Annotated in this window: 200 protein-coding genes, 3 pseudogenes and 2 riboswitches (2 of these 205 only partly in view); of the genes and pseudogenes, 129 read left to right on the forward strand and 74 right to left on the reverse strand. The window is 73.8% G+C overall.

The features are described from left to right. Positions 1-348: the end of an AAA family ATPase gene (locus JOF36_RS05750; RefSeq protein WP_210025376.1), read on the forward strand. 1,887 nt of this gene lie to the left of the window's left edge; only the last 348 of its 2,235 coding nucleotides appear in the window; its start codon lies beyond the left edge, outside the window; it ends in the stop codon at positions 346-348. 132 nt (positions 349-480) lie between these two features. Here the strand turns inward: JOF36_RS05750 and JOF36_RS05755 are convergent, their stop codons facing one another. Beyond that, the gene (locus JOF36_RS05755) at positions 481-1,242 is read right to left on the reverse strand and encodes a LytR C-terminal domain-containing protein (protein ID WP_210025377.1); all 762 of its coding nucleotides are present in this window, start codon (positions 1,240-1,242) and stop codon (positions 481-483) included. 48 nt (positions 1,243-1,290) lie between these two features. Continuing rightward, positions 1,291-1,608, reverse strand: a complete 318-nt coding sequence (locus JOF36_RS05760) for a DUF3263 domain-containing protein (protein ID WP_210025378.1) — start codon at positions 1,606-1,608, stop codon at positions 1,291-1,293. 126 nt (positions 1,609-1,734) lie between these two features. On the opposite strand from JOF36_RS05760, the gene JOF36_RS05765 reads away from it, so the two are divergent. Together JOF36_RS05765 and JOF36_RS05770 are read left to right on the forward strand one after the other, a co-directional pair. Beyond that, positions 1,735-2,316 (forward strand): peptide deformylase, encoded by a 582-nt coding sequence (locus JOF36_RS05765; protein ID WP_210025379.1) that lies wholly within the window; start codon positions 1,735-1,737, stop codon positions 2,314-2,316. A gap of 140 nt (positions 2,317-2,456) precedes the next feature. Beyond that, on the forward strand, positions 2,457-2,720 hold the full coding sequence (locus JOF36_RS05770; RefSeq protein ID WP_210025380.1) for a hypothetical protein: 264 nt from the start codon (positions 2,457-2,459) through the stop codon (positions 2,718-2,720). Positions 2,721-2,820: 100 nt separating this feature from the next. On the opposite strand, the gene JOF36_RS05775 is transcribed toward JOF36_RS05770, so the two are convergent. Beyond that, positions 2,821-3,462, reverse strand: coding sequence for a response regulator (locus tag JOF36_RS05775; RefSeq protein ID WP_210025381.1), 642 nt, complete (start codon positions 3,460-3,462; stop codon positions 2,821-2,823). Continuing rightward, a complete protein-coding gene (locus tag JOF36_RS05780) occupies positions 3,459-4,673 on the reverse strand; it encodes a sensor histidine kinase (RefSeq protein ID WP_210025382.1) in 1,215 nt (404 codons plus the stop codon). Before JOF36_RS05780 ends, JOF36_RS05775 begins: the two co-directional genes overlap by 4 nt. Positions 4,674-4,904: 231 nt before the next feature. Here JOF36_RS05780 and JOF36_RS05785 point away from each other — a divergent pair, with 231 nt between their 5' ends. Next, positions 4,905-5,708 (forward strand): ABC transporter ATP-binding protein, encoded by an 804-nt coding sequence (locus tag JOF36_RS05785; protein WP_210025383.1) that lies wholly within the window; start codon positions 4,905-4,907, stop codon positions 5,706-5,708. Then, complete coding sequence (locus tag JOF36_RS05790) at positions 5,705-7,837, forward strand: ABC transporter permease (RefSeq protein ID WP_210025384.1); 2,133 nt, start codon at positions 5,705-5,707, stop codon at positions 7,835-7,837. The genes JOF36_RS05785 and JOF36_RS05790 overlap by 4 nt, the downstream gene beginning before the upstream one ends. Before the next feature lie 53 nt (positions 7,838-7,890). Here the strand turns inward: JOF36_RS05790 and JOF36_RS05795 are convergent, their stop codons facing one another. Then, a complete protein-coding gene (locus JOF36_RS05795; RefSeq protein ID WP_281071096.1) occupies positions 7,891-8,355 on the reverse strand; it encodes a nitroreductase family deazaflavin-dependent oxidoreductase in 465 nt (154 codons plus the stop codon). A 167-nt stretch (positions 8,356-8,522) separates the two neighbouring features. Between JOF36_RS05795 and thiD the strand changes: the two genes are divergently transcribed. The 4 genes from thiD to JOF36_RS05815 all read left to right on the forward strand — a co-directional run bounded on the left by thiD (position 8,523) and on the right by JOF36_RS05815 (position 13,089). Beyond that, complete coding sequence (gene thiD / locus JOF36_RS05800) at positions 8,523-9,383, forward strand: bifunctional hydroxymethylpyrimidine kinase/phosphomethylpyrimidine kinase (RefSeq protein WP_210025385.1); 861 nt, start codon at positions 8,523-8,525, stop codon at positions 9,381-9,383. Between the two features lie 75 nt (positions 9,384-9,458). Further along, a complete protein-coding gene (locus JOF36_RS05805) occupies positions 9,459-11,729 on the forward strand; it encodes a xanthine dehydrogenase family protein molybdopterin-binding subunit (protein ID WP_210025386.1) in 2,271 nt (756 codons plus the stop codon). Continuing rightward, entirely contained in the window at positions 11,726-12,274 is a 549-nt protein-coding gene (locus JOF36_RS05810) for a (2Fe-2S)-binding protein (protein ID WP_210025387.1), read from the forward strand. Before JOF36_RS05805 ends, JOF36_RS05810 begins: the two co-directional genes overlap by 4 nt. After that, positions 12,271-13,089, forward strand: a complete 819-nt coding sequence (locus tag JOF36_RS05815) for an FAD binding domain-containing protein (RefSeq protein WP_210025388.1) — start codon at positions 12,271-12,273, stop codon at positions 13,087-13,089. The genes JOF36_RS05810 and JOF36_RS05815 overlap by 4 nt, the downstream gene beginning before the upstream one ends. Before the next feature lie 31 nt (positions 13,090-13,120). Here the strand turns inward: JOF36_RS05815 and JOF36_RS05820 are convergent, their stop codons facing one another. From JOF36_RS05820 to JOF36_RS40740, 3 genes are all read right to left on the reverse strand, one after another. Then, the gene (locus JOF36_RS05820; RefSeq protein WP_307862230.1) at positions 13,121-13,762 is read right to left on the reverse strand and encodes a response regulator; all 642 of its coding nucleotides are present in this window, start codon (positions 13,760-13,762) and stop codon (positions 13,121-13,123) included. A 63-nt stretch (positions 13,763-13,825) separates the two neighbouring features. Beyond that, positions 13,826-14,854 (reverse strand): ABC transporter substrate-binding protein, encoded by a 1,029-nt coding sequence (locus JOF36_RS05825; RefSeq protein WP_210025390.1) that lies wholly within the window; start codon positions 14,852-14,854, stop codon positions 13,826-13,828. A 59-nt stretch (positions 14,855-14,913) separates the two neighbouring features. Continuing rightward, positions 14,914-16,155, reverse strand: coding sequence for a sensor histidine kinase (locus JOF36_RS40740; protein ID WP_210025391.1), 1,242 nt, complete (start codon positions 16,153-16,155; stop codon positions 14,914-14,916). A gap of 110 nt (positions 16,156-16,265) precedes the next feature. Between JOF36_RS40740 and JOF36_RS05835 the strand changes: the two genes are divergently transcribed. Together JOF36_RS05835 and JOF36_RS05840 are read left to right on the forward strand one after the other, a co-directional pair. Further along, on the forward strand, positions 16,266-16,871 hold the full coding sequence (locus JOF36_RS05835) for a hypothetical protein (RefSeq protein ID WP_210025392.1): 606 nt from the start codon (positions 16,266-16,268) through the stop codon (positions 16,869-16,871). Positions 16,872-16,885: 14 nt separating this feature from the next. Beyond that, entirely contained in the window at positions 16,886-18,004 is a 1,119-nt protein-coding gene (locus JOF36_RS05840; protein WP_307862231.1) for a DUF418 domain-containing protein, read from the forward strand. A 21-nt stretch (positions 18,005-18,025) separates the two neighbouring features. Here JOF36_RS05840 and mftM read toward each other — a convergent pair whose 3' ends face one another. The 3 genes from mftM to JOF36_RS05855 all read right to left on the reverse strand — a co-directional run bounded on the left by mftM (position 18,026) and on the right by JOF36_RS05855 (position 20,766). Next, the gene (gene mftM, locus JOF36_RS40000) at positions 18,026-18,736 is read right to left on the reverse strand and encodes a mycofactocin oligosaccharide methyltransferase MftM (protein ID WP_210025394.1); all 711 of its coding nucleotides are present in this window, start codon (positions 18,734-18,736) and stop codon (positions 18,026-18,028) included. 129 nt (positions 18,737-18,865) lie between these two features. After that, on the reverse strand, positions 18,866-19,498 hold the full coding sequence (locus JOF36_RS05850; RefSeq protein WP_210025395.1) for a response regulator: 633 nt from the start codon (positions 19,496-19,498) through the stop codon (positions 18,866-18,868). Then, a complete protein-coding gene (locus tag JOF36_RS05855; protein WP_210025396.1) occupies positions 19,495-20,766 on the reverse strand; it encodes a sensor histidine kinase in 1,272 nt (423 codons plus the stop codon). The genes JOF36_RS05850 and JOF36_RS05855 overlap by 4 nt, the downstream gene beginning before the upstream one ends. Positions 20,767-20,876: 110 nt before the next feature. Between JOF36_RS05855 and JOF36_RS05860 the strand changes: the two genes are divergently transcribed. Then, complete coding sequence (locus JOF36_RS05860) at positions 20,877-21,074, forward strand: hypothetical protein (RefSeq protein ID WP_210025397.1); 198 nt, start codon at positions 20,877-20,879, stop codon at positions 21,072-21,074. Positions 21,075-21,096: 22 nt separating this feature from the next. On the opposite strand, the gene JOF36_RS05865 is transcribed toward JOF36_RS05860, so the two are convergent. From JOF36_RS05865 to JOF36_RS05880, 4 genes are all read right to left on the reverse strand, one after another. Beyond that, the gene (locus tag JOF36_RS05865; protein WP_210025398.1) at positions 21,097-22,635 is read right to left on the reverse strand and encodes a VWA domain-containing protein; all 1,539 of its coding nucleotides are present in this window, start codon (positions 22,633-22,635) and stop codon (positions 21,097-21,099) included. Positions 22,636-22,660: 25 nt separating this feature from the next. Continuing rightward, a complete protein-coding gene (locus tag JOF36_RS05870; RefSeq protein ID WP_210025399.1) occupies positions 22,661-23,899 on the reverse strand; it encodes an AAA family ATPase in 1,239 nt (412 codons plus the stop codon). 131 nt (positions 23,900-24,030) lie between these two features. Next, positions 24,031-25,323, reverse strand: a complete 1,293-nt coding sequence (mdo, locus tag JOF36_RS05875; RefSeq protein WP_210035177.1) for an NDMA-dependent methanol dehydrogenase — start codon at positions 25,321-25,323, stop codon at positions 24,031-24,033. Between the two features lie 514 nt (positions 25,324-25,837). Next, positions 25,838-26,932, reverse strand: a complete 1,095-nt coding sequence (locus JOF36_RS05880; protein WP_307862211.1) for an IS110 family RNA-guided transposase — start codon at positions 26,930-26,932, stop codon at positions 25,838-25,840. 99 nt (positions 26,933-27,031) lie between these two features. Then, positions 27,032-27,244: riboswitch (cobalamin riboswitch) on the forward strand. A gap of 125 nt (positions 27,245-27,369) precedes the next feature. Between JOF36_RS05880 and metE the strand changes: the two genes are divergently transcribed. From metE to JOF36_RS05905, 5 genes are all read left to right on the forward strand, one after another. Beyond that, the gene (metE, locus tag JOF36_RS05885; RefSeq protein ID WP_210025400.1) at positions 27,370-29,670 is read left to right on the forward strand and encodes a 5-methyltetrahydropteroyltriglutamate--homocysteine S-methyltransferase; all 2,301 of its coding nucleotides are present in this window, start codon (positions 27,370-27,372) and stop codon (positions 29,668-29,670) included. A gap of 105 nt (positions 29,671-29,775) precedes the next feature. Beyond that, positions 29,776-31,305: an ABC transporter substrate-binding protein gene (locus JOF36_RS05890; protein WP_210025401.1), complete on the forward strand. Its 1,530-nt coding sequence runs from the start codon at positions 29,776-29,778 to the stop codon at positions 31,303-31,305. Continuing rightward, positions 31,302-32,249, forward strand: a complete 948-nt coding sequence (locus JOF36_RS05895; RefSeq protein WP_210025402.1) for an ABC transporter permease — start codon at positions 31,302-31,304, stop codon at positions 32,247-32,249. Before JOF36_RS05890 ends, JOF36_RS05895 begins: the two co-directional genes overlap by 4 nt. 215 nt (positions 32,250-32,464) lie before the next feature. Continuing rightward, the gene (locus JOF36_RS05900; RefSeq protein WP_210025403.1) at positions 32,465-33,361 is read left to right on the forward strand and encodes an ABC transporter permease; all 897 of its coding nucleotides are present in this window, start codon (positions 32,465-32,467) and stop codon (positions 33,359-33,361) included. A gap of 85 nt (positions 33,362-33,446) precedes the next feature. Beyond that, the gene (locus tag JOF36_RS05905; RefSeq protein ID WP_210025404.1) at positions 33,447-34,520 is read left to right on the forward strand and encodes a DUF6925 family protein; all 1,074 of its coding nucleotides are present in this window, start codon (positions 33,447-33,449) and stop codon (positions 34,518-34,520) included. Positions 34,521-34,567: 47 nt separating this feature from the next. Here the strand turns inward: JOF36_RS05905 and JOF36_RS05910 are convergent, their stop codons facing one another. Then, the gene (locus tag JOF36_RS05910) at positions 34,568-35,242 is read right to left on the reverse strand and encodes a TetR/AcrR family transcriptional regulator (RefSeq protein ID WP_210025405.1); all 675 of its coding nucleotides are present in this window, start codon (positions 35,240-35,242) and stop codon (positions 34,568-34,570) included. A 102-nt stretch (positions 35,243-35,344) separates the two neighbouring features. Here JOF36_RS05910 and JOF36_RS05915 point away from each other — a divergent pair, with 102 nt between their 5' ends. The 10 genes and pseudogenes from JOF36_RS05915 (at position 35,345) to JOF36_RS05960 (ending at position 53,509) form a co-directional block, all read left to right on the forward strand. Beyond that, a complete protein-coding gene (locus tag JOF36_RS05915; protein ID WP_307862232.1) occupies positions 35,345-36,268 on the forward strand; it encodes a siderophore-interacting protein in 924 nt (307 codons plus the stop codon). A gap of 132 nt (positions 36,269-36,400) precedes the next feature. After that, a complete protein-coding gene (locus JOF36_RS05920; protein ID WP_307862233.1) occupies positions 36,401-37,375 on the forward strand; it encodes an ABC transporter substrate-binding protein in 975 nt (324 codons plus the stop codon). After that, the gene (locus tag JOF36_RS05925) at positions 37,372-38,148 is read left to right on the forward strand and encodes an SDR family oxidoreductase (RefSeq protein ID WP_210025407.1); all 777 of its coding nucleotides are present in this window, start codon (positions 37,372-37,374) and stop codon (positions 38,146-38,148) included. Before JOF36_RS05920 ends, JOF36_RS05925 begins: the two co-directional genes overlap by 4 nt. Positions 38,149-38,205: 57 nt before the next feature. Continuing rightward, the gene (locus tag JOF36_RS05930) at positions 38,206-39,411 is read left to right on the forward strand and encodes an isochorismate synthase (RefSeq protein WP_210025408.1); all 1,206 of its coding nucleotides are present in this window, start codon (positions 38,206-38,208) and stop codon (positions 39,409-39,411) included. Further along, a pseudogene (locus tag JOF36_RS05935) lies at positions 39,408-41,098 on the forward strand ((2,3-dihydroxybenzoyl)adenylate synthase). The gene JOF36_RS05930 and the pseudogene JOF36_RS05935 overlap by 4 nt, the downstream one beginning before the upstream one ends. Positions 41,099-41,103: 5 nt before the next feature. Continuing rightward, positions 41,104-41,769: an isochorismatase family protein gene (locus JOF36_RS05940; RefSeq protein ID WP_210025409.1), complete on the forward strand. Its 666-nt coding sequence runs from the start codon at positions 41,104-41,106 to the stop codon at positions 41,767-41,769. Beyond that, complete coding sequence (locus JOF36_RS05945) at positions 41,766-42,002, forward strand: phosphopantetheine-binding protein (RefSeq protein WP_210025410.1); 237 nt, start codon at positions 41,766-41,768, stop codon at positions 42,000-42,002. Before JOF36_RS05940 ends, JOF36_RS05945 begins: the two co-directional genes overlap by 4 nt. Further along, entirely contained in the window at positions 41,999-42,877 is an 879-nt protein-coding gene (locus tag JOF36_RS05950) for a siderophore-interacting protein (RefSeq protein WP_210025411.1), read from the forward strand. The genes JOF36_RS05945 and JOF36_RS05950 overlap by 4 nt, the downstream gene beginning before the upstream one ends. A 46-nt stretch (positions 42,878-42,923) precedes the next feature. Beyond that, positions 42,924-52,082, forward strand: coding sequence for a non-ribosomal peptide synthetase (locus tag JOF36_RS05955; RefSeq protein ID WP_307862234.1), 9,159 nt, complete (start codon positions 42,924-42,926; stop codon positions 52,080-52,082). After that, entirely contained in the window at positions 52,079-53,509 is a 1,431-nt protein-coding gene (locus JOF36_RS05960; protein WP_210025412.1) for a DHA2 family efflux MFS transporter permease subunit, read from the forward strand. The genes JOF36_RS05955 and JOF36_RS05960 overlap by 4 nt, the downstream gene beginning before the upstream one ends. A 31-nt stretch (positions 53,510-53,540) precedes the next feature. Here the strand turns inward: JOF36_RS05960 and JOF36_RS05965 are convergent, their stop codons facing one another. After that, a complete protein-coding gene (locus JOF36_RS05965) occupies positions 53,541-54,116 on the reverse strand; it encodes a histidine phosphatase family protein (protein WP_307862235.1) in 576 nt (191 codons plus the stop codon). 80 nt (positions 54,117-54,196) lie between these two features. Here JOF36_RS05965 and JOF36_RS05970 point away from each other — a divergent pair, with 80 nt between their 5' ends. From JOF36_RS05970 to JOF36_RS06010, 9 genes are all read left to right on the forward strand, one after another. Next, the gene (locus tag JOF36_RS05970) at positions 54,197-54,421 is read left to right on the forward strand and encodes a CbtB domain-containing protein (RefSeq protein WP_210025413.1); all 225 of its coding nucleotides are present in this window, start codon (positions 54,197-54,199) and stop codon (positions 54,419-54,421) included. Between the two features lie 58 nt (positions 54,422-54,479). Continuing rightward, on the forward strand, positions 54,480-55,223 hold the full coding sequence (locus tag JOF36_RS05975) for a CbtA family protein (RefSeq protein ID WP_245350700.1): 744 nt from the start codon (positions 54,480-54,482) through the stop codon (positions 55,221-55,223). A 110-nt stretch (positions 55,224-55,333) separates the two neighbouring features. Further along, positions 55,334-56,374, forward strand: coding sequence for an ABC transporter substrate-binding protein (locus JOF36_RS05980; RefSeq protein ID WP_210025414.1), 1,041 nt, complete (start codon positions 55,334-55,336; stop codon positions 56,372-56,374). A gap of 14 nt (positions 56,375-56,388) precedes the next feature. Then, complete coding sequence (locus tag JOF36_RS05985; RefSeq protein ID WP_307862236.1) at positions 56,389-57,390, forward strand: FecCD family ABC transporter permease; 1,002 nt, start codon at positions 56,389-56,391, stop codon at positions 57,388-57,390. Next, entirely contained in the window at positions 57,387-58,424 is a 1,038-nt protein-coding gene (locus JOF36_RS05990; RefSeq protein ID WP_210025416.1) for a FecCD family ABC transporter permease, read from the forward strand. Before JOF36_RS05985 ends, JOF36_RS05990 begins: the two co-directional genes overlap by 4 nt. Then, entirely contained in the window at positions 58,421-59,245 is an 825-nt protein-coding gene (locus tag JOF36_RS05995) for an ABC transporter ATP-binding protein (protein WP_210025417.1), read from the forward strand. The genes JOF36_RS05990 and JOF36_RS05995 overlap by 4 nt, the downstream gene beginning before the upstream one ends. Next, complete coding sequence (locus tag JOF36_RS06000) at positions 59,238-59,927, forward strand: (2Fe-2S) ferredoxin domain-containing protein (RefSeq protein WP_210025418.1); 690 nt, start codon at positions 59,238-59,240, stop codon at positions 59,925-59,927. Before JOF36_RS05995 ends, JOF36_RS06000 begins: the two co-directional genes overlap by 8 nt. A 115-nt stretch (positions 59,928-60,042) precedes the next feature. Beyond that, entirely contained in the window at positions 60,043-60,582 is a 540-nt protein-coding gene (locus JOF36_RS06005; protein ID WP_210025419.1) for a dihydrofolate reductase family protein, read from the forward strand. A gap of 204 nt (positions 60,583-60,786) precedes the next feature. Further along, the gene (locus JOF36_RS06010) at positions 60,787-61,629 is read left to right on the forward strand and encodes an SDR family NAD(P)-dependent oxidoreductase (protein ID WP_210025420.1); all 843 of its coding nucleotides are present in this window, start codon (positions 60,787-60,789) and stop codon (positions 61,627-61,629) included. A 110-nt stretch (positions 61,630-61,739) separates the two neighbouring features. On the opposite strand, the gene JOF36_RS06015 is transcribed toward JOF36_RS06010, so the two are convergent. From JOF36_RS06015 to bioB, 6 genes are all read right to left on the reverse strand, one after another. Then, the gene (locus JOF36_RS06015) at positions 61,740-62,816 is read right to left on the reverse strand and encodes a ribonucleotide-diphosphate reductase subunit beta (protein WP_210025421.1); all 1,077 of its coding nucleotides are present in this window, start codon (positions 62,814-62,816) and stop codon (positions 61,740-61,742) included. Further along, the gene (locus JOF36_RS06020) at positions 62,813-65,365 is read right to left on the reverse strand and encodes a ribonucleoside-diphosphate reductase subunit alpha (protein ID WP_307862237.1); all 2,553 of its coding nucleotides are present in this window, start codon (positions 65,363-65,365) and stop codon (positions 62,813-62,815) included. The genes JOF36_RS06015 and JOF36_RS06020 overlap by 4 nt, the downstream gene beginning before the upstream one ends. Positions 65,366-65,490: 125 nt before the next feature. Then, positions 65,491-65,706, reverse strand: a riboswitch (cobalamin riboswitch). A 61-nt stretch (positions 65,707-65,767) separates the two neighbouring features. Continuing rightward, on the reverse strand, positions 65,768-66,463 hold the full coding sequence (gene bioD, locus JOF36_RS06025; protein ID WP_210025422.1) for a dethiobiotin synthase: 696 nt from the start codon (positions 66,461-66,463) through the stop codon (positions 65,768-65,770). 11 nt (positions 66,464-66,474) lie between these two features. Further along, positions 66,475-67,602: an 8-amino-7-oxononanoate synthase gene (locus JOF36_RS06030; RefSeq protein WP_245351451.1), complete on the reverse strand. Its 1,128-nt coding sequence runs from the start codon at positions 67,600-67,602 to the stop codon at positions 66,475-66,477. 5 nt (positions 67,603-67,607) lie between these two features. Beyond that, positions 67,608-68,921 (reverse strand): adenosylmethionine--8-amino-7-oxononanoate transaminase, encoded by a 1,314-nt coding sequence (gene bioA, locus JOF36_RS06035; protein WP_210025424.1) that lies wholly within the window; start codon positions 68,919-68,921, stop codon positions 67,608-67,610. Next, positions 68,918-69,988, reverse strand: coding sequence for a biotin synthase BioB (bioB, locus tag JOF36_RS06040; RefSeq protein WP_210025425.1), 1,071 nt, complete (start codon positions 69,986-69,988; stop codon positions 68,918-68,920). Before bioB ends, bioA begins: the two co-directional genes overlap by 4 nt. Before the next feature lie 58 nt (positions 69,989-70,046). Between bioB and JOF36_RS06045 the strand changes: the two genes are divergently transcribed. The 3 genes from JOF36_RS06045 (at position 70,047) to JOF36_RS06055 (ending at position 72,019) form a co-directional block, all read left to right on the forward strand. Next, positions 70,047-70,580, forward strand: a complete 534-nt coding sequence (locus JOF36_RS06045; RefSeq protein WP_210025426.1) for a TetR family transcriptional regulator — start codon at positions 70,047-70,049, stop codon at positions 70,578-70,580. A gap of 73 nt (positions 70,581-70,653) precedes the next feature. After that, complete coding sequence (locus JOF36_RS06050; protein ID WP_210025427.1) at positions 70,654-71,013, forward strand: four-helix bundle copper-binding protein; 360 nt, start codon at positions 70,654-70,656, stop codon at positions 71,011-71,013. A 115-nt stretch (positions 71,014-71,128) separates the two neighbouring features. After that, positions 71,129-72,019: a universal stress protein gene (locus JOF36_RS06055; protein WP_210025428.1), complete on the forward strand. Its 891-nt coding sequence runs from the start codon at positions 71,129-71,131 to the stop codon at positions 72,017-72,019. Between the two features lie 63 nt (positions 72,020-72,082). On the opposite strand, the gene JOF36_RS06060 is transcribed toward JOF36_RS06055, so the two are convergent. Beyond that, the gene (locus tag JOF36_RS06060; protein WP_210025429.1) at positions 72,083-73,600 is read right to left on the reverse strand and encodes an ABC transporter substrate-binding protein; all 1,518 of its coding nucleotides are present in this window, start codon (positions 73,598-73,600) and stop codon (positions 72,083-72,085) included. Between the two features lie 66 nt (positions 73,601-73,666). Between JOF36_RS06060 and JOF36_RS06065 the strand changes: the two genes are divergently transcribed. Beyond that, positions 73,667-74,254 carry an NADPH-dependent FMN reductase gene (locus tag JOF36_RS06065; protein WP_210025430.1) on the forward strand — a complete coding sequence of 196 codons (588 nt, stop codon included), beginning with the start codon at positions 73,667-73,669 and terminating at the stop codon, positions 74,252-74,254. A gap of 83 nt (positions 74,255-74,337) precedes the next feature. Here the strand turns inward: JOF36_RS06065 and JOF36_RS06070 are convergent, their stop codons facing one another. From JOF36_RS06070 to JOF36_RS41340, 5 genes are all read right to left on the reverse strand, one after another. Then, positions 74,338-74,562, reverse strand: a complete 225-nt coding sequence (locus JOF36_RS06070; protein ID WP_210025431.1) for a formate dehydrogenase subunit delta — start codon at positions 74,560-74,562, stop codon at positions 74,338-74,340. A 2-nt stretch (positions 74,563-74,564) separates the two neighbouring features. Further along, complete coding sequence (gene fdhF / locus JOF36_RS06075) at positions 74,565-77,378, reverse strand: formate dehydrogenase subunit alpha (RefSeq protein WP_210025432.1); 2,814 nt, start codon at positions 77,376-77,378, stop codon at positions 74,565-74,567. Then, a complete protein-coding gene (locus JOF36_RS06080) occupies positions 77,375-79,009 on the reverse strand; it encodes a formate dehydrogenase beta subunit (RefSeq protein WP_307862238.1) in 1,635 nt (544 codons plus the stop codon). The genes fdhF and JOF36_RS06080 overlap by 4 nt, the downstream gene beginning before the upstream one ends. Then, a complete protein-coding gene (locus tag JOF36_RS06085; RefSeq protein WP_210025433.1) occupies positions 79,006-79,563 on the reverse strand; it encodes an NADH-quinone oxidoreductase subunit NuoE family protein in 558 nt (185 codons plus the stop codon). The genes JOF36_RS06080 and JOF36_RS06085 overlap by 4 nt, the downstream gene beginning before the upstream one ends. Before the next feature lie 155 nt (positions 79,564-79,718). Further along, a complete protein-coding gene (locus JOF36_RS41340; protein ID WP_210025434.1) occupies positions 79,719-80,846 on the reverse strand; it encodes a GNAT family N-acetyltransferase in 1,128 nt (375 codons plus the stop codon). A 156-nt stretch (positions 80,847-81,002) separates the two neighbouring features. Between JOF36_RS41340 and mftA the strand changes: the two genes are divergently transcribed. Genes mftA through mftE form a run of 6 tightly spaced genes read left to right on the forward strand, consistent with a single transcriptional unit; the run spans position 81,003 to position 89,627 of the window. Continuing rightward, positions 81,003-81,089, forward strand: a complete 87-nt coding sequence (mftA, locus tag JOF36_RS06095; protein WP_210035193.1) for a mycofactocin precursor MftA — start codon at positions 81,003-81,005, stop codon at positions 81,087-81,089. Then, on the forward strand, positions 81,079-81,402 hold the full coding sequence (gene mftB, locus JOF36_RS06100; protein WP_210025435.1) for a mycofactocin biosynthesis chaperone MftB: 324 nt from the start codon (positions 81,079-81,081) through the stop codon (positions 81,400-81,402). The genes mftA and mftB overlap by 11 nt, the downstream gene beginning before the upstream one ends. Before the next feature lie 34 nt (positions 81,403-81,436). Further along, positions 81,437-82,687 (forward strand): mycofactocin radical SAM maturase, encoded by a 1,251-nt coding sequence (mftC, locus tag JOF36_RS06105; protein ID WP_210025436.1) that lies wholly within the window; start codon positions 81,437-81,439, stop codon positions 82,685-82,687. Positions 82,688-82,742: 55 nt separating this feature from the next. Then, the gene (locus JOF36_RS38675) at positions 82,743-87,338 is read left to right on the forward strand and encodes an oxidoreductase (protein ID WP_307862239.1); all 4,596 of its coding nucleotides are present in this window, start codon (positions 82,743-82,745) and stop codon (positions 87,336-87,338) included. 29 nt (positions 87,339-87,367) lie between these two features. After that, the gene (locus JOF36_RS06125; RefSeq protein ID WP_210025437.1) at positions 87,368-88,885 is read left to right on the forward strand and encodes an MFS transporter; all 1,518 of its coding nucleotides are present in this window, start codon (positions 87,368-87,370) and stop codon (positions 88,883-88,885) included. A gap of 16 nt (positions 88,886-88,901) precedes the next feature. Continuing rightward, positions 88,902-89,627, forward strand: a complete 726-nt coding sequence (gene mftE, locus JOF36_RS06130; RefSeq protein WP_307862240.1) for a mycofactocin biosynthesis peptidyl-dipeptidase MftE — start codon at positions 88,902-88,904, stop codon at positions 89,625-89,627. Positions 89,628-89,692: 65 nt separating this feature from the next. Here the strand turns inward: mftE and JOF36_RS06135 are convergent, their stop codons facing one another. After that, a complete protein-coding gene (locus JOF36_RS06135) occupies positions 89,693-90,820 on the reverse strand; it encodes an alkaline phosphatase family protein (RefSeq protein WP_210025438.1) in 1,128 nt (375 codons plus the stop codon). Here JOF36_RS06135 and JOF36_RS06140 point away from each other — a divergent pair. From JOF36_RS06140 to JOF36_RS06195, 12 genes are all read left to right on the forward strand, one after another. Continuing rightward, entirely contained in the window at positions 90,819-90,983 is a 165-nt protein-coding gene (locus JOF36_RS06140; protein WP_210025439.1) for a hypothetical protein, read from the forward strand. The genes JOF36_RS06135 and JOF36_RS06140 overlap by 2 nt on opposite strands. A 227-nt stretch (positions 90,984-91,210) precedes the next feature. Continuing rightward, the gene (gene mftF, locus JOF36_RS40755) at positions 91,211-92,953 is read left to right on the forward strand and encodes a mycofactocin biosynthesis glycosyltransferase MftF (protein ID WP_307862241.1); all 1,743 of its coding nucleotides are present in this window, start codon (positions 91,211-91,213) and stop codon (positions 92,951-92,953) included. 367 nt (positions 92,954-93,320) lie between these two features. Then, positions 93,321-93,839, forward strand: a complete 519-nt coding sequence (locus tag JOF36_RS06150) for a (2Fe-2S)-binding protein (protein WP_210025440.1) — start codon at positions 93,321-93,323, stop codon at positions 93,837-93,839. A gap of 1 nt (position 93,840) precedes the next feature. Further along, a complete protein-coding gene (locus JOF36_RS06155) occupies positions 93,841-96,318 on the forward strand; it encodes a xanthine dehydrogenase family protein molybdopterin-binding subunit (protein ID WP_210025441.1) in 2,478 nt (825 codons plus the stop codon). Next, a complete protein-coding gene (locus JOF36_RS06160; RefSeq protein WP_210025442.1) occupies positions 96,315-97,166 on the forward strand; it encodes an FAD binding domain-containing protein in 852 nt (283 codons plus the stop codon). Before JOF36_RS06155 ends, JOF36_RS06160 begins: the two co-directional genes overlap by 4 nt. Before the next feature lie 92 nt (positions 97,167-97,258). Further along, the gene (locus JOF36_RS06165; protein ID WP_210025443.1) at positions 97,259-97,999 is read left to right on the forward strand and encodes an SRPBCC family protein; all 741 of its coding nucleotides are present in this window, start codon (positions 97,259-97,261) and stop codon (positions 97,997-97,999) included. 100 nt (positions 98,000-98,099) lie between these two features. Then, positions 98,100-99,089, forward strand: coding sequence for a P1 family peptidase (locus tag JOF36_RS06170; protein ID WP_210025444.1), 990 nt, complete (start codon positions 98,100-98,102; stop codon positions 99,087-99,089). 32 nt (positions 99,090-99,121) lie between these two features. Continuing rightward, on the forward strand, positions 99,122-100,561 hold the full coding sequence (locus tag JOF36_RS06175; protein ID WP_307862242.1) for a hypothetical protein: 1,440 nt from the start codon (positions 99,122-99,124) through the stop codon (positions 100,559-100,561). 38 nt (positions 100,562-100,599) lie between these two features. After that, positions 100,600-101,430: a hypothetical protein gene (locus JOF36_RS06180; RefSeq protein ID WP_245351464.1), complete on the forward strand. Its 831-nt coding sequence runs from the start codon at positions 100,600-100,602 to the stop codon at positions 101,428-101,430. Next, the gene (locus tag JOF36_RS06185; protein ID WP_210025445.1) at positions 101,423-106,048 is read left to right on the forward strand and encodes a coiled-coil domain-containing protein; all 4,626 of its coding nucleotides are present in this window, start codon (positions 101,423-101,425) and stop codon (positions 106,046-106,048) included. Before JOF36_RS06180 ends, JOF36_RS06185 begins: the two co-directional genes overlap by 8 nt. Then, positions 106,045-107,028 carry a DUF2399 domain-containing protein gene (locus tag JOF36_RS06190; protein ID WP_210025446.1) on the forward strand — a complete coding sequence of 328 codons (984 nt, stop codon included), beginning with the start codon at positions 106,045-106,047 and terminating at the stop codon, positions 107,026-107,028. The genes JOF36_RS06185 and JOF36_RS06190 overlap by 4 nt, the downstream gene beginning before the upstream one ends. Positions 107,029-107,269: 241 nt before the next feature. Continuing rightward, positions 107,270-108,361, forward strand: a complete 1,092-nt coding sequence (locus JOF36_RS06195; RefSeq protein ID WP_210035210.1) for an IS110 family RNA-guided transposase — start codon at positions 107,270-107,272, stop codon at positions 108,359-108,361. A gap of 97 nt (positions 108,362-108,458) precedes the next feature. Here JOF36_RS06195 and JOF36_RS06200 read toward each other — a convergent pair whose 3' ends face one another. Beyond that, positions 108,459-108,890 (reverse strand): PepSY domain-containing protein, encoded by a 432-nt coding sequence (locus tag JOF36_RS06200; RefSeq protein ID WP_210025447.1) that lies wholly within the window; start codon positions 108,888-108,890, stop codon positions 108,459-108,461. A 151-nt stretch (positions 108,891-109,041) separates the two neighbouring features. Further along, positions 109,042-109,521, reverse strand: a complete 480-nt coding sequence (locus tag JOF36_RS06205) for a MarR family winged helix-turn-helix transcriptional regulator (RefSeq protein ID WP_210025448.1) — start codon at positions 109,519-109,521, stop codon at positions 109,042-109,044. A gap of 103 nt (positions 109,522-109,624) precedes the next feature. On the opposite strand from JOF36_RS06205, the gene JOF36_RS06210 reads away from it, so the two are divergent. Continuing rightward, positions 109,625-111,082 (forward strand): MFS transporter, encoded by a 1,458-nt coding sequence (locus JOF36_RS06210; protein ID WP_210025449.1) that lies wholly within the window; start codon positions 109,625-109,627, stop codon positions 111,080-111,082. A gap of 39 nt (positions 111,083-111,121) precedes the next feature. Then, on the forward strand, positions 111,122-111,553 hold the full coding sequence (locus tag JOF36_RS06215; RefSeq protein ID WP_210025450.1) for a VOC family protein: 432 nt from the start codon (positions 111,122-111,124) through the stop codon (positions 111,551-111,553). 57 nt (positions 111,554-111,610) lie between these two features. Here the strand turns inward: JOF36_RS06215 and JOF36_RS06220 are convergent, their stop codons facing one another. From JOF36_RS06220 to JOF36_RS06230, 3 genes are read right to left on the reverse strand one after another with little or no spacing between them, the layout of a single operon-like run. Then, positions 111,611-112,882, reverse strand: a complete 1,272-nt coding sequence (locus JOF36_RS06220; RefSeq protein WP_210025451.1) for an ATP-binding protein — start codon at positions 112,880-112,882, stop codon at positions 111,611-111,613. After that, positions 112,882-113,595: a response regulator transcription factor gene (locus JOF36_RS06225; RefSeq protein ID WP_210025452.1), complete on the reverse strand. Its 714-nt coding sequence runs from the start codon at positions 113,593-113,595 to the stop codon at positions 112,882-112,884. Before JOF36_RS06225 ends, JOF36_RS06220 begins: the two co-directional genes overlap by 1 nt. Position 113,596: 1 nt before the next feature. After that, the gene (locus JOF36_RS06230; protein WP_210025453.1) at positions 113,597-115,138 is read right to left on the reverse strand and encodes an ATP-binding protein; all 1,542 of its coding nucleotides are present in this window, start codon (positions 115,136-115,138) and stop codon (positions 113,597-113,599) included. Between the two features lie 132 nt (positions 115,139-115,270). On the opposite strand from JOF36_RS06230, the gene JOF36_RS06235 reads away from it, so the two are divergent. Continuing rightward, positions 115,271-115,777, forward strand: a complete 507-nt coding sequence (locus tag JOF36_RS06235; RefSeq protein ID WP_210025454.1) for a hypothetical protein — start codon at positions 115,271-115,273, stop codon at positions 115,775-115,777. A gap of 5 nt (positions 115,778-115,782) precedes the next feature. Here JOF36_RS06235 and sbnB read toward each other — a convergent pair whose 3' ends face one another. From sbnB to JOF36_RS06255, 4 genes are read right to left on the reverse strand one after another with little or no spacing between them, the layout of a single operon-like run. Beyond that, complete coding sequence (gene sbnB / locus JOF36_RS06240) at positions 115,783-116,850, reverse strand: 2,3-diaminopropionate biosynthesis protein SbnB (RefSeq protein ID WP_210025455.1); 1,068 nt, start codon at positions 116,848-116,850, stop codon at positions 115,783-115,785. Then, a complete protein-coding gene (locus tag JOF36_RS06245) occupies positions 116,847-117,824 on the reverse strand; it encodes a TauD/TfdA family dioxygenase (RefSeq protein ID WP_210025456.1) in 978 nt (325 codons plus the stop codon). The genes sbnB and JOF36_RS06245 overlap by 4 nt, the downstream gene beginning before the upstream one ends. 39 nt (positions 117,825-117,863) lie before the next feature. Next, entirely contained in the window at positions 117,864-120,284 is a 2,421-nt protein-coding gene (locus JOF36_RS06250) for a non-ribosomal peptide synthetase (protein WP_245350702.1), read from the reverse strand. A 50-nt stretch (positions 120,285-120,334) separates the two neighbouring features. Further along, a complete protein-coding gene (locus tag JOF36_RS06255) occupies positions 120,335-124,606 on the reverse strand; it encodes a Pls/PosA family non-ribosomal peptide synthetase (protein WP_210025458.1) in 4,272 nt (1,423 codons plus the stop codon). A 425-nt stretch (positions 124,607-125,031) separates the two neighbouring features. Between JOF36_RS06255 and sbnA the strand changes: the two genes are divergently transcribed. Further along, positions 125,032-126,009 carry a 2,3-diaminopropionate biosynthesis protein SbnA gene (gene sbnA, locus JOF36_RS06260; protein ID WP_210025459.1) on the forward strand — a complete coding sequence of 326 codons (978 nt, stop codon included), beginning with the start codon at positions 125,032-125,034 and terminating at the stop codon, positions 126,007-126,009. On the opposite strand, the gene JOF36_RS40760 is transcribed toward sbnA, so the two are convergent. From JOF36_RS40760 to JOF36_RS06280, 4 genes are all read right to left on the reverse strand, one after another. Next, entirely contained in the window at positions 125,996-128,623 is a 2,628-nt protein-coding gene (locus tag JOF36_RS40760; protein ID WP_210025460.1) for a sensor histidine kinase, read from the reverse strand. The two genes, sbnA and JOF36_RS40760, sit on opposite strands and share 14 nt — an antisense overlap. Continuing rightward, a complete protein-coding gene (locus tag JOF36_RS06270) occupies positions 128,620-129,975 on the reverse strand; it encodes a sensor histidine kinase (RefSeq protein ID WP_210025461.1) in 1,356 nt (451 codons plus the stop codon). Before JOF36_RS06270 ends, JOF36_RS40760 begins: the two co-directional genes overlap by 4 nt. 67 nt (positions 129,976-130,042) lie before the next feature. Beyond that, positions 130,043-130,705 carry a response regulator transcription factor gene (locus tag JOF36_RS06275; protein ID WP_210025462.1) on the reverse strand — a complete coding sequence of 221 codons (663 nt, stop codon included), beginning with the start codon at positions 130,703-130,705 and terminating at the stop codon, positions 130,043-130,045. After that, a complete protein-coding gene (locus tag JOF36_RS06280; RefSeq protein WP_210025463.1) occupies positions 130,696-131,295 on the reverse strand; it encodes a sensor histidine kinase in 600 nt (199 codons plus the stop codon). Before JOF36_RS06280 ends, JOF36_RS06275 begins: the two co-directional genes overlap by 10 nt. Before the next feature lie 205 nt (positions 131,296-131,500). Here JOF36_RS06280 and JOF36_RS06285 point away from each other — a divergent pair, with 205 nt between their 5' ends. Next, complete coding sequence (locus JOF36_RS06285) at positions 131,501-134,701, forward strand: Hsp70 family protein (protein WP_210025464.1); 3,201 nt, start codon at positions 131,501-131,503, stop codon at positions 134,699-134,701. A gap of 428 nt (positions 134,702-135,129) precedes the next feature. Here JOF36_RS06285 and JOF36_RS06290 read toward each other — a convergent pair whose 3' ends face one another. The 3 genes from JOF36_RS06290 to JOF36_RS06300 form a co-directional block, all read right to left on the reverse strand. Continuing rightward, positions 135,130-135,411 carry a MoaD/ThiS family protein gene (locus JOF36_RS06290; protein ID WP_210025465.1) on the reverse strand — a complete coding sequence of 94 codons (282 nt, stop codon included), beginning with the start codon at positions 135,409-135,411 and terminating at the stop codon, positions 135,130-135,132. Between the two features lie 8 nt (positions 135,412-135,419). Then, positions 135,420-136,478, reverse strand: coding sequence for a GTP 3',8-cyclase MoaA (gene moaA, locus JOF36_RS06295; protein ID WP_210025466.1), 1,059 nt, complete (start codon positions 136,476-136,478; stop codon positions 135,420-135,422). A 154-nt stretch (positions 136,479-136,632) separates the two neighbouring features. Continuing rightward, positions 136,633-137,838, reverse strand: a complete 1,206-nt coding sequence (locus tag JOF36_RS06300) for an acyl-CoA dehydrogenase family protein (protein WP_210025467.1) — start codon at positions 137,836-137,838, stop codon at positions 136,633-136,635. Between the two features lie 107 nt (positions 137,839-137,945). On the opposite strand from JOF36_RS06300, the gene JOF36_RS06305 reads away from it, so the two are divergent. The 8 genes from JOF36_RS06305 (at position 137,946) to JOF36_RS06340 (ending at position 146,575) form a co-directional block, all read left to right on the forward strand. Beyond that, positions 137,946-138,350: a TOBE domain-containing protein gene (locus tag JOF36_RS06305; RefSeq protein WP_210025468.1), complete on the forward strand. Its 405-nt coding sequence runs from the start codon at positions 137,946-137,948 to the stop codon at positions 138,348-138,350. An 80-nt stretch (positions 138,351-138,430) separates the two neighbouring features. Further along, positions 138,431-139,204: an ABC transporter permease gene (locus tag JOF36_RS06310; RefSeq protein ID WP_210035211.1), complete on the forward strand. Its 774-nt coding sequence runs from the start codon at positions 138,431-138,433 to the stop codon at positions 139,202-139,204. Beyond that, a complete protein-coding gene (locus JOF36_RS06315) occupies positions 139,201-140,307 on the forward strand; it encodes a sulfate/molybdate ABC transporter ATP-binding protein (RefSeq protein WP_210025469.1) in 1,107 nt (368 codons plus the stop codon). The genes JOF36_RS06310 and JOF36_RS06315 overlap by 4 nt, the downstream gene beginning before the upstream one ends. 126 nt (positions 140,308-140,433) lie before the next feature. After that, on the forward strand, positions 140,434-141,621 hold the full coding sequence (locus JOF36_RS06320; protein WP_210025470.1) for a S8 family peptidase: 1,188 nt from the start codon (positions 140,434-140,436) through the stop codon (positions 141,619-141,621). Positions 141,622-141,683: 62 nt separating this feature from the next. Then, positions 141,684-143,315, forward strand: a complete 1,632-nt coding sequence (locus tag JOF36_RS06325) for a phospholipase D-like domain-containing protein (RefSeq protein ID WP_210025471.1) — start codon at positions 141,684-141,686, stop codon at positions 143,313-143,315. A 93-nt stretch (positions 143,316-143,408) separates the two neighbouring features. Then, positions 143,409-145,079, forward strand: a complete 1,671-nt coding sequence (locus JOF36_RS06330; protein WP_210035212.1) for an AMP-binding protein — start codon at positions 143,409-143,411, stop codon at positions 145,077-145,079. A gap of 128 nt (positions 145,080-145,207) precedes the next feature. Continuing rightward, on the forward strand, positions 145,208-145,594 hold the full coding sequence (locus JOF36_RS06335) for a cold-shock protein (protein WP_210025472.1): 387 nt from the start codon (positions 145,208-145,210) through the stop codon (positions 145,592-145,594). A 42-nt stretch (positions 145,595-145,636) separates the two neighbouring features. Beyond that, positions 145,637-146,575, forward strand: a complete 939-nt coding sequence (locus JOF36_RS06340; protein WP_210025473.1) for an MsnO8 family LLM class oxidoreductase — start codon at positions 145,637-145,639, stop codon at positions 146,573-146,575. Positions 146,576-146,761: 186 nt separating this feature from the next. Here the strand turns inward: JOF36_RS06340 and JOF36_RS06345 are convergent, their stop codons facing one another. The 3 genes from JOF36_RS06345 to JOF36_RS06355 form a co-directional block, all read right to left on the reverse strand. Beyond that, positions 146,762-147,265 (reverse strand): DUF2771 family protein, encoded by a 504-nt coding sequence (locus JOF36_RS06345; protein ID WP_210025474.1) that lies wholly within the window; start codon positions 147,263-147,265, stop codon positions 146,762-146,764. A 51-nt stretch (positions 147,266-147,316) separates the two neighbouring features. Then, a complete protein-coding gene (locus tag JOF36_RS06350; RefSeq protein ID WP_307862244.1) occupies positions 147,317-148,906 on the reverse strand; it encodes an MFS transporter in 1,590 nt (529 codons plus the stop codon). 85 nt (positions 148,907-148,991) lie between these two features. Next, positions 148,992-149,804, reverse strand: coding sequence for a glutaminyl-peptide cyclotransferase (locus tag JOF36_RS06355; RefSeq protein WP_307862245.1), 813 nt, complete (start codon positions 149,802-149,804; stop codon positions 148,992-148,994). Positions 149,805-149,843: 39 nt separating this feature from the next. Here JOF36_RS06355 and JOF36_RS06360 point away from each other — a divergent pair, with 39 nt between their 5' ends. The 5 genes from JOF36_RS06360 to JOF36_RS06380 all read left to right on the forward strand — a co-directional run bounded on the left by JOF36_RS06360 (position 149,844) and on the right by JOF36_RS06380 (position 156,977). Further along, on the forward strand, positions 149,844-150,704 hold the full coding sequence (locus JOF36_RS06360; protein ID WP_307862246.1) for a DUF3027 domain-containing protein: 861 nt from the start codon (positions 149,844-149,846) through the stop codon (positions 150,702-150,704). Between the two features lie 50 nt (positions 150,705-150,754). After that, a complete protein-coding gene (locus tag JOF36_RS06365) occupies positions 150,755-153,517 on the forward strand; it encodes a sacsin N-terminal ATP-binding-like domain-containing protein (RefSeq protein ID WP_307862247.1) in 2,763 nt (920 codons plus the stop codon). A 14-nt stretch (positions 153,518-153,531) separates the two neighbouring features. Beyond that, on the forward strand, positions 153,532-154,794 hold the full coding sequence (mshA, locus tag JOF36_RS06370; protein ID WP_210035215.1) for a D-inositol-3-phosphate glycosyltransferase: 1,263 nt from the start codon (positions 153,532-153,534) through the stop codon (positions 154,792-154,794). 2 nt (positions 154,795-154,796) lie between these two features. Further along, on the forward strand, positions 154,797-155,276 hold the full coding sequence (locus tag JOF36_RS06375) for a type III secretion system chaperone family protein (protein ID WP_210025477.1): 480 nt from the start codon (positions 154,797-154,799) through the stop codon (positions 155,274-155,276). Positions 155,277-155,405: 129 nt separating this feature from the next. Further along, positions 155,406-156,977 (forward strand): AMP-binding protein, encoded by a 1,572-nt coding sequence (locus JOF36_RS06380; protein WP_210035216.1) that lies wholly within the window; start codon positions 155,406-155,408, stop codon positions 156,975-156,977. Positions 156,978-157,086: 109 nt separating this feature from the next. Here JOF36_RS06380 and JOF36_RS06385 read toward each other — a convergent pair whose 3' ends face one another. From JOF36_RS06385 to JOF36_RS38685, 3 genes and pseudogenes are all read right to left on the reverse strand, one after another. Continuing rightward, the gene (locus tag JOF36_RS06385; protein ID WP_307862248.1) at positions 157,087-157,431 is read right to left on the reverse strand and encodes a winged helix-turn-helix domain-containing protein; all 345 of its coding nucleotides are present in this window, start codon (positions 157,429-157,431) and stop codon (positions 157,087-157,089) included. Continuing rightward, a complete protein-coding gene (locus JOF36_RS06390; protein WP_210025478.1) occupies positions 157,428-157,889 on the reverse strand; it encodes a hypothetical protein in 462 nt (153 codons plus the stop codon). Before JOF36_RS06390 ends, JOF36_RS06385 begins: the two co-directional genes overlap by 4 nt. Before the next feature lie 375 nt (positions 157,890-158,264). Then, a pseudogene (locus JOF36_RS38685) lies at positions 158,265-158,495 on the reverse strand (prolyl aminopeptidase); the annotation flags it as partial. A 237-nt stretch (positions 158,496-158,732) separates the two neighbouring features. Between JOF36_RS38685 and JOF36_RS06400 the strand changes: the two are divergent. The 5 genes from JOF36_RS06400 to JOF36_RS06420 all read left to right on the forward strand — a co-directional run bounded on the left by JOF36_RS06400 (position 158,733) and on the right by JOF36_RS06420 (position 161,748). Next, the gene (locus tag JOF36_RS06400; protein ID WP_210025480.1) at positions 158,733-158,966 is read left to right on the forward strand and encodes a helix-turn-helix domain-containing protein; all 234 of its coding nucleotides are present in this window, start codon (positions 158,733-158,735) and stop codon (positions 158,964-158,966) included. 25 nt (positions 158,967-158,991) lie between these two features. After that, the gene (locus JOF36_RS06405; RefSeq protein ID WP_210025481.1) at positions 158,992-159,525 is read left to right on the forward strand and encodes a GNAT family N-acetyltransferase; all 534 of its coding nucleotides are present in this window, start codon (positions 158,992-158,994) and stop codon (positions 159,523-159,525) included. 102 nt (positions 159,526-159,627) lie between these two features. Further along, complete coding sequence (locus JOF36_RS06410) at positions 159,628-159,798, forward strand: hypothetical protein (protein ID WP_210025482.1); 171 nt, start codon at positions 159,628-159,630, stop codon at positions 159,796-159,798. A gap of 45 nt (positions 159,799-159,843) precedes the next feature. Beyond that, a complete protein-coding gene (istA, locus tag JOF36_RS06415; RefSeq protein WP_210025483.1) occupies positions 159,844-161,145 on the forward strand; it encodes an IS21 family transposase in 1,302 nt (433 codons plus the stop codon). A 177-nt stretch (positions 161,146-161,322) separates the two neighbouring features. Next, positions 161,323-161,748, forward strand: a complete 426-nt coding sequence (locus JOF36_RS06420; protein ID WP_281072198.1) for an ATP-binding protein — start codon at positions 161,323-161,325, stop codon at positions 161,746-161,748. An 87-nt stretch (positions 161,749-161,835) separates the two neighbouring features. Here JOF36_RS06420 and rraA read toward each other — a convergent pair whose 3' ends face one another. The 4 genes from rraA to JOF36_RS06440 form a co-directional block, all read right to left on the reverse strand. Beyond that, positions 161,836-162,321 (reverse strand): ribonuclease E activity regulator RraA, encoded by a 486-nt coding sequence (gene rraA, locus JOF36_RS06425; protein WP_210025484.1) that lies wholly within the window; start codon positions 162,319-162,321, stop codon positions 161,836-161,838. Between the two features lie 61 nt (positions 162,322-162,382). Further along, entirely contained in the window at positions 162,383-163,588 is a 1,206-nt protein-coding gene (locus JOF36_RS06430) for a CaiB/BaiF CoA transferase family protein (protein ID WP_210025485.1), read from the reverse strand. Next, positions 163,588-164,253 carry a GntR family transcriptional regulator gene (locus tag JOF36_RS06435; RefSeq protein ID WP_210025486.1) on the reverse strand — a complete coding sequence of 222 codons (666 nt, stop codon included), beginning with the start codon at positions 164,251-164,253 and terminating at the stop codon, positions 163,588-163,590. Before JOF36_RS06435 ends, JOF36_RS06430 begins: the two co-directional genes overlap by 1 nt. A gap of 128 nt (positions 164,254-164,381) precedes the next feature. Continuing rightward, entirely contained in the window at positions 164,382-164,819 is a 438-nt protein-coding gene (locus JOF36_RS06440; RefSeq protein WP_210025487.1) for a GlcG/HbpS family heme-binding protein, read from the reverse strand. Between the two features lie 406 nt (positions 164,820-165,225). Between JOF36_RS06440 and JOF36_RS06445 the strand changes: the two genes are divergently transcribed. The 13 genes and pseudogenes from JOF36_RS06445 to JOF36_RS06505 all read left to right on the forward strand — a co-directional run bounded on the left by JOF36_RS06445 (position 165,226) and on the right by JOF36_RS06505 (position 176,684). Further along, positions 165,226-165,984: an SDR family NAD(P)-dependent oxidoreductase gene (locus tag JOF36_RS06445; protein ID WP_073577344.1), complete on the forward strand. Its 759-nt coding sequence runs from the start codon at positions 165,226-165,228 to the stop codon at positions 165,982-165,984. Continuing rightward, positions 165,984-166,496, forward strand: coding sequence for a flavin reductase family protein (locus tag JOF36_RS06450; RefSeq protein ID WP_210025488.1), 513 nt, complete (start codon positions 165,984-165,986; stop codon positions 166,494-166,496). Before JOF36_RS06445 ends, JOF36_RS06450 begins: the two co-directional genes overlap by 1 nt. A 64-nt stretch (positions 166,497-166,560) precedes the next feature. After that, positions 166,561-167,736: an LLM class flavin-dependent oxidoreductase gene (locus JOF36_RS06455; RefSeq protein WP_210025489.1), complete on the forward strand. Its 1,176-nt coding sequence runs from the start codon at positions 166,561-166,563 to the stop codon at positions 167,734-167,736. 35 nt (positions 167,737-167,771) lie between these two features. Next, on the forward strand, positions 167,772-168,659 hold the full coding sequence (locus JOF36_RS06460) for a hydroxymethylglutaryl-CoA lyase (protein ID WP_210025490.1): 888 nt from the start codon (positions 167,772-167,774) through the stop codon (positions 168,657-168,659). 268 nt (positions 168,660-168,927) lie between these two features. Beyond that, positions 168,928-169,527, forward strand: a complete 600-nt coding sequence (locus tag JOF36_RS06465) for a recombinase family protein (protein ID WP_210025491.1) — start codon at positions 168,928-168,930, stop codon at positions 169,525-169,527. Between the two features lie 107 nt (positions 169,528-169,634). Beyond that, positions 169,635-169,886: a hypothetical protein gene (locus tag JOF36_RS06470; protein ID WP_210025492.1), complete on the forward strand. Its 252-nt coding sequence runs from the start codon at positions 169,635-169,637 to the stop codon at positions 169,884-169,886. After that, a complete protein-coding gene (locus tag JOF36_RS06475) occupies positions 169,883-171,505 on the forward strand; it encodes a TnsB C-terminal domain-containing protein (protein WP_210025493.1) in 1,623 nt (540 codons plus the stop codon). Before JOF36_RS06470 ends, JOF36_RS06475 begins: the two co-directional genes overlap by 4 nt. Beyond that, the gene (locus JOF36_RS06480) at positions 171,502-172,293 is read left to right on the forward strand and encodes an AAA family ATPase (RefSeq protein ID WP_210025494.1); all 792 of its coding nucleotides are present in this window, start codon (positions 171,502-171,504) and stop codon (positions 172,291-172,293) included. The genes JOF36_RS06475 and JOF36_RS06480 overlap by 4 nt, the downstream gene beginning before the upstream one ends. Then, positions 172,290-173,648: a site-specific integrase gene (locus JOF36_RS06485; protein ID WP_210025495.1), complete on the forward strand. Its 1,359-nt coding sequence runs from the start codon at positions 172,290-172,292 to the stop codon at positions 173,646-173,648. The genes JOF36_RS06480 and JOF36_RS06485 overlap by 4 nt, the downstream gene beginning before the upstream one ends. After that, complete coding sequence (locus tag JOF36_RS06490) at positions 173,645-174,427, forward strand: helix-turn-helix domain-containing protein (protein ID WP_210025496.1); 783 nt, start codon at positions 173,645-173,647, stop codon at positions 174,425-174,427. The genes JOF36_RS06485 and JOF36_RS06490 overlap by 4 nt, the downstream gene beginning before the upstream one ends. A gap of 72 nt (positions 174,428-174,499) precedes the next feature. Beyond that, positions 174,500-174,739 (forward strand): annotated as a pseudogene (locus JOF36_RS06495) (ATP-binding protein); the annotation flags it as partial. A 325-nt stretch (positions 174,740-175,064) separates the two neighbouring features. Continuing rightward, complete coding sequence (locus JOF36_RS06500; protein WP_307862249.1) at positions 175,065-175,457, forward strand: pyridoxamine 5'-phosphate oxidase family protein; 393 nt, start codon at positions 175,065-175,067, stop codon at positions 175,455-175,457. A 201-nt stretch (positions 175,458-175,658) separates the two neighbouring features. Next, positions 175,659-176,684, forward strand: coding sequence for a fatty acid desaturase family protein (locus JOF36_RS06505; RefSeq protein ID WP_210025497.1), 1,026 nt, complete (start codon positions 175,659-175,661; stop codon positions 176,682-176,684). Positions 176,685-176,708: 24 nt separating this feature from the next. On the opposite strand, the gene cutA is transcribed toward JOF36_RS06505, so the two are convergent. The 5 genes from cutA to JOF36_RS06530 are packed head-to-tail and all read right to left on the reverse strand — an operon-like array spanning position 176,709 to position 182,403. Beyond that, positions 176,709-177,026 (reverse strand): divalent-cation tolerance protein CutA, encoded by a 318-nt coding sequence (gene cutA, locus JOF36_RS06510; RefSeq protein ID WP_210025498.1) that lies wholly within the window; start codon positions 177,024-177,026, stop codon positions 176,709-176,711. Then, positions 177,023-178,705: an AMP-binding protein gene (locus JOF36_RS06515; RefSeq protein WP_210025499.1), complete on the reverse strand. Its 1,683-nt coding sequence runs from the start codon at positions 178,703-178,705 to the stop codon at positions 177,023-177,025. The genes cutA and JOF36_RS06515 overlap by 4 nt, the downstream gene beginning before the upstream one ends. Before the next feature lie 46 nt (positions 178,706-178,751). Further along, positions 178,752-181,061 (reverse strand): bifunctional salicylyl-CoA 5-hydroxylase/oxidoreductase, encoded by a 2,310-nt coding sequence (locus tag JOF36_RS06520; protein ID WP_210025500.1) that lies wholly within the window; start codon positions 181,059-181,061, stop codon positions 178,752-178,754. Further along, on the reverse strand, positions 181,058-181,951 hold the full coding sequence (locus JOF36_RS06525; protein WP_210025501.1) for an acyl-CoA thioesterase: 894 nt from the start codon (positions 181,949-181,951) through the stop codon (positions 181,058-181,060). The genes JOF36_RS06520 and JOF36_RS06525 overlap by 4 nt, the downstream gene beginning before the upstream one ends. Further along, positions 181,948-182,403 (reverse strand): cupin domain-containing protein, encoded by a 456-nt coding sequence (locus tag JOF36_RS06530; protein ID WP_210025502.1) that lies wholly within the window; start codon positions 182,401-182,403, stop codon positions 181,948-181,950. The genes JOF36_RS06525 and JOF36_RS06530 overlap by 4 nt, the downstream gene beginning before the upstream one ends. Positions 182,404-182,638: 235 nt before the next feature. Between JOF36_RS06530 and JOF36_RS06535 the strand changes: the two genes are divergently transcribed. The 3 genes from JOF36_RS06535 to JOF36_RS06545 are packed head-to-tail and all read left to right on the forward strand — an operon-like array spanning position 182,639 to position 184,703. Next, positions 182,639-183,967 (forward strand): phenylacetate--CoA ligase family protein, encoded by a 1,329-nt coding sequence (locus JOF36_RS06535; protein ID WP_210025503.1) that lies wholly within the window; start codon positions 182,639-182,641, stop codon positions 183,965-183,967. Positions 183,968-183,993: 26 nt separating this feature from the next. Beyond that, positions 183,994-184,245 (forward strand): hypothetical protein, encoded by a 252-nt coding sequence (locus JOF36_RS06540; protein WP_210025504.1) that lies wholly within the window; start codon positions 183,994-183,996, stop codon positions 184,243-184,245. A 47-nt stretch (positions 184,246-184,292) separates the two neighbouring features. Continuing rightward, the gene (locus JOF36_RS06545) at positions 184,293-184,703 is read left to right on the forward strand and encodes a RidA family protein (protein WP_210025505.1); all 411 of its coding nucleotides are present in this window, start codon (positions 184,293-184,295) and stop codon (positions 184,701-184,703) included. A 12-nt stretch (positions 184,704-184,715) separates the two neighbouring features. Here JOF36_RS06545 and JOF36_RS06550 read toward each other — a convergent pair whose 3' ends face one another. Then, entirely contained in the window at positions 184,716-185,675 is a 960-nt protein-coding gene (locus JOF36_RS06550) for an FAD-dependent oxidoreductase (protein WP_210025506.1), read from the reverse strand. Positions 185,676-185,679: 4 nt separating this feature from the next. Beyond that, complete coding sequence (locus tag JOF36_RS06555; protein WP_210025507.1) at positions 185,680-186,312, reverse strand: TenA family protein; 633 nt, start codon at positions 186,310-186,312, stop codon at positions 185,680-185,682. Positions 186,313-186,384: 72 nt separating this feature from the next. On the opposite strand from JOF36_RS06555, the gene JOF36_RS06560 reads away from it, so the two are divergent. Then, entirely contained in the window at positions 186,385-187,146 is a 762-nt protein-coding gene (locus JOF36_RS06560; protein ID WP_210025508.1) for a GntR family transcriptional regulator, read from the forward strand. Between the two features lie 23 nt (positions 187,147-187,169). Here JOF36_RS06560 and JOF36_RS06565 read toward each other — a convergent pair whose 3' ends face one another. Together JOF36_RS06565 and JOF36_RS06570 are read right to left on the reverse strand one after the other, a co-directional pair. Next, complete coding sequence (locus JOF36_RS06565; RefSeq protein ID WP_210025509.1) at positions 187,170-187,676, reverse strand: VOC family protein; 507 nt, start codon at positions 187,674-187,676, stop codon at positions 187,170-187,172. A 67-nt stretch (positions 187,677-187,743) separates the two neighbouring features. After that, entirely contained in the window at positions 187,744-188,184 is a 441-nt protein-coding gene (locus JOF36_RS06570; protein ID WP_210025510.1) for an Lrp/AsnC family transcriptional regulator, read from the reverse strand. 109 nt (positions 188,185-188,293) lie between these two features. Between JOF36_RS06570 and ddaH the strand changes: the two genes are divergently transcribed. The 14 genes from ddaH to JOF36_RS06640 all read left to right on the forward strand — a co-directional run bounded on the left by ddaH (position 188,294) and on the right by JOF36_RS06640 (position 201,102). After that, a complete protein-coding gene (ddaH, locus tag JOF36_RS06575; protein ID WP_210035219.1) occupies positions 188,294-189,157 on the forward strand; it encodes a dimethylargininase in 864 nt (287 codons plus the stop codon). Beyond that, positions 189,154-190,377, forward strand: coding sequence for an ornithine--oxo-acid transaminase (gene rocD, locus JOF36_RS06580; protein WP_210025511.1), 1,224 nt, complete (start codon positions 189,154-189,156; stop codon positions 190,375-190,377). The genes ddaH and rocD overlap by 4 nt, the downstream gene beginning before the upstream one ends. A gap of 17 nt (positions 190,378-190,394) precedes the next feature. Continuing rightward, entirely contained in the window at positions 190,395-191,129 is a 735-nt protein-coding gene (locus JOF36_RS06585) for a phosphoglyceromutase (RefSeq protein WP_210025512.1), read from the forward strand. A 144-nt stretch (positions 191,130-191,273) separates the two neighbouring features. Continuing rightward, complete coding sequence (locus tag JOF36_RS06590; RefSeq protein WP_210025513.1) at positions 191,274-192,509, forward strand: sensor histidine kinase; 1,236 nt, start codon at positions 191,274-191,276, stop codon at positions 192,507-192,509. Between the two features lies 1 nt (position 192,510). Continuing rightward, entirely contained in the window at positions 192,511-193,200 is a 690-nt protein-coding gene (locus JOF36_RS06595; protein WP_210025514.1) for a response regulator, read from the forward strand. A 46-nt stretch (positions 193,201-193,246) separates the two neighbouring features. Continuing rightward, on the forward strand, positions 193,247-194,254 hold the full coding sequence (locus tag JOF36_RS06600; protein WP_210025515.1) for a Ppx/GppA phosphatase family protein: 1,008 nt from the start codon (positions 193,247-193,249) through the stop codon (positions 194,252-194,254). After that, positions 194,254-195,540, forward strand: a complete 1,287-nt coding sequence (locus JOF36_RS06605) for a Yip1 family protein (RefSeq protein WP_210025516.1) — start codon at positions 194,254-194,256, stop codon at positions 195,538-195,540. The genes JOF36_RS06600 and JOF36_RS06605 overlap by 1 nt, the downstream gene beginning before the upstream one ends. Positions 195,541-195,590: 50 nt before the next feature. Further along, positions 195,591-196,433: a sugar phosphate isomerase/epimerase family protein gene (locus tag JOF36_RS06610; protein WP_372447365.1), complete on the forward strand. Its 843-nt coding sequence runs from the start codon at positions 195,591-195,593 to the stop codon at positions 196,431-196,433. 44 nt (positions 196,434-196,477) lie between these two features. After that, positions 196,478-197,305 (forward strand): thioesterase family protein, encoded by an 828-nt coding sequence (locus JOF36_RS06615; protein WP_210025518.1) that lies wholly within the window; start codon positions 196,478-196,480, stop codon positions 197,303-197,305. A gap of 21 nt (positions 197,306-197,326) precedes the next feature. Next, on the forward strand, positions 197,327-198,127 hold the full coding sequence (proC, locus tag JOF36_RS06620; RefSeq protein WP_210025519.1) for a pyrroline-5-carboxylate reductase: 801 nt from the start codon (positions 197,327-197,329) through the stop codon (positions 198,125-198,127). Between the two features lie 190 nt (positions 198,128-198,317). After that, positions 198,318-198,530: a helix-turn-helix domain-containing protein gene (locus tag JOF36_RS06625; protein WP_210025520.1), complete on the forward strand. Its 213-nt coding sequence runs from the start codon at positions 198,318-198,320 to the stop codon at positions 198,528-198,530. Positions 198,531-198,748: 218 nt separating this feature from the next. Continuing rightward, entirely contained in the window at positions 198,749-198,850 is a 102-nt protein-coding gene (locus tag JOF36_RS06630) for a 30S ribosomal protein bS22 (RefSeq protein WP_010241351.1), read from the forward strand. Positions 198,851-199,027: 177 nt separating this feature from the next. Beyond that, positions 199,028-200,074: an NAD-dependent epimerase/dehydratase family protein gene (locus JOF36_RS06635; protein ID WP_210025521.1), complete on the forward strand. Its 1,047-nt coding sequence runs from the start codon at positions 199,028-199,030 to the stop codon at positions 200,072-200,074. A gap of 8 nt (positions 200,075-200,082) precedes the next feature. After that, on the forward strand, positions 200,083-201,102 hold the full coding sequence (locus tag JOF36_RS06640; RefSeq protein ID WP_372447366.1) for a lysophospholipid acyltransferase family protein: 1,020 nt from the start codon (positions 200,083-200,085) through the stop codon (positions 201,100-201,102). A gap of 34 nt (positions 201,103-201,136) precedes the next feature. Here JOF36_RS06640 and JOF36_RS06645 read toward each other — a convergent pair whose 3' ends face one another. From JOF36_RS06645 to JOF36_RS06655, 3 genes are all read right to left on the reverse strand, one after another. Beyond that, positions 201,137-202,057: an HAD family hydrolase gene (locus JOF36_RS06645; protein ID WP_372447446.1), complete on the reverse strand. Its 921-nt coding sequence runs from the start codon at positions 202,055-202,057 to the stop codon at positions 201,137-201,139. 198 nt (positions 202,058-202,255) lie between these two features. Continuing rightward, a complete protein-coding gene (locus JOF36_RS06650) occupies positions 202,256-203,713 on the reverse strand; it encodes a DUF5667 domain-containing protein (protein ID WP_210025522.1) in 1,458 nt (485 codons plus the stop codon). Positions 203,714-203,894: 181 nt separating this feature from the next. Then, positions 203,895-204,536 carry a sigma-70 family RNA polymerase sigma factor gene (locus JOF36_RS06655; RefSeq protein ID WP_210025523.1) on the reverse strand — a complete coding sequence of 214 codons (642 nt, stop codon included), beginning with the start codon at positions 204,534-204,536 and terminating at the stop codon, positions 203,895-203,897. A gap of 699 nt (positions 204,537-205,235) precedes the next feature. On the opposite strand from JOF36_RS06655, the gene JOF36_RS06660 reads away from it, so the two are divergent. From JOF36_RS06660 to JOF36_RS06735, 16 genes are all read left to right on the forward strand, one after another. After that, a complete protein-coding gene (locus JOF36_RS06660; RefSeq protein WP_210025524.1) occupies positions 205,236-206,816 on the forward strand; it encodes an AMP-binding protein in 1,581 nt (526 codons plus the stop codon). Positions 206,817-206,818: 2 nt separating this feature from the next. Further along, positions 206,819-207,052: a glutaredoxin family protein gene (locus JOF36_RS06665; RefSeq protein ID WP_210025525.1), complete on the forward strand. Its 234-nt coding sequence runs from the start codon at positions 206,819-206,821 to the stop codon at positions 207,050-207,052. Positions 207,053-207,059: 7 nt separating this feature from the next. Next, the gene (locus JOF36_RS38690) at positions 207,060-208,664 is read left to right on the forward strand and encodes a molybdopterin-dependent oxidoreductase (RefSeq protein WP_210025526.1); all 1,605 of its coding nucleotides are present in this window, start codon (positions 207,060-207,062) and stop codon (positions 208,662-208,664) included. A gap of 479 nt (positions 208,665-209,143) precedes the next feature. Continuing rightward, complete coding sequence (locus JOF36_RS06675) at positions 209,144-209,911, forward strand: redox-sensing transcriptional repressor Rex (protein ID WP_210025527.1); 768 nt, start codon at positions 209,144-209,146, stop codon at positions 209,909-209,911. After that, the gene (locus JOF36_RS06680) at positions 209,908-211,344 is read left to right on the forward strand and encodes a glutamyl-tRNA reductase (RefSeq protein ID WP_210025528.1); all 1,437 of its coding nucleotides are present in this window, start codon (positions 209,908-209,910) and stop codon (positions 211,342-211,344) included. The genes JOF36_RS06675 and JOF36_RS06680 overlap by 4 nt, the downstream gene beginning before the upstream one ends. Beyond that, positions 211,341-212,309, forward strand: coding sequence for a hydroxymethylbilane synthase (gene hemC / locus JOF36_RS06685; protein WP_210025529.1), 969 nt, complete (start codon positions 211,341-211,343; stop codon positions 212,307-212,309). The genes JOF36_RS06680 and hemC overlap by 4 nt, the downstream gene beginning before the upstream one ends. Beyond that, on the forward strand, positions 212,310-213,851 hold the full coding sequence (locus JOF36_RS06690) for a bifunctional uroporphyrinogen-III C-methyltransferase/uroporphyrinogen-III synthase (protein ID WP_210025530.1): 1,542 nt from the start codon (positions 212,310-212,312) through the stop codon (positions 213,849-213,851). It abuts the gene before it with no gap. 516 nt (positions 213,852-214,367) lie between these two features. After that, positions 214,368-215,342 (forward strand): porphobilinogen synthase, encoded by a 975-nt coding sequence (gene hemB / locus JOF36_RS06695; RefSeq protein WP_210025531.1) that lies wholly within the window; start codon positions 214,368-214,370, stop codon positions 215,340-215,342. A gap of 65 nt (positions 215,343-215,407) precedes the next feature. Next, positions 215,408-216,139 (forward strand): hypothetical protein, encoded by a 732-nt coding sequence (locus JOF36_RS06700; RefSeq protein ID WP_210025532.1) that lies wholly within the window; start codon positions 215,408-215,410, stop codon positions 216,137-216,139. A 19-nt stretch (positions 216,140-216,158) separates the two neighbouring features. Continuing rightward, entirely contained in the window at positions 216,159-217,481 is a 1,323-nt protein-coding gene (hemL, locus tag JOF36_RS06705; protein WP_372447367.1) for a glutamate-1-semialdehyde 2,1-aminomutase, read from the forward strand. Positions 217,482-217,483: 2 nt separating this feature from the next. Further along, on the forward strand, positions 217,484-218,143 hold the full coding sequence (locus tag JOF36_RS06710) for a histidine phosphatase family protein (RefSeq protein WP_210025534.1): 660 nt from the start codon (positions 217,484-217,486) through the stop codon (positions 218,141-218,143). After that, positions 218,140-218,766, forward strand: a complete 627-nt coding sequence (locus JOF36_RS06715) for a TlpA family protein disulfide reductase (protein WP_210025535.1) — start codon at positions 218,140-218,142, stop codon at positions 218,764-218,766. Before JOF36_RS06710 ends, JOF36_RS06715 begins: the two co-directional genes overlap by 4 nt. An 81-nt stretch (positions 218,767-218,847) precedes the next feature. Continuing rightward, positions 218,848-219,741 carry a cytochrome c biogenesis CcdA family protein gene (locus tag JOF36_RS06720; protein WP_210025536.1) on the forward strand — a complete coding sequence of 298 codons (894 nt, stop codon included), beginning with the start codon at positions 218,848-218,850 and terminating at the stop codon, positions 219,739-219,741. Beyond that, positions 219,742-221,379 (forward strand): cytochrome c biogenesis protein ResB, encoded by a 1,638-nt coding sequence (resB, locus tag JOF36_RS06725; protein WP_210025537.1) that lies wholly within the window; start codon positions 219,742-219,744, stop codon positions 221,377-221,379. 5 nt (positions 221,380-221,384) lie between these two features. After that, positions 221,385-222,338 (forward strand): c-type cytochrome biogenesis protein CcsB, encoded by a 954-nt coding sequence (ccsB, locus tag JOF36_RS06730; protein WP_210025538.1) that lies wholly within the window; start codon positions 221,385-221,387, stop codon positions 222,336-222,338. A gap of 1,192 nt (positions 222,339-223,530) precedes the next feature. Further along, positions 223,531-224,907 (forward strand): MinD/ParA family ATP-binding protein, encoded by a 1,377-nt coding sequence (locus JOF36_RS06735; protein WP_443706278.1) that lies wholly within the window; start codon positions 223,531-223,533, stop codon positions 224,905-224,907. A 25-nt stretch (positions 224,908-224,932) separates the two neighbouring features. Here the strand turns inward: JOF36_RS06735 and JOF36_RS06740 are convergent, their stop codons facing one another. The 3 genes from JOF36_RS06740 to JOF36_RS06750 form a co-directional block, all read right to left on the reverse strand. Beyond that, positions 224,933-226,204 (reverse strand): DUF1996 domain-containing protein, encoded by a 1,272-nt coding sequence (locus JOF36_RS06740; RefSeq protein ID WP_210025539.1) that lies wholly within the window; start codon positions 226,202-226,204, stop codon positions 224,933-224,935. A gap of 441 nt (positions 226,205-226,645) precedes the next feature. After that, positions 226,646-226,876 carry a hypothetical protein gene (locus JOF36_RS06745; RefSeq protein ID WP_210025540.1) on the reverse strand — a complete coding sequence of 77 codons (231 nt, stop codon included), beginning with the start codon at positions 226,874-226,876 and terminating at the stop codon, positions 226,646-226,648. 81 nt (positions 226,877-226,957) lie between these two features. Further along, a complete protein-coding gene (locus JOF36_RS06750; RefSeq protein ID WP_210025541.1) occupies positions 226,958-227,170 on the reverse strand; it encodes a BldC family transcriptional regulator in 213 nt (70 codons plus the stop codon). 224 nt (positions 227,171-227,394) lie between these two features. Here JOF36_RS06750 and JOF36_RS06755 point away from each other — a divergent pair, with 224 nt between their 5' ends. Then, on the forward strand, positions 227,395-227,778 hold the full coding sequence (locus JOF36_RS06755; protein WP_210025542.1) for a DUF4229 domain-containing protein: 384 nt from the start codon (positions 227,395-227,397) through the stop codon (positions 227,776-227,778). Positions 227,779-227,812: 34 nt separating this feature from the next. Here JOF36_RS06755 and JOF36_RS06760 read toward each other — a convergent pair whose 3' ends face one another. The 3 genes from JOF36_RS06760 to menE form a co-directional block, all read right to left on the reverse strand. Continuing rightward, positions 227,813-228,685, reverse strand: coding sequence for a 1,4-dihydroxy-2-naphthoate polyprenyltransferase (locus JOF36_RS06760; RefSeq protein WP_210025543.1), 873 nt, complete (start codon positions 228,683-228,685; stop codon positions 227,813-227,815). 86 nt (positions 228,686-228,771) lie between these two features. Then, positions 228,772-230,391 (reverse strand): DUF8814 domain-containing protein, encoded by a 1,620-nt coding sequence (locus JOF36_RS06765; protein WP_210025544.1) that lies wholly within the window; start codon positions 230,389-230,391, stop codon positions 228,772-228,774. Positions 230,392-230,668: 277 nt separating this feature from the next. Continuing rightward, positions 230,669-230,686, reverse strand: the 3' end of a protein-coding gene (menE, locus tag JOF36_RS06770; RefSeq protein WP_245350706.1) for an o-succinylbenzoate--CoA ligase. The gene runs 1,155 nt beyond the window's last position; the window shows 18 of its 1,173 coding nt (coding positions 1,156-1,173); its start codon lies beyond the right edge, outside the window; the stop codon is at positions 230,669-230,671.

Consider the following 230,686-nt stretch of genomic DNA (forward strand, 5'->3'; position numbering starts at 1 on the left):
GAGCTGATCGACCCGGCACTGCTGCGGCCGGGCAGGCTGGAGCGGCTGGTGTTCGTCCCGCCGCCGGACGCCGAGGCCCGCGCGGACATCCTGCGCGCGGCAGGCCGCGACGTCCCGCTGGCCGGCGACGTCGACCTCGACGCCCTCGGGTCCGAACTGGACGGTTACTCGGCCGCCGACTGTGCGGCGCTGCTGCGGGAGGCCGCACTGACCGCGATGCGGGAGTCGCTCGAGGCGGGGGAGGTGACGGCCGCCCACGTCGCGACAGCGCGACAGGCGGTACGGCCGTCGCTGGACCCGGCCCAGGTGGCCGACCTGGAGGCCTACGCCCGGCGCCGCAGCGGCTGAACGTCCACCCCGGACGCACGACGCCCCCGGACGCACGACGCCCCCGGACGCACGACGACCCCGGACGCACGACGACCCCGGACGGAGGATGTCCGTCCGGGGTCGTCCGCGCGCCGGGGAGCGGAACTCGGGTCAGGCCTTCGAGAAGTCCTTGGTGACGATCACGATCACGCCGGGCGTCGCGTCCTGGATGCCGTCGAAGCGGGGCTCGACACGCATGCCGAACTTCTTCCCGATCTCCTCCGCGGCGGCCTTCTCCCCGGTGGCGTCGCGGTAGTAGACGGTCGTCGTCGGGACGACGCCGGCGGAGTAGTTCTGCACCTGGGAGACGTCCCAGCCGTTGGTCCGGAACTGGCCGGCGGCCTTCTCGGCCAGCCCGCCGATCGTCGAGTTGTTGTAGATCCGGACGGCCGGGCGGGCGGCCGTGCTGGAGCCCTCGCCCGCCGCGACCGGCCCGGATCCCGCGGGCGGGGGCGGCGGCGGGACGGCCGGGCCGACGCCGTCGTAACCGGGGGAACCCGGGGTCCCGGGCGCACCCGGGGTGAACGGTGAGGCGCCCGCATCGGGCGCGCCAGGGGTGCCGGGCGCGCCGGGGGTCCCCGGGGCACCCGGAGTGCCGGGAGCACCCGGCGTACCGGGGGCGCCGGGCTGCGCGCCGTCCGGGCCCGGAGCGGGTGCGGCGCCGTCCGCGCCGGGTGCCGGCGGGGCACCGTCCTCGCCGGGCGCCGGTTCGGCCGGGGCCGAGGACGCCGGTGGTGGCGGTGCTGCCTGCGGGCTCTCGTCGCCACCGCCGAGGCCGACGAGGCCGACCACACCGGCGACCACACCGACGCCGAGCAGCGCGATGCCGGCGATCTTCAGCGGCGACTGTCCGCCGGACGCGGGTGCGGTCATCGTGACCTCCGTTGGATGCGGCTCAGGGGTGTCGTCCGCCTCGCCGACTCAGGGCTCGAGGCCGAGACGGCGGGCGGCGCGGGTGCGCTGCCGGCTGGAGCGCAGCCGGCGCAGGCGCTTGACCAGCAGCGGGTCGAAAGCCATCGCCTCGGGCTTGTCGACCAGCGCGTTCAACACCTGGTAGTAGCGGGTGGCGGACATGTCGAACAGCTCGCGGATCGCCTGCTCCTTGGCGCCCGCGTACTTCCACCACTGGGCCTCGAACGCGAGGATCTCGCGCTCCCGGCGGTCGAGCTCGTGCGAGGAGGGGGTGGTGGAGCGCCGGTGCGCTCCACGGCGTTCCGAGAGGGACCCAGCGGACTCCATCACGCTCCTCGAGCGGCCGACGAACTCGGAATGACACGTCTGTCATTCGCGGTTCGGATTGAACCACAGAGGGCCGACAGGAACCGGGCGCGACGCGCCTCACGGAGCGAAACGTACCCTTCGAGGGTGACGGTTCTGCGCATCCGCATGGTCGGGGATCCCGTCCTGCACCGCCCCACCCGCCCCGTCGAGCGGGTGGATCCCGAGCTCCGGACGCTCGTCGAGGACATGTTCGAGACCATGGCCGCCGCGAACGGGGTCGGCCTCGCGGCGAACCAGGTCGGCGTCGACCTGCGGCTGTTCGTCTTCGACTGCCCGGACGAGGAGTCCCGCACGATGCGCCGCGGGCACGTGCTCAACCCGGTGCTGGAGACCAGCGAGCGGCCCGAGATCATGCCGGACGAGGACGACGACCAGGAGGGCTGCCTCTCGGTCCCCGGCGAGAGCTTCGCGACCGGTCGCGCCGAGTGGGCCCGGGTCACCGGCACCGACCTCGACGGCGAACCGGTGGACGTCGAGGGCAAGGGGTTCTTCGCCCGCTGCCTGCAGCACGAGACCGACCACCTCGACGGCCACCTCTACCTCGACCGGCTGATGGGCCGGAACCAGCGTGCGGCGAAGAAGACCCTCAAGCGCAACGGCTGGGGCGGCCCGGACGACTCGTGGGACCCGTCGTCCACCGAGGCCGAGGACGTGCCGCGGGGCTGACGTACCGCGGGGCCGACGTCACGCGGGCCGACCTACCGCGGGGCTGAAGATCCACTCATACCCGGGTACGAGTGGGCGGTCCCGGGAACGGTCCCTGCGGCCGATGTGGCGGACCGGGCCCGGCGGGCAGCGTGGACGCCATGGTGCTCACGATCCTCGCCGTCGTCCCCGTCCTGGCCCTGCTGCTGGTCATGGCCGCGCAGCCGCTGCTCGAGCAGTGGGACGCCCGCGCGTCCGAGCGCGACCGTGCCGTCGGTGCCGCCCGGTCCGGTGGCACCGACGGCCACGAGGTGCCGGTGTCGGCCGCGCCGACCGCGTTCCCGGAGTCGCTCGGCGACGCCGCCGCGGCCCTGCGCGTCCCGCCGCAGCGCCACCCGCTCTCCGGGGCGCACGCGGCCCGGTGACGGGTGCGGCTCAGCCCGAATCCAGGCTCAGCCCGAAGCCAGGCTCGGCCCGGATCCAGGCTCGGTCCGGATCCAGGCTCGGTCCGGATCGACCGGTCCCTCAGTCGACGAGCCGATTCTCCCACGCCCAGGCCGCGATCTCCACCCGGTTCCGGGCGTCCAGCTTGGACCCGATGTTCCCGATGTGGGTCTTCACTGTGGACAGTGAGACGAACAGGTCCCCGGAGATCTCCTGGTTGGTCCGGCCGCGGGCGACGGCACGCACCACCTCCAGCTCCCGCGGCGAGAGCGCCTCGCGCGCCGCCGGGCGCGGCGGCTCGGGTGCGGTGAGCCGCTCCAGCAGCCGCACCGTGACCGACGGCGACACCATCGCGTCCCCGGCGGCCGCCGCGCGCACCGCCTCGACCAGCAGCCGCGGGCCGGCGTCCTTGAGCAGGAACCCGCAGGCGCCGGAGCGCAGCGCGCCGTAGACGTACTCGTCGAGGTCGAACGTGGTCACCACGACGATCCGCGGCGGCGCCGGCCCCGCCGCCAGCGTCCGGGTGGCCTCGATGCCGTCCATCCCCGGCATCCGGATGTCCATCAACACCACGTCCGGGCGCAGCTCGCGGGAGCGCGCGACCGCCTCCTCGCCGGTGCCGGCCTCGCCGAGCACCTCGATCCCCTCCTCCGCGGACAGGATCAGCCGGAAGCCGGTCCGGACCATCTCCTGGTCGTCGGCCAGCACCACGCTGATGCTCACCGGCCCGCCACCGGGAGCTCGGCCAGCACCAGCCAGGCGCCCGGGCCGTCCGGGCCGACCCGCAGCGTCCCGCCGAGCGCACCGACCCGCTCCGCCATCCCCGCCAGCCCGAACCCGCCCCGGTCGCGGGCCAGCGGTCGCCGGTCGTGGGCGCCGCCCTCGTTGCGCACGGTCACCTCGAGGTTCCCGTCCCGCAGGTGCAGCCCGACGTGCACCGACGTCGCGTCGGGCGCGTGCCGGTGCACGTTGGTGAGCGCCTCCTGCACGACCCGGTGCACGGTGACGCCGACGCCCGGCGGCAGGTCCGCCGTCTCGAGCGCCGGGTCGCGCTCCAGCACCGCCCGGACGCCCTCCGGATCGAACCGGGCGACCAGACCATCCACGTCGGACGGTCCGTGCTGGACGGCGCGACCGCCTCCGGTGCCCTCGCCACCCTCACCACCACCACCGCGCAGCACCCCGACCATCCGGCGCATCCCGGCCAGCGCCTCGGCACCGGCCCGCTCGATCGACTCCAGCGCCGGACCGGCCTCCTCGGGCCGGGTCCGGGCCACGGTGACGGCGGCCTGCGCGGCCACCACGATGCCGGTCACGTGGTGCGCCACGACGTCGTGCAGCTCCCGGGCGAGCTCCAGCCGCTCGGTCGAGCGGGCTTCGGCCAGCCGGGCCTCGCGCCGCACCCGGATCTCGCGCAGCACCGCCGCGACGGCGACGGTGCTCGCCCAGCCCAGCCCCGCGAGCGCGATCGCGGTGTTCCGGTCCACGTCGGAGAGCCGCAACGCCGGCATCGCGACGATCGGCACGAACGCCGCCGCGGCGGCGGCCACCGCGAGCCCGCCGAAGGCACCGCGGACGGTCGCCACGGTGACCACCGCCAGCGCGAACAGCTCGGTCAGCGACACCTCGGGCGCGCCGAGCAGGACCGACGCGACCGACAGTGCCGCGGACAGCGGGACCGCGACGATCATCGCGTGTCCGGCCGGGACCCGGTACCGGGTGAGCACGACCGCGGCGACCAGCGCGCCCGCGACCGGCCCGGTGAACCAGGGGTCGCGGCCGTCCGACAGTCCCGGTCCGGCCAGCACGTCGACCAGCAGCCAGAACAGGTAGGCGAACGCCTCACAGGTGAACAGCAACGTCCGGGACCGGGCCGGGGGGCCGCTCCCCGGCGGTGCCGGTTCCCGGGACAGGACGACGGTCGGGCCGGTCATGAGATCACCGTAGGTCCCGCCCGTGCCGACCGGCCTCGGCCGGAAGTACGAGACACCCGTACGGGAAGACCGTCCCGTGGTCCGAGGCGCCGGACCACTTCGGACCGGCACCGTCAACACCATGATCGATGTCCTGGTGAACGGGGCCGCCGTCGTCGGCGGTGTCGTGCTGTTGCTGATGATGCTGACCGTCGCGGTGCTGCCGCTGCTGCAGGAGTGGGTGGAGTCCCGGTGACCGGGCGCGCTCCGGTGGCCGCGGCGACCGTCGGCGTGGTGCGCGCCTACGGCACGGGGAGCTCGGCGGTCCGCGCCCTGGACGGGGTCACCCTGTGGATCCCGGCCGGCCGGTTCACCGCCGTGATGGGCCCGTCGGGTTCCGGCAAGTCGACGCTGCTGCACTGCCTGGCCGGACTGGACCGGCCGACCTCCGGCCAGGTGGTGCTCGGCGACACCGACCTGGGCACGCTGACCGACGCCGAGCTGACCACCGTGCGCCGGGACCGGATCGGGTTCGTGTTCCAGGACGGCAACCTGCTGCCGCACCTGAGCGCGGGCGAGAACATCGACCTCGCCGCGTCGCTGGCCGGACGCCGGCCGGACCGGGTGTGGCGGGCCGAGCTCGTCGACCGGCTCGGGATCGGGAACCGGCTGCGGCACCTCCCGGCGGAGCTCTCCGGCGGGCAGCGGCAGCGGGTGGCCGTGGCCCGGGCGCTGCTCGGCCGGCCGGAGATCGTGGTCGCGGACGAGCCGACCGGGTCGCTGGACACCGCGTCCGGCGGTGAGCTGCTCGGCCTGCTCCGCGGCTGCGTCGACGACTACGGCCAGACGGTCGTCATGGTCACGCACGACCCGCGCGCCGCGTCGGTCTCCGACCAGGTACTGATGCTGCGCGACGGCGTCGCCGCGGGCCGGTTGACCGCGCCCACCCCCGACCGGGTGCTGTCGGCGATGGGCGCGCTGACCGGCGCCGGGGATCCCGCGCATCCGGACGCCGCACACTCGGACGTCACGGACACCGGGCCGGTGCTCCGGTGAACCCGGCCACCCGCGCCGCCGTCGCCGGCGCCCGGCGCAGCCCGCGCCGGCTGCTGCTCACCGGACTCGCCGTGCTGGTGGCCACGGTGTTCGCCGCCGGCGCGGTGCTGCTGACCGCGACCCTGCGCGAGGACCTCACCGACGGCGCGTCCTCGCTGCCCGACGGCGCGACGTTCGCCGTCGAGGCCGGCGGCAGCCACGGCGGCTCCACCGCCGCCGCTGCCGCCACCACCGCCGTCGTGGACCGGCTGGGCGCCGTGCCCGGGGTGAGTGCGGTGTCGGCGTCCCGCTCGGGGCCCGTGCCGGTCGTGGCGGGCGGTGCGAGCGGCAGCTGGATGCTGACCACCGACCCGATGACCGGACCGCTGCACGACCTGGCGCCGGTGACGGCGGGCAGTCTCCCGGCGGATCCGGGCGAGGCGCTGCTCGGGGCGGGCACCGCGGAGCGGACCGGACTCGGCCCCGGGGACACCGTCGGCATCGGCGATCGCACGCTGACCGTCGCCGGGGTGGTACCGGCCCGGTCCGAGTACGGCGACCTGCTGGTCGTGCCCGACGGTGACCCGGCCGCCGCCGGGTTGTACGGCACCCGGATCGCCGTCGCCGGCAGCCCGGATCCGGCCGCGCTCACGGCGACCCCGGGTGTCACGCAGGTCCGGACCGCCGACGAGCAGCGGGCCGCGGATCTCGCGTCGGCGTCGGCGTCGGCGAACGCGCTGCTGGCGGGCTTGTCGGTGTTCGTCGCGCTGGCCCTGGTCGCGGCCGCCGTGGTGGTCGCCTCGACGTTCCGGATCGTGCTGGCGCGCCGCGCCCGCGAGCTGGCGCTGCTGCGCTGCGTCGGCGCGAGCCGCGGGCAGGTGACGCGCTCGGTGCTCGCCGAGGCGGCGCTCACCGGTCTCGTCGCCGGCCTCGCCGGCGCCCTCGTCGCCGTCGCCGGCGGGTGGGCCGCGCTCGCTGCGGCGGGCGCCGCCGGTGCGGACGTCCCGGCACTCTCGGTGCCGTGGGGGCGGCTCGCGGGGTGCGTGCTGCTCGCCGTCGTCGTGACCGTGCTGGCCGCGCTCGCCCCGGCGCGCGCCGCCGGGCGGACCCCGCCGGTGGTGGCGCTGGGCGCCGCGGACGCGACCGGCGCGCGTGCACCGCGGGCCTGGGTGCGGCTGCCGCTCGCGGGGGCCGCACTCGTCCTGGCCGTGGTCACCGCGGCGGCCGGGATCGACGCGGGCGAGCCGCTGCTGGGGACGGCGGCGGCCGCGCTGTCCGGGATGCTCGTGTTCGCCGCGCTCGTGGTCACCGGCCCGTTCGTGGTGTCCGGGGCCGCGGCGCTGGTCGCCCCGGCCGTCGCGCGCCGGGCGCCGGGACGGATCGCGGTGGCGAACGCGCGGCGGATGTCGCGGCGGACCGCGGCCATGACGACGGTGCTGTCGCTCGGGGTGGGGCTGACGGCGGCACTGCTGGTGGGCGTGGCCGGGGCATCGGCCGACGCCCGCGCGTCGATCGAGCGGAACTACCCCGCCGACATCGTGGTGTTCCCCGGCCCCGGCGAGCAGGACGTCCCGGCCCTGGCGGCCCGGCTCGACGCCGCCCCGGAGCTGACCGCGCGGGCGGAGCGCGGCACCGTGCTCGTCGATCCGGTCCCGGGCGCCGACCCGGTCGCGGTGCGTACCGTCGTGGTGCGCGAGGCGGGCGACGCGTCGGTCACGTTCACCGCGGAACTGCGGGAGCAGACCGAGTCCGCGGTCGGCACCGTCCGGGGGATCGGCCTGGGGCTGGTCGGGGTGACCCTGTTCGTCGCCGTCGTGGGGGTCGGGGTGACGCTGGCGCTGTCGGTGAGCGAGCGCACCCGCGAGATCGCCCTGCTGCGCACGGTGGGGCTGTCCCGGGCCGGCGCGCGGCGTGCGGTGGCGGCCGAGGCGGCGCTGGCCGGTGCGGTCGCGGCCGTGCTCGGTGTGGTCCTGGGTGGGGTCTACGGCGTGCTCGCGCTGCAGGCGACCGGCATCGGGTCGGTGACCGGGCTGCCGGTGGGGCAGCTCGCGGGGGTCGCCGCGGGTGTCGTCGCCGTGGCGGTGGTCTCCTCGGTGGGACCGATGCGGCGGGCCGGGCGGATCGAGCTTGCGCACGGCGTCGTCGCCTGAGCCGCCTCCTCGCGCGCCCGCACGAGGGGTCGGGCGCGCGAGGAGGGAACAGGTCAGTCCTTCGGCTCCAGGAGGAAGACCGGGATGAGCCGGGAGGTCTTCTCCTGGTAGTCGGCGTAGGGCGGGAAGGCGGCGACCGAGCGCTCCCACCACTCCCGACGCTCGTCGCCGGCGATCTCGCGCGCGACGTAGGTCCCGGTCCGCGTGCCGTCCTGCACGGTGACCTCGGGATTCGCCTTGACGTTGTGGTACCAGGCCGGGTGGTCCGGGGTGCCGCCCTTGGAGGCGATCATCGCGTAGGAGCCGTCGTGCTCGACCCGCATCACCGGCACGTAGCGCTGCTTGCCGGACTTCGCGCCGGTCGTGGTGACCAGGACGATCGGGCGATCCAGCACCGTCACGCCCTCGGTCGTCCCGGCCTCGAGGATCTTCTCGGTCTGCTCGCGTACCCAGTCGGTCGGGCTCAGCTCGGCGTTCGTCGTCATGTCGGTGCTCAACTCCAGATCTCCGGTGGTCATTCCGCTCGAGTATCCGGTTCGGGTTACGGTCGGCGGACACGCAGGACGCGGGAGCTCGCGGGGCGAGCGGGCTGAGAGGGCGGCTGGGACCTCCCGGGACATCCGGGGGCCGGCGCCGCCGACCGCGGAACCGGCCGGGTAATGCCGGCCAGGGAGGACACGCCCCCATGCCCGAACCCACCGTCGGCACCACTCCGCCGCGGGTCATGACCATTGCCGGAACCGACTCGGGCGGCGGTGCCGGGATCGCCGCCGACCTGCGTACCTTCGCCGCCTGCGGGGTGCACGGGTGCCTCGCCGTCTGTGCGGTGACCGTGCAGAACTCGGTCGGTGTCACCGGCGTCCACACGATCCCGGTCGACACGATCGCCGGCCAGATCGGGACCGTCGCGTCCGACATCGGACTGCAGGCCGCGAAGACGGGGATGCTCGCGAACGCCGGGATCATCGAGGCGGTCGCGGCGGCGTTCGACGCGCACGGCATCGGTGCGGACCACGCGACGCCGCTCGTCGTCGACCCGGTCGCGGCGTCCATGCACGGCGACCCGCTGCTCGCGGCCGAGGCCCTCGACGCCTACCGGCACACCCTGTTCCCCCGGGCGACCGTCGCCACCCCGAACCTGGACGAGATCCGGCTGCTGGTCGAGCACGACGTCCACGACCGGGAGGGTCAGTACGCGGCGGCGAAGGCGCTGCACGCGCTGGGGCCGCGCGCCGTGCTGGTCAAGGGCGGGCACCTCGCCGAGGACTCCGACGGCTGCCTGGACCTGCTCTACGACGGCGAGACCTTCGTCGAGCTGCCCGGACCGCGCTTCGACACCGGCCACACCCACGGCGGCGGGGACTCGCTCGCCGCGGCGATCGCGTCCGGCCTGGCCCGCGGGATGCCGGTGGAGGAGGCCGTCCGGTTCGGCAAACGCTACATCGTCGAGGCGGTCCGGCACTCCTACCCGCTGGGTGCCGGGCACGGCCCGGTCTCACCCCTCTGGGCGCTCCGGGCGTGGTGGGACGAGCCGGTATCCGAGTAAGGGTCCCCTGACCTGCGGTTCGGTGCGGGTTGCGGGCCTCGCAGCTGTCGGGGCCCGCGTATACGCTCGCGCTCGATGAGCATCTTGGGTACCCGCGTCGTCCGCACCGAGGATCCGGTCTTCCTCACGCGCGGCGCGACCTACACCGACGACCTGACCGACGAGCGGCTGACCGGGGCGTTGCATCTGACGCTCGTCCGCTCTCCACTGGCCCACGCCGAGATCACCTCCGTCGACGCGTCGGCGGCACTGGAGTCGCCCGGCGTCGTCGCGGTGGTCACCGGTGCCGACCTCGACATCGCGCCGGCGCTGCTGTTCCCCGGCGCGAACAGGGCGATGACCCGCCGGTTCCTGGCCACCGACCGGGTCCGCTTCGTCGGCGAGCCGGTGGCCGCGGTCCTGACCGACGAGTTCTACCAGGGTGAGGACGCCGCCGAGCTGGTCGACGTCGAGTACGAGCCGCTGCCCGTGGTGATCGACCCGCTGGTCGCCGCGCGCGACGAGACCCTGCTGTTCCCCGAGGCCGGCACCAACACCGCCGCCGTCTACGGGTACGAGGAGGAGCAGGACCCGGACTGGTTCGCCGGCTGCGAGGTCGTCGTCACCCAGGACCTGGTGAACCAGCGCCTCGCCGCGGCGCCGCTGGAGACCCGCGCCGCGAGCGCGTTCTGGGAGGGCGACCGGGTCACGATCTACCTGTCCAACCAGAACGCCCAGGGCGGCCGCGACGAGATCGCCGGCTGGCTGGGGATGGACAAGGAGAAGGTCCGGGTGATCCTGCCGGACGTCGGTGGCGGCTTCGGCGCCAAGATCGGCTCGGACCCGGAGTTCGCGCTGGTCGCCTGGCTGGCGCGGCAGCAGGGCCGTCCGGTCCGCTGGAACGAGTCCCGCTCGGAGAACATGACCGGGATGGTGCAGGGCCGGGCCCAGCGCCAGACCGTCACGATCGGCGGCACCCGCGAGGGCCGGGTCACCCACTACCGGCTCGACGTCGTGCAGGATCTGGGCGCCTACCCGCGCCTGGGCACGTTCCTGCCGATGTTCACCCGGATGATGGCGCCGGGCACCTACGACATCGAGAACGTCGAGTCCCGGGCGCGCACCGTCGTCACCAACACCACCTCGGTCGCCGCCTACCGCGGCGCAGGCCGCCCCGAGGCGACCGCCGCGATCGAGCGCGCGATGGACCTGTTCGCCGCCGAGATCGGGAAGGACCCGGCCGAGGTGCGCAAGCTCAACGTCGTCGCCCCGGAGAAGTTCCCGTTCCAGACCAAGGGCGGCGTCGAGTACGACTCCGGTGAGTTCGCCAAGGCGATCGACAAGGCACTGGCCGAGTCCGGCTACGAGGGCCTGCGCGCCGAGCAGAAGGCACGCCGCGAGCGCGGCGACGCCCGCCAGCTCGGCATCGGCGTCTCGTCCTACGTGGAGATCACCGGCGGCGGCGCGTACGCCGAGGACGCCTCGGTCGAGGTGCACGCCGACGGCTCGGTGACCGTGCTGACCGGTACCTCGCCGCACGGGCAGGGCCACGCCACGGCGTGGGCGATGCTCGCCTCCGAGCAGCTCGGCGTGCCGATGGAGAAGATCACCGTCAAGCACGGCGACACCGATCTCGTGCCGCGCGGGGGCGGGACGATGGGTTCACGGAGCCTGCAGACCGGTGGTATCGCGGTGCACCAGGCCTCGGGCGAGCTGATCGACCTGGCCAAGCAGCGCGCCGCGGACCTGCTCGAGGCGTCGGTCGACGACCTGGAGCTCGACCCGGCGAACGCCGCGATCACGGTCAAGGGCGTCCCCGGCGCGAAGTCGGTGACCCTCGCCGAGCTGGCCGCGACCGAGCAGCTCAAGGTCGACACCACCTGGGACGGCGAGAAGCCGACCTTCCCGTTCGGCTCGCACGTGTGCGTCGTCGAGGTCGACACCGAGTCCGGCAAGGTCACCGTCGAGCGGATCGTCGCGGTCGACGACGCGGGCCCGATCCTGAACCCGCTGCTCTGCGACGGGCAGCGGCACGGCGGCATCGCCCAGGGCATCGCGCAGGCGCTGCTGGAGGAGGTGCTGTACGACGAGGAGGGCCAGCCGCTCACCGGCACCTTCGCCGACTACGGCATCCCGTCGGCGGCCGAGCTCCCGAGCTTCGACCTGATCGAGATGACCACCCCGTCCCCGGTGAACCCGATGGGCTACAAGGGCATCGGCGAGGCCGGGACGATCGGCTCCACCCCCGCCACCCAGAGCGCGGTCATCGACGCCCTGTCCCACCTGGGTGTCAAGCACATCGACATGCCCCTGACCCCGCTGCGGGTCTGGGAGGCCATCCACTCCGCTTCGGAGGGAAGCAAGTGAAGGTAGAGATCACCGTCAACGGCGAGGCGACCACCGCCGACGTCGAGCCCCGCCAGCTGCTCGCGCACTACGTGCGCGACACCGTGGGGCTGAAGGCCACCAACATCGGCTGCGACACCACGTCCTGCGGCGCGTGCACCGTGCTGCTCGACGGCGAGGCCGTGAAGTCCTGCACCGTGCTGTCGGTGCAGGCCGACCAGCAGTCGGTCACCACGATGGAGGGCCTCGACGGGGCGGCCGACGGCCGCCCGGAGCACCCCGTCACCGCCGCGTTCCACGCCGAGCACGGCCTGCAGTGCGGGTTCTGCACCCCGGGCATGGTCATGTCGGCGGTGTCGCTGATCAGCCACGACGACGACCTGGACGAGCGGAAGGTCCGCGAGGGCCTGGAGGGCAACCTCTGCCGCTGCACCGGCTACCACAACATCGTGCGTGCGGTGCTCGTCGCGGCGGGCAAGGACCCGGACGCCGAGCAGAAGGCCGAGTCCGAGTCCGACGCGCTGCGCACCGCGCCCGCCTTCTCCCGTGGGGAGGCCGGAGCATGATCCCCCTCGCGTTCGACTACGCCCGCCCGGACACCCTGGACGCAGCCATCGCGCTGCTCGCCGAGAAGGGCGAGGACGCCAGCGTCCTGGCCGGCGGGCACTCGCTGATCCCGGTCATGAAGGTCCGCCTCGGCGCGCCCGAGTTCGTGATCGACATCGGCCGGCTGCCGGAGCTGGACTACATCCGGATCGACGGCGACGAGGTCGCCATCGGCGCCGGCACCAAGCACCGCGATCTCGTGAGCTCCGACGTGCTCGCGGCCGAGGTCCCGCTGCTGCCCGCCGTCGCCCGCACGGTCGGCGACCCGCAGATCCGGGCCCGCGGCACGCTCGGTGGCACCCTCGCGCACGCCGACCCGGCCGCGGACCTGCCCGCCGCGGTGCTCGCGCTGGACGGCACGATCGTCCTGCAGGGGCCGCGCGGTCGCCGGAACGTCCCGATCGGCGAGTTCTTCACCGGGGTGTTCACCACCGTCCGGGAGCCGGACGAGCTGGTCGTCGAGATCCGCATCCCGCGCTGCGGCGACCAGGGCTGGGCCTACGAGAAGTTCACCCGGCGCTCCAACGACTGGGCGATCGTCGCGGTCGCGGTGTCCGGCGACCGGATCGGCCTGGTCAACATGGGGTCCACCTCGCTGCGGGCGAGCGCCACCGAGCAGGCGCTCAGGGACGGGCGCTCGATCGCCGAGGCGGCCGCCCTGGCCGCCGAGGGCACCGAGCCGCCGTCCGACTCGCAGGGCACCCCGGCCTACCGCACCCACCTGGTGCAGGTCATCACCCGCCGCGCCCTCGAGACGGCCCGCGGCGACCGCTGACCCCGAGTGGCCGCTGACCCGGGGGCCGGGCTCACACGAGCCCGGCCTCCTGGGCGGCGATCGCGGCCTGGGTGCGTGAGCGCAGGCCGAGCTTCGCGAGTACCCGCGAGACGTGCGTCTTCGTCGTCGCCTCGGAGATCACCAGCTCGCTCGACAGGTCCGCGTTGGACAGCCCGCGGCCCAGCCCGGCGAGCACGTCGCGCTCCCGCGCGGTGAGCTGGTCCAGCCCGGGCACCGACGACGGCCGGGGCGCCCCGGCGTAGCGGGAGATCACCCGGCGGGTCACCTCGGGGGCGAGCACGCCCTCGCCCCGGGCGACCGCACGCACCCCGTCCTGCAGCCGCGTCGCGTCGACCGACTTCAGCAGGAACCCGCCGGCGCCCGCCGCGAGCGCACCGTCGACCAGCTCGTCCAGGTCGAACGTCGTCAGCACCAGGACCTGCGCCGATCCCTCGGCGAGGATCCGGCGGGTCGCCTCGATGCCGTCGATCCCGGGCATCCGGATGTCCATCAGCACGACGTCCGGGCGGTGCTCGGTGGCCGCACGCACGGCGGCGAGCCCGTCCCGGGCCTCGGCGACCACCTCGATGTCCGGAACCGAGCCGAGGATGAGCACCAGCCCGGTCCGTACCGCCTCCTGGTCGTCGGCGACCACCACCCGCACACGTTCCACACCGCACATCCCAGCACGTGGCCACGGCACCCGCGTCCCTCGAAGGATGCAGGCGCCGCGGGGTCAGCTCGCGGCCGGAACCGGGGTCGCCGGGTCGCCGTCGAACGCGGCGACGATCCGGGGCACGGCCTCGTCGAGCGCCTTCGGCAGGCTCAGCACCGAACCGAACGACAGCGTCCCGTTCAGCGTGCTCAGCTCCGGCATCAGGACGGCGCGGCCCTCGCGGGTGGCTCGCAGGTTCTGCACGACCGGGTCGGTGGCGAAGCGCTGCTGAGCCTGCGCGCCGTACAGCCCGACCAGCAGCACGTCGGCGTCCAGCAGGTCGAGACGTTCGCGGCTGATCACCTGGGGGGCACGCTCCGGGCCGGTGAAGATCGCCTCGGTGGCCGGCGGGAGCACGAAGCCCAGGTCGATCAGGAAGCGCGGGGCGGGGCCCTCGGCGTAGGCGTAGTAGGAGCCGTCCTCCAGCACGGTGGCCAGCAGCGCGGTCCGCCCGGCGAACTCGGGGTGCTCGGCCCGGGTGGCGGCGAACCGGTCCTCGATCTCGCGGGTCAGCTGCGCGGCGCGCTCCGGCCGGCCGAGCGCGACCCCGGTCATCTCCATGATCTTCTGCCAGGGCGCGCCGTAGTCGGCGAACTCGGCAGGCTGCGCGACGGTCGGGGCGATCCGGGACAGCTGGTCGTAGTCGGCCTGGGTAATGCCGCCGCTGGGCCCCAGCACGACGTCCGGCGCCAGCCGCGCGATCTGCTCGAAGTCGAGCTCCGCCACCGGCAGCACCTCGGGGACCGTGCCGCCGGCCTGCTCCCGGGCCCACGGCCACAGGGCGCCGGGCTGGTTCCCGAACCACTCCCGGACACCGACCGGCACGGTGCCGAGCGCGATCGCGTAGTCCTGGTCGGTGAGACCGATGGTGACGACCCGGGCGGGGGTACCGGAGATCTCGGTGCTGCCGAACTTGTGGGCGATCGTGCGGGCGTCCGGGTTCGAAGCGGTGCCGCCGCCGTCCTCGCCCGCGCAACCCGCCAGCAGGGCGGCGAGCCCGAGGCCTCCGGCGGCGCGCAACAGGGTGCGCCGATCGACGGTCAGCGACACGGGAACCTCCGGGATACGTGACTGGGACGCCCAGAAGTTAGCTAAGCCTCAGCTGTTCTTCAACGACTGTGATCATCCCCTCCGGCCGTCTCGTGGAGCGACCCGTCGAACGGGAGTTCCGCGCGGACCGTCCAGCCGTCGCCGTCGGGGCCGGCGGTGATCGATCCCCCGACCGCGGCGGCCCGTTCGGCCAGCCCGGCCAGCCCGGTCCCGGCCCGCGCGCCCGGTGCCTGGCCGAGCGGCCGGGTCGCGGCGTCGTTGCGGACGGTGATCCGCAGCGGGCCGCCCGGACCGTCGGTCGCCAGCCCGACCCGGACCGCCGCTCCCGGTGCGTGCTTGATCGCGTTGGTCAGCGACTCCTGGACGATCCGGTAGCCGGTCAGCTCCACCGCCGCCGGCGCCTCGGCGGCGGGCGCGCGCTCGTCGTCCAGCCGCACGGTGAGCCCGGCCCGACGGGCGTCGTCGACCAGTTCGTCCAGTTCGGACAACCGGGCGGGTGCCGTCGGCGGGTCCACCGCGTCGCCGTCGCGCAGCAGCCCGATCATCGTGCGCATCTCGCCGAGCGCCGCCACCCCCGACGCGCGGACCGTGCCGAGCACCCGGCGCACCATCTCCGGGTCGGCACCGGGCTGCAGGGCCGCCTCGGACTGCAACGCGATCGCCGACAGCCGGCCCGCGACCACGTCGTGCAGGTCGCGGGCCATCCGGGCGCGCTCGGCCGCGATGGCGGCGTCGCGGTCCCGGGCCGCCGCGCGGGCGGCCTCCTCGGCGCGGGCCCGCTCGGCGATCGCGAGGTCGCGGTGCCGGCGCACCTCGGTGCCCCACAGCAGCGGGACCCCGATGACCAGCACCAGGTTGAGCAGGCTCAGCGCGGCGAGGCGGGAACCCTCCATGACGAGGGAGAGCAGTGCGACCCCGGCGATGGCCAGCGCGAACGTGGCGGCGATGGCCCGGGCGGCGCGCCGCGAGGGGTACACCATCGCGCAGTAGAGCAGGTCGGTGAACACCACGAGCGTGCCGAGGTCGGTCCGGCCGAGCCAGAACGGCCCGGCGAGCAGCGTGACGGTCCCGATCAGCAGCCCGACCGGGGCGAGTATCCGCCGGAGGACGACGGCGGCGCAGCCGACGGCCAGCACGAGTACCGAGGTCACGGTCGCCGGCGCATCCGGCGAGCCCCACCAGGTGATCCGCAGCTCGGGCAGCCCCCAGAGCAGCAGCAGCCCGAGCGCGAACCAGGCCATGGCCACACCCGCGTCCCGCCACGGCGACCCCTCGTCGCGGTTGGCCAGGAAGGAGATCACCGGCCCATCCCAGCACGACGGCGGTGGCGCTGCGTCCGACGAAGGAGGTACGACGGGATCGGTCGTGTGCCGGACGACCGGCGTCCCGCGCCCGGGCAGGCTCTGCCGGCATGGGGGATTCACTGCTCGCCGACCCACTGTTGTGGCTGATCGGCGCATCCGAGATCGGGTTCTGGGTGTTCCTGGCGGCCGGGCTGGCCGCGCGGTACCTGCTGCGCCGGGCGCGGCTCGGCGCCGCGCTGTTGCTGGGCGTGCCGCTGATGGACGTCGTGTTGATCGTCGCCTCGACCGCGGACCTGGCCGCCGGTGGCGAACCGTCCCGGGTGCACGGCCTCGCCGCCGTCTACCTGGGACTCACCATCGCGTTCGGACACTCGATGGTGCGGTGGGCGGACGCCCGGTTCGCGCACCGGTTCGCGGGTGGTCCGCGGCCGGTGAAGCCGCCGCGCGGCGGTCCGGCGCGCACACGCTACGAGTGGCGCGAGTTCGGCAAGGTCGCCGTCGCGTGGGGGATCGCGGCGGCCGTGCTGGCGCTGCTCACGGTGGTCGGCGGGCGGTCGTTCCCGGCTCTCGCGCAGTGGCCGGCCGACCCGATGTGGTCCTGGCTGGTCACGCTGTCGGTGGTCGCCGGGATCTGGTTCGCCGTCGGCCCGCTGTGGGCCACGGTGTTCCCGGGCTCGGACGAGCGGAGCGTGCGTAGCGAGCAGCGATGCTGACCGGGAGCCCACCCGTGTCCGAGCGCCGGCTGAGTGCACCGGACGTCCTGCGCGGCATCGCGATCGCCGGCACGTTCGCGGCGAACGTCTGGGTGTTCGCCGATCCCCGCGGGCCGGCCGCGGTCCTCGCCGGGTTCACCGACGGCTGGTGGGTGGACACCGTGCTGCGCTCGGCGGCGAACGGGAAGTTCCTCGCCCTGCTCACGCTGCTGTTCGGGATCGGGATGGAGCTGCAGTACCGCTCCGCGGTGCGGCGCGGGATGGCGCGGCCGGCGCGCTACCTGGCGCGGGCCGCGATCCTGTTCACCGAGGGACTGCTGCACTACGTGCTGGTGTTCGAGTTCGACGTGCTGATGGGGTACGCGATCGCGTCGGTGCTGGTGGCGTGGCTGGTCGGGCGTTCGCGCGGCATGCGGATCGCGGCCGGGGCGGTCGCGGGCGGGTTCGTGGTCCTGGTCGTCGGCGCGCTCACCGTCGCCGGGGGCGCGGGGGATGCCGGGGCGCTACCGCCGTACCCGCCGACCTGGACCGGGCAGTGGTGGGTCCGGCTCGCCGAGGCGGGCCTGTACCGGGCCGAGCTCGTGCTGATCGTGCCGTCGGCCGTGATGCTGTTCCTGGTCGGCTCGGCCCTGCTGCGTGCCGGGGTGCTGGACGAGGGCGGCGCCCGGCTGCGGCGCAACCTCATGGCCGTCGGCGCGGCCGGTGTCGTGCTGAACGCGATGACGGTGCTCGGCGGGCCGGACTGGATCCTCGTCGAGCGCTACCTGGTGGCGCCGGTGGTCGCCCTCGGGTTGCTGGCGCTGGTCCCGGCAGTGCTGCTGCGGATGCGCGGGACCGCCGGGCCGGTGCGGCGCGGCTTCACCGCGATCGGCCGGACCGCGTTGACCTGCTACGTCGGGCAGAACGTCGTCGCGGCGGTGCTGTTCCACCCCTGGGGGTTCGGGCTGGCCGAGGCGTTCGCCGGCCTCGCGCCACCGGTGCGCACGGTCGCCGTCGTCGGGGTGTGGATCGGTGTCATGGTGCTGTCGGCCCTCGCGGCGTCCGGCTGGCTGCGCCGGCACGACCGCGGGCCGGTCGAGATGGTCACCCAGCGGCTGCTCGCCCGCCGCGCCCCCGAACCGGTGCGTACGTAGTGCGCACCTGCGTCCGCACCGTCAGCGGTCGATCACGAGCCAGCCGCCGTGGTGCTCGGACACCTCGAACCGATGTCCCGTGCGCTCACCGATCCGCCGCAGGACCCCGGTGTCGAACACGCGCACGTGCCCCCACGCCGGGTTCGGCTCGTCCTCGAACGGGACCGCGACGACCACCCGCCGCCGCGCCAGCCGCAGCATCTGGGCGACCACCTCCTCGCCCTCGGCCTCGGGGAGGTGCTCGATGAGGTGCACGGCGAACACGGTGTCGGCGCAGCCGTCGGGCAGGGCGACGGCGCGGGCGTCCGCGACGTGGGTCTCGACGTCGGCACCGAGCTGCGGCGCCATCCGGGTCAGCAGGTCGACGGTGCCGCCGGTCACGTCGGTGGCGGTGACCCGGTGCCCGTCCCGCGCCAGCTGCAGGGACAGGAACCCGAAGCAGCAGCCCAGCTCCAGCACGCCCCCGCCGACCACGAGCTCCCGGGCGCGGGCGTGCACCGGCGCCATCTCGGCGTTCGTGCCGCCGGGCTCCGGCTCGCCGGCCAGCGCGTCGAGGGTGTTGCGGTAGAACGCCAGCCAGGCGTCGTCCGGGGCCCCGGGGTCCTTCGCCGCGCTCGCGACGCAGGCGACGAACGCCTCCTCGAACCGCTCCGGCGGCAGCAGCCCGGGCCGGACGAGGGTGCGGTCCAGCCAGCCGGCGAGGTCGTTGCTGAGCCGGTCGGTTCCGATCACGGGCGCTCCTGGACTGCGTGGGGGACGAGCACCCGACGGTAGGCTCCGCGGCCCGCCGCGCACCACGTCCCACGGGTCAGGCTCCACGTCCCACGGGTCAGGCATCGCGTCCCACGGGTCAGGCGGGCCTCAGGGATCGGGTAGCTGGAGCAGGCCCAGCCGCAGCGCGGCGACGACCGCGGCCGTCCGGTCCTCGACGTGCAGCTTCTCGAAGACCCGGATCAGGTGGCTCTTCACGGTCGCCTCGCCGATGGCGAGCTCCCGGGCGATCTGCGGGTTGGACGCCCCGCGCGCCACCCCGCGCAGCACCTGTTCCTCCCGTGCGGTCAGCGCGGGTGGGCGCGGGGCCCGGACGGCGCGGGCCAGCCGGTCGGCGGCCTCCGGCCCGAGCACCGTCGCCCCGGCGGCCGCGGCGCGCACCCCGGCCACCAGCTGGTCGGACGGGGTGTCCTTGAGCAGGTACCCGACTGCGCCCGCCTCGATCGCGCGCAGGACGTCGGCGTCGGTGTCGAAGGTCGTCAGGACCAGTACCCGGGCCGACCCGGCCGCCACGATGTCGGCGGTGGCCTCCAGCCCGGAGCGCCCGGGGAGCCGCAGATCCATCAGGACGACGTCGGGCCGGAGCTCCCGGGCGAGGCGCACCGCGGCCTCGGCGTCGCCCGCCTCGCCTGCCACCACGACACCGGCGGCGGACAGCACGCTGCGCAGCCCTTCACGGACGATCGGGTGGTCGTCGACGAGGAGCACCACCGGCCCGCTCACGGGCGGTCCCCGGCGGTCCGGGCAGTCTCCTCCGGGGCGGGCGCTTCCGGGGCGAGGGCTTCCGGGGCGAGCCCGGGGGGATCGGCCGGGCAGGCATCGGGGATCCAGGCGATCACCCGGCAGCCGGCGCCGGGGGCGCTGAGCACGGCGAGCGTGCCGCCGAGCTCGGTGGCACGCCCGTGCATCCCGTTCACCCCGAACCGTCCGGCCCGGTCGGCGGCCGGGTCGAAGCCGCAGCCGTCGTCGCGGACCTCCAGCCGGGTGCCGCCGTCGGCCCGGCGCAGCGTGACCGCGACCTCCGACGCCGCGGAGTGCCGCCGCACGTTGGCCAGCGCCTCCTGGGCGATCCGCAGTACCGCGAGCTCCCGCTCCGGGGGACACCGGCCCGGTGCGGGCGCGTCCCAGCCGGCGGTGTCGAGGGTCGCGCCGACCCCCATCGCCTCGCCGCACCGGGCGACCGACCGGGACAGTGCCACCGGCAGCGGGTCACCTGCCGGCGGTGCGGGCGGTGCGGCGCGCACCAGCGCCCGGGTCTCGGCCAGGTTCTCCCGGGCCGTCCGCTCGGCCAGGTCCAGGTGCCACCGGGCCGCCGCCGGGTCCCGGTCGATCTCCCCGGCGGCCGCGCGGACCAGCAGGGTGATGCCGGAGAACCCCTGGGCCAGGGTGTCGTGGATGTCGCGCGCCATCCGTTCCCGCTCGGCCAGCGCCCCCGCCGCCCGGTGCGCGGCGGCGAGCTCGGAGCGGGTCCGTTCCAGCTCGGCGAGCAACGCGGCACGCCGGTCGCTCTGCGCCGCGATCGAGGTGATCCACAGTCCGAGCAGGACGGCGGACAGGGCCGCCCCGCCGTAGAGCGCCAGGTAGCCGGGCCCGGGGGCGGCTCCGGAGAGCACCGTCCCGATCACCGTCACCGCGGCGACGAGGCCGATGGTGACGACCACCGCCGCGCGGGTCCCGAGCAACCGCCACACCATCGGGAACAGCACGAACAGCATGACCGAGCCGACCGGGGTCAGCGCGAACAGCGCCACCGTGGCGGGGACCGTGGCCGCCAGGTACGCCGCGCCCAGCCGGGACGGGGCGGCACGCATCGCCGGCGGTGCCAGCAGGGCGTGCGCCACGCCGATCACGGTGAGCAGCGCGAGCCCCGGCAGCGTCGGGGCGTCCGTGCCGGTGACCACCAGGGCGGCGGTCACCAGCACGAACAGGGCGAACGCGGCGTGCCAGGCCGGTTCGAGACGTTCCCACACGTGGGGGTCGGACCCGTTCATGTGCGCATGATCCTCCGGCCGGTGGGCCGGCCGGCTCCACCGATCGGTGGAGGCCGGGACCGGACGGTCGCTGGTGCCGCGGGTGCGGGCGGTGCGGCGAGGATCCGGGCATGCAGCAGAACGCACGCTCCGCCCCGACCGTCGCCGTCGTCGTGTCCATGGTGTTCGGGCTCGTGGTCGCGTTGCTCGCGGTCCTCGGCAGCGAGTGGCTGACGGTCGTCGCGCTGGTCGGGGGCGTGCTCGTGGGTGTGATGTGGGCCGTGCTCGGCCTGACCGGGGCGGGACGGAGCAGGGAGCCCCGGCCCTGACCCAGCCCTGATCGGGCCCCGGTCAGCGGCCGATCAGCTCACCCGCCATCTCGTTGGTGGTGCTCTCCAGGCCGGACAGGTCGCGGACGACCCGGACGCGGTCGCAGTGCTCGGCGTAGGCGGGCAGGTCGCAGCGCCCCAGGCCCCACGAGTAGCGGGGTTCCGGGGTCAGCCAGATCGTCTCCCGCGCCCGCCGGGTGATCTCGACGAACGCCTCCATGTTCGGGTCGTTGCCGTTGCCCCGCCCGTCGCCGAGCACGAGCACCGTGGTCCGCCGGGTGACGGCGGAGCCGTGGTCATCCAGGAACTGCCCGAACGCCAGGCCGTAGTTCGAGTTGGCGTCGACGTCGAGCTGGTCGCCCCCGAAGATCAGCCCGAGGGCGTGCTCGACGGGATGGTCGGCGAACAGGTCGGTCACCTCGACCAGGTCGGCCACGAACGCGAACGAGCGCACCTGGCCGAACAGGTCCTGCAGCCCGTGTACCAGGTGCAGGGTGAACCGGGCGGTGGCCCGCACCGACAGCGACACGTCGGCCAGCACGACCAGCCGCGGCTTGTCCTCCTGGCGTTGCACGGTGACCGGGGTGAACGGCACGCCGTCGTAGCGCATGTTCTTCCGCATGGTGCGCGCGGAGTCGATGCGCCCGCGGGGTGACACCCGCCGCCGGTGGGTCAGCGCGCCGTGCAGCGACTTGGCGAGCCGGCGCAGCGAGTCCTCCAGCTGCATCCGCTCGGTCTCCGACGCCCGGTCCACCTCGGCGACCCGCTCGGCGTCGTCGTGGCCCTCGACGATCCGCTGCTCGATCTCGAGCAGCTTCTCCAGGTGGGCCTTGAGCAGCTCGGGCAGGTTCTCCAGCACCCCGGACAGCCTGCGGCGCAGCGCCGCCGCGTCGTCCTCGGTGCCGCTCTCCTCGGCGACCTTGTCCTCCTCCGAGGTGAGCCAGCCCAGCAGGGCGTCCTGCTGGGCGACCGACAGGTCCGCGTCGACCTTGGTGCCCTGGGCCTGCGAGATGTCGCCGGGCAGGCCGCCGCCGGAGAAGCGGTCGGTCTCGATCTGGACCCGCTGGCCGTCGGTGACGTCGTCGGCCTGGTCCTTGGAGAGCACGATCTCGTCCGTCATCGACGCCATGTCGATCTTGTTGGCCTCCTGGTGCAGGTTGTACTGCTCGGCCAGGTCCTCCGGGTCGAAGAAGTCCCGGATGTCGGCCGGGGTGCCGTGGTCGTGACCTTCCTGGGGCGTCTCGGACGGCTCCTCGGAGAGCGTGAAGTTCTCGAGCGGGGCGTCGTCGGACATGTCGCCGTGCCCGTGCCCGTGGCCGTGGCCCGTGTCGTTCTCCCCGACCTTGACCAGCGAGAAGAACAGGTCGAAGACCTCGTCGTAGGTCGCCTCGTCGCGCCGGTCCTTCACCAGCGCGACGCGCAGGGCCTCCTTGAGCAGGGACCGGTCGGCGAGCACCCCGGGCTGGGCGGCACACGCCATGGCGTCCAGTGCCTCCGAGACCGAGATGCGTACCGACCGGATCCGCAGGAGCCGGACGAAACGGTGGATGCTCGCTTCCATACGGACCTCCCTCCGGTGCCGCCGATCAGACCGGGCGCTTGCGGGAGCCGCCGAACGAGCGGGCCCCCTGTCCCGGGCTCACCGGCCGCGGACGGGGGCTCCCGCCTGCTGCGGTCACGCCGCCGTAGAGCGAGTGCCGGCCGGGCTCGTCCCGGGCCGCCCGCTTGGCGCGGCCGTCGACGTCCCCGTCGTCCGGGTGGTCGGACCGCACGGCGCGGGCCGGCGGCGGGTCGTCGTGGGTGTGGTCGCCCTCGTGCCCGTGCCCATGGCCGTGACCGTGCTCCTCCACGACCGCGTTCGGGTCGACCAGGTGCGGGATGGCGTCGAGGGCCTTCTTGACATCCTTGTCGTACTTGACGACGACGGACACGGTGTCGGCGAGGATCTGCGGGTTGATCTCGTCGACGCCGAGCACGGCGAGCGTGCGGGCCCAGTCGATGGTCTCCGAGATCGACGGCGCCTTACGCAGCTCGAGATCGCGCAACCCGCGCACGACGGTCACGAGCTCCTCGGCCAGCTGGTCGGAGAGCCCCGTCTTCTTCGAACGCACGATCTCCAGCTCGCGCGCCGCGGACGGGTAGTCCAGGAACAGGTGCAGGCAGCGGCGCTTCAGGGCGGCAGCGAGGTCACGGGTGTTGTTCGAGGTCAGCAGCACGTACGGACGGTGCTTCGCGACGAACGTGCCGACCTCGGGCACCGAGATCTGGTACTCGCCGAGCGTCTCCAGCAGCACAGCCTCGAGCGCCTCGTCGGCGCGGTCCACCTCGTCGATCAGCAGCACGCAGGGCTCGTCGGACCGGATGGCCTCCAGCAGCGGGCGCGCGGCCAGGAAGCGCTCGGAGAAGAAGACGCTCTCCTGCGACCCGATCCGCTCGACGGCGCCGGCGAGGTCGGGGGCGTCGGCGACGACCTGCCCGATCTTCTCGCGCAGGATCTGGGTGTACATGAGCTGCTTGCCGTAGTCCCACTCGTAGAGGGCCTTGGTCTCGTCCTGGCCCTCGTAGCACTGCAGCCGCAGGAAACGGCGGCCGGTGACCACCGCGAGCATCTTCGCCAGCTCGGTCTTACCGACGCCGGCGGGGCCCTCCAGCAGCAGCGGCTTGTCCAGCCGGGTGAGCAGGAAGACGGTCGTCGCCAGGCGGGTGTCGGCGATGTAGCCCTGCTCGCGCAGGGCCTCGACGACCTCGTCGACGGACTCGAACGGGCCACCGGGGGCGACGGCGTCCGCAGCCTCGCTGGCGGACGGGAGGACTGCCTCGGACAAGGGAATCTCCTTCGCAGACCGCACCGGCTACGGGCGCGGAGGGGGCTCGCAGCCTGCGGGCCCACGCCCTCCGAGTGTCCCCGGAGCGGCGCGGGCCCGCAGTCTGCGAACTGGGCGGACTGGCCGGACGATCAGGTCAGGAGGTCGTCCAGGTCGCCGTTGATGGAGTGCTCGACGACCGGGCGGACGGTCTCGAAGGTGCACTCCTTCGGGTTGCCCGGCGTGCAGGCGTCGCCGAGGACGTGGTTGGTGATCCGGTCGACGTCCGCCGCGTCGCCGATGATCGCCGGCGAGTTCTCGTAGTACTTGGTCGGGCCCTGGCCCAGCCGGTTCTTCGAGTAGCTGCTCTGGGTGACGTCGGCGAACCGCTCCGGGATGCCCACGTCGCGCAGCAGCCGGATGGAGGCGGCCAGCGCGGCGTCGGCGGCCTGCGGCCTGGTCATGCCACGGGTGTCGACGCCCATCGCCTCGGCGATGTCGGCGAAGCGCCCGTAGCAGGCCGGCATGTTGAACGCCCACACGCGCGGCAGCGCGACGGCGTTGTTCAGGCCGTGGTGGGTGTCGTAGAACGCCGACACCGCGTGCGAGATCGAGTGGATGATGCCGAGACCGCCGGAGTTGAACGCCTGGGCCGCGATGTACTGCGCGTACATCATGCCCTCCCGGCCCGCGAGGTCCTGGCCGTTCCACACGGCCTGGCGCAGGTGCTGCGAGGTCAGCTTGACCGCGTGCAGCGCGTTGCCCAGCGACGGCTCGAAGTTCAGCCGCGACACGTAGGGCTCGGAGGCGTGCGCGAGCACGTCGAACCCGCACTGCGCGGTGAAGTCGATCGGGCAGTCGTAGTAGAGGACCGGGTCGTCGATCGCCAGCGAGGTCACCGACGCGTCGTCGAACGCCACGTACTTGTGGGGGTTGTCCGGGTCGGTCGTGGTGTCGGTGATGACGTAGGCCCACGAGGTCTCCGAGCCGGTGCCCGCCGTGGTGGAGACCGCGATGTGCGGCGGGTTGGCCGGGTTCTCGGACTTGTTGAAGCCCTCGAACTCGTTGACGTTGCGGCCGTCGTGGGCGACCGAGACGCGCGCGCCCTTGCACGCGTCGTGCGAGGACCCGCCGCCGATGGAGACGAACGAGTCGCAGTGGTTCTGCTGGTAGAGGCCCACAGCGTCCATGACGTTGTAGTCCTTGGGGTTCGACTCGACCTTGTCGTACACGACGACCTCGAGGCCGTGGTACTTCATCGACTCGACGATCTTGTGGACGATGTCGGTGCCGCGCAGGCCCGAGGTCATCACCAGGGTCTTCTTGAAGCCCATCTTCAGGGCCTCCGGACCGATGAGCTCGTGGGAGCCGGGACCCATGAGCGCCCGGGGGAACGGGTGGAACTCCTTGATGGGGAACGGCTTGAGCAGCTCGTCTACCTGCATGTCGGCCCTTTCGTCAGGCATGGGCGATGAGTCGGTACCGCACGCTAGGGCGACTGTGGCCGCGAGCACAGAGGTGATCGCGATTACCCCTCGGGCGTCCGGGCAGGAAGCCCCTACGAACGGAGGGGGCCGGGGGGAGGTCGCGCCCGCGTCCTCGCCTGGCCGGAACCCGGGCGCTGATCTGATATGTAGGCCGGTTTGTCAAGTGGGCAGGGTGAGGCGGTGTCCGCGACCGTCGTCGTGGACACCGCCTCGGTTGCCGGACGGGTGTGGTGGTGGCGAGCGTGTCGGTGTCGACGCGTCGTCAGTCTGATATGCGCGGGTTGGTTACCGCAGGACGGTCTGTTCGGCTCGAGCGGTCCGCGGGTCTAGAGATCGAGCGTGGCCCCACCTCCGCTCCCCGGCGACGGGTTGGGGGAGTGGGCTGCTCATAGGTCAGTCGCGGGTCTGCTCGCAGGCGCTGCCGTCACCACCAGTGGGCTCATCCGGACATCTGTGGTCCTCGCCGGGGTGGTTACTCGTCGAGGACGGCCAGCGACCAGGACCAGCCGGCGAGCTCGCGGGCGATCGCGGTGTTGGCGACCACGGCGCGCTTTTGGCGGGTGTCGAAGCCGGCCCAGCGGGAGTGCAGGCGCCGGTTCGCCCGTTGGGCGCGATCCCGCGCGGCCGGGCTCGCCTGGTCCTGACGGCGACGCAGTCCGACCCCGGCCCGCAGCGGCTTACGGTGGTGCCAGGCGGCCTCGATCAGCAGGCGGCGGGCGTGTCCGTTGCCTGTCTTGGTGATCGCGCCCTGCGACCGCGACGCCCCGGAGGAGGACTCGGTGGGCACCAGGCCGAGGTAGGCGCCGATCGAACGCCCGGTCAGCCGGTGCCAGTCCCCGATCTCGACGGCGAGCCCGAACGCGGTCAACGTCGAGACCCCGCGCAGGCAGCCCAGCCGGGTTACCACCGGGGTGAACTCGCTACTCGCGGCCATCTCGGTGATCGCGGCGTCCAGGCGCTCGCGCCGCGTCAGCGTGGCCAGCAGGGTGTCGTAGGCGATGTCGAAGGCCAGCCCCAGACCCGGCGCGGTGAACACCTCATCCCGGCGGCGCTCGCGCAGCCACTGATCGTGGATCCCGGTCCAGGGCTTACCGCCGTAGTAGACGATCCCCTGGCGCAGCAACAACTTCGAGAGTCGGTGCCGGGCCGACATCAGGTCCCCGCGCACGTCCTCCCGCGCCCTCACCAGGTCCCGCGCAGCTTCCTGTTCCACGCTCGGCACGGCGACCGCGACGATCTCGTCGAGGTGCAGCAACCGGGCCAGATGCCGGGCATCACGCTGATCGGTCTTGACCCGGTCCCCGGACGGGCGTTGCAGCTTCGACGGCGCCGCGACCTGGCATTCGATCCCCGCCGCGGCCAGGGACCGGGCCAGCCCGAACCCGGTCGGCCCGGCCTCGTAGGTGACCGCCACCGGGCCTGGCAGCGACCGCACCCACGCGGCCACATCACCGTGATCCGGGGTCAACCGACGCTCGAACAGCTCCCCGGTCCGCCCGTCGAGCCCACACGCCACGACCGAGCGCGCGTGCACGTCCAACCCGACACTCGTACGATTCGCACTCACTGGGGCCTCCCACATCTGTGGCTCTACCGCCAGGACCCACTCCTGTCGGCAACCCACGTTCACATGCGGGAGGCCTCAGCCCAGGCCTCCATACCGTCTAGGGTCGGACGCGTCGACGGTTCGCACCGCCCAGCAGGGGTGGCGCGAGGCGAGAGGGAACCCGGTGCGATTCCGGGACTGCCCCGCAGCGGTGAACGGGAACGACCGCCGTCAGGAGCACTGGGAGCGATCCCGGGAAGCGACGGCCAGTAGGCCGGGTGCGTGATGCCCATGCCCGTGAGTCCGAAGACCTGCCGTCGGTGCGTGCGCCGACCGGCGCGCGCTGATCCGTGGTCTCGAGGGAGGGCCGTGCGGACTCCGGGCATCCTCGTGCCCGGCGCCGTCGTCCTCTCCCGTGTGCCCGCGGATCACACACCGCGCTCGCGAAGGAGAGGGCCGTGAAGAACACGTCCGAATCCGGCACTGCAAGCACCGTGCTGGGATACCCGCGCATCGGGCCGAACCGGGAGCTCAAGCGGGCCACCGAGTCGTTCTGGGCCGGCCGCATCGACGCGTCGGCACTGCACGAGGTCGCCGCGGGACTGCGTCGCGACAGCTGGACCGGCCTGCGGGACGCCGGCCTGGGTCAGGTCCCCGGCAACACGTTCTCGTTCTACGACCACGTACTCGACACCGCGCTCGCCGTCGGTGCGGTACCGGCGCGTTTCGCCGACGTGCGGGACCCGCTGGAGCGGCTGTTCGCGATGGCCCGGGGGCGCCCCGGCGCACCGGCCTGCGAGATGACCAAGTGGTTCGACACCAACTACCACTACCTCGTGCCCGAGGTCGGGCCGCGGACGCGCCTGGCCCCGGGCAGCCGCAAGGCGCTCGAGGAGTTCAGGGAGGCCCAGCGCTGCGGCGTGCTCACCCGCCCGGTCCTGGTCGGGCCGGTGACGCTCCTGCTGCTGTCCAAACCGGCCGAGGACGCGCCGGAGGGCTTCCGGCCGCTGGACCTGCTCGGCCCACTGGTCGAGGTCTACCGCGACCTGCTCACCGAGCTCGCCGACGCCGGGGTGGACTGGGTCCAGCTCGACGAGCCCGCCTTCGCCGCCGACCGGACCGCGGAGGAGATCGCGGCGCTGCGCAAGGCCTACGACCGCCTGGCCTCGGCGCCGCGGCGGCCCCGGATCCTGGTCGCGTCGTACTTCGGTGAGCTGGGCCCGGCGCTGCCGGCGCTGGCCTCGACCGCCGTCGAGGGACTGGCCCTGGACCTGGTCGCGGGGAAGGCCGACCTCGACGGCATCGAGTCCGTCGAGGGGATCGAGCGCAAGGTGGTGCTGGCCGGGGTCGTCGACGGCCGCAACGTCTGGCGGACCGACCTGGACGCCGCGCTGGCGACCGCGTACGGGCTGGTCGGTGTCGCGGGCCGGGTGGAGGTCTCGACGTCCTGCTCGCTGCTGCACGTCCCCTACGACCTGGCGGCCGAGACCGCGCTGCCTGCCGACGTCGTGGACATGCTGGCCTTCGCGCGGCAGAAGGTCGACGAGGTCGTGCTACTGGGCCGGGCTCTGCACGAGGGCCGGGCGGCGGTCGCCGCGGAGCTGGACGCCGCGAAGGCGGTCCACGAGCAGGTGGCGGCCACGTCCCGGCGTGACGAGACGGTCCGTACCCGCCTCGCCGATCTGGGCGCGGACCACTACCGGCGCAGTGCGGGCGACGTGCGCGCCGAGGTCCAGCGTGACGCGCTCGACCTGCCCGAGGTGCCGACGACGACGATCGGTTCCTTCCCGCAGACCTCGCAGATCCGCACAGACCGGGCGGCGCACCGCGGCGGGGAGATCACCGACGACGAGTACGTCGCACGGATGCGCCGGGAGATCGAGCGGGTGGTGCGGCTCCAGGAGAAGATCGGCCTGGACGTGCTCGTACATGGCGAGCCCGAGCGCAACGACATGGTCCAGTACTTCGCCGAGAACCTGGACGGCTTCGCCACCACCGAGTTCGGCTGGGTGCAGTCCTACGGCTCGCGCTGCGTGCGCCCGCCGATCCTGCACTCCGAGGTGTCCCGGCCCGCGCCGATCACGCTCGAGTGGGCGAGGTACGCACAGTCGCTGTCGAGCTCCTACGTCAAGGGGATGCTGACCGGCCCGGTCACTATCCTGGCCTGGTCGTTCGTACGTGACGACCAGCCGCTCGGGGACACCGCGCGGCAGGTCGGGCTGGCGCTGCGCGACGAGGTCGTCGACCTGGAGGCCGCCGGCATCCGGATCATCCAGGTCGACGAGCCCGCGCTGCGCGAGCTGCTTCCCCTGCACGAGCGGGACCGGCAGGCCTACCTGGACTGGGCGGTGGACTCGTTCCGGATGTCGGTCGGTGGGGTCGCGGACACCACCCAGATCCACACCCACCTCTGCTACTCGGAGTTCGGTGAGGTGGTCGGGGCGATCGACGGCCTGGACGCGGATGTCACCACCGTGGAGGCCGCCCGGTCCCGGATGGAGGTGCTCGGCGACCTCGGGCCGGGCGTCCCGCGCGGGCTCGGCCCGGGCGTCTACGACGTCCACTCGCCGGAGGTACCGGACACCGACGAGCTCGCCGGTCAGCTGACCGAGGCGCTGCGGCACATCGGGTCGGAACGGCTGTGGGCGAACCCGGACTGCGGGCTCAAGACGAGGGGTGAGCCCGAGACCGTCGAGGCGCTGACGAACCTGGTCACAGCCGCGCGCCGGGTGCGCGAGACGGCGCAGACCACCGGCTGAGGCCGGTGAGCTCCGCGACGCCGGGCGGACCGGCCGTCACGTCCGGCGTCGCGGGGTTTCTCACGTCGCATTGCATGAACAGTTGTTCAGATGTAGGTCTATGTAGTGATCACGAGACGACGCGGCCCCGGCGTGCTGGCCGCCCTGTTGACCGCCGCCGCGCTCCTGGCGGGCTGCGGCAGCGGGGCCGGCGGCGGGACGCCGGATCCCGGCGGAGAGCTGGCCGTCGCGCTGCAGTTCCCGCCGCGCGCGAACTACGCCTTCGACGCCGACGACGGTGCCCGGCTGCAGACCCTCGGCGTCGTCGAGACGCTGACGACGGTGGACGACCAGGCGCGCCCGGCACCGATGCTGGCGACGGAGTGGGAGCAGCAGGGCAATGCCTGGCGGTTCACGCTGCGCCAGGGCGTCACCTTCCACGACGGCACCCCGCTGACCCCAGAGGCCGTCGTCACCGCACTGCGCTACGTCGCCGGCGTCGAGGCGCCACCGCGGGCGATCCGGGACATCGGTTTCGCGATCGAGGCCGACGGCCCGGACGCCGTCCGGATCACCACGAGCGAGCCCGACCCGGTCATGCCGCTGCGCATGTCCAGCGGCAATCTCGGAATCCTGTCCCCGGCCGCCTACGCCGGGGGTGGTGCGCCCGAGTATCTGCGCAGTGCCACCGGCCCGTTCGTGTTCGAGGAGGCGAACGGCGCCGAGTCCGCGGTGCTGGTCCGCAACGAGAACTACTGGGGCGAGCCGGCCGGCGCCGCCCGGGTCACCGTCCGCTACGTCGAGGACCCACAGGCCCGCGCGCTCGCCGTCCAGGCGGGCGACGTCCAGTTCGCCGAGGGACTGCCGCAGGCCCAGCTCGAACAGGTGCGCTCGGCAGGCGCCGAGGTCATCCAGTATCCGGCCGCGCGCACGGTGCCGCTGCAGCTCAACCAGTCCGCGGAGCCGTTCTCCGACATCCGGGTGCGTCGCGCCGTGACCGCGGCGATCGACCGGCCGGTCCTGGCCCGGCAGGTGCTCGCCGGCGGAGCCGCCCCGGCCTCCGACCTGTTCGGCGCGGCCGTTCCGTGGGGTGAGAGCGCCCCGCCTCCCGGCGCCGACGTCGAGCAGGCGAAGCGACTGCTCGGCGAGGCCGGATACGGCCCGGACAATCCGCTGACCGTGCAGCTGTGGACGTTCCCGAACCGGCCGGAGCTGCCCACGCTCGCGAATGCGATCCAGGCGATGCTCGGTGAGGCCGGGATCCGGGTCGAGATCACCGTCGGCAACTACGACGCCCAGGAGCCCGAGGTGCTGGCCGGGAAGTACGACATGTTCCTCAACTCGCGCAGCTACCTGTCCGACTTCCCGGATGCGGCGAGCACACTGACCTCCGACTACACCTGCGAGGGCAGCTACGCCATCGACCAGTACTGCAGCCCCGCCTACGATGCGCTGATCGCGAAGCTCAACGTGACCGTGGACCCGGCCGAGCGGCAGCGGTTGTTCACCGAGGCCGCGGGCCTGCTCACCGCCGACGCCGTCGGCGTGATGCTGGTGCACCCGCTCGACACCGCCGTGCTGCGCGGCGCGACCGGGTTCACCCCGGATCCGCTGCAGATCAGGCCGGTCCTGCCGCAGCTGACGCCGGTCGGGTGACCGGGCTGCTCCTGCGCCGGCTGCTGGTCGTGCCGCCGGTCCTGCTCGCCGCGTCGGTGCTGGTGTTCGCGCTGCCCAGGATGGTCGGCGTGGACCCGGTCCGCGCGGTACTGCGGGCCCGCACGGCCGAGGCGGTGCCGGACCCGGCGACGGAGGCGCGTGTGCGGGCCGAGCTGGGGCTCGATGCCTCGGCGGTCGAGCAGTACCTGCGCTGGACGGGTGCGCTGCTGCGCGGTGACCTCGGGTACGGCTACGTCTCCCGCACGCCGGTCCTGGAGCAGGTCGGCTCCGCCGCCGCGGTGTCCGGCCTGCTCACCGTGCTGGCGCTCGCGCTGGCGGCGGCGGTCGGCATCCCGGCCGGGGCGTACGCGGCCCGGCGCCCGGGTGGGCTGCTGGACCGGTTCGTCGGTGCGGGCACGATCGCCGGGGTCGCGGTGCCGGAGTTCGTCCTCGCACCCTGGCTGGTGCTGGTGTTCGCGGTCGGTCTCGACGCCCTGCCCGCGGTCGGCTGGGGCGGGCCGCAACATCTGGTGCTGCCGGTGCTGGTGCTCGCCGCCTACCCGGGCGCGCTGGCCGCCCAGCTGGTCCGGGTGGAGACGGTCGGGATACTGGCGCGCCCGCACGTGCTCGTCGCCCGGGCGAAGGGGTTGGGGGAGCACACGGTCCTGTGGCGGCACGGGGCGCGACTGGCGACCACGTCGGTGACCGCGCTGGCCGGGATGTTCGTCGCCGGCCTGCTCGGCGGGTCCGTCGTGGTCGAGGTCGTGTTCGGCATCCCCGGCCTGGGCAGGTTGCTGCACCAGGCGGTCCCGGCCCAGGACCTGCCGGTGATCCAGGCCGGGACGCTGCTGGTGATCACCGTCGCGGTGCTGGCCGGCGTGCTCGTCGAGATTCTCGCGACCGCGCTGGACCCGGTACTGCGTTCCGCGGAACGCGCCCGATGAGCAGGCCGCACGCGCAGGATCCGCGATCCTCGACCGGTGAGCGCGTTCCGCGGAACGCGCCGGGGTTCCGCGGCACGCGCTCGCCGCCGGAGTCCCGCGGGACGCATCCGATGAGCCGCTCGCACGCGGAGGACCCGCGATCCCCGATCGGTGAGCGCGTTCCGCGGAACGCACCCGAGCGCCCCGCAACGCGCCGGCCGACGGAGTCTCGCGGAATGCGTCGGGAGACGGAGTCCCGCGGAACGCGCCGGATGGGGGCGTTCCGCGGAACGCGTGAGGCGTCGGCGTTCCGCGGAACGCGCCCGGCGGTCGGGCGGATCGGGTCCCTGCCCGGGTGGTGCCGGGAAGGTGTGGTGATCGCCGCGCTCGCCGCCGTGCTGCTCGTCGTCGCGCCGCTGCTGCTCCCCGACCCGCACCGGGCCGACTTCGCCGCGCTGCTGGCCGGGCCGTCGGCTGCGCACCCGCTCGGGACCGACCAGCTGGGCCGGGACCTGCTCTCCCGTCTCGTCCACGGCGCCCGCCTGACGATCGGGCTGAGCGTGTTCGCCGTGCTGCTCACCGGCACGGTCGGCGTCGCGGTGGGGATGGCGGCGGCCGCGACCGGTGCGTTCGGGCGGCTCGTGATGCGGTTCGTCGACGTGCTCGCGGCGATCCCGGTCGTGCTGTTCGGGCTGCTGGCCGCGGTGGCACTCGGACCGGGCATCGCGTCGCTGCTGGTGGCCGTCACCGCGATCGCGTGGACGCCGTTCGCCCGTCAGGCCTACCTGCTGACGCTGGCCGAGCGCGGCCGGGAGTACGTGACGGCGGCGGTGGCGCTCGGCGCGGGCCCGGCGTGGGTGCTCGTCCGCCACATCGCCCGCAACCTCCTGCCGCCGCTGGCCGCGCACACCTGCGTGCGCTTCGCGAGCACCCTGCTCACGATCTCCGGGCTCTCCTTCCTGGGGCTCGGTGTCCAGCCGCCGACCGCCGAGTGGGGCGCGATGGTGGCCGAGGGTCGCGAGTACCTGTTCACCGCGCCGCTGGTGGTGCTGGTGCCCTCGGCCGCCGTGGTGCTGACCGCCGGGGCTGCCCTGTGGTGGGGACGGCGCTGGGACCGGACGGGCGCACAGTGACGTTCCCGTGCGCAGCCGGTGCAGGAACGAGAAGCGGGGCCGGTGACGGGTGCCGGCTCCCCGTACGGAGAGGCAGGCTGCGGACATGAACGAGCTGGTGGAGTTGCTGACCGAGCACCTGGCCGACCCCACCTCCGGATGGAGCATGGGGGTGCCCGGGGCGATCGCCGAGTTCGTCCGGCTCGGCGACGAGCCGGTGGGGACCGGTGCGGGCGTCGTCGTCACCGGCCGGGGCGGGGTCCGGCTCGACCCGCCGGACGGGACCCGGGCGGTCGCCTACCGCACCCCGGTCGGCCCGGAGGACCACTGGAACCACGCGGTCGCCCTGTGCCTCCCGGCCGGCGATGCCCGGCGGCCGGCACGGACCGTGGTGACCGAGCTCGGGCCGGACCGCGACGCGCTGCGCGCCGCCGACCGTGACGGTGTGCTCGTCGACCTCGGGATGGGGACGGCGACCGTGGACGTCTGCGTGCGCACGTCGGACCCGGAGCTGCTCGCCGCCCTGCGCGCGGGCGAGGACAGGCCGCAGAGCGCGGAGCTGAACGCCGCGGTGGTCGCCGCCGGCCCGCACCGGGTCTTCACGACGGCCGTCGGCCGGGTCGAGGTGTACGCCCCGATCCCGCCGCCGGACGGGCGCTCGCCGGACGGCCCGCACACCCACCTGCTCCCCGCGATCCTGCGGGCCGGGCGGACACACGCGGCGACCGTCCCGGTCCCGGACGGGTACCTGCCCTGCGCGCACCTCTATCCGGCCCACCCGCTGACCGACCTGACCGGGCGTCCGCGCCCGTTCGATCCCGAGCGCCTGGCCGCCTTCGACCGACTCATCGAGCGGTTCGGCGACCCGGATCAGCGCGAGATCGCCGCTCAGGTGAGTGTCGCGGTCGCCGCCGGTCAGGGGCCCGACGGTGCGCCGGTCGGCACCGCACGCGACGGTTCCGGCACCGACGGTGTGCCGAGGGGAGCGGCTCGGCCCGGGGGAGCGGCGCGGCCCGGGCCGGTGCACCCTGCGGATCCGGTGGGCCGGGCGGCGCAGGCGGTCGCCCTGCGGATCCTCGCCCACGCCGGCGCCGACCCGGCGGTGCTCGCCGCCTGGCGCGGCCGTGCCACCCCCGAGCCGGACCTGCTCGACCCCGACGGCGACCGCAACGCCGGGTGACCGATGGCCGAGCGGCACCTGCCCGGTGCCGGCTCCACGACCGGTGATCACTCGATGCCGGCGTAGCCCTCCCGGCCGGTCCCGCGCCGGTGCTCGACGCCGTCGAGTACCAGGGCGACCTTGTCCAGGACGTGCGACCGCGGGTCGGTCATGATCGCGAGCACCTCGCTGCGCACCGGCTCGTCGAGCGTCGCGACGTAGGCGCGGGCGGGCTCCGAGAGGTCACCGGGGCGGCCGTCCGCGCCACGCACCCACCGGGTCCGGATCGCCCCGTCGGCCACGATGTCGAGGACCGCGTCGGCGACCCGCACCGCGGCAGCCGGGGGGAACCCGGCGTCGGCGAGCGTCGCGACGATCCGCCGCAGACGCTCCCCGGCGACCGCGCCGAGGTCGGTCCCGAGGTCCTGGACCAGCCCGGAGTAGCGCAGCAGCAGCTCGAAGGCGAGCGCCGCCTCGTCCTCCAGGAACATCCGCCAGCCGTCCCGCGCGTCCGGCAACGGGGTGCGGGTGAAGACCAGCTCCACGGCGGCCGAGGCGATCTCCTCCAGACCGTCGACGTAGCGGTAGAGCGTGCCCGGGGCGACACCGAGGTGCTCGGCCACCGCACCGATCGAGAGCCGGTCGACGCCCATCTCGACGGCGGCCTCGATGATCTCGTCGCGGGTCAGGCGAGGCTTGGGTCCCGGCCGGTTGCCCACCCGCACCACCGGTGTGCGCGACACCCGGGAACCGTACGCCGGGAAGGATTGCGAACGCTATTCGCGGATAGCTAAGGTTCACCTAACTATCGCGGCGGCCCGTACCCCCGTGACCGAGGAGATCCCGTGACGCAGCCACTGCCCCCGTACGTTCTCGGCCGGGTGGCCGGGGTCGAGCCGCTCACCCCGCACATGCGGCGGATCACCCTCGAGTCCGACGACTGGCTGGGCGCGGAGTCGATCGCCCCGGACCAGCAGGTGAAGCTGTTCTTCGCCCGCGACGGTGAGGTGCCGGAGATCCCCGCCGCGCCGGAGGACGGCAGCGGTGTCGCCGGCTGGTACGCGCGCTACCTCGCGGTCCCGGAGGAACGCAGGCCGTGGATGCGGTCCTACACGGTGCGCGCGCTCGATCCGGAAACCGGCCGGATGATGATCGACTTCGTCCTGCACGGCGACCGCTCGCACAGCGTCGGCTCGCGCAGTGCCGGCTCGCCCGGCGACGGCTCGCACCGCGACCGCTCGCACGGCGACGACTCGGGGCCGGCGAGCCGGTGGGCGGCCCGCGCGGCGCTCGGCGACGTCGTTGGAGTGCTGGGGCCTGCCGTGGCCGGGTACCGGGCACCGTCCGGGCAGCCCGTGCGGCTGCTGGTCGGCGACGAGACCGCGCTGCCGGCGATCGGGGCGATCCTGCAGGCGCTGCCCGCCGACGTCCGCGCGGTGGCGGTGGTCGAGGTCGCCGGTCCCGCCGAGGAGCAGGAGCTGACCTCGCCCGCCGAGGTCGCCGTGCACTGGGTGCACCGGCCGGACCCGCTGGTCGACGCGGTGCGGGCGGTCGAGCTGCCCGACGGCGAGGTGTTCGCCTGGGTGGCGGGCGAGGCGTCCGCCGTGCGGGCGGTGCGCCGGCAGCTGGTCGGCGAACGTGGGCTGGACAAGCGGGTGGTGGCCTTCACCGGCTACTGGCGCCGGGACATGACCCAGGACGACGCCCCCACGGAGCAGGACATCGCGGACGCGACCGCGCAGATGGAGGCGTCGGACTACGCCGTGTGACTGTATCCCGATGATGTATGTCATCAATTCAGATGACGCAACCCCTTGTTAAGGGAAGGCTAACTTCATAAGTTCATCGCGTCAGCGAGGAACCTGGAGGGGGCCCGGATGTCGGGTAGATCATCTGTGCGTGTGTTGTCGGCAGCGGTGCTCGCCGTCGTGCTGGGGCTGGCGGCGGGGTGCGGGTCGGGTGCCGCGGGCGAGGAGAGCGAGGCGTCGGGCACGCGGACGATCACGACCGACAAGGGGCCGCTGGAGGTCCCGGCCGATCCGCAGCGCATCGTCGTGCTCTCCGGTGGCCTCGCCGGCTACCTCTTCGCGCTCGAGAAGCCGCCGGTCGTGGCCGACACCCGGGTCCTCGGCATCACGAACTTCGACGGCGGCTTCCCGCCCGCCTGGGCCGAACCCGCCCGCGCCGCCGGCACCGAGCAGCTCCCCGCCGGCGACTCGCTCAGCATCGAGGCCGTCGCGGCCGCGCAGCCGGACCTGATCATCGGCGGCGGCCAGGGGATCACCGCGGTGCAGGCCGCGGAGGCCTACGACCGGCTGGCCGAGATCGCCCCGACCGTGCTCGTCCCGCGCACCCTGACCGCCTGGCAGGACCAGCTGGGCGCCGTCGCCGACGCGGTGAACGCCACCGACGCGGTCGCGCCGCTGCTCGACCGGTACCAGGAGAAGGCCGAGCAGGTGCGCTCGTCGACCACGATCCCGCAGGGCGAGTTCGTCTACATCGGTTCGTTCGCCTCGGAGAAGACCTACCTGGTCCCGGCGACCGCCGCGCTGCCCGCACTCGGCAAGGAGCTCGGGGTCAACCCGGTCGACGTCGTGGCCAGGGCTCCCGGAGCCCGCCTGGCCAGTACCGGTGACTCGCTGGAGATCAGCGCGGAGCTGCTCGGGGAGGTCGCGAACGCGCCGAACGCCCTGGTGGTGAACGCGGGTGGCCGGTCGCTCGAGGAGCTGAAGAAGGACCCGGCGTACGCCCAGCTGCCCGCATTCGAGTCCGGGAACGTGTGGGAGCTGCCGGCGACCAGCTTCCGGCCCGACTACGACGGCGCGCTGTCCACCCTGGACGCGTTCGGGCAGCTCTTCCCGGCACAGAGCGGATGACCGCCGCCCCGCGGGCCGCGCTGGTCACCGGCGCGGCCCGGGGCATCGGCGCCCAGGTGGCGGCTGCGCTGGTGGCCGACGGCCGTCCGGTGGCACTGCTCGACCGTGATCCCGCGGTGCGGGACACGGCCGCGCGGCTCGCCGGTCCGGCAGCGGCACGGGCGCTGGTGGCCGACGTCGCCGACGCCGCTGCCGTCGAGCGGGCCGTCGCCGAGGCGGAGTCCGGGCTCGGCCCGCTGGGCCTGCTGGTCAACGCGGCCGGCGTGCTGCGTACCGGGCCGATCCTGGACGCGGACGACGACGACCTCGCCACCAGCCTCGCCGTCAACACCACCGGCGTCTGGAACGCCGGCCGGGCCGCCGGGCGCCGGATGTACGCCCGGGGCAGCGGCGCGATCGTCACCGTCGCCTCGGACGCGTCGCGGACCCCGCGGGCCGGGATGGCGGCCTACGCGGCCTCGAAGGCGGCGTCGGTGTCGCTGACCCGCACCCTGGGTCTGGAGCTGGCTCCGCACGTGCGCTGCAACGTCGTGTGTCCCGGTGCGACCGACACCGCGATGCAGCGCGATCTCTGGCCGGACCCGGCCGACGACGGCGGCGCCGCGGCCGTCGTCGCCGGCGCACCGGAGCGGTACCGGCTCGGGATCCCGCTCGGCCGGATCGCCGACCCCGCGGACGTCGCCGCCGCCGTCCTGTTCCTGGCGGGCGACGGTGCCCGGCACATCACGATGCAGTCCCTGACCGTCGACGGTGGCGCGAGTCTCGGCCTCTGAAGCACCGAGGAGAGGCCGACCTCCCGCCGCCCGGCGACAACCGGAAGGAAACTTCAGGTGTCCAGCCCAGCTCCCGCACGCCCGCGCCCGGAGCACGTTCCCGGCGACCTGCTCGCCGCGTACCTGCCCGGATCGTTCTTCCACCGGTCACCGCGCGGGACCCTGCTCGCCGACGGCGTGCACACGGTGGTCCCTGGTGGTCCGGACGGGCCCGGCGGCCCGGGTGACGCGGCTGCGGCCACGCTCGCCGCGGTCGCCGAGGCCGGGCATCCGGACCCGGTGGTGGTCGGGGCGATCGGCTTCGCCCCGGACGCGCCGCGCAGCCTGCTCGTCCCCGCGCTGGTCCGCCGGGCCGAGCCGGGGGCGGGACCGGGCCGGCCGGTACGGGTACCGGAACCGCCCGGCGGGCCGTGGTCGGTGCACCACGTTCCGGACCCGCAGGAGTACGCCGACGGCGTCCGGCAGGCGCTGGACCTGATCGACGCCGGCGGGCTGGAGAAGGTGGTGCTGGCCCGCGCGCTGGAGCTCACCTCGCAGGCCCCCGTCTCGGTCCCGAACCTGCTCACCCGTCTGGTGCTGGCCGACCCGGGCGCCTACGCGTTCGCCGCCGACGTGACCGAACCCGGGGACCCTGCTCTGCGCACCCTGGTCGGCGCGAGCCCCGAGCTGCTGGTCTCCCGCGAGGGCGACACCGTGGTGGCCAACCCGCTCGCCGGGTCGACCCCCCGCTCGGACGACGAGGACGAGAACGAGGCCCGGGTCGCCGCGCTGCGGGTGTCGGCCAAGGACCGGGCCGAGCACGCCCTGGTCGCCGACCAGGTCGTGGCGGTGCTGCGCGAGTTCTGCACCGAGGTCGACGCCCCGGCCGAGCCCGAGGTGATCGGCACCCAGACCATGTGGCACCTGTCCAGCAGGATCACCGGCCGGCTCGCCGACCCGTCGATGAGCGCACTGCACCTGGCGCACGCGCTGCACCCGACACCGGCCGTCTGCGGTGTCCCGTTGCCTGCGGCCCGTGACGCGATCCGCGGGATCGAGCCGTCCGACCGCGGCTACTACAGCGGGATGACCGGCTGGGTCGACGCCGACGGTGACGGCGAGTGGGTGCTCGCCATCCGCAGTGCGGAGGTCTGCGACCGCACCGTGCGGCTGTTCGCCGGGGCCGGGGTCGTCGCGGGGTCCGACCCGGAGTCCGAGGTCGCCGAGACCCGCGCCAAGTTCCGCACCATGCTGCGGGCGATCGCGGTGGAGGCGGTCGCATGAGTGGCTCCGCGAGCGGATCCGCAACCGGCCCCGACCACGTCCCCTGGCCGCCCGAGGTCGCCGCCCGCTACCGGGCGGCCGGCCACTGGCACGGCCAGAGCTTCGGCGCGTGGCTGTCCCTGCTGGCGACAGCTCACCCGGACCGCACCGCGGTCGTGGGCCGGACCGGCACCACCGACCACCGCTGGAGCTTCGCCGAGCTGGACCGGCGGGCACACCGGCTGGCCGCCGGGCTGCACGGGCTCGGCGTGCGGGCCGGGGAGTCGGTCGTGCTGCAGCTGCCGAACGTGCCCGAGTTCCTCCCGGTGGTCTTCGCGCTGTTCCGGATCGGCGCCCGCCCGGTGTTCGCGCTGCCCGCGCACCGCGAGACCGAGCTGCGCCACGTCGCCGAGTGGTCCGGGGCCACCGCAGTGCTCACGGTGGACGCGCACGCCCGCTACGACCACGGTGCGCTCGCCCGGTCGACCGCAGGCGCCGTCGGCACCGTCCGCGAGGCGATCGTGCTCGACACCGGCGCCGGGGGCACCACCGACGGAGCCGTGCCGCTGACCGATCTCGACGCCGACCCGATCGAGCTGCCCGACCCGGACCCGGAGGGGGTGGCGTTCCTGCAGCTGTCCGGGGCAGCACCGGGCTGCCGAAGCTGATCCCGCGGACCCACGACGACTACCTCTACAGCGTCCGGGAGAGCGCCCGGATCTGCGGGCTGCGCCCGGACAGCGTCCACCTGGTCGCGCTGCCGGTGGCGCACAACTTCCCGATGAGCTCGCCGGGCGTGCTGGGCGCGCTGCACGCCGGCGCCGCCTCGGTCCTGGCTCCCGCCCCGGACCCGGCGACGGCGTTCGCGTTGGTCGAGCGGGAACGGGTGACGATCACCGGGCTGGTCCCGCCGTTGGCCGCCGCCTGGGCCGACGCGGCCGCCCGCACCGCGCACGACCTGTCCAGCCTGGAGGTCGTGCTGGTCGGCGGCGCGAAGTGCGGCCCGGAGCTGGCCGGCCGGATCGGACCGGCGCTGGGCTGCCGGCTGCAGCAGGTCTTCGGGATGGCCGAGGGACTGGTCAACTACACCCGCCTCGACGATCCGGACGAGCTCGTGCTGACCACCCAGGGCCGGCCGATCTCGGCGGACGACGAGATCCGGATCGTCGAGCCGGACGACCCGGCGGCGCCGTCGACGGCCGAGGTGGAGCCGGGCCGGGCGGGCGCGCTGCTCACCCGGGGCCCGTACACGATCCGCGGCTACTTCCGGGCCGCGGAGCACAACGCCACGGCCTTCACCCCCGACGGCTTCTACCGGACCGGGGACCTGGTCCGCCGGACGCCGACCGGGCACCTGGAGGTCGTCGGCCGGGTCAAGGAGCAGGTCAACCGCGGTGGCGAGAAGGTCGCCCCGACCGAGGTGGAGGACCACCTGATGGCCCACCCGGACGTCCTGGACGCGGCCGTGATCGGCGTCCCGGACGCCTACCTCGGCGAGCGGACCTGCGCCTACGTGGTGCCCCGGCCGGACGGCGAGGCACCGGCCGGTTCGGTGCTGCGCCGGTTCGTCCGTGAGCGCGGGGTGGCTGCGTTCAAGATCCCCGACCTGATCGAGATCGTCCCCGACTTCCCGGTGACCGGGGTCGGCAAGACCAGCAAGCGCGAGCTCCGCGAGGCGTTGCGCGCGCGTGCCGCGACGGAGAGGTGAGCGAGATGTCCCTGCCCCGGATCGATCCCTACCCGCTGCCCGAACGCGCCGAGCGACCGTCCGGCCGGGTCGACTGGCGACCCGATCCCGCACGGGCCGCGCTGCTGGTGCACGACATGCAGCGCTACTTCCTGGCGCCCTACGCGGGCTCCCCGGTCCCGGAGGTCGTCGGGAACATCGCCGACCTGCTCGCGGCCTGCCGCGCGCAGGGAGTCCCGGTCTTCTACACCGCGCAGCCGGGCCGGCAGGACCCGGCGGACCGCGGCCTGCTCACCGACTTCTGGGGCGACGGGATCGGCGCGGTGATCGACGACGACCCGCGCGCGGCCGACGTGGTCGACGCGCTGGCCCCGCGCCCCGGCGAGGCGGTCCTGACCAAGTGGCGCTACAGCGCGTTCCAGCGCAGCACGTTCGCCGAGCAGCTCGCGGCGAGCGGCCGGGACCAGCTGCTGGTCACCGGGATCTACGCGCACATCGGGTGCCAGGCGACGGCGGTGGAGGCGTTCATGCGCGACGTCGCCCCGTTCCTGGTCGCCGACGCCGTCGCCGACTTCTCCCGCCGCCACCACGACGCCGCGTGCGAGTACGTCGCCCAGCGGTGCGGTGTGGTGACCGGCACCGCGGACGTCCTCGAGGCGTTCGCCGGGGCACCGGCGGGGGTGGCCGGATGAACGCGCTGACCGAGGAGCGGATCCGGTCCGACGTCGCCGAGCTGCTCGACTGCGCCCCGAACGAGATCGATCCGGAGGAGGACCTGCTCGACCGCGGGCTGGACTCCGTACGGATCATGTCCCTGGTCGAGCGCTGGCGGGAGGCCGGGGCCTCCGGGCTGGAGTTCCCGGACCTGGCCGAGGAGCCGGTGCTGCGGCACTGGATCGGACTCGTGCGAAAGGAAGACACGTGAGGCGAGAAGACCGCAGTGACATCGCCGGGAACCTGGCCGTCGCCTACGGGAAGCCGACCGGGGCGACGAAGGTGCCGTACCCGATCCGGCTGCGCGAGCTGGAGGTGGTGCGGACCGCGCCGGTCGGCCCGTCGCTGATGCGACTCACCCTGGGCGGACCCGGGCTGGCGGGCTTCCACAGCCACTGCGATGAGGAGCACGTCCGGCTGGTGTTCCCCGGGGACGACGGCGTGCTGCGGCTGCCCGAGCAGGACGGCGACATGCTGAACTGGCCGCGCCCGCTCCCGGTGTCGCGGGAGTACACCGTCCGCCGGCACGACCCGGACCAGGGCGAGCTCGACATCGACCTGGTGCTGCACGCCGGCGGCCTGGCCGCGGACTGGGTGCGCACGGTGCAGAAGGGCGAGCGGCTCCACGTGGCCGGGCCGCCCGGCGGCCTCGCGATCCCGCACGGCTACGACCGCTACCTGCTGGTCGGGGACCTGAGCGCGCTCCCGGCGATCGCCCGGATCCTCGAGCGGCTCCCGGCCGACGCCCGCGGCTGGGCGTTCGTGGAGGTCGCCGACGCCACCGAGGAGCTGTCGCTGACCGCGCCGGACGGTGTCGAGGTGCGCTGGGTGCACCGGGGCGGCGACGCGCCCGGGTACTCCGACGCCCTGGAACGTGCGGTGACGGCGGTCCGGCCGCCGCAGGACACGAGCGTCTTCGCCTGGGTGGCCGGCGAGGCGACGACGATCAAGCCGCTGCGCCGGTGGCTGCGTGACGAGCTGGCGCTCGGCCCGGCCGACCGCGACGTCACCGGCTACTGGAAGCGCGGCGTCGCCGACTTCGACGACCACGGCGACGAGGACGACGAGCACGGCCACGGGCACTGACCCACGGGGTCCGGCCGAGGCACGACACTGCGAGCGAAGGAGAGCGGTGCGCACGGCGACCGTCCGGACCGAGGAGACCACGCAGAGCGCTGGAGCCGGGCTGCTGGAGCTGACCGGCGCCCAGCTGGGCATCTGGAACGCCCAGCGGCTGGAGCCGGACTCGCCGTACTACGTCGTCGGTGACGTCCTGGAGATCTCCGGCGCGTCCACGGTGGACGTCCCGGCGCTCCTCGAGGCGATCCGCGCCACCGTCGCCGAGGCCGAGACGCTGCGGCTGCGCGTGGTGTCCACCCCGGACGGGCCGCGGCAGTGGGTGGACCGCTCGCCCGTCCCGCAGCCGCCCGTGGTGGACCTGCGCGATGCCGCCGATCCGGAGGCCGCGGCCCGCGAGCTCGTCGTCGCCGAGCGGGCCCGGATCGCCCGGGAGTGCCGCGAGATGGTCGACCGGCCGCTGTTCCACCCGTCGGTCGCGGTACTCGACGACCACACGGTCCGGTACCTGCAGCTCGGGCACCACCTGGTGTTCGACGGCTACTCGGCGACCATGCTGTGCCGCCGGATCGGGGCCCGATACACCGCCGCCGTCCGCGGCGAGGAGCCACCGCGCAACCCGTTCCGCCCGTTCGCCGACGTCGTCGCCGCCGACCTGGAGTACCGGGCGGGCGAGCAGTCCGATCAGGACCGCGTGTTCTGGCGGGACCTGCTCACGCCGATGCCGGAGCCGGGCGACACACCATCCACGGCGGACGGGCCGGCCGGTCGCACGGTGACCGCGCGCCGGGAGCTGGGGCCCGGCGTCGTCGGGCGGCTGAAGGCGGTGGCCGACGACGCGGGCGTCACCTGGGGCGAGCTGGTCATCGCCGGGTACGCCGCGTTCCTGCACCGCATCACGCACCGCACCGACGTCGTGTTCGCGCTCCCGCTGATGTGCCGCGTCGGGTCGGCCGCACTGCGCACCCCGGCGATGATGGTGAACGTGCTGCCGCTGCGCCTGGACGTGCGGCCCGGCGACCGGCTCGACGAGCTGGGCCGGCGCACCGCGGTCGCCCTGCGGGAGGTACGGGCACACCAGCGGCACCGCGGGGAGGACCTGCCCCGCGAGCTGCCCGGAGCCGGTGAGCTGCTGCACGGGCGCGGGATCAACCTGAAGGCGTTCGACTTCGCCGTCGAGCTCGGCGACGCGACCGGGGTGCTGGTCAACGTGGCCGGCGGCCCGCCGGAGGACCTCGGGCTGACCGCCACCCCGACCGCGGACGGCGGCCTGCTGTTCGGTTTCGAGGCCGACGCCCGGACCAACGACGAGCCCACGGTGCGCCGGCGCCTCGACGCGGTCGCCGATCTGATCACCGCGCTCGCGGCTCCGGAGCTGCCCGCGGTCGGTGCGGTGGAGCTGCTCGACCGCGGTGAGCGGGACCGCGTCCTGGCCGCGCTGGACCGCCCGGCGCCGGCGGGCACCCCGAAGGACGTGCCGGAGCTGCTCGACGACCTCGCCGCGCGACCGGACCGGTCCGCGCTGGCGCACGACGGCACCCGGCTCACCGCGGGCGAGCTGGTCGATCGGGTCCGGGAGCTGGCCGCCGCACTGCGCGGGCGTGGTGTCGGGGCGGGTGACGTGGTGGCGGTGTCGTTGCCCCGCGAACCCGCGCTGGTGATCGCGCTGCTCGCGGTGCTCGACGCCGGGGCCGCGTTCCTGGTGCTCGACCCCGCCCACCCGCCGCAGCGGCGTCGTGAGCTGCTCGACGACGCCCGCCCGGTGCTGCTGCTCGCGACTCCCGGCACGCTCGGAGACCTGCCCGGCGAACCTGGGATCCCGGTGCTCGACCCGACCGGCCCGCTCCCGGCCGGGCCCGCGTCGTCCGGGCCGCTCGACCCGGACCGGCCCGCCTACGTGATCTACACCTCCGGCTCCACCGGCCGCCCGAAGGGCGTGCTCGCCCGGGCCGGCGGGCTGGCCGCGCTCGTGCACCACCACCGCGGCACCCTGGTCGCCGCGGCCGAGCGGGCGGCCGGGCGCGACCTGCGGGCCGCGCACACCTACTCGTTCGCCTTCGACGCCGCGCTCGACCAGCTGACCTGGCTGCTCGCCGGGCACGAGCTGCACCTCTACGGCACCGACATGGTCCGCGACGGCGACGCGCTCGCCGCCGCCCTGCGCGCGGATCGGATCGACGTCGTCGACACCACGCCGTCGCTGGCCGGGCCGCTGCTCGACGCCGGCCTCCTCGACGGCACCGGCCTGCCCGACGACACCGGGTACCGCCCGTCGGTGCTGATCCTCGGCGGCGAGGCCACGCCGGCGCCGCTGTGGCGCCGGGTCGCCGCAACCGGCATCACCGCGTTCAACCTGTACGGGCCCACCGAGACCACTGTGGACGCCACGGTCGCCCCGATCACCGGCGAACATCCGATGATCGGGTTCCCGCTCGCGGGCACCCGCGGCTACCTGCTCGACGCCGCGTTGCAGCCGGTCGCCCACGGCGAGCCCGGCGAGCTGTACCTGGCCGGGCCGCACCTGGCGCTGGGCTACCTGGACCGCCCCGGGGTGACGGCGGAACGGTTCGTCGCCGATCCGTTCCACCCCGGCCGGATGTACCGCACCGGCGACCGCGCCCGGCTCGCCGCGCACGGACTGGAGTTCCTCGGCCGCGACGACGGCCAGGTCAAGATCCGCGGGTACCGGGTCGAGCTGGGCGAGGTGGAGGCCGAGCTGGCCGCCGTGCCCGGGGTGGGCACGGCCGCGGTGACCGTGCGCGCCGAGGCGGGCCGGGACCGGCTCGTCGGTTACGTGACCGGCGACCTCACCCCCGACGCTGCGCGCGAGGCGATGGCCGCGCGCGTGCCCGAGCACCTCGTGCCGTCGACGGTGCTGGTCCTCGACACGCTCCCGACCACGGTGAACGGTAAGCTGGACCGGGCCGCGCTGCCGGCCCCGGCGCCGTCGTCGTCCGGGCGGGCGCCGGGCACCGACGCCGAGCGGGCGCTGCACGACGTGGTCGCCGGCGTCCTGGGCGCCGAGCGGATCGACGTCGACGACGACTTCCTTGCCCTCGGCGGCGACTCGATCTCCGCGATCGCCGTCGGCAGCCGGCTGCGCGAGGCCGGGCTGGAGCTGCGCCCGCGCGACCTGTTGGCCCGGCGCAGCCTGGCCGCGCTCGCCGTCGCCGCGACCCCGACCGCCGCACCGGAGCCGGACGCCCCGGCCGACGACCCCACCGGCCCGGCCCCCGCGCCCCCGATCGTGCGCGGCCTGCTCGACCCGAACCCGGACCCGGCCACGATCGCCGGGTATGCCCAGTGGACGGCGCTGCGGATCGACACCCCGCTCGACACCGACGACCTCACCGCCGCGGTCGGGGCCCTGCTGGAGCGGCACGACGCCCTGCGCCTGCGCTGCGGCCCGGCCCGGGACTCGTCCGGTGGCTCCGGTGCTGCTCCGGAACGCGGTGCCGAGCCGGTGCCCGGTCATCCCGAGGCGGGCGCCGTGCCCGCGACCGCCGAGCTCGAGGTCCTGCCTGCCGACGCGGTCGACGCCGCGCGGGTGGTTCGCGAGACCGTGACCGGCCCGCTCACCGACGACCGCGTCACCTCGCTGGCCGAGTTCCTGGCCGGTGAGCTCGACCCGGCCGGCGCCGACCTGGTGCGGGTGCTGCTGGCCCGTACCGGCCCCGGCGAACCGGACCGGCTGCTGATCGTCGTGCACCATCTCGCCGCCGACGGCGTCTCCTGGCGGGTGCTGCTGCCGGACCTGCACCGCGCGTGCCGGGCCGCGGCGGCCGGGGCCGCGCCCACCCCGACGCGAGCCGGCGCGTCCTGGCGCCGGCACGCCACGCTGCTCGCCGAGCAGGGCCGCGAGGGGACCCACCGCGACGAGCTGCCGTACTGGCGCTCGGCGCTGGCCGCGTCCGCCCGGATCGGCGACCGGCCGCTGGACCCGCGCCGGGATACCGTCGGCACCGCGGACCACGACGTCACCGCGCTCACCCCCGCCGAGACCGCCGCGCTGGTGGAGCGGCTGCCCGCGGCCTACCGGGCGGGCGTCGACGAGGTGCTGCTCGCCGCGCTGGCACTGGCCCTGCGCGTCGTAGCCGGACAGGCCGACGCGGTCACCGTGAGCACTGAGGGACACGGCCGCGAGTCCACCGGCGCCGATCTCGCCGGCACGGTCGGCTGGTTCACCGTCGAGCACCCGGTCCGGCTGCCGCTCGACGCCGTCAGCGATCCGGACGCGCTGCGCGACGCGCTGGCCGGCGGGCCCGCCGCCGGGCGGTTGCTGCGCGCGGTGAAGGAGGCCGCCCGTGCCGTGCCCGGTGACGGCTCCGGCTACGGCGTGCTCCGTCATCTCGACCCGCACACCCGCGACGAGCTGGGCACAGCGGCCCCGCCGGACGTGCTGCTCAACTATCTCGGCCGATTCGCCGCCTCTCCCGGCGAGGGCTGGCGGATGCCGGCGGGCTCGGCGTTCGCGGTGACCGAGCCGCCCGGCAAGGCCCTCGAACAGCTGCTCGCGCTGAACTCCTTCCTCAACGTCGGCGACGCCGGCGAGCACCTGCGGGTCGAGTGGATCGCGGCCGGTGCGGTGCTCGGCCCGGGCCGGGTGGCCGCGGTGCAGCGGGCGTTCGCCGACGCCGTCGCCGGGCTGGCCGCGCACGCGGACCGGATCGGCCCCGGCGGTGGCGGGCTCACCCCGTCCGACCTGCCGCTGGTCCGCCTCGACCAGGCCACGATCGACGAGCTGCAGCGGGAGCGGCCGCTGGCCGACGTCCTCCCGGCGACCGCGCTGCAGGCCGGGCTGGCGTTCCACAGCATGGCCATGGCCGAGGGCGACACCGACGTCTACGTCGTCCAGGCGGTCGTCACGCTGGCCGGGGAGCCGGACCCGGAGCGGATGCGGGCGGCCGCGGCGGAGCTGCTGCGCCGCCACCCGTCGCTGCGGATCCATCTGGCGGCGCTCGACGACGGACAGGTCGTCCAGGTCGTACCGTCCGGTGTGGACCTCGACTGGCGGTTCGTCGACCTGACGGGGGCCCCGGAGCGGTTCGCGGAGGTCGCGGCCGCCGAGCAGGCCCGCCCGTTCGACCCGGCCCGCCCGCCGTTGATCCGGTTCCTGCTGGTCCGGCTCGGTCCGGGTGAGCACCGGCTGGCCATCACCAACCACCATGCGCTGCTCGACGGCTGGTCGATGCCGCTGGTCGGGCGCGCCCTGCTGGGCATCCACGACGAGCTCGGCGGTGGGCCCGCGGTGCCGGCACCGCCACCGGTGGCCGAGCACTTCGCGTGGCTGGCCGCCCGCGACCACGACGCCGCCCGGACGGCCTGGCGGGAGCTGCTCGACGGCATCGAGGAGGGCACCCGGCTCGCCCCGGCCGCGTCCGGGACCGCGGTGGCCCGCCCGCAGCGGCATCCGGTCGAGCTCGGCACCGAGTTCAGTGCTGCGCTGCGCCGGTTCGCCCGCGAGCGGGGCGTCACGCTCACCGCGGTGCTGCACACCGCGTGGGGGCTCGTGCTCGGCCGCGCCACGGGCCGGCGCGACGTGCTGTTCGGCCAGCCCGTGTCTGGGCGACCGGCCGAGGTCCCCGGCGTCGAGCGGATGGTCGGGCAGCTGGGCAACACCGTGCCGGTACGGGTGCGCTGGGCACCCGGCGACACCGCGGCCGCGGTGCTGTCCGCCGTGCACGACCAGGCCGTCGCGCTCTCCGAGCACCACCACGTGGGGCTGCCCGAGGTGCAGCGCGCGGCCGGGGTCGGCGACCTGTTCGACACGATGCTGGTGATGGAGAACTTCCCGGCCGCCGAGCGGAAACCGGCTGCCGGCGACGGGCCGGGGCCGGTGGTGACCGGCGTGGAGATCTCGGACGCGACGCACTACCCGCTGACCGTCGTCGTGATCCCGGACGACGCGATCGTCCTCGGCCTGGGCCACCAGCCCGCCGCGCTGGACGACACGACCGTCACCGCGCTCGGCGACGCTCTGCACACCGTGCTGCACGAGCTCGTCGCCGACCCGGAGCGGCCCGCCGCCGCGCTGCCGCTGCTCGACGACGCGCGGCACGCCGCCGCGCTCGCCGTCGCCGACGGTGGGCCGCCCGCGACCGAGCCGCTGCTGGCGCGGTTCGCCCGGATCGCGACCGCGCGCGCCGACCACCCGGCTGTCCAGTGCCGGGACCGGGTGCTGAGCTACGCCGAGCTGGACCGGCGCTCCGACCGGCTGGCCCGCGGGCTGGTCGCGGCCGGGGTTCGCCCCGAGCAGCCGGTCGCGGTGCTGCTGGAGCGCGACGTCGAGATGGCCGTCGCGATCCTCGGCGTCCTGCGCGCCGGCGCCGTCTACCTGCCGCTGGACCCGGCCTACCCGCCGGCCCGGCTGGCCGCGATGGTCGCCGACACCCCGCCCGCCGCGGCGCTGACCGTCGCCGCCACCGACGACGTCGGGGCCTTGCTCGACGGGGTCCCGCGACTGCGGCTGGATCTCGACACACCCGAGCCCGGTCCGGTCGCGCTGCCCGCGCCCGACCCGGACCGGCTCGCCTACGTCATCTTCACCTCCGGCACGACGGGGCGTCCGAAGCCGGTCGGGGTGACCCACCGCGGCCTGCCCGACCTGGTGACCCTGCAGGAGGACGTCTTCGGCATCACCCCGGACGACCGCGTGCTGCACTTCGCGTCCACCAGCTTCGACGTCGCGTTGTTCCAGACGGTGATGGCGCTGCTGTCCGGGGCCACCTCGGTGATCGCCCCGGCGGAGGTGCGCGACTCCGCCGAGGCGCTGCTCGAGCACATCGAGCAGCAGCGCGTCACCGTGGTGAACCTGCTGCCGTCGTTCCTCGCCGCGATGCCGGAGGACCGGCCGCTCGACCCGGCGATCACCCTGCTGGTCGGAGCCGAGCGCCTCGACCCGGCGACCGCCGCGCGCTGGGGTGACCGGCGCGCGCTCGTCAACTGCTACGGCCCCACCGAGGCCACGGTCAACGCGGTCGCCTGGCGGTTCGATTCGCGCGACCCGGGGCCGCTGCCGATCGGCCGGCCCGACGCCGGTACCCGCGCCTACGTGCTCGACGCCGGCCTGACGCCGGTTGGTGCCGGCCGCGACGGTGAGCTGTACCTGGCAGGACCCGGCCTGGCCCGCGGCTACCTGGGCCGGCCGGGCGCGACGGCGTCGTCGTTCGTCGCGGACCCGTTCGGCCCGCCCGGGGCCCGGATGTACCGCACCGGCGACCGGGTCCGGCTGCGCCCGGACGGGCAGCTGGTGTTCCTCGGCCGGACCGACGACCAGGTGAAGATCCGCGGGTTCCGGGTGGAGCCGGGCGAGGTCGAGACCGCCCTGGCCGGGCTGGCCGGGGTGCGCGCCGCGGCCGTCGTCGTGCGGGACGGGCGGCTGATCGGGTACGCCGTCCCGGAGACCGGCGCCACGGCCGACCCGCAGCGCTGGCGAAGTGAGCTGGCCGCGGAACTGCCCGCGCACCTGGTGCCGTCGCACCTGGTCGCGCTGGACCGGCTGCCGCTGACCCCGGCCGGGAAGCTGGACCGCGCCGCGCTGCCCGCACCCACCGGCCCGGATGCGGGCCCGGTCCGCGAGCCCGCGACCGAGGCCGAACGGGTGCTGCTCGGCGTGCTGCGCGAGGTGCTCGGTACCGGCACGCTCGGCCCGGACGACGACTTCCTCGACGCCGGCGGCGACAGCATCGTCTCGCTGCAGGTGATCTCCCGGGCCCGCCGGGCCGGCTGGCTGCTCAGCGCCCGCGACGTGTTCGACGGCGGCTCGGCGGCCGGGATGGCGGCCCGCGCGATCCCGGCCGCCGGCACCACCACCACCACCACCACCGCTGCCGGCCCGGTCACCGGGGAAGCGCCGCTCACCCCGGTGATGCGGGACCTGCTGCGCCGCGGCGGCCCCGGCCGGCCGGGCGATCCGTCGGCCGGGTACTGCCAGTGGACCGAGACCGTCGTGCCGGCCGGCGGTGACGAGGCGACCTGGCGGGCGGTGCTGGACGCGCTGCTGGAGCGGCACGACGCGTTGCGGGGGCACCTGGCCGTCCCGGACGCCGGCGTGGAACCGGTGCTCCGGGTGCCCGGCCCGGGGGCGGTCATTGGCGCGGACGTGCTGGTGCGGACGGTGCTGCGGCCCACCGACGATCCGCGCGTGATGGCCGACGAGCGGATCGCGGCCGCCCGCGCCACGCTCGACCCGTACCGCGGCCCGCTGCTGCGTGCCGAATGGCTGGACGCCGGACCCACACGGCCCGGGCGCCTCGTGCTGCTCGCGCACCACCTGGTGGTCGACCCGGTCTCGTGGCGGATCCTGCTCGACGACCTCGCCCAGGCGTACCGCGCCGTCGTCGCGGGCGAGCCCCCGTCGGTGCCGCCGACCGGCCGGTCCTGGGTCGGCTGGGCCCGGTCGCTGGCCGCGGCCGTGGACGCCCGCCGCGACGAGCTCGGACACTGGCGGGAGGTCGCGGCGGTGACCGACGCCGGCTGGGGCGACGTCCCCGCCGACCCGGCCCGCGACACCATCGGCACCGCGCGCCACCACGAGATCCGGCTCGACCCCGAGACCACCGCCGCGGTGCTCACCACGCTGCCGGCCGCGTACCGGAGCACGGCGGACGCGGTGCTGCTGACCGCACTGACACGGGCGACCCACCGCTGGCGTGGCCGCGGCGGCGAGCCCGAGCTGCTGGTGGACCTGCAGGGCCACGGCCGCCCGGAGACGGCGCCGGACGGATCCGGTCCGGTCGACCTGTCGCGGACCGTCGGCTGGTTCACCACGGTGACCCCCGCCGTGGTGCGGCCGGGCGCCGGCGGTCCGGCGAGCGTCGGACGGCAGCTGCGTGCGGGCGGCGGCGGCCTGGGGTACGGCCTGCTGCGCGACGCCCCGGACCGTCCCCTCGGTGCGGTCGACCGGCCGCGGATCACGTTCAACTACCTGGGGCGCTTCACCGCTCCCACCGGACAGGACCAGGAGTGGCGTGCCCCGTCCGACGCCGGGCCGCTCGGCTCCGGCGAACCCGATGCCATGCCGTTCCCGCACGAGCTGGCGGTGAACGCCCTGGCCACCGGCGAGCCCCGCACCCTGGGGATCCGGTTCACCTGGCCTTCGGCGCTGTTCGACGAGGCCCGGATCGCCGAGCTCGCTGCGCTGCTGCGCGACGAGCTCGCGGCACTGGCCGTGTCGTCGGAGCCGGGCCCGCCCGCGGGAACGGGTCGACGATGAGCGCCGGCGCCGAGGCACCCGACCGGATCGATGCCCCGCTGGTGCGGGCGGCGTTCGTGCTCGTGCTGGGCACGTTCATGGCCACCCTGGACGCGACGATCGTCGCCGTCGGGGTGAGCACCCTGGCGGCCGAGTTCGACGCGACCCCGGTCGAGGTGCAGTGGGTGAGCACTGCGTACCTGCTCGCCGTGGTCGCGGCGGTACCGGCGTCCGGCTGGCTGGTCGACCGGTTCGGCGGGCGCCGGACGTGGATCGTCGCGGTGCTCTGTTTCGTCGCGGCGTCCGCGCTCTGCGCACTGGCCTGGTCGCTGACCTCGCTGGTCGCGTTCCGGGTGCTGCAGGGCCTGGCCGGCGGGCTCCTCCCGGCGACCGGGCAGGCGGTTCTGGCCCGCCTCGCCGGACCCTCCCGGATCGGCCGGGTGATCAGCATCGTCGGGATGGTGCCGCTGCTCTCGCCGGTCCTCGGCCCGCTCGCCGGTGGCGCGATCCTGGGCGTCGCGACCTGGCCGTGGCTGTTCTACGTCAACCTGCCGATCGGGATCGGCGCGGCGGTGCTGGCGGTGCTGCTGGTCCCGCGGGACACCGCGGCAGCGCGCGGGGCCGCGTTCGACGTCCGCGGGGCGCTGCTGCTCTCGCCGGGCCTGGCGGTGTTCGTGCTCGGCCTGACCGAGCTCGAACGGACCGGCGGGCCGCTGCCCGGGGTACCGGTGAGCCTCGCCGGGCTGGCGATGCTGGTGCTGTTCGTGGTGCACGGGCTGCGCACCCGCGGCACCCCGCTGATCGACCCGCGGCTGTTCGCACGCAACCCGTTCGGCCCGGCCGCGCTCGCCCTGGTGATCCTCGGGCTCTCGGTGTTCGGCGCGACCTTCCTGCTCCCGCTCTACCTGCAGACCGGCCGCGGCCTGGACGCCTGGGAGACCGGCCTGCTGCTCGCCCCGCAGGGGGTCGGCGCGCTCGCCGGGGCGCTGCTGGTCAACCGGCTGGTCGACCGGATCGCACCGCGGAACCTGGTGCTGGCCGGGATCGGGCTGGTGGCGCTGGGCACCGTGGTGTTCACCCAGCTCGCCCAGGATCCGTCGGACGCACTCGTGGCGACGTCGCTGCTGGTCCGTGGCGCGGGCTCGGCGCTGATCGGGGCACCGGTGATGGCGCTGGTGTACCGCACCATGGCCAAGGAGATGATCCCGCGGGCGGCGAGCGCGCTGAACCTGCTCAACACCCTCGGTGGCTCGGTCGGCACGGCGCTGGTCGCGGTGATCCTGCAGTCCCGGCTGGCCGCGCTCGGGCCGGGTACCCCCGGCGCCGCCGCCGTCGCCTTCGGACAGACGTTCTGGTGGGTGCTCGGGTTCTGCCTGCTCGCGCTCGTCGGTGCGACCCGGCTGCCCGGCGTCAGCCCTGCCCGGCGAGGATCCGGTCCAGCTCGGTGAGCACGGCCGCCGGGTGTTGCCGTCGGTCCTCCTACGGCAACAGCGGGCGTCCGGTCGCCCGGACCGTCCACCGGCCCGACCCACCGCGCAGGTCGGTACCGGTGAGCGGGGCGGCGTCGACCCGCCAGAACCCGGACGCGGGCGCGCCGATCGCGTGGACCACGGCCGCCCGCGCGACGGCGGGCCCACAGATCGCCAGCGTGTGCCCGGCTCGCCGGGCCGAGAGCCAGGCCCCGACCCGTTCGATCAGGCTTTCCAGTGACTCCCCGCCGTGCGGAGCCGCGTCCGGGCGGGTCAGCCAGTCCCGCAGTGCATCGGGCTCCTCGGCGGCGACCTCGTCCAGGGTTTGCCCGGCCCACCGCCCGGCGTCCCAGCCCCGCAGGCCGGGATCCGGGAGCGCGTCGAGCCCCAGCGCCGCGCAGGTGGCGACGCAGGCCCGGTCCGGCGCGTGACGCAGCTCTCCGGCGCGCGGGACCCTGTCGCGGGCGGCCGTCGCCGCGGAGGTTCCGCGCTCCGTGGGCGGTTCGTCCACCGGGAACGCCGCGGCTGTGGTCGTGGCGGTCTCGGCGTGCACCACGAGCGTGATGCGGCTGGAGGCTCGGCTCACTTGACTCCCTGCGGGTTTCGGGCGCAGCATTTCTCCGCGCATCTGTTCAGGTGTGCGTATCGTGCCGTGAGGAGCTGATCATGACTCAGGCCGCCGTGCCCGCCGCGGTCTCCGCGCCCGGTGCCGTGCCCGCCCCGATCCCGCTGCGCGAGATCGCGCCGTGGGCGCTGCTCGCCGGGGTCGTCGCGCTGGTGCTGCTCTATCTCGTCGGCTTCGACCAGGGTGTGACCACCCTCGTGCCCGGTGAGGCGATCCACGAGTTCGTGCACGACGGCCGGCACCTGCTGGGCTTCCCGTGCCACTGATCCCCGTGGCACCGAACGGAGCGCGCGCAGTGGACACCGGTACCGGCGGGAGTCCGTCATGGTCATGAGGACGCTGCTGGTCCGCGGGATGCTCGCGGGCCTGGTGGCCGGGCTGGTCGCCTTCGTGTTCGCCCGGGTCTTCGGCGAGCCGGCCCTCGACGGCGGGATCGCGTTCGAGGACGCGATGGCCCACGCGGCCGGCGAGCACGACCACGAGGAGCTGGTGAGCCGCGGGGTGCAGGCCTCGCTCGGGCTCGGGGTCGCCTACGTCGTCTACGGCATCGCCGTCGGCGGGTTCGTCGCGCTGGCCTACGCGTTCGCGCGCGGCAGGCTCGGGCCGCTGGGGGCGCGCGGGGCGGCGGTCGTGGTCACGCTGATCGGGTTCGTCGCGGCGGTCCTGGTGCCGCTGGTCAAGTACCCGGCGAATCCGCCGGCGTCCACCGAGGACGCCACCATCGGCAACCGGACCGGGTTCTACCTGCTGTTCGTGCTCGTCTCGGTGGCGCTCGCGGTGCTGGCGGTCGTGCTCGCCCGGCGGCTGGCCGAGCGGGCGGGCTGGTGGAACGCCGTGCTGGCCGCGACCGCCGGCTACCTGGTGCTGGTACTGGTCGTCGGGTCGCTGCTGCCGACCGTCGCCGAGACCCCGGGCGACTTCCCGGCCGCGGTGCTCTACGACTTCCGGATCGCGGCGCTCGGGGCGCACGCGGTCCTCTGGGGTGTGCTGGCCGCGGTGTTCGGCGCGCTCGTCGGCGGCCGGTCGGGCGCGCCGTCCGGAGCGGCCGACCGCGCGGCCGTCGGCTGACCGGCAAGGGTGACGTTCCGGACATCCGGGATGGGTGGCGCCAGCAGCACGCCATGACATATGAACAGTTCATCAACTTTCGGTGTGTCGCCGATCGACGAGGAGCTGCGATGTCCGCCCGGTCCGTCATCCGCCGGTCGTTACCTGTTGCCGTGCTGTCCGCCGCGGCGGTGGCCCTGTCCGCCTGCGGCGGTCCACCCGCCCCGGAGATCGCGGCGGGCACCGAGGGCGCGGTCACCGAGGTGAACTGCGGGATCGAGGTCACGGTCCCGGGGCCCCCGGAGCGGATCTACGCCCTCTACCAGCCCGCCATCGAGACGCTGCACGCGCTCGGCGTGAGTGATGACCGGCTCGTGGGCACCGCCTGGCTCGACGCGCCGGTTCTCGCCCCGTTCGCCGAGGCGCAGGCGAGTGTCCCGTATGTCCCTGACCTGCCACAGCGCGAGGCATTGTTGTCGGCGAACCCGGATTTCGTGCTGGCCGGATACAACAATGTGTTCGCCACCACCGGGGACGAGTCGATCAGTACCCGGGCCGACCTGTCCGCGCTCGGTGTGCAGACCTGGGTCAACGCGCCGCTGTGCCCGTCGGCGGACGGGCTGTCCGACGAGGCGATCGACCCGGCCCAGGTGTCGATGGAGACGATCTACGGTGACCTGCACTCGCTCGGCCGCGTGCTGGGTGTGCAGCAGCGGTCCGAGGAGCTGGTCGCCGAGCTGCGGGCCAAGGTGGCGACGGTGCAGGAGCGGGTGGCCGGCAAGGTGAAGCCGCGGGTGGCGATCCTGCTCAACGACGACGACGGCAGCTACCGCGTCGCGTCCGGTATCGACTTCGGGACGCGGATCCTGGAGATGGCCGGTGCCGAGAACGCGTTCGGTGACCTGACCGAGCGGCGGCACGTCGCGGTGTCCAAGGAGGAGCTGATCGCCCGGGACCCGGACGTCATCCTCACCTCGACCTGCTGTGATGCCGCCACCGTCGACGAGGACGGTCAGGCCGACGTGCAGCAGATCCTGACCGACCCGGCGCTGGCAGGCAGCACGGCCGTCGAGCAGCGGAAGGTGTTCGCCTTCCTGTTCGCCGACCGGGCGGCCAGTCTGAGGGCCCCCTACGCGGCCGAGCGGGTCGCGGACCTGGTCCACCCGGAGTGACCGTCGCGGCAGCCGTGCTTCGGCCGCGTGCCGCCGCGCCCTGGGCGCTGCCCGGCGCCGTCGTCCTGGTCGTCGCGGGGACGGTCCTGTCGATGAAGGTCGGGGCCCGCCCGCTGGCCTGGGCCGAGCTGTCCGACGGGTTGCTGCGCTTCACCGGGGCGCCGTCGGACTTCGTGGTCCGTCACGTCCGGCTGCCGCGCACCCTGTGCGGCCTGCTGGCGGGGGCCTGCCTGGGGCTGGCCGGGACGGTCGCCCAGGGCGTCACCCGCAACCCCCTGGCCGGCCCGGACACGCTCGGGGTGAACGCGGGCGCCGCCGCGGCGATGATCGCGGTGATGACCGCCGGGATCGGCTCGCTGGCCGGCTTCGTCTGGTTCGGCTTCCTCGGCGGCACCGTCGCGGCACTCACCGTGTACGCCATCGGCGGGTCCGGCCGGGACGGGGCGACCCCGGTCAAGCTCGCGCTCGCCGGCGCTGCGGTGTCCGCATTGCTCACCGCCGTGACCTCGGCGTTCGTGCTGCTGGACCGGGACCTGTTCGCCCGCTACCGCTACTGGATCATCGGCTCGCTCGCGCGGGCCGACCTGCCCACGGTCGGACAGGCGCTGCCGTTCGCCGTCGTCGGGGTCGTTCTCGCGGTCCTGCTCGTCCGGCGGCTCGACGCGGTCGCCCTCGGTGAGGACGCCTCCCGCAGCCTCGGCGCCCGGCCCGGTCTCACCCGCGGGACCGGACTCGCCGCCGTCGTGGTCCTGGCCGGGACGGCGACCGCGCTGGCCGGGCCGGTCGTGTTCGTCGGGCTGGTGGCGCCGCACGCCGCCCGGGTGCTGGTGGGAACCGCACACCGGTGGGTGCTGCCGCTGTCGGCGCTGCTCGCGGCGGGTCTGGTCCTGCTCGCGGACGTGGTGGGCCGCGTGGTGATCGCCCCCGAGGAGGTCCACATCGGCGTGACCGCGGCGCTGCTCGGCGGCCCGATGTTCCTGCACCTGGTCCGGACCCGGAAGGTGGCCGAGCTGTGACCGCGACCCTGGTCCTGCGGCGGGGGCCGGTGTCGGCCCGGATCGGTGTCCGGGGCCTGGTCCTGGCGATCGCGACGTGGACGGGCGCGGTCGCCGTGGGCCTGGCGGCGATCACGATCGGCGAGTACCCGCTCCCGCTGCCGACCGTGCTCGACACCCTCGCCGGGAACGGGAGCCTGATCACCTACGACATCGTCGTCTCCCACCGGCTGCCGCGGGCGCTGACCGGCGTCCTGGTGGGAGCCGCGTTCGGCGTCGCCGGGGGCGTGCTCCAGCGTCTCGCGCGCAACCCGCTGGTCAGCCCGGACGTGATCGGCATCAATGCGGGGGCCTCGGCAGGCGCCGTCGTGATGATCATCGGGTTCGGCGCCTCGGCGGCCTGGGTGACCGGTGGCGCACTCGCCGGCGCCGTGCTCGCCGCACTGACGGTGTACGCCGTCGCCTGGCGCAACGGCTTCTCCGGCTACCGGCTCGTACTGGTCGGGATCGGCGTGGCCGCGATGCTGGGCTCGGCGGCGACGTTCCTGCTCAGCCGCGCGGAGATCAACGCGGCGTACGCGGCGGCGGTGTGGCTGGTCGGCAGCCTGTCCGGCCGGAGCTGGCCGGACGTCGTGCCGGTCGCGGCAGGGCTGTGCCTGTTGCTCCCCGTCGTGCTCGCGCTGGTGCGGCGGCTGCAGGTCCTCGAGCTCGGTGACGATCTCGCCCGGTCGCTGTCCCCGCGCGTCGGACGGGCCCGGGTCACGTTGCTGGCCTGTGCGGTCGGCCTGTCCGCGCTGGCCACGGCCTCGGCGGGGCCGGTCGGCTTCGTCGCGCTCGTCGCCCCGCAGATCGTGCGGCGGGTGCTCGCCGAGCGCAGCCCCGGCCTGGTGGCCTCGGCCGGGACCGGGGCCTTCGTCGTCGTCGCGGCCGACCTCCTCGCCCGCACCGCGTTCGCGCCGCGCGAGCTGCCGGTGGGGGTCGTCACCGCCGTGGTCGGCGCCCCCGTACTCATCGCGCTACTGGTGCGCAGCAACCGGATCGGAGCGAGCGGATGACGCTGTCCGGCGAGAACCTCGCCCTCGGCTACACCCCGGGGAAGCTGGTGGTCGACGACCAGTCGGTCACGATCCCGGCGGCCCGGATCACGGTGATCGTCGGCCCGAACGCCTGTGGGAAGTCGACCCTGCTGCGGGGGCTCGCCGGGCTGATGCGCCCGTCCTCGGGGCGCGTCCTGCTCGACGGCTCCGAGATCGCGCGACTGCCCGCGACCGAGCTCGCGCGCCGGCTCGGGGTGCTCCCGCAGCAGCCGAGCACCCCGGACGGCATCACCGTCGCCGATCTCGTCGGACGCGGGCGGCATCCGCACCAGCGCTGGTTCCGGCAGTGGTCGGCCGACGACGAGGCCGCGGTGTCCGCGGCGCTGCACGCCACGGCAATGACCGAGCTGGCCGACCGGCCCGTCGCGGAGTTGTCCGGCGGGCAGCGGCAGCGGGCCTGGATCGCGCTCGTGCTGGCCCAGGGGCCGGGGACGATGCTGCTCGACGAGCCCACCACGTTCCTCGACCTCGCCCACCAGCTCGACGTGCTCGACCTGCTGGGCGCCGTCAACGCCGGGCAACGCCGCACGATCGTCATGGTCCTGCACGACCTGGAGCTCGCCGCCCGCTACGCCGACCACCTGCTCGCGATGCGCGACGGCCGGATCGTCGCCGAGGGCGCCCCGTCCGCCGTCGTCACCGAGGAGCTGGTGTCCTCGGTGTTCGGCGTCGACGCGCTCGTGACGCCGGACCCGCTCACCGGGACGCCACTCGTGCTGCCGCGCCCGGGTGCGCGCCGCCGTGCGGTTGCCGGGAACAGGAGTACCGCAGTTGACTGAACCGGCCCGCCACGCCCGCGCCCTGGTGCTCGTCGCCCGGCCGACACCCTCCGGAGTGGACGAACGTTCCCTCGCCGGCCTGGCCGCCGACGTGGCCGGTCGGGTGCGCGCCACGGTGCGGGTCGCCCACCTGGACCAGCTGGATCCGTCGATCCCCGCAGTACTCGACGAGCTCGCTGCGGCAGGCGTCACCGACGTGCTGTGCGTCCCGCTGGCCGTGCCCGCCGACCGCTACCTGCGGACGTGGATCGGCCGGGCGGTCGCGCACTGGCGCTCCGCCGCGGCCGCGCCCTGCGAGGTGAGGATCGCGCCCGGCCTCACCGGTCTCGCCGCCGACGCCGTCGCGGGGCTGGCCACCGTCGAGGGAGAGCCGATCACCGCGTCTCCGGCCGGGTTCACCAGCCCCGCCTGGTCGGTGCTCGACGTGCCGCAGCGACACCTGTTCGTCTGCCGCGGGCCGCGCTGCCTGGTGTACGGGGCCGGAGCCACCCACCGCGCGCTGGCCGCGGCCGCACGGGGAACCGGCACTCAGGTGACCCCGTGCGGATGCCTCGGCCCCTGCAACCTCGGCCCGCTGGTCGTCGACGGGAACACCTGGCACACGCACGTGGGGACGGCCGAAGCCGACACGCTCGTCGCTGAACACGATCCGAACGCCGCGTCCGCCGACCGGCACCAGTAGCCGACCGTTGCGGGTCGTCCGTACACGGGCGGGCCCTCGTGGAGGCGCCGATGAGTTTCGGCGGTCGCCGGTGTCCAAGTCCGTGACACTGCAGCCCACCCATGAGAGGTCCACAATGTCCAAGATCATCGCAGGTCTGTTCACCTCCGTCGACGGCGTCGTCGAGGCGCCCGAGACGTGGCACTTCCCGTACTTCGACGACGAGGTCGGCGCCGTCGTCGGCACGCTCATGCAGTCGCGCATGCTGCTCGGACGCACCACCTATGTCGGTTTCGCCGAGTACTTCGCGCCGCTGGCGGGCGAGGAGTTCGCCGACCAGATGGCCGCCCCGCCCAAGTTCGTCGTGTCGACCACGCTGGAGTCGGCCGAGTGGGGCAACGCCACCGTCCTCGGCGCCGACTGGGCGGACCGGCTGCGGGAGATCAAGGCGGGTGACGGGCCGGACCTGGGGATGAGCGGCAGCGTCACCCTGATCCGCTCGCTGATCGCGGAGGGGCTCCTCGACGAGCTCCATCTGCTCGTGCACCCGGTCGTGGTCGGCACCGGCGCGCGGCTGTTCCCGGAGGGCACGGAGTCGTTCCCGCTGCCGCTCGCCTCGGTGAGGTCGTTGGCCAACGGGACACTGCACGTCGTGCACACGCCCGCGACCCGGTGACCGGGGTCAGGATCCTCACCACGCAGAACGTCGATTCGCCCGGTTCGGCGGGTGCGCCCTCGTCTGACCCGGCTCGGAAGTAGCACTCCTGCGCCCACGGAGACCGCCATGGCGGCGTTAGAGACCTTGTTACGTTCCTCTCCTTGTCGCTAACGTGGCCGCCATCACCCGGCCCCGGTGCCGGCGAACGGGAAGGGGGCGGCCATGGCGGCTGCACTGCGCGGACTCGAGGGCAAGAACATCCTGATCACGGGAGCGGCGAAGGGGCAGGGGCTGAGCCACGCCCTGGCGTTCGCCGACGCGGGCGCGGACGTCGCCGCCCTCGACATCACCGAGCCGATCCCCGACATCTATCCGCTGGCGACCGCGCAGATGCTCGAGGACACCGTGCGCGAGATCGAGAGCAGGGGGCGCCGGGCGATCCCGCTGCCGTGCGACATCCGTGACGAGTCGCAGGTCGAGGCGAACGTGGCGAAGGCGCTGGAGTACTTCGACGGCCGCATCGACGTGCTCGTGTGCAACGCCGGTGTCGCCGCGCTCGACACGATCCAGGGCATGCGGTCGCACGTGCTGGACGCGGTGGTCGACACGATCGTGAAGGGCCACACGTACGTGGCCAAGTACGTGGTGCCGAACATGATCGGCCGCCGCGCCGGGAAGATCATCAACATCTCGTCGGGGGTGACGGGGGCCGGGCACGCCCAGCTGTCGCACTACGTCGCCGCGAAGCACGCCCTCCAGGGCCTGACCTCGGCCTGGGCCTTCGAGCTCGCGGAGTTCGACATCAACGTCAACTGCATCGCCCCGGCCACGATCAGGCCCGGTGACGGGCAGGGCTCCGGGATGGTGTGGGGCCTCGCCGGCGAGGCCGGCATGGCGCCCGACGAGGCCTACGAGATGTTCTCCGCGGCGGGCAACATGCCGGGGTCGAAGTGGCGGACCGAGGTGCAGCACATCACCGACGCGGTGTTGTTCCTGGCGTCGGACAACGCCGACCAGATCACCGGGCACGTGCTGCGCGTCGATGCGGGCATGGGCGCCAAGTAGCGGGCCATCGATCCCGCCGAGATGCAGCTCAGGGTCGTGCCGAGATCGACAACTCGCCATGGGCCGCATCTCGGCGGGATGACCGGGGCCCGAGGGGCAGCGGTTCGGCGTCAGTCCCACTCCAGGGAGCCGCCGGAGCGGTACTCGGTCACCCGCGTCTCGAAGAAGTTCTTCTCCTTGCGCAGGTCCATCGCCTCGCTCATCCACGGGAACGGGTTCTCGGCCGCTCCGAACAGCGGTGCCAGCCCGATCTGCTCGGCCCGGCGGTCGGTGATGAAGCGCAGGTACTGCTCGCAGGAGCCGGCGGTCAGCCCGAGCATCCCGCGCGGCATGGTGTCGCGGGCGTAGGCGACCTCCAGCTCGCACGCCTCGTGCAGCATGGCCCGGATCTCGGCGACGAAGTCGTCCGTCCACAGGTGCGGGTTCTCGAGCTTGATCTGGTTGATGCAGTCGATGCCGAAGTTCAGGTGGATCGACTCGTCGCGCAGGATGTACTGGTACTGCTCGGCGATCCCGACCATCTTGTTGCGGCGCCCGAGGGCGAGGATCTGCGCGAACCCGGTGTAGAACCACATGCCCTCGAACACCACGTAGAAGGCGATCAGATCGCGCAGGAATGCCCGGTCGTTCTCGGGAGTGCCCGTGTGGAAGTCCGGATCGGACAGTGCCTGGGTGTAGCGCAGCGCCCACTCGTCCTTCTCGGTGATCGACGGGACCGTGCGGTACGCGTTGAACAGCTCGCCCTCGTCCAGTCCCAGGGACTCGCAGACGTACTGGAAGGTGTGCGTGTGCACGGCCTCCTCGAACGACTGGCGCAGCAGGTACTGCCGGCACTCGGGGTTGGTGAGGTGCCGGTAGACGGCGAGCACGATGTTGTTCGCGACCAGCGACTCCGCGGTGGCGAAGAAGCCCAGGTTGCGGGTCAGCATGAGGCGCTCGTCGTCGGTCAGGCCGCCCGGCGTGCGCCACAGCGCGATGTCGGCCTGCATCGCGACCTCGGTCGGCATCCAGTGGTTGGCGCAGCCGGCGAGGTACTTCTCCCAGGCCCAGTGGTATTTGAGCGGGAGGAGCTGGTTGACGTCGGCCCGCGTGTTGATCATGCGCTTGTCGTCGGCGTCGATCGGGGCGGCGCCGCGGGCGATCTCGCCGAGCCCGGTCGTGTCGGGGTTGTTCTCCACAGTGGTCACTGGCAGGCCTCGCAGTCGGGTTCGTCGATCGAGCAGGCGGCAGCGGCGTCCAGGTCCAGCTCGGTGCCGCTCGCCGGCGGGCGGGCGATGCCGTGGTCGGGTGCGGCGGCAGGTCCGGCTGTGGGTCCGGCTGCGGTGGGTTCGCTCGGGGAGCTCGGCACGCCGGTGAGCCGGCCGTCGGTGCCCGTGAGCGTCGACTTCTCCACCGACGTCGCCGCCCGGGTCCGCAGGTAGTAGGTGGTCTTCAGGCCGCTGCGCCAGGCCAGCCGGTACAGCTCGTCGAGCTTGCGGCCGCTCGGCCCGGCCAGGTACAGGTTCAGCGACTGCGCCTGGTCCAGCCACTTCTGCCGGCGCGACGCGGCCTCGATCAGCCATCGTGGCTCGATCTCGAAGGCGGTCGCGTACAGCTCCTTCAGGTCGGCAGGCACCCGGTCGATCTCGGCGAGCGAGCCGTCGAAGTACTTCAGGTCCGCGACCATGACCTCGTCCCACAGCCCGCGCTCCTTGAGGTCGCGGACCAGGTGCGGGTTCACCACGGTGAAGTCACCGGACATGTTGGACTTCACGTACAGGTTGAGGTGGATCGGCTCGATCGACTGCCCGACCCCGCAGATGTTGGAGATCGTCGCGGTCGGTGCGATCGCGAGGACGTTGGAGTTGCGCATCCCCTGGCTGCGGATCTTCTCCCGCAGCGCGTCCCAGTCCAGGGTGGACGACCGGTCGATATCGAGCTCTCCCGGGCCGCGGGCGTCGGCCAGCAGCGTCAGCGAGTCGATCGGCAGGATGCCGCGGCTCCAGAGCGAGCCCTCGAACGAGCCGTAGCGGCCGCGCTCGACCGCGAGGTCCGACGACGCCGTGATCGCGTGGTAGCTCAGCGCCTCGGCACTGCGGTCGGCGAACTCCACCGCCGCGTCGCTGCCCGGGGCGATGCGCTGGGTGAACAGCGCGTCGGAGAAGCCCATCATCCCCAGCCCGACCGGTCGGTGGCGCAGGTTGGAGCGGCGGGCCTCCGGGATCGTGTAGAAGTTGATGTCCACGACATTGTCCAGCATCCGGACGGCCGTGGTGACGGTGCGGCGCAGCTTCGCGATGTCCAGGCCGTCGCGCCCGATGTGCGCGGCGAGGTTCACCGAGCCGAGGTTGCAGACCGCGACCTCGCCGTCCTCGCCGGCCTTGGTGTTCAACGTGATCTCGGTGCACAGGTTCGACGAGTGCACGACGCCGGCGTGCTGCTGCGGGCTGCGCAGGTTGCACGGGTCCTTGAACGTGATCCACGGGTGCCCGGTCTCGAACAGCATTGTCAGCATCCGCCGCCACAGATCCACCGCCCGCACGGTGCGGTGCACCCGGATCTCGCCCCGCTCCGCCGCGGCCTCGTAGGCGCGGTACCGCTGCGCGAACGCGGTGCCGTAGAGGTCGTGCAGGTCGGGAACCTCGTCCGGGGAGAACAGCGTCCACTCGCCGTCCGCGTCGACCCGACGCAGGAACTCGTCCGGCACCCAGTTCGCGGTGTTCATGTCGTGGGTACGGCGCCGGTCGTCGCCGGTGTTCTTGCGCAGGTCGAGGAACTCCTCGATGTCGACGTGCCAGGTCTCCAGGTAGGCGCACGCCGCGCCCTTGCGCTTGCCGCCCTGGTTGACCGCGACCGCGGTGTCCCCGGCGATCTTGAGGAACGGCACGACGCCCTGCGAGACGCCGTTGGTGCCGCGGATGTGCGCGCCGAGCCCGCGGACCGGGGTCCAGTCGTTGCCCAGCCCGCCGGAGTACTTCGCGAGCAGCGCGTTGTTCCGGTAGCCGCCGAAGATCGAGTCGAGGTCGTCGTCGACGGTGGTGAGGAAGCACGACGAGAGCTGCGGGCGGGTGGTGCCGGAGTTGAACAGCGTCGGGGTGGAGGCCATGAAGTCGAAGCTCGACAGCAGCTCGTAGAACTCGATCGCCCGGGCCTCCCGGTCGGTCTCGCGGACCGCCAGGCCCATCGCGACCCGCAGGAAGAACGCCTGCGGCAGCTCGAACCGGCTGCCGCGCTCGTGCAGCAGGTAGCGGTCGTAGAGGGTCTGCAGCCCCAGGAAACCGATCGCCACGTCCCGCTCCGGTCGCAGCGCGGCGGTCACCCGGTCCAGGTCGAACGTCGCGAGCTCCGGGTCGACCAGACCGATCGCGATCGCGTGCCGCAGGTAGTCCCGGGTGTAGGCCGCGTAGTTCCCGGCCATCGTGGCCTGGTCGGGGGCCTCCGGCGTGCCGGCCAGGTGCGACACGGCCTCGGCCCGCAGCCGGTCCATGAGCAGCCGGGACGCGACCAGCGAGTAGTTCGGCTCCCGCTCGACGAGGGTCCGGGCGGCCATGACGAGTGCCTGGGACAGCTCGTCGGCGGTGATCCCGTCGTACACGGTCCGGCCCAGTTCGGACAGGACGGGGGCCGCCTCGACGTCGTCGATGCCGTGCAGGGCCTCGGCGAGCACCGTCTCGACCCGGCTGCGGTCGAGCGGGGCCCGCGATCCGTCGGGCCGGGTGACATGCAGGCCGGTCGGGGGAGCGGTGGATGCGGTCACGGGTCTCTCTCCTCGCGAGTCGCCGTCGGTCCGTGACCCGCGTGCGGAGGAGGCGGCGGAGTGCGACGCGCGCGACCCACCACACCCTGGTGCCCTCCCGCGAGGCCCCGGAGCTGCACGCACCGGCGGTGCGCGCACCGGTGGCAGGTCTTCGGACTCACGGGCGGTGGATGACGTGCACCCGGCCTACTGGCCGTCGCTTCCCGGGAGCAGGGCTCCCAGTGCTCGTTGACGGCGGTCGTTCCCGTTCACCGCTGCGGGGCAGCCCCGGAGTCGCACCGGGTTCCCTCTTGCCTCACCGGCCCGTGCGGGACCGGTGAACCACCAGCACGTCGAACACTACATGTTGGGCCACAACACGTTCGAGACCCCTACAAAACGGGGTAGCCGCTGGTCATCCGGCTACGGCGGGCCGGGGGCGAGGCCGAACGGCGGACGGATCCAGCCGGGGGCCTCGGCCCGGAACCGCGCGGGATCGAGCCGGCCCGCGCCCTCCGGCACGGCGCCGAGCAGGGCGCCGGAGGCGCGATCGGACACAGCAGCCTGCGCGTGCTCGAGCTCGGCCCGGTTCGACCGCTCGATCTCCGAGGGCACCGCCGGCCACGCGCCGATCACCAGCCCGGCGACCGGGATCCGCCGCCGGGTCAGCGCCTCCACCGTGAGCGCGGTGTGGTTGAGCGTGCCCAGCCCACTGCGGCAGACCACGACCGCCGGTACCGACAGGGCAGCGGCGAGGTCGGCGAGCGTGCGGCCGTGCCCGTCCAGCTCGACGAGCAGTCCGCCCGCGCCCTCGACCAGGACGTGGTCGTGGCGTGCGGCGAGGTCCTCGACGGCTGCCACGTGCTCGCCGAGATCGGGCAACGTCACCTCGGCCCGTCGCGCGGCCGCGACCGGAGCCATCGGATCCGGCAGTCGGATCCCCTCCACCGCGGTCCCGACTCCGGCCAGCGTGCTGACGACGTCGATGTCGCCCCGGCCGTCCTCGGTTCCGGCCTGGGTGGGTTTGAACACCGCCACCGTGTCGCCGCGCGCGAGCAGGGCCGCGGCGAGCGCGGCCGTCACGATCGTCTTGCCGACCCCGGTGTCGGTGCCGGTCACGACCAGCACGCTCACGCCGGCACGCCCGCGAGTGCGGCGGCCTGGCGGGCGGCGTCGGCGGCCCGCTCCGGGTCGAGGGTCGCCCGCGCGACCAGCCGGAGCCGGGAGACGCCGTCGGGCACGCTCGGCGGCCGGAAACAGCCGACGACCACGCCCTCGTCGAGCAACCGGGCCGCCGCGTCCACAGCGGACCGTGGGTCCCCGACCGGCAGCGACTGCACCGCCCCCGGCGCGTGCTCGATCGCCGCCGCCTCTGCGATCACCCCGGCGACCCGGTGCAGCGCCGCCACCCGCTCCGGCTCGCGGCGGACGATCCGGCAGGCCTGCGCCGCGGCCGCGGCGGCCGCCGGGGCCAGCGCGGTGTCGAACAGGAAGGTCCGGGCGGTGTCGACCAGGTGCGCGCGCAGCGCCGCCGGGCCCAGGACCGCGCCGCCCTGCGCACCGAGCGCCTTCGACAGCGTCGCGGTGACCACGACGTGCTCGGCATCGGCGAGCCCGGCGGCGTGCACCGCGCCCCGGCCGGCGCCCGCGACCCCCACCCCGTGGGCCTCGTCGACGACGAGCAGCGCGTCGTGCTCGGCGCACAGCGCGGCGGTGCGGGCGAGGTCGGCGGCGTCGCCGAGCACCGAGTACAGCGACTCGACGACGACCACCGCGCGCGGCTGCTCCCGTTCGCGCAGTAGCCGCTCGAGCGCGGCGAGATCGGCGTGCGGACAGATCGCCACCGGGGACTTCGCCAGCCGGGCGCCGTCGACCAGCGAGGCGTGCGCGTGGGCGTCGGACACGAACAGGGTGCCGGGGTCGCCGAGCGCGGTGAGCAGGCCGAGGTTGGCGGTGTAGCCGCTGGAGAAGGCCAGGCAGGCGGGCCGGCCGGTGAGGTCGGCGAGCTCGGCCTCCAGCTCGGCGTGCCCCGCGGTGGTGCCGGTGACGACCCGCGACGCCCGCGCGCCGGTGCCGAACCGTCCGACCGCCGCGACGGCGGCCTCGCGGACCCGTGGGTCGTCGGCGAGGCCCAGGTAGTCGTTCGAGGCCAGGTCGAGCAGGCCGGGCCGGGACTGCGGGTTGCGTCGCACGTCGGCGGCCCGGACCACCCCGGCGCGGGCCCGCTCGTCCGAGGCCCGGGCGAGCCAGTCGGTCATCGCGCTCACCCGTGCACCTCCGCGATCGCGCCCGTGACGGCGTCCCCGATCGCCGCGATCTCGTCGGGCCGGGCGACGTACGGCGGCATCGTGTAGACGAGATCGCGGAACGGGCGCACCCAGACGCCGCGCTCCAGGGCTGCCCGGGTCACCGCGCCGACGTCGATCGGACCGGTCAGCGCCACCACACCGACCGCGCCGAGCACCCGGACCTCGCGCACCGCGGGCAGCTCCGCGGCCGGGGCGAGCGCCGCGGACAGCTCGCGGCCGATCTCCGCGACCCGGTCGGTGACCGCCGGGGTGAGCAGCGACAGCGAGGCGGCGGCCACCGCACACGCGAGTGGGTTCGCCATGAAGGTCGGGCCGTGCAGCAGCGCCCGCTGAGGGGAGCGGGTGACGGCCTCGGCGACCCGCCCGGTGCAGAGCACGGCGGCGAGCGTGAGGTAGCCGCCGGTCAGCGCCTTGCCCACGCACAGCACGTCCGGTTCGACGCCGGCGTGGTCGACCGCGAACCGCGCCCCGGTCCGCCCGAACCCGGTGGCGATCTCGTCGGCGATCAGCAGCACCCCGTGCCGGTCGGCGATCCGGCGCAGCGCCGTGAGGCAGCGCGGCGGGTACACGTGCATGCTGCCTGCCCCCTGCAGCACCGGTTCGACGACGATCGCCGCGACCGTGTCCGCGTGCGCCGCGACCAGCTCCTCGGCCTGCGCGATCCAGGCGTCGACCGCCGGGTCGGCCTCCGGGAGGATCTTGCCGTGATCGGTCCGCGCGGCGGGCGGACGCGGCAGGAACAACTGTTCCCCGACCAGCCCGGGGAACAGCGCGTGCATCCCGTCGACCGGGTCGCACACGCCCATCGCGCCGGTGGTGTCACCGTGGTACCCGCCGCGCAGCGCGACGAACCGGCGGCGATCGGGATGCCCGGTCGCGGCCTGGTACTGGACCGCGAGCTTCAGCGCGACCTCGACCGACACCGATCCCGAGTCGGCGAGGAACACGTGCCGCAGCGACTCCGGGGTGATCCGGACCAGCTCCTCGGCGAGCCGGACGGCGGGTTCGTGGGTCAGCCCGCCGAACATCACGTGGCTGAACCGGTCGACCTGCTCGTGGGCCGCGGCGTCGAGCACGGGGTGGCGGTAGCCGTGGATCGCGCACCACCACGAGCTCATCGCGTCGATCGCGGTGAACCGGGTGCCGTCGGCGGCCTCGAGGTCCAGCCGGGTCCCCGCCGCGTCGTGGACGGCGTAGGGCGCGGGGCCGTCGAGCGCGGCGTAGGGGTGCCAGAGCAGCCCGCGGTCGCGTTCCAACAGGCCGGTCATGCGTTGGGTGCCTGAGTCGTGCCGGCGCCGCGCAGCCGGATCGCGGTCTGCTCGGCGGTGGATCCGGCGTCGGATCCGGCCCGGGGCTCGGCGCCGAGGACGGTGAACCCGGCGTCGGCGATCATCTGCAGGTCCTGCTCCGCGGTCTGCCCCTCGCTGGTGAGGTAGTCGCCGAGGAACAGCGAGTTCACCACGTGCAGTGCCAGCGGCTGCAGCGACCGCAGGTGCTGCTCGCGCCCGCCGGCCATCCGGACCTCGGTCGCCGGGGCGACCATCCGGGCCAGTGCCAGGATCCGCAGGCAGCGCAGCGGGTCCAGCAGCCAGGTGCCGGCCAGCGGGGTGCCGTCGAACGGCATCAGGAAGTTGACCGGGATCGAGTCGCTGCCCAGCTCGCGCAGCGCGAACAGGGCGTCGACCAGCTCGTCGTCGGTCTCGCCCATACCCACGATCAGCCCGGAACACGGGGACAGGCCCGCCGCCTGCGCCTTGGCGACGGTGTCGACGCGGTCGTCGTAGGTGTGGGTCGAGCAGATGTCGGCGTAGCGCGACTCGGCGGTGTTGAGGTTGTGGTTGTAGGCGTCGACGCCCGCCTCGCGCAGCCGCTCGGCCTGGCCGTCGCGCAGCAGGCCCAGGCAGGCGCAGACCTCGACGCCGGGGTGCTCGGTGCGCAGCTCGTCGACGATCCCCGCGACCCGCTCGACGTCCCGGTCGCCGGGGCCGCGCCCGCTCGCGACCAGGCAGACCCGGGAGGCGCCGCCCTGGATCCCGGCACTCGCCTGGCGGACGGCGTCGGCGGTCGGGAGCCAGGAGTAGGTCAGGATGTCCGCGGTGGAGCCCAGGCGTTGCGAGCAGTAGCCGCAGTCCTCCGGGCACAGACCGGACCGGAGGTTCACCAGGTAGTTGACCTTGACGGTGTCGCCGAAGTGCGCACGGCGCAGCCGGCCCGCGGCCGCGACCAGGTGGAGGACCTCCTCGTCGGGGGTGGCGAGGACGTCGAGGGCTTCGCCGCGGTCGAGGGCGGCGCCGTCGAGCAGGCGGTCGGTGAGGACGTCATAAGTTTTGAACACTGTTCAAACGGTAGGCGGGCGGCGATCGTCCCGGCAAGCCCCCTGCCAGACTGGACGGGTGGGGCTGACCCGGGAGCGGATCGTCGACGCCGCGTACGCCGTGCTGGACGAGCAGGGACTGAGCGGATTGTCGATGCGCCGGGTCGCCCAGGACCTCGACGTGCGGCCCGGCGCGCTCTACTACCACGTGGCGAACAAGCAGGAGCTGCTCGCCGAGGTCGCGGCCCGGATCCTCGACGGGATGCCCGTCGCCGCGGACGCCCGCCGCGGCGCCTGCGACCTGCGCGATGCGCTGCGCCGGGTCCGCGACGGCGCGGAGGTGGTCTCGTTCGTGCTGGCCTTCCGGCCGGAGGGGCTGGCGCCGAGCCGGGCCTTCCCGGGACTGTTCGCCGACCGGCTCCCGGCGCGGGAGGCGCGGTGGGCGGCCCGCACGCTGGTGCACTACGTCCTCGGCGCGGTCGCCGAGGAGCAGAACCGGACGGAGCTCGTCCGCACCGGGATCGTGGCCGACGAGCCGGGCCGCGCCGACGAGGCCGACGAGGCATTCGGCTTCGGGCTCGACGCCGTGCTGCACGGGCTGGGCCGGGGCTGACTTCGTCGCGCGCGGTGCCCGCGACGGTGCGACGCTCGGACCCCGGTGACCGTCACCGACCCGAGGGAGAACCATGAGCCACCACGTACTCGAGGCCGCGGGCGTCACCACGCCGGCGGCCCTCGTCGAGAAGCTGCACGACGCCGAGCGGGCGAGCACCGCGTGCGCATCGGCGATGGCCGCGACCGGTCAGATGGAGCGCGAGGTGCTCCTCGCGCTGGACTGCGCGGACCTGTGTGCCGCGGCCGCCCGGGTACTGGGGCGTCGCACGGCGGACACCTCGGTGGCCAAGGCCGCCGCGGCGGCCGCGCTGCGTGCCTGCGAGGCCAGCTCGGCCGCCTGCGGGGCGCACGCCGACCACCACGAGCACTGCCGGGCCCACGCCGAGGTCACCCGGGAAACCGCGGGCCTGCTGCGCAAGCACGGGCCCTGAGGGACCTTCGTCACCACCCGGACGGCGTCCGGCACTGGGCCGCACCGCGCTCGTACGCGATGCTGGGCCGGATGCCGTGCGCGGCGGCCGGGATGCGAGACGGAGGGGGCAGGACATGGAGGAGGCCGGGGGAGCGGCGGTCGTCGCCGGGGTGGACGGCTCCGGGTCCGCCACCGAGGCGGTGCGCTGGGCGGCCCGCGAGGCGGGACGGCGAGGTGCCCCGCTGCGCCTGGTCGGCGTGCTGGACTGGTCGGCGTTCCGGCCCATGGCGGGCCTGGCCGATCTCGAACACCGTGACCGCGAACGGTTGCGGGAGCACGTCGAGGACTACCTGAAGCTCGCCGCGGACGAGGCGCACGCCATCGCCCCCGAGGTGACGGTCTCGCACGTCGTCCGGACCGGATCGGTGCCGGAGGCGCTGCTGGCCGAGGCGGAGACCGGGCAGCTCCTGGTGGTCGGCAGCCGGGGCCGCGGCGGGTTCGCCGGACTGGTGGCCGGGTCGACCTCGCGGGCGGTCTGCGCGCTCGCGACCTGCCCGGTGGTCGTCGTGCGCGGTGAGGGTGAGCACGACGGCCGGGTGGTGGCCGCCTACGACGGCTCGCCCGCCGCGGCGACCGTGCTGGCGTTCGCCGTCGACGCGGCGGCGAGCCGGGGCGCGACGCTGCACGTGGTGCGGGCCTGGACCCACGACACCGCGGAGCCGTGGATCATGGACCTGGTTCCGTGGGACAAGGTCGAGGCCGAGGTCGAGGCCGAGCTGGAGAGGGCGGTCGCGCCGTGGCGGGACCGCAGGCCGGAGTTGCGGATCGAGACCGAGCTGGTGCACGCCCACCCGATCCCGACGCTGGTCAAGGTGGCGCGCGGCGCCCGGCTGGTCGTCGTGGGATCCCGCGGTCGCCGGGCACTCGCCGGGCTGCTCCTCGGGTCGGTCAGCCAGTCGGTGCTGCACAGGGTCGAGTGCCCGGTGGCCGTCCTACCCGGACGCGGGGCCGAGGCGGTCCACTGAGCGGAGCTTGCGGAGCGAGTATCGGCACTGAGCTGAGCGGAGCTTGCGGAGCGGATCTCGGGTTCAGCCCCACCGGACCCGGTGGAAGCGGGCCCAGGTGCCGGTGTCCGGGCGGGCGGGTTCCACCCCGGTCAGGTCGGCGGAGATCCCGATGTGTTCGTCGCCGACGGACCACGCGGTGGCGGTGTCGCGCAGCAGCAGCTGGGCCCGGTGCAGGGCGTCGTCGCGGACCCGCTCGTCCGGGGTGCGGGCGGCCGTCGCGAGCAGCGGCGCGAGATCGGCCGGTCGTGGGAACGCGGCACCGGTCACCGCCGGCTCGGACGCGTCCGCGCGGGCGAGCGCGGCCGCCCGCAGGTGGAGCGGGATCGGGTGCGCGGGGACCCGGCGGAACCGGAGCCCGGGCGACGGGTCGGCGTCGGGGGCGTCCGGCTCGCGCGGCTCGACGCGCAGCCCGATCGCCTCGAGCTGCTCGGTGAGGACCGTGGCGGCGGGCCGGGACAGCGGGTCGAACGGGTCGAACTGCAGCGGCACCGCCGTGCTGCCCGCGCCGGCCGCGACGACCAGCTCGCGGGCCCGGCCGACGTCGCGCACGACCGGCGGCACGTCCGCGGGATGGTGGGCGAGGCCGGGGCCGAACAGGTCGTCGCCGGGCTCGCCCAGGTCCAGCAGGACCGTGCGGACCAGCTCGTCCCGGTCGATGCCGAGCCGGACGGCCTCGAGTAGCCGTGGGTCGGCGAGGACGTCACCGTCGGGTGCCGCGCCGGTGGGCTCCAGGAAGCGGGTCGCCGAACCGGGCGCGGACACGACCGTCGTCCCGGCCCGGCCGAGGAGCCGCCGGACGCTGTGCGGGAACAGGTCGTGGGCGTAGGCGACGTGCCCGTCGAGCAGTGACTGGTAGCGGTTCTCCTCGTCGTCGTCGACCAGGAACTCCAGCTCGCGCGACGGCGCCGCGCCGAGCCAGTGCGCGTCGTGCCGGGTCAGGACGGCCGGGTCGTCGCCCGTGGTGAGGAACGCGCCGGTGCCGATCGGGGCGTCGCCGCGGCCGTCGCGCACGATCCCGGTCCCCGGCGCGCCCAGGACCAGCGGGAACAGGAAGTCCGGGGTGGTGAGGACGATCTCCAGCTCGGTCGCCGAGATCGCCCGGCTGGCGGTGAGGTCCACGTGGGTCAGCAGCGGGGCGGCGGTCGCGCCGGTCGCCGGGGCGAGGATCCGGCGCCACGACGCCAGCACGTCCGCCGAGGTGAGCGGTCGCCCGTCGTGTGCGATCGCCTCCCGCAGCCGGATCCGCCACCGGGTGCCGGTCCGGTCCGGCCCCACCGACGCGGCCAGGTGCGGCTCCGGGCGCATGTCCTGGCCCCACCCGAGGAGCGTGTCCGCGACGGCCGCGGCACGGGCCCGGTCGACCGGCCGCCCGACGACGTGCGGGTCCGGCGTCCCGAGCGGCCCGGTCCCGGCGAACGCGACCGTCAACCGGGGCGTCGCGGCGTCGGCGGGTGCCCCGCACGCGGCCAGCGCGGGGATCCCGGCCAGCGCGGCGGCCGCACCGGTGGCGCGCAGGAAGGAGCGTCGGCTCAGGGGCACGGCACCAGGGGGGCTCGAGGGCACGGCACCAGAGTGCCGAACGCGTCCGCGGCTAGGGTCCCCGGGATGGACCTCCTGGCGATCTCCGGCAGCCCGTCCACCCCGTCGAAGACGGCCCTGCTCCTCGAGGTCGCGGTGCGCCGCGCCGCGGAGCACGAGGGTGTGGACGCCGGCCTGCTGAACCTGCGCGACCACGACGTCGTGTTCTCCGACGGCCGCGACCCCGGCGGCTACACCGGCGACACGCGGACGGTGATCGACCGGGTCGTCGCCGCGGACGCCCTGATCGTCGGCACCCCGATGTACCGGGGCGGCTACACCGGGCGGTTGAAGAACCTGTTCGACGTGCTGCCCAACGACGCACTCGCCGGCAAGCCGGTCGGGCTGGTCGCCTCCGGCGGCACCGACCACCACTACCTCGCGATCGAGCACGAGCTCAAGCCGCTCGTCGGGTTCTTCCGCGCCTGGGCGGCCCCCGGCGCGGTGTACGCGAACAACACGCACTTCGAGGACGGCGAGCTGACCGATGACGGCGTCCGCGACCGGCTGGCCGAGCTGGTGGACACGGTCGTGACGTTCGCCCGCCGGATGCCCCGCGGCGCCGCGGGGGCCGCCGGGCCGGAGATCCCCCGGCGGTCCCTGCGCGAGAGCTGAGCGGGGCTCAGCCCGGCCCGGTCGCCTCGAACCGGGTACCGGGCCGCCCCTCCGGACGGGCTGCTAACGCGAACGAGTCGCCGTCACCGGAGCAGCTCGGCGACCCGGGAGACCACCGGGTCGAGGTCGGCCCCGGCGCCGGCCTCGGTCAGGAACGCGACGATCATCGAGGGTGCCCAGAACCTGCGCAGATGTGCCGCGATCGTCTGCGCGGCCTGCTCCGGCGGCTCGCTCGCGAACTGCCGGGAGATCTCGTGCGCCATCCGTACCTCGGGGGTGACGGTGGCCGATTCGGATGCTCCGGACACCGCTACTCACCCGCTCCCATACCGACCGAGGCGAGCTCGGACCGCGCGGTGCCGGCCCGGATCGCCGGCGCGACCTGCACGGCCGTGACCTTGTACTCCGGGCAGTTCGTCGCCCAGTCGGAGTTCTCCGTGGTGACGACGTTGGCCCCGGACTCGGGATGGTGGAACGTGGTGTAGACGACGCCGACCGGCATCCGGTCCGAGATCTGTGCGTGCAGCCGGGTCGTCCCGACCCGGGACGCGACCTCGACCAGCGCTCCGTCGGTGATCCCGCGGTCCTCCGCGTCGTGCGGATGGATCTCCAGGACGTCCTCGGAGTGCCAGGACGAGTTCGCCGTCCGCCGCGTCTGGGCGCCGACGTTGTACTGGCTGAGGATGCGGCCCGTGGTCAGGATCAGCGGGTAGCGGCGGGTGCTGCGTTCCAGGGTCGGGACGTAGGTCGTCTTCATGAGCCGGCCCTTGCCCCGCACGAAGCCGTCGACGTGCATGGTCGGTGTCCCCAGCGGAGCGGCGTCGTTGCAGGGCCACTGCACGGACCCGACCTCGTCGAGATGGGCGAAGCTGACGCCGGCGAAGGTCGGCGTCGTCGCGGCGATCTCGTCCATGATGTCGGCCGACCGGTCCCAGTTCATGTCGAAGCCCATCAGCGCGGCGATCTCGGCGACCACCTGCCACTCGTGCTTGCCGGTCTTCGGCGGCATGGTCGGGCGCACCCGGTTGATCCGCCGCTCGGCGTTGGTGAAGGTGCCGTCCTTCTCCAGGAACGACGTGCCGGGCAGGAAGATGTGCGCGAAGCGTGCGGTCTCGTTGAGGAACAGGTCCTGCACGACCAGGCAGTCCAGCGACGTCAGCGCGGCTTCCACGTGGTGGGTGTTGGGGTCGGATTGGGCGATGTCCTCGCCCTGCACGAACAGCCCGCGGAAGGTCCCGTCGATCGCCGCGTCGAACATGTTGGGGATGCGCAGGCCCGGGTCGGGATCGAGCGTCGTGCCCCACAGGGCCTCGTAGATGTCGCGCACGGACTCGGTGCCGATGTGCCGGTAGCCGGGCAGCTCGTGCGGGAACGAGCCCATGTCGCACGAGCCCTGCACGTTGTTCTGGCCGCGCAGCGGGTTGACCCCCACGCCCTCGCGGCCGATGTTGCCGGTGAGCATCGCCAGGTTGGCCAGGCCCATCACCATCGTCGAGCCCTGCGAGTGCTCGGTGACACCCAGCCCGTAGTAGATCGCGCCGTTGCCGCCGGTGGCGAACAGTCGTGCCGCCGCACGGATCTCGCCGGCGTCGACGCCGATGACCTCCTCCAGCGCCTCGGGCGCGTTCTCCGGCGCGGAGATGAACTCGAGGTACTCCGGCAGCCCCTCGCAGCGTGCGTCGAGGAACTCCTGGTCGACCAGGTTCTCGGTGACCACGGTGTGTGCCATCGCGTTGATCAGCGCGACGTTGGTGCCGGGCTGCAGGGCCAGGTGGTGCTCGGCCGCGACGTGCGGTGACCGCACCAGGTCGATGCGCCGCGGGTCGGCCACGATCAGCTTCGCCCCGGCGCGCAACCGCTGCTTCATCCGCGACCCGAAGACCGGGTGCGCGTCGGTCGGGTTGGCGCCGATCACCAGGATCACGTCGCTGTGCTCCACCGACGCGAAGGTCTGGGTGCCGGCCGAGGCGCCGAAGGTCTGGTTCAGCCCGTAGCCGGTCGGTGAGTGACAGACCCGCGCGCAGGTGTCGACGTTGTTGTTGCCGAAGGCGCCGCGGACCATCTTCTGGACCGCGTACACCTCCTCGTTCGTCGTCCGCGAGGAGGTGATGCCCCCGATCGCACGCGGACCGTGGTCCGACCGGAGCGCGGAGAACCGCCGGGCGACCTCGGTGATCGCCTCCTCCCAGCTGACCGTGCGCCATTCGTCGTCGATGGAGTCGCGCATCATCGGCGACAGCTGCCGGTCGGGGTGGTCGGCGTAGCCGAACGCGAACCGGCCCTTGACGCAGCTGTGGCCCTCGTTGGCGCCGCCGTCCTTGTACGGCACCATCCGGACGAGCTGGTCCCCGCGCAGCTCGGCCTTGAACGAGCAACCGACGCCGCAGTACGCACACGTCGTCAGCACGGTGCGGTTGGGCATGCCGAGGTCGACGACGGTCTTCTCCTGCAGCGTGGACGTCGGGCACGCCTGGACACACGCACCGCACGAGACGCACTCGCTGGACATGAAGTCGGCCGAGCCACCGGGCACGACCTTGCTGTCGAACCCGCGGCCCTCGATGGTCAGCGCGAACGTCCCCTGCACCTCGTCGCAGGCGCGGACACACCGCGAGCAGGAGATGCACTTGCTGGGGTCGAAGTCGAAGTACGGGTTGGAGGTGTCCTTCTCCTCCTTCAGATGGTTCTTGCCCTCGTGGCCGTAGCGGACCTCGCGCAGCCCCACGACACCGGCCATGTCCTGCAGCTCGCAGTCGCCGTTGGCCGGACACGTCAGGCAGTCCAGCGGATGGTCGGAGATGTAGAGCTCCATGACGCCGCGGCGGATGTCCTCGAGCTCGGGGGTCTGGGTGGCGACCTTCATGCCGTCCGCGCAGGGGGTCGTGCAGCTCGCCGGGGTGCCGCGCGCTCCCTCGATGTCGACCACGCACAGCCGGCAGGAGCCGAACGGTTCGAGGTTGTCCGACGCACACAGCTTGGGGATCACGATCCCCGCCTCGGCGGCCGCACGCAGCACCGAGGTCCCGGCGGGCACCTCGACGGCGTGACCGTCGACCTCGACGGTGACCGTGGTGTCCGACGTGCGGGCCGGGGTTCCGAAGTCGGGTTCCTTCAGCAGACTCATCGCTGCACCTTTCCGGTCATCATCGCGGCGTTGCGCTCGGCCGTCTCTGCGGCGAACCGGTCCGGGACCGGTAGGCCGTCGGTGTCGGCCGGTGGCCGGTCGAAGTCCTCGGGGAAGTGCTGCATCGCGCTCTGCACCGGCATCGGTGTCAGCCCGCCCATGGCACACAGCGAACCCTTGGTCATGGTGGTGCACAGGTCGTCGAGCACCAGGAGGTTCTTCTCGCGGTCGACCCCACCGATGATCTTGTCGATCGTCTCCACCCCGCGCACCGAGCCGATCCGGCAGGGCGTGCACTTGCCGCACGACTCCACCGCGCAGAACTCCATCGCGAACCGCGCCTGGCGGGCCATGTCGACGGTCTCGTCGAACACCACGACCCCGCCGTGCCCGACCATCGCGTCCGCGGCCGCGAACGCCTCGTAGTCCATCGGCAGGTCGAACCGCTGCGCCGGCAGGTAGGCACCGAGCGGGCCGCCGACCTGGACCGCGCGCACCGGACGACCCGACGCGCTGCCCCCGCCGTATCCCTCGACCAGCTCGCCCAGCGTGATGCCGAACGCGGTCTCGACGATCCCGCCCCGGCTGATGTTGCCCGCGAGCTGGAAGACCTGGGTGCCGCGCGACCGCCCGACCCCGAGGTCCTGGTACGCCGCCGGGCCCTCGGCCAGGATCATCGGCACGGTCCCCAGGGTCAGGACGTTGTTGACCACGGTGGGCCGGCCGAACAGCCCCGCGAGGGCGGGGATCGGCGGCTTGGCCCGCACGAGACCGCGCTTGCCCTCGAGGCTCTCCAGCATCGAGGTCTCCTCGCCGCAGATGTAGGCGCCCGCGCCCACCCGGACGAACAGGTCGAAGCTCAGCCCGCTGCCGAGGATGTCCGCCCCGAGGTAACCGCGCGCGTAGGCGATGTCGATGGCCCGCCGCATCGTCCGGACGGCGTCGGGGTACTCCGAGCGTAGGTAGATGTAGCCCTCGGTCGCGCCCACCGCGTACGCGGCGATGGTCATCCCCTCGACCAGGGCGAGTGGGTCGCCCTCCATCAACATCCGGTCGGCGAACGTGCCCGAGTCGCCCTCGTCGGCGTTCGCGCAGACGAACTTGAGGTCGCTCTCGGCGTCGTGCACGGTCTTCCACTTGATGCCGGCCGGGAACCCGGCGCCCCCGCGCCCGCGCAGCCCCGACTCGGTGACGGCGCCGACGACGGCCTCGGGCGTCATCGTCAGGGCCCGCTCCAGGCCGGCGAAACCGCCGTGTGCGAGGTAGTCCTCCACGTTGAGCGGATCGGTCACCCCGACCCGCCGGAACGTCACCCGGGTCTGCGACGCCAGCCAGTCGATGTCGTCGGTCCGGCCGTGGCAGCCCGCGGTGGGCGCCCCGTCCAGCAACCCGGCCTCCACCAGCGCCGGCACGTCCCCCGGCTGCACCGGGCCGTACGCGACCCGCCCGGCGTCGGTCTCGATCTCGACCAGCGGCTCGAGCCACAGCATGCCGCGCGAGCCGTTGCGCACCAGGTGGATCTCCCGCCCGGCCGCTGCAGCAGCCGTGACCAGCTCGTCGGCGACGGCGTCGGCACCCACGGACCGCGCCGCGGAGTCTGCGGGCACGTAGACCCGGGTCACGCGGTTCACCGGTGCGCTCCCGCGACAACACGGGCCCCGTCGGCACGGGCCCCGTCGGCACGGGCCCCGTCGGCACCGGCGCCATCGGGGCGGGAGGCCCCGACGAGGGCGTCGAACCTGTCCGGGCTCACCCGGCCGTGGAGCCTGCCGTCGACGCAGACCGCCGGACCGAGCGCGCAGTTGCCGAAGCAGAAGATCTGCTCCAGCTCGACCGTGCCGTCCGCGCTGTGGGTGTCGACACCCACGCCGAGTGTCATCGTGGCGTGGTCGACCAGCGCCTCGGCGCCCACCGCCTGGCAGGCCTCACCGCGGCAGATCTGCACGACGCGGTCCGCGGCGGGTTCTCGCCGGAAGTCCTTGTAGAACGTGGCCACACCGTGCACGTCGGCCTCGGAGAGGTTGAGGACCTCGGCGATCACCGTGGTGTCCTCGTGCGTGAGGTACCCGACCTCGTCGACGACGCGATGCAGGATCGGCATCAACGCCCCCCGTTCGCGCTTCAGGCTCGCGGCGATCTCCCGCACGACGGTGGAGCGTTCGGCTTCATGGGTCGATCCAGGCATGGATACAGTATGCTGTCTACGGACAGATGCGGCAATCATCACGATCGGAATTGGTGCCGGTGGGGGAACCGCGGAAGAGTCCGGGGCCGGATGCCCGGTGACGCCGCGGGCGCCACCGGATCGGAGGGTCCCTGCGGGAGAGCTGAGCGGCGGGCTCAGCCCGGCCCGGTCGCCTCGAACCGGGTACCGGCCGCCGTGAAGCCGGCTCGCAGGTACCAGTCCCGCGGCCAGTCGGCGACGTCAGCGCCCAGCGCCACGAGATCGCACCCGTGCTCCGCCGCGAGCTCCCGGGCGCGGGCCAGCAGCGCCCGGCCGTGCCCCCGGCCGCGGTGTGCGGGCGCGGTCTCCATGCCGTCGATCCAGGCGGTCGCGCCGTCCCGCTTGAGTGTCGCCGTGCCGACCACGGCGGCGCCGTCGAGTACGGCGAGATGATGGATCGCGACCACCCGGGCGTCGCCTGCCTCCCGGTCCACCAGCTGGGCGATCTCCTCGGGTGTGGCACCGGGCAGGGTCGCCGCCCAGCTCGCCGCCCGGACCGGCCGGACGACGTCGAGCTCCACCTCGGACACCCGGTCCGCGATGCCGCCGGCGACCGGGCCCGCCGGTGCGGTCAGGTCGTCGAACTGCTGGATCCGCCAGCCGGCGGTGGCCAGCGCGACCGCGAGCTCGTCGGCGCCGAGACCGGACAGCTGGGCCACCGGGTGCAGGCCGTGCGCGGTGAGTGCGCGGTCCGCCTCGGCGGCCACGGTGTCGGCTCCGGTCAGGTGTGGCCGGTCGATCAGCAGCAGGTTGTGCATCCGCGACGCCGGGTACGCGCTCGTCCGGACGGCGACGCCGCCGGTCACCGGCTCCTCCGCGTCGGCCGCGCGGCGCACCAGCGACGGTTCCCAGTGCGCCGCGCGGAACGACGCATCCGGCACCGGGACCTCGGGTGCGGTGAACCCGTCGGGGCCCGGGCGGTAGGGCAGCACGGCGAGTACCGCCGCCGCCGGTACCGCGCCGTAGGCGTGCGGGAACCGCATGGACTCCGGGTCGCCCGGGACGCCCGGCTCCCAGCGCACCTCGACGCCGGCCTTCGCGACGGCGTCCGGATCCACGACCAGCAGGACGAGGTCGGTCCGGCCGGCGAACAACCGTTGCGCGGGGAGCGCGACCTGTTCCGGCGTGGACAGGTGCACGAACCCGACCTCGTCCAGCGAGGGGGGCGCGACAGCTCCGACCTGCAGGAACGACCGCCACTCGACGGGTGTGCACAGGTGGAGCAGGATGTTCTCGACGCTCATGGGGCCAGCATGCACGCCCATCCGAACGGACGGGCGTGCGCCGAGGCTCTTGATTCCGGCACCGGGTGCCAATAGCGTCGAATCCGCTGCCACCGCCGGCCGGCGGGGCGGCTCGCCGACTCTCCCGCCGAGAGTCGACCGTTGCGGAGGTAGCCCATGGACGAGAACCAGAACTCCGAGGCCCTGGTCGAGGAGACCCTGGTCGAAGAGGTCTCCATCGACGGCATGTGCGGTGTCTACTAAGCCGCTCGACACCGCGGTGCCCACCGCGAGCCCGGACGGAGCCGCGGGGTCGTTCGATCCCGCGGCCCCGTACCGCGTCAGCGAGAGCGTCTCGCTGCGTCCGGAGCCGTTCGGCGCCCTGGTGTACGACTTCACGACCCGCAAGCTGTCGTTTCTCAAGACCCCCGAGCTGGTCGAGGTCGTCAAGGGCCTCGAGCACCATCCGGACGCCCGGTGCGCGGTCGAGGCCGCCGGCGTCCCCGCGGCGCAGCACGAGGCCTATCTGAGGGCTCTCGCCGGGCTGTTGCGCTCCGGCACGATCGTCGCCCGATAAGACCCCTGCCGACCACCACCACAGTGAGGTGCCCGTGAAGCTGGTCGACCACTTCCAGTACGGCCTCAACTCGCCCATCTGTCTGACCTGGGAGCTCACCTACGCGTGCAACCTCGCGTGCGTGCACTGCCTCTCGTCGTCGGGCCGGCGCGACCCGCGCGAGCTGACCACCGCCGAGGCCAAGGCGGTGATCGACGAGCTGCAGCGGATGCAGGTCTTCTACATCAACATCGGCGGCGGTGAGCCGACCGTGCGCCCGGACTTCTGGGAGCTGCTGGACTACGCCATCGCGCACGACGTCGGCGTCAAGTTCTCCACCAACGGCGTCAAGCTCGACAAGGCCCGCGCCGCCCAGCTCGCCGCGACCGACTACGTCGACATCCAGATCTCGATGGACGGCGCGACCGCCGAGGTCAACGACTACGTCCGCGGACCCGGCTCGTTCGACATGGCGATCACCGCGCTGGAGAACCTGGCCGAGGCCGGTTTCGGTCAGCCGAAGATCTCGGTCGTGATGACCAGGGAGAACGTCGACCAGCTCGACGAGTTCAAGGCGATCGCCGACAAGTACGGCGCCCAGCTGCGGATCACCCGGCTGCGCCCGTCCGGCCGCGGAGCCGACGTCTGGGACGATCTGCACCCGACCCAGGCCCAGCAGAAGCAGCTCTACGACTGGCTGGTCGCGCACGGCGACCAGGTGCTGACCGGCGACTCGTTCTTCCACCTCTCCGCCTACGGCGACGCCCTGCCCGGGCTGAACCTGTGCGGCGCGGGCCGGGTCGTCTGCCTGATCGACCCGGTCGGTGACGTCTACGCCTGCCCGTTCGCGATCCACGAGAACTTCCTGGCAGGCAACGTCCGCGACGAGGGCGGCTTCAAGGAGGTCTGGGAGCACTCGGAGCTGTTCACCGAGCTGCGCCAGCCGCAGACCGGTGGCGCCTGCGCGTCCTGCGACTTCTACGACTCCTGCCAGGGCGGGTGCATGGCGGCGAAGTTCTTCACCGGCCTGCCGCTCGACGGCCCGGACCCGGAGTGCGTGCGGGGCTTCGGCGAGCAGATGCTGGCCGACCGCGACGCCGAGACCGTGATCCCGAAGTCGGACGTGGACCACTCGCGGTCGGCGCCGCGGAACTCCCGCGCGCCGAAGCAGCCGACGATGCTGTCGCTGTCCCCGCCGCCGCGCCGGCCGGACCGGGCCTGCGACGAGAACCCCCTGGCCGGGTTCGCCCCGTCGGCCTCGGCACCGTCTGCGGATCAGACTCCGGCGCCGGTCGCGGGGGGCTGACACGGACCTGCTGACGGGGCCCGTCGACCTGCGCGGTCGGCGGGCCCCGTCGCGTGTGCTGTTCGGGCCGCACGAGACCAACCTCGGGAACGCGGCGCGGGAGATCACCGACGACCACGTGGCCTACTACGCGGCACGCGCCGCCGGTGGGGCCGGGCTGATCGTGGTTGAGCCCGCCTCGGTGCACGAATCCGACCACCCGTACGCCTACGCCCCCGCCGCCTTCGGGCGCCGGACCGCCGGCCGGCCGTTCGGCCGGGACGGTTCCCCTGCCACGCCCGGATTTCTCGCCGAGATGCAGCTCAGCGGGAATTGTGGATCTCTGGAGCCCGCTGGGCCGCATCTCGACGCGGATGTGCCGGCCGCGGCGGGGTGGGCGGAGGTCGTCGCGGCGTGCCGGCCGTACGGGACGCTCGTGCTCGCCGGGCTCGCGCACTCCGGCGGGCAGGGGACGGCCGCGCACTCCGGGCACCCGCTGTGGGCCCCGTCCGCGGTGCCGGACGTCGTGTCCCGGGAGACGCCGGTGGCTCTCGCCCCCGCGGGGATCGACGCGGTCGTCCGCGGATACGCCGAGGCGGCCCGGGCGGCTGTGGATGCCGGTGTGGACGGTGTGGAGATCTCCGCCGGGCAGTACTCGCTGCTACGGCAGTTCTGCTCGGGGCTGACCAACCACCGCAGTGATCGGTACGGGCGAGACCGGTCGCTGCTCCTGCGCGAGGTCCTCGCCGCCGTCCGCGACGCGCTGGGCCCGGCGCCGCTGTTGTCGCTGCGGTTGTGCATCGACGAGCTGGCACCCTGGGCCGGGATCACGCTTCCCGACGGCATCGCGCTCGCCCGGGCCGTCGCCGACGAGGTCGACCTGCTGGTGCCGGTCGTCGGCAGCGGCCTGACGGTGGAAGCGACCCGGCCGGACCTGCACACCCGGGAGGCATTCCTGCGGGAGCGGTGCGCCGAGGTGCGCAGAGCAATGGACGGTGCGGCACCCGTCGTGCTGGCGGGGAGTGTCGCCTCGGTCACGGTCGCAGGCGATGCTCTGACCAGTGGTGACGCTGATATCGTCGAGATGACGAGAGCGCAGATCGCCGATCCCTCCCTGGTCGCGCTGGCTCGCGCGGGGACGCCGGAGCGGATCCGGCCGTGCCTGCTGACCAACGCGCTCGCCGCGGCGCGGGACCCGCGCAATCCCGTCGTCGGGGACGAGCTGGAGCCGCGGTCGGGGCACGAGCGGACCGAGCCGGACCCGCGGCGTGGTCCCGGGCCACCGCACCCCGGCGGGGACGGTGCACCGGGTGCAGCCGGTGCGGGGGTGCCCGGCGGGGTGCGAAGTGCCGGGGCCGCAGCAGCGGGTGCCCGGCCGCCCCGAGGACCACACCCGACCGGGCGACAGCCTCCGGACGGCCCCGTTCCCGGCTCGATCGTCGATCACCCGCGGCCGGTGCTCGTCGTCGGCGGCGGGCCGGCCGGTCTCGAAGCCGCGTGGACGCTCGCCGTGCGCGGGCACCCGGTGACGCTGCACGAACGGTCGGACCGGCTCGGCGGGCTCCTGCACGCCGCCGCGGTGCTGCCCGGCCGCGACCGGGTCGCGCTCCCGATCGTCTGGTGGGAGCGGGAGCTCCGGCGGCTCGGGGTGCGGGTCGAGCTGCGTTCGGAGATCGACACGACCGCGGTCGACGAGGCAGAGGACCGCGGTGTGGCGGTCGTGCTCGCGACCGGATCGCGTTCCGCGGAACGCGGATATCCCTCGGAGGCCCCTGTCCTGACGGCCGCGGAACTGGCCGGCGCCGTCGCGGAATCGACCGTCGCCCTCGCGGAACAGGTAGGCGCCGTCGCGGAACAGGTAGGCGTTGTCGCGGAACCGGCACGAGCTGTCGCGGAATCGCCCCGCGCCGTCGCGGAATCGCCCGTCGCCGCGGCGGAACCGGCCGGCGCAGTCGGTGCGGGTGGCCCCTTCGGGATCCGCGTGGTGCTCGCCCGCGCCGGGATCCCGGCCGGTGCCGCTGTGCTGGTCCGGGATCCGCTCGGGGACTGGACCGGCCCGGGGACGGCGGAGCTGCTGGCATCGGCGGGCTACGTCGTCACCCTGTCGACCCCGGACGCCGTCGCCGGCCACCAGCTCGGACGCTGCGGCGACCTGGCACCGGCGAACGCCCGGCTCGAGCGCGCCGGCGTGACCCGGGCACTGTTCACCGAGCTGCGCCGCGTCGCCGGCGGGGTCGCCGAGCTGGTCGATGTGCACACCGGCGGCGTGACGGAGGTGGCGTGCGCGGCCGTCGTCGACTGCGCGGCACGGTTGCCGGACCGGACGCTGCCGGACGGTCCCGGCCGATGGAGCGCGGGCGACCGGGTCGCACCACGGACCCTCGCCGAGGCCGTCCGGGAGGGGCGCCGTGCCGCGCTCGGAATCGCCGGGGCCGGCACTCCGCCGGGTCCCGCCCGGAGGGCACTCCCGCCCGACCGAGACGCACGTTCCCGCCCCGATCCGGGCGATTTCGTGCCGATCGGAGGAGCGTGGCACGGTCGGGATGCCTGCTCGCGCCCTGCCGCGGGCGATCGCGTGCCTATGGAGGGGACGCTGTCCGATCGAGGCGCACCTTGTCGTCCTTCTGTGGGCGGGAACGTGCGGCTCGGCGATCCGCTGCGGCTCGGGCGCCGGGAGCTCCGGAACCGGATCGTGTTCACCGCGCACCTCACCGGGTTCGCCGAGGGTGGGATGCCGACCGCGCGGCATGCCGCCTACTACGCGGCGCGGGCGGCGGGCGGCGCCGGGCTGGTGATCACCGAGGAACACGCCGTCCACCCGCACGACCGGCCGTACGAACGGCTGATCCGGGGCCACGACCAGGCCGTCCTGCCGGGTTACCGCCTGCTCACCGACGCGGTGCGGGGCCACGGCGCCGTCGTCCTCGCCCAGCTCAACCACAACGGTGCGCAGGGCTCCGGAATGTACTCGCGGGAGGCCGTCGTCGGGCCGTCGGCGCTGCCCGACCCGATGTTCCGCGAGGTCCCCGCCGAGCTGGACGCCGCAGGCATCGCGGAGATCGTGGCCGGGTTCGCCGACGTCGCGGCCCGGTGCGTGGCGGGCGGGTTCGACGGCGTCGAGCTGCAGTGCTCGCACGCATCGTTGCTGCGGCTGTTCCTCTCCCCGGCGACCAACCGGCGGACCGACGCCTGGGGCGGTGACCGGGCGGGCCGGGCGAAGATCGTGCTCGACGTCGTCGCCGCCGTGCGCGAGGCGATCGGACCGGACCCGGTGCTGGGCCTGCGGATCGGGGCCGACGAGCGAGTCCCCGGCGGCATCACACCGGACGACGGCGCCGACCTGGCCCGGCGGCTCGTCGCGACCGGCGCGGTCGACCACCTCAACACCTCGATCGGCGTCGCGACGTCGACGTTGCACCTGATCGAACCGTCGATGCACACGCCGCCCGGCTACGCCGGTCACCTCGCCGCGACACTGCGCCGTGCCGTCCGGGATGCCGGATCGGACATTCCGGTCATCGGGGTCGGACGGTTCACCACCCCCGAGCAGGCCGCCGCGGCGCTGCGACGGGACGAGTGCGACCTGGTCGGCGTCGCGCGCGGGCAGATCGCCGACCCGGACTTCGCGGCGAAGGCCCTGGCCGGACGCCCGGTGCGGCGCTGTGTCGGGTGCAACCAGGACTGCATCGGACGGGTCGGGCTGAACCTGCCGCTCGGGTGCGCGGTCAACCCCGACGCGGGACGGGAGCGGCTCCTGATCGCGGGCGCGGATGTTCCGCTCCGACCGCGCTTTGCTCTGCACACCGGGACGCACCACGCTGCCGAGCCGGCGGCAGGCAGGGCGCAGCGGGTGCTCGTCGTCGGTGGCGGCCCGGCCGGGCTGTCCGCCGCCGCATCCCTCGCCGCCCGCGGGCACCGGGTGCTGCTCGCCGAACGTTCCGCCGCCCCCGGCGGCCGGCTCGCGCTCGCTGCCACCGCACCCGGCCGGGGCGAGCTGGGGCACGTGGTCACCGACCTGCTGCGCGCGGCGCGCGAGGCCGGGGCCGAACTCCGGTTCGGGACCGATGTGGATCGGAACGTCGTGGCCGACCTGGATCCGGACGCCGTCGTCCTCGCCACCGGATCGGCGCCGGTCGCGCCGCACTGGGATCCGGACGGGCTGACCGTGCCGGTCGACGAGGTCCTGGCCGGAGTCCCTCTCCCGGACGGACCGGTTCTGGTCGTCGACGAGCTCGGGTTCCACCACGCCACCTCGACCGCGGAGCTGCTCGCCGCCCGCGGGCACGACGTCGAGATCGTCACCCCGGCGCTGGTCGTCGGCCAGGATCTCGGGCTCACCCTGGACCGGGAGGGGTTCCGGCGCCGCGCGCACGAAGCCGGGATCCGGTGCACGACCGACCGGGCCGTGCTGGGGGTGGTGCGCCTCGGTGCGCAGAGCAAAGGGACGGCGCGTACCGGTGTGCAGAGCAGAGTCGAGTTGCTGCACCATCTGACCGGGCGCATCGAGCACCGGGAGGTCGCGGCCGTCGTCACGGCTCTGTCCACGGTCCCCCGTGCACGACTGTGGACGGAGCTGTCCGCCGGCTCGTGGCCGGTGTACCGGATCGGGGACGCCGTCGCCCCACGCCGCGTGGACTCCGCGATCCGGGAAGGAGCAGCTGCCTTGACCTGAAGTCAGGTCGAGTTTCTAGCGTCGACACCATGCATTCCGAATCTCCTGTGACCGCCGGCCGAGCCGGACCCCGCGAGTGGGTCGGCCTGGCCGTGCTCGCCCTGCCGCTGCTCGTCCTCGCGCTGGACGTCAGCGTCCTCTACCTCGCCGCGCCCGCACTGGCCGCGGATCTGCAACCCTCGGCCACCCAGCAGCTGTGGATCCTCGACATCTACGGGTTCCTGATCGCCGGGTTCCTCATCACGATGGGCAGCCTCGGCGACCGGATCGGACGCCGGAAGCTGCTGCTGATCGGGGCCGGTGCGTTCGGCATCGCCTCGGTCGTCGCGGCGTTCGCACCGACCGCCGAGCTGCTGATCGCGGCGCGGGCGCTGCTCGGCGTCGCGGGGGCGACGCTGATGCCGTCCACCCTCGGGCTCATCTCGACCATGTTCCCGGACCCGGTGCAGCGGCGGTTCGCCGTCGCCGTGTGGATGACGACGTTCTCGGCCGGTATCGCGCTCGGCCCACTGATCGGTGGTGCCGTACTCGAGGTGTTCTGGTGGGGCGCGGTCTTCCTGCTCGGCGTTCCGGTGATGCTGCTGCTCCTGGCGCTGGGGCCGTGGCTGCTACCGGAGGAGCACGGTTCCGGCGGAGGGCGTCCGGACATGGTCAGTGTGGGGCTCTCGCTCGCCGCGATGCTCCCTCTGGTCCTCGCGGTCAAGAACCTCGCCGCCCACGGTCCGGACGTCGGAGTGCTGGTCGCTGCGGTCGTCGGTGCGGTGGCGGGGATGCTGTTCGTCCGGCGGCAGCGCCGGCTCGCGGATCCGCTGCTGGACATCGCCCTGTTCACCCGTCCGGAGTTCACGGCAGCGGTGGCGGTGCTCCTGATCGGATTGATCGCGGTCAACGGTCTGTTCTTCCTGTTGCCGCAGTACCTGCAGCTGGTGGCGGGTGCCTCCGCGCTGACCGCCGGGATCTGGATGCTGCCGCTCGCCGCGATCACCGTGGTGGGCTCGCTGCTCACCCCGGCGCTGACCCGGCGGTTCCGCGCCTCCGCCGTGGTGGCGACGTCCGGGGCGCTCGCCGCTCTCGGATCGTTGCTGGTCGGGCTGGTCGGAGCGGGATCGGGGCCGGTCGCGCTGGTCGCGCTGATGACGGGCACCATGCTCGGGCTCAGCCCGATCGGCGTGCTCGCCACCGACCTGGTGATCGGGTCGGTACCGAGCGCCCGGGCCGGGTCCGCGGCGTCGATCTCGGAGACGGCCGGCGAGCTGGGGGTGGCACTGGGCGTCGCCGTCACCGGCAGCGTGCTCACCGCCGTCTACACCGGACGCCTCGTCACACCGTCCGGCCTCACCGAGGACGCAGCACTCCGAGCCGGGGACGGCCTCGCCGGTGCGGTCGGGGTCGCCGGGGAGCTGCCTGCCGACGCCGCGTCCACATTGCTCGCCTCCGCCCGCGCGGCGTTCAGCGCCGGGGTCGGCGCGGTCGGGCTGCTCGGCGCGGTCCTGCTGCTGGGCGTCGTCGCGCTGGCCATGACCGCGTTGCGGCGGGCCGGGGACTGACCGGCAGACTGTATCCGTGCTGCTCGCCGAGATGACCTGGACCGAACTGGTGGACCGACCCTGCACCGTCGTCGTCCCGATCGGGTCGACCGAGCAGCACGGCCCGCACCTGCCGCTGGGCACCGACACCGCGGTGGCGTCCGCGGTCGCGTCCGCGCTGCACGACGCCGACCCGTCCCTGGTGCTGGCCCCGGCACTGCCCTACGGCGCGGCCGGGGAGCACGAGGGGTTCCCCGGCACCGTCTCGATCGGGGAGCAGGCGCTGCACACCGTGCTGGTCGAGTACGGCCGCTCGGCCTGCCGGTGGGCGTCGCGGTTGCTGCTGCTCAACGGGCACGGCGGCAACGTCGCGGCGCTGTCGTCGGCGGTGTCCCGGCTGCGTTTCGAGGGTCGCGACGCCGGCTGGCTGTCCTGCGTCGCGGCCGTCCCGGGGGTGCCCGTGGACGCGCACGCCGGCCGCTACGAGACCTCGCTGCTGGCGCACCTGGACCCGGAGCGGGTGCGCCACGACCGGGCCGCCGCGGGCGAGACCCGGCCGCTGCCCGAGATCATCGACGCGATGCGGGCCGGCGGGGTCGCCGCCGTCAGCCCGAACGGGGTGCTGGGCGATCCGGCCGGCGCCTCCGCCGAGGAGGGACGGGTGCTGCTCGAGGCGATCGTCGCGAGGGTCGCGGCGGCGGTCGCCACCTGGAACCCCGACCCGGAGACCGGGCGGCTCCACCGGCCACCGACCACCGGGTGATCACCGATCCGGAACCGACCCGGTCATCCGTGGTGCGTCCCGGTTCCCGATCCGTGATCACCGGGTCAGGAGTGCACGAGCAGCGGAACGAGCTGCTCGGCAGGCGTCAGCGAGCCGTGCTGCCCGGGGAACGACGAGAGGAACGGCTCCGCCTCGCGCCGGAGGACCGCGGCCGTTCCGCGCAGGGCGACGACGACGTCGCCGATCCGGTCGAGCACCCGGTCCTCGACCGGGCCGAACCAGCCGTCGGCGACCGCCTCGTCCCGGGACACGACCCACGCGTCGTCACCCAGCGTCGCACGCCAGGCGGCCAGGACGTCGTCGGCCGCGCCCGGCCGGGCGTAGACGTGCCGGGCGCGCGGGTCGCCGCCGAGCAGGGCGACCCCGTCCTGCAGGGCCGGTTCGGCGTCGGCGTCGGTGACCCGGTCGACCGTGACCATCCCGTGGTCGCCGGTGACGGCCAGTAGCGTCCCGGCCGGCAACGCCTCGAGCAGCATCGCGAGCAGGGTGTCGATCTGGCGGAGCTGCCAGCGCCAGGCCGGTGTGCCGGGCCCGTACAGGTGACCGAGCTTGTCCAGGTCGGCGTGGTAGCCGTAGACCAGCCGCGGCCCGGGGCCGGCCACGCCGGAGAGGATCTCCACGGCGAGATCGCCGAGCGCGGCCACCCCGCGGTACTCCCCGCCGCGCAGGCCCGAGCGGGTCAGCCCCGACTTGCGGAACTCCAGCGGGGACACCGACCGCACCGCGACTCCCGCCGCCGCGGCCCGTTCCAGGACGGTCGGCTCCGGTTGCACCTGCTCGGGGACGAGCGTCTCCCGCAGGTCCTTGCGCCCGGCCGACCAGCCGAGCGCGTCGAGCAGATGGCCGTCCACCCGGAACTTCAGGCCCAGCGTGCCGTGCACACCCGGCGGGAGCCCGGTCCCCAGCGAGGTGAGGCTGATCGGCGTCGTCGAGGGGAAGCCGACCGTCAGCGGGCCGACGTCGGCGAGTCCGGCCAGCACCGGGGCGTCCGCCCGGTGCTCCCGGAGCAGGTCGTGACCGAGGCCGTCGACCAGCAGGAGCACCGCCGCCCGGGCCGGGGGCAGCGCGAACGCGGGCGCGCGGTGATCGAGCGGGGCACCGATCGCGTGCAGCAGCGCGGGGAGGACGTCGGCCAGCGTCGCGGTGTCGTAGCGGGGCAGAAGATCCGGCATGACGACGAGTGTGTCCGGCCGAGCCGTTCCCGCGCACCGGGGCGGTCCGCCGGGTCCCGGTGTGGAGCCTGCCGTCCTCACCGCCCACGACGGTCCGACCGCGGAGCCGGCCACCCTCGCCGAGCTCGACACCCTGGCGGCACTCGGGGATCGCTGCTCGTGATCGCCCGTTGTGGAGTGTCGCGAACGCTGAGCGGACGTCGCGCTCCACAGCCGGTGATCACTCGGTGCAGGCGGGAGCCGGCAGCAGCGTGACGGTGGGTCCGCCGCTTCGGACGATCTCGCGGGCGAACCCGATTCACCGGGTGCCGGAGCGCTCGGGGATGCTCCGGTGCGAGCCCCCCGGGCCGGGAGTCGACCCGCGACCGAGCCGCATGTAACGCTCGGCCGGTGACCGCCGCCGACACCCGCCCCGACCACCCGAACCGCCCGGACGGGGCGGACCGCGCGGCACACGGCGCCTCGGGGCCCGACGGTCCTGCCGGCTCGGGCGGTCCGGCGGACCGGCGGCTCCCGGACGGGTTCGCGGCTCTGCTCGACCGGCGCACCCGGTGGATCGACGGCGGAGCCGCCCTGCTCGGGGGTGCCCCGCCGCGGCTGGTGCACCTGTCCGCGAAGGCCCGGGCCCTGCTGCCCCCGCCGGGCCGCCCGCTGGTGGTCGAGGGCCCGGTCCACCGTGCGCTGGCCCGGACCCTGCTCGACGCGGGGCTCGCCCATCCCGTCGTGAGCTCGGCCGGCGCACGCCCGAACCCCGCTGTATCGGGAGCGGCGACGGGCGCGGGCCCGGTGGGCGTGGGCCCTGCAGCTGCGGGCCCGGTCGCGGGGCGTCCGGCGGCCGTGGGCCCGGACGAGGTGACCGTCGTGGTCCCGGTGAAGGACCGTCCGCTGGACCGGCTGCTGGCCGCGCTCGGCCCGGTCGGCGCCGTCGGTCCGCTAGACCCGGCGCACCCGGCCGACCCGGCGAACCCAGCCGACCTGGTCGGCCCGCTCAACCCGGCCGGGCGCAACCGGCCGCAGCTGGGCGGCCTCGTCGTCGTCGACGACGGGTCGGAGCAGCCGGACCCGTTGCGGCGCAGCGTCGAGGCGGTCGGAGGCACGGTACTGCGGCACGAGCACCCGCAGGGCCCCGCCGCGGCCCGCAACGCCGGGCTCGCCGCCGCGCGCACCCCCTACGTGGTGTTCCTCGACTCCGACGTGGTGCCCGAGCCGGGCTGGCTGGAGCCGTTGCTCGGGCACCTGGCCGACCCGGCCGTCGGGCTGGTCGCCCCGCGGATCGTCGCCCTGGACCCGGAGCGCGGGGCGGGGCTGCGCGGCACCATCGGGCGCTACGAGGCCCTGCGGTCCTCATTGGACCTCGGCCCGGACCCGGCGCTGATCGTGCCACGCTCCCGGGTGGCGTACGTGCCGAGCGCGGCCATGCTCGTGCGGGTGTCCGCCGTGACCGGCGTGGGCGGTGCGTTCGACCCCGGCATGCACGTCGCCGAGGACGTCGACCTGGTCCTGCGACTGCACGCCGCCGGCTGGGCGATGCGGTTCGAGCCTCTCGCGCGGGTCGCCCACGACCACCGCACCCGGCCGTGGGAGTGGTTGCGCCGCAAGGCGTTCTACGGAACCGGCGCGGCACCGCTGGCGCAGCGGCACCCGGGCGCGGTACCGCCGGTCGTGCTGTCGCCGTGGACGGCGGCGGTCTGTCTGCTCCTGCTGGCCCAGCGCCGAGGGGCGACCGCGGTGGCCGCGGGCGTCACCGTCGTCGCCACGGAGCGGTTGTCCCGCAAGCTGAGCCGGCTGGACAGCCCGCGGCGCACTGCGGCCGGGCTCATCGCCCTGGGGCTCTCCGGCGCGCTCTGGCAGACGGCGTCGGCGCTGACCCGGCACTTCTGGCCGGTCGCCGCGGTGGCGTGCGTCGTCTCGTCGCGGGCCCGCCGGGCGGTCGTGGTCGCCGCGCTGGCCGAGGGAGTGGCGGACTGGTGGTCGCACCGCGACCGCGATCCGCGGGTGCGGGTCCCCGTCGCCGTCCATCTGACGGCGCACCGGCTCGACGACCTGGCGTACGGGGCCGGGCTCTGGTGGGGGGCCTGGCGGAACCGAACATCCGCCCCGTTGCGCCCTGCGGGTCCTGGCTCGCGGCGCTGACGCAGGTTAGGCTGGCCTGATTCGCCGGCCGCGGACCACTCCGTCCGGGTTGGTCTGAACGGGTGATTCCCGTTGCCTGGTGAATCCGTTTCTACGGTCGCATTCGATGATCCACTCCGCGGCTGCGGGGCAGGTGCCGGAGTTCGCCGGTCCTGGTCGTGAAACACGAACTGCCCGGCGCGGGCACGCGCGCGGCCGTCCTTGCACCCCTGGAAGATCGGGAGTGAGATGTGGGCGTCGCCACAGGCCAGTGGTGGCTCTTCAGGCGCGTCGCCGTGGTCGCGACCGCGAACGGCGCACCTCGAACGATGTCCCCGGTAGATCTCGCGCGGCCCTGCGCGTGGTCGCGTACGAGGAGTGAGAGTTCATGACAGAGGTCCGGGTCACCGTCGACGGCGTGAACTACGCCGACGACGTCGAGCCCCGCATGTTGCTCGCGCAGTACCTGAGGGAGACGCTGGGCAAGACGGGGACACTGATCGGCTGCGACACCAGCAACTGCGGTGCCTGCACCGTGAGCCTCGACGGACAGAGCGTGAAGTCCTGTTCGGTGCTCGCGGTCCAGGCCGACGGTTCCGAGGTCACCACCATCGAGGGCCTCGCCCGCGACGGGAACCTGCACCCGGTGCAGGAGGCGTTCCGTGAGTGCCACGGCCTGCAGTGCGGGTACTGCACGCCGGGCATGATCATGGCTGCCGTCGACCTGCTGGGGGACAACCCCGACCCCACCGAGCAGGAGGTTCGTGAGGGCATCGAGGGCAACCTGTGCCGCTGCACGGGCTATCAGAACATCGTCCGCGCGGTCCAGAGCGCGGCGAAGAACATGAAGCCCGGTGCACAGCAGACCACCGAGCAGGCAGCCCCGGTCGCCGGGGGAGGGAACTGAGTTGACGACGACCGCCGAGCCCACCACAGAGATCGGGAGGTCGCGGGTCCGCAAGGAGGACCAGCGCCTGATCACCGGTCGCTCCCGCTACACCGACTCCATCACCCCCTCGGGGACCGTCCACATCGCCGTCGTCCGCTCGACGATCGCGCGCGCGACGATCACGTCGATCGACAAGTCCGAGGCCGAGAAGGCCCCGGGCGTCTTCGGCGTCTACACCGCGGCGGACCTGGGCGCGGAGGAGGTCGGCATGCCCTGCGCGTGGCCGATCACCCCCGACCAGAAGGCGCCGCAGCGCCCGGTGCTGGCCACCGGACGGGTCAACTTCTCGGGTGAGGGCGTCGCCGTCGTCGTCGCGCGGTCCGCCGCCGCCGCCCGCGACGCCGTCGAGCTGGTCGAGGTCGACTACGAACCGCTCGACCCGGTCCTCGACATGGAGGCCGCCGCCCAGGACGGCGCCGAGCTCGTGCACCCGGACCTGGGCTCCAACGTCTCGGCCACCTGGGTCTTCGACTCGGCCGCGGCCGGCACCGGAGGTGACGTCTCCGAGGCGATCAAGGCCGCCGAGGCCGCCGACGACCAGGTCGTCGTCCGCCGCCGGTTCCGCCAGCAGCGCCTCATCCCGGCGTTCATGGAGCCCCGCTCCTGCGTCGTCGACCCGACCGGCGAGCAGCTCACCATCTGGGCCGCGACCCAGGTGCCGCACATCCTGCGCACCATGACCACGGTGACGCTCGGGATCCCGGAGTCCAAGCTGCGCGTGATCGCCCCCGACGTCGGCGGCGGCTTCGGCGGCAAGATCGGTGTGCTGCCCGAGGAGATGCTCTGCGTGCTGCTCGCGCAGAAGCTGGGCAAGCCGGTCAAGTGGACCGAGACCCGCAGCGAGTGCATGCTCACCGCGCACCACGGCCGGGACCAGATCCAGGACCTGGTGATGTCGGTCCGCAAGGACGGCACGATCACCGGGTTCGACGTCCACCTCTACGCCGACATGGGCGCCTACCTGGGCCTGGTCGGGCCGGGTGTGCCGATCCTGGGCGCGTTCATGTTCAACGCGATCTACAAGATCCCGGCGCTCAAGTTCACCTGCTCCAACGTCTTCACCAACAAGACGCTGACCGACGCCTACCGGGGTGCCGGCCGTCCGGAGGCCACGTTCGCCATCGAGCGGATGATGGACGAGGTCGCCGTCGAGCTCGGCCGCGACCCGATGGAGCTGCGCGAGCAGAACTGGATCGCCCACGAGGAGTTCCCGTTCACGACCGTCGTGGGCCTGACCTACGACACCGGCAACTACGAGCAGGCCACGCAGCGCGCGATGGAGCTGTTCGACTACGCCGGCCTGCGCCGTGAGCAGGAGGAGCGCCGCAAGTCGGGCGATTCCGTGCAGCTGGGCATCGGCATCTCGACCTTCACCGAGATGTGCGGCCTCGCGCCGTCGCGGGTACTCGGCTCGCTGGACTACGGCGCCGGCGGCTGGGAGGCCGCGAACGTCCGGATGCTGGCCACCGGCAAGGTCGAGGTCACCACCGGGGCGTCGGCCCACGGCCAGGGCCACGAGACCGCGTTCTCCCAGATCGTCGCGGACAAGCTGGGCGTGCCCTTCGAGGACGTCGAGATCCTGCACGGCGACACCCAGGTCGCGCCGAAGGGCCTGGACACCTATGGCTCCCGGTCGCTGGTCGTCGGCGGCATCGCCATCGTGAACGCGGCCGAGAAGGTCGTCGAGAAGGCGAAGAAGGTCGCGGCGCACCTGCTCGAGGCGTCCGAGGACGACATCGAGTTCGCGAACGGTCAGTTCACCGTCCGCGGCACCGACAAGGGCAAGGCGATCCAGGAGATCGCGTTCGCCACGTTCATGGCGCACGACTACCCGGAGGGCATGGAGCCCTCGCTGGACTCCGACGCCGTGTTCGACCCGGAGAACTTCTCCTACCCGCACGGCACCCACCTGTGCGCGATGGAGGTCGACACCGACACCGGCCGGGTGAACCTGCGCAAGTACGTCTGCGTCGACGACATCGGCAACGTGATCAACCCGCTGATCGTCGAGGGCCAGGTGCACGGCGGTCTCGCCCAGGGCATCGCGCAGGCGCTGTTCGAGGAGGCGAACTACGACGACCAGGGCACCCTGGTGAACGCCACGTTCGTCGACTACACCCTGCCGTCGGCCGCGGACCTGCCGAACTTCACCACCGAGACGGTGTCGACCCCGTCGACCACCAACCCGCTCGGGGTCAAGGGCGTCGGGGAGGCCGGCACCATCGCCTCCACCCCGGCGATCGTCAACGGCGTGCTGGACGCGATCCGGCACCTCGGCGTCGGCGAGATCGAGATGCCGACGACCTCACAGCGGGTCTGGCGCGCGCTGCAGGTGGCCAAGGGGCACCAGGCCCAGCAGACCCCGAGCCACACCCACTCGCCGGGTGCCGGACTCGGTTCGATCGACCCGAACAACCCCAAGGGGGAGGTCCAGTGATCCCGGCGAAGTTCGACTACGTCCGCCCGTCCTCGGTCGAGGAAGCGGTCCAGGCACTGCAGCAGGCAGGAGAGGACGCGAAGATCCTCGCCGGCGGGCAGAGCCTGCTGCCCGTGCTGCGGCTGCGGATGGCCGCCCCGAGCACGATCATCGACCTGGGCGGGATCCCCGAGCTCAAGCGGATCGGCGAGGACGACCAGTACGTCATGGTCGGCGCGATGGCCACGCACCACGAGGTCATGCGCAACGACCTGATCACCCGGCACGTCGAGCTGATCGCCCGGGCCACCGAGACCGTCGCCGACCCGCAGGTCCGCCACCGCGGCACCCTCGGCGGCGCGCTCGCGCACGCCGACCCGGCCGGTGACCTCGGTGCGGCCGCGCTGGCCCTGGATGCCGAGTTCGTCATCCTCGGCCGGGACGGCACCCGTCTGGTTCCCGCGGCGGAGTTCTTCCAGGACTACTTCACCACCGCGATCGGTGAGAACGAGATCCTCACCATGGTCCGGTTCCCGAAGTACACCGGCTGGAAGACCCACTACGAGAAGTTCAACCGGGTCGCCCAGGCGTGGTCGATGGTGGCCGTCGCCGTCGCGCTCAAGGTGGACGGCGGCACCGTCTCCGAGGCCCGCGTCGGCCTGACCAACATGGGCAACGTGCCGATCCGGGCCACCGGCGTCGAGCGGGCGCTGGTCGGGCAGGCGGCCGGACCGGACGTCGCGAAGGCGGCGGCCGAGCACGCGACGGAGGGCACGTCGGCTCCGAGTGACGCGGACGCCGCGGCCGACTACCGTGAGCACCTGGCGAAGGTGCTCACCGGTCGTGCGGTCCTGGCCGCAGCCGGCTGAGGATCGACGAAGCACTCCGAAGGGGCGTCTGTCCGGGGCCTCCCGGACGGGCGCCCCTGTCGTTTCCGCCCCTGACGAGGAGCAGTGAGAAGATGCAGCTGGAGAACAAGTTCACGATCGCGGCGCCGATCGAGGACGCCTGGAAGGCGCTCAACGACCCGGAGCTCATCGCCCCGTGCTTCCCGGGGGCGACGCTGACCGAGTACGAGGGTGACTCGTTCCAGGGCACGGTGAAGGTCAAGCTCGGCCCGATCTCCCTGACCTACAAGGGGAAGGGCACCTACATCGATCGCGACGACGTCAACCACAAGGTCGTCATCGACGCGTCCGGCCGGGACGCCCGTGGCAACGGGACGGCGAAGGCCGTGGTCACCGGCACGATGGTCGCCGACGGTCCGGACAAGACCTCGGTCACGATGGCCACCGACATGACGGTCACCGGTCGTCCGGCGCAGTTCGGCCGCGGGGTCATCTCCGACGTCGCCGACAAGATCATCGGCCAGTTCGCGGGCTGCGTCGCGGACAAGCTGACCGGTCCGGGCGCGGCCGCGGGAGCCAACGGTTCCGCGCCGAAGCACGCGGCCGACCAGACCAGCCCGCTGCCGGCCGTGCCGCCGGCGCCGGGCGAGCGGGCCGCGACGGCCACGCCGGCGCCCGCGGTCCGCCAGCCGCAGAGCAGCCCGGTCGAGGCCATCGACCTGCTCGACTCGGCAGGCGCGCCGGTGCTCAAGCGGCTCGGCCCGGTGTTCGGCGGCCTCGCCGCGTTCACCCTGCTGTTCCTGATCGTCAAGCGGCTGCGGGGCGGGAAGAAGAGCGCCGAGAAGGACGCCTGAGTCCACTCGACGGCAGTTCGGCGCGGGCCGGTTCCCAGCTGGGGACCGGCCCGCGCCGTGCGCGCATCGGACGGGGCGGGCCGGAGGGAACGGGGAACGGGTGCGTACGGGAACGGGTAACGGACTGACCGATGTGGCCGGGCTGCGGGTCGGGCACGCGGCGCTCACCGGCCCGGGGGCGCGCAGCGGCACGACCGTGGTGCTCGCCCCGCCCGGCGGTGCGGTGGCGGGTGCGGACGTCCGCGGCGCCGCACCCGGAACCCGCGAGACCGACCTGCTGGCCCCGACCGCGACCGTCGCGCGGGTGCACGCGATCACGCTGTCGGGTGGGAGCGCGTACGGCCTCGACACCGCGTCCGGGGTGATGGCCCGGCTCGAACGCGACGGCGAGGGCTTCCCGATGCCGGGGGCGATCGTGCCGATCGTCCCGGCCGCGGTGGTGTTCGACCTGGGGCGCGGTGGTGACCCGGCCGCGCGGCCGACCGCGGCGACGGGGGCGGCCGCCTACGACGCCGCGCACGACGGTCCGGTCGAGCAGGGTTCGGTCGGCGCCGGGACGGGGGCGGTGTCCGGCGGGCTGCGCGGCGGGATCGGGACGGCGTCCGCGGTGCTCGCGTCCGGGGTGACGGTCGCCGCGCTGGTCGTCCTCAACTCGGCGGGCTCCGCCGTCGACCCGCGGACCGGCGAGATCCTGGGCGCGCGGCACGGGCTGCCGGGCGAGTTCCCCGCCACCGGTGTGTCACCCGAGCGGGTCGCCGAGCTGTACGCGCAGCACGTCACCCCGCCCGGGGCGGCGACGACGCTGGTCGTGCTCGCCACCGATGCGGCGCTGGACAAGGTGGGCTGTACCCGGCTCGCCACCATGGCGCACGACGGCCTCGCCCGCTCCATCCACCCGGTGCACACGATCCGGGACGGCGACTGCGCGTTCGGCCTGGCCACCGGCACCGCGGCGGCACCCGACGCGATCGGGACCTACGAGCTGCAGGCCGCCGCCGCCGACGTCACCGCGCGGGCGGTGGCGCACGCGCTGCTGGCCGCCGAGGCCGCACCGGACCGGCCGTCGTACACGTCGCTGATGGCCGGGTGAGCGCGCCGCACGCCCGAACTACAGTCCTCGGGGTGTCGACCATCAGCCCGGACGAGGGAGTGGCGCGCCGGCTGAAGGCGCTGGCGTGCACGGCGCCGCTGCACGATCTGGACGCCCGCAAGGGCCGCCTGGAGTGGGACGCCGCCGGTTACCAGATGGCCGAGATCGGCCTGCAGGCGATCGACCAGGTCACGCTCGCCATGGACTTCGACCACGGCGCCGACCATGCCGAGGTCGTGCGGCGGCTGCAGCCCTTCGTCGGCGCCCAGGTGCCGCACGCGCCGCGCGAGGAGCACACCCGGGTCGCGCAGTGGGTGATCGACAACCTGATCAACGTCGGCAGCATCGACCGCGGGTTCGCCGTCGAGTACGGAGCGAGCGACGCCGACGGTCGCTACGTGCGCCGCCGGTTCGACTTCAAGCTGCTGCTGGAGGTGGCCGCGCCGGACGGGACCGTGTACCTGCGTGCGTCCGACGAGGCGATCAACGTGCTGGTCGGGGCGCTGGACACCGACGTCGAGTCGGCCCAGGAGGCGGCCGAGACGAAGCTGGAGACGCTGATCGTGCGCGGTCGGCTCGGTGACGCCCGGCTCGCCGCGGAGCAGGCCCGCTACCGCACCGTGCAGTACGCCGAGTCGCTGCGCCGCAAGCTCGAGGCCACCCGTCGCGACGTCCGGTCGGTGGACTGGCTCGACGCCGTCCCGCAGCTGCTGAACGAGGCGCTGACCCACATCGAGGCCCGTTACCGCGCCGAGACGATGATCAAGGCGAACATCGCCGACGCCCGGGACGAGGCCGTCGAGCCGGGACGCCGCCGGCAGGCCGCGGAGCTCGTCGAGGTCGTCGACGACTGCATCCAGCGGCACACCCAGCTGCAGGCCCGGCTGCAGGAGGCCGGGGCCGCGTTCCGCGCCGAGCAGGACCGCCAGCAGTTCTCGGGGAAGCCCAAGCGGCCCTCCGTCGACGTCTTCGGGCAGCTGCTGCGCCCGGCGCTGGGGCTCACGGTGGGTGCGGCGCACGATCCGGTGGCCGCCTACTTCGCGGCCGGCACCGGGGTGCAGAACCCGTCGGTGCCCAGCCTGGGCGGGCTGGTGGAGACCCTGCTGACCCCGCCGGCCGACCGCGAGCCGTTCGGCACCGAGGTGCCCGAACCGGAGCTCGCCCCGCAACCGCGGGACCGCTTCGGCGTGGGCACCTGGGCGGCCACCGACGCCGTGCTCCCCGACGACCCGGACCGGCCGGTGCGGCTGTCCGAGGCGCTCGCCCGGGCCCGCGCGGCCGGGACGGACCTGCCGCAGCTGGTCGCGCTGCGCGCGGTGCACGCCGTCGGGACGGCGATCGGGACCGCCCGCACCCAGGGCGACCCGTCGGTGCTGATCGCGGTGGACGACGGCACCGTGCTGGACGACCCGGAGTACGGCGGCACCGACCTGCTGCTGGCGGTCGCGGGCGTCGAGGGGGAGCGGGCGTGAGCGATCCGGAGGCCGCCGCCCGGCTCGTCGCCTTCGGTATGCGGCCCAAGGCGCTGCCCGGCCGCGACCCCGACTACGCCGACCTGGTGCGCCGCTACCGCGAGGACGACGACTTCCGCGACACCGTGCAACGGGTCGCGTCCGGGCTCGGGCTGGTGGTGCTCGCGGTCGACTCCGCACCGGGCATCGTGCTGGCCGCCACCGAGGGCTCGATCTTCGAGATCCGGATGGACTCCTACGCCCGGCGCACCGCGCTCACGAACCGGCAGGCGGACAAGGTGCTGCACGGCATCGCGCACCTCGCCGTCGCCGCGCTGGCGTTCCCGCGCCCGGACGACCTGGGCGACGACTCCTACGTCGGACGCGTCTCGGTGGAGCTGGTGGACGGCGCGGTCCGGGAGGCGTGCCGGGTGCTGAACGAGCGTGCCACCGGCCCGGCGGACCCCGAGTCGGACGCGCCGCAGCTCGAGGAGGTCTGGCGGGTGTGGCTGCGCCGCCCGGAGGCGACCGCCACGAAGGACGGCCGGGCAGGGGAGTCCACCACCCGCGGGATCGTCGGGAAGGCGCTGCGCTTCCTCGCCGACCAGGGCTTCCTCGTGCCGGTCGGGGCCGACGGCGCCTACCGGACGACGCCGCGTTACCAGGTGCAGGTCCGTGAGCTGGCCGCGCAGCGCACGTTCGACGAGCTGCTGTCGCTGAACGTGCTCCCGGTCGCGGCGGCCGCGGGCTCGCTGGTCACCGAACCGGCCGGCGCCCCGGTGCCGGAGGGTGAGCCCGCCGAACTCGCTCATCCGGGGAGCGGTTCCGCGGAGCAGGACCCCTCGCCGGCCGAGCAGCCGGACACCGGATCGGAGGATCGCGATGTATGAGCTGACCCGCGTCCGGCTGTTCTCGGTCGGCCCCACCGCGGCCCGCTACCAGGACGTCTCGCTCGATCTGCGGGGCGTCGGCCGCCCGGTGAAGGTCGCCGTGCAGGAGGACCTGTTCGCGCCGGACCAGCTCGACCGCGGCACCCCGCGGCGGCCGTCGCCGGCCTCGGTGCTGTTCCTGGAGAACGGCGGCGGCAAGTCCGTCCTGCTCAAACTGATCTTCTCGGTGCTGCTGCCCGGGCGCCGTCAGGTCGTCGGGACCACCAGCACCACCGTGCTGGAGAACTTCGTGCTCGCCGAGGACGTCGCGCACGTCGTCTGCGAGTGGATGCACGTCGGGACGGGCGCGCTGCTGGTCACCGGCAAGGCGTCCGAGTGGCGCGGGCACGTGGCGTCGTCGGACCCGGAGAAGCTGGCCGACTCCTGGTACGCGTTCCGGCCCGTTCCCGGGTTCGGGATGGACGACCTGCCGTTCACCCACGAGCGCAGGCGGATCACCCTCTCGGCCTTCAAGGAACGGCTGCACGCCGCCCACCGCGACCACCCCGAGACCGAGCTGGTCTGGGAGACCGGGCACCGGGACTGGACGCGGCACCTCGTCGCCGTCGGCCTGGACCCGGAGCTGTTCCGCTACCAGCGGGCGATGAACGCCGGCGAGGGCGAGGCCGCCGAGGCGTTCTCCTTCGCCAGCGACGAGGCGTTCGTCGACTTCCTGCTGCGTGCCGTGCTCGACCCGACCGAGCCGCAGAACGTGGCCGAGCTCGTCGCCGGGTACGCCGACCGGCTCGCCCAGCGCGAGGAGCTGGAGTCCGAGCGCGAGTTCGTCGACGGCACGCTGTCCCGGCTGGAGCCGATGGTCGAGGCGGAGGAGGCCGCCGCGGCGGCCCGCACCGCGGAGATCACCACGGGGGACGCGCTGCGCACGACCGCGGCGGGGATCGCGGCCCGCCGGGTCGCCGAGCAGACCCGTTCCCGGACGACCGAGGGTGAGGCCGAGCAGGCCGTCGTGGCCGAGCAGGAGGCCGCCCGGACGGCGGAACGCCTGCAGGACACCGTCGGCGAGCTGCGCCGGCTGACCGCGGGCCTGGCGCTCGAGGCGGCCGAGCGGATCGCCGACACCGCCACCCGGGAGCGGGACGAGGCCGCTGCCGTCTCCACCGTCCGCGACGCCGTCGAGCCGGTGCTGGCCCACCGGGTCGCCGCCGCGGAGGCCGCCCGGCTGCGCGCCCGCGTCGACGAGGAGGAGCAGAAGGCCCGCCCGGCGTTGCAGGCCCGGCAGGACGCCGCCCGCGCGCTGTCCGCCGCGTTGCTGCGGACCGCGACCGAAGCCGACGATGCCGCTGCCGTCGCCGAGGACACCCGGTCGGGCGCCGACGACCGCGCGACCGCGGCCCGCCGGGAGCAGGTCGAGCGCACCGCGGACGCCGCCCGCGCCGAGAGCGCCGTGACCCAGGCGAAGGAGTCGCTCGCGGATCTGGACCGGCGGATCGCCGCCGCCGTCACCGCGGGTCACCTGAAGGCCGGCTCCGGCCCCGACGACGTCGAGAGCGAGGCCGTCGCCGCCGAGCAGGCCGCCACCGCGACGGCGGCTGCGCTGGCCGACGCCGACACCGCCGCCACCCGGATCCGCGACGAGCGCCGCGCCGCCGAGACGCGGCGCACCGGGGCGCAGGAAGCCGCCGCGGGTGCCCGCGCCGCCGCGGCGACCGCGGAGACCACCCGGGCCGCCGCCGAGGCCCAGAGCGAGGAGCTCGCCGGCGAGTCCCGCCCGGCCGAGCTGCTCGGGGTCGGGACGATCCGGCCGGTCGCCGATGCCGAACTGATCGTCGACACCCTCACCACCGCGATCCGCGGTGCGGAGCGGGAGCGGACCGCACTGCTCGGTGACCAGCGCCGCGACGAGCGCGCGTTGCACGCCCTCGGCGACGGCGGGCTGCTGCCCGACCCGCCGGAGATCGAGTCGGTGCTCGAGGTGCTGGAGAAGGCGGGGATCACCGCCTGGTCCGGCCGCCGCTACCTGGCGATGCTCCCGGCGGGCGACCGCGCGGGTGTCCTCGAACGGCTGCCGCACCTGGCGGGCGGGGTGCTGCTCAACGATCCCGGCGACGCACCGCACGCCCGCACCGTGCTCGACGACGCGCGGCTGCTGCCCGCCTGCCTGGTCGCCGTCGGGTCCACGGCCGCGCTGAACGCCGATGCCGGGGCCGCACCGGGGATCGAGCTCGTCGTCCCGCCGAACCCGGCGTTGCACGACGAGGAGGCCGCCGAGCAGGTTCGGGTCCGGCTGGTCGCCGAGACCGCGGACCGGTCCGCCCGGCTCGCCGCACTCGAGGCCACGCTGGACGACGACCGGCGGCTGCGGGACCGGTTCGCCGCGCTGCGCGACCGCAGGCCCACCCTCGACGAGCTGACCGCCGCCGCGGCGGACGCCGTCCGGGACCGCGACGAGGCGGTCCGCACCCACTCCGGGACCGTGGCCGAGGTGGCCGCGCTCGACGAGCGCGCGGACCGGCTCACCACCGACCGGCCGGACCTGGAACGGACCGTGGCCGACGCCCGCCGCCGCGCCGAGGCCCTGGCCGCGTTGCGCGAGGAGCTGGCCCGGCGGCCCGGCCTGGCGGAACGGGAGCGGACCGGCACCGCGGACGCCGTCCGGCTGCGGACCGAGGCCGACGCGGCCGGTACCGCCGCCGAGCAGGCCGCACGGGAGGCGGCGGCCGCCCAGCAGACCCGGGACCGGCAGACGAGCATCGCCGTCACGGTGCGCGACGAGGCCGCCGCGCTGCCGCTGGAGGAGCAGCCCGATCCGGCCGAGGCCCCGGCCCCACCGACCTCACATGTCCCGCAGGCCTCGCTCGCCGAGCTGCGCGACGCGTTCCAGCGCGCCCGCGACGCCTACGCCTCGGCCGCCGTCGACACCGACCTGCGCGGGACGCTCGAGCGCGCCGAGGCCGACGCCGCCGCGCGACGGACCGCGGTCGAGGGACTGCCCCGGTCGGTGGTGGAGGCGGCGACGGCCTTCCTGCACACCCCGGACGGTGCCGACGCCGCCAGCCGGCGGGCCGCCGCCGAGCAGGCCCGGGCCGCGTTGGCCGAGGCCGAGCAGCGCCGGGGGGACGCGGCGACCGAGCTGGCCGTGGCCCGCCGCGAGCTGGAGCGCCACCCGGGCGAGGAACGTCCGATCGACCCGTACGAGGCGCCCCGCGACGCCGAGCACGGGCGCGAGCTGGTCGCCAGGGCGTCCGCGGACCTGGACGCGGCCGGCGCGACGCTGGAGCGGGCCCGCCGGGCGCGGGAGTCCGCGGAGGAGAGTCACCGCAGGGCGGCGGAGCTCGCGCGGGGGTTCGGCCACGTCGTCGACGGGCTGGAGGAGGTCCCGGAACCGGGCGGGCTGCCGTTCTCCGGCGACGTCGACGACGCCGTCACGGCCCTCAAGCAGCAGCAGGCACGCCTGCGGGAGGCGGCTGCCGACCGGTCGCGGGCCGAGCGGAAGGTGCAGGCCGGCGTCGACGCCGTCGCCCGGTTCGCCCAGGACCCGCGGTTCGCGACGCTGACCTCGCCGGTGCACCGGCACATCGGCGGCGTCGACCGGGCCGACATGCCGGGCCTGGCCCGGGAGTGGATCGAGGCGCTCCGGCCGCGGCTGCGCTCGCTCGACGACGATCTCGGCAACATCGACCGGCACCGCTCGGGGATCGTCACCCGGCTGTCCGGGATGGTCGGCGAGGCACTGCGCACGGTGCGGCTCGCGCAGAAGCTCTCCCAGCTGCCCGAAGGCCTCGGCGACTGGTCCGGCCAGCAGTTCCTGCGGATCCGGTTCGATGAGCTCGACGACGCCGGGCTGCGGCACGAGCTGGGTGATGTCGTCGACCGCACGGCCGCCGGGATGGCGGGCGGGGCACGGTCGAAGGAGCGTCGCGACGGCATGTCGATGCTGCTGCGCGGCGTCCGGGCGGCGATGCCGAAGGGCGTCCGGGTCGAGATGCTCAAGCCCGATGCGGTCCTGCGTACCGAGCGGCTGCGGGTCTCCGCGATCAAGGACGTGTTCTCCGGCGGTCAGCAGCTGACCGCGGCGATCGTCCTGTACTGCACGATGGCGGCGTTGCGGGCGCACCAGCGCGGGCACGGCCGCCGGGCGCACGCCGGGGTGCTGTTCCTGGACAACCCGATCGGGCGCGCGTCGGCGGGGTACCTGCTGGAGCTGCAGTTCGGGGTGGCGCAGGCACTGGGGGTGCAGCTCGTCTACACCACGGGGCTGTTCGACGCCGGCGCGCTCTCCGGCTTCCCGCTGCTGATCCGGCTGCGCAACGACGCCGACCTGCGGGCCGGGCGCAAGTACCTGTCCGTCGACGACCGGGTGACGCGGTCGGTGCCCGATCGCGACGAGGGCGGCGGGCGGATCAGCGCGGCCCGGGTCTACCGGCGCCCGGACCCCGTGAACGCCGCGCCGGAGGCTGCCGTCGGGCCATCGGGTGACGCGGCCGTCTCGCCCGGCTCGGCCGGCTGGCCCGGCGCGCACGAGCCCGGCGTCGAGGATGCGGCGGACATTCCGGCGCGGGCCGTGGGTTCCTCGGACATGGCGGACCCGCAGCGGACCGCCTCGGGCGGCGGGGCGTGACCGTGCCCGGCGCCCGCGACCTCGTGGTGTGTCTGCGCGCGACCGGCCGGACCCGGATCGACCGGGCCGGGCTGTGGCGCGCGTTCACCGAGGCCGTGCCGTCGTCGCACGGTTCGGTCGACGCCCGCCGGATGCTCGCGGACGCGATCACCGAGCTGGCCGCGGCCGGGGAGCTGGTCCCCTCGCGGGCGACCGACGACGGGCTCCCGCCGCTGCCCCGGTCGGTCAAGCTGACCCGATCCGCGACCACCCCGGCCGAGGCACGGCCGGTCGAGCCCTGGCATCCGGAGCTGCGCGCCGCGGACGGCCTGCGCACCCCGTCGGAGGCCGTGCGGCAGGTCAACCGCTGGCTGTTCGCCGGCGGGACGCGCGCCGAGGTCGTGCCGCTGCGGGAGCGGGCACTGGAGATCACCGGTGACGAGAAGGCGTTCGACGCCGGCCTGCCCGTCCCGCTGACCGCGCAGATCCTGCGCGCGGAGCGGGTGACGCTGCCGCTGCACCGCCTGCCGGTCGGCGACGGCCCGGTGCTGCTGGTGGTGGAGAACGCCGACACCGTCCACTCACTGGCCCGCGCCCTGCGCGCCGAACCCGGCCCGGTCGGCGCGGTGGCCTGGGGCGCGGGCAACGCGTTCGTATCCTCCGTGCTGTCCCTGGTGGCGGAACCGCCCACGGCGATCCGCTACTTCGGCGACCTCGACGCCGCGGGCCTGCGGATCCCCGCCCGGGCCTCGGCGCTGGCCGTGTCGGAGGGCCTGCCGCCGGTCCGCCCGGCCACCGGGCTCTACCGGGCGTTGCTGGAGCACGGCCGCCCCGCACCCGCTGCGGGTGTCGACCACTCCGATGTGGACTGGCTGGAGCCGGGCCTGCGTGGCCCGGTCCGCGATCTGTTCGCCGCCGGGCACCGGCTCGCCCAGGAGGCCGTCGGGCGACGGGTGCTCGCCGCGGCCCGGGACTGGCGCGCCGGCCTCGAGCCCGCCTGACAGTGAGGATGATGTAGGTGAGCCCCGCAGCGGTCGGTCTGACCCACCGCCTGACTGACTCCTGGTCCTCAACCGGATCTGTCGGCCGGTCCGCTGCGGGGCTCGCTTGCACTCACCAGACGGCGGTTGTGACCTCATAGGAGCCTGTGCCAGCAGGCACCCATCACTGTCTTGTCCGCTCGCCCCGGCTGGTGCGTGCCGCCCTGCCCGGTCGAACGAGTACAGGACGGTCATGCCCACGATGACACACCCCCACCCCGCTGACACCGCCGTCCCCGGCGAGCCCCGCCAGGTCACCGGCGGGGTCGACACCCACAAAGACACCCACACCGCCGCCGCCCTCGACCAGGCCACCGGCCAGCTACTGGGACACGCCCAGTTCCCGGCCACCGCAGCCGGCTACGCCGCGCTGGTGTCCTGGCTGCAGACCTTCGGGCTGCTGGTCCGGGTCGGGGTCGAGGGCACCGGCGTCTACGGCGCCGGCCTGGCCCGCCACCTACACACCGCCGCGATCACCGTGGTCGAGGTCGACCGCCCGGACCGCAAGACCCGCCGCTGGCAAGGCAAGTCCGACCCGGTCGACGCCGAGGCCGCCGCCCGCGCCGCCCTGGCCGGACGCGCCACCGGTGTCCCCAAGCAGCGCGACGGACGAGTCGAAGCCCTGCGGGCGCTGCGCGTGGCTCGCCGCTCCGCGGTCGCCGCCCGCGCCGAGGCCCAGACCCAGATCCGATCACTGCTGATCACTGCCCCCGACGAGCTGCGCACCCATCTCGCGCCCATGAGGCTGCGGGAGCTGCTGACCCACTGCGCCACCCGACGCCCCGACCCCGCCCACGCCGACCAGCCCGAGACCGCGACTCTGATCGCGCTGCGCAGCCTGGCCCGCCGCCACCGCGAGCTGACCACCGAGATCGACGACATCGAGTCGTTGATCGCGCCGCTGGTGACCGCGATCAACCCGAGCCTGGCTGCGATGCACGGGGTTGGTCCCGACGTCGCCGGACAGCTCCTGGTCACCGCGGGCGAGAACCCGCACCGACTGCGGTCCGAGGCCGCGTTCGCGATGCTCTGCGGGGCCGCACCACTGCCCGCGTCGTCCGGGCGCACCCACCGCCACCGACTCAACCGCGGCGGGGACCGACAAGCCAACGCCGCGCTCTACCGGATCGTGCTCTGCCGACTGCGCTGGGACCCACGCACCCGCGACTACGCCGACCGCCGCACCGCCGAAGGCATGAGCAAGAAAGAGATCATCCGCTGCCTCAAGCGCTACATCGCCCGAGACATCTACCGCGCCCTACTCACCACCCACGACCTCGAACCCGCCGCTTGACATCCATAGGAGCATCCGCGCCATGATCCCCGTCTGGGGAGTCCTGGTGCGGGCAGACGCACGCCGCACTCCCCGGACGCGGATCTTCGGGGCGGGATCAGTCGTCGTCGCGGTCGTCCTGGTCGTCGTTGTCGTCGCGGTCGTCGTTGTCGATCTCGTAGTCGAGGATCTCGCCGGTGGCGGCGTCGACGTCCACGTCGTGGTCGGCGGCACCGTTGCGGACCTCGACCTCCCAGTGGTCGCGGTCGTCCCGGTCGTCGAGCTCGGCGGCGTCGTCGCGGTCGTCGTCGGCCCGGTCGAACTCGACCTCGGTCACCCGGCCGCCACCGGCGCGCTCCAGGGCGATCCGTTCGGCGGCGGCGCGGTCGACGGCCGGCTGCGGCGCGTTCCCGGGCTGGGCCTCGGCCGTCGCCGACGTCGGGGCGACGGCGACCGTGGGCTCGTCGGCCCCGAGGGCGAGTGCGGTGCCTCCGCCGACGAGCAGCAGGCCGGTGGCGGCGAGGGCGGCGACGGTGATCGAGCTACGCATCGTGGATCTTCCTCCGTGTCGTTCTGCGTTTCCGGGGTGGCCCGGTGACAAGGAGAACGATGCCGCCGCGCGCACCAAGGCCGCGCTGCGTGACCCCTAACGCGACGTTAGGACCTGCGGAAACGATGTGATCGTGGTCGCATCGCCACGATCACTCGGGTGCGCCGGCCGGCCGGTTCGCGGCGTCGAGAAGCTGCTGGGTGCTCGCTTCGGCCGACCGGATGAAGGTCAGCATCGCCTGGAGGGTGGCGGGGTCCGTCGATCCGAGGTGCTCGCGCAGTCGCTGGTTGAGTGGCTCGTAGTGCCGCGCGGCCTCCTCGAGCGCCTCGGCCCGGGGCGTGACGACGACGCGTCGACGGTCTCGGGGGTCCGCGTCGCGGGTGGCGATGCCGGCGTTGACGAGGCGCTCGACCAGGCGTGAGGCCGCCCCGGTCGTCAGGCCGACGTGGCGACCCAGCACGCCGGGAGAGCACGGACCGTGGACGCTCAGCACGAACAGCGCCCGGAGATCCGATGGCGTCACGCCCAGCCGGGCGGCGATGACCTCGTTGTACTGGACCAGCAGGACCTGCCAGCCGGGAATGGCCGCCACCACGGCGTCGAGCAGGTCCCCGCGCTGTTCAGCCGTCACCGATCCATCTTGAGCCACGGCTCCGGCTTGCCGATCACCACCCACAACCCTTACTGTCGCAGTTACTGCGCCACACAGCAACTGTGTAGAGCATAGGAGTTGAATGAGCGTCGACGACGATCGGAAGAGTCCTGCCGCCCCGGCCGTGACCGGGACGACGTGGGTCGGTCTGATGACGGTTCTCGTGGCGGAGTTCATGGACCTCGTGGACGCGACGACGGTGACGGTCGCGTTGCCCTCGATCGCGGCGGACCTGGGACTGTCTCCGGCACAGGTGCAGTGGATGCTGGCCGGATACACCCTCGCGATGGGCGCGGGCCTGATCACCGGCGGCCGGCTCGGGGACATGCTCGGCCGGCGGCGGGTGTTCCTGGCCGGCCTGGCCGCAGGCACCTTCTTCGCCATCACGGCCGCCGTCGCGCCCACCGCCGGTTGGCTGCTGGCGAGCAGGCTGCTCAGCGGTGTGAGCGCCGCGTTCACCGTGCCCCTGGTCCTGGGCCTGGTCCGGGCGTCGTTCACGGCCGAGCAACGGCCCAAGGCGCTCGGGCTCTACGGCGCGACACTCGGGCTGGCCTCCGTCGTCGGGCCGGTGCTGGGGGGCGCGCTCGTCAGCGGTGACCTGTGGGGCCTGGGCTGGCGAGCGGTGTTCTGGATCAACGTGCCCATCGGGATCGTCGCGCTCGTCATCGGATGGTGGGTGCTGCCCGAATCCCGCGACCCCCGACCGGCCCGGCTCGATCTCGTCGGGGCGCTGCTCGTCGCGGTGGTCGCGACGCTCGTCCTGCTCCCGCTGGCACAAGGCGCCCAGCTCGGCGGGCCGGGATGGACGATCATCGGCCTGGTCGCGGCCACGGCCGTGGCGTTCGGTCTCGTGACGCACCTGCGCCGCCGGATCGCACGAGGTGCGGACCCGTTGTTCCCCCCGGCGTTGTTCGCGCGTCGCGGGTTCAGCGCGGGTGTCGGGGTGGCGCTCGTCTTCTTCGGTGCGATCGGGTCGTTCTTCCTGGTGCTGGTGCTCTACCTCCAGGACGGCACCGGGCGTTCGGCCTGGGCGACCGGGCTGGTGCTGCTGCCGTACGCGGTCGGATCGGTCATCACCTCGGGGCTGTCGGTCACGCTGGCCGCGCGGATGGGCCGCACCCTGCTCATCGTCGGCGCGCTGGTTCTGGCGCTCGGCCAGGCACTGTTGCTGCTGTTCCTCGCCGGCCCCGGCGAGCCCGGGTACCCGCCGTTGGCGGCAGCGCTGTTCGTGGCGGGCCTCGGGCTCGGCCTGGCGGCTCCACCCCTGATCGACGTCGTCCTGTCCGCGGTCGACGACCGGCACGCCGGCACCGCCGCCGGGGTGCTGACCACCGCCACCCAGATCGGCGGTGCGCTCGGCGTCGCGGTCCTCGGATCGATCTACTTCGCCTCGCTCCGCGATGCCGGCCCCGCCGCAGGCGTCGCCGGTGCCCACAGCGCTGCCCTGTCCACGGCGCTGCCCTGGCAGATCGGCGCCTATCTGCTGGCCGCCGGTCTCATGACCCGGCTTCCGGCCCGTGCCACGACCGACCCTGTCTGACGCCCGCACCACACCGTCTCGATCCCCGGGGAGAACCTCATGAGCGAGCTCGAAGGCTCGATGATCGACCACCTCAACCTGCCCGTCGGCGACCTCGCGCGCGCGGTGGCCTTCTACACCGAGGCGCTCGCCCCGCTCGGCATCCACACGGTCATGGAGGTCCCCGCCGACCCCGGCTCCGGGCAGAAGGCGATGCACGCCTTCGGTGCCGGACCGAAACCGTTCTTCTGGGTCATCGAGGCCGGTCACGACGTCCGGCACGACACCGACACCCACCTCGCCTTCACCGCCCCGGACCGCGAGACCGTCGACGCGTTCTGGGCCGCGGCCCTCGCCGCCGGAGCGACCCCGCTCCGTCCGCCCGGCCTCTGCCCCGAGTACCACTCCGACTACTACGGCGCCTTCGCCGGCGACCCCGACGGCATCAACGTCGAGGCCGTGTGCCACCGGGCACCGCACCCACCCCGCTGATCGACGGTTGTGGAGTGGGGCGCACGGCACACGTACGCCCCACTCCTCAACGGGTGATCACGCGGGGGCGGCGAGCTCCAGCTCCACCTGCAGGCCCCCGGCGGGCGGGCTGTGCAGGGCCAACCGGCCGCCGCCCTGGTCGGCCGTGCGGCGCGCGATGTCCAGGCCGAGCCCGGTCGAGCCGCCGCCGCTCACCCCGCGCGAGACCGGGTCGGCGCCCGGGGGCAGGCCGGGGCCGTGGTCGGACACGACGAGCCGGGCGCCGCCGCGGGACCGGCCGGTCAGTTCGATCCCGAACGCGGTGCCGTCCGGGGTGTGCGCGAAGACGTTGCCCAGCAACGCGTCCACGCAGGCCTCCAGGTCGCCGCGGGCGCAGCCGACCGGCAACGGCCCCTCGGCGAGGTCCAGGGTCACGGCCCGGTCGGTGTCCTCGGCGAGCACCTGCCAGAACTCGACCCGCTCCCGGACGACGGCCGCGGCGTCCGCCGACCGGCCCTCGCCACCGCGCCGGCGGGCCTGCTCGATCGCGCCGGTGACGGCCCGCTGCACACCGTCCACACCGGAGGAGATGCGGGCCGACTCGTCGGGGTCGCGCAGTGCCTCGGCGTCCAGGCGCAGCGCGGTCATCGGAGTGCGCACCCGGTGCGCGAGATCGGCGACGTTCTCCCGCTCCTCGCGCAGCAGCTCCGAGATCCGCCCGGCGAGCCCGTTCAACGCCCCCGCGACGACGCCGAGCTCGGCAGGCGCCGCCGGGTCGGCGCGGGCGGCGAGGTCGCCACCGGCCAGCCGCTCGGAGACCTCGGACAGGTCGGTGCTGGCGTCGACCAGGGAGCGGGCCAGCCGATCGGCCAGCAGCAGCGCACCCGCCATCAGCACGACGGACAGCCCCGCCAGCAGCAGCCAGGACCGGGTGACACCCCGGGTCAGCTCGGCGTCCGGGACGAACGCCCGGATGACGCTGTCGCCGGCCGCGCCCTGGACGGAGAACACCATCTCCCGCCCACCCGGGGCCTCGGTGGAGGCGCTCACCCCGCGCAGACCCAGCTCCACCAGGGGGCTGCGCGGTGCGGGCGCGCCGAGCACCGTGCCGTCGGAGAGGATCACCGAGACGTCACCGGGATCGCGCTCGTCGGCCAGCTCGACGGTCGGCGCCATGGTGTTCCGGTCGGCCGTGGCGACGACCGGGGTGAGGCTCTGGGCCTGCGCGGTGGCGGTGGACAGGGCGGTGTCCTCGGCGACCGTCCTGATCAGCACGGCCAGCGGCACGGCGAACGCGACCAGCACCAGCAGCACCGTGGCCGCGACGAGCGCGAGGATCCGGCGGCGCATCAGGCCTCGTCCGGACCGGCCGGCGCCGCAGGCGTGCTCGGCGCGGAGAGCCGGACCCCGACACCGCGCACCGAGTGCAGGTAGCGGGGCTGCTGCGCGGTCTCACCGAGCTTGCGGCGCAACCACGACAGGTGCACGTCGACGGTCTTGTCCGCACCGCCGTAGGGCTGCTGCCAGACCTCGGTGACCAGCTCCCGCTTGCTGACGACCTGGTCCGCCCGCGCGGCGAGGTGGTGCAGCAGGTCGAACTCGCGCGGGGTCAGCTCCAGCTCGGTCCCGTCGAGCTGCGCGCGCCGCGACCGCGGGTCCACCGACAGCCCGCCGACCACGACGGTCGGGTCCGGCGTGCCGTCACCGAGCCGGCGCAGGACGGCCCGGATCCGGGCGTCGAGCTGGGCGGCGGCGAACGGCTTCACCAGGTAGTCGTCGGCGCCGGCGTCGAGCACCGCGACGATCTCGGACTCGTCGTCGCGGGCGGTCGCGACGATCACCGGCACGGTGCTGGCACCGCGCAGCATCCGCAGCATGGTGGTGCCGTCCATGTCCGGCAGGCCGAGGTCGAGCACGACCAGGTCCGGGCGCTTCCCGACGGCCGCCTCGAGGCCGGTCATCGCGGTCGGGGCGGAGTCGACGGCGTGCCCCCGCTCACCGAGGCCGCGGATCAGCGCGCCGCGGATGGCGGGGTCGTCCTCGACGATCAGGATCTGGGCCACGTCATGTCGCCTCTCCGCCGATTCCACCGACCGGCTCACACCAGACATAGGAGCGTCGTGGGCTGGTGGGGGTGCCTTCGGCCCGCACCCGGCCCTCGTCGACGAGTTTGCGGACCGCGGCGAGTACCGCCGGTCGGGAGCGATCGACCTGCGCGGCGAGCTCGGCGGCGGTCGACCTGCCCTGGCGCTGCAACAGGGTCGTCACGGCGTCGTAGGTGCTGCCGTGCACCTCGGCCGGCCGTCCCCGGGGCACGGAGTCGAACAGCTCGGAGCGGGCGAACCGCACCTCGAACCGACCCGGGTGATTGCGGAACGTGGGTTGCGGCAGCCCGGACCGGAGCAGGTCGCGGATCATGGCGGGAATCCCCGACGCGCGGTTCTCCGCCACCACACGGTCGCTGCGTGGCAGATAGGTGTCCGACAGCAGTTGGGCGAGGTAGCCGTTGCGGGACGAGGACACTCTCTCCTCGCCCAGGTCGGCCACGGTCACCGGGCCGAAGATTCCTCCGGGACTGGTCACTCCCAGATGATCGGGATGGAGTTCGACGGTGATCTGGGTGCCCCGGCTGACCGGGCTGTAGTCGCGGTGCAGCACGGCGTTGACGACGGCCTCCCGCACCGCCTCGAGCGGATAGTCCGGGGCGTCCAACCGTCCGGACTCTCCGACGAAGCCTCGTGCCGCGATGTTCCGGCGGACCGCCGCGACGCATTCGGCGACCTGTTCGGGGATCGGACCCCGGAACTGCTGGTTGTCGAGGAAGCGCGGTTGCTCCCTCGTCCCGGGGCCGGCCTCATGGACGATGAGAGTGATCATCAACTGCGGGTACCACTCCTGTGGGAACGGCCCGAGCGCAAGCATGCCGCCGAGGGACGGGACCGGGCGGCCGTCGTCGTCGGGTACGAGAACGCGCAGCCGCCGCAGGGCGGACTCGTCGTCGACGTCACGTAGCGATCGGCTCGTGCCGCGTGCCCGTTCGAGCATCCGGCGGGTGGCGTGGGTGTCCAGATCGTCGATCCCGGCGCCGGCCACCGGTTCGGCATCGTAGGTGGGCTGGCCGCGGTTGGCGATCGTCAATCCGATCTCGGCCTGCGTCATCCGCCGGTCACCGTCCCCCGCTCGGACGTACGAGCCGTTCGCGATCCCGCGGGAGCGGACATAGCAGGGCTTCTGGTCCGAGGGGAGCGGCGAGATCTCGGCCGAGACGACGACCCGGCCGTCGATCTCGATGAGATCGGTCGTCGGGCGAACCGGCGGCTCGAGCTGGTCGCTCAGTGCGGACACCAGATCGTCGCGCAGCTTGACGGGGTTGGCCATCGCGACGGCCTGGAAGTCGTCGTTCTCGTCGACGCCCAGCAGGACGACACCGCCGTTGGTGTTGGCGAACGCCGACGCGGTCTCGACGGTCGTGCGCGGCAGGCCACCGCGGGAGGCCTTCGCCTCGACACCGCTGGGCTCGCCGCCGAGCCGACGGAGATCGGCGAGCAACTGGCGTAGGTCGTCCGGTTCCACCAAGCACCTTTCAGGTTTCAGGTCTTCTTTCAAGTTACCTGAAAGGCTTTCAGGTCCGCTCAGTACCCACGTTATGCGGGCAGCCGCTGCGGGTGACAGCGATCTCGGACTCTCTTCGGTGTCCTTTAGGAATGCGTTAACCGAGCCCCGGGGCATCCTGGGGGCGTGAACGGACCGAGCAGGCGCACCACCCGCACCGGGCTCCTCGCCGGCCTCTGGATCGCCGCCGCGGCGGGTGCCCTGCTGCTGGGGCTGACCGCGGTCGGCCAGATCGGCAGCGGGCTGGCCGGCGGTGACCCCGTGCCGCCGCTGGCGGCCGAGGAGGTCGAGGCATCGCTCGCCCGGCACGCCGCGTCGGCGCCCGCCCAGCCCACGACACCGCAGCCCCCGGCACCGCAGCCGGCGCCCCCCGCGTCACCGGCGCCGCAGGAGACGCCGCCCGGTGTCGTGCCGGCCGGGACGGCCGGGACGATCCTCGCCCGCTGCGAGGGCGACACACCGCGGGTGGTGTCGGTGAACCCGGCGCAGGGCTTCGAGCGTGAGGACGGCGACGACCTCGCCCCGGGCCAGGTGGAGCTCGACGGCGACGACCTCGACGTCCGCGTCACGCTGAGCTGCGCGAACGGGGTGCCGTCCGGTCAGGTCGCGAACGTGGGCGGCGACGACGACTGAACCGGCTACCCGTGCCGGCTGCGTTCGTGGAAGAAGTCCTCGACCACCGCGAGCTCGCCCGCGCGGGTGATCTCGTCGTAGACGTACCGGCCGACGGCGAGGTCGAGCACCCCCAGCCCGAACGGCGAGAACACCACGGTCCGGTCGGCAGGCACGGTGATCCGCCCGGCCATGACGTCGTCCAGCGTGCCGTCCAGGAAGTCCCGGTTGCCGGTCAGCTGCTCGACCAGGTGCGGTGACGTGTCGGCCTTGAGACAGTGCTCGACGTCGTCGACGACGTTCGCGGCGGACAGCAGGATCTCCGGCGCGAGGTCGCGCAGCGACACGTTGAGCACCAGCGGGGCGTGGGAGAACCAGCCGGGATCGTGCAGGTACGGCCGCGCCGCGACGGTGGCGAGGACGATCAGGTCGCTCGCGCGGACCAGCGACTCGGCATCCTCGTGCACGGTGACCCGCCCGCTCGCCCCCGACCGTTCCAGGTAGTCACGGAAGCCGTGCGCGCTGCCCGCGGCCAGGTCGTGCACCCCGACCTCGTCGAACGTCCAGCCGGTCCCGGCCAGGAACGTGTGGATGTAGCGGGCGATCAGCCCGGTGCCGACGAACCCGACGCGGGCCGGCCGCGCCCGGTTGCGGGAGAGCCGGTCCGCGGCCAGCGCCGCCGACGCCGCGGTCCGCGAGGCGCTGATGATCGAGCTCTCCAGCACCGCGAACGGATAGCCGGTCACGGGGTCGTTGAGGATCAGCACGGCCGACGCCCTCGGCAGCCCGGACGCGACGTTGTCCGGGAAGCTGGAGATCCACTTCAGCCCGTCGGTCCGGGCCGGGCCGCCGATCGAGGCGGGCAGCGCGATGATCCGCGAGCGGGGCCGGTCCGGGAACCGCAGGAAGTACGACGGCGGGTTCACCGAGTCCCCGGCCCCGTGCAGCCGGTAGGTGGCCGCCACCAGGTCGACGATCTCGGACTCCCGCCCCTGCAGCACCCGTCGCACCTGCCCACCGGGGACGACCGCGAACGGCGGCGGGGCGAGCGCGCCGGCCGGCCCGGACGTGACGGACTCCTGCACCCCGGTCATCGCAGGTCACCGGCCCGCATCGGGTCGCCCAGCCCGACCAGGACCTCGCGCGGCCCGTCGTAGGGGTCGCGGCCGTGCGCGGTGCGGATGTTGTCGACGAGCAGCAGGTCACCGGCCTGCCAGGGCTCGCGCATCGTGTACCGCTCGTAGGTCGTGGTGAGCAGGTCGACGACCTCGCGGTCGATCGGGTCGCCGTTGCCGAACCGGGTGGTGAACGGCAGCCCGTCCGGGCCGTAGACGTCGAGCAGGTACTCCCGGACCTCGGGTTCCATGGTCCACTCGTTCAGGAAGGCGATCTGGTTGAACCAGCAGCGCCGGCCGGTGACCGGGTGCGTCACCACGGCGCGGCGGTGCTGCCGGGTCCACAGGCCGCCGCCGGGCTGCCACGCGAACTCGATCGCATTCGCCCGGCAGTAAGCCTCGACGGCGGCCGGGTCGTCCGTACCGAACGAGTCGGCGACCGACGCCCCGATCTCGGCGTTGTAGCTGCGGACCAGCTGCCAGCCCTCCCGCTCGAACCGGTCCACCAGCCCGGGCGGCAGCGCCTCCAGCACGCCCGACGAGTCGGCGATCCCGGTCGTCCCGCCAGTGGCCGGGGCGACGAGGCAGGCGAAGAGCATCAGGCCGGGGAACTCGCTCGCGTAGCTCAGTTCGTGGTGCATGCACATCTGCTGGGCCGCAGGCCAGGCCGAGGCCGAGTAGACGCCGTCGGCGTAGACCGAGCGGGCGGCGAAGGCCTCGCGCTCGGTCATCAGGCCGTGGGCCAGGCCGCGGAAGACACCCTCGACGTCGGCCGGGGCGCCGAGCCCGAAGCCGCGGACCAGCACAGCGCCGTGCTCGGTGACCAGGCCGCGCAGGGCCGCGCGGAACTCGTCCCAGGCCATCCCGCGCACGGCGTCGGCCGGGAGCAGGGGCGGGCGGCCCGGGTGGAACTCGAGCTCGAGCCGAGCGGAGGGAACGGAGGGCGTGGACATCGGATTCTCCTTCTGGAGTGACTGCGCGGGCACGCGGGCTCAGTGCGGTGAGGTGTGGCCGGTGGCGAGCCCGGGCGCCTCCACCCGGCCGTCGACGACGGCGGCGAGATCGGCCAGGACGGGGTGGCGGGTGACGTCGGCGAGCGACACCACGCGGTCCAGCCCGACCACCACCTTGACCGCGGACAGCGACGTGCCGCCCAGGTCGAAGAAGTGGTCCCGGCGGTCGATCCGGTCGGCAGGCAGGTCGAGCACCCGGGCGACGACGCCGGCGATCCGTTGCTCGGTCGGGCCGGCGGGCGGTTCGTGCCCGTCGCCGGGGGCGGCGGACGGCTCGGCACCGAGCTCGGCGGCGAGCACGGTCAGCGCCTTCGTGTCGATCTTGCTGTTCGCGGTGAGCGGCAGCGCGGCGCGGTGGTGGAACTCCGAGGGCACCATGTAGCCGGGCAGCGACGCAGCCAGCCGCTCGCGCAGCAGGGTGTCCTCGATCGGCTGTGGCGCGGCGTAGAACGCCACCAGGTGCTTGGCCCCGCCGGCCCGTTCGGTGACGACGACGGCGCCGTCGCGCACGCCGGGCACCCGGGCGAGAGTGTTCTCGATCTCGCCGATCTCGATCCGGAAGCCGCGGATCTTGACCTGGGTGTCGCGGCGGCCGAGGAACTCCAGGGTGCCGTCGGGCAGCCAGCGGCCGTGGTCGCCGCTGCGGTAGAGACGCCGGTCCGGCCGGTACGGGTCGGTGGTGAACGCCTGCCGGGTGCGTTCCGGGTCGCCGATGTAGCCGCGCCCCACACAGACCCCGGAGCAGACGATCTCGCCCGGGGCGCCGAGCGGGACCGGCACCAGGTCGCCGTCGACGACGCGCACGGCGGTGTTGCGGACCGGCCGCCCGAGCGGGACCCGGCCGTGATCGGGCATCCGGTCGAGCACGGCGTGGGTGAAGTCGTCCGAGGTCTCGGTCAGGCCGTAGGCGTTGGCCAGCCGCACGCCCGGCCGGGCGGCGAAGAAGCGCGCCGCGAGGTCGGCCTTGAGCGCCTCGCCGGTCGTCGACACGGTGTGCAGGTCCGGCAGGTCGCGTGGGTGCGTGTCCAGGTAGGACAGCACGACCTCCAGGTAGGACGGCACCACCTGGACCACGTTCACCCGGGCCCCGGCGAGCCGGTCGACGTAGCGGGCGACGTCGAGGATCAGGTCCTGCTCGACCAGTACCGTCCGCCCGCCGACCAGCAGCGGCGCCACCAGCTGCCACAGCGAGATGTCGAAGCACTGCGGCGCGGTCTGGGCGACCGCCTGCCCCTCGGCGATCCCGAAGTCCTCGATCTTGGCGAGCAGGTGGTTGAGCATCCCGGCGTGCTCGCACATCGCCCCCTTGGGCACGCCGGTCGAACCGGAGGTGAAGTAGAGATAGGCGAGCCGGTCCGGCCCGATCTCGAGGCCGAGGTCGTCGCCGGGCAGCGCCTCGAGAGCGGGGTCGTCGACGCGCACGGTGCCGACCCCGGGCAGCGACGCCAGCGCCCGGTCCAGGTTCGGAGTGCTCGCCGGCTCGGTCAGCGCCAGCCGGCACCCGGCGCGCGACAGCGTGGTGGCGATCCGCTCGGCCGGGAAGTGCGGCTCGATCGGCAGGTAGGCGCCGCCCGCCTTGAACACCGCGAGCACCGAGGCCATCCAGTCCAGGTTCCGCTCGGTCACCACGGCGACCGGGCCCTCCGGCGTCAGCCCGCGGGCCAGCAGGGCCCGGCCCAGCCGGTTGGCACGGGCGTTGAGCTCGCGGTAGGTCCACCGCCGGTCGCCGAGCTCGGCCGCGACCGCGTCCGGGTGGGCGGTCACCCGGCGCTCGAACAGCTCGTGGAAGCGGACGTCGGGCAGCTCCCGGTCCGGGCCGTCGCGCTCGGTCAGCTGGTGGTGCAGCTCGTCGTCGGACAGCAGGTGCCGGTCTGCGGGCCCGGCCTGCGGAGCGGCGACCAGCGCGTCGAGCGCGGCGACGTGGTAGCCGCCGATCCGGGCGGCACAGGCCTGATCGATCACGTCCGTGCGGTAGCGCAGCCGCAGCACCGGGCCGCCGGGACCACGGACGGTCCCCACGGTCAGCACGAGCTCTCCGGTGAGGTCGGCGGCATCGCCGTGCGGGTCGAGCAGGGTCTCGAACGGCACGTCGGGCGGTTCCTCCGACGGCCGCCCGGTCGCGTCCAGCAGGACCTGCCAGGACCCGACGGCGGTGTCGATCCGCCGGGGCACCGGGAGCGCGCCGGGTGCCGGGCGGTATCCGGTGACGACCTCCGGTTCGCCGGACAGCACGGCGAGCACCCGGGCGTGCGCGGCCAGCAGCGCTGTTTCCGGGCGCACCCCACCCGGCAGTTCCGCCGGGAACCAGGACGGCAGCGGCACCTCGTGCACGGCGTTCCCGGGCACCGGATCGGTGCTCCAGCGGGGGATCCGGGTCGCGGCCCCGGGCAAGGTGCTCATCGGGTCGTCCTCTCCGCGCAGGTGCGGGTGGATGGGTGGGATGGTGGGCATCAGGCGGCCCGCCCGATCGGCACGGCGGGCGGCGGGGCCGCGACGGCGGCGGGCGCGTACCGGTCGGAGCGGAGCTCACCGGCCGGGTTGCCGCCCCAGTGCGCCCATGCGGGCACCTCCTCGCCCTTCATGAGGAACGAGTCGGCGGCGAGCACGGCGCCGTCGCCGACGTGCACGCCGTAGTGGACGAACGCGCCGACCCCGAGCGTGACGCCCGCCCCGAGCACGGTCCGGTCGGACTTGAACGCGCCGTCCTCCTGTGAGTGGCACTGGACGATGCTGCCGGCGTTGAGCGTGGCGCCGTCGCCGATGGCGGCGAACGAGCGCTCGGTGAGCATGCAGCCGTCGTCGAACACCCGGCGGCCGATCCGGACTCCGAGGCACCGCCACAGCACGCACTTGAACGGGGTGCCGTCGAAGAACGCGAAGTACGTCTCGGAGGGGACCTTCCAGGCCCGCTCGTGCCGCCAGAACGTCTCGTCGTAGATCGAGCACCCGTCCGGCGCGAGGGCGTGCAGGTGCTCGGTGGCCCGCTCGATCAGCACGTAGAAGGCCACCGTGAACAGCAGCATCGCGGCCGGGACCGGCAGGAACGCGACCACGCCGTAGGTGCGGGAGAGGTCCCACGCCGCGGACATCAGCAGCAACGATCCGGTCAGGTGCAGCCAGCGGGTCAGCAGCCGGATCGCGATGCTGACGGCGTTGTGCCGGTCCTTCGCGGTCAGCCTGCGGCGCAGCTCGTCCGGCGGGAGCTCCAGGCCGGTGTCGCGCTCCACCGAGCGGGGGATCTCGAAGCTGGGCGAGCCCAGCAGACCGACACCCTCGCGGACCGGCCCGTCGACCGGGATCATCACCTTCGTCGCCAGCAGGCAGTTGTCGCCGGTCCGCCCCCCGGCCGGATACGCGATGTTGTTGCCGAGGAAGTTCTCGGCACCGATCGACACCGGCGACACCCGGAACGACGAGGCGGAGTAGTCGGCGTTGAGCATCGACAGCCCGTCCGCGACGACCGTGCCGCGGCCGACCGAGCACAGGTACGGCGTCTCGTGCCGGACGGCCATCCCGAAGTTCGAACCGGTCTGGACGACCGGGGTGAGGCGGTACCCGACCCAGCGCAGGTAGCCGACGACGAACGAGGAGTCCCCGAACAGCTCGGTGTAGTTCTTCCGGTTCGTGGTGCGGCCGATCACCCGGTGCGCCCAGTACTGCAGCCCGTAGAGCCGGTACACCCGCTCCGGCCGCACCAGGTACCGGAGCACCCGCGGCACGGTGCCGGTCACCAGCAGCCCGGTCAGCGTCCCGATGGCGAACAGCACCGCCGAGGCCAGCAGCACCTCGCCGTAGAACGCGATGCTGGTGAACACCGGCGCACCGGTGTCGAGCAGCGCACCGAGCTGCGGGACGGCGGTGAGCAGCAGACCGGCCGCACCGAGGAACAGCGGGGTGGACACCGCCACCAGGTTCAGCAGCTGGACCGCGGCGAACGCGGCCCGCCGCACTCCGGAACAGTCCGCCGCCGCGACGGCGCGGTAGCCGGTCTCGGTGGCCTGGGCGGGCGATCCGTGCCAGGACGCTCCCGCGGGTACCGCCTGCCCGGCGTGCAACGACGACGTGTGACCGAGCTGGGCACCGTCGCCGATCGAGGTGCCGATGTCCAGCACGGTCTTCTCGCCGACGAACACGTCCCGGCCGAGGGTGACCGGCCCGATCTGGATGATGCCGTCGTGCGCCCGGTAGCCGGACAGGAACGAGTCCTTCCGGACGATCGTGCCGTCGCCGATCGAGATCAGGTCGGTGCACACCGGCACGTGCTTGGACAGCACGGTGACGCCGCGGCCCACCTTCGCGCCCATCGCACGCAGGTAGAGCACGTAGAGCGGGGACCCGGCGAACAACGCCAGCGGGTTGGCCCGGGTCAGCGCCCGGACGATCCAGAACCGCAGGTAGGCCATGCTCCAGACCTGGATCTGCTGCGGCCGCCACCGGCCGACGAGCACCCACTTGAGAACGATCGGCAGCGTGCACAGGGCCACGAAGCCGGCCGCGGTGAAGGCCACGGCCCGCAGGTAGAGCTCGAGCAGCCCGGATCCGGCCAGCACCCACTCGAGGCCCGGGTAGAGGATCAGCATCGGGACCGCGGAGTACAGCAGGAAGGCCAGCGCCTGCAGGGTGCCGCACAGTGCGTGGCGTGGGGTGCCGACCGGCTCGGGCAACGGGACGGGGGCATCGGCCTCCGGAGCCGCCGGGCCGCCGGGCGCGGGCGTGACACCGGCCCCGGCCACGCCGAGCGCGGTCGCCAGCTCCCGGATCGTGGTGTACCGGTAGACGTCCTTGATCGACACCTGCGGCAGGTCCACCCGCTTGCGCAGCCGTGCGCAGAACCGGGCCATCGACATCGAGTCGGCGCCGAGGTCGTCGAAGAAGTGCTGGTCCGGCCCCACCTCGGTGCCCAGGACCGCCGCCAGCGCCTCGAGCAGGCTCCGTTCGGCCGGGCTCGACCCGTCGTCGGCGAGTGCCGCCGCGAGCGCGCGCAGCGTCGGGTACCGGTAGACGTCCTTCATCGACACCGGGGGCAGGTCCGCGCGGCCGCGCAGCTTCGCGCAGAACCGGGCCATCGACATCGAGTCGGCGCCGAGGTCGTCGAAGAAGTGCTGGTCCGGGCCGGCCGGTGCCTCCAGGACGCCGGTCAGGACCTCGGCCAGGGCCGCGACCGGGCCGGCCGGTGCCGCGCCACCGGCGAGCCCCACGGACCCCGCGGCACCTACGGGCACCGGACCGCCCGGGAGCACCGGCGCACCTGCCGGCACCGGGACAGCTGTGGGCGCCGGTGCCGGGGCAGCTGCGGGCGCGGGGGCATCCGACCGCCGGGCCGGAGCGGCGGTCGGAGCCGGGGCGAGCGCCGTGCCGGGCCCGTAGCGGTTCCGGTCCCGGTCCCGGCCGTCGACCGGGCCCAGGTACTCCAGCTCGCCCGCGGCGTTCACCCGGCCCAGGTCACCGGTGCGGTAGATCCGGCCCGACGGGTTGCCGGGGATCCCCAGGAAGTCCCGGATGAACACCTGGTCGGTGAGGTCGTCGTGGTTGAGGTAGCCGCAGGCCAGCCCGATCCCGGCGATCCCGATCTCCCCGGCCTGCCCGTGCGGCAGCGCGCGGTACGGATCGGACACGTCGAGGACGACGGTGCTGTAGGTCGGCAGCGGGAGCCCGATCGTGACCGGTCCGACCGGCTGCACCACCGACCAGGTCGCGGTCACGGTCGCCTCGGTCGGGCCGTAGACGTTCAGGAACCGCCTGCCGGGCCGGCACCAGCGGCGCAGCTGGTCGGGGCGCCCGTCCTTCCCGCAGACCAGCAGGAAACGCAGGCCGGACAGCTCGCCGGCGTCCAGGGTGTCCAGCACGTGGGGCACCGTGCAGAGCGCACTGACCCGGTTCGCGGTGAGGAACGCCCCCAGCGCCGGACCCAGCAGACCGGGCCCGGGCGGGCGCGGCACGAGGGTCGCCCCGCTGACCCACGGCACCCAGATCTCCTCGACGGCGAAGTCGAACGCGAGCGCCATCCCCTGGTAGACGCGGTCTTCGGGGCGGATGCCGTAGGTCTCGGCCGCGACTTTGACGAAGTTGCAGATGCTCGGGTGGTCGATCGCGACCCCTTCCGGGCGGCCGGAGACCGAGGCGTAGCTGATGTAGGCGAGCGGGTTGTCGCCCGCGCCCCGCTCGGCGTCGATCAGCCTGCGCCCGTCCAGCTCGTCGACCAGCGGTGCGACCACGTCGAGGTGGACCAGCTCGGCGCCGCTCGCGGTCAGCAGCTCCATCCGCTCGACCCGCCGCGCGAGGTGCGACAGCGCGAGGACGGTCCGGACCCGGGCGTCCTCCACGATGTAGACCAGCCGCCCGGTGGGCGCGGTGACGTCCAGAGCGACGTACGTGGCGCCGATCTTGAGCACGGCCAGCATCGCGACGTAGGCGTGCGCGGGCACGTCGATCAGCAGCGCGACCCGGTCCCCGGCGCGGATCCCGCGCAGCCGCAGGTACCGGGCCAGCCGGTTGGCGCGGACGTCGAGCTCGTCGTAGGTCAGCGACAGCTCGGGGGAGTCGACGGCGAGCCGGTCCGGGCGGCCGTAGCTGCGGACCCAGTCGCACCGCTGCTCGAACAGGTGGTCCAGGCGCTCGTCACGGCGGACCCGGCGGCCCTGGGCCTGGTCCCGGTCGACCAGCACCAGCTCGGAGATCGGCGCGACGACACCCGGTGACGGCGGTCCGGCATGCAGCGGCACGTGACCTCCCCCGGGGGACGGGAGCGCACCGGCCGGCACCTCCCGGTCGTCGACGCAGGTGGGAAGGCTGGCACCGGTCCCGGTGCCGGTCAACGCGTTCGCGGCGTGGGGCGGGACGCAATAGCCAGTTCTGACGACGGGCGGGCCGGGGGCGGTCGGTGCGGGCACGGTGCTCCTCGCCGGAGGTGGTCGTGGCCGGCCGGTACCTGACGGGGCGCCGGCTGCCGGGCACGTCGAGCATCCGCCGCGGCGGGCCCGGAGGGAGCCGGGCGGACCCCACGACGAGGCGGTGCCCGCACCCGGGGGTCAGCCCTACCCCGGGACGGGGGCGGTCTCCGGGGGATCGGGTGCGCACACGATCGAGCGGGAGCCCGCCCGGCGGCACCCTTGTCCTCAGTCGCACCGAGCGAAACGAGGCGGTTCCCATGTCGGTCATCACCGGTCCCCAGGAGTTCAACCAGGACGACCTGTACGTCGACCTGGAGCCGACCGTCGGGCACTCCCTCTACCTCAAGTGCGAGGGCTTCAACTTCGCCGGCTCGGTCAAGCTGAAGGCCGCCACCGCGATGGTCGCCGACGCCGAGCGGCAGGGGATCCTGCGGCCCGGTTCGTTCCTGGTCGAGTCGTCCTCGGGCAACCTCGGCGTCGCGCTCAGCATGATCGCGGCGAACCGCGGCTACCGGTTCGTGTGTGTCACCGACTCGCGCTGCAACCTGGCGACCCGGCGGCTGATGGAGTCGTTCGGCACCGAGGTGCACGTGATCACCGAGCCGGACCCGGAGGGTGGCCTGCTCGGCGCCCGCAAGAACCACGTCCGGGAGCTGTGCGCCTCCGACGACCGCTTCGTCTGCCTCAACCAGTACGAGAACCCGAACGCCTGGAAGGCGCACTACGCCACCACTGGCCCGGCGATCGCCCGCGAGTTCCCGCAGGTCGACGTGATCTTCGTCGGTGCGGGCACCTGCGGCACGCTGATGGGCGTCGCCCGGTACTTCCGGCAGTGGAACCCGGACGTGCGCATCGTGGCCGTGGACAGCGTCGGCTCGGTGACCTTCGGCGGACCGGCGTCGCGCCGGATGATCCCGGGCCTGGGCAGCGGCGAGCGCCCGGCGCAGCTCGACGAGTCCTACGTCGACGACGTCGTGCTGGTCGAGGAGGCCGACACGGTCCGCACCTGCCACCAGCTGGCCCGCACCGGCTTCCTGTTCGGCGGGTCCACCGGCACCGTGGTCAGCGGTGCGACCACCTGGCTGGCCGAGCACGGCACGCCCGGCCTGACCTGCGTCGCGCTGGCCCCCGACCTGGGCGAGCGCTACCTCGACACGATCTACCAGCAGCACTGGGTCGAGGACCTCTACGGCGAGGACGTCCTCGCGGCCGAGCCGGTCCTCACCGCGGCGTGAGCCCACGCCGGGCACCCGGGCCAGGGCTCGGGTCGGCCGGGCGCTCGGCGAGCAGGCGTTCACAGGTCCGGACGAGCACCGGTGCGGCGTTGCGGACGGCACCGGTGGACGCCGGGTTCCCGGCCAGGCGCTGCCACCGGGCCAGCTCGTGCTCGGCGGCCCGGCGGACGTCGTCGGGGCCGGCGTCGGCCGGGAGCCCGAGCCGGGCGCGCGACCCGGATCCGAGCCGGCCCAGCAACCGCTCGGCGGACGCCCGCAGGTCCCCGGGCAGCGCCGCCCCGGGGCGCCGCAACGCCTCCGCGAGCTCGGACTCGACCAGCTCGTGCGCCCGGGCCCGCAGCCGTTCGACGCCGTAGCGCAGGTGTTCGGCCTCCGGGGGCCCCGGCTGCGCCGCTCGCAGCACCTCCTCCAGCGTCCCCAGCGCGGACCGGGCCGCGAGCACGCCGTCGTTGTCGGCGCCGCCGGACGCCCGGTCGAGCAGCGCGGCCGCGCGGGCGAGTGCGGGCGCGTGGCCGGTCCCCGCGTACACCTGCGCGGCCGTGCCCACCAGCTCGCGGACCTGCTCCCGGACCCCGGCCGGCGCGGGAGCCGGCGGGGCGGGAGGCACCGGGTCGTCGGGAGCCCAACCGGCGGGCAGCGGCAGCGACCACAGCACCGTCGTCCCGGCGCCGGGGGCGGAGCGCACGGCGACCGTCCCGCCGACGGCCCCGAGCCGCACCGTGAGGTTGCGCAGCCCCCGCCCCCGGGTCGGCGGGGTGCCCGGGCCCGGGTCGGGGACGAAGCCGGGGCCCTCGTCGCGGACCGCCATCGTCAGCGTCGCGTCCTGTTCGGTGATGCGCACGGTCACCGGTGCGCCGGCGGCGTGCTTGCGGGCGTTGTTGACGGCCTCCAGGCAGCAGAAGTACGCGGTGTCGCCGATCTCGTCGGGATAGCGCCGGTCGGGTGGGACACCGTCGTGCTCGATCGTCACCGGCGGCTCGGAGGCGGCCAGGGTGTCCCGCAGGACGGCCACGAGGCCCTGCTCGGCGAGCACCGCCGAGGAGACCCCGCCGACCGTCTCGGCCAGCACCGACTCGGCCCCGTCGACCCGGCGCAGCAGCTCGTCGAGCCGGTCGCGGGCCTGCTCCGGCTGCCCGGCCGAGACCAGGTGCTCGACCAGGCCCAGGCTCAGACCGAGGCTGACGAGGTGGTGCTGGGCGCCGTCGTGCAGGTCCCGCTCGATCCGGCGGCGCTCGGTGTCCATCCGGGCGACCGCGTCCCGCCGGGCCGCCGCGATCCGCTCGCCGTGGGCCAGCGCCGCCCGCAGCTGACGCTCCAGCTCGATGGCCGAGCGGTTCGCGTGCAGCACCACCCCCAGGCTGTCGGCGATGTCGGGCAGCAGGTTGCGCCACTCGCCCCGCAGGCCCTGCACCGCGTCCCGGTCCACCGCGATCTCACCGAGCTGCTCGTCGCCCTGCCGCACGGGCACCCGCACGAGGGTGTCCCCGTCCGTGGTCGCCGGGGCCCTCGGGACTTCCGGGGCCCCCGGGGCCGACCAGGCGTAGGTGCGGTCGCGAAGCCCTGTCCGGTACACGGTCAGCCGGCAGGTGGTGGCGCCCAGGCCGCGGCCGACGCCCTCGGCGACCCGGTCGAGATCGGGCCCGTCGGTCGTCGTGGCCCGGGACAGCGCCGTCACCCCGGCCAGCACGGTGTACGGGGTCGGGCGGCTCCCGTGGAGCAGCCGGTCGACGAACGCCTCGGTCCACAGGTACAGCGGGAGGAACGTCGCGGCCACCGGCAGGGCGGCCAGCGTGGCCGCGCCGACAGGGCCCGTCCCGGCCACGGTCAGGGCGTTGCACAGGACCGCGACGGTCCCGCCGGCGACGGCCGCCACCAGCGTGACGGCCAGGGCGCGGCCGAACAGATGCTGCGCCGCCCGCACCCGGGGACCGGTCCCGGCGGCGAGCAGCGCCGCCCCCGCGACGGCCGTCGGGGCCACCCGGGCGAACCAGAACAGCAACGCGACCGGCGGCCCGGCCGGGTCGCCGAGCCGCAGGCCGGGCCGGTCGAGCGCGACCAGCAACGCGGTGACGACGGCCAGCGCGGCCGCGACCACCAACGTCGCCGCCAGTGCGCAGAGCAGGAGCCGGATGCGGGCCCGCGGGCGACCGGTGACCCCGGCGCGCAGCCGGGACCGCAGCGCGACCAGCCCGGCCGTCGGCAGCAGGAAACCGCAGAACAGGACGCACCCGGTGGCCGTCCCGGCCGTGGCGGTCCCGGCCACCCCGAGCACGACGGCGACGATCCCGGCCGCGACGGCCGCCCCGCCCGCACCGCCGGTCCGTCCCGGCCCGGGCGCCGGGAACAGCAGCATCGCCCCGACGGCGGCGGCGCAGGCGACGGTGACCAGCAGGAGGTACAGGACGGTCCCGAGCGGGCGCCCGGCCACGGCCTCGAGCACAGCCGCGGTCCGCAGGTGGAACGCCCCCGCCGCGGCGACCGAGGCGAGGGCCAGCAGCCGCAGCGGCCACGACCGCCCGCCGGCGCGCAGCAGCGCGACCGCGAACAGCAGACCCAGCCCGCTGCAGACGAGATCGAGCACCAGCAGGACGGGTGGTGCGGGCGGCCCGATCACGGTTTCGTCCCGGGTGCGGCCGCGGGCTCGGCCTGCGGTTCGAGGCGTTCCGGGAGCCGGCCGTGCACGACGACCGCGCCGGAATCGGTCCCGAGCGTCACGGTGCCGCCGAGTGCGTCGAGCCGCTCCGCGTCGATGGCCAGTGCCTCGGCGAGCGCGTCGGCGTCGGCGCCGGGCGCCGGGTCCTCGACCCGGACCGCCAGCCTGCCACCGCCGAGGGTGAGCCGTACCCGCAGCTCCGGATCGCCGGGGCGGACCGCCAGGTGCTGCACCGCCGACGCGGCCAGGTAGTAGACACCCGACTCGACCTCCCAGGCGAGGCGGCGGTCCACCGCGGACTCCAGCCGTACGGCCCGCGGCAGGTCGGCGATCAGCTCCTCCAGTGCCGCGGCCGGGCCCTGGTCACGCAGCACCGACGGGTAGACCCCACGGGCGATCGAGCGGAACCGCTCGAGCAGCTCCTCCAGGCAGGTCCGGGTCCGCGCCAGGCCGGCCCGCACCGCGTCCGGCGGCGTCCCGGCGGCCAGCTCGTCGCCGGCACCCCGGAGCCCGTCCCGCAGGGTGACCAGCCGGCCGGCGGTGGCGTGCGACAGCTCCCCGACCAGCCGGCGTCGCTCGACGTCGCGGGCCCGGCCCAGCCGCTCCCGGGACCGCTGGAGCTCGTCGGCCAGCTCGTCCGCCCGCCGCACCCGTCGTTCGAGCTCGATCCCGTGCGCCACCTCGCGCAGCAGCGCGCCTGCGCCGTGCGCGAGGTCGCGCAGGAGCCTGCGGTCGTCCGGGGTGATCGCGGCCCCGGTCTTGCCGATCGCCAGCGCCGCGCGCAGCTGCTCGCCGTCCAGCACCGGGACGACGTGGTCGGTGTCCGGCCGGGACAGGAGGACGGCCAGGCCCGGGACGGAGAGCTCGCCGGTCCCGTCCTCGCCGGCACCGGTCCCGTCGGCGTCGCCCGGGGGATGGACGGCGGCCGCGACCAGCCGGTCCTCGACCGCCAGCCACACGACGGCGCGCTGTGCCCCGGTGCCCGAGGCGATCGCCTCGGCCAGGCCGGGCAGGGCGGCCGGCAGGGTCCCGGCCCGGATCCGGGCCGCGGCACTGGCCAGCGCGGAGTACGGCGTCCCGGTGCGGCGCGGGTCCAGCCGCCGGGCCCACCGGTCGAGCCGGGGCAGCGCCGCCGCCACCCCGAGCGCGGCGCCCGCGGCGGCCGCGAACGGCAGCAGCACGGCGACCGGGCCCATCCCGGCCCACGATCCGGCGACCCCGACGACGAGCACGAACACCGCGAGCACACCGGACGTGACGGCGAGCGGACGCGCGGTCCGCGCGACCGCCGTGGCGACCCCGATCCGCCCCATCTCCACCACCGCCCCCCGGATCCGAGCAGCGCAACGGTAGAGCCACCGGCGCCCGGCCGGTACCGGTTCAGCCGGCGTCCTGTGTGCGGAGGTAGGTCAGGACGGCGAGTACCCGGCGATGCTGCTCGGTGGTGTCGGCGGTCAGCCCGAGCTTGCCGAAGATGTTCGCGATGTGCTTCTCGACGGCCTTGGGGGTCACGTACAGCTGCCCCGCGATGCCGGTGTTCGACCGGCCCTCCGCCATCAGCCGCAGCACGTCGAGCTCGCGCTCGGTGAGCACGGCGAGCGCGTCACGGCGGTCGCCGCGTGGCCGCTCGACCAGCCGTTTGGCCAGCACCGGCTCGATCACGATCTCCCCGTCGTGGATCCGGTCGAGGGTGTCGGTGAGGACCTCGACGCTGCCCACCTTCTCCTTGAGCCGGTAGCCGATCGCGTCGGTCCCGATGTCGAGGATCCGCATCAGGTAGTGCGACTCGGCGTAGTGGGACAGGAACAGCAGACCCATCTGCGGGTGCAGGGCACGCAGCCGTTCGGCGGTGACCAGGCCGCCGTCGGGTTCCGGTGGCATCCGGATGTCGAGGATCGCGACGTCGGCGTGCACCCCGGTGAGTACCGCGACCAGCTCGTCCCCACCCGCCGCGCACCCGACGATCTCGTGCCCGGCGGCACGCAGCAGCATCTGCAGGCCCTCCCGGAACAACGCGCCGTCCTCGGCCAGAGCTACCCGCACGGGAACCTCGCGGTGATCGTGGCGCCGTCCGCGCCGAGCGTGACCGTCCCGCCGACCTCCCGGAAGTGCGCCGTGTGCGCCGGCCCGACGCCGTCCACCCGGACCAGCAGGTCCGCGCCGTCCCGGCGGGCGGTCACGGCGATCCGCCCGGCCCGCGGTCCGCCCGCGAAGCTGGACACGACGGCGAAGTAGGCCGCGCCCTCGGCCGCCGGCCCGAACCGGTCGTCCGGGACGTCGATCGTGACCCGGACGCCCCGGCGGCCCGCCTCCTCGCGCAGCGCAGGCCCGAGCCCCGCTTCGTCGAGCAGCGGCGGGTAGAGCGCGGCCGCGATCCCGCGCAGCTCCTGGAGCACGGCGTGCAGCTCGTCCTGCACCCCGTCGACGGCCTCGTGCAGCTCGGTGTCGTCGTCGGGGAGCCGGCACCGGACGAGACCGAGCCGCAATGCGAGGGCCGAGATCCGCAGCGCGGCGCCGTCGTGCAGCCGGCGTTCGAGCCCGCGCCGGTGCGACCACTGCGACCACCCGGCCGCAGGGCCACCTCCCGGTGGCGGTGCGGCGTCTCCGTCCCGGCACGCGGGATCGACCGTCATCGCTCGAGCGTGCCGCGCGGGCGCGTGCGGCGGAAGCGGGCGGACCCCACCCGGTGGTAGGGGCTGCACCCTTGCGCACGGATGTCGGCGCTGGCATGTAACGCCGAGGCGGTCGTTGCGAGTGCCACGTCATCATGGCGTGTCGTTCCCGGCCGGGCCGTCGGTCCGGATGTCGATGCGTGCCCCGGGATTCGGGAGGTGGATCGTGGGCTACAGCTTGGGAGTCGATCTCGGGACGACGTTCGTCGCCGCTGCGGTCGCGCACGCGTCCCGGGTGGAGATGTTCACCCTCGGCGACCGCAGCGTCGTGTCCCCGGCCGCGGTGTACGCGCGCGACGACGGCGAGCTGGTCACCGGTGACGCCGCGGTCCGCCGGGCGGTGAGCAACCCCGACCGGGTGTCCCGGGAGTTCAAACGACGCCTCGGCGACCCGACCCCGGTGATCCTCGGCGGGTCGGCCTTCCCGGTCTCGATGCTGCTCGGCGTCGTGCTGCGCGACGTCGTCGCCCGGGTCGCCGGCACCGAGGGGCAGGCGCCCGACCGCCTCGTGCTCACCCACCCCGCCAACTGGGGTCCGTACCGGCGCGAGCTCTTCGACGAGGTGCCCGAGGCCGCCGAGCTGACCACGGGCGACATCACGGTGCAGCGTGCGGTCACCGAGCCGGAGGCGGCCGCCGCGCACTACGCCGCGTCCCGCAGCCTCGGCGAGGGCGACACGGTCGCCGTGTACGACCTCGGGGGCGGGACGTTCGACGCCACCGTGCTGCGCAAGCGCGCCGACGGCATCGAGATCCTCGGGACCCCGGAGGGCATCGAGCGCCTCGGCGGGGTGGACTTCGACGAGGCGATCCTGTCGTTCGTCAACTTCCAGGCGGGTGGCGCGCTGACCGAGCTCGACCTGGGCGACTCGCAGACGTCGGTGGCGATGGCCCGGTTGCGGCAGGACTGCGTGCTCGCCAAGGAGGCCCTGTCGGTCGACACCGAGACGACGATCCCGGTGTTCCTGCCCCAGCGGCACTTCGACGTCCGGCTCACGCTGTCCGAGTTCGAGAACATGATCCGGGCCCAGATCGAGTCGACGATCGGGGCGCTCACCCGGACCCTGCAGTCGGCCCGGGTCGAGCCGGACGACCTCAGCGCGGTGCTGCTGGTCGGCGGCTCCTCGCGGATCCCGCTGGTCGCCCGGATGCTCTCCGACGCGCTGGGGCGGCCGATCGTGATCGACACCCACCCCAAGTACGCGGTCGCCCTGGGCGCCGCCGAGCTGGCCAGGGAGAACGGTGAGGAGGCGGCCGGTCAGCCGTCCGCGAACGGGCATGCGGTGGGAGTGTCGGCTCACGGGGCGCCGGATCCCGGAGCTCGTGGAGCCGCCGCGCCGCCCTCCGGATCCGCGGGGTCCGGGAGCAGACGCCGTGCCGCGCCGTCCGTGCCACCGGGATCCGGGTCGCCGCGGTCCGCCGGGGCGCCGGCCGCTGCGGGCGGAGACCTGTCGCGCACTGCCGGGCAGGACGACGCCGCAGCTGCGGGCGGGCTGCCCCGCCCAGCCGGGGAGGCGGGTACCTCTCAGGCACCCGCCGGGCTGCCGCGCCCGCCCGAGGGCGGTCCGACCGGTTTGCCGCGCCGCCCCGAGGACGACCCTGCCGGGCTGCCGCGGCCGCCCGGGGGTGGTTCGGGTGGCCTGCCGCGCCCGTCCGAGGCCGGGTCGGCCGGGCTGCCGCGCCCGCCCGGAACCGGGTCCGGACCCGGTGGCGGCCCACGCCCACCCGCGACCGGTTCGGGGGGCGGCACCGCGATCGGGGCAGCTACGGCTGCGACCGCCGCTGCCGCCGCATCGCCCGGAACGCGCAGCCGCGGGGGCGCTGCGCAACCCGCGGGGCAGCAGCCGACCGGCCCCGCCGCGCACCCCGCAGGGCAGGGGGCGACCGGCCCGGCCGCACAGTCTGCTGGGCAGGGGCCGACCGGCGCCGCCGCACCGCCCGGGTCCGCCGGATCCTCCACATCGGCCGGGACGTTCGGACCGGGGTGGTCCGGGAGTTCCGCCGGAACGTTCGGGACCGCTGGGACCACCCCGTCCGGGTCGGCCCCGCCCGGATCCGCACCGCCGACCGGCGGCGCCCACCGGGGACGCACGGTCCCGGCCGGGACGTCCGCCGGATCGCCCGGCGACGGTCCCTCGAGTACGCGGGCGTGGGCGACGTCGTCGTCCGACCCCGCGCCGGGCCGGCCGGGCGGCGCGGATACCACGGAGCCTCCGGACACCGTCGGGGGATCCGGTGGCGCCGCCCCACCGCCCGCCCGGCCGCCCGCCGCCGGGTGGCCCTCGTCGGACGGCCGCCGCCGGAGCCCGCTGCTCGCCGTGGCGGTCGTCGCGGTGCTGGCGCTGGCCGCGGGTGTGGTCGCCTTCCTCACCGGCGGCTACGGACTGTTCACCGGTGACGGCATCGCCCAGCCGGACGCGACCGCGCCGCCGTCGGAGGAGGGGGTCGCCGTCGCGGTGCCGATCCCGACCCTCGGCGAGGTGGTCCCGGCCGGTCCGACGTCCGGGTTCGTCGCGGTGTCCCCGAACGGCAGACTCGCCTACGTGGCGAACCGCGCGGCCGGTGTCGTCACCGTGATCGACACCTCGGTCGACCGGGTCACCGCCACCATCGAGGTGCCGGCCGGGCCCCCGCAGTACCTGGCGTTCGCCCCGGACGGCGCGCACGTCTACGTCAGCGTCTTCGACGAGGCGCGGACGATCGCCGCCGTCGCGGTCCTCGACACCACCACGAACTCGGTGGTCGCGACCGTCCCGGTGCAGACGCGGCCGTTCGCGCTCGCGGTCACCCCGGACGGCAGCAAGGTCTACGTGCCCAACCACGACTCGGGCACCGTCTCGGTGATCGAGACGGCGACGAACGAGGTGACGCAGGAGATCAGGGTGGCGCGCAACCCGCACTGGGTCGCGATCTCCCCGGACGGCACGAGGCTCTACACCGCGAACCACGAGTCGAACGTGATCAGCGTGCTGGCCACGTCGGACGACCGGGTCCTCGCCGAGATCCCGGTCGGGACGAGCCCGCACAGCGTCGCGGTCAACCCGTCCCGGCCGCTGGTCGCCAACGTCAACTATGACGCCGCGTCCGTCTCGTTCACCGATACGGCGAGCAACACCGTGGTCGCGACCGTTCCGGTCGGGATCAACCCGCAGGCGATCGCCTGGTCGCCGGACGGCCGGTTCGCCTACACCGCGAACGTCACCGAGGACACCGTCTCGGTGATCAGCGCCGACACCTACACGGTGACCGCGACGCTCCCGGTGGGGGACGGCCCGACCAGCATCGCGGTGCTGCCCAACGGCACCCAGGCCTACGTCAGCAACCTCAACGACGGCACGCTGACCGTCCTGGACATCGGCTCCCGGTGATCACCCGTTATGGAGTGCAGCGTGCGCGTAGCGGGCGCGACACTCCACGACCGTCGATCACCAGGCCGGGAGCATGCACGGGCGCGCGGAGCCGGGTGGGATGCCCGCCCGGTGCCCGGTGCCCGGTGCCCGGTGCCCGGTGCCCGGTGCTCGATCGGCATGCCCCGGCCACGGGCAGGGAGGCCTCGTGCAGATCGACGGCACCGGACGCCCCACCGCCCGCGCCAGGACAGGCGTGGCCAGGTCGAGACGCACATTCCTGCCCTGCCCGGGCGGATGCGCGCTGATCGACGGGCACAGCGCAGCCGAGATGCACGTTCTCGCCCCGTTCAGGGCCAGAACGTGCTGATCGAGACGGCAGCCGGGCGGGGCGCGATCCAGCCCCGGTGGGCCGGTGCGCGCGTGACGGAGCAGGGAGCCGAGGAGGCTCAGCCGCCCGCGAAGGGGGGCAGCACGTCCAGGGTCGCCGCGCCGCCTAGCGCGGCGGAACGGTCCCGCACCGCCACCTCGTCGAGCAGGAAGCTGCAGCGGTCCAGTACCCGCCCCAGCTCCGGGCCGTGCGCGTCGCGCAGGGTGGCGACGGCGTCGGCGACGGTCGCGCCCTCGGTGATCGCGACGGTCTCCTCCGGCGTCCCCGCGGCGGACTTGGCCGCCGCGAAGTAGCGCACGGTCAGGGTGCGGGTGGCCGTGTGGACGGCACCGGTCGTCATGGGAAGGCTCATCCTCCGATCGCGCTCATCGGGCGCGTGGGCTGCAGGAATCCGGGGTCGTCGATGTCGTGGCCGGCCTTCTTGCCCCACATGGCGTTCCGCCAGGTCTCGGCGATCTCCGCGTCGGACGAGCCGCCGCGCACCATCGCCCGCAGGTCGGTCTCGCCGGTGGCGAACAGGCAGGTGCGGACCTGGCCGTCGGCGGTGAGCCGGGTCCGGTCGCAGGCCCCGCAGAACGGCCGGGTCACCGAGGCGATCACTCCGACGACGTCCGGCCCACCGTTGACGACGAACTTCTCGGCCGGGGCGCCACCGCGGTCCTCGTCCGACTCGGTGAGCACGAACCGCTGCTCGAGGCGTTCCAGGATCTCCTCGGCGGTGATCATCTCGCTGCGCCGCCAGCCGTGCTGGGCGTCGAGCGGCATCTGCTCGATGAACCGCAGCTGGTAGCCGTGCTCGACCGCGAACGCGAGCAGGTCGGCGGCCTCGTCGTCGTTCACCCCGCGCATCAGCACCGTGTTGATCTTCACGGGCCGCATGCCCGCCGCGTGCGCCGCGGCGAGCCCGTCGAGCACGTCCTGCAGCCGGTCCCGCCGGGTGATCTCGGCGAACCGCTCGGGCCGCAGGGTGTCCATCGAGACGTTGAGCCGGTCGACCCCGGCCGCCGCGAGGGCCTCCGCGCGCCGGGCCAGGCCGACGCCGTTGGTGGTCAGCGAGATGTCCGGTCGCGGCCGCAGCTCCGAGGCCGCGGACAGCACGTTCTCCAGTCCCTTGCGCAGCATCGGCTCGCCGCCGGTGAAGCGCAGCTCCTCGACGCCGAGCTCGTGCACGGCGATCGCGATCAGCCGGTTGAGCTCGTCGTCGGTCAGCTGCTCGTCGCGCGGCATCCAGTCCAGGCCCTCGGCGGGCATGCAGTAGGTGCAGCGCAGGTTGCAGCGGTCGGTGAGCGAGATCCGCAGGTCCGTCGCCACCCGGCCGAACCCGTCGATCAGCCGCGAATCGTCGGGCCGGGCCGGGTCTCGGGGCGGGCCGCCGCGCAGGGACGGCAGGCCGAGCTCGGTGGTCATGGACGCGAGGCTAACCCTGTCCGCCGGAGTCCGGCCATGCCGACTTTCCGCAGCTCAGCGGCATGATCCGCACCCGCGGGACGGTCCGGTCCCGGCTGTCGCAGATGCGGAACTAGTCACCGTGTACCTAGTCGAAAGGATAGGTACCGGGTGACTACCGGTGAGCCTTGAGCTCCTGGCGTGCCACCGACCGGATGTGCACCTCGTCCGGGCCGTCGGCGAACCGCAGCGCGCGGGCCCAGGCGTAGAAGTAGGCCAGCGGGAAGTCGTCGCTCATCGCCCCGCCGCCGTGCACCTGCATCGCGCGGTCGATCACCGTGCACGCCATCCGCGGCACGACGACCTTGATCGCGGCGATCTCGGTGGCCGCACCCCTGGCGCCGTGGTTGTCGATCAGCCAGGCGGTCTTCAGTGTCAGCAGCCGGGCCTGCTCGATCTCCATCCGGCACAGCGCGATCTGCTCCCGGACGACACCCTGGTCGGCCAGCGGCCCGCCGAACGCGACCCGGGCCTGCGCGCGCTCCACCATCAGCGACAGCGCCCGCTCGGCCATCCCGATCAGCCGCATGCAGTGGTGGATGCGGCCCGGGCCGAGCCGGGCCTGGGCGATCGCGAACCCGCCACCCTCCTCGCCGAGCAGGTTCGACGCCGGCACCCGCACGCCGTCGAGGCGCAGCTCCGAGTGGCCGTGCTGGTCCTGGTAGCCGAAGGTCGGCAGGTGCCGGACGATCTCCAGCCCCGGGGTGTCGCGGGGGACCAGGATCATCGACTGCTGCCGGTGGGGCGAGGCGTCCGGGTCGGTCTTGCCCATGATGATGAAGATCTGGCAACGCTCGTCGGCGGCGCCGGAGATCCACCACTTGCGACCGTCGATGACGTAGTCGTCGCCGTCGGGGCGGATCCGGGTCTCGATGTTCGTCGCGTCGGAGGAGGCGACGTCCGGCTCGGTCATCGCGAACGCGGACCGGATCCGGCCCTCCATCAGCGGGTCCAGCCACTGCTGCTTCTGCTCGTCGGTGCCGAACAGGTGCAGCGTCTCCATGTTCCCGGTGTCCGGCGCCTGGCAGTTGATCGCCTCCGGCCCGATCACCGGGGACCAGCCGGACACCTCGGCGACCGGTGCGTACTCCAGGTTCGACAGGCCCGAGACGGCAGGCAGGAACAGGTTCCACAGGCCGCGCTCGCGAGCCTCGGTCTTCAGGGTCTCCACCACGGGCGGCAGGTCCCATTCCTGCCCGGTGCCGCGCCGCTGCGCCCGGAAGGCGTCGTACTCCGCCTCGGCGGGCAGCACCTTCTCGTCGAGGAAGGCGCGCATGCGCGCGGTGTAGTCGGTCGCCACGGCACTGGGTGCGAAGTCCACACCGGGATCAGACCACACGCCGGCGGACACCGGCACGGGGGCGATCGCGTGGATCTGCGCGGGCGCCGCCGTGGCCCCGCCGCAGGCGCGACCCTAGTATCCGGGTCGTGCCGCACTTCAGGATCTCCGAGGCCGCGCGGCTGCTCGGCGTCAGCGACGACACCGTCCGGCGGTGGGTGGACGCGGGGACGCTGCCGGTCCAGGCCGACGCGTCCAACCGCAAGGTCATCGACGGGGCGTCCCTCGCCGAGTTCGCCCGCGAGCACGCCTCCGCCCCACCGGACCCCTCGGTGGTCCAGCGCTCGGCGCGCAACCGGATGGTCGGGCTGGTCACCTCGGTGATCACCGACACCGTGATGGCGCAGGTGGAGATGCAGTGCGGCCCGCACCGGGTGGTCTCGCTGATGAGCAGCGAGGCCGTGCGTGACCTCGGCCTGGAACCCGGCGCGCTCGCGGTGGCGGTGATCAAGTCGACGAACGTCGTGGTGGAGACACCGGGCGGCCATCTGTGACCACGGCGCCCCCCGCGCGACCGGCCCGCCGGGAGGGGGCCGCGGACCGGCACGCCACCGGGGTCGGGCTGCCGGGCTGGATGTGGTTCCCGGCCGGTCTCGGCTTCCTGCTGATCGCCCTGCCACCTGCCGGCCTGCTCTGGGTGGCCGACTGGGCGCAGATGCCGTCCCTGTTGACCAGCGACGCGGCGCTGTCGGCGCTACGCCTGTCGCTGCTCACCGCGGCCGTCTCGACCACGCTCTGCCTGCTGCTGGGCGGCCCGCTCGCCGTCGTGCTGGCCCGCGGCCGGATCAACCGCCTGCCCCGCGCGATGCGTGCGGTCCGCTCGGTCGTGCTGCTGCCGCTGGTGCTGCCCCCGGTCGTCGGCGGCCTCGCGCTGTTGTTCCTGCTCGGGGCGAACGGCCTGGTCGGGCAGGGCCTGGAGACCGCGTTCGGGGTCTTCGTCCCGTTCACGACGGTCGCGGTGGTGCTGGCCCAGACGTTCGTCGCGATGCCGTTCCTGATCGTGTCCCTGGAGGGCGCGCTGCGCACCGCGGGGGAGCGCTACGAGGCGACGGCCGCGACCCTGGGCGCCGGGCCCGGACTGGCGTTCCGGCGGGTGACGCTGCCGCTGGTGCTGCCCGGCCTGGCATCCGGCCTGGTGCTCTCCTTCGCCCGCTGCATGGGTGAGTTCGGCGCGACGATCGCGTTCGCCGGCAGCCTGGAGGGCACCACCCGGACCCTCCCGCTGCTGGTCTACCTGCAGGGCGAGACCGACGTGGCCGGTGCGGTCGCGCTGTCGCTGCTGCTGGTGGTGGTGTCGCTGATCGTGATCGTGGTGGGCAGACCGCGCGGCATGGACGGCCGGGGATGAGCGGCGCCGCCGCGACCGGGGTCGAGCTCTCGGCGCACCTCGAGCGGGACGGGTTCACCCTCGACGTGGAGCTGGCGGTCGCCGACGGCGAGGTCGTCGCCGTCCTCGGACCGAACGGCGCCGGCAAGTCGACCCTGCTCGGCGTCCTGTCCGGCCTGCTCCGCCCGGACTCCGGACGCCTGCGCGTCGCCGGGCGCACGCTGCTCGACACCGCGACGGGGGAGTTCGTCCCCGCACACCGGCGCGGGGTCGGGCTGCTCGCCCAGGAGCCGTTGCTGTTCCCGCACCTGTCGGCGCTGGCCAACGTCGCGTTCGGCCCGAGGGCCCACGGCGTCCCCCGGGGCGCGGCCGAGGAACGCGCCGGCGGGCTGCTCGCCGACGTCGGCGTCACCGAGCTCGCCGCGCGGCGCCCCGCGCAGCTCTCCGGCGGGCAGCAGCAGCGGGTGGCCCTGGCCCGCGCGCTCGCCCCACGACCCGGGCTGCTGCTGCTCGACGAGCCGCTCGCGGCGCTGGACGTCGACGCCACCCCGGCGATGCGCACCCTGCTCCGCCGGGTGATCGCCGACGCGAAGCAGACCGCGCTGCTGGTCACCCACGACGCGCTCGACGCCCTGGTCCTCGCCGACCGGGTGATCGTGCTCGACCGTGGCCGGATCGTCGAGCAGGGCCCGGCCCGCGAGGTGCTGGCCCGCCCGCGCAGCGCGTTCTCGGCCCGGATCGCCGGCCTGGACCTCGTGCCCGGGACGGTGGACGGCGCCGGGCTGCGCACCGCAGACGGCGTCGAGCTGCACGGGCACGCCGTCGAGGTGGAACGCGGCGAGGCCGCGGTGGCGGTGTTCCCGCCGTCCGCGGTGTCGGTGCACGCCACCCGCCCCGAGGGGAGCCCCCGCAACGTGTTCCGGGTCCGGGTGGCGGCCCTCGAACCCCGCGGCGAGACCGTCCGGCTGCGTGCGACCGCACCGGCGGGCGGCCCGGAGTGGGTCGACGGGCTCGCCGCGGACGTCACGCCGACCGCCGTCGCCGATCTCGCGATCGAGCCGGGGCACGAGCTGTGGTTCGCGGTGAAGGCCACCGAGGTGGCCGTGCACGGCCGTCACGCGTGAACCGCCCTGACACGTGAACCGCCCCCGACACTTGAAACACACCGTCACCCCATCGGTCGCAGACGTCACCCGGGCCACCATCGTGTCTCTCGCACCATCCGCCACACGCGAATAACGTCGCGTTCCGTGAGCCTCCCGCGTTCCCGTGCCGCCCTGTCGGTCATCGCCGGCCTGCTGGTGACGGCGCTCGGTGTTCCACTCGCGCCCACCGCGGCCGCGGCCGCCACGGCCCCCGGAGCGCCCATCGGCTACCTGGTGCAGACGGCGTCGGCCGGTCAGACGCGGGCCGCGGCCGAGGCGGTGGGGGCCGAGCCGACCGTCACCTTCGACAGCGTGGTGCACGGTTTCGCCGCCCCGCTGGACTCCGCCCAGGCCGCCGAGCTGCGTGACCGGCCCGGCGTCGTCGGGGTCGAGGAGGACCGGACGATCACCCCGCTCGACCCGCAGGCGGTCCACCAGGACGCACCGCTCGGCCCGGCACAGGCCGAGCAGGCCCCCGGCAACTGGGGTCTCGACCGGATCGACCAGCCGGACCTACCCCTCGACGGGCAGTACCGGCGCACCGCGGACGGTTCCGGGGTGGACGTGTTCGTGCTGGACACCGGCGTGGACGAGGGCCACCCGCAGTTCGGTGGCCGGGCGACGCTCGAGACGAACACGATCGACCAGCGCGACGAGGACTGCGACGGGCACGGCACCGTCGTCGCCGGGATCGCGGCGGCGAAGGACTACGGCGTCGCGCCCGGCGCGAACGTCCGCTCGGTGAAGGTGCTCGACTGCAACGGCACCGGCACGCTGTCGTCGCTGCTCGCCGGGCTCGACTGGGTGGTGCAGAACAAGCGCGGTCCCTCGGTCGCGGTCATGTCCTGGAGCTACGGGAGCTCGCCGATCCTGGAGCAGGCGGTGAAGCGGATGATCGATGGCGGGGTGTTCGCGGCGTCCTCGGCCGGCAACACCGGCGGCGACGACTGCACCGCGCTGCCGCGTGCGGTGGGCGGTGTGCTGGTCGTCGCGAACTCCACGATCGAGGACGGGCGGGCGTCGAACTCCTCGACCGGGCGCTGCGTGTCGCTCTACGCGCCGGGCACCCGGATCGTGGCTCCGGTGCCCGGCGGCGGTACCGCGTCCTACAGCGGGACGTCGATGGCGGCCCCGTTCGCGGTGGGCGTGGCGGCCCTCTACAAGCAGGCCCGGGGCGACCAGCCGTCGGCCTCGGTGAAGAAGTGGATCGTCGACAACGCCGTCGGAGGGAAGATCGACGGCGGGGCCACCGGCGGGACGCCGAACCGGTTGCTGCAGACCGGCGGGCTGTAAGCCCCCCACCGGGCCGGGAGCACGCCGAGCAGGTCCGAAAGCATTGTGGATACCGTCCGGGCATGCCCGGACCCGTCCTCGACGAGCTCGCCGCCCGGTACCTGGTGCCCGGCACCCCGGACTGTCCGACGTTCCGCGAGGACAGCGAGTGGCATCCGGTCGTCGACGGCGTCGAGTACTTCGCCCGGTTGCGCGAGCTGTTCGACCGGGCCGGTCCGGGCGACACGGTGCTGATCGCCGGGTTGAACCTGGAGCCGGGGATGGATCTGTGCGGCGCCGAACCCGGTACGCCGGGGTACGAGTCCCTCGCCGACCGGCTGACCCGGCTGGCGGAGGCCGGCGTCGACGTCCGGGTGCTGCTGACCGCGGCGCTGTTCTCCGGTTCGGTGCCGGGCGTGGCGATCGGCCCGTTCCGGGCGAACGCGTTCGCCGTGCTGGAGCTGCGCCGCCGCCCGGCGCTGTGCGGCCGGGTCGTGCTGGACTGGTCCGGCTCCGGGATCGGCTGCCACCACCAGAAGGTGGTGCTGGCGCACGTCGGGGGTGAGCTGACCGCGTTCGTCGGTGGACTGGACATGTCGTCCGACCGGTACGACGCCGAGCCGCACGACCGGCTCTCGATCGGCGACGAGCGCTGGGGCTGGCACGACGGCGCCGTCCGGCTCCGGGGGCCCGCGGCGGCCCGTGTGTGGGAGGTCTACCGCGCCCGCTGGACCGAGGCGGTGACCCTGCCGCCCCGCCGGTTCATGGTGACGCCCGTGGACTGGGCCGAGATGAACCCCGGGCCGTTCCCGCCGGCCCTGCCGCCCGCCCCGCCGTGCCCACCGCGATCCGCGCCGGGCACGGCCGTGCAGGTCCTGCGGTCGTTCCGGCCGTGGAAGATCGACCACTTCGGGATGCTCTACCGCAGGCACTGGACGGTGCTGCCGCGCTACGGCGTCCAGGAGGTCTACCACGCGCTCGCCGCCGCGATCCGCGCCGCACAGCACTACATCTACCTGGAGGACCAGTACTTCTACGAGGTCCCCGGCGGACGGCGCGCGTTCCGGCTCTACGGCCTGCTCCGGGACGCCGCCGCCCGCGGGGTGCGGATCGTGCTGGTCTGCTCGGGCCGCAAGGACCCGACCGAGCACGGAGTCAACAAGCTCCGGCGGCGGGTCACCGGCGACGTCCAGCGTGACGTCATCGACAAGCTCGAGCCGGCCGACCGCGGCAACGTGATCATGCACCGGATCGAGGACCTCACGGTGCACACCAAGCTGACGCTGATCGACGACGTGTTCGCCGCCGTCGGGTCGGCGAACTTCTTCTCCCGCTCCATGCGCGGCACCGACACGGAGCTCAACACCGCGCTGGTCACCACCGGCGACCAGGTGCGCGACCTGCGGGTCCGGCTGTGGGCGGAGCACCTGCGCACCGAGCTCACCGACGAGCTGCGGCCCTACCTGGAGGACCTGGACCTGGCGATCGGGATGTGGCGGCCGCAGTGGCTGCCGCCGGACGCACCGGCCGGGACCTGGCGGGTGGCCGGCTACCCGGCCGGGTTCGAGCCCGCCGAACGCGTGCTGGTTCCGGTCGGGCCGTGGCCGGAACCGTCGCCGAAACCGCTGCGCCGCGCCGCCCACGGTGCACGCCGGGGGGCCGCGCGCGTCGCGGAGTCCGGGCGGCGGGCCGGACGACGGATGTCGTCGTCCTGATCCACTCTCCTTTCGGAGGTGTTGGCACCGCACGCCGCCGGGGGCGAGGATGTGGCCCTGATCGCACTGCGCACCGTCGAGGAGAACAACGTCGTGACCTCCCCCGCCGCCGGAACCCCGGTCGTCCCCTCGTACGCCTCCGGGACCTCGGACACCCCGCTGCTCGGTGACACCATCGGCGACAACTTCGACCGCACCGCCGCGGCGTTCGGCGACAACGACGCACTGGTCGAGATGTCGACCGCTCGCCGCTGGACCTACTCCCAGCTGCGCGAGGACGTCGACCGGCTCGCCTGCGGCCTGCTCGCCGCGGGCGTCCGGACCGGGGACCGGCTCGGCATCTGGGCGCCGAACATGGCCGAGTGGACGCTGGTCCAGTACGCCACCGCGAAGCTCGGCGTCGTCCTGGTCAACATCAACCCGTCCTACCGGACGCACGAGCTGGAGTTCGTGCTGAAGCAGGCCGGGATCTCGACGCTCGTCGCGGCGCGGGAGTTCAAGACGTCGAACTACGAGAAGATGATCGGCGAGGTCCGGGGGGACTGCCCGGACCTGCAGCGCGTCGTCATCATCGGGTCGGGCGAGTGGACGGCGCTGGCCGGCGGCGGTGCCGCTGCCGACCGGGCCGAGCTGGCCGAGATCCAGGCGTCGCTCACCGCGGACGACCCGATCAACATCCAGTACACGTCCGGGACGACCGGGTTCCCGAAGGGCGCGACGCTGTCGCACCACAACATCCTCAACAACGGCTACTACGTCGGCCGGCTGTGCGGTTACACCGAACACGACCGGGTCTGCATCCCGGTGCCCTTCTACCACTGCTTCGGCATGGTCATGGGCAACCTGGGCTGCACCACCAACGGCTCCACCATGGTCATCCCGGCCCAGGGCTTCGACCCGAAGGCGACGCTGAAGGCCGTCGAGCAGGAGCGCTGCACCTCGCTCTACGGCGTCCCGACGATGTTCATCGCCGAGCTCAACGACCCGGAGTTCGAGTCCTACGACCTGTCCAGCCTGCGTACCGGGATCATGGCCGGCTCGCCGTGCCCGGTCGAGGTGATGAAGCAGGTCGTGGAGCGGATGGGGATGGGCGAGGTGACGATCTGCTACGGCATGACCGAGACCTCGCCGGTGTCGATCCAGACCCGCGCCGACGACTCGCTGGACCGCCGGGTCTCCACCGTCGGCCGGGTGCACCCGCATCTGGAGGTCAAGATCGTCGACCCGGCGAACGGGAAGACGGTGCCCCGCGGCGAGGCCGGTGAGCTGTGCACCCGCGGCTACTCGGTGATGCTCGGCTACTGGGACCAGCCGGAGAAGACCGCCGAGGTGATCGACCGGGCGCGCTGGATGCACACCGGCGACATCGGGGTGATGGACGACGAGGGGTACGTCAACATCACCGGCCGGATCAAGGACATGGTGATCCGCGGCGGGGAGAACGTGTACCCCCGGGAGATCGAGGAGTTCCTCTACACCCACCCGGACGTCCTCGACGCGCAGGTCATCGGGGTGCCGGACGAGCGCTACGGCGAGGAGCTCTGCGCCTGGGTCATCCTGCGCGAGGGTGCGGCGGAGATGACCGCCGAGTCGCTGCGCGAGTTCGCCACCGGCAAGCTCGCGCACTACAAGATCCCGCGCTACGTGCTGGCCGTCGACGAGTTCCCGATGACGGTCACCGGCAAGGTCCGCAAGGTGGAGATGCGGGAGAAGTCGGTCGGCCTGCTCGGCATCGGCGAGACCGGCAACCTGCGTGACGCCTGACCGCGAGGGCTGCCGAGCGGTATCATGACGGCGACGCGTCCGGGGGCTTTACCGGCTCTCCGGGCGCGTTCGTCGTGCACGCAGGAAGTCGCAGCAATCGCGGTAGTCGCTAGGAATCGAGGAGCACGGTGCCCACCGGCAGGGTCAAGTGGTATGACGCGGAGAAGGGCTTCGGCTTCCTCTCCCAGGACGGCGGTGAGGACGTCTACGTGCGCAAGGCGGCGCTGCCGTCGGGCGTGGAGGCGCTCAAGTCCGGGCAGCGTGTCGAGTTCGGCATGGCCGAGGGCCGGCGTGGCCCGCAGGCGCTGTCCGTCCGTGTGGTCGAGAAGCAGGCGTCCGCGGTGGAGAACACGCGGCGTCCCGCCGAGGAGCTGCACGGCCTGATCGAGGACATGATGGGGCTGCTCGAGAACAAGATCCAGCCGGCGCTGCGGCACGGCCGCTACCCGGACCGCAAGACCTGCAAGCTGGCCGCCGAGGTCGTCCGCGCCGTGGCCCGGGACCTGGACGGCTGACCCGCCCGAAATGCCCGGGGCCTGCCGGGCGTTGACCCGGTCGTGCGCCTGTCGTTGCTGGACCGCTCGCGGACCCGGGCCGGGGAACCGGACTCGGCCGCGCTGCGCCACACCGTCGACCGTGCCCGCCGCGCGGAACGGCTCGGCTACCACCGGTTCTGGGTGGCCGAGCACCACGCCGTGCCCGGGATCGCGTCCGGCAGCCCGCCGGTACTGATGGCGGCGGTCGCCGCAGCGACCGGGCGGATCCGGGTCGGCTCCGGCGGGATCATGCTGCCCAACCACCAGCCGCTGGTCGTCGCCGAGCAGGTCGCGATGCTCGCCGCACTCCATCCCGGGCGGATCGACCTGGGGATCGGGCGCTCGCCGGGGTTCACCGAGCCGGTCCGCCGGGCGCTGCGGGCCGCGGGCTCCGACGACGCGGCGTTCCGGGCCGGGCTCGACGAGCTGCGCTCCTACCTCGACGGCACCGGACCGGTCACCGCCCGGCCCCGCCTGGACAGCGCGGTCCCGTTGTTCCTGCTGGCCACCGGCGCGGGCCTGACCCTCGCCGGTGAGCTGGGGCTGCCGGTCGTCGCCGGTGGGTCGGTGCTCGACGACCGGGCCGCCCTCGACACCTACCGCGCTCGGGCCGGGGACGCCGCGCACCTGGTGGTGTCCGCGGACATCCTGGTGGGGCACCCCGACCTGGCGCTGCCCGAGGCGTGGGCACTGGCCGCGGCCCGGACGACGGGGGAGTTCCCGCCGCTGGAACCGCCGGACCCGGACCGGTGGACGACCCGCCGTCAGCGGCAGGTCATGGAGTCCGCACTCGCCCGCACCATCGCCGGCGACGAGGACACCGTCGCCGAGGGGCTCGACGCGCTGGTGGAGCGCACCGGGGCGGACGAGCTCCTGGTCAGTTCGTCGACCTGGGACCTCGACGCCCTCGCCGAGTCGGACGCGGCCCTGGCCGGGCTGCTGGTGGGCGCCCCGGTGTGATCCGGCCGGATGCGTCCGCCCGGGTCTGATCCGGCCGGATGCGTCTGTCGGTGATCATCCGTCCAGTGCCGATCGATGCCACGCACGGCACCGATCGGCACTGATCGGACGATCACGCACGCGCGATGGCACCGATCGGCACTGATCCGACGATCACCCGTGGCCGGGGTGGCCGGTGGCCATGGGTCAGGGCTGCGGCTGCTCCCCGATCAGGATCCAGGTGGCGCGGATCGGGAACTCGAGGTCCTGGGTCTGCGGGTCGATGGCCGGGGGCGGCCCGAACAGCTGCACCTGGACGGTGACCAACCGGTCGGTCTCCTCCGGGAGGGTCAGGGTGAACTCGGTGCGTGAGCCGGGTGTGGCGATCTCGCTGCGCTGCTCGATCGGCTCCGGGTCGTCGCCGCGGGTGAAGGCGTAGGCGACCTGCCACGGGCCGGACGACACCTCCTCGGGGACGGTGATCCGGATCGGCGTGCCCGGCGCGACCGCTGCGGTGACCCGCGCGTTCGGGTCCTCGGTGCAGTTCTCCATCCGGTTGTCGCAGAACTGCGTCGGGGCCGCGGTCAGCGCGGTGCCCGCGACCTCGAAGGTGACGGTGGGGGGAGCGCCACCGCACCCGGCGAGCAGGACGGCGGCCACGGCGAGCAGCCCGGCGAGCGCGCGGACCGACCGGCGGGGGCGGGTGATCACGTCGACCACCCTACGGATCCCGGTGTGCGCGGCGGCGTGCGCCGGGGCCGGTCAGCGCACCGCGGGCGTGACGGCCGGAGGCACCGGGCGGGCGCCGAGCCCGGGGACGAGCGTGCTGCCGCGGCGGATCGCGGCCGCCTGCAGACCGAACATCCCCACCACGCAGGCGACGATCACGAACCCGGTGCGGAACGTGTCGTGCGGGGCCAGGACGCCGATCGCGCCGCCCAGCACCCAGGCCATCTGCAGCACCGTCTCCGAGCGCCCGAACGCCGACGCCCTGGCGTGCTCCGGCAGGTCCCGCTGGACCACCGCGTCCAGGCTCACCTTCGCCAGCGCGCTCGCCGTGGACGCGACCAGCGCGACGACGACGGCGGCCGGCACGCCCGGCAGCACCGCGGCCCCGGTGGCGGCGAGCAGCGCCGCGAGCGCGGCGCCCAGCACCACCGGCTCGACCCGGTCGAACCGGCTGCGGGCCCCGACGGCGTTGCCGAGGAACAACCCGGCCCCGGCCGCCGCACCGACCATGCCGATCACGAGCACCTGGCCGACCGGATCGCCGTCGGGGGCGTGCTCGGTGCCCTCCTTCACCACGAACGCGACGAACAGGGTCAGGAACCCGGTCAGCACCCGGACCGCGCCGGTGCCCCACAGCGCGACCAGCACCGACCGCGTCGCGGGGGCCTTGGGCCGGGCCGACCGGCGACGGCCGGCCGGGACCGCCGCGGTGACCTCGCCGGCGGTCGACTCGACCCGCCGCGGGACGCGCAGGCAGAGCAGCACACCGGCGAGGCCGAGCGCTGCAGTCCACCACAGCGCGCCGGGCGAGCCGAACGTCCACGCGGCGCCCACGGCCACCGCGCCCGCCACGGCGCCCGCGGCCATGCCGAACGTCGTGAGGCGGGAGTTCGTCGTCGCCAGGGTGATCGACGACGGCAGCACACGCGGCGTCACCGCGGCCTTGAGCACCATGAACGACTTGCTCAGCACCATGATCCCGAGCGCCGCCGGGTACAGCACCCAGGTGTCGAGGTGGAACACCAGGACCACGGCCAGGGCGGCCCGCCCGGCGCAGGACACCGCCATCGCGATCCGCCTGCCGCGCTGCAGCCGGTCCAGGGCCGGGCCGATGACCGGGGCGACCAGCGCGAACGGGGCGACGGTGATCGCCAGGTACAGCGCGACGTTGGCCTTGGACTCGGCGGTCGCGGCCGCGAAGAACAGTGTGTTCGCCAGCGCGACGGCCACCGCGGCGTCGAGCGCGTGGGTGAGCATCGTGGCGTAGGTGAGCGCGGTGAGCCCCGAGCGGTCCGCGCCGTCCGCCGTCGCGGCGCGCCGGAACAGCGCGACCGCCCGCCCGCTCAGCTCCCGGGTGCGGTGCACGGCCACCCGGGTCACGGTGATCTTCCGCGGCACGGAGGCCGGCCCGGGCCGTGGCAGCTCCTCGGTCGCGGGGTGCCCGGAGGATCCGCGCAGCGTCGCGTCCGAGGCGATCGGGGTCGTGCGCGGGTCCCGGGGCCCGGTCCGCCCGGAAGGATCCGTGCGCGGGTCCCGCGGCCCGGCCCGACCGGAGGGGTCCGTGCGCGACGACGGCCCGGCCGCCGTACGTGCCCGGCGGCGCCGGAACGGGTTGGCTGCCACGGACTCATTGTGCAGAGGGGGACCGACATCGGTGGTGTGCTGTCGACGGCCGGGCGCGTCGTCACCCGCGCGGCGCAGCGAACGGTCAGGCAGGCGGTACCGCCAGCCGTACCCGGTAGGTCGCCGGCCACAGCTTCCCGGTCAGCAGGTACTCGTCGCCCGCCACGTGCGCGATGCCGTTGAGCACGTCGGCGCCGGAGCGACGGGCCGGGTCCAGCAGACCGGAGGCGTCGACGACGGCGTCCACCACGCCCGTCGCGGGGTCGATGCGGACGATCCGGTCGGTCTGCCACACGTTCGCCCACACCCGGTCGCCGACGCACTCCAGCTCGTTCAGCTCGCCCTGCTGCGCGCCGTCCAGCGTCACCGCGACCGAACCGGTGGGGGCCAGGTCGCCCGGCTCGTGGAAGTGCAGCCGGTCGGTGCCGTCGGAGCGGACGATCCGGCCCGTGCCCGGGTCGCCGGAGAGGCAGATCCCCCACCCCTCGCCGTCGACCGGGACCTCGCGCCGCGGCCGCAGGGTCGCCCGGTCCCACTCGATCGCGACGCCGTCCTGCCAGGTCAGCTGCCAGATCCGGTCCCCGACGACGGTGATCCCCTCCCCGAAGTACGACGGCGGCAGCGGGCTCGCCGCCCGGACGGCCCCGGTGACCGGGTCCAGCGCCCGGATCTCGGACTCGCCGACCCGGCCGGTGCCCTCGTAGAGGATGCCGTCGTGCAGCTCCAGGCCCTGGCTGAACGCCGCGGGGTCGTGCGGGAGCTCCGCGAGCACCTCCGGCCGGACGACCGGGACGGCTCCGGGAGCGGGTGCCGGAGAGGCCGCGGCGCCGCAGCCGCTCAGCGCGACGACGAGCAGGAGCAGCAGCACGACGGGGCGGCCTCGGGCGCGGGTGGGCACCGCCCCAGGATGCCCGGGCCCGGGTGGCACACTGGTGAGGTGACTGCTGGTGAGCATTCGGCCTCCCCCGAGGGGCCCGCTGCGCCCGAGGCGACCGCACCGCCGGAGTCCACCGGCGCCGCGGTCCCGGCCGAACCGCGCCCTGCGCCGCCGCACCTGTTCGACGCCGTGGACTCCGCACGGTCCGCCGCCGTCGAGGAGGCAGCCGACGAACTGGGCCGTTCCGCCGCGGTCGCGGCGGTGGGCGCGCACCTCGGTGCCGTCGCCGAGGACGACGGTTCGGTCACCCACTCGTTCGCCGCCGAGCTGGCCGGCTACCGCGGCTGGCGCTGGGCCGTCACGGTGGCCAGCGCCGGTGCCGGCGAGCCGGTCACCGTCTCGGAGTCGGTGCTGTTGCCCGGCTCCACGGCGCTCGTCGCGCCCGACTGGGTGCCGTGGGACCAGCGGGTCCGGCCCGACGACCTCAAGCCCGGTGACCTGCTGCCCGTCCCGGCCGACGACCCGCGCCTGGTGCCCGGGTACCTCGACTCCGGCGACCCGGCCGTCGACGAGCTCGTCCGGGAGGCCGGTCTCGGCCGCGAGCGCGTGCTCTCCGCCGAGGGCCGGCTGGCCGCGGCCGAGCGCTGGCAGGCCGGCGACCGCGGCCCGGCGGCCGAGATCGCCCGCTCCGCACCCGCGTCCTGCGGGACCTGCGGGTTCCTGGTGCCGCTGGCCGGGGCGTTGCGGGGCGCGTTCGGGGTGTGCGCCAACGGCTCGTCCCCGGCCGACGGGCAGGTCGTCGCGGCCGGGTTCGGATGCGGTGCGCACTCCTCGGTCTCGGACCCGTCCGGATCCCCGGTGTACGTCTCCGCCCTGGTCTACGACGACGGTGTGGACCTCGAACCGGTCGGTTCGCACTGAGCGGACCCGGCGGGACGGACGTCGACGCGAGCGATCCGTTCGGCACCTCGGTGCTGCGTGAGGGCGTGCTCGCGGCGTGGGCGTCGTCGCCGACCCGGTTCCGCGAGGACGTCAACACCGAGGACGACCTGTGCCGCGGCGGGTACGCCGACACCTGGGTTGTCGAGCTGCTGCAGAACGCGGCCGACGCCGCCGTCGCCGCCGGTGTTCCCGGCCGGGTGCGCGCGAGCGTGCGCGGCGGTGAGCTGCGGATCGCGAACGCCGGGGCCCCGCTGGACGCCGCCGGGGTCGCCGCGCTGGCCGCGCTGCGGGCGTCGGCGAAACGGGACGCCGCCGGCGCGACCGGGCGCTTCGGCGTCGGGTTCGCGGCCGTCCGGGCGGTCTGCTCCGAGCCCCGGCTGGTGACGGCGGCCGGCGGGGTCGCGTTCTCCGCCTCCCGGACGGCGTCCGAGGTGGCTGCACTGGGTGGCGCGGCGGCCGCCGAGCTGGCCCGGGACCCGCGGGTCCCGGTGCTCCGCCTGGTCTGGCCGGCCGACGAGGAACCGCCACCGGAGGGGTACGCGACCGAGGTCCGGCTGCGCCCGGACACGGCCGACCCGCACGCCCTGCTCGACGAGCTGGCCCGCGCCTGCCCGGACCTGCTGCTCGCGCTGCCCGCGCTGGAGCGGGTCACCGCCGGGACGGACCACGTCACCCGCACCGACCTCGGTGCCGGTCGGGTCCGGATCTCCGACCGTGAGTTCCTGGTGGCGGGCGACGCCGGGGTGCGCTGGGCGCTGCCGTACACCGGCGGCCGTCCGGCACCGTTCGATCCCGACGCCGGTGAGGTCCTGCACGCACCGACCCCGAGCGCGGAGCAGCTGTCCCTGCCGGTGCGGCTGATCGCCCCGTTCCCGCTCGACCCGGACCGGCGGCGGATCCGGGCCGACGACCCGGCGACCGGTGAGCTCGTCGAGCGGGCGGCGGCGTCGTACGCCTCGCTGGTCCGGGCCACCGCCCTGGAGCACCGGACGGCCCTGGTGCCGGTCCCGGCGTTCCCGCGGTCACCGCTGGACGGCCGGCTGCGCGAGGCGATCGCCGCGGAGCTCGCGCGCACCTCGTGGCTGCCCGCCGCCCGTGCGCCCGACGAGGGCGCCGGCGACGATCTCGCCCCGGACCGCGCCGAATGGCTCGATCTCGGCGGTCCGGGTGACGCGGGCGCCGGGCTCCCCGAGCTGCTCGCCGCGGCCGACCCGGGGTTCGAGCGGCTCCTCGCGTCCGGGGTCGTCCCGCCGCCCGGGCTGGACGTCGAGCGCATCGGTCCGGCCGGGCTCGCCGAGCGGCTCACCGGCGTCGAGGCCGATCCGGCCTGGTGGCAGCGGGTCTACGCGGCGCTCGCCCCCGCCGTCGACACCGTCCCGGGCCTCGCCGCGGAACTGGGTGCGCTGCCCGTCCCGCTCGCCGACGGGCGCCTGGTCCCCGGTCCGGCGTCCGTGCTGATCGCCGAGGAGAGCACCCCGGCGATCCCGGAGCTGCGCATCGCGCACCCCGACGCCGTGCACCCGCTGCTGCGCCGCCTCGGCGCGGCCGACGCCGACCGGGAGACCCTGCTCGCCGCGCCCGCGCTGCACGAGGCCGTCGCCCGCTCGCTCGACGACGCCGAGGCCGGGCTGGACACCGAGCCGCTCGCCCGCGCCGTCCTGGCCCTGCTCGACACCCCGTCGGCCGAACGGGACGAGCGGTTCGGCGGGCTCGCCCTCACCGACGACGAGGGCCGGCCCGCCCGTGCCGACGAGCTCGTCCTGCCCGGTGCGGCCGTCCGCGACCTGCTCGACCCGGACGCGCCGGTCGGGACCCTCGGCGAGGAGTGGCTCGACGCCGGGACGGACGCCCTGGTGGCCGCCGGGGTGCTGGACGGGTTCGCGGTCGTGCCGTTCGACCCGTCGGTGCTGCACGACGCCGACGCCTACGAGGGCGACGAGGGACCGGCGGTACGCGACCTCGACCTGGTCGACGACGACCGGTGGCCCGCGGCGCTGGCGCTGCTGGCGTCCGGCCGGGAGACCCGGGCGGCGATGCTGACCGGGTACACCGCGTGGTGGCTGGAACGGAACGTGCGCATCGCCGGCCGGCTGCCGTCGACGTGGCGGCTGGCCTCGGCGTCGTCGCTGGTCGGGCTGTACGACCCGGTCCCGGAGATCGACGGCGTCGACGAGATCGTGCTCGCCGCGATCGGCGTCCGGAGCCACGTCGTGGTCACCGCGGAGGACGAGGCCGCCGAGCTGCTCGACCGGCTCGCCGACCCGGACCGCCCGGTCACCGGGGACGTCGCCGCCGCCGCGCACACCGCACTCGCCGCGGCGTACACCGCGGGTGTGGTCGATCTCGACGATCTCGACCCGCCCGCCCACGTCCGCACGCTGACCGGTGTCGTCGCCCCGGCCGACCGGGTCGTCGTCCTCGACGCGCCGTGGGTGCTGCCCGCGCTCGACGACACCCCGGCCGTCCCGGGCGGGGACGACCCGGACACCGTCGCCGAGCTGCTCGACCTGCCGCTGGCGTCGGAACGGGTCACCGGGACGGTCCGTGGCGAAGGCGACCCGGTGGCGTGGACCACGCTGGCGGAGGTGGTGCTGGCCTGCCGCGCGGTCGGGGCGCAGCCGCCCGCGGGGGAGCTGCGGGTGCACGAGGAGCTGGTCGTCGACCTCGACGGTGGGGGTGCCGTGACCGTCCCGGCCTGGCCGTGCGCGGCCGGTGGCTGGCACGCGTCGGACCCGCTGCGGGCGCTGGTGGCCGCACTCGCCGCCGAGCGGCGTGCCAGGATGATCCCGTGACATCCGACGGCTCGATGGCGCTGCCGCGCCGGGTCGCAGTGCTCTCCGTGCACACGTCCCCGACCGAGCAGCCCGGCACCGGCGACGCCGGTGGAATGAACGTCTACGTCGCCCAGACCGCGATCCGGATGGCCCGCCGCGGCGTCGAGGTGGAGATCTTCACCCGCGCCACGTCGTCCGACCAGCCGCCGTCGGTGGAGCTCGCACCGGGCGCCACCGTGCGGTTCGTCGCCGCAGGCCCGTTCGAGGGGCTCGGCAAGGACGACCTGCCGAGCCAGCTGTGTGCGTTCACGGCGGGAGTGCTGCGGGCCGAGGCCCGCCACGATCCCGGCTGGTACGACGTCGTGCACTCCCACTACTGGCTCTCCGGGCAGGTCGGGTGGCTGGCCAGGGACCGCTGGGGCGTGCCGCTGGTGCACTCCGCGCACACCCTGGCCAAGGTCAAGAACGCCGCGCTCGCCGCGGGCGACACCCCGGAGCCACGGGTCCGGCTGATCGGTGAGGATCAGGTCGTCGCCGAGGCGGACCGGCTCGTCGCGAACACCGAGATCGAGTCCAAGCAGCTCATCGACCTCTACGACGCCGACCCGAACCGCACCGTCACGATCCCGCCCGGCGTCGATACCGACCGGTTCCGGCCGGGCGACGGTGCCGCCGCGCGCGTCGAGCTGGGCCTGCCGGGCGACGCCGTCGTGCTCGCCTTCGTCGGGCGGATCCAGCGGCTCAAGGCGCCGGACGTGCTGCTGCGGGCCGCCGCCGAGCTGCTCGCCCGGACACCGTCGCTGCGCGAACGGCTGGTGGTGCTGGTCGCCGGCGGGCCGTCGGGGTCGGGGCTGGCCGAACCGACCTCGCTGCAGGAGCTGGCCGCGGAGCTCGGGATCACCGACGTCGTCCGGTTCCTCCCGCCGCGCGGCGGCGACGAGCTGGTGACGGTGTACCGGGCGGCCGACGTCGTCGCCGTCCCCAGCCACAACGAGTCGTTCGGCCTGGTCGCGCTGGAGGCGCAGGCGTGCGGCACCCCGGTCGTCGCGACCCGGGTCGGTGGTCTCCCCGTCGCGGTCGCCGAGGGACGCTCCGGGCTGCTGGTGACCGGGCACGACATCTCCGACTGGGCCGACGCGCTCGGGGAGCTGGTGTTCGACCCGGCCCGCCGCGAGCGGATGTCCGGGGTCGCGGCCCGGCACGCGCACCACTTCTCCTGGGACCGCACCACCGACGCCCTGCTGGACGCCTACGACGAGGCCCGGGCCGAGTTCCGTGCCCGGGCGCGGGAGTGATGATGACCGATCTCGACGACGTGGTCGGCGCCGCGCTGCGTGACGCCGAGGTCGAGCACGTCCATCGCGGGCCCGGCCAATGGCTGGTGACGCTGCCGGGGGAGGCCCGGCTGCAGACCCAGACCTGGCTGCTCGTGCGTGAGCAGACGATGGGGGTGCAGGCGTTCGTCTGTCGCCGGCCCGACGAGAACCTCGAGGGCGTCTACCGGTTCATGCTGCTGCGCAACGCCAAGCTCTACGGCGTGCACTACTGCCTGGACCGGGTCGGCGACATCCACCTGGTCGGGCGCGTCCCGGTGCACGCGGTGACCGCCGACGAGGTCGACCGGGTCCTCGGCCAGGTGCTCGAGGCCGCGGACGGTGATTTCAACACCTTCCTCGAGCTCGGTTTCGCCTCCTCGATCCGCCGCGAGTACGCCTGGCGGACCGAGCACGGTGACTCGACGGCCAACCTGGCGGCGTTCGAACACCTCTTCTCATGACCCGCGGGTAACCTTCGGACCCGCCCGGCGACGCGGCCCGTCCGGGTACCCCTAACATGACCGCTACTCCGGGTGACCCTCCCGTCACTCGGCCCCCGATACACCTCGCGAAGGAGCGAAGCCGTGTCGATGCGCAGCCCGTACCCCGATGTCGACATCCCCGACGTCTCCCTGACGGAGTTCCTGTTCGCCGACGGGTTCGGCGACCGGGCGGACGCACCGGCGTTCGTCGACGGGACGACCGGCGACCAGCTGACCTACACCGAGCTCCACGGCATGGCCGAGAAGATCGCCGGCGGCCTGGCGGCGCGCGGGATCGGCAAGGGCGACGTCGTCGCGCTGTTCGCGCCGAACCTGCCGCAGTGGGCGGCGCTGTTCCACGGCGTCCTGCGCGCCAACGGCATCGTGACCAGTGCGAACTCGATGTACACCGCGGGCGAGCTGGCCCACCAGCTCACCGACTCCGGCGCGAAGATGGTCATCACCGTCTCGCCGTTCCTGGACCGCGCCGTGCCCGGCGCGAAGGAGGCGGGGCTGTCCGAGGACGTGGTGCTGACGATCGACAAGACGGAGGGCCACGACTCGCTGTCCGATCTCGTCGCCTCCGGCGCCCCGGCCCCCGAGCTGACGACGACGGCGACCGACACCGCGGTGCTGCCCTACTCGTCGGGCACCACCGGCCTGGCCAAGGGCGTGATCCTCACCCACCGCAACCTGGTCGCGAACCTGCTCCAGGTCGAGGCGATGGGGAACGTCACCGACCAGACCAAGATCATGGCGTTTCTGCCGTTCTTCCACATCTACGGCATGACCGTGATGATGAACCAGGGACTGCACCAGCGGGCGACGGTCGTCACCATGCCGAAGTTCGATCTCGAGCAGTTCCTGACGATCACCCAGAAGTACGGCGTCGACCGGCTCTACATCGCCCCGCCGGTCGCGGTGGCGCTGGCCAAGCACCCGATGGTCGACCAGTACGACCTGTCCTGTGTGAAGACGGTCTTCTCCGGTGCCGCTCCGCTGGACGGCGAGCTCGGCCGGGCCGTCGCGAAGCGCCTGAACTGCACGGTGCTGCAGGGCTACGGGATGACCGAGTCGTCCCCGGTGAGCCACTGCATGCCCGACGACCGCGGCGACCTCGACCTCAACTCGTCCGGCTTCGCGCTGCCCAACATCGAGTGCAAGCTGGTCGACCCGGCGACCGGCCAGGAGGTCGGCGTCGGCGAGCGCGGCGAGCTGTGGATGAAGGGCCCGAACATCATGGTCGGGTACCTGAACAACTCCGACGCCACCGACGCGACCAAGGACGCCGACGGCTACCTGCACACCGGTGACATCGCCGTCGTCGACGAGGAGGGCGTGTACTCGATCGTCGACCGGGTCAAGGAGCTGATCAAGTACAAGGGCTACCAGGTGCCGCCTGCCGAGCTGGAGGCGCTGCTCCTGACCCACGACAAGATCGCCGACACCGCGGTCATCGGGGTCAAGGACGCCGACGGCGAGGAGATCCCGAAGGCGTTCGTGGTGAAGCAGGCCTCGGGACAGGACCTGACCGAGGACGACGTCATGGCGTTCGTCGCGGCGAAGGTGGCCCCGCACAAGAAGGTGCGGGTCGTCGAGTTCATCGAGCAGATCCCGAAGTCGGCCTCCGGGAAGATCCTGCGCAAGGACCTGCGCGCCCGGGAGGCGGCTCAGGTCTGACCATGCTGACGAGCCGGGACGGCGTCGTGACCTGCGGTTTCGCGGGGACGGCGCCGTCCCGTCGTGTGCGCGGGTGCGGGCGGTACGGAGCCGTCCGGCGGTGTCGGTCTCACGGCTGATCGTCGATGGCATTGCTCAGTCGGGTCAGCCAGGCGAGGTGGTCGCGCAGCGCGGTACGCCCGGTCGGGGAGAGGCGTAACCAGGTCCGGGGCCGCCGCCCGACCGATCCCTTGCGGATCTCGAGGTAGCCGGCCTCCTCGAGGGAGCGGCTGTGTTTGGAGACTGCGGAGTCGCTGACGCCGGTCAGGTCGCGCACGGTGGCGAACTCGACCCAGTCGGCGCCCTGCAGCAGCGCGCACATCGCCAGCCGGGGCCCGGTCTCGAAGATCGGGTGCCGCTCGCCCGCAGCGTCGTCCGGGGCGGCCCCGGCGCCGGAACGACCGGCGGCGGTCACAGCGCAACCCGGCCGGCTGCGATGTCGTCGCGCATCCTCGCGCGGGTCCGGACCTGGCCGACGAACACGGCCGCGGCCACGGGGATCAGGGCCAGCAGAGCCGCCACGCGGTGACCGTTCTCGACCAGCAGGTTGATGCCGACGACGCCGGCGATGGTCACCGCGAGCACGGCGAACCACACCTTCCGAGCGCTGGGATACGCGCCGATCCGGGGAAGCTGAACCCCGGACCGTCGGCGCTGGAGCATCGAGTAGGCCGCCGCGGCCACGGCGACCGCCACCAGCACCCACTGGATGCTGGGCCGCAGCCCCGGCAGGAACGACACCCAGATCGGGATCCCGGCGAGCAGTACGAGCCCGACCCCGTGGAGCACCCAGTAGGTGCGAGAGAACTCGGCGTACGTGGAGAGCTTGCGTCGTGCATCGACGACCTGATCGAACTCGGGGGTGTCAGACATTCCGATCTCCCAACTGCATCAACTTTCCGTACGGAAAACGTATGCGAGGCGGACAGTGCCCGTCAAGGGGCGTCCGCGAGGGGTGTCGGACTCACCGCGTTCCGCGGAACGCACTCCACCTCGCCGCCGGCAGCGCTTCGGGGTCGAAAACCGAGTTCGGTCGGCCTGTGCCACGGTGCCGATCCGGCTCAACGAGTCGACGACGGCGTCGGTGAAGCTCTGAGAACCGCCGTGGCCGGCGTCGTCGATGACGTGCAGGTCGCTCGTGGACCAGCGCTGATGGAGGTGCCATGCGACGTCCACGGGGCCGCTGATGTCGTGGCGACCGTGGATCAGCGCGCCGGGGATGCCGTCGAGCCGCGGTGCGTCGCGGAGCGCTGATGGCAGGCTGCGGCCGCATCCACGCTGGTCGAACAGCACGGCACGGAACCGATCCGGGTCGAAGTAGCGGCGCGCGCCGATGCTGGAGCCGGTACCGGGGCCGCCGTGGAGGTACAGCGCCGGCCGGCCGTCGGGGTTGCCGCAGGCCTCCCAGTAGATCGACTGGCCGTCGTCGGTGTTGATAGTCCCGGAGTCGTATGGCTCGATCGGCGGGTAGAGGGGCACGGCCGCTCCTGACCTGCGACGGTGGAACAACAGAACCGTAGCCGTGGGAGCAGACCTCTTCGCCACGACAACATCAGGCTCGCGCGACCGCGTTACACCGCCCACGGGACTTGACCGACGGACGACGCCGCCGGCCGCGAGCGGCGCACCGCCCACCGCCTCGCGTCGCCTGGCTGTTCACGGATCATCGCCGCCTGCGGAAAGTGTGACTGCCCCCTCGTCAGAAGGAAGCTGAACATGACATCAGCCAACGGATCGAAGTCCCCGTCGAGATTCACCCCGCAGGAAGACGCCGAAGACCTGGGCCGTCTCGTTCAGGAAGCTCGCGCGATGCAGGACGTCAGCGCCGCTGAACTCGCCCGCCGCACGGGTGTGGCCCCCAGCGACGTCCTCGAGTTCGAGATAGGTCGTGTCATCCCCGCCAAGCCGCAGTTCACCACCTACATGACGGCGCTCGGTTTCAGCGCCTGACGGCGTGGGCGCTGCCACCCCGAGGATGATCACTGAGCGCCTCGTCCTGGTGCCGATCACGGCAGCACGCATCGACGCGCTTCTCGATCTCCATCAAGACGCCGGTATCGCTGCCTGGTACGGCGGGTTCTGGAGCCGAGACGACGCGACCGCGTTCGCCATGAGGATGGAGAGACGTTGGCGGGAGGACCGCCTCGGGAAGTGGCTCGCCTACGATCTCACCGGCAGTCTCGTCGGGCGTGGCGGCCCCACACTGATGGACGACGGTGCCGGAGGCACAGCGGTCGAGATCGGCTGGGCTGTTCGTCAGGCTTTCTGGGGCCACGGGTACGCCTCGGAGATCGGTAGGGCGGCAATCCGGTTCGCCATGACGGTCGCCCCATCGCACTCGATCATCTCGTTCACCGAGCGACACAACGAACGGTCTCGAGCTGTGATGGAGCGCCTCGGCATGACCTATGACGCCGAGATCCTCCGTCCAGGACTCGTCGCCGGTCTCGACGGTGTCCACGACAACGCTCCCTTCGCGTTGTATCGCCTGCCGTCCTCTACTCGGTAAGTACCCACCGGCGGTGCCCGGGTGTGCAGCACCGCGCCCGTTCTGCTCGTTGACCGGGCGTGAGCCACCGCGTCCGCGGAGGACGGGACAGGCGTCTCGTCGGTGTCCGGTACGACCGGCCGCACCGGTTTACGCGAGCCCTGCGTGCCGGTCGGCGTGGACGAAGGCGAGGAGCTCGTCGAGTTCGTCGTCGGACGTGAACGCGTCGCGGGTCATGTCGTCGAGGGACTCGACCGGGTGCACGCCCCTGTGTCGCCGGATCCTGAAATCTGACCCCCTGGCGGTTCGGGAATCTTGATCCCTCCCGACGCTGGGGAGGTGCTGAACGTGGAGGACTGGGCGGAGATCCGTCGCTTGCATCGGGCGGAGGGTGTGCCGATCAAGGAGATCGCGCGGCGGCTCGGGGTCGCGCGGAACACGGTGCGGGCGGCGTTGCGCTCGGAGGGGCCACCGCGCTACGAACGCGCTGCGCGGGGCTCGGTCGCGGATGCCTACGAGCCGCAGGTGCGGGCCCTGCTCGTGGAGTGGCCGACGATGCCGGGGCCGGTGATCGCGCAGAGGATCGGCTGGCCCTACTCGGAGGGCCCGCTGAAGAAGCTGCTGGCCCGGATCCGGCCCGAGTATGTGGGGATCGACCCGTCGGACCGGACGGTCTACGAGCCGGGCGAGATCGCCCAGTGCGATCTGTGGTTCCCCGAGACCCCGATCCCGGTCGCGGAGAGGCAGGCGCGGATCCTGCCGGTGCTGGTGCTGACCTTGGCGTTCTCCCGGTTCCACTCGGCGACGATGATCCCGTCGCGCCAGGGCGGGGACATCCTGTCCGGGATGTGGCAGCTGATCGCTGCGTTGGGGCGGGTTCCCAAGATGCTGGTGTGGGACAGGGAGTCCGCGATCGGGGGCACCGGGAAGGTGTCGATCCCGGCCGCGGCGTTCGCCGGGACGTTGGCCACGAGGATCCGGCTGGCCCCGCCGAAGGACCCGGAGTTCAAGGGCATGGTCGAGCGCAACAACGGGTTCTTCGAGACCTCGTTCCTACCCGGGCGGGCATTCGCCTCCCCCGCGGACTTCAACACCCAGATCGGCGACTGGCTCACCACACGAGCGAACACCCGCACCGTCCGGGCCATCCACGGTCGTCCGGTCGACCTGCTCGAGACCGACCGTCAGGCCATGACCGTCCTGCCGCCGGTGGCCCCGGTGGTCGGGTTGACCCATCGGATCCGGCTGGCCCGGGACTACTACGTCCGCGTCGACACCTGCGACTACTCGGTGGACCCGCGGGCGATCGGGCGGTTCGTCGACATCACCGCCTCGCCCACCACCGTCGAGGTGTTCTGCGACCGCGAGCTCGTCGCCCACCATGTCCGCAGCTGGGCCAAGCACTTGGTGATCACCGACCCCGACCACGTCACCACCGCGAAGCAGATGCGCCAGGCGTTGGCCGAGCAACGCCGAGCCCAGCAGCAGTCCCAGCAGAACGGGGCGCGCCGCCACGGCGACGGCCGCCCGGTCGCGCTGCGCGCGCTGCCCGACTACGACGCCCTGTTCGGCGTCGACTTCAACCCCACCATCCCGACCGACCCGACGGCCGCTTCGGCGGCGGAAACGAGCAACCCATGACCACCACGACCACCGCGGCGACATCGCCGCCCAGAACGGCACCAGCGGACGGGTTGCCGTCGATGCTGGCCTACCTGGCCCGAGTGCTCAAGACCCCGACGATCGGCGCTGCTGGGAAGAGCTCGCCGCCAGGCCCGCGACGAGAACTGGTCGCACGAGGAGTATCTGGCCGCGGTCCTGCAGCGCCAGGTCGCCGAACGCGAGTCCGCCGGCACCACCATGCGGATCCGCACCGCGCACTTCCCAGCCGTGAAGACCATCGAGGACTTCAACCTCGACCACCTGCCCTCACTGCGCCGCGATGTGTTGGCGCACTTGGCGACCGGGACATTCGTCGCCAAGGCCGAGAACGTGATCCTGCTCGGCCCACCCGGACTCGGGAAGACCCACCTGGCGATCGGGCTCGGAGTCAAAGCCGCCCACGCCGGCTACTCGGTCCTGTTCGACACCGCGAACAACTGGATCACCCGCCTCACCGAGGCCCACCAGGCCGGACGCCTCGAGGCCGAGCTGAAGAAGATCCGCCGCTACAAGCTGATCATCATCGACGAGGTCGGCTACATCCCCTTCGACCACGACGCGTGTGGGACGACGGTAGAATGACAGCGCTGGCGCGCCACCAAGATGACAGCGCCGTCAGATCGGCTCCAACAGGGGCAAGGCTGGTGCTCGTACAGTCGGGCTCGCCCCTCACGGCGTCCCGGCGAGCCTGCCGGGACGGGTGACGATCACCCCGTCGTTGTCGCTCCACAAGTGTTGTCCCGGTACGAAAGTTGCACCTCCGAAGCTGACAGGAATGTCGATCTCTCCCGTGCCGTCGAGCGCACCGCGGCGCGGATTCGATCCGAGCGCCTTGATCCCCAGGTCGATCGTTGCCAGTGTGCGGGTGTCGCGCACGGCGCCGGCGATGACCAGACCTGTCCATCCGTTCTGCACTGCGCGGTCGGCGAGCACGTCACCGAATAGCGCGCAGCGCAACGAGCAGCCGCCATCGACGGCGAGGACCGCTCCGTCGCCAGGCCGGGCCAGCAGTTCCCGGAGGAGCCCGACGTCGTTGTGACAGCGCAGGGTGCGGATCGGTCCGTCGAACTCCGTGCGTCGGCCGTACTGGCGGAACTGCAGATCACAGCTATCGAGGATGTCGCCTTGGGCATCCATCCGGTCGGCGGTGTCCATCTGGTGATAGGCCTTCCGGTACGTGGTGGTTCCGCGTCGCGGGCGGTGGGACGGGTCGGTCCTAGACGACGGAGTCGTCGCGCAGCCGCTCGATTTCGGCGGCGTCGTATCCGAGGCTCGCGAGCACGTCGTCGGTGTGTTCGCCGAGCTCGGGCCCGGTCCATCGGACTCCGCCGGGGGTCGCGGACAGGCGCGGGGCGACGTTTTGCATGGCGAACTCGTGGCCACGGCTGTTGTGGGCCCGCACGATCGCGTTCCGGGCGGCGAAGTGCTCGTCGGCGAACATGTCCTCGGACCGGTAGACGCGGCCGGCGGGAACGCCGCCCTCGTGCAGCATGTCGAGGAGGACGTCGGCGGTGTGCTCGGCCGACCAGTCGGCGATCAGGTCGTCGAGCTCAGATTGACGTTCGCCGCGCGCGTGGTGGCTGGCGTAGCGGTCGTCGGTGGCGAGTTCGGGCCGGCCCATGACGGCGGCCAGGCGCCGGAAAACGGTGTCCTGGTTGGCGGCGATGAGGATGCTGCTGGCGTCGGCGGTGGGGTAGACGTTGCTGGGCGCGACGTGGGGCAGGATCGCGCCGGTGCGCTCGCGCTGGTGCCCGATGGCGTCCCATTCGGTCACCGAGGCCTCCATCATCGCCAGCACCGCCTCGTAGATCGCCGAGTCCACGATCTGCCCGCGTCCGGTCGTGGCTCTCGCGTTGAGTGCGGCGACGGCGCCGAGTGCGGCGTAGGTGCCGGCCAGGGAGTCGCCGATGCTGATGCCGGCGCGCGCCGGCGGTCGGTCCGGTTCCCCGGTCAGGTAGCGAAGGCCGCCCATCGCCTCGCCGATCGAGCCGTAGCCGGCGCGGGGAGCGTAGGGACCGGTCTGACCGAATCCTGTGACTCGCACGATGATCAGGCCCGGGTTGGTCTCCCATAGACGTTCCGGGGAGAGGTTCCAGCGTTCGAGCGTTCCGGGTCGGAAGTTTTCGATCAGGATGTCGGCCTGGTCGAGCAGTTGTTGGGCGATCTGCTGCCCCGGCTGCACCCGCAGGTTCAGGGTGATCGATTTCTTGTTGCGGGCGATCACGGGCCAGGTGAGGGAGTCACCGTCGGCGTTGGACACGCCCCACAGCCGCATTGGGTCGCCGACCTCGGGCGACTCGACTTTGACGACGTCGGCTCCCATGTCCCCGAGAAGCTGCCCGCAGAAGGGTCCGGCGATCAGCTGGCCCATCTCGACGACGCGAGTGCCTGCCAGCGCGCCCGCGGGGGGCTCTGTGGGCATCAGGTATCTCCTTCGGGATCCGCCGCGACCGTGGAGTCCATGAGGACCGCACGGGCGGCGATGATGTGGGATCGCATGACGGAGGCGGCCCAGTCGGGCACGCCGGCGCGCAGGGCGGCTGTCAGCTCGCGGTGGTGGCCCATGCTGCGGTCGAGCGCTTCGGGGGTGTAGCGCGCGAAGGTCCGCACGACGAGCGGGACCTGCACGACGGAGGCGAGCATGGTGGCCAGCCGGGGGCTGTCGGCGCCGTCGATGATGACGCTGTGGAAGCGGGCGTTGAGCTCGCTGAGCGTGTGCAGGTCGTGTCGGCCGCCGCGCCGCGCGCAGGCCTCCATCTGCTCGCACAGCTCGGTGAGATGGTCGTTGTCCTGACCGCCGATGCGTTCGGCGGCCCGTCCCGCGGCGTGGCTTTCCAGCATGATCCGCAGCTGGTAGATCTCCTCGAGGTCGGCCACGGACCAACGGGCGACGCGGGCGCCGCGGTTGGGCAGGATTTCAACGAGGCCGTACGACGACAGAGTCCGGAGCGCCTCACGAACGGGGGTGCGGCTCACGCCGAGCTGTGCCGCGAGCTCGACCTCCTGCAGCCTGGCCCCTGGCTCGAGGGTGCCGTCCAAGATCAATCGGCGTAGCTGCGTCGCGGCCTGCTCGGTGGCAGCTGCCATGGTCCCCTCGTTTCGGTGGTGGGCTGGTGGCCGTCGGCTCGCTCGGACGGCGCGATGGCGGGGCGATCGCCGTCCTGCGAAACCTCAGCACTGTGCCGGGGTGGCCCGGCAATCGGGCCACCCGTTGCTCAGCCCGCGGTCGCGGCGTCCACTGCCCGCAGCCCGGCCTGGGCGATGGCCATGTCCTGCGAGTAGTGCCCGCCGCTCACCCCGATCCCGCCGATGACAGCGCCGTCGACGGTGATCGGGTAGCCACCGCCGAAGGCCACGAGCCTGTCGATTCCGGTCGGGGCTCCAACGCGCAGGGGCTCGTCACCCTTGATGAAGTCGAACCAGCCGTCGGTCGGCATGCTGAAACCTGCGGCGGTGTAGGCCTTGTCATGGGCGACCTGCACCGAGAGGAGCGGGGCCCCGTCCATGCGCGCGAAGGCCTTCTGGACGCCGGACTCGTCGACGACGGACACGACGTAGGCGCCTCCGTCGGCTGCTGCCTGGGCCACGGCCTCGCGCACGATCGTCTGGGCCAGCTCCAGCGTGATGGACGGCCGGTTGTAGGTGCTGCTCATGGGTGGGGCTCCTTGTCTGTTCCGGACGGACTAGGGACGATGCATACAATCGAGTTACCGGTGATCTGTCAAGTACAGAGTGGTGATCGCATGTATGTATGCGTCCTGTGGGGTGGTCTCGACGGGTGAAACGCCCTTGACTGACACCGAAGAGCGCAGTTGGTCCACGTACAAACTGGTCAGTGCGGTTTCAGTTGCTGGGTGGGGATATTGCTGCCAGTCAGCCAGTCTCTGCCAGTCCGGCTGAACTGTGTGCACGTTGGCTGTCTTGGCGCGTGCGGAAGTGGTTCTTGACACCACAGATGGAGCGTAGTTGCATACAGATGCCGCGTCGCTGCGGGTGCCTCATCGTCACCGGCCGCGGCAGGGGTACGGCCGACACAGACATCGAGGATTCGAGGCGACGATGGGCAAGCTCGACGGCAAGAACGTCGTGATCACCGGTGCTGCCGGCGGTATGGGACAGGCCGCCTGTCGCATGTTCTGCGAGGAGGGGGCGACGGTGCTCGGCGCCGACCTCAACGGTGGGGCGGTCAAGGAGCTGGAGTCCAGGCTGAAGGCAGAGGGCCTCGACTACCGCTCCGCCGAGGTCGACGTGACCTCGTCGGCGAGCGTGGCTGAGCTGGCCGCGACCGCGAAGAACGAGCTCGGAGCAGTTGACGTGCTCTACAACAACGCCGGGATCATCATGGGCAAGCCGATCCTGGAGACCACCGAGGACGAGTGGGCCGATGTTGAGCGGCTCAATTCCAAGAGCATCTTCCTCACGACGAAGGCTTTCGTGCCACTGATGGCCGGTCGTAAGGGATCGATCATCAACGTTTCGTCCATCGGCGGGGTCGTCGCGTTCGAGAACATGGGCGCCTACGGAGCGGCGAAGGCCGCGGCCGCGCACTTCTCCCGGGTCGCGGCCGTCGAGTTCGCCCCCGACATCCGAGTCAACGCGATCTGTCCCGGTGTCGTCGACACCCCGATGCCGCGCAACTTCACCAAGGACATGAGCAACCGGGACGAGATCTTCCAGGCCTGGAATCACGAGCACCTCACCGGTCGCCTCGGCCGGCCGGAGGAGGTCGTCTCGCTGGCGCTGTGGTTGGCCAGCGACGACGCCGGGTTCATGACCGGTGCCGTCCTCAACATCGACGGTGGCTACTCCACCCGCTGATGGCCCCCACACCGTCCCCGGTCGATCAGACGTCGATGCGCGACGTGCTCGGCCACTTCTGCTCGGGCGTCACCGTAATCACCGCGATCGGTCCGCGGGGGCCGGTCGGCTTCACCTGTCAGTCGTTCGCGTCACTGTCCCTGGAGCCGCCGCTGGTGAGCTTCGCCCCGGCGCGGACATCGAGCAGCTGGCCTGTAGCCCGCGCGGCGCGCACCTTCTGCGTCAACGTGCTCGCCGACGACCAGGAAGGCGTGTCGAATGCCTTTGCCCGGTCGGGTGCGGACAAGTTCGCCGGGATCGACTGGCGTCCGAGCCGCCGGGGCGCGCCCGTCCTGTCTGGGGCCGTGGCCTGGGTCGAGTGCGAGTTGTGGGCGGAGCACGACGCGGGCGACCACACGTTGGTTGCCGCGTTGGTGCTCGGGCTCGGATCTGACACCGACCGCGCTCCGCTGCTGTTCCATCGCGGCGCCTACGGACTGAGAAACGCCGTACGCGAGGAGGAATGGTCCTGATCCCTGACCTGGGCGTCCACCTCGCCGAACCATCCATTCGATACTTGACCTCTAGGGAGTACCCGTGATCCGCGCAGCCGAACAACTGGGCCTCGTCCCCGCCACCCCGCGCCCAGAAAGCCATCGCACACCGCTGGTTGACGGCCGCAGCACGCATCCGATCTTCAACGACCAGCCGCTCAAGCTCGGGCTGTTCGGGACCAACTGCTCCAACGGGCTGACGATCAGTCATGCCGAGACGACCTACGAGCCGACTTGGGAGCACACCCTCAAGGTCGCGCAGAAGGCCGACCGGCTGGGGTTCGAGGCTCTGGTGCCGGTCGCGCGCTGGCGCGGGTTCGGCAGCACCACCAACTTCAATGGCACCTGCTTCGAGACCTACACCTGGGCGACTGGTCTCGCCGCTCAGACCGAGAACATCGGCATCTTCGCCACCTCACACCTTCCGACGGTGCATCCCATCGTGGCGGCGAAGATGGCGGTCACGGCCGACCACGTCTCGCGCGGCCGGTTCGGGCTCAACCTCGTCATGGGTTGGTTCACCCCGGAGATGGAGATGTTCGGCGCCGAGCAGCGTGAGCACGACCAGCGCTACGGCTACGGCCAGCAGTGGATCGATTTCGTCAACAAGCTCTGGACCGAGCCGGGCTCGTTCGACTTCATCACCAATGACTTCCACAGCCTCGACGTCGAGTCCTACCCGAAGCCCTACCAGGCCCCGCGGCCTGCGCTGATCAACGCCGGCAACTCCAAGTCGGGCATCGACTTCTCGGCCCGCAACGTCGACGTCAACTTCGCCGCGATGGACACCGTCGAGACGATGAACGACTACACGTCGCAGCTGAAGGCGATGGCCCGCGAGGACCACCAGCGTGAGATCCAGACCATGACCTTCGGCCTGGTCGTCTGTCGCGACACCGAGGACGAGGCCAAGCGCGACTTCCAGCACATCGTCGACATGGGCGACCGCGAGGGCGCCAACAACGTGATGAAGGTCCTCGGCATGCAGAGCCAGTCGTTCGCCTCGCAGATCGAGTCCTACCAGGAGCGATTCATCGCCGGGTGGGGCGGCTACCCGATCGTCGGCACCCCAGAGCAGGTCGCCGACGAGATGCTGCGCATCCACAACACCGGCGGCATGAACGGGATGATCATGGGGATGCTCGACTACCACGAGGAGATGGACTACTTCGGAGACAACGTCATGCCGCTGCTCAAGCAGGCCGGCCTGCGTCACTGACGTCCCCTGACCTGCCTTCCGCGAGGAGAATGCGCATGGCTGTGGCGCTCTGTGAGGTCGGACCGCGTGATGGGCTGCAGAACGAGCCGGAGGTGCTCGCTCCTGCCCTCCGCGCCGAGCTCGCCAACCGGATGGCCCGCACCGGCGTGCCCAGGGTCGAGGCGGCGAGCTTTGTCAACCCCGAGCGCGTGCCGCAGATGGCGGGCGCGGAGGACGTCCTCGCGGCGGTGCAGCCGAGCCCGACCCTGAGCCGGGCCGCATTGGTGCTCAACGAGCGCGGCTATCAGCGGCTCCGCGAAACCTCGTGCGAGGAGGTCCACATCGCGTTCTGCGTGACCGAGACCTTCAACCGACGCAACCAGGGTCACTCGGTGGCGGAGTCGCTGGCGCAGGCAGGGGCGATCGTCGCAGACGCGCACGAGGACGGTCGCCGGGCCACGGTCACCCTGGCTGCGTCGTTCGGCTGCCCCTTCGAGGGAGCCGTGGATCCGGCGATCGTGCTCGGACTCGCCGAGCAGCTCACCACCGCCGACGAGATTGTCTTCGCCGACACGATCGGCGTCGGCGTCCCGCGCCAGGTCCGCGCCCTGCTCGGTGGAGCGCGGCACCTGGGCACGCCGCTGGGTCTGCATCTGCACAACACACGCAACACCGGCTACGCCAATGCCTACACGGCCCTGGACGAGGGGGTAGCGCTCCTGGACGCCTCGGTCGGGGGCATCGGCGGTTGCCCGTTCGCGCCACGTGCCACCGGGAACATCGCGACCGAAGATCTGCTCTACCTGCTGGACCATGAGGGCGTGGACACCGGCGTCGACCTCGATGAGGTCATCCGCGTCGCCGAGTGGCTGGAGACCGTCCTCGGCCGTCAGCTGCCCGGCCAGCTTTACCGCGCTGGTTCCTTCCCACCAGCCCTCTCATGACAGGGGGCGAGCAGGGTCGCTTCGCCTGGGACAGGTATGCCGCTGCGCGGCAGTTCGTCGTGGACGGTCGCGAGTAAATGCCTGGCTCGGAGAAGCTGAACCGAAGCGATCCCCGCACTTTCCAGCCGTCGGCGGCAACACAACGTGTCGAGAATGGGTCGTTTGCCGACGCCCGTCGACTGGCCGCCGAACCCGCAGGTCGACGCTGTCGGTAACACGCGTCGCGAATCAACGTCGGTGAACGGTCACTCGGCGTTATTGTCGACGCGTGTTGGTGGGGTACGCGCGGGTGTCGACCGCGGAGCAGAACCCGACGCATCAGGTCGACGCGCTGACCCGGGCGGGGGTGGCCGCGGCGGACGTGTACATGGACTACGCCTCCGGGGCGAAAGCGTCGCGGCCGCAGCTGGATCTGGTGGTGCGGCTGGTGCGCGGCGGGGACACGTTGGTGATCACCCGGCTGGACCGGTTAGGTCGGTCGATGCTGCACCTGGTCACCCTGGGCGCGGAGCTGCGTGAGCGCGGGATCGGGCTGCGGGTGCTCGAGCAGGGCATCGACACCTCCACCGCGGAGGGGCGGGCGATGTTCGGGATGCTGTCGGTGTTGGCCGAGTTCCAGCGGGAGCTGATCGTGGCCAATACCCGTGACGGGCTGGCCGCGGCCCGGGCGCGGGGCCGCAAGGGTGGGCGGAAGCCGCGACTGTCCCCGGAGCAGGCCGCGCATGCCCAGCAGCTCTACGACGCCGGCACGCACACCGTGGCCCAGATCGCTGCGCTGCTCGGGGTGGCCCGTCCGACGGTGTATGGCTACCTCGACCGCGGTCCCGGCACCGCGGGGGCGGCGCGTGCGGAGACGGAGGCGCGCTGATGGTCCGCGATCAGGGTCCACGAGTGGCGTATCGGGGCCGTGACCAGTGTCGTTGTGTCGGGTGCGGGCGGGAGCCGTCGAACCCGATCGAGCGTGCGGAGGTGGCGATGACCTGGCTGTTGTCGGACCCGGCCGCCGCGGGCTTGGTGCTCGAGCGGCACTTCTGTCGCGGCTGCACCCCGCCCGGCCCGGTCACCGATGTGGCCTGTGTGCGGTGCGGGGACGGCCCGCTGCTGGCCGGTGATCTCGCGGTCGGTGACGGGAGCGCTACGGCTGTCGTGCAGAACTGGCTGGCCGGGAGCGGGTGGCGGTTGTCCGGGCCGGTATGCCCGGACTGTGTGGGCGAGTTACGGCGATGAGACACGTCGATCCCGCGACCCGGGCGGTGCTGGTCGCCCGGTTGCGGGAGAAGCGTGCAGCGGGCGCGTCGATCAGCGCCGAGGTGCGTCGGGCCGCCGCCGGGTTGCTGGTGTCGTCGAGCACGGTGTGGCGATGGCTGGCCACGGACCCCGACCCCGCCACGGGCGACGATGACGCGCTCGGCAGTGTCAGCCCTGGGGCGGCAGGTCGGGCGCGGTACGTGCTGACCCAGGCCGATCGGGACGACTACGCCGACTGGGGTGGCAGCGTTGCTGCGTTGTGGCGGGACCGGGTGGCCCGGGCAGTTCCGGTGCCGCCGTTGCGGACGTTGCAGCGCGCGTTCGCCCGCGAGCTCACGGCGGGCGAGCGGGCGGCGGTGGTCGACGGGGTGGCGGGGCGGCGCCGTCACGAGGTCTATCTGCGGTGGGAGCCGGTGTGTCGCAACGCCCGCTGGGAGGCCGATCACAAGGAGCTTCCGGTGCTGGTGACGCCGCCGCGCGGGGCGCGGCCGGTGAAGCCGTGGGTGACGGTGTTCCTGGACTGCTACTCGCGGCTGATCATGGGGTGGGCGTTGTCGCTGCGCCCGGACGCGGCGACGGTGCTGGCGGCGCTGCGGCGCGGGCTGGTGGTCGACCCGCAGCGGGGCCCGTTCGGTGGGGTACCGCGGGCGCTGGTCCCGGATAACGGGCTGGAGTTCGCCACGACCGCGTTGGGGCGGGTGTGCGCGACGCTGGGTACGACGTTCGACCCGACCGACGGCTATGCCCCGTATCAGAAGGGCAAGGTCGAGCGGGCGAACCGGACGGTGGATCAGGAGTTCCTGTCCGGGTTGCCGTTTCACACCGAGGGCCCGCGCGCGGCCGATGGGCGGTTGTACGGGCCGGATGCGGCGCCGATGGCGCTGGCGTTGTTCGTGGACCGGTTCGCCGAGTGGGTCGTGGAGTACAACACCGTGCGCGCGCACTCGGCGCTGGACGGGCAGACCCCGCTGCAGCGCTGGCAGGCCGATCCCACCCCGATCCAGGAGGTGGGGGCCGAGCAGCTGCGTTGGCTGCTGCTGGCCGATGCCGAACGGACGGTGCAGCGCGACGGGGTGCACTTCGGCGGGCACATCTTCATCGCCGGCGAGCTCAACGGCCGGGTCGGTGAGCGGGTGCAGGTTCGCTACACCCCGCACGATTACCGCCAGGTCGAGATCTTCCGCGGGGACACGTGGTTGTGCACCGCGTATCCGCAGGGCGCGCTCTCACCGGAGCAGCGCGAGGCGGTGTTGGCCCGGCGCCGCGCTGATGCCGCCGAGCTCGGGCGTCGCCAGCGCCGCACCAGCCGCCGGGCGCGGGCGCGGCTGGCACCGATCACCGCTCCGGGCGAGCCGGAGGAGGTCACCGTGATCAGCGCGGAGCAGGCCCGCACCGACCGGCGCCGCGATACCGGTGAGCGCGACATCGAGGCCCGCGACCGGGACCTGCAGCGGCTGGCCCGCACCGACTTGCTCAACCTGCACCGCGGCTTCGACTACTGGAACCCGCCCCAGCCCACCGACGAGCCGCCCGACCCGGCCGGGACTGGGCGTGCTGCGGGGGCCGGTGGCGACGATGCCGAGGGAGAGCGCCGGTGAGTGTGCGCCACTTCTTGGGCCTCGACGGCGCGGCCACGCTGCCGACCGAAGCGCTCGCGCTGGTCGATCAGGCGGTGGCCGATCTGGTGGCCACCCGTGCGATGGGCGCGGTGCACGGGCAGGCGGGGCTGGGCAAGACCTTTGCCGTGGGACAGGCCCTGGCCCGGCGTACCGACCGGGTGGATGCCTGCTGGGTGTCGTTTCCCAGCCGGCCGACGATGCGGCTGGTGGCCGCCACCCTGTTCGCGGAGCTGGGCGGTGTCGCGCCGGGGCGCCGGGACCGGTTCGCGCTCTCGGCCGAGCTGCTCGAGCAGCTGGCCGATCACCGCGGCCGGGACGGGCGGGAACGACTGGTGGTAGTGGACGAAGCCCAGCAGCTCAACCGCGAGTGCATCGAGTTCCTGCGCTACCTGCACGATCACCGGCTGACCCGGTTCGGGCTGCTGCTGGTCGGCGGGGACGGCGCGTGGCAGGTCCTGGCCCGCGAGCCGATGCTGCGCTCGCGGATCTATCGCCGGGTGGTGTGCTCGCCGCTGTCGGGCGCGCAGGTGTGTGCGCTGCTGCCGCGCTACCACCGGATCTATGACGGGGTCGAGGCCGAGCTGTTGCTGTTCGTCGACGACCACTTCGCCCACGGAAACCTGCGGGATTGGGCCGCGTTCACCGCGACCGCGGTCGAGTTGTGCCAGGGCACCGGCGTCGAGCAGCTCGACGAGCAGATCGCGCGCAACGCGTTCGCCCTCCACGGCGGCGTCCGCTCCCGCCCCGCCGCCAGCAGCGCCTCGTGACCACCACACCGACCGGCACCTTCCTCGACCACGTTCCGGGGGCGGGTCGTGCGGTGCCCGGCGTCGTCGCGCCGGTGGTCACGGTGCTCACCGACCCCGCCGACTCTCCGGCCTGCCTGACCGCGGTGATGGCATGCCACGCCCTACATCGGGGTGTGGTGGTGTGCCTGCCGCAGCCCGGAACCAGCTCGCGCCCGCAGCTGGGGGCAGCCCTGCTGGTCGCGCTGGGCAAGCTCCTGACCGCGCGGCCGGTGCAGCGCCCCAGCCACCGGTCCTGGGAGCTGGCCGGGTGCTGGCTCGCGGCCGAACCCGTCACAGACCTGGTCGTGCTGCGCGCCGACCGGCTCCCCGCCGCCTGCTGGGGCGACCTCGCCGTCCTGGCCAGCGCTACCAACACGCGGTTGTGGCTGGTCGAGACCGGAGCCGCCGCCGCTGACGGGCGCGCCGCCCTCGCCGCGACCCGCGGTGGCCGTGCCCCGCTGGTGCGGCCCTGGCGGGCCGGGCCGGCCACGCTGGCACCGGCCGCCGCCGTCACCGGCCAGCGCGACGACCACGACGACTTCCCAGCGGTACCCGACGTGGAGTTCCCGCAGTTTCGCGCCACCGCCCGCCGCCTGCTGTCCGCGGCCGCGTTCACCCGGGTCGACGCCGTCTACCGTGGCACGTTCACGCAGGCCCGCACCCACGCCGAGGGGCTGCGGTTGAGCCTGCTCAGCAACATCAGCCGCGCCGATCTCGCCGATGCGGTGCTGCAGCAACTCACGATCGACGCGACCAGCACCGACGAGGTCCTGACCCGAGTGCGGGCCGCGCAGGCCGGGCTGCTCGCCGAGGGCCTGTTCCTCGACGTACACCCACCCTCGCGCCGGACAAGGGCCGCGGCGACCGGGCGGCTCGAACCGCGCCTCGACCCGTCGACCGTGAGCCGGCTCCGCGGTCTCTGCGACCCGATCACGGCCGCCGCCGTGGTCCTCACCCGCGCCACGGGGCTACCGGCGAGCCGGCTGTGCTGGCTACGCCCCGGTGCCCTCACCGCGCACCGCGGTGGTCTGCACGTGCGCCTGAGCAGCATGCTCAGCTACCGCATCCCCGCCCGCGCGGCCGGTCTGGTCCGCGCCGCCTTGGCCCGCCCGTCGTCCCTACCGCCCAGCGACACATCCGGTTCTCCGGACACCGACGCCCCGGCCGGTGCGAGCTGGCTGTTCGCTCGACCCGACGGTGCACCGCTCGATGACCGCGCCCTGGCCCGGCTCGGTCACACCGGCGCGACCCACGCTGGGGTCGTGCTGCCTGCTGCGTCGTTCCGGCACACGACGGTGACCGACCTGCACCCGCTCTCGCGGAGCGGCTCGTGACCGACCGGCCGCGGCGGCCGGCGCGCCGCTTGGTCATCGACTGGGCGCTGGTCGAGCAGCGCCGCGTCGCGGCGGGGATGACCCACACCGAGCTTGCCGACCGGGTCGGTGCCGGCGCGGTCACCGGCCCGGCACGCCTGTGGACCGACAACGACCACGACACCGTCGCCCTGGACCTGCTCGAACGGCTCTGCCAGGTCCTCGACCTGCACCCCATCGAACTGTTCCGAGCACCCACCCGGAAAGCCCACCGGCGAGAGCAGCCCGAGCACGCCGAACCAGAGGACATTGCCGTCATCGCGGCAGCGCTGGCCACCGTGACCTGCCCACCGGGCCGCGCACCGGCCGCGGTCAGCTCCGCCCGTCTGGCCGAGGCGCTGGGCTGGACCCTCGCCCGGCTCGCCGACGCGCTGGACGCCCTCGCCGCCCAGCTGGACGACACCGGACTGCGTATCGATCACGACCCGGCAGCGACGAGCCCGGCCCCGGTTCGCGGGCTGCGCGCCCGGGACCGGCACCTCACCGACACCCAACGCGTCGCGCTGCACCGGCTCCACGACCCCGAACCGGGCCTGGACGTCGAGATCGCTCGCCTGCTGTATGCCATCGCGCACGACCCGCGCAGCATCACCGAGCGGCACCTGGCCTACGACCCGGCCGCGGTCGTCGCTCTGCAACAACGCGGACTCGTCCGCCGCCACCTCGGTGGCAGCTATCTCGAACTCACCGAGGACGCCCACTACGGCCTCGCTGCAGACCCTGTCCCGCCGGCGCCGTAGCCACTCTCATTTTGCTGGCGCACGCACTCTCATCTCAGTGGCGCCGCCACTCTCACTCCGACGTCGTTCCACAACGCGGCGAACCTGTTCTTCCAGCTCATCGCCTCCCGCTACGAGGTCGGCTCGGTCATGGTCACCTCGAACCTGCCCTTCGGACGCTGGGGCGAGACCTTCTCCGACGACGTCGTCGCCGCAGCCATGATCGACCGCCTGGTCCACCACGCCGAGGTCCTCACCCTCACCGGCGACTCCTACCGCACCCGCCAACGCCGCGAGCTCCTCGCCAAACAGAACCGCACAGACCGGGACTGACAGACCATCGAGGGGTCAAGATTCAGAGTCCCCAGAGGGGTCAATTTTCAAGATCCGTTGACACCCTGCGGTGAGCCAGCTCCTCGATCGCGACACGAGGCTGCTGGCGATGCCCTGACGTGCTGTCGTCGGCGCGCTTGCTCGTCATGATCATCTCCTTCGCTGCTCGCAACCGAGTAGCGCACGTTCGCCGGTGACCAGGTTCTGACCGGTGCGGACCGTACGCGGTCGCAGCCGGTGGGAAAGCAACGAAAACGGCAGGTCGGACCGGTCTCGCCGGCGCACTGCGGAACCCGCTCCCGCGAGTGGGCGCGATACTGCCGCTGTGGAAGCACTCCCACCGGACATCGAGCGTCGGCTTCGCGACGAGGCGACCGTCTGGTTGTCCACCGTCCGCGGTGACGGTCGTCCGCACGTCACGCCGGTGTGGTTCGTGTTCGACGAGGGGACCTGGTGGATCGGGTGCAGCGCGAACTCGGTGAAGGTGCGGAACTGCCGCTCACAGGGTGCAGTAGCTCTGGCGTTGGAGGACGGTCGCGCCCCGGTCGTCGCCGAGGGTCTGGCAGCGGTTCGGGAGCAGGACTTCCCAGCTGAGGTCGTCGATGCCTTCGCACACAAGTACGACGGCTGGGACATCCGGGCCGTGAACGGATCAGGGGCTCGTGCGCTCATCGAGGTGGCGACGACTCGATGGCTCCTGCGCGGTGCTGCCCGGTAGCGCCGTCGGCGTTCATGATCCGCGTCTTGGGAGTCCCGGGTGCGACCCACGCCGCCCCCACTCCCAGGACGCGGATCATGGTGGCCTGCCGGTAGCCCCACGCTGCATGCCCGGCCCGGCTCGGCACTGGTGCAGGCCCCCCGCTCTGCCGGGGTGCTCGTGGGCTTACCGGTGGCCCGGCATCGGCGAAACATCGTGGGCATGACCAGCTCCATCACCCGCAACGACTTCGCCGGGCTCGCCCGGCGAATTTCCGACGCCGGCCTGACGGCTCGCCGGCCCGGCTACTACGTCCTGCGGTTCGCGCTGGTGGGCATCGCCTACATCGGCGCGTGGTGCGGGGTGGTCGCACTCGGCGACTCCTGGTGGCAGCCGGCGATCGCGGCGTTCCTCGCCGTCGTGTTCGCCCAGGTGGCCCTGCTCGCGCACGACGTCGCGCACCGCCAGGTGTTCCGCCGACGGGGCGCGTCCATGGTCGCCGGGCGGATCCTGGGCAACCTCGGCATCGGCATGTCCTACAGCTGGTGGATGGACAAGCACACCCGCCACCACGCCAACCCGAACCATTCCGAGCGCGACCCGGACGTCGAGCCGGACCTGCTGGTGTGGTCCCCGGACCAGGCGCGCGCCAGCACCGGCGTGGCCCGCGTGTTCGGTCGCCGCCAGGCGTGGTGGTTCTTCCCGGTGCTCCTGCTGGAGGGCTTCTACCTGCACTACGCCGCGTTCCGGGCCTGCCTGGACCGCAGCACCGCGGGGCGTGGCACCGAGGCGGCGCTGCTGGTCGTGCACGTGCTGCTCTACGTGGCGCTGGTGTTCGGCGTGATGCCGTTCGGGCAGGCCGTGGTGTTCGTGCTGGTGCACCAGATGCTGTGGGGCCTCTACATGGGCGCCACCTTCGCCCCGAACCACAAGGGCATGCCGATGCGTGACGGTGACGAGCCGGAGGACTTCCTGCGGCGCCAGGTGCTCACCTCCCGCAACATCTCGGGCGGACGCCTGGTCGACATCGCCTACGGCGGGCTGAACCACCAGATCGAGCACCACCTGTTCCCGGCCATGCCCTCGGTGAACCTGCGCCGCGCGCAGCCGATCGTCGCCGCGTACTGCGCCGAGATCGGTGTTCCGTACCTGCGCACCGGGCTGGTCGACTCCTACGCCCAGACCCTGCGCTCGTTGCACGAGGCGGGGGCACCGCTGCGCGAACCGGACGCCGAGGCCCCCCGCTGAGCGTGCCCCGTGGCGGAGTGGCCGTCAGCGGGTCTCGTCGACCACCCAGGACAGGTACCCCGCGCTGCCGCCGGTGATCGGCGTCGCGATGATCTCCGGTTCGTCATAGGTGTGCCGCTCGGCCAGGTGGGCGGTGAGCGCGTCGACGCGGTCGGCGGCGGTCTTGATCTCGACCCGCCACTCCGGCTCGGTCTGCACCGCCCCCTCCCAGCGGAAGACGCTGGTGATCGGCCCCAGGACCTGCGCACAGGCCCCGAGCCGCGCGGCCACCGCGCCGGCGGCCAGCTCCCGCGCGGCGGTCTCGCTGTCGGTGGTGGTGAGTACGACGACGTGCTCGCTCATGCCACGGGATTCTCACCGATCGCGGTCCGGCTCGTGGCCGTGGCCGTGGTGGGGGCCTGGGCCCCGGCCCGTTCGGCCGCCCACCGGCGCAGGACGTACCGCTCGATCTTGCCGCTCGGGGTGCGTGGCAACGCGTCGACGAACTCCACCTGCCGCGGGCACTTGTAGGGCGCCGCCGTGCGCTTGGCGAACTCCTGCAGCTCACGCACGGTGCCCGGGCCCGGTTCCACGCCCGTCCGGAGCACCACGTAGGCCGCCACCGCGGCGCCCCGGGCCTCGTCGGGCGCACCCACCACGGCACACTCGGCGACGTCGGGGTGCTGCATCAGGACGTCCTCGACCTCCGGTCCCGCGATGTTGTACCCGGAGGAGACGATCATGTCGTCGGTGCGGCCGCGGAAGTAGTAGTAGCCCTCCGCGTCCCGGACGAACACGTCGCCGGTCACGTTCCAGCCGTCGTACACGTACTGGGTCTGCCGGTCCCCGTTGAGGTAGCGGCACCCCGTGGGGCCCTTGACCGCGAGCCGGCCCGGTGTGCCGTCGGGGACGGGACGACCGTCGGCGTCGAGGATCGTGGCCCGGTAGCCGGGCACCGGCTTGCCCGTCGTGCCTGCCGGCGCGGGATCGGTCCCGGTGGAGATGAAGACGTGCAGCATCTCGGTCCCGCCGATGCCGTCGATCATCCGGCGTCCGGTGACGGCGAGAAAGTCGTCCGCGACCGTGGTGGGCAGGGCCTCGCCCGCCGAGACGGCCCGCCGCAGCCCGCGCAGCAGCTCGCGCTGCGGGGATCCGAGGATGGCGCGGTAGCCGGTCGGGGCGGTGAACAGCATGGTGACCCCGTGTTCGGCCGCGAGCCGCGCGAGCTCGACCGGGGTCGCGCGTTCGACGAGGAACACCGATGCGCCGGCGCGCAACGGGAAGATCAGCAACCCGCCCAGGCCGAAGGTGAACGCCAGCGGAGGACTCCCCGCGAACACGTCGTCGGGCCGAGGATCGAGCACGTGGGCCGAGAACGTGTCCGCCACGGCGAGCACGTCGCGGTGGAAGTGCATCGTCGCCTTCGGGAGGCCGGTCGTGCCGGAGGTGAAGGCGAGCAGCGCGACGTCGTCGGCTGCCGTCTCGACGTCGGCGAACGAGGAGCTCGCCCGCGCTGCCCGGGCGACCAGGTCGTCGTCGGTGTCGCCGCCGTACGGCACGACGGTGGGCGCGTCGTGCACCGCGAGCAGCTCGGCGGCGAAGCGGTGGTCGGTCAGCGCCACCGTCGGCCGGCACATCGACACGATCTTCTCGAGCTCGGGTGTGCGGAGCATCGGCATCGTGGTGACCGCCACGGCCCCGGCCTTGAGCACGCCGAACCAGCAGGCGATGAGCCAGGCGTTGTTCGGGCCCCGCAGCAGGACGCGGTTGCCCGGGCGGACCCCGAGACCGGTGAGGACGTTCGCGATGCGGCCGGCCCGGTCGAGGAGGTCACCGTAGGTCCACCCGGTTCCGGCGTCGCGGACACACGGACGGTCGTGGCCCCACCGGGCGATCGTGGCGTCCAGCAGCTCGGTCGCGGCGTTGAGCCGGTCCGGGTAGGTCGTCGCGGGCAGGTCGAGGACCAGCTCCGGCCACTGGTCCGGCGAGGGCAGCCGGTCACGGCAGAACGTGTCCAGATGTGCGGACGGGGAGAGTTGCACGCTCACACCTCGCAGTCGGTGGGCGGGACCAGCAGGGACGGATGGCTCAGGGTGCCTGCTCGCGCCGCCGGGCGGAGAGTCCCGAGCGGTACTGCTTCGGGATCGGGTGCCCGCGGTACTCCTGGTCGAGGGCGGCGTTGAGCGTCCAGTACGGGTCGACCAGGTGCGGCCGGGCGATCGCGCACAGGTCGGCACGGCCGCTGGCGATGATGGTGTTGGCGTCCTCGACCGAGGCGATCGCGCCGACGGTGATCGTCGGGACGCCGGTCTCCTGGCGGATCCGGTCGGCGAACGGGGTCTGGTAGAGCCGCCCGTAGCCCGGCTTCGCGTCCACGCTGGTCTGGCCGGTGGAGACGTCGATGATGTCCGCGCCGTGTTCGGCGAGCAGGGGGGCCAGGGCGACGGCGTCGTCACCGTCGAACCCCTCGTCGACCCAGTCGGTGGCGCTGATCCGCACGCTGATCGGCTTCTCGGCGGGCCACACCTCCCGGACGGCGTCGAGGACCCGCAGGGCGAGCCGGGCCCGGTTCTCCAGGCAGCCCCCGTGGGCGTCGGTCCGCCGGTTGGACACGGGCGAGAGGAAGCTCGACACCAGGTAGCCGTGGGCGAAGTGCAGCTCGAGCAGGTCGAACCCGGCCTCGTCGGCGCGCCGCGCGGCGGCCACGTGGTCGGCGACGACCTGGGCGAGATCCTCCTCGGTCGCCTCGCGGGGCACCGCGCTGTCGGGCCGGTACCGGATCGGGGAGGGCGCGAGGATCTCCCAGTTGCCGGAGTCCAGGGGCTCGTCGATGCCCTCCCACATGACCTTGGTGGAGCCCTTGCGGCCGGCGTGGCCGAGCTGCGCGGCGATCCTTGCGCCGGTGTGGGTGTGCACGAAGTCCACGATCCGGGCCCAGGCGTCGCGCTGGTCGTCGGTCCACAGGCCGGGGCAGCCCGGGGTGATCCGGGCGTCCGGCGAGGTGCAGATCATCTCGGTCATGACCAGGCCGGCGCCGCCCTGGGCGCGCCCGCCGAGATGCACGAGGTGCCAGTCGCCGGGGACACCGTCGACGGCGGAGTACTGCGCCATCGGGGAGACGACGATCCGGTTCGCCAGCTCCATCCCGCGCAGCCGGTACGGGTGGAACATCGGCGGGGTGCCGGGCTCGACCTCCACACCGCTCGCGCGGGTGCGCGCGGCGAGCCAACTGTCGACCCGGCCGACGTAGCCGGCGTCGCGCAGCTTCAGGTTGTCGTAGGTGATCCGCTGCGAGCGGGTGAGCAGCTGGAACGTGAACTGTTCCGGGGACAGTCCGCGGTAGCGGCGCGCGCCCTCGAACCACTCCAGGCTGGTCTGCGCGGATCGCTGCAGCGACTCCACGACCGGTTTGCGGTCGTCCTGGTAGGCCTTCAACGCGGCGTCGACGGTCGACTCGTGGTCCACGGCGGACGCCAGCCCGATCGCGTCCTCCAGGGCGAGCTTGGTGCCCGAGCCGATCGAGAAGTGCGCGGTGTGTGCGGCGTCGCCGACCAGGGCGACGTTGCCGGCCATCCAGTGCTCGTTGCGGACGACGCCGAACGACAGCCAGCCGGAGTTGTTGCCGATCAGCCCGTGGCCGTCGAGCAGGTCGGCGAAGATCTTCTCGCAGAACCGCATGCTCGTCTCGTCGTTCTCCCCGGGGGCGCGGGGGACGTCGGCGCAGTGGTCCAGCCCGGCGCGGCGCCAGGTCTCGGCGTCGGTCTCGACGATGAAGGTGGAGCGCTCGCCGTCGAACGGGTAGATGTGCGCCCAGAACAGGCCGTACTCGGTCTCGACGAACTGGAAGGTGAAGCAGTCGAACGGGCGGGTGGTGGCGAACCAGACGTATTTCGCGGTCCGGGTGTCCACGCTCGGCCCGAAGTCGGTCGCCAGCTCGGTGCGGATCCGGGAGTTGACGCCGTCCGCGGCGATCACCAGGTCCTGCCCGCGGCGCAGCTCGGCCAGGGGCGGGGCCGCGGTGGAGTACCGGAGGTCGACACCGAGCTCCGTGGCGCGCTCGCCCAGGATCGCGAGCAGGCGCTTGCGTTCCAGCGCGGCGAAGGCGTGCCCGTCGGAGCGTTCCCAGGTCCCGAACGCGTCGACGTCGATCGCCGACCAGTGCCGGAACTCGGCGGCGATCCGGCCGAGCGACTCCGGGTCGGCGTGCTCGATGTTGTCGAGGGTCTCCTGGGAGAACACGACGCCGAAGCCGAACGTGTCGTCGGCGGCGTTGCGCTCGTAGACGGTGACCTCGCGGGCCGGGTCGGTCTTCTTGAGCAGGATCGCGGAGAACAGCCCGCCCGGGCCGCCCCCGACCGAGGCGATCTTCTGTGCTGCCGGCTTCCGGTCCGGGCTCACGGGAGTCTCACCAGCCCTTCCTGGACGACGGAGGCGAGCAGGCGGCCGTCGCGGGAGAAGAGCCGGGCGGTGCCCAGCCCGGTGCCGCGGGTCGCGACGGGGGAGTCCTGCACCAGCGCCACCCACTCGTCCATCCGGCCGTCGTGGTGCCACCACATGGCGTGGTCGAGGCTGGCGGTGACGACGCCGTCGTCGGCCCAGGCGGCTCCGTGGCGGCGCAGGACCGGTTCGAGCAGCGTGTAGTCGCACACGTAGGCCAGCGCGCTGCGGTGCAGGCCCGGGTCGTCGGGCAGCCGCTCCCAGGCCTTCATCCACACGGTCTGGCGGCTCACCCGTTCCCCGGTCGCGCCGGTGTAGAGCGCGGACGGGGCGTGCCGGATGTCGAAACCGCGGTGGAACCGCCAGTACTCGGCGTCGCGGGTGTCCACGCCGGTCAGCACGTCGGCGGTGCTCGGCAGTGCCTCCGGGTCACCCGCATCGGGCGGCAGAGTGTCGGAGTGGGCGACCCCGTCGACCGGCACGCCGAACTGCGCCATCGCCCGGAAGATCTCCTTGCCGTGCTGCACGCCGCGCACCGCGCGATGGGAGAAGCCGCGGCCGTCGCGGACCCGCTCGACCTCCCAGCGGGTCTGTTCGTGGACGTCGCCCGCGCGCAGGAAGTAGCCGTGCAGCGAGTGGATCCGGCGGTCGTCGCCGCAGGTCAGCGTCATCGCCCGCTCGGCCTGTGCGACGAGCTCGCCGCCGTAGGCGCGCCCGGACGGGATCACCTGGTGGCCGGCGAGGAACGCGTCGTCGCCGTCCTTGGTCAGGTCGAGCGCGGCCAGCAGCGGGGCGGTGCTCCGCTCGGACCCGGGGGGCATCGGCGTAGTGGCAGTGTCGTCGAACGTCATGCGCGGCGGTACCCCTCGAGGATCGCGTCGTCGACCTCGGGCAGGTTGACGACGATGTTGTCCGGTGTCCGGCAGGTCAGCCACACGAGCTCGGAGGTGGTCGACATGTTGCCCTCGACGTGCGGCATGTACGGCGGGACGAACACGAAGTCGCCCTCGGTCATCTCGATCCAGCGCTCGTAGTTCTCGCCGTACCAGATGCGCCCGGTGCCCGACAGCACGTAGCCGCCGGTCTCGGCCTCGCCGTGGTGGTGCGGCAGCGAGCGGTAGCCGGGCTCGTTGGAGACCTTGCCGTACCAGATCCGGGTGGCCGGGGTGTGCTGCGGCGAGACGCCCGACATCCGGACGGCGCCGCCGGACTGGCCGGTGCCGCGGTCCTCCGACCCGGCGCGGGTCACGACCGGGACGGCCACGACGTCGAGGTCCGTCCCCGCTCTGCTCTGCTCACTCATGCGCTACCTCCTCCAGGTGGCCGGGGCGCACGGCCCCGGACTGCGCGGGCGGCGTCGAGCCCGCCGGGCGTGGCCGAACCTCCGTATATCGTTCAACTGACGCTAGTTATGGAAACACGAGATGCGATACCCGGCAAGGGTGGCATTGCCGGGGGTTGTGACAACTCGATGAACCGTGCTCTGATGACCAGCGTCACGCCAGCGACATACGCCGAGCCGCCCGGGAGGGGACGCCGTGACCGACCAGCCGTTCTGGAACCCGAAGACCGAACTCATGCCGCGCTCGGACCTGCGGGAGCTCCAGCTGGCCAAGCTGCGCCGCGTCGTCGGGTGGGCGAAGGACCGCAGCCCGCACTACCGGCGCACCCTCGCCGGCGTCGAGCCGGAGCAGATCCGTACCTGGTCCGACATCGACCGCATCCCGTTCCTCACCCGTGAGGAGTGGATGACCTCGCAGGACGCCCACCCGCCGTTCGGCGAGCTCCCGGTCACCGGCGCGGAGAACGCGATCCGGCTGCACACCACGTCCGGCACGTCGGGGCGCACGCCGCTGCGCGCGCTCGACTCCCGCAAGGACTGGTCCTGGGCGGCGGAGATGTGGTGCTACGCGCTGTGGGGAGCCGGTGTCCGGCCGCACGACGTCGGCTACGTCGCCTTCGGCTACGGCTCGTTCATCGGGTTCTGGGGCCTGCACAACGGGCTGGAGAAGATCGGCGCGCTGACCATCCCCGGTGGTGCGCAGACCACCGCGCAGCGGGTGCGCCAGATCCAGGACTTCGGCGCGACCGTCGTCGCGTCCACCCCGACCTACGCGCTGCGTCTCGCGAGCGAAGCCGAGGAGCTCGGCATCGACCTGGTGAACGGGCCGGTCCGCACGGTGATCCTCTCCGGGGAGCCCGCCGGGTCGATCCCGGAGACCAAGGCGCTGATCGAGCGGAAGTGGGGCGCCCACGCGTTCGACACCGCGGGCATGACCGAGGTATCGACCATCGTCATGTTCGAGCCCTCGGATCATCCCGGCGGCTGCCACGTCATCGAGGACCACCTGCTGGAGCAGGTGATCGACCCCGATACCGGCCGCGAGATCGGCTACGGCGAGCGGGGTGAGCGGGTGTGCACGTCGTTCGGACGCTCCACCACACCGCTGCTGCGCTACCGCACCTCCGACCTGGTCGTGAAGGTGCCGCACAGCCGGGCGTCGTCCGGGCGGACCTGGGACCTCTACGAGGGCGGGATCATCGGCCGGGTCGACGACATGAAGCTGGTCCGCGGCACGAACGTCTACCCGGGCGCGGTCGAGGCGATCGTCCGCGGCTTCGACGGCATCGAGGAGTTCCAGATCCGGATCTCGCGGCAGGCGGAGCGGGACGAGATCGAGCTGCTCGTCGAGACCCTCCCGACCGTCGACGACGCCGGGTGGGACCTGCTGGCCGACCGGCTCGGCGTCGAGCTCGCCGGCGCCCACGAGGGCCTGCGGTTCCTGGTGCGCCGCGCCGCCGCCGGCGCGCTTCCCCGGTTCGAGCTCAAGGCCCGCCGGCTGACCGATCTGCGGACCGCGGTCTGAACCGACCACCTCCGAAGGGGACCGCCATGACGACCACCAGTCCGGAGGCCGGCACGCTCCCGGCACCCGACGTGCCCGGCACCGACCTGCTGGGCCACCCGCTCGCCGAGCACGAGCGCGTCGTGCTCGACGTGTACGCCGGCCTCACCGGGGCTCTGCGCCGTGACGACCTGCCGCCCTGTGTGGCGGCCAACCTCCGCGCCGCGCTCGCGCCGGTCGCGGTCGCCGTCACCGACCTCGGCCTGCGCTTCGACCACCTGACCGACATCGGTATCTGATGCCGGCGACGAACTCCAGTGCTCCGACACCAGGAAGAGGACGAACGATGACGACCGGCACCACCGACATCAGCCTGATCAACCCGGACACCCTCGCGAAGCCGTCCGGCTTCACCCATGCCGTCTGCCACGGCGACACCGTCCACCTGTCGGGCCAGACCGCGCTGGACGCGAGCGGCCGGATCGTCGACGGCGACATCGTCGACCAGTTCCGGCAGGCCCTGTCCAACGTGCTCGCCGCGCTGGGCGCCGCGGGCTCCGAACCCGGCGACCTGCTGGCGGTCCGGATCTACCTGACCGACATCCCCGGCTACCAGGCCCGGGGCAAGGAGATCGGCGCGGTCTGGAAGGAGCTGTGCGGGCGGACCTACCCGGCGATGACCGGCGTCGGCGTCACCGCGCTGTGGCAGCCGGAGGCGCTCGTCGAGATCGAGGCGGTGGGGGCGCGGCGATCCTGAGCCACCGCGGGGTCAGGGCGGGCCGGCGAGCGCGGCGACGTCGTCGGCGCAGCCCCAGGACAGCGTGATCCCGGAGCCGCCGTGGCCGTAGTCGTGGATCACCCGTGGGCACCCAGCGGTGGCCGGCTCGGCCTCCAGCCGGACCTCCGGCCGGGCCGGGCGCAGACCGGCGACGTGCTCGAGCACCTCGGCACCGCGCAGTGCGGGCACGATGTCCACGCAGCGCCGCACGATCGCCGCCGCGACCACGGGGTCCGGGGTGGGGTCCCAGACGCCCTCCTCGAGGGTGCCGCCGAGGATGCAGTCGTGCTCGCGCGGGTGCACGTACGCCCGCCCGGCCGGATGGTTCTCGTCGCGCACCGACAGCGTCAGCCCCGGGTTGGCCACCCGGACGATCTGGCCGCGGACCGGCGTCACCGACATGTCGCCGACCAGCGTGCGCGCGCCCAGCCCGGAGCAGTTGACGACGAGGTCGGCATCCGCGCCGGCCTCGGCCGGGGACGTGACGCGGCGGCGCTCCAGGGTGATCCCGCGGCGCTGGGCCTCGGCGGCCAGCCACGGCAGGTACACCGGCATCTCCACCAGCGGCACCGCGAACCGCAGGCCGTGCGGGTACCCGGGTGGGAGCTCGTCGGGGCGGGCCGGGCGGATCGGTCCGACCGCCCCGGCCCACCACTGCGGCTCCGGCTCCGTGCGGTAGAGGGTCAGCGACTCGCGCATGACGACGCCCGGCACACCGGCCCGGGCCTGCCCGGCGAGCTCGTCGAACGTCCGGCGGCCCCAGTCGAGCACCTTGTCCCGGGGGCCCGCGCGGGTCGGGAACCACACCGCGGCCGCCAGGTGCGAGGTCGACTGCTCCACCGGGGTGTCGGCCAGCACCCGCACCGACCAGCCCCTACCGCGCAGCCGGACCGCGCAGCTCAGGCCCGCGATCCCGGCGCCCACGACGACGGCCCGGCGGTCGCCCTCCACGGGCTCAGCTCTCGTAGGCGGCGTCGAAGAAGGCCGGCTCCAGGTCCACGGTCCGCACGAAGACCGCCGCCACCCGATCGCGGTGCGCCGGGTCGAGTGCGTCGGCGACCCGGTCCAGCTCGGTGCGCAGGAACGTCACCCACTCCTCGAACTCGATCCCGCGATGCAGCTCGATCCACTCGCGGCAGATCGGGTCCTCCGGCGTGGTCGCCCCCGGACGGGTCGCCCAGTCCAGGTACAGCCACTCGGCGACGACCAGCACGGCCAGCGCCTCGGCGTACCCGGTGTCGCGGGCCTCGTCCATCAGGTCCACGAGCCCGACGGTCGGCGCGGCCCGCTCCGTCTCGGTGCGCCCGCCGAGCCGGGACAGCGACCGCTCGAAGTAGTCGTTCTCCGGCCCCGCCACCAGCCCCAGCTGGCGGGCGAGCCGGACCCGGGCCGCCGGCCGATCGGCGTTCGCGACCGCCGAGCCGAGCAGGGCGAGGAACGAGTCGACGAACTGGAAGTCCTGCTCCAGGTAGCGCCGCAGGACGTCGTGGCTCACCGACCCGGCCCACAGCTCGTCGACGAACCGGTGCCCGACCGCCGCGTCCCACGTCGTCGTGCTCGACTCCCGTAGCTGCCCGCTGAACGACATGGCCACCAGGCTAGGCGTGGCGCGGACGGGGCCTCGCCTACGGTGGGCACGGAGCGATCTCGGGGGACGGCGATGGGTGGGCGGACGTTGGTCCGCGGCGACGGGACGCCGCTGTGGCAGCAGCTGCTGGCCGACCTGCGCCGGCGGCTCGACGAGGGTGAGTTCGACGCGGCCCTCCCGGGCGAGTTCGCGCTCGCGGCCGAGTACTCGGTCAGCCGCTACACCGTCCGCGAGGCCCTGCGGCGGATGCGCGAGGACGGTGCCGTCGTCGCCAGCCGCGGCCGGGTCGCCCGCCCGGCCGGTCCGGACCCGATCGAGCAGCCGCTGGACGAGCCGTACTCGCTCTACGTCGCCGTCGAGGCCGCCGGGCGGACCCAGCGCAGCGTGGTGCGGACCTTCGAGGTCCGGGCCGACGGCGTGATCGCGGCCCGGATGGGGCTGGAGGAGTCGACGCCGCTCGTGCACCTGGAACGACTGCGCCTGGCCGACGCCGAACCGCTGGCCGTCGACCGGGTGTGGCTGCCGGAGGAGCTCGCCGCCCCGCTGCTCGAGGTCGACTTCTCGGACACCGGTCTCTACCCCGAGTACCGGCGCCGCTGCGGGATCCGGGTCGACGGCGGCAACGAGAACATCCGCGCGGTGATCCCGGGCCGCGGGGAGCGGGAGCTGCTGGGCATCGACGACGGCGTCGCGGCGCTGTCCATCGAGCGGCTCGGGCTGGCCGGGGGCCGGCCCGTCGAGTGGCGCCACACCCTGGTCCGCGGGGACCGGTTCTCGGTCACCGCCCGGTTCTCCGCGCAGGCCGGCTACCGGGTGGAGCTGTCCGGGCCCTGACCCGGCCGATCACCTCAGGCACCTCAGGCCGGGACGGAGACGCCGATCCCGCCGCGGGTGTCGGCGCCGTAGCGGGCGATCTCGGCCGGCAGGTCGAGCCGGTCGGTCTTCATGCCGGTGTCCGCGCCGAGCAGCGCGGCCGGGACCAGCCAGCAGACCTCGAACTCCAGCCCGTCCGGGTCGTGGGCGTAGAGCGCCTTGGTCGAGCCGTGGTCGGACGCGCCGGCCAGGGCGCCGGCATCCTGCAGGGCCCGCCGGATGCGGTCCAGCTCGCCGAGCGTGTCCACCTCCCAGGCCAGGTGGTAGAGCCCGACGGTCGAGCGGCCGGCCTGCGAGGCACCCGCCCGGTCACCGATCCCGAACACGGCCAGGTCGTGGTCGTTCGACGAGCCCGGGGCCTGCAGGAACGCACCCCGCCCGCCCGGGATCTCGGTGACCGTGCGGAAGTCGAGTACGTCGGCGTAGAAGGCGGCGCTGCGGGCGACGTCGCGGACGTAGAGGACCGCGTGGTTGAGGCGCTGGACGGGCATCGTGACTCCCGGTCTCGGTAGTTAGTTGAACTCTCAACTCACAGCGTACGCCGAAAAGGGGTCGGGCTCAACGAGTGACCAGCCAGGTGAGGACGACGGCGGAGCGGGTGTGGTCCACGTTCGCCGCCATCCGCAGCCGCTCCAGAGCGTCCTCCAGCGAGCGCACGTCGCGCGAGCGCAGCAGGACCAGCGCGTCGGCCTCACCGGTGACCGTCCCGGCGGTGACGACCTCGGGTACCACCGACAGCATCCGCTGCAGCTCGCCCGGCGCGACCGTCCCGCGGCAGAAGAGCTCCACGTACGCCTCGACCGCCGGCTCCTGCTCGGCGGCCGGGTTCACCTGCACGGTGAACCCGGTGATCACGCCGCGCGCGGTGAGCCGGTCCACCCGCCGTCGTACCGCCGAGGCCGAGAGTCCGACCCGTTCGCCCAGCTCGGCCCAGCCGGCCCGGCCGTCGACCCGGAGCAGGTCCAGCAGGCGCCGGTCGGTCGCATCGATCCCGTTCACGGCGTCGAATGCTAGGTCCGTGCGTGAAATCGGTACAGCACGCGCAGATCCTGCGCACTGAGCCGGGAAACGCACGGGGCGGGCGCGGCACCCTGGAGGCATGACGAGCATGCTCGAGCGTGGTCCGGCGGACCGGGGCCCCCGCAGGCACTCGCGGGCACCGCAGGTGCTCATGTGCCGCCCGGCCCACTTCACCGTCAGCTACCGCATCAACCCGTGGATGCGGCCCGAGCAGCCCACCGACACCCGGCTCGCGCTGCGCCAGTGGCAGGACCTGTATGCCGCCTACCGCGACCTCGGGTTCGACGTGCGGCTGATCGACCCGCTGCCCGGGCTGCCGGACATGGTGTACGCCGCGAACGGGGGCACCGTCGTCGGCGGCGTCGCGCTGACCGCCCGCTTCCGGTACGCGGAGCGGGCCGCCGAGGGACCCGCCTACGCGGCGTGGTTCCGGGCGGCCGGTTTCGACGTCCACGAGGCGGCGGCGGTCAACGAGGGCGAGGGCGACCTGCTCCTCGTCGGCGACACGATCTACGCGGGCACCGGGTTCCGCACCGACCCGGGCGCGCACGCCGAGGCCGCCCGCGTGCTCGGCCGCGAGGTCGTCAGCCTGGCACTGGTCGACCCGCGCTACTACCACCTCGACACCGCGTTCGCCGTCCTCGACCCGGCCGGTGGCCCCGGTTCGGTGGCCTACCTGCCCTCGGCGTTCGACGACGCCTCGCAGGAGGTGCTGCGGTTCCGCTTCCCGGACGCCGTGATCGTCTCCGAGGAGGACGCCTCGGTCCTCGGGCTCAACTGCTTCTCCGACGGCACGGTGGTCGTCCACGCGCCGCAGGCCGAGAAGTTCGCCGCGGACCTCGCCGAGCGCGGGTTCGGCACCGTCGGCGTCGACACCTCCGAGCTCCGCCGCGGTGGCGGCGGCATCAAGTGCTGCACCCTCGAACTCCGACCGGCCCAGGAGGCGTCATGACCACGGTGGCCCCCACCACGACGGACGAGCGGATCGCGCTGGCCGCCGCGCACGGCGTCGGGAACTACGCGCCGCTGCCGGTGGTCCTGGCACAGGGCAGCGGCGCCCGGGTCACCGACGTCGAGGGCAGGCACTACCTCGACGCGCTCGCCGGCTACTCCGCGCTCAACTTCGGTCACCGCCACCCGGTGCTGGTCGAGGCCGCGCACCGCCAGCTCGACGCGCTGACGCTGACCGCGCGGGCGTTCCACAACGACCGCCTGCCGGAGTTCCAGCGTGATCTCGCCGAGCTCACCGGCACCGAGGCCGTCCTGCCGATGAACACCGGCGCCGAGGCCGTCGAGTCCGCGATCAAGGTCGCCCGGGCCTGGGGCTACCGGGTCCGCGGGGTCCGCCCCGGCGCGGCCCGGATCGTCGTGGCCGGCGGGAACTTCCACGGCCGGACGACGACCGTCGTCTCCTTCTCCGACGACCCGTCGGCCCGCGCGGACTTCGGTCCGTTCACGCCGGGGTTCGACCGCGTCCCCTACGGTGACGCCGCTGCGCTCGAGGCCGCGCTCACCGACGACACCGTCGCGGTGCTGATCGAGCCGGTGCAGGGCGAGGCCGGCGTGATCGTCCCGCCGCCGGGCTACCTCGCCGAGGTTCGGCGGGTCACCGCCGAGCGGGGCGTCCTGCTGGTCCTCGACGAGATCCAGTCCGGGCTCGCCCGGGCCGGCGCCACGCTGTGCGGTGACCTGTCCGGCGTGCGGGCCGATCTCTACACCCTCGGCAAGGCGCTCGGCGGCGGGATCGTGCCGGTCAGCGCGGTCGCCGGTCGCCGTGACGTGCTCGGGGTGCTGCGGCCCGGTGAGCACGGTTCGACCTTCGGCGGGAACCCGCTCGCCGCCGCCGTCGGGTCCGCGGTGTGCGGGCTGCTGGCGACCGGCGAGTACCAGGCCGCGGCGCGTGACCTCGGCGGGTACCTGGGGGAGCGGCTGCGGGCGCTGCCCGGGCTGACCGCCGTGCGCGGGGTGGGACTGTGGTTCGGCGTCGACGTCGACGAGGGCATCGGCTCCGGGCGTGAGGTCTGCGTGGAGCTGGCCCGGCGCGGGGTGCTGGCCAAGGAGACGCACGGCGTCACCGTCCGGCTCTCGCCGCCGCTGGTGATCACCCGGGACGAGCTCGACGTGCTGGTGGACACGTTCGCCCAGGTACTGGGGGACCTCTCCCGGGGGTAGCTGGCAGGCTGTGGGACATGCCGACCCTCGTACTGTTGCGCCACGGCCAGAGCGACTGGAACGCGAAGAACCTGTTCACCGGCTGGGTGGACGTCCCGCTCTCCGAGCTGGGTGAGCAGGAGGCCCGCCGCGGTGGTGAGCTGCTGGGCGAGTCCGGCGTCGCGCCCGACGTCGTCCACACCTCGCTGCTGCGCCGTGCCATCTCGACGGCCAACATCGCGCTCGACGCCGCGGACCGGCACTGGATCCCGGTCAAGCGGGACTGGCGGCTCAACGAGCGCCACTACGGCGCCCTGCAGGGCAAGGACAAGAAGCAGACCCTGGAGGCCTACGGCGAGGAGCAGTTCATGCTCTGGCGCCGCTCCTACGACACCCCGCCGCCGCCGATCGAGAAGGGCAGCGAGTTCTCCCAGGACGCCGACCCGCGTTACGCCGGTGTCGACGCCCCGCTGACCGAGTGCCTCGCCGACGTCGTCGACCGGTTCCTGCCCTACTGGGAGGAGGCCGTGGTCCCCGACCTGCGGGACGGGAAGACGGTGCTGCTCGCCGCGCACGGCAACTCGCTGCGGGCGCTGGTGAAGTACCTCGACGGGATCTCCGACTCCGACATCGCCGGGCTCAACATCCCCACCGGCATCCCGCTGGTCTACGACCTCGACGACGACCTGCGGCCGACGAACCCGGGCGGGCGCTACCTCGACCCGACCGCCGCCGAGCAGGCCATCGCCGGCGTGGCGAACCAGGGCCGCTGACGGGTCACCGCCGGGTTTGCGACCGGGTGGGTGTGAACCGGCGGTGAACGGGGGCCGAACTCTGTCGCCCGGGCGGGTCGCGGGTGTCACCATCCGGGGTCCGGCGCTGGCCAGGGGGCACCCCCGCTTGCCTACGATGCAGCGGTGAGCACGCTCGCGTGGCTGATCGCGGCCTCCGCGCTCGGCCTGGGCCTGCTGGCCGGGGCCGCGCTGGCCCGACGCCCGTCCCGCCGCCCCGACGGTGCCGTCCTGCCGGGCCGGGCCACGGCCGACCGGCCGGACGCCCAGGGCCCGTCCCTCGCGGAGCTGCTGCACCGCACGTTCCGGCAGTCGTCGTCCGGGCTCGCCGTGGTCGGGGCCGGCGGCGAGGTGCTGCTGCACAACCGGCGCGCCGCCGCGCTCGGCGCCGTGAGCGCCGAGCGGCTCGATCCCCGCGCCTGGGCCGCCTGCCAGCGGGTACAGACCGGCAGCAGGCTCCTCGAGGTCGACCTGTCCCCGCTGGCCCGCACACCGCGCGGGCCGGTCGCGGTGCAGGCCTGGATCCGCCCGCTGGGTGACGGGTTCACCCTGGTCGAGGCCGTCGACACCTCCGACGTGGCACGCCTGGAGGCGACTCGCCGCGACTTCGTCGCCAACGTCAGCCACGAGCTGAAGACACCGGTCGGCGCGGTCGCGCTGCTGGCCGAGGCGCTGCTCGACTCCCTGGACGGCATGGAGCCCGCCCAGGGCTCCGAGCCCGACGCCGCCGAGGTCCGCCGGTTCGGGGAGAAGCTGCTCCGCGAGGCCACCCGGATGGGCAACCTCGTGGCCGAGCTGATCGCTCTGTCCCGGCTCACCGGCGCCGAACGGCTGCCGGAGCTGGCCGCGGTCGACGTGGACGACGTCGTCGGCGAGGCGCTCGCCCGCAGCCGCAACTCCGCCGAGTCGCACGGCGTCGAGATCATCGCCGACGCCCCGTCCGGGCTGGTCGTCGACGGGGACCGGACGCTGCTCGTGACCGCGCTGACGAACCTGGTCGAGAACGCGATCGCGTACTCGCCCGCCGACTCCTCGGTCTCGCTGAGCCGCCGCGAGGTGGACGGCTCGATCGAGATCGCCGTCACCGACCGCGGGATCGGCATCGCTCCGGAGCACCAGAAGCGGGTGTTCGAGCGGTTCTTCCGGGTCGACCCGGCCCGGTCCCGCGCGACCGGCGGTACCGGGCTCGGCCTGGCGATCGTCAAGCACGTCTGCGCGAACCACGGTGGCGAGGTGCGGCTGTGGAGCCGCCCCGGCACCGGATCGACGTTCACCATGCGGCTCCCCGCCCGGCTGGGCATCGGGAGCGGCGGGGGCACCGCGGTGAGCGGCTCCCCCGAAACCGCCGGAACCGGAGGATGAGATGACCAGGGTGCTGATCGTGGAGGACGAGGAGTCCTTCGCCGACCCGCTCGCGTTCATGCTGCGCAAGGAGGGCTTCACCACGGCCGTCGCGGCGAACGGCAACGACGCGCTGTCCGAGTTCGACCGCAACGGCGCCGACATCGTGCTGCTCGATCTCATGCTCCCCGGGATGAGCGGCACCGACGTCTGCAAGGCGCTGCGCTCCCGCTCCGCGGTCCCGGTGATCATGGTGACCGCGCGGGACAGCGAGATCGACAAGGTGGTCGGCCTGGAGCTCGGTGCCGACGACTACGTGACCAAGCCCTACTCGGCGCGCGAGCTGATCGCCCGCGTCCGCGCGGTGCTGCGGCGCGGCGGCGAGGGGGGCGCCGAGACCGAGGGCGGCAACGGCGTGCTGGAGGCAGGCCCGGTCCGGATGGACGTCGAGCGGCACGTCGTGTCGGTCAACGGTGAGGACGTCCCGCTCCCGCTCAAGGAGTTCGACCTGCTCGAGTACCTGCTGCGCAACGTCGGGCGGGTGCTCACCCGGCCCCAGCTGATCGACCGGGTGTGGGGCGCGGACTACGTCGGCGACACCAAGACCCTCGACGTCCACGTGAAGCGACTGCGGTCCAAGGTGGAGGCCGACCCGTCGAACCCGGAACACCTGGTCACGGTGCGTGGGCTGGGGTACAAGTTCGATGTGTGACCCGGGGGTTGCCGGAGTCCGTATAACGGCTCGGTAACCTGCTCCGGTGCGCCTGGCCGTCCTCGACGTGGGGTCCAACACCGTTCATCTGCTGGTGGTGGACGCGCACCGTGGCGCGCACCCGCGGCCGATGTCCTCGGCGAAGGACGAGCTGCGGCTCGCCGAGCACCTGGATCACGACGGCGCGCTGACCCCGGACGGCGTCAAGGCGCTGGTGGAGAGCGTGCATCGGGCCCGCGACACCGCCCGCGCCGCCGGCTGCGACGACCTGATGGCCTTCGCCACCTCCGCGCTGCGCGACGCCGCCAACTCCGCCGAGGTGCTGGCGCTGGTGCAACGCGAGACCGGGCTGCTCCTCGAGGTGCTGCCCGGCGAGGACGAGGCCGCCTGGACGTTCCTCGCCGTCCGGCGCTGGTTCGGGTGGTCGGCCGGGCGGCTGCTGGTGCTCGACATCGGCGGCGGCTCGCTGGAGACGGCGATCGGCCGGGACGAGATGCCCGACATCGCCGTGTCACTGCCGCTGGGCGCAGGCCGGCTGACCCGTGAGGCGTTCACCTCCGACCCGCCGACGCGGGCCGAGGTGGCCCGGCTGGGCGAGCGGGTCCGTGACGAGCTCGCCCCGGTGGCCGCCCGGCTGTCCGCGGCGGGGCGCCCGGACCGCACGGTCGGCACGTCGAAGACGTTCCGGTCGCTGGCCCGGCTCGCCGGCGCGGCGCCCTCCGGCGCGGGGCCGCGGGCAGTGCGCACGCTGACCGTCCAGGGCCTGCGTCAGCTGTCGGCGTTCGTCACCCGGATGTCCGGGCCGGACCTCGCGGAGCTCGACGGTGTGAGCTCCAGCCGGGCGCACCAGCTCGTCGCCGGCGCGGTCGTGGCGGAGGCCACGATGGACGTGCTCGGAGTCGACGAACTCGACATCTGCCCGTGGGCGTTGCGCGAGGGAGTGCTCCTGCGTCGCTTCGACATGCTCGACGGGGCGACGGGGGACGACCGCTCGGCGCAGACATCCGGGGGCGGGCTTGGACCCTTGACAACACACAGGGCACGGTGGACGTGATGAGTGTGGACAGCCCAGAGCCGCGCCAGCGGACGGTCGCCGAGCTGCTGGCCGCCAACGGCGGCTCCCAGACCGGTCGGCGCCGCCGTCGGCGTGCCTCCGAGGACGACGACGCCCCGGCCGGCGGCCCGCCGCCCGGCCCCGGTCGCGTCGCGCCCGAGGCACCGGCAGGCCCCGCCACGGCGCGGCCGGCCACCGCGGAGCGGGCACGTCAGCCGGTCGCGGCGACCGGCTGGGCCGGCGACGGCGGCGCCCCGCGCGGCGACCGGCCGGCTCCTCCCGAGCACCCGTCGTTCCCGTCCCGCAGGCCCGAGCCGGCCGAAGGCCCCGGTGGTCCGAACGGTCACCAGCCGTGGGACGCGGACTCCGCGTTCGCCCCGAACGGCAGCGCACCGAACGGCAGTGCCCCGAACGGCGGTGCCCCGAACGGCAACGCACCGAACGGCGCCCCGCGCGGCCCGGCGAACGGGTACGGCCCCCAGGCGTTCGCACCGAACGGCCGTCCCGGGCCGGCGGGCCCGCCGCCCGCGGCCCGTCCCGGCCGCCCGCCGGAGCCCCGGTCCTACGGTGCCGACGGGCCGTACGGCGCCGACGGCCCGGACGAGATCCCGACCAGCCGGCTCGGGGCCCGCCGCCCGGTGCCCGACGAGGACGACGGCGGCCCGCCCACCCAGTTCGGCGCCCCGCTGCTGGACGACGAGCAGGGTCCCCCGACACAGACGCAGGGCCGGCCCGTGCCGGTCGATGCCGGCCCGCCGACCGGTGCCTACGACCCGTTCACCGACGACGAGCCGGGCGCCGGCGGGTGGGGTCACGACGACGGCGACCGGACCGCGGTCCTCGCGCCCGGTCGTCCGGGCCCCGACGGGTACTCCGGTCATGACGAGTACGGCCACGACGAGCCGGCGGACGACGCCGCCGAGGACGACGCCGAGCCGCGCGGCAGGTTCGGCCGCCGGCGCGCCGCGGCCGAGGCCGAGCCACCCGCCGGGCTGGAGGACCCCGCCGCCGAGGGCGCCGCGGGCACCGGTCAGGCGTGGGCGGTCGTCATCGCCCAGTGGATCGGTGGTGCGGTCGCCGGTGCCGCGATCTGGGTGCTGTTCCGCTTCCTCTGGTTCTCGTTCCCGATCGTGGCGCTGGCCCTGGCCGTGGTGCTCACCGTCGGGCTGGTCCTCGGTGTGCGTGCACTGCTGCGCAACGACGACCTGAAGACCACGCTGTTCGCGGTCCTGGTCGGGTTGTTGCTGACGGTGTCCCCGGCCATCCTGGTGCTGCTGGACCGGTAACGATGCGCGACGGTCTGACGACTCCACGTACTGTGACGTCGTCGCCATCCGTGCCCGAATCCGTCTCCCCGCGCGGTGTACCGATCGCTCTGTCGACCGCCTCGGTCTACCCGGAGGGCGTCGCGGCAGGATTCGAGATCGCCGCCGAGCTCGGCTACGACGGGGTCGAGCTCATGATCTGGACCGACCCGGTCAGCCAGGACCCGCGGGCGGTCGAGCGGCTCGCCCACCGGCACGGGGTCCCGATCCTCGCCGTGCACGCACCCTGCCTCGCCGTGACCCAGCGGGTGTGGGGCGCGGACCCGGTGCACCGGCTCCGCCGCACCGTCGAGGTCGCGGCCCGGCTCGGCGCGGGGACCGTCGTCGTCCACCCGCCGTTCCGCTGGCAGCGGCGCTACGCCGGTGTCTTCGCCGACGAGGTGGCCCGGGCCCGGGAACACCACGACGTCACGCTGCCGGTGGAGAACATGTTCCCGGTGCAGCGCGGCGCGATCCGCACGGTGCCGTACGCGCTGGGCCACGACCCGACCGAGGTCGGCTTCGGCGCCTACACGCTGGACCTGTCGCACACCGCCGCCGCAGGCGTCGACGCGCTGGAGCTCATGGAGCGGATGGGCGACCGGCTCACCCACCTGCACCTGACCGACGGCTCCGGCGCCCCCCGCGACGAGCACCTGGTCCCCGGCCGGGGTCTCCAGCCGTGCGCCGACGTCTGCCAGACCCTGGCGGACGGGGACTTCGCGCGCAGTGGCGGCACCGTCGTCCTCGAGGTGTCCACCCGGCGCTGCCGTACCCGGCAGGAGCGGGTCGGGCTGCTCGCCGAGTCGCTGTTGTTCGCGCGCCTGAACCTCGTACCCACCGTCCGGGCGGCGGTCGCGACCGCCGCACCGTGACCCGGATCATCGGGAGATCCACTACCCGCGGGTAACCTGTGGGCATGAGCAGCACGACGGTCCGCACCGGGCGCCCGTTCGCCGACGCGCACGTCCTCGACGACCTCGGTGACGGCCGGTTCCGCGCCGGGCTCGACGACGTCTGGGCGATCGGCCCGAAGGCGTTCGGCGGTCTGCTGATGGTGCTGATGGCCAAGGCCGGGATGGCCCGGCTGGCCACCGAGGGCGCTCCCGCCACGGATCCGCTGGCGGTGTCCGTCGACTTCCTGCGCGCCCCCGACCTGCAGCCGGTCGAGCTGGAGACGACCCCGCTCAAGGTCGGGCGGACCATCTCGTCGATCGCGGTGCGGCTGCTGCAGGACGGGAAGCCGATGCTGCACTCCACGATCACCGCGGGCGTCCTGCCCGAGGGCGAGCCCCGCTGGGAGACCGGCCCCGTCCTCGCTCCGGAGCCGGGCACGGACGCGGTCGACCCCGCGGCGGCGGAAGGGGGAGCCCGCGGCCTGGCGGCGGCCTGCGAGATGCGCTACCCGCCGGACGCGCTGGCGTTCCTGCGCGGGGAGACCGCTCCGCCGGAGATGGCCGGCTGGGTGCGCCCGCGCGGCGAGGAGCCGGACGTGCTGTTCGCGCTGCTGGCCGGCGACATCCTGCCGCCGACCGTGTTCAACCTCGGCGGGGCGCAGGGCTGGGCACCGACGGTGCAGCTCACCGCGCTGCTGCGGGCCAAGCCGGTGCCCGGCTGGTTGCGGGTGGAGTCCCGCTCGCACACGGTGTCCGGCACCCAGTTCGACGAGGACGTGACCGTCGTCGACGCGGCCGGGCGGACGGTCTGCCAGGCCCGTCAGCTCGCCCTCGCGCCACTGCGCCCGTAGGGCCTTCCTAGGCTGCGTCCCATGACACGGATCGCGGTACTGGGCGGGGGACGGATCGGCGAGGCGCTGCTCGGCGGGCTGCTGGCGGCCGGGCGGGACGCCGGTGAGCTGGTGTTCACGGAGAAGTTCCCGGCACGCGCCACGGAGCTGTCGGCGCAGCTCGGGATCGCCGCCGAGCCGGTGACCGGCGCGGTGCGCGGTGCCGGGACGGTCGTCGTCGCCGTGAAGCCGCAGGACGTGGTGGGGCTGCTCGGCGAGGTCGCCGGTGTGCTCGAGCCGGGCACGCTGGTGGTGTCGCTGTGTGCCGGGGTGCCGACGTCGCTGTTCGAGGGTGCGCTGCCCGACGGCACGCCGGTCGTGCGGGTCATGCCGAACACGCCGATGCTGCTGGGCGCGGCGATGTGCGCGATCTCCCCGGGGGCGTACGCGACCGACGCGCATCTCGCCGAGGCCGAGTCGCTGCTCACCACGGTCGGCTCGGTGCTGCGGATCGACGAGGCCAAGCAGGACGCCGCGACCGCCGTCTCCGGCTCCGGCCCGGCGTACTTCTTCCTGGTCGCCGAGGCCATGATCGAAGCAGGGGTGGCGGTCGGCCTGACCCGGGCGGCGGCGACCGAGCTGACGGTGCAGACCGCGCTGGGCGCCGCCCGGATGCTGCGCGAGACCGGCGAGCACCCGGCGGTGCTGCGGGAGAACGTCACCTCCCCGGCCGGGACGACCGCCGCCGCGCTGCGCGAACTGGAGCGGCACGGGCTGCGGTCGGCGTTCGCGGACGCGGTCACCGCGGCCCACGACCGGTCGGCCGAGCTCGGCCGGAGCTGAGCCGGACACCCTGCGTCCTCCCCCTGTCAGCGCATCGGATGACCGGTCGTCCCCCGGACGCGCCGGAGTGTGCCACGATCGGGCCACCCCTCTGGCGGACCGACCGTCACATCCGTCCCGGTAGACTGCACACGCATCCCCCACTACCGGGCCTCCGGGGTCTCGTGCCGGGGGAGGAAGGCGGTGCCCGATGCCGGCGGAACGTCCCGAGTCCCTGCGGCCGTCCCAGGTCCAGTTCCTGACGGTGGCCGAGGTGGCCTCGATGATGCGCGTCTCCAAGATGACCGTGTACCGGCTGGTGCACTCGGGCGAGCTGCCCGCGGCGCGGGTCGGCCGGTCGTTCCGGGTGCCGCAGCGCGCCGTCGAGGACTACCTGCGCAACGCCTACTTCGACGTCGGCTGAGTGCTCCTTGCGGAGCGGAACATTCACGCTGAGCGCGGCGGACCGGACACGGTATCCCCGTCCGGCGGTCGTCACGAGGGCCCCGGTAGACTGACGTACCGGCTGCCGATCCCCACCGGTCGCACGCCCCGCGTGTTCGCGCAGTGCGGGCGGCCCGCCTCGAGGCCAACCGGTGGAGCGGTCGCGGGCGATCTGCATCGACACAGGAGGAGCACTACATGGGCTCGGTCATCAAGAAGCGCCGCAAGCGGATGTCGAAGAAGAAGCACCGCAAGCTGCTGCGCAAGACCCGAGTGCAGCGCCGCAAGCTCGGCAAGTGACTCGCGCACCGGCCGCGCCCCCGCTCAGTGCGGGTGCGCGGCCGGTGTCGTTCCAGGGTTCCCCGCACGGTCGCCGGGGCGTCGCGCACCTCACGTGCACGTACATGCGCCGAGCGTGACCGGGGGTACTAGCATCGGCCCGTCGTCCGCCCCGTCGCGAGGTCAGTGAGGTCGTCCATGTCGTCGCCGACCCCGAAGGTCGTGCTCGTCACCGGTGTGAGCGGATTCCTCGGCGGGCACCTCGCGGCGCGACTGGCGGCGAACCCGGACATCGACCGGGTACTGGGCGTCGACACGGTCCCGCCGCCGCGGGACCTGCTGAAGCGCATGGGGCGTGCCGAGTTCGTGCGCGCCGACATCCGCAACCCGCTGATCGCGAAGGTCATCTCCACCGCCGGGGTCGACACCGTCGTTCACGCGTCGCTGTCGGCCAGCCCGGCCTCGGCCGGCGGCCGGGCGACGATGAAGGAGATGAACGTCATCGGCACGATGCAGCTGCTCGCTGCGTGCCAGAAGGCGACCAGCGTGCAGCGGGTGGTGCTGAAGTCGACCACCGCGGTGTACGGCTCCAGCCCCCGCGACCCGGCGGTGTTCGACGAGGCGATCGGCGCGAAGGACCTGCCGTCGGGCGGCTACGCGAAGGACGCCGCCGAGATCGAGGGCTACCTGCGCGGGTTCAGCCGCCGCCGCCCCGACGTCACGACGACCGTCCTGCGGTTCGCCAACTTCATCGGCCCGCGGATGGACACGGTCCTGAGCCGGTACTTCGCCCTGCCGGTGGTGCCGACCGTGCTCGGGTACGACGCCCGGATCCAGCTGCTGCACGAGGAGGACGGCCTGGCCGTGCTGGAACGCGCGGCCACCCACGAGCTGCCCGGCGTGTTCAACGTCGCGGCGCACGGGGTGCTGATGCTGTCCCAGGCGGCGCGGCGGGCCGGGAAGATCCCGGTGTCGGTGCCGAGCAGCGCGGTCGGTCCGCTCAGCCGGGTGCTGCGCGGTGCCCGGGTGGTGGACTTCTCGCCGGAGCAGATGCGCTTCCTGAACTTCGGCCGGGTCGTCGACGTGACCCGGCTGATCGACGACTTCGGCTTCGAGCCGCGGTGGACGACCACCCAGGCGTTCGACGACTTCGTCCGGGGCAAGGCACTGAGCCCGGTGCTGGGCGCGGAGCGGATCGCGGCCGTCGAGCGCGGAGTGCTCGGCCTGGCCCGGGTACTGCGGTAGGTACTCCCATGAAGGCGCACGAGCAGCAGTCGCGCGGACGGCGTGGCGGGACGACGAAGGGCAACGGCATGGCCGAGGCGCGGGTGATCCCGATCCGGGGCGACCGGGGGCCTGCCCGGAGCGAGGAGCGGACACCGCCCACCTCGGTGCCGCCGATGCCGATGGCGCCCGACGAACAGGAGAAGCCGGGCTGGGAGACGGCGCTGGAGCAGGTGCTCGAGTTCCTGCGCCGCCGGCTCGCCGGTGAGTACCAGGTCGACGAGTTCGGGTTCGACCCCGAGCTGACCGACGCGATGCTGCTGCCCACGCTGCGCCCGCTGTACCAGCGCTGGTTCCGGGTCGAGACGATCGGCGCCCACCACCTCCCGGAGACCGGCGGCGCCCTGCTGGTCGCCAACCACTCCGGCACGCTGCCGCTCGACGCGGCGATGACCACGGTCGCCGTCCACGACGAGCACCCCGCGCACCGGCACCTGCGGCTCCTCGGCGCCGACCTGATGTTCACCCTGCCGGTCTCGGGGTCGCTGGCCCGCAAGGCGGGCGCCACCCTGGCCTGCAGCCCGGACGCCGAGCGGCTGATGAACTCCGGCGAGCTCGTCGGGGTGTTCCCGGAGGGCTTCAAGGGCATCGGCAAGCCGTTCCGGGACCGGTACAAGCTGCAGCGTTTCGGCCGCGGCGGGTTCGTCTCGGCCGCCCTGCGCACCGGGGTGCCGATCATCCCGTGCTCGATCGTCGGCGCGGAGGAGACCTACCCGAAGATCGGCGACATCGCGCCGCTCGCCCGGCTGCTCGGGGCGCCGTACTTCCCGGTCACGCCGACCTTCCCGCTGCTCGGCCCGGCCGGGCTGATCCCGCTGCCGTCGAAGTGGTACATCGAGTTCGGCGAGCCGATCCCCACCGACCGGTACACCCCGGCCGACGCCGAGGACCCGATGCTGGTGTTCAACCTGACCGACCAGGTGCGCGAGACCATCCAGCACACGCTCTACCGGCTGCTGTCCCAGCGCCGCAACGTGTTCCTGGGCTGATCCCGGCCCCCGGCCGGGTCACCGCCCGACGGGGCTACCGCTTCCGGTAGGCCATCCCGGCCGCGACGGCACCGGCGACCGCACCGGCACCGAGCACCGAGGGCACCCCGATCCGGGCCGCCTTGCGCCCGGTCCGGAAGTCGCGGATCTGCCAGTTCCGCGCCTTCGCCGCGTCCCGCAGCTCCGAGTCGGGGTTCACCGCGACCGCGGTCCCCACGGCGGACAGCATCGGCACGTCGTTCACCGAGTCCGAGTAGGCGGTGCAGCGGCGCAGGTCCAGGCCCTCGGAGGCGGCCAGCGCGCGGACCGCGTGCGCCTTGGCGGGCCCGTGCAGGATCTCGCCGACCAGGCGCCCGGTGTAGAGGCCGTCGACGGACTCCGCGACCGTGCCCAGCGCCCCGGTCAGGCCGAGACGGCGGGCGATGATCCGGGCGAGCTCGACCGGCGTCGCCGTGACCAGCCATACCCGCTGGCCGGCGTCGAGGTGCATCTGCGCCAGCGCCCGGGTGCCTGCCCAGATCCGGTCCGCCATCAGCTCGTCGTAGATGTCCTCGCCGAGGGTCACGACCTCCTCGACCGGGCGGCCCGCGACGAACGACAGCGCGGTGTCCCGGTGCCCGGCGATGCCGCCCTTGTCCTCCCGGCCACCGACCCGGAACTTCATCTGCTGCCAGGCGAAGCCCATCAGGTCCGAGGTGGTGAAGAACTTGCGTGCCGCGAGCCCGCGGGCGAAGTGGAAGATCGACGCGCCGACCATCATTGTGTTGTCGACGTCGAAGAACGCCGCCGCCGTCAGGTCCGGGGGCGGGGCGTCCGTGTCGGTGTCCGGCCAGGCGCCGTCCGCCTGCTCGGCCGCGACCGCCGCCGCTGCGGAGGCCTGGCCGGCCCGCTGGGCGGAGTCGAGCGCGGTGGCGCTCGCCAGCACGCCGGGCTCCTCGGCCAGCCCGGTCTCGATCCCGGCACCGGTCGGGTCGGGGGGGACCTCGTCGGGGGCGGACCCGGGATCACTCACCACGGCGGCCTTCCTGGTGCGACGGCGTCGGGCGCCCGACGGGCTCGGGCGCCGCCCCAGCCTACTTGCGGAGCACCGGCACGGGCCCGGCCCGGAGCGTGATGCTCCGGACCGGGCCCGCACCGGGCGTACGGCGCGGGATCAGCCGAGGGTGACCGGTCCGAGACCCGGCAGCAGCGGCGGGATGGTGATCGGCGGGAGCAGGTTCCCGTCCGAGGACGACCCGGGCTCCGAGGACGGCGATGTGCTGCTCGGGGAGCTGCTGGTCGACGACTCGGACTCGCCCAGCAGCGGGAGGCCGCCGCCGTTCGACTCGCTGGTCTCGCTGGTGCTCGACGGCGACTCGGACGTCGAGGTGTCCGGGCTGGTGGTCTCCGCGCTCGGGGTCTCGCTCCCGGGCGGCGTGGTCGTGTCCTCCGGAGTGGCGGTCGCCGACTGCCGCGAGGCGTCGACGGGGGTCGAGCCGCCGCCGGTGCGGCACTCGCCCGGGACCGGGCCGAGGTCGTCGACGGTCCCGCCGCTGTCGGCGGCGCAGCCGCTGCCCGCACGCAGCGCCTCGGCACGGGCGAGGACCCGGTCCAGGAGCTGCACGGCCTCGGCGGTCTCCGGCCGGCTCTCGGGGGGCAGCCCCTCCTGCAGGCGGGTGATCCGGCCGGACTGGGCCGCGGCCCAGGTCCGGAGCTCGGCGAGCCGCGCGGAGTCGGTGCTGTCGGTACCGGAACCGGTCAGCATCATCCGGCTGCCGGTGCTGGTGGCCCGGTCGAAGTCCTTCATCGCGGCGGCGACCGCACCCGGCGGTGGCGGGGTCGAGCGCGCCACCAGGCTCTCCAGCTCGTCCACCCGGGAGCGGGCGAGGTCGAGCTGACGGGTGGCCTCGGCCTGCTCGCCCATGGTGAAGACACCGCCGACGCTCTCGCTGGCCCGCTTCACGCCGTACATCGCGTCGCCGGGCAACGCGTCCCGGCTGACCGTCGAGGTCACCCCGGCGATCACCGCGAGCGCGGCGAAGCCGCCGACGATGACGCCGAACCGCTTGCGCACGCTCGGGCGGCGACGGTCCAGCATCCGGGGACCCGACGGGCGGGCCTCCTCGTCGCGGCCGGGGCCTGCGTCCGCGTCACGGGCCGGGCCTGCGGCGGCGCCGACCTGCTCGGGGTGGTCCGGGTGGTCGTTCGGCAGCACGTGCCGGCCGCGCTTCGGGCGCGAGGAGCGCGCACCGGGGTCGTCCGCCACCGGGGTGCGCTCGCCGGCGTGCCGCCGGTTCGAGACGGCGTCCCAGTCGAGGTCGTCGGCGATCGGCGGCCCGATCGGTGCGGTCAGGTCGGAGTGGTCCTGGGTGAGGTCCGCGGGGCGCTCGGCGAACGGGGACCTGGCCTCGGTCTGCTCCGCACGGCCGATCCCCTCCTGCGCGAGCACGTCGAAGAGCCGCTGCCGCATGCGTGCCGAGGCGTGCGGGTCCGGCGAGAGGTCGCGACGCGAGCGGTCCAGCGCCGCGGCCAGCGCGATCTCGTGCGCCAGCTCCTCCGACGCGGGGGCACCCACGGGGGCCCGGTCGAAGCCGTCCTCCGCCGGGTGCCTGTCGTCCCATGCCCTTGGCATGCCGTCCGTCCTCACTGCAGTCTCGCGCTGCTCGTCGGCGCGTATCGGGCGCGCTCGTCTGCACAACGACCGACCGGCCACGAGGTTACGGGTCCGGTACCGTTCACCGCATCGAGTAGTGCGCTCACCGCAGTTGTCCGCAGCGCCTCTCGCCTTCCGGCCACTCGGGCCGCACTGCCGTTCACCGCAGACCGTCCGGGAGCAGCTGAGCCAGCCGGCGTACGGCCCGGTGCTGGAGCGCCTTCACGGCGCCCTCGTTGCGATCCATCAGCTCGGCGGTCTCGGCGACCGACAGCCCGCGCAGGAACCGGTACTGGATGCACTCGCGCTGGTCGGCGTTGAGCTTGGCGACCGAGGCCAGCAGCTCGTCGTTGGTGGCCATGTCGAGCACCTGCTGCTCGGGGCCCCCGGTGGACGGCGGCGAGTGGTCGGCGATCTCCGACGTCGTCTGCTCCAGCCGGTAGCGGCTCGACTTCACGTGGTCGAAGATCAGGTTCCGGGCGATGGTCACGAACCACGCGCCGATGTCGCGGCCCTGGTAGCTGACCGAGGAGATCCGGCGCAGCGCGCGCACGAAGGTCTCCTGGGTGACGTCCTCGGCGAACGCCCGGTCGCCCATCCGGAACAGCACGTACCGGAAGACGATGTCGTGGTAGCGCTCGTAGAGCTCGCCGAAGGCCGCGGCGTCGCCGGCCTGGCACGCCTCGACCAGCGCCCAGGAACTGTTGGCGTCCTCCACGGCACGGGCGGCCTCGTCGGCCGGGTCCTGCTCGGGGCGGGGCAGGTCCTGCGAGATGTTCGGCGCCTGGCGCGGTGCGGGCATGTCGCGCTCACCGGTACCCGTCCGGGTGGCGCTCCCGCCCGGACGGTTGGCGCCGGGAGGTGCGGGGTACCCGGGCGGAGCGTCGACCACGGGAGCGGACGCGATCGGCCCCGTCGGTGCAGAGGTCGCTGAAGTCACGGACACCTCCCCGTCCGGCTGGGGTCGGACGGCGTCGGGTCGGTCCTTGCCGGGTTCGGGGGCCCGGTCGGGACGGACGGCTGGATCAGCTGAGTTCTCGGGTCGTTCTCGCGGCCGGAACAGCCGCTGTGGTCGCATCGGCCGGGTCATGGATCCCGGGGGGCCGGATATCCGCCGGGACGACACGGCCCACCGGGGCCGGCACGGCGTGGGACGTCGTGTCCGGTGCCGTGCGACGCGCCGCGTCCGGCACCGCGGCGCGGTGCGGTGGCGAGTTGCATGCCACTCCCTCGGGTGAGTCGCGCGACGAACCGGCGGTTCGCGCGTTGAACCTCGTGTAGCGGCGGAGCATAAACGTTGATCGAGTGACGCATGACGCTCACCGCCTTTCACCGTGCCTCCGTCCGCCGAGCGGCTCCGTACGCGCGGTCAGTGAACTGTTAGCTGAGCGTGTCCGAACCGACACGGTATGTACGCAGCGACGAGCGGTGCCGATGTCCGGTCCGGGTTTGCCAGACTGACCCGCACGCGTCACGAACCGTGTCGAGAGGAAGCCCTCCCGTGCCGAGACCCCGTCCCGACCCCGCCGAGAGCCCCGTCGTCCACCTGGCCGACCTGATCTCCCGCAACGCCGCCGAGCGTCCCGGGCACGATGCGGTCCGGGACCTGTCGGGGGACTCCCCGCGCACGCTGTCCTGGTCGGCGTTCGACGCGGCGGTGAGTGCCGAGGCGGCCCGGCTGCGTGCGGCCGGTGTGCGGCCGGGCGACCGCGTCGCGGTCGGCCTGCCGGACGGCGCCGCCTACTGCGTCGCGGTGTTCGGGGCGCTGCGCGCGGACGCCACCGTCGTGCCGTTCGGCGCCGGATCGGTGCCCCGTGAACTGGAGATCGCGCTCGACCAGGCCGAGCCCGCGGTGGTCGTGGCGGTCGAGGACGACGCCGTGGCCGCCGCGTGTGCCGAGCGCTGCGGTGCCCGGCTGCTGCCGCCCCCCGATCCCGCGGCCCCCGCGCCGGACGCGCCGCCCGCCGAGCGGGCGCCGGTGGACCCCGAGCGGCTCGCGATGATCGTCTTCACCTCCGGGGCGACCGGCCGCCCGCGTGGGGTGCGGCTGACCCACCGTGCGTTGCTGGCCAACCGGGCGCAGGCCGCGGAGCTGCGGCCGGCCCCGGTGAACGGCGTCGACCGCGTGCTGCTCGCGCTGCCGCTGTTCCACGTCTACGGCTTCGCCGCCGGCCTGCTGCAGGTCTGCTGGGCGAGCGCGACCGTCGTGCTGCCCGGGCGGTTCGACCCGGAGCGGCTGGTCGACGTCGTCGTCGACGAGCGGGTGAGCGTGATCGCCGGCGTGCCGTCGATGTTCCGCCTGCTGCTCGACGTGTCCCCCGATCGGCTGCGGCACGCGACGGGCGGGGTGCGGCTGTGCACCTCGGGCGGCGCGCCGCTGCCTGCCGGATGGCTGGCGGAGTTCCGCGCCGCGACCGGCCTCGACCTGCACGAGGGCTACGGCCTGACCGAGGGTGGCCCGGTGATCACCAGCAACGACCTCGGCCGCCCGGCCAAGGCGGGCTCGGTCGGCAGGCCGCTGCCCGGGGTCGAGCTGCGGCTGGTCGACACGGCAGGCCGGCCGATCGACGCGCCGGAGCCCGAGCCCGACGAGGACGAGCTCGGCCTCGACGACGGCTCCGAGACCGGCGACGACACCGGGCTCATCGCACTGCGCGGGCCCAACCTGTTCTCCGGCTACTGGCCCGACGGCTCCGGCGGCCCGGACGAGGACGGCTGGTTCGTCACCGCCGACGTCGGCTACCTCGACGCCGACGGTGACCTGCACCTGGTCGACCGGTCGTCGGATCTGGTGATCGTGAACGGGTTCAACGTCTACCCGCGCGAGGTCGAGCAGGTCATCGCGGAACTGGACGGGGTGTCGGAGGTCGCCGTCGTCGGTGTGCCGGACGACCGGACCGGCGCCGCGGTGAAGGCGGTCGTGGTCCTCGAGCCGGGCTCGGACCTGACCGAGGAGCAGGTCGGTGAGCACTGCACGGCGCGCCTCGCCCGGTTCAAGCGGCCCGCGGTCGTCGCGTTCGCCGACGAGCTGCCGCGCACACCCACCGGCAAGATCGCCCGCCGGACGCTGGCGAGGATGTGAGCATGCGAGTTCGGCTGCTGACCCGGGCCGGCTGCCACCTGTGCGCCGACGCCGCCGAGATCGTGGAGCGGGTGTGCGCCGAGACCGGCACCGGGTGGGACACCTGCGACGTCGACTCGGACCCGGAGCTGCGCGCCGAGTACGGCGACCAGGTGCCGGTGGTGCTGCTGGACGGCCGGGAGCGCGACTCGTTCCGGGTGGACGAGGCGCGGCTGCGGGCGGACCTCTCCGGATGAGTCGGTGGTGACGGCCGGGGCGGTGCGGCGGGACCGCCCCGGTCCCGCGCGGGGCGGCCTCGCCGCCCTCGCCGCGACCGCGCTCGGCGTCGGCGCGGGCCAGCTCGTCGCGTTGCCGGTCTCCCCGCCCGCGGGCCCGGTGACCGCGGTCGCCGGGCAGGTCGTCGCGCTCACCCCGCCCGCGCTCGCCGAGGCCGCGACGGTCGGCGCCGGGCTCGGCAGCCGCCACACGGTCGTCGCCGGGGTACTCGTCGTGCTCGCGCTCGCCGCCGCCGGCCTCGGTGCGCTGTCGCGGAGCTCGCGGCGGCCCGGGACGTGGGGCCTCGCGGCGCTCGGACTGGTCGGAGCGGTGGCGGCCGCGACGGCGCCCGGCGCGGGGCAGCTGGACGTCCTGCCTGCGGCGATCTCTCTTGCCGTCACTGTGACGACATTTCACGGGTTGCATCGGTTGGCGTCCCGGATACCGCCCTTCACGCCCGAGGGCACCCTCCCGGACGGGCGCCCGGCGCGGGAGTCGCTCACCCGGCGCCGGTTCCTGCGCGCCTCGGCGGCGGCCGGCGCCGGCGGGCTGGTCGCGGGTGCGGGTGCGGCGTGGATCGCGCCCCGGCTGCCGTCCGCCCGGATCGGACCGGCCCGCGACGCGCTCACCGCACGGCTGACCACGCTCGCCGCCGCCGGCCGGGTCGCGCCCGCGGCCGGCCTGCCGCCGGGTGCCGCGTTCCCGGGCGGCACCGCGTTCGCCACGCCGGTCGCGGACTTCTACCGGATCGACACCGCGCTGCGGGTGCCCGCGGTGGATCCGGCGTCGTGGCGGCTGCGGGTGCACGGGATGGTCGGCCGCGAGCTGGATCTCGGCCTCGACGACCTGCTGGCCCGCCCGCTCGTGGAGCGCTGGGTGACGATGGCCTGCGTCTCGAACGAGGTCGGCGGCGGCCTGGTGTCGACCACCCGGTTCACCGGCGTCGAGCTGGCCCCGCTGCTGGCCGAGGCGGTCCCGGACCGGGCGGCCGACCAGGTCCTGTCCACCTCCACCGACGGCTGGACGGCCGGCAGCCCGGCGTCGGTCGTGCTGGACCCGGCCCGCGGCGCGCTGCTCGCCGTCGCGATGGACGGCGTCGCGCTTCCGCCCGAGCACGGCTTCCCGGTGCGGATCGTCGTCCCCGGCCTGTACGGCTACGTCTCGGCCACCAAGTGGGTGACCGGCATCGAGCTCACGACGTTCGCGGCGCGGGCCGACTACTGGCGGGTGCGCGGCTGGGCGCCACCCGGGCCGATGGAGACGGCCTCGCGGATCGACGCCCCGTCGTCGTACGCCCAGGTTCCCGCCGGACGGGTCGTCGTGACCGGGACCGCGTGGGCGGTGCCGCGCGGGATCTCCCGGGTCGAGGTCGGTGTGGGGGACGGGCCGTGGGTGGCTGCGGAGCTGGCCCCGGTCCCGGCGGGCGGGGCGACCTGGCGGATGTGGCGCGCGGAGCTGGACCTCGCGCCGGGCCGGTACACGCTGCGCTGCCGGGCCACCGACGGCGACGGCGTTCCCCAGGTCGCCGAGCGCCGGTCCCCGCTGCCCGGCGCGGCGACCGGTCTGCCGACCCGGTCGGTCGTCGTGGCCTGATCTCCGGCGGAGACCTGCGTCACGCGTGGTCGCGGCGGGGCGGGCGGAAGGTGGCACGGGCCTCGGAGTGCCCTACGTCGCACGGTGAGCGGTCTATGCCCATCGATCACCGGTAGTGCCAGGTCAGCGCCCGCGCGGAGCACGTCGCGGACCAAGATCGCAACTTTGTGCGTGCCTTCACAAGCGGCTACCGTGGGTTCCTGTCGCCGGGTCCGGCGGCACCGCCGTCCAGCACGGCATCGTGACACCGGGCCTGCCCTGGTCCGCGTCGATCGACCGTCACGACGGCCGTTCCGCGATCGGGCAGTGGCGACCGCACCCCCGGCCGGTTCGCCGCCGGAGATGTGGACAGTACGGACCCCGACCGGAGCACGGACAGTTTCGATGACCGACCGCCCGCGGACAACCCCCGCGAGCCGGACGAGCGCCGGAACCCCCACCGCGTTCCGCCAGCCCGCGATGCCGGAGGAGGACGGCCGATGAGCCTGCCGCCCGCCACCGGACCCGACGGCCCGGCCGCCGTGGCCGACGCGCCGTCCGACGGTGACCGCCCCGTCCGCCCGGTGCCCGAGGCCACCGTCTCCCGGCTCGCCGTCTACCTGCGGGTGCTCGGCGAGCTGCGCGAGGCCGGGGTCGAGACCGTCTCCTCCGAGGAGCTCGCCGGCGCGTCCGGCGTGAACTCGGCCAAGCTCCGCAAGGACCTGTCCTACCTGGGTTCCTACGGCGTCCGCGGGGTCGGCTACGACGTCGCGTCGCTGCAGGGGCGGCTGCAGGGCGAGCTCGGCATGGACCACCGGCAGGCGGTGGCGCTGGTCGGGGTCGGCAACCTGGGGCACGCGCTCGCCGGGTACGCCGGGTTCGCCGGCCGTGGGTTCCCGGTCAGCGCCCTGTTCGACGTCGACGACGACCTGGTCGGCATCGACATCAACGGCATCCGGGTGCGGCACGTCCGCGACATCCCCGAGGTCTGCGCCGGCGGCGGCGTGACCATCGGCATGATCGCGACCCCCGGGCCCGCGGCGCAGGCGGTCTGCGACCTGCTCGTGCAGGGCGGGGTCCAGTCCATCCTCAACTTCGCTCCGGTGCTGCTGCAGGTACCGGAGGACGTCGAGGTCCGCAAGGTCGACCTCTCGGTCGAGCTGCAGGTCCTCGCGTTCCACGTGGCCCGTCGGCACGGTGCCGACGGGCAGGCTCCCGGCGCCCGCGCCGGGAGCGAGACGAACGGATCGGTGGTGTCCCCGCGATGAGCGTCCTCATCGTCGGCCTGTCGCACCGCAGCGCGCCCGTCGAGGTGCTGGAGCGCCTCGCCGTCGCGCCGGACGACGTGCCCAAGCTGCTCGAGGAGATGCTCGACCGCACGCACGTGGAGGAGGCGGTACTCCTCTCCACGTGCAACCGGATCGAGATCTGCGCCGTCGTGGACGCGTTCCACGGCGGTCTGGGCGACGTCACCGACGTCCTCGGCAGCTATGCCGGGTTCCCGATCGGCGAGCTGTCCGACCATCTCTTCGTGCACTACGCCGGCTCCGCCGTCCAGCACCTGTTCCAGCTGGCGGCCGGCCTGGACTCGATGGTCGTCGGCGAGTCGCAGATCCTCGGCCAGCTCCGCAGCGCCTACGCCACGGCCGACGGCGCCGGCTCGGTCGGCAAGGTGCTGCACGAGCTGGTGCAGCAGGCGTTGCGGGTCGGCAAGCGGGTGCACGCCGGCACCGGTATCGACGAGGCGGGCGCCTCCGTGGTGTCCGAGGCGCTGCGCGACGCCGACCGCGAGCTCGGCGGCGGAGCGGGTGACGGACTGCACGGCTCCCGCGCGGTGATCGTCGGGGCCGGCGCCATGGGCGCGCTGGCCGCCGCGCACCTGCGCCGGGCCGGGGCGTCCGAGATCGTCGTCCTGAACCGGTCGGCGGAACGCGGCGAGCGGTTGGTCGAGAAGGTGCTCGAGCAGGGCACCCACGCCCGGTTCGCCGCGCTCGACGACCTCGCCGCCGAGCTGGCCGATGCCGACCTGATGCTCGCGTGCACCGGGGCGATCGGGCACGTCGTGGGCACCGCCCCGGTCACCGAGGCGCTCGCCGCCGGCCGGGAACGGCCGCTGGTCGTCTGCGACCTGGGGCTGCCCCGCGACGTCGATCCGGCGGTGGGCGAGCTGCCCGGCGTCCGGATGATCGACCTGGCCACCCTGCAGCGCCGGTTGCTCGACGCCGCCGACGGCGGATCGGTCGCGGCCGCGCAGAAGATGGTCGACGAGGAGGCCCAGCAGTACCTGGCCGGGCAGCGCTCGGCCGAGGTCACCCCGACCGTCACCGCGCTGCGCCGCCGGGCCTCCGAGGTCGTCGACGCCGAACTGCTGCGGCTCGACTCGCGGCTGCCCGTCCTGGACGAACGCGTGCGCGGGGAGCTCTCGCACACCGTCCGCCGGGTCGTGGACAAGCTGCTGCACACCCCGACCGTGCAGGTCAAGCGGCTCGCCGAGGGCCCGGACGGGGACAGCTACGCAGCGGCGCTGCGCACCCTGTTCGAGCTCGACCCGCAGGCGGCCGCGGCGGTCGCCGCCCCGGTCCGCGGGGCTCAGGCCGACGCGAGCGTCGACGGAACCGACGTCGGAGCCGCCCTGCGCTACACCAGCCCCGACGCCGCGCCGCCGGCGATCGGGTCGCGACCCCCGGAGCAGATCTCGTGAGCCCCCTGAAGATCGGGACACGACCGTCGAAGCTGGCGGTCGCCCAGACCACCACGATCGCCGACCGGCTGACCGCAGCCGGGTACCCGTGCGAGATCGTCACCGTCGCCACCAGCGGTGACCGCTCGACCGCGCCGGTGACCCAGCTCGGGGTCGGGGTGTTCGTGTCGGCGCTGCGGGACGCGCTGACCGCGGGCGACATCGACGTCGCCGTGCACTCGTTCAAGGACCTTCCCACCGCCCAGCCCGCCGACCTGCGGGTCGCCGCCGTCCCGAGCCGGGAGGACCCGCGCGACGCGCTCGTCACGAACGGGCGGGTCCTGGGGGAGCTGGGCCGGGGCGCCCGGGTGGGCACCGGTTCGCCGCGCCGGGCCGCGCAGCTGTACGCGCTCGGCCAGGGGCTCGAGGTGCTGCCGATCCGCGGCAACGTGGACACCCGGATCGGGAAGGTCCGTTCCGGTGAGCTGGACGCGGTGGTCGTCGCCGCGGCCGGGCTGCGCCGGTTGGGCCGCATCGAGGAGGCGGTCGAGCTGATCGACCCGCTCCAGATGCTGTCCGCCCCCGCCCAGGGGGCCCTCGCGGTCGAGTGCCGCGAGGGGGACGCCGAGGTCGCCGAGACGCTGCGCTCGGTGCTCGACGACCCGGACGCGCGCGCCGCCGCCGCCGCCGAGCGCGCCGTCCTGGCCACCCTGGAAGCCGGCTGCACCGCCCCGGTGGGTGCACTGGCCGATGTCGTCTCAGACCTGGACGACCAGGGCCGCGCGGTCGACAGACTGTCGCTGCGCGCTGTGCTGGGGCTCGGGGAGATCGCGGAGGGCGACGTGGTGCGCGCCTCCGCCACCGGAGAGATGGACGCCGCCGAGAAGCTCGGAGCCGCAGTAGCGCACGAGCTGCTCGACCTGGGCGCCGAGGACCTGCCCGCAGGCCTCGGTGGCCCCGCCAACCGCTGGATCGGGAGTTCGTAAATGACAGGACCTGCCAACACCTCGGGGCGGATCGCCTTCGTGGGCAGCGGACCGGGGGACCCGGCGCTGCTCACCGTGCGCGCCCGGGACGTGCTCGCCGGCTCGCCGCTGGTGATCACCGACCCGGACGTGCCGGAGGGCATCCTCGCCCTGGCCGCCGACGGCGCCGAGGTTCGCCCGGCCGTCGGCCAGCCCACCGACATCGCGAGCGACCTGCTCGGTGAGGCCGGTCAGGGCCGCTCGGTGGCCCGGCTGGTCACCGGCGACCCGCTGACCAACGACGCGGTCGTCGCCGAGGCGATGGCCGTCTCCGCCTCGGGCATGCCGTTCGACGTCATCCCGGGCGTGCCCGCCTCCACCGCCGTCCCGGCCTACGCCGGCGTCGCGCTGGGCTCGGCGCACGTCGAGGCCGACGTCCGCGCGGGCGTCGACTGGGCCGCGCTGGCCGCGTCCCCCGGCCCGGTCGTGCTGCACGCGACCGGTGCGCTGCTGGCCGACGTGGCCGCCGGGCTGTCCGCGCAGGGTGTGCCCGCCGAGACCCCCGTCGCGATCACCGCCGGGGGCACCACCTCCACCCAGAAGACGATCTCGTCGTCGGTCGGCAAGCTCGCCGCCGACGGCAGTGAGCTGGAGGGCGCACTCGTCCTCACCGTGGGCGAGGCCGCGGGCCGCCGCGGCGAGCTGTCCTGGTGGGAGTCCCGCGCGCTCTACGGCTGGCGGGTGCTGGTCCCCCGGACCAAGGACCAGGCCGGTGTGATGAGCGAGCGGCTGCGGATGCACGGCGCCATCCCGGAGGAGGTGCCGACGATCGCCGTCGAGCCGCCCCGGTCGCCCGCGCAGATGGAGCGCTCGGTCAAGGGCCTGGTGGACGGCCGCTACCAGTGGGTCGTGTTCACCTCCACCAACGCGGTCCGCGCCGTGTGGGAGAAGTTCTCCGAGTTCGGCCTCGACGCCCGCGCGTTCTCCGGTGTGAAGATCGCCTGCGTCGGCCGGACGACCGCGGAGAAGGTCCGCGAGTTCGGCATCGAGCCGGAGCTGGTCCCGGACGTCGACGAGGCCCAGTCCTCCACGTCCGAGGGCCTGCTGGAGATCTTCCCGCCGTACGACGACGTGCTGGACCCGGTCGACCGGGTACTGCTGCCGCGTGCCGACATCGCCACCGAGACCCTGGCGGCCGGGCTGCAGGAGCGCGGCTGGGAGATCGACGACGTGACGGCCTACCGGACCGTGCGGGCCGCCCCGCCGCCCGCGCCGATCCGTGAGGCGATCAAGACCGGCGGGTTCGACGCGGTGTGCTTCACCTCGTCGTCGACCGTGCGGAACCTGGTCGGCATCGCCGGCAAGCCGCACGCCCGCACCCTGGTCGCCTGCATCGGCCCGGCCACCGCGGAGACCGCGCGCGAGTTCGGCCTGCGGGTGGACGTGCAGCCCGAGGAGGCGAGGGTCCCGACCCTGGTCGACGCGCTGGCCGAGCACACCGCGAAGCTCCGCGCCGAGGGCAACCTGCCCCCGCCCAAGAAGGTCAAGGCCCGCCGCCGCTGACGGCCGTCCTTCCCCGTTTCCCGACCCGAGGAGCTTCGGTCCGGTACTACCGGACCGGAGCTCCTCGAGTCGTCTCTCGAGGTGGGGGTCATGCGGCGGCGGTCTTCACGAGGGTGCGCAGGCACATCTCGCGCGCCTCGCGGGGCGTACGGCCGGGCGCCTCCGGTAGGTGGAACGAGGCCCCGACGGCCGCCTCGAGCGCGGCCCGGCCCGGGAGGCGCTCCGGATCAGCACCGACGCACCGGCCGGAGGAGATTGTCGCGCCGAGATGCAGATCAGCGGGCCGCAGAGATCGACAATTCCCGCTGAGCCGCATCTCGGCGGGTAGCGGGGCGGGGCGGACCGGCCGCCGGGAGGATCGGGCGGGCGCTGGGGGCATGCTGGGGAGGTTTCCGCGCCGAGATGCAGCTCAGGGTCATGCAGAGATCGACAATTCGCACTGAGCCGCATCTCGGCGGGTAACGGCCGTGGGCGTCGAGGGAACGGGTCCGGGCGATGCGTCCTACGCTGCTCCGCATGGGATTCCCGGCGCAGCGCCCCCGTCGGTTGCGGACCACCCCCGCGATGCGACGGCTGGTCTCCGAGACCGAGGTCCGCCCGCGGCAGCTGGTGCTGCCGATGTTCGTGCGGGAGGGGGCCGACGCACCGGTGCCGATCTCCTCGATGCCCGGCGTCGTCCAGCACACCCGTGACACGCTGCGCAAGGCGGTCGCGCAGGCGGCGTCGGCCGGGGTCGGCGGGGTGATGCTGTTCGGCGTCCCCGAGGTGCACGACGCGACCGGCTCGGGTGCCGTCGACCCGGACGGGATCCTCAACGTGGCGCTGCGCGACGTGCGCGCCGAGGTCGGTGACGCGCTCGTCGTCATGTCCGACCTGTGCCTCGACGAGTTCACCGACCACGGTCACTGCGGCGTGCTCGACGCCGAGGGTGGTGTGGACAACGACGCCACCCTCGAGATCTACGCGCGGATGGGCGTCGAGCAGGCCCGCGCCGGGGCACACCTGGTCGGCCCGAGCGGGATGATGGACGGCCAGGTCGGCGTCATCCGGGCCGCGCTCGACGAGGCCGGGTTCACCGACACCGGGATCCTCGCCTACACCGCGAAGTACGCCTCGGCGTTCTACGGCCCCTTCCGAGAGGCGGTGAACTCCCAGCTCACAGGCGACCGCAAGAGCTACCAGCAGGACGGCGGCAACGCCCGCGAGGCACTGCGCGAACTCGCCCTCGACCTCGACGAGGGCGCCGACATGGTGATGGTCAAGCCCGCGCTTGCCTACCTGGACGTGCTGGCGCGGGTCGCCGACGTCGCCGACGTGCCGGTCGCCGCGTACCAGATCTCCGGGGAGTACGCGATGATCGAGGCAGCCGTCGAGAAGGGCTGGCTGGAGCGGGAGCGCACGATCCTGGAGACGCTCACCTCGATCCGCCGCGCCGGCGCCGACGTGGTCCTGACCTACTGGGCGACCGAGGTCGCGACCTGGCTCGACTGACCGGACGGGCGTCCGGTACCGCCGAACGTGGCAAACCGGACATCTGTCCGGCTACCGTGGACGTCGTGAGCAACGACCCCGGACAGCAGGGCACCCCGCAGTACTACCGGCCCGGCCCGTCGTCGGGGACCTACCCGCAGTACCCGCAGAACCCGTACCCGCACGGCTGGACGCCGGGTACGCCGCCGGCGCCGTACCCGCAGCAGGTCCCGGGCGGGTCGGACCCCCAGCAGGCAGGCCCGCAGCCGGGGCCGCAGTGGAACACCACGGGTGGGGGCGGCTGGGGCAACCCGCCCGCCGGGCTGGGGCAGACCCCGGCCGCGAAGGCGCCCCGGCCCCGCCAGCTCGTGACCGCGCTGATCATGCTGCTCGCCGCGGCGCTGCCGTTCGTGCTGATGGGCGTGGCCGCCATGGTCACGCCGGTCGACGAGTCGATGCTGGAGCAGGCGGGCATCCCGCGCGCCGAGTACGAGGCCATGATGACCCAGGCCGGGATGACCTTCGACCAGCTCGCCCAGATGGTCCGGGTGATGGGCGCGGTCTTCCTGGTGCTGGCGTTGATCTATGCCGCGCTCGCCGTCGTGGCCTTCCTCGGGGCGGGCGGCGCCCGGCTCGCGCTGGCCGTGCTCACCGGGGTCTACGGGCTCCCGCTGCTGCTGATGATGGCGCCGACGCTGCCGCTGTTCGGGGTGCTGGTCGTGGCGGTCGCCGCGGCCGGTGTCGTGCTGCTCTACAGCCGTCCGGCCAAGGAGTGGTACGCGGCGCGGAAGGTCGGGGCCGCACAGCGGTCCGGGTGACAGCTGGGAGACTGGCAGGGTGAGCAGTGTGAGCAACCCCGAGCCGACGGAGTCCGCCCGCCTCTTCAAGCGGGCGGCGGAGGTGATCCCGGGCGGGGTGAACTCCCCGGTCCGGGCGTTCAACTCGGTCGGCGGCACCCCGCGTTTCATGGTGTCCGGGCAGGGCTGCCGGCTGACCGACGCCGACGGCGGGACGTACGTCGACCTGGTGTCCTCCTGGGGGCCGATGATCCTCGGGCACGCCCACCCGGCCGTCGTCGAGGCGGTGCGGTCCGCGGCGTCGCAGGGACTGTCGTTCGGCACCCCGACCCCGGGGGAGAGCGACCTGGCCGCCGCGATCGTCGACCGCACCCCGGTCGAGCAGGTCCGGCTGGTCAACTCCGGCACCGAGGCCACGATGAGCGCGATCCGCCTCGCCCGCGGCATCACCGGCCGCAGCGTGATCGTGAAGTTCTCCGGCTGCTACCACGGCCACGTCGACGCGCTGCTCGCCGACGCCGGCTCCGGCATCGCCACGCTCGGCCTGCCGACCAGCCCGGGCGTCACCGGCGCACAGGCCGCGGACACCGTGGTGCTCCCGTACAACGACCTCGACGCCGTACGGCGGGTCTTCGCCGAGCGCGGCTCCGAGATCGCCTGCGTGATCACCGAGGCCGCGGCCGGGAACATGGGCGTCGTCCCGCCGGTCGAGGGGTTCAACGCCGGGCTGCGCGAGATCGCCCACGCCCACGGCGCGCTGCTGGTGATCGACGAGGTGATGACCGGCTTCCGCGCGTCGAAGCAGGGCTGGTTCGGCTGCGACGGCGTCGCCGGGGACCTCTACACCTTCGGCAAGGTCATGTCCGGCGGGCTCCCGGCCGCCGCGTTCGGCGGCTCGGTCCAGCACATGTCGTACCTCGCCCCGGCCGGGCCGGTCTACCAGGCGGGAACCCTGGCCGGGAACCCGGTCGCGGTCGCCGCCGGGCTCACCACGCTGCGCAACGCCGACGACGCCGCCTACGCCACCCTGGCGGCCAATGCCGACCGGATCGGCCACATGGTCACCGAGGCACTGACGAAGGAGGGCGTCGCGCACACGGTGCAGTACGCGGGCACCATGTTCTCGCCGTTCTTCGCCGACACGCCCGTCACCGGCTACGCCGACGCGCAGGCCGCCGAGACCTGGCGCCACCCGGCGTTCTTCCACGCGCTGCTCGACCACGGCGTCTACACACCGCCGTCGGCGTTCGAGGGCTGGTTCGTCTCCACCGCCCTGGACGACGACGCGTTCGCGCAGATCGAGACCGCGCTGTCCGCCGCCGCGAAGGCCGCCGCGACCGCCACCCGCCCGGACGGGGCCTGAGCGTGGGTGATCGGACCAGTCCCGCCCCCGAGGGGCCGGCGACCGTCGTGCACCTGCTGCGCCACGGCGAGGTGCACAACCCCGAGAAGCTGCTCTACGGCCGCCGCCCCGGCTACCGGCTCTCCGACCTCGGCGAGGCCCAGGCGAAGACGGTCGCCGTGCACCTCGGCGAGAACGACGTCGCCGCCGTCGTCGCCTCCTCGCTGCTGCGTGCCCAGCAGACCGCGCAGCCGATCGCGGACGCGCACGGCGTGGAGATCACCACCGACGACGGGCTCATCGAGTCCGGCAACCTGTTCGAGGGCAAGAGCTTCGCGGTCGGGGACGGCGCGCTGCGGCATCCGCAGGCATGGCGGCTGCTGCGCAACCCGTTCACCCCGTCCTGGGGCGAGCCGTACCGCGCCATCGCGCACCGGATGCTGGGCGCGGTGCACGCGGCCCGGCTGCTCGCGCCCGGCCGGGAGATCGTCTGCGTCTCCCACCAGCTGCCGATCTGGACCCTGCGCCGCTACCTGCTCGGACAGCGGCTCTGGCACGACCCGCGCCGCCGGCAGTGCTCGCTGGCCTCGTTGACCAGCATCGAGTTCACCGGCGCCCGGGTGACCGGCCTGCGCTACAGCGAACCGGCCGGGTCGAGCGGTGCGATGGTGGCCGGGGCATGAGGCCGTTCCGCCTGCGCGCCTCCCGCGTCCTGCCGGTCATGCTCGGGGTGCTGCTGCTGGTCGCGGGCTGCGGTGTCGGCCGGGACGCCGTCGGGTCCGGGCCGCAGGAGTTCCAGTTCGTCGCCCCGGGTGGGGAGACCCGGATCACCTACGACCCGCCGCAGAGCCGCAGCAAGATCACCGACCTGCGCGGCGAGAGCCTGCTCGAACCCGGTACCGAGGTCGGGATCGCCGACTACCCCGGCCGGATCCGCGTGATCAACATCTGGGGATCCTGGTGCGGCCCCTGCCGCACCGAGGCACCGGAGCTGCAGGCCGTCGCCGAGGCCGCCCGGGAGGACGCGGTGGTGCTCGGCATCGACGTCCGCGACGACCGCCAGGCCGCGGCGGACTTCATGAACGCCCGCGGGCTGACCTACGACTCGATCTACGACCCGTCCGGCCGCACGCTGGCCCGGCTCGACGGCTACCCGCGCAACGTCGTCCCGTCGACGATCGTGCTGGACCGCCAGGCCCGGGTCGCCGCGGTGTTCCTGACCCCGGTCGGGAGCTCGGACCTGCTGCCGCTGATCACGAAGCTGGCCGCCGAACCCGCGCCGCCCGCCCCGGCCGGGACCGGCTGACCCTCCGCGCCCACGCGGTTGCACTACACGTTGTAGAACCCGCTGACCGTTGCGGCGTGTCGTCCTTCTACCCTGGATCCGATGGACGCGACGACGACGCTGGCGATCTCGGGGCCGCTGCTGCTCGCAGCGCTGGTCTCGGTGGCCGCCGGCCTGGTCAGTTTCGCGTCCCCGTGCGTGGTCCCGCTGGTCCCCGGCTACCTCGCCTACCTGGCCGGGCTGGTCGGCGCGCAGTCGCCCCCGGTGACCCCGGCCGAGGCCCGCGACCGCGCGGCGGCCCGCCGTGCGGGAAGCGACCCGGCACTCACGTCAGCGGATCCCGCCCCCGCCGATCCCGCCCCCGCCGATCCCGCCCCCGCCGATTCCGCAGCCGTCGTGGCGCCCCGTTCCGACGGTCGCTGGCGCGTCGCCGGGGCCGCCCTGCTGTTCGTCGCAGGGTTCACCGTCGTCTTCGGCGCGATCATGGTCGGGGCCGTGTGGCTGTCCGACGTGCTGATCGACAACGAGGCCCTGCTGCAGCGGATCGGCGGCGTCGTGATGATCGTGATGGGGCTGGCGTTCGCCGGTCTCATCCCGGCGCTGCAGCGCGAGTACCGCTCGCACTGGACCCCGCGGGCCGGGCTGGCCGGCGCGCCGCTGCTCGGCGCGGTCTTCGGGCTCGGCTGGGTGCCCTGCATCGGCCCGACGCTGGCCGGAGTGGTCGCCGTCGCCGCCGGGACCGGTGGCGGGTCGTTCCGCGGCGTCGTGCTGATCCTGGCCTACTGCGCCGGGCTCGGGCTCCCGTTCGTGCTCATCGCGCTCGGTGCGACCCGTGCGGTCGAGGCGCTGGGCAGGCTGCGCCGGCACACCAGGGCGATCCAGGTCGCCGGTGGTGTGCTGCTGATGGCGGTCGGTGCGCTGCTGGTCTCCGGTCTGTGGGCGCAGTGGCTCGTGAAACTACAGGTCTCGATCGCCGGGTTCACCCCGCCCATCTAGATGAGCTCCCCGCCGACCGCCCCGCCGCAGCCGCCCGTGACCACGCCGGACGGCGAGCCTCCCCGCCGCAGCGGCCCGCTCGGTGCGGCGGGGGCCTTCCTGCGCAACACCTGGCGCGGGCTGACCAGCATGCGCACCGCGCTGGTCCTGCTGTTCCTGCTGGCCCTGGCCGCACTGCCGGGCGCACTGCTGCCGCAGCGCTCGCTGAACGCGTTCCTGGTCGACGACTTCTACGCCGACCACCCGACGGCGGCGCCGATCGTCGAGGCGCTGGGCGGGTTCGAGGTGTTCGCCAGCCCGTGGTTCGCCGCGATCTACCTGCTGCTGATGATCTCGCTGGTCGGATGCGTGCTGCCGCGCTCGCTGGAGTACTGGCGCGGGATGCGGCAGGCGCCCGTCGTGACCCCGCGCAACCTCTCCCGGCTCCCGCACCATGCGAGCGCCGACGTTGCCGACGATCCGGACGCCGTGCTCGAGCGCACCCGCACGATGCTGCGCGGCTGGCGCAAGGCCGAGCACACCGAGCCCGGCGGCGCGCGGACGATCTCCGCGGAGCGCGGCTACCTGCGCGAGACCGGCAACCTCGTCTTCCACCTGAGCCTGATCGGGATCCTGCTCGGCCTGGCGGGCGGGAAGATGTACGGCTACGAGGGCGATGTGATCGTCCACGCGGACGGCTCGGAGTTCTGCAACAGCTCGATCCTCGGCTACGACACCTTCCGGGCCGGGCTGCGCGTCGACGGCACCGATCTCAACGAGTTCTGCGTGCGCGTCGACCGGTTCGCCGGAACCTGGCTGCCGAACGGGCAGCCGGCGACGTTCGGCGCGGAGATCGCCCACCAGACCGGCTCGGACCTGCGCAACGGCGTCACCTCCTGGCGTCCGGGGGAGATCTCGGTCAACCACCCGCTGCGCACCGACGGCGACCGGGTCTACCTGACCGGTTACGGCTACGCGCCGGAGTTCACGGTGACCTGGCCGGACGGGCAGAGCCGCAGCAGCGACGTCCAGTGGCGGCCGGTGGACCAGAGCGGCACCCAGCTCTCCGAGGGCGCCACCAAGTTCGAGCGGCCCGGCGTCGAGGATCCCGAGGTGCGGCGCACCACGCAGATCGCGGTGACCGGCACGTTCGCCCCGACCGGGGCGATCGACCAGGAGGGTGCCCTGGCCTCGGTGCACCCGGACCTGCGGGCTCCGACGGCGGACGTCGACGTGATGCTCGGGGATCTCGGCATCGACGACGGCCGCGGCCAGTCGATCTTCACGGTGGACCAGCAGAAGATCGAGGACGGCGAGCTGCGCACCGTCGCCGAGTCCCGGATGGGCATCGGGGACACCGTGACGCTGCCGGACGGCACCGTCGTCCGGTTCGACGGCGTGACGCCGTGGGTGAACCTGCAGGTGGGCCACGACCCGGGGCAGAGCTGGGTACTGCTCGCCGCGATCGTGATGGTGGGCGGCCTGGCGCTGTCCCTGTCGATCAAGCGGCGCCGCTTCTGGGTGCGCGTCCGCCCGATCGAGGGTGGTAGCCGGATCGAGCTCGGCGGCCTGGCCCGGACCGACCGGGCGGGATACGGCGAGGAGTTCGACCGGCTCTCGGCCGGACTGCTCGAACCGACGGACAAGAAGGACGGTTGACACCGATGCTCGTCGATCCGATCACCTCCATGTGGAGCGACCGGTTGTTCCAGGCGACGCTCGTCGTGCTGATCCTGGCGCTGGTGTTCACCTCGCTGGAGTACGCCGCGTCCCGGGTCGCCCGGGTGGCGCGGAAGGAGCCGGCGGCCGTCGGTGCGGGAGCCGGCGGGTCGTCCACGGAACCGGACGACGGTGTGGCCGGGAAGCGCCCGACCCGCCCGCGGTCCGACCGCTACGGCCGGATCGGTGTCTCGCTGATGATCCTGGCGGTGCTGCTGCACGCCGGTTCGATCGTGCTGCGCGGGCTGGCCACCTACCGCTGGCCGCTGGGCAACATGTACGAGTTCACCTCGGCGCTGTGCCTGATGGCGGTCGGCGCCTGGCTGGTGCTCGTCTACCGGCACCCGGCGCTGCGCCCGGCCGGTGTGTTCGTGCTGACGCCGGTCCTGCTGCTGATGTTCGTCACCGGCACCGTGCTCTACGCCGAGGCCGCGCCGGTCGTCCCCGCCCTGCAGTCGTACTGGATCATCATTCACGTCACGACGATCACGCTGGCGTCCGGGATGATGCTCGTCCCCGGCGTGGCCAGCCTGTTGTTCCTGATGAAGCGCAACGAGCGTCCGGCCGCGCTGGCCGCGAAGCTGCCGGGTGCGGAGATGCTCGACCGGCTGGCGTACCGGGTGACGGTGCTGGCGTTCCCGCTCTACACGTTCGGCATCATCACCGGCGCCGTGTGGGCCGAGGCGGCCTGGGGCCGGTTCTGGGGCTGGGACCCGAAGGAGACGGTCGCGTTCGTCGCCTGGGTGTTGTACGCCGCCTACCTGCATGCCCGGGCCACGGCCGGGTGGCGTTCCTCGCGTGCCGCCTGGATCAACTCCGCAGGTTTCGCCACGATCGTGTTCAATCTGTTCTTCATCAACATGGTGGTAGCCGGGCTGCACTCGTACGCAGGGGTGTGAGGCGCCTCGACCACTGCGTTCGGCACGGCTACCGTCGTCTCACGTGAGCGAGAACGGTTCCGACGAGCAGCCCGACGGGTCGGTCGGCCGCTACGTGCGGGAACGCTGGGGCGCGGCAGACACCGCCGGGCGGTCCTTCGGACGGCGTCGCCGCGCCGGGGCCGACGACGGAACGCAGCCGGGTTCCGCAGCGCAACCCGACGCCGCGGGCCGGGCCGAGACGCCCGAGCCGCGCCAACCGTCCGCGGCCGAGCGGGCGGCGTCGGCCCCGGCGCCCGGCCGGGCCGCCGTCGGCACGCAGACCCCGCCCGCCGGTTCGGCCTGGGGCACCGAGCTGCCCGAGATCGACGACGAGCTGCTCGACGAGATCGATCCGCGCACCCCGCCGCACGGGCTGGACCTCTCCGCCCTGCGCGCCTCCGGCGATGACCCGGAGCCCGGGTCGCGCGGCGGCACGGAGGAGGGCCGGCACCACGCGGGCGCCGGTTCCGCCCCGGAGTTCACCTCGCACGACCACGGCCCCGACGACACCGGGATCTACCGCGCCGGCGGGGGAGACGAGCCGGAGTCGTGGTGGGCTGTTCCCGGGTCCGGTGGTCACACCGACGACCCGGACGGCACCGTGATCTGGCGCCGGCCGGAGCCGCCCGTCGACGAGAGCACCACGGCGCCCGGCGCCCCGTCGGCGCCCGGCGCCCCGTCGAGGGCCGGGTCCCCGGCCGGCTCGGATCCGGTGACGGACGATGAGTCCGCGCCGTCGGCGCCGTTCGAGGAGCGCGTGCCGTCCGAGGAGCGCGTGCTGTCCGACGAGGGTGGACCGTCCGGCCAGGGCACGCTCTCCGGTGAGCGTGCGCCGTCCGGGCAGGGCGTGTCGGGGGCCCCGAGCCGGCAGGGCGAGGGTGCTCGCGGCGCCGGGCATGGCGCGACGCTGTTCGACGACGGATCCGGCGCGGGAACCGGACGGGCGACAGACGCGGATCACCCCGGGGCCCGCTCGGCGTCCGGTGTCGCAGACGGTGACGAAGCTCACTCGCGAGGCGACGGCGCTCCCGGGAACGACCGGCCGTGGGCCGACGCCAACTCGGTGAGCGACACCCAGCCGCGGGCGGACGCTCACCCGGTGAGCGACGCGCAGCCGCGGGCGGACGCCTACCCGGTGAGCGAAGCGCAGCCGCAGGCCGACTCCCACTCGGTGGGCGACGCGCAGCCGCGGGCCGACTCCCACTCGGTGGGCGACGCGCAGCCGCGGGCGGACTCTGACTCGGTGAGCGATACCCAGCCGCGAGCCGACGCCCATCCAGTGAGCGACACCCCGCCGCGAGCCGACGCTCACCCGGTGAGCGATGACCGGCCGCGGGCTGAGGCTCCCCCGGTGAGGGACGCCCGTCCGGAGGTCGACACCGGCCCGTCCACCGCTCGCCAGGAGAACGCCGCCCGTCCGCGTGGCGCGTCCACCGACCGGCCGTGGCGGAGTTCCTGGGACCACGAGGCCGCCGAACGCGACGCCCGGGAGGGCGGTCCCCGGCGCACGTCCACCGGCTCGGTCCGGTCGCGCCCGAGCCCGGGGTCCGGCTCGCCGCGCCCCCGCTGGACCGCGCCCGAAGCGGTCGAAGCGCGGTCCGCGCAGCACCGCCGCGGCGACGAACCGCACGGCGCACTGGACCTCGCACCGTCGCGGACCTCGCACAGCACGCGCCGCCCGCCGACGAGCGGCTGGCGCAGGCTCGTCTACCTGCTCACCGGCGGGCTGGTGAACCCGGGGGAGAGTCCCGCGGAGGTGCACCGTCGCGACCTCGTCTCCCGGCTGAACCGGCCGCTGATCAACTCACACAAGATCGCGATGCTGAGCCTCAAGGGCGGGGTCGGGAAGACCACGGTCACGGCCACGCTGGGGGCGACGTTCGCCTCCCACCGCGGGGACCGGGTCGTCGCGGTCGACGCGAACCCCGACCGCGGCACGCTCAGCCAGAAGATCCCGCTGGAGACGACCGCGACCGTCCGGCACCTGCTGCGCGACGCCGACAAGGTCCGCCGCTACACCGACGTGCGGGCCTACACCTCGCAGGGCGTCTCCCGGCTGGAGGTGCTGGCCAGCGAGCAGGACCCCGCGGTGTCGGAGGCGTTCAGCGAGGAGGACTACCGGCGGGCGGTCGACCTGCTCGAGCACTTCTACAACCTGGTGCTCACCGACTGCGGTACCGGGCTGATGCACTCCGCGATGTACGGGGTGCTGGGGATGGCCGACCAGATCGTCATCGTCTCCTCGGGGTCGATCGACGGTGCCCGCAGCGCCTCGGCGACCCTGGACTGGCTGGATGCGCACGGCTACGGGAGTCTCGTCCGCAACGCCGTCGTCGTGATCAACTCGGTGTACCGGCGGCCCGGCGGCGGGGTCGACCTCGACCGGGTCGCGGAGCACTTCGCCGGCCGCTGCCGCGCGGTCGTCCGGGTGCCGTTCGACCCGCACCTCGAGGAGGGCGCCGAGATCGACCTCGACCGCATCGAGGAGCCGACCCGGACCGCCCTGCTGGAGCTCGCGGCCGCCGTCGCGGACGGCTTCCCCGTCTGACGGTCCGGGAGGCTCGGCCACCGCATCAGCAGTTGCGTCCGCTGTTGATGCAGGTGGCCGCCGTGCGGGCCTGCTCGTCGGAGAGCAGGCTCTGGTAGTTCCCGTGGTCGGTCTTCGGGCTGTGCTGCTGGTCGGGGAACGTGTCCAGCGCGAACGAGCGGCCCTCCGGCTGGTCGTAGGTCAGCGTCATGCGCAGCTGCGGGATGGCCACCCGGCCGTCCGCGCACCGGCCGTCGGCCTCCGGGAACACGACGGCCTCGTTCTCGGCGTTCGAGCGCAGCGTCTCGCCGTCCCAGCAGCTCGGGAAGTCCAGGAACCGCACCAGATCGCTGCCGGACGGGCAGATCGGGTACTTCTCGGTGGTTCGGTCGGTGAAGCCGCTGCAGGTCCACTTGGACACGACGTTCTCGTCGCCGTTCGTCTTGGCCTTCGCGTCCCCGGTGATCATCCGCAGGTTCTGGGGCATCGGTTCGGTCTTCTGGCCGGGGTGGCCGTTCAGGGTCATCTGGGCCGAGGTCGGGGTCAGGATCTCCCCGACGTTGCCGTCCTTGCCGCCGCCGTCGGCGTTCGCGTCGTCGCCGACCCCGTTCAGGTCGCGGACGACCGGCCAGTAGAACGTCGACTTGTCGCCGTTGGTGCAGGACGTGCCGCCGGCCTCGAGGCTCTGGTCGTCGGAGAACGCGTCGGTCGTGGTGTTGCCGACGTAGTCGTGCACGTGCTGGGCGCCGTTCCGCTTACCCGGCGCCGCCTGGTAGTTGTCGGAGTTGCGGTGATCGCTGGTGCCGCACTCCGAGGTGAAGGTGCCACCGGCGAACACGCCGCCCTTGTCGTCCGGGGCGTTCCCGGGTTCGACGTCGGTGATGTCGACGAAGTCGTCGGCGGCCGGTGGCGCCGCCTGGTCGCGTCCGGGGAACTGCTCGTCGGCCTCGTTCCCGGCGTTCTGGTCGCCCTCGTTCCGGCCCTCGCCCTGGTCGCCGGCGTTCTGCTCGCTCCGGTCCTGGCCGGGCTCGTCGTTCTGCTCGCCGTCGTCGTCCTGCCGACCGGCCTGCGCCTCCGGTTCGTTCCCGGACGCGCCGTCCTCGTCGTCCGGCCCGGCTCTGCCGAACAGGCCGTCGTCCGGGTCTCCGGTGTCTTCGGTCGTGGAACCCTGCTCGGTCGCCGAGCCGGGCCCGTCGTCCGGGCCGTCGGCGGACGCCGTCCCGCCGAAGGCCACGGCGGCGGCGGCCACGAGCAATGCGGCCACGACGGCCACCAGGCGTACCGGTCCGGTGATGTTGCGTCGTCCACGTCGGGGCATGGGCGAACCTCCTCGGGGTGTGAAGTCCCGGTCGGGGGACCGGGTGGTGCCCGTACCGCAGGCGATCGCCGGTCAGGTGTCGCCGTCGGGCGGACGGGCGCGGGGAGCGCTTCGATCCGTGGACCGCGGCGGTGCGGGGGACACCACCTCTCCGGTCCAGCGCGGCCACGGTAGGTAGCCGTCGGCGTCGTGGTGACGGTCCTGAGAACGATCGAGCGCCATCACCGGCGAGAGGTGGGCGCCGCGCGGCGAACGACGCCGTCGTTGCACCGGGCCGGGGCACGGGTTGGTCCGTTCGCCGACATCGGCCTTCAGAAACGCAGCCACGTTCCGAGCGGGATGTGGCCGGAAACACCGAAGGGCGGCCCACCGGAGCCGGTGGGCCGCCCTTCGGTAAAGACGTGTTGGTGCGTGGGGAGGGGCTGAACCGTTCGGAGCGGGTCAGGCCCGGTCGGGCGGATCCTCCTGGTCACGAACCTTCTCGTCGAGTTCACGCAGGAAGTCGGGGTCGTCGTCGGGACCGGCCGCACGCGGCCGTTCGGGCTTCTGGCCGGTCATCCACGGGAGTTCCGGCCGTGGGCGCCGGTCGGAGACCATCTGCTCGGACCGCAGGGTCCGGACGAGCAGCACCGCGACGACGGCCGCGCCGAGCAGAAGGATCAGAAAGAACATCAGGCCACCTCCGCCGTCCAGCGTAGCGAAGGCGGCCTGACGTACGGGTGAAGCCGAGGGGTCACCCGATCGTCGTGCAGGTCAGCGGAGGCCGGGGCTGGCCTCGCTGGTCAGGTCGGCGAGCAGGCCGCGGACCTCGGACTCGCGGAAGCGGCGGTGCCCGCCCGGCGTGCGGATCGAGCCGATCCGGCCGGCGGACGCCCAACGGGTCACGGTCTTGGGGTCGACGCGGAAGAGCGTGGCGACCTCGCCCGGGGTCAGCAGTCGCTCGGGGGTCTGGGTCGGAGCAGCCATGGAATCCTCCCGGAAGTGCAACGTGCTGCATGTTCGGTGTTCACGAACGGGTACCGCTCGTTGTTTCCGGGCCATCGTGACACTGCAGACCCCAGGTACTCGAACGGTTGTCCGGAGGTAAAGGGTCCTTAAAGGGCAAAGCCGATGAAACGCCCGAAGCGGACATCGGGCAGAGGGGGGCACGGCGGACCGCGCCGGCACCGGCCGGACCGTACCCTGGAGCCATGACGTCTCCGACTCCGCCGCAGGCCGCGGCGCGGGCCCGCGCCGGCGAGCCCGGGCTGGCCGCCACGGTGGCGCTCTACACGCTCGCCCGCCTCGGACTGCTCGCCGTCATCGCGCTGGTGCTCGCCGTTGCCGGGGTGCCGCTGCTGGTCGCGCTGCTGGTCGCGCTGATCGTCGCGTTGCCGCTGTCGATGGTGCTCTTCCGCGGGTTGCGGGTGCGCCTGGACCGGGCGCTCGCCGTGGCCAACGCGAAGCGGTCGGCGGAGCGGGAGTCGCTGCGGGCCCAGCTGCGCGGCGACGTCGGCCCCCCGCCCGTACCGGACGCCGGTACGACGGCCGACGCGCCGAAGCCGTCGTCCGAGGACGGCACCGACCGTTCCTGAGCTCCGGTGAGCGGCAGCCGTGCTGCCGCGCGGCTCAGCTGACGGCGAGACCGACCGCGACGGTCAGGGCCCAGGCGAGCAGCAGCAGGCCCGTGTCGCGCAGCGCCGGGATCAGCGCCGGACCTTCGGCCCCGCCGAGGACGGTCCGCACCGGCCGGACCGCGACCGGCAGCGCGAGCAGCACGACCAGCAGGCCCGGACTGTCGAACGCGGCACCGAGCGCGAGCACGAACGGCACCAGGACCGTCCCGACGTAGAGGGCACGCGTGCCGCGCTCGCCCAGCCGCACGGCCAGCGTCCGCTTGCCCGCGATCCGGTCACCCGGGATGTCACGCAGGTTGTTGACGACGAGAACCGCGCAGGTCAGCAGGCCGGCGCCGACCGAGGCGCCGACCGCTGCGGAGCCCACCACCCCGGCCTGGGTGAGCATCGTGCCGAGTACGGCGACCGGGCCGAAGAAGACGAACACCGCGATCTCGCCGAGACCGGCGTAGCCGTACGGTCGCGCGCCGCCGGTGTAGTACCAGGCCCCGACGATGCACAGCGCCCCGACGGCGATCAGCCACCACTGGCCGGATACCGCGGTGAGGGCGATCCCGGCCAGCGCGGCGACCCCGAAGCAGGTGAACGCGGCGGTCCGGACGGTCGCCGGCGCGGCGGCCCGCGAGCCGACCAGCCGTTGCGGTCCGACGCGGTCGTCGTCGGTGCCCCGGATGCCGTCGGAGTAGTCGTTCGCGAAGTTCACGCCGATCACCAGCGAGACCGCCACCAGCAGGGCGAGCAGGGCGGCGCCGGGCGCGACGGCGCCGGCGCCGATCGCGGCGCCGGTACCGACGAGAACGGGGGAGATCGCGGTGGGCAGGGTGCGCGGTCGCGCTCCCTCGATCCACTCTGCCGTCGTGGCCACGGGTCGAACCTATCCCGATCCGGGTGTTCGGCGACGGTCGAGCGGTGCCGGGGGTGTGGTGAGCACTGCCACGGTGTGTGAAGGCACTAGCGAGTACCCGAGGGGGCGCGCTGGGCGGACCCGGGGATCGTCGCCGACTGGCTGTCGCCGTCCGGGACCGTGCCGGCCGGGGTGTCGCTCGCCGGCGCGCCGGAACCGGTCGGCCCGGCGCCGGTACCGCTACCGGTGCCGGTCGCCGTGCCGGCGGGTTCGTCACCGGCCGTGCCGCCCGTCCGCGCCTCGTTCGCCGGTGCGGTGGCGGGATCCCCCGGGGTGGTGGTGTCGCCCGGGGCGGTACCGGGGCCACCGGCGGCGGCGGAGTCCCCCGGCGCGGTGGCGGGGTCGCCCGGGGCGGTTGTCGCGTCATCCGGGGCGGTCCCGACGGGGGCGGTCGCGGTGTCACCGGGTGAGGCACCCGCGTCGGCGGGGGCGGCTCCGGCGGTGTCGCCCGCCTCGCAGCCCGGCAGGTCGGCCGGCAGCTCGCCGAACGCCGACGTCGGCAGGTACTGGCCGTCCCCGATCCGCACGAACTCGCCGTGCGTGCACTGCACCGGGACGTCGGTCGCGTTCACCGCGATCCCGACCGACTCCGCACCGGCCTCCGGGCGGGCGAGGATCTGTGCCTCCGGCGCGCCCTCGGTGCGCACCGCGGACAGCCGCTGCGAGCCCGTCCACAGGTAGTCCACCTGCACCTGTGAGTTGTCCTTGAGGCCGAGGACGTCCCAGAAGATGCCGTCGCCGAGGTCGATCCCGGCCGGGTTGGCGACCTTGCGTCCGAACTGGTCCTTGCCGCCGTTGTGCCCGTTGCGGGCCGCGGCGGCCTGCGGGACGCCCTGCGGCAGGTCCTTCCACATCTGGCGCTCGTGCGGCGGGTTCCAGTAGTCGTCCTTGGTGTTCCACGGCCCGATGTCCCAGACCGGCGCGATCGCGCAGCGGCCGTTCGGGGCGCAGACCTTGACCGAGTAGTCGGTCTTGCCCTTGCCCGACAGTGCCCGCCGCGAGGGCAGCGCGACGAACCGGTCCCGCTCCACGATCTTGTGGCCGTTCGCGGTCGTGCCTCCGACGAGGCCCTCCCGGGTGGCGAAGACCGAGTAGCTGCGCGGGGCGGCCTCGGTCATGGGCTCGCTCTCGGTCCCGGCGGTCGGCGTGGCGGACAGGGTCACCTCGTGGACGACCGGTGCGGCGTCGCCGGTCGCGGTGAGGACCAGCCGTCCCTGCACCTCGCGGACCGCCTCCGGGAGCTCGGCGCGGTCGTTCTCGGCCGGGATCCACTCGGTCCAGCCGCCGCCGGCCTTCCGCCCGCGGACGTCGATGGTCGCGCTCGAACCGGGCGGGGTGTCGGCGGCCAGGGTCGACTCGACCGCCCGGGTCGGGGCGTCCAGGGAGCGCGGTTCCAGGGGCAGCAACCCGGTCGGGACGACGTCCACCGGGTCCGCTGCCGCCTCGGTGTCGCCCTCGTCGGCCGGGGCACCGAACGCCGTCGACCGGTCGAACCGCGCCCCGCCGTCCTCGACCACGATGCCGGTCCCGCTCCCGGTCAGCTCCGGCTGCCAGGTCGTCTCGCCCGGCTCCGAGGCACCGGCCGGCAGCACGACGGCCGCACAGAGCGCACCGGTCGCGGCGAGCAGACCGACGCCTCGCAGCCCGGCCCGCGTGTTCCTGCGCATCTGGACAAACCCCCGCTGCATCGTGTGACTCGTGTGACGACAGAGGGCCCAGTGATGACTGTGGGCTCTGTGCCGTCAGTGGCAGCAGCACACTCGATGTGCGGGCGGGGCGCAACGCACTCTGTGTGAAGCGACCCCATGGTGTGTACGACCGTCTCACCGGACCGGGTGGTGTGGGCGCCGACGAAGTGGTCACGCAAGGTCACTCACCGCTATCACCAACTCCGCAGAGTGGTCGAAAGATTCGGCTGCGAGGCCGCGTGTGGCGCGGGGGTGCTCAGCGGAGGTCGGTGAG

The sequence above is a fragment of the Pseudonocardia parietis genome (genome assembly GCF_017876315.1).
GTDB lineage: Bacteria > Actinomycetota > Actinomycetes > Mycobacteriales > Pseudonocardiaceae > Pseudonocardia > Pseudonocardia parietis.

Bases quoted from the DNA above. Each gene is read 5' to 3' on its own strand.
- JOF36_RS06565 (WP_210025509.1), bottom strand. From the start codon at position 187,676: ATGCCCGTCCAGCGCCTCAACCACGCGGTCCTCTACGTCCGCGACGTC.
- JOF36_RS06315 (WP_210025469.1), top strand. From the start codon at position 139,201: ATGAGCGGCGCCGCCGCGACCGGGGTCGAGCTCTCGGCGCACCTCGAG.
- JOF36_RS06135 (WP_210025438.1), bottom strand. From the start codon at position 90,820: ATGCCGGATCTTCTGCCCCGCTACGACACCGCGACGCTGGCCGACGTC.
- JOF36_RS06740 (WP_210025539.1), bottom strand. From the start codon at position 226,204: ATGCCCCGACGTGGACGACGCAACATCACCGGACCGGTACGCCTGGTG.
- JOF36_RS06220 (WP_210025451.1), bottom strand. From the start codon at position 112,882: ATGCGCCGCCGGATCCTCGCGCTCGTCGCGGCCACGGTGCTGCTGGTG.
- JOF36_RS06680 (WP_210025528.1), top strand. From the start codon at position 209,908: ATGAGCGTCCTCATCGTCGGCCTGTCGCACCGCAGCGCGCCCGTCGAG.
- fdhF (WP_210025432.1), bottom strand. From the start codon at position 77,378: ATGAGTCTGCTGAAGGAACCCGACTTCGGAACCCCGGCCCGCACGTCG.
- JOF36_RS06430 (WP_210025485.1), bottom strand. From the start codon at position 163,588: ATGCCCACAGAGCCCCCCGCGGGCGCGCTGGCAGGCACTCGCGTCGTC.
- JOF36_RS05940 (WP_210025409.1), top strand. From the start codon at position 41,104: ATGTCCCTGCCCCGGATCGATCCCTACCCGCTGCCCGAACGCGCCGAG.
- JOF36_RS06085 (WP_210025433.1), bottom strand. From the start codon at position 79,563: ATGCCTGGATCGACCCATGAAGCCGAACGCTCCACCGTCGTGCGGGAG.
- JOF36_RS06630 (WP_010241351.1), top strand. From the start codon at position 198,749: ATGGGCTCGGTCATCAAGAAGCGCCGCAAGCGGATGTCGAAGAAGAAG.
- JOF36_RS06215 (WP_210025450.1), top strand. From the start codon at position 111,122: ATGAGCGAGCTCGAAGGCTCGATGATCGACCACCTCAACCTGCCCGTC.
- JOF36_RS05865 (WP_210025398.1), bottom strand. From the start codon at position 22,635: ATGGAAGCGAGCATCCACCGTTTCGTCCGGCTCCTGCGGATCCGGTCG.
- JOF36_RS06720 (WP_210025536.1), top strand. From the start codon at position 218,848: ATGGACGCGACGACGACGCTGGCGATCTCGGGGCCGCTGCTGCTCGCA.
- cutA (WP_210025498.1), bottom strand. From the start codon at position 177,026: ATGAGCGAGCACGTCGTCGTACTCACCACCACCGACAGCGAGACCGCC.
- JOF36_RS05835 (WP_210025392.1), top strand. From the start codon at position 16,266: ATGGGGGATTCACTGCTCGCCGACCCACTGTTGTGGCTGATCGGCGCA.
- JOF36_RS06245 (WP_210025456.1), bottom strand. From the start codon at position 117,824: ATGTCCACGCCCTCCGTTCCCTCCGCTCGGCTCGAGCTCGAGTTCCAC.
- JOF36_RS06030 (WP_245351451.1), bottom strand. From the start codon at position 67,602: ATGACCGACTGGCTCGCCCGGGCCTCGGACGAGCGGGCCCGCGCCGGG.
- JOF36_RS06655 (WP_210025523.1), bottom strand. From the start codon at position 204,536: ATGCCCGCACCGCGCCAGGCGCCGAACATCTCGCAGGACCTGCCCCGC.
- JOF36_RS06125 (WP_210025437.1), top strand. From the start codon at position 87,368: ATGCATTCCGAATCTCCTGTGACCGCCGGCCGAGCCGGACCCCGCGAG.
- JOF36_RS05995 (WP_210025417.1), top strand. From the start codon at position 58,421: ATGACGCTGTCCGGCGAGAACCTCGCCCTCGGCTACACCCCGGGGAAG.
- JOF36_RS06210 (WP_210025449.1), top strand. From the start codon at position 109,625: ATGAGCGTCGACGACGATCGGAAGAGTCCTGCCGCCCCGGCCGTGACC.
- JOF36_RS06405 (WP_210025481.1), top strand. From the start codon at position 158,992: ATGATCACTGAGCGCCTCGTCCTGGTGCCGATCACGGCAGCACGCATC.
- JOF36_RS06470 (WP_210025492.1), top strand. From the start codon at position 169,635: ATGACCTGGCTGTTGTCGGACCCGGCCGCCGCGGGCTTGGTGCTCGAG.
- JOF36_RS05755 (WP_210025377.1), bottom strand. From the start codon at position 1,242: ATGACCGCACCCGCGTCCGGCGGACAGTCGCCGCTGAAGATCGCCGGC.
- JOF36_RS06665 (WP_210025525.1), top strand. From the start codon at position 206,819: ATGCGAGTTCGGCTGCTGACCCGGGCCGGCTGCCACCTGTGCGCCGAC.
- JOF36_RS05855 (WP_210025396.1), bottom strand. From the start codon at position 20,766: ATGAACGGGTCCGACCCCCACGTGTGGGAACGTCTCGAACCGGCCTGG.
- JOF36_RS06435 (WP_210025486.1), bottom strand. From the start codon at position 164,253: ATGGCAGCTGCCACCGAGCAGGCCGCGACGCAGCTACGCCGATTGATC.
- JOF36_RS06440 (WP_210025487.1), bottom strand. From the start codon at position 164,819: ATGAGCAGCACCTACAACCGGCCGTCCATCACGCTGGAGCTGGCCCAG.
- JOF36_RS06310 (WP_210035211.1), top strand. From the start codon at position 138,431: ATGTGGTTCCCGGCCGGTCTCGGCTTCCTGCTGATCGCCCTGCCACCT.
- JOF36_RS06185 (WP_210025445.1), top strand. From the start codon at position 101,423: ATGTATGAGCTGACCCGCGTCCGGCTGTTCTCGGTCGGCCCCACCGCG.
- JOF36_RS06270 (WP_210025461.1), bottom strand. From the start codon at position 129,975: ATGGGGCGGATCGGGGTCGCCACGGCGGTCGCGCGGACCGCGCGTCCG.
- JOF36_RS06250 (WP_245350702.1), bottom strand. From the start codon at position 120,284: ATGAGCACCTTGCCCGGGGCCGCGACCCGGATCCCCCGCTGGAGCACC.
- JOF36_RS06290 (WP_210025465.1), bottom strand. From the start codon at position 135,411: ATGACGACCGGTGCCGTCCACACGGCCACCCGCACCCTGACCGTGCGC.
- hemB (WP_210025531.1), top strand. From the start codon at position 214,368: ATGGGATTCCCGGCGCAGCGCCCCCGTCGGTTGCGGACCACCCCCGCG.
- JOF36_RS06195 (WP_210035210.1), top strand. From the start codon at position 107,270: ATGACACACCCCCACCCCGCTGACACCGCCGTCCCCGGCGAGCCCCGC.
- JOF36_RS06545 (WP_210025505.1), top strand. From the start codon at position 184,293: ATGACGACCGGCACCACCGACATCAGCCTGATCAACCCGGACACCCTC.
- JOF36_RS06400 (WP_210025480.1), top strand. From the start codon at position 158,733: ATGACATCAGCCAACGGATCGAAGTCCCCGTCGAGATTCACCCCGCAG.
- JOF36_RS06615 (WP_210025518.1), top strand. From the start codon at position 196,478: ATGAGCAGCACGACGGTCCGCACCGGGCGCCCGTTCGCCGACGCGCAC.
- JOF36_RS06055 (WP_210025428.1), top strand. From the start codon at position 71,129: ATGGAGGAGGCCGGGGGAGCGGCGGTCGTCGCCGGGGTGGACGGCTCC.
- JOF36_RS06280 (WP_210025463.1), bottom strand. From the start codon at position 131,295: ATGACGGTCGATCCCGCGTGCCGGGACGGAGACGCCGCACCGCCACCG.
- mdo (WP_210035177.1), bottom strand. From the start codon at position 25,323: ATGCAGGTAGACGAGCTGCTCAAGCCGTTCCCCATCAAGGAGTTCCAC.
- JOF36_RS05925 (WP_210025407.1), top strand. From the start codon at position 37,372: ATGACCGCCGCCCCGCGGGCCGCGCTGGTCACCGGCGCGGCCCGGGGC.
- mshA (WP_210035215.1), top strand. From the start codon at position 153,532: ATGGCGCTGCCGCGCCGGGTCGCAGTGCTCTCCGTGCACACGTCCCCG.
- JOF36_RS06150 (WP_210025440.1), top strand. From the start codon at position 93,321: ATGACAGAGGTCCGGGTCACCGTCGACGGCGTGAACTACGCCGACGAC.
- JOF36_RS05960 (WP_210025412.1), top strand. From the start codon at position 52,079: ATGAGCGCCGGCGCCGAGGCACCCGACCGGATCGATGCCCCGCTGGTG.
- moaA (WP_210025466.1), bottom strand. From the start codon at position 136,478: ATGACCACCGAGCTCGGCCTGCCGTCCCTGCGCGGCGGCCCGCCCCGA.
- JOF36_RS06450 (WP_210025488.1), top strand. From the start codon at position 165,984: ATGGCCCCCACACCGTCCCCGGTCGATCAGACGTCGATGCGCGACGTG.
- JOF36_RS06715 (WP_210025535.1), top strand. From the start codon at position 218,140: ATGAGGCCGTTCCGCCTGCGCGCCTCCCGCGTCCTGCCGGTCATGCTC.
- JOF36_RS06755 (WP_210025542.1), top strand. From the start codon at position 227,395: ATGACGTCTCCGACTCCGCCGCAGGCCGCGGCGCGGGCCCGCGCCGGC.
- mftA (WP_210035193.1), top strand. From the start codon at position 81,003: ATGGACGAGAACCAGAACTCCGAGGCCCTGGTCGAGGAGACCCTGGTC.
- JOF36_RS05945 (WP_210025410.1), top strand. From the start codon at position 41,766: ATGAACGCGCTGACCGAGGAGCGGATCCGGTCCGACGTCGCCGAGCTG.
- JOF36_RS06505 (WP_210025497.1), top strand. From the start codon at position 175,659: ATGACCAGCTCCATCACCCGCAACGACTTCGCCGGGCTCGCCCGGCGA.
- JOF36_RS06675 (WP_210025527.1), top strand. From the start codon at position 209,144: ATGAGCCTGCCGCCCGCCACCGGACCCGACGGCCCGGCCGCCGTGGCC.
- JOF36_RS06380 (WP_210035216.1), top strand. From the start codon at position 155,406: ATGCGCAGCCCGTACCCCGATGTCGACATCCCCGACGTCTCCCTGACG.
- JOF36_RS05900 (WP_210025403.1), top strand. From the start codon at position 32,465: ATGCGTCGGGAGACGGAGTCCCGCGGAACGCGCCGGATGGGGGCGTTC.
- JOF36_RS06635 (WP_210025521.1), top strand. From the start codon at position 199,028: ATGTCGTCGCCGACCCCGAAGGTCGTGCTCGTCACCGGTGTGAGCGGA.
- ccsB (WP_210025538.1), top strand. From the start codon at position 221,385: ATGCTCGTCGATCCGATCACCTCCATGTGGAGCGACCGGTTGTTCCAG.
- JOF36_RS06050 (WP_210025427.1), top strand. From the start codon at position 70,654: ATGAGCCACCACGTACTCGAGGCCGCGGGCGTCACCACGCCGGCGGCC.
- JOF36_RS05805 (WP_210025386.1), top strand. From the start codon at position 9,459: ATGAGCATCTTGGGTACCCGCGTCGTCCGCACCGAGGATCCGGTCTTC.
- JOF36_RS05975 (WP_245350700.1), top strand. From the start codon at position 54,480: ATGGTCATGAGGACGCTGCTGGTCCGCGGGATGCTCGCGGGCCTGGTG.
- JOF36_RS06640 (WP_372447366.1), top strand. From the start codon at position 200,083: ATGAAGGCGCACGAGCAGCAGTCGCGCGGACGGCGTGGCGGGACGACG.
- JOF36_RS06745 (WP_210025540.1), bottom strand. From the start codon at position 226,876: ATGTTCTTTCTGATCCTTCTGCTCGGCGCGGCCGTCGTCGCGGTGCTG.
- proC (WP_210025519.1), top strand. From the start codon at position 197,327: ATGACACGGATCGCGGTACTGGGCGGGGGACGGATCGGCGAGGCGCTG.
- JOF36_RS06690 (WP_210025530.1), top strand. From the start codon at position 212,310: ATGACAGGACCTGCCAACACCTCGGGGCGGATCGCCTTCGTGGGCAGC.
- JOF36_RS06530 (WP_210025502.1), bottom strand. From the start codon at position 182,403: ATGAGTGAGCAGAGCAGAGCGGGGACGGACCTCGACGTCGTGGCCGTC.
- JOF36_RS05970 (WP_210025413.1), top strand. From the start codon at position 54,197: ATGACTCAGGCCGCCGTGCCCGCCGCGGTCTCCGCGCCCGGTGCCGTG.
- JOF36_RS05980 (WP_210025414.1), top strand. From the start codon at position 55,334: ATGTCCGCCCGGTCCGTCATCCGCCGGTCGTTACCTGTTGCCGTGCTG.
- thiD (WP_210025385.1), top strand. From the start codon at position 8,523: ATGCCCGAACCCACCGTCGGCACCACTCCGCCGCGGGTCATGACCATT.
- JOF36_RS06010 (WP_210025420.1), top strand. From the start codon at position 60,787: ATGGCGGCTGCACTGCGCGGACTCGAGGGCAAGAACATCCTGATCACG.
- JOF36_RS06165 (WP_210025443.1), top strand. From the start codon at position 97,259: ATGCAGCTGGAGAACAAGTTCACGATCGCGGCGCCGATCGAGGACGCC.
- JOF36_RS06200 (WP_210025447.1), bottom strand. From the start codon at position 108,890: ATGCGTAGCTCGATCACCGTCGCCGCCCTCGCCGCCACCGGCCTGCTG.
- JOF36_RS06585 (WP_210025512.1), top strand. From the start codon at position 190,395: ATGCCGACCCTCGTACTGTTGCGCCACGGCCAGAGCGACTGGAACGCG.
- rocD (WP_210025511.1), top strand. From the start codon at position 189,154: ATGACCACGGTGGCCCCCACCACGACGGACGAGCGGATCGCGCTGGCC.
- resB (WP_210025537.1), top strand. From the start codon at position 219,742: ATGAGCTCCCCGCCGACCGCCCCGCCGCAGCCGCCCGTGACCACGCCG.
- JOF36_RS06065 (WP_210025430.1), top strand. From the start codon at position 73,667: ATGGACCTCCTGGCGATCTCCGGCAGCCCGTCCACCCCGTCGAAGACG.
- JOF36_RS06005 (WP_210025419.1), top strand. From the start codon at position 60,043: ATGTCCAAGATCATCGCAGGTCTGTTCACCTCCGTCGACGGCGTCGTC.
- rraA (WP_210025484.1), bottom strand. From the start codon at position 162,321: ATGGACACCGCCGACCGGATGGATGCCCAAGGCGACATCCTCGATAGC.
- JOF36_RS06390 (WP_210025478.1), bottom strand. From the start codon at position 157,889: ATGTCTGACACCCCCGAGTTCGATCAGGTCGTCGATGCACGACGCAAG.
- JOF36_RS05815 (WP_210025388.1), top strand. From the start codon at position 12,271: ATGATCCCCCTCGCGTTCGACTACGCCCGCCCGGACACCCTGGACGCA.
- JOF36_RS05795 (WP_281071096.1), bottom strand. From the start codon at position 8,355: ATGACCACCGGAGATCTGGAGTTGAGCACCGACATGACGACGAACGCC.
- JOF36_RS06650 (WP_210025522.1), bottom strand. From the start codon at position 203,713: ATGCCAAGGGCATGGGACGACAGGCACCCGGCGGAGGACGGCTTCGAC.
- JOF36_RS05770 (WP_210025380.1), top strand. From the start codon at position 2,457: ATGGTGCTCACGATCCTCGCCGTCGTCCCCGTCCTGGCCCTGCTGCTG.
- JOF36_RS06475 (WP_210025493.1), top strand. From the start codon at position 169,883: ATGAGACACGTCGATCCCGCGACCCGGGCGGTGCTGGTCGCCCGGTTG.
- JOF36_RS06180 (WP_245351464.1), top strand. From the start codon at position 100,600: ATGCGGCCCAAGGCGCTGCCCGGCCGCGACCCCGACTACGCCGACCTG.
- JOF36_RS05780 (WP_210025382.1), bottom strand. From the start codon at position 4,673: ATGACCGGCCCGACCGTCGTCCTGTCCCGGGAACCGGCACCGCCGGGG.
- JOF36_RS05760 (WP_210025378.1), bottom strand. From the start codon at position 1,608: ATGGAGTCCGCTGGGTCCCTCTCGGAACGCCGTGGAGCGCACCGGCGC.
- JOF36_RS06560 (WP_210025508.1), top strand. From the start codon at position 186,385: ATGGGTGGGCGGACGTTGGTCCGCGGCGACGGGACGCCGCTGTGGCAG.
- JOF36_RS06625 (WP_210025520.1), top strand. From the start codon at position 198,318: ATGCCGGCGGAACGTCCCGAGTCCCTGCGGCCGTCCCAGGTCCAGTTC.
- bioA (WP_210025424.1), bottom strand. From the start codon at position 68,921: ATGACCGGCCTGTTGGAACGCGACCGCGGGCTGCTCTGGCACCCCTAC.
- JOF36_RS06460 (WP_210025490.1), top strand. From the start codon at position 167,772: ATGGCTGTGGCGCTCTGTGAGGTCGGACCGCGTGATGGGCTGCAGAAC.
- ddaH (WP_210035219.1), top strand. From the start codon at position 188,294: ATGCTCGAGCGTGGTCCGGCGGACCGGGGCCCCCGCAGGCACTCGCGG.
- JOF36_RS06445 (WP_073577344.1), top strand. From the start codon at position 165,226: ATGGGCAAGCTCGACGGCAAGAACGTCGTGATCACCGGTGCTGCCGGC.
- sbnB (WP_210025455.1), bottom strand. From the start codon at position 116,850: ATGACCGGGGTGCAGGAGTCCGTCACGTCCGGGCCGGCCGGCGCGCTC.
- JOF36_RS06525 (WP_210025501.1), bottom strand. From the start codon at position 181,951: ATGACGTTCGACGACACTGCCACTACGCCGATGCCCCCCGGGTCCGAG.
- JOF36_RS05905 (WP_210025404.1), top strand. From the start codon at position 33,447: ATGAACGAGCTGGTGGAGTTGCTGACCGAGCACCTGGCCGACCCCACC.
- JOF36_RS06750 (WP_210025541.1), bottom strand. From the start codon at position 227,170: ATGGCTGCTCCGACCCAGACCCCCGAGCGACTGCTGACCCCGGGCGAG.
- JOF36_RS06140 (WP_210025439.1), top strand. From the start codon at position 90,819: ATGACGACGAGTGTGTCCGGCCGAGCCGTTCCCGCGCACCGGGGCGGT.
- JOF36_RS06375 (WP_210025477.1), top strand. From the start codon at position 154,797: ATGACCGATCTCGACGACGTGGTCGGCGCCGCGCTGCGTGACGCCGAG.
- JOF36_RS06595 (WP_210025514.1), top strand. From the start codon at position 192,511: ATGACCAGGGTGCTGATCGTGGAGGACGAGGAGTCCTTCGCCGACCCG.
- JOF36_RS06765 (WP_210025544.1), bottom strand. From the start codon at position 230,391: ATGCGCAGGAACACGCGGGCCGGGCTGCGAGGCGTCGGTCTGCTCGCC.
- sbnA (WP_210025459.1), top strand. From the start codon at position 125,032: ATGTCGGTCATCACCGGTCCCCAGGAGTTCAACCAGGACGACCTGTAC.
- JOF36_RS05860 (WP_210025397.1), top strand. From the start codon at position 20,877: ATGCAGCAGAACGCACGCTCCGCCCCGACCGTCGCCGTCGTCGTGTCC.
- JOF36_RS06540 (WP_210025504.1), top strand. From the start codon at position 183,994: ATGACGACCACCAGTCCGGAGGCCGGCACGCTCCCGGCACCCGACGTG.
- JOF36_RS06555 (WP_210025507.1), bottom strand. From the start codon at position 186,312: ATGTCGTTCAGCGGGCAGCTACGGGAGTCGAGCACGACGACGTGGGAC.
- JOF36_RS06605 (WP_210025516.1), top strand. From the start codon at position 194,254: ATGAGTGTGGACAGCCCAGAGCCGCGCCAGCGGACGGTCGCCGAGCTG.
- JOF36_RS41340 (WP_210025434.1), bottom strand. From the start codon at position 80,846: ATGAGCGTCGAGAACATCCTGCTCCACCTGTGCACACCCGTCGAGTGG.
- JOF36_RS06325 (WP_210025471.1), top strand. From the start codon at position 141,684: ATGCCCGGACCCGTCCTCGACGAGCTCGCCGCCCGGTACCTGGTGCCC.